Here is a 166,728-nt window from a genome sequence, read left to right as displayed (position 1 = left end):
TGTTACTCACCCGTCCGCCGCTAGCCTCCGAAGAGACTCGCTCGACTTGCATGTATTAGGCACGCCGCCAGCGTTCGTCCTGAGCCAGGATCAAACTCTCCAAAAAGGTACTGCTTATTGGATGAGCCGATTGCTCAATTCGTACTGACTTAATGGTCCGTTTCATTTGTTCAGTTTTCAAGGAACTTTGTTGTCGAACATGGCCCGTCACGCCTTGTTGCTCGGCTCGTGATTGGCGAATCATGTCGTGACAAGAACATATAATAGCAGGTTTAAAAACGAAATGCAACACCCTAGCCGAACTTGCTCGAAATCAATTTTTGTCAGCCGTTCCATGGGGAAATCCGGAAAGGAAAAAACGCCGTCGTAACCGATACGACGGCGCCTTTCCCGATCGTTAACCGGATCAGCTCTCCAGCAAACGAAGCAGCTCCTCTTCGTTCTCGATTACCGGAATGCCGAGCTCCTTCGCTTTCGCGAGCTTGCTCCCGGCACTCTCTCCGGCAATGACGAGGTCCGTTTTCTTCGAAACGCTGCCCGTCACCTTCGCCCCGAGCGCCTCCAGCTTTTTCGACGCCTCGTCCCTGCCCATCGACGTCAACGTTCCGGTCAAGACGACCGTCTTCCCGAACAGCGGATGCTCGGGATTGGCAGCCGCCGCCTTCTCTTCGACGAACGGCTTCACGCCGGCCGCCAGCATCCGTTCGATGCTGCGCACCATAAGCGGATCGGCGAAAAACGTAACGATGCTCTCCGCGACAATTCCGCCGATATCCGGGATCGCGACGAGCTCCTCGGCCGTCGCCGCCATCAGCTTCTCCAAGCTTCCGTAATGGTCGGCAAGCGATTTCGTCGTCGTCTTCCCCGTATTGGGAATGCCGAGCGCGAACAAGAACGACGCGAGATCGCGCGTTTTGCATTTCTCGATCGACTCGAGCAGCTTCTTCGCCTTTTTATCCCCGAACCGCTGCAGCTTGACCAAATCGTCAAATTGCAAATAAAACAAGTCGGACGGGTCGCGCACGCCGAGCTCTTCATATAACTGCTCCGCCGTCATGACGCTGAACGTCTCGATGTCCATCGCGTCCCGGGACGCGAAATGGGTAATGCGTCCGATCATTTGCGGCTTGCAGCCGAGCCGATTCGGGCAGAACAGATGGGCGCCCCGCTGCTCGAGCTCGGTGCCGCAGGCGGGACAATGCGTCGGGAAGACGACCTCCGCTCCGTCCTGCTCGTCCGTCGCCTTACCGAGTATTTCCGGAATGACGTCGTTCGAGCGGCGGATGAAGACGGATGTGCCGAGCGCAAACTTCAAGTTTTTGCGTTCGATGTCGCCGATATTGTTAAGCGTGCATTTCTGAACCGTTACGCCGGCGATGTCGACCGGCTCCACCGTGGCGACCGGCGTCAGTTTGCCGGTACGGCCGACTTCCCACGATACCGACAGGAGGGTCGTCGTCGCTTCCTCCGCTTCGAACTTGAACGCAACCGCCCAACGCGGGAACTTGTCGGTATAGCCGAACACCTCGCGCGTGCGCATGTCGTTGATCTTGACGACCGCACCGTCGATCAGGTAGTCGAATTCGTGCCGCACGCTCTCCAACCGCTGCAGCTCGGCCGCCACCTCCTCGATCGAATCGAAAAATTGGACGTACGGGTTGACCTTGAAACGATTGTCGCGCAAAAACTGCACCATCTCGCGATGATCTCGGAATGTGATGTTGTCGGAATACCCTACATTATAGATGAACGCGTTCAGTTTCCGTTCCGCCGTCGTCTTCGGGTTCAGGTTACGCAGCGCTCCCGCCGCGGCATTGCGCGGGTTTTTGAGCGGCTCGGCGGCGGTTTCGTTATATTTCTCGAACACGGACAAAAACATCATGCCTTCGCCCTGCACCTCGATAATGCCGTCCTTGTAAGGGATTTCGAGCGGGATGGATCGGATCGTCTTCACTTGAGCGAGAATGCCCTCGCCTACTACGCCGTTGCCTCGTGTCGAGGCTTGAACCAGCCGGCCCCCGTCGTAGGTCAAATTAAGCGACAGCCCGTCGAATTTCAGCTCGACGACGAACGTAGGAGGGGGCAGCGGCTCGTCCGGATTCATCGTGTTATGGTCGTTGATCAGCTTCAGCACGCGGGTATGCCAAGCGTTCAAATCATCCACATTTTGCGCCTTGTCGAGGCTCCACAGCCGGGCAAGGTGCCGATGAGGCTGAAACCCTTCCAGCAGCTCCCCTCCGACCCGGAGCGTCGGCGAATTCGGCAGCGTTACCCCGGTCTCCTTCTCCAGCGCCACAAGACGGTCGTAAAGCTCGTCGTAGTCTTTGTCGCTGATGGTCGGCTGATCCAGCGTGTAATACTGGTAATTGTGGTGCTCGATTTGTTCGATCAAGCTTTTCATCGTTTCCATCGCATCGGCCACGTTCGATTTCATCCTCTCTTGAAAAGAAATAAGATCGATAGTTGTAGTATGGTCGGGAAATTGAAAATAATGGCATGATTGCAGGAAAAGTGCGAGGGAAATAGTAAAGCCATTAGAAGAAAGGAGCCGGCGCGACCGGCTCCATGGGCACCGCGGCCGCTATGACGAGCGGTGTCTTCTCAAGGATATCGATAGACCGCCCCCTAAGCCGGCGGTCTATTCCGTTTCCATTTCTGTATTATAGCACGGCCCCTCGACTCGAAAAATATGGAAGTCGGCAGCCGATACAAGCGTGTTCGCTTACAGCTTCGTGATCGGGGCGAATTTCGCCAGCAATCGCTTGACGCCTACCGGTGCGGGGAACGCGATATTCAGCTCCGTTTCGTCGCCGGAGCCCTTCACCGCCACGACGACGCCGGTCCCCCACTTGCCGTGGCTGACCTTGTCGCCGTTGGCGTACGCGATCGCGGCACCACCGCCTCCGGCGGCAGCCGGTCGCGCCGTCGCCGAAGCGGCCGCCCGGCTCGCGGCCGAGGGCGCCGCGCCGATCGTGCTGCCGGCCGGCGAGCCGTAGGCGCTCCGTCCGGCGGAGCCGTACGGCGATGCGCCGCCGCTGCGCGCGCCATACCCGCCGGCGCCGTAAGCGGGGCCGCCCCCGTAACCGCCGACGGGCTCGACCAGCTCGCTCGGAATTTCCTTGAAAAACCGCGACGGCGCATTGGCCGTCGTCTTCCCGAACAGCGTGCGCATCCGGGCGCACGTCAAATACAGCTTCTCTTCCGCCCTGGTGATGCCGACATAGGCGAGCCGGCGCTCCTCTTCCAGCTCCTCGTTGTCGAGAAACGCGCGGCTGTGAGGGAACACCCCTTCCTCCATGCCGATAATGAACACGACGGGAAATTCCAGACCTTTGGCGCTATGCATCGTCATGAGTATGATGGCGTCTTTGTCGCTGCCGTCGTCTTCCTTGTCCATCGTGTCGATATCGGCGATGAGGGCGAGATCCGTCAAGAAGGCGACAAGCGACTTCTCTTCGCTCCGCTTCTCGAAATCGAGCGTAACGGACAGAAACTCGTCGATGTTCTCGAGCCGCGACTTCGACTCGATCGTGTTCTCGCGGCGCAGCTCCTCGCGGTAGCCGGTCATCTCGAGCATCTTCTCGGTCAGCTCGGTTACGGACAAATACTCGATCATCGCATTCAAATTGCGGATCATGCCGTAAAAATCGAGCAGCGTCCCTTTGAACCTCGCGCTCAAATCCAATCCGTCCGCCTGCTCCAGCACGGCGAATATCGAGACTCCTCGCGCTGCGGCCGCCTCCGCCAGCTTATCCAGCGTCGTATCCCCGATGCCCCGCTTCGGCACGTTGATAATCCGCCGCAAGCTGATGTCGTCGTCCGGGTTCGAGATGAGGCGCAAGTAAGCGAGAATGTCCTTAATCTCTTTACGGTCGTAGAACTTGATGCCGCCGACGATTTGATACGGGATGTCCGATTTGATCAGGATTTCCTCGATTACCCGGGACTGGGCGTTCGTCCGGTACAGGATGGCATGATGCGAGTACGGCTTTCCCTGCTTGTAATTCTTTAAAATTTCCCCTGCGACGAAGTAGCCTTCCTCGTGCTCGGAGCCGGCTTCGTACCGGACCAGCTTGCTGCCGCCGTCCTTGTCCGTCCACAGCTTCTTCGGCTTGCGCCCGGTGTTGTTGTTGATGACGGCGTTGGCCGCGTCGAGAATGTTCGACGTGGACCGGTAGTTCTGCTCAAGGTAAATCGTGCGCGATTCCGGATAATCCTTCTCGAAGTTCAAAATATTCGAGATGTCCGCTCCGCGCCAACGGTAGATCGACTGGTCGCTGTCGCCGACGACGCAGATGTTGTGGTGCTTGTCCGCCAGCATCCGGCACAGCATGTATTGGGCGCGGTTCGTATCCTGGTATTCGTCCACGTGGATGTACTGGAACTTGTTCTGGTAAAAATCGAGCACCTCGGGCACTTGCTGGAACAGCTCGATCGTCTTCATGATCAGATCGTCGAAATCGAGCGAGTTGTTCGCCTTCAGCTTCTTCTGATACAGGGCGTACACCTTGGCCACGATGCCTTGGAAATAGTCGCCGACTTTGCGTTCGTACCGATCGGGCGTCACCAGCTCGTTCTTGGCGTTGCCCAGCTCGGCTTGGACCGCCTTCGGCTCGAATTTTTTCGTATCGATGTTCAGTTCCTTCATGCAGTTGCGGATGACGGAAAGCTGGTCGGTCGAATCGAGAATCGAGAAGTTCGACGAGTAGCCGATCCGCTCGATATCCCGCCGCAAAATGCGCACGCACATCGAGTGAAAGGTCGACACCCAGATGTCCGATGCGGAAGGACCGGCGATCTTCTGAACCCGCTCCTGCATCTCGCGAGCCGCTTTATTGGTAAACGTGATGGCCAGAATGCTCCAAGGGGCCGCCTTGCGCGTGGCGATCAAGTAGGCGATCCGGTGCGTCAGGACGCGCGTCTTGCCGCTCCCCGCCCCCGCCATGATCAGGACCGGCCCGCTCAACGCCTCGACCGCCTCGCGCTGCTCCTTGTTCAGCTTCGCCACCGCCGCGTGAATATCGATGCTTCCGTTCATTTAAGCCAACCTCTCCGTTCCGTCTGGATTCGCCGGGACCGTCTCGAGGGCGCGGTCCAGATTCTCGTAGATGACGTTGCCGACGACGATCGTATGAGCCGCTTCGGCCGCTTGACGAGCCCTCTCCGCTCCGTCGATGCCGCCTCCGTAAAACAGCCGCGCGCCGCCGAGCGAAGCCGCCGCACGCTTGACCAGCTCCATGTCGCCGAACGTCCCGCTGTATTCGATGTAGACGACCGGAAAACGGAACAGCCGCTCCGCCATTCTCGCGTAAGCGACGGCGTCGTCCGGATCCAGCTCCGTGCGGGCGCCGGTCACTCGGGCCGCCGAGCAGTCGCCGTTGACGATGACGTATCCTTCCGGCACGATCTGCTCCCACTGCATCATCGGTCCGTATTCCTTCACGGCGCGGTGATGGTGACCGACGATCCAGTCCGGATCGCCCGCGTTCAGCACGACAGGGATGAAGTACAAATCAAAGCCCGGCACGATGGCGTCCGGGTTCGATATTTCCAATGCGCAGGGGACCTCGAAGCGGCGGATTCGCGACAGCAAGTCCACCGTATTGTCGAACGTCACGCCGGTCGTCCCGCCGACCATGACGGCGTCCGTGCCGGACAGGCAAAGCCGCTCCAGCGCCGAATCGTCGATGTCCCGGTCGGGATCCAGCTTGAAGACGTGCTTCCAGCCGTTGATGTCGATATGCAACCTCTTACCCTCCGAATATCGGTCGTTCTTCCTTGCGGTTCTAACTAATCTCAGTCTATGCGAGCGTTCCGGGGGTGTCAAATGGGATTCCTTTGCTCCATCATAACCCAAGCGAATGTATGTTCGCAACCGTGCCGTTTCCTTCCGGAACGAAAAAAACGGCATAGCGAAAACACCCTGACGGAGCGGATCCGCAGGGTGCTTCGCTTGCCGGGCCTAGAGCGATCAGACGCCGTATTTGCCGGCGGATTCGTTCTTCTTGCCTTTCTTATCGGACTCGAAATCCGACGAACCGCTCGTATGACCGCCGTACGCCGTGGAATCCATCGTATTGTAGTCGGCGCCGTGGGACGCGGATTGATACGAAGAACCGGCCGAAGCCGCCGCAGACGACGACGATCCGGACGAAGTCGCGCTCGAGTGCGACGGGCTCGAGGAGGCGCCGGTCCCGTAGGACGATGAAACGGAGCCGGAAACGCCGCCGGAGCTGCCGGAGCTGTTCAGCGGAAACGAAGAGTCGAACGCCAGACCGCCGTACCCGGTTTGCTGGTTCGGATTCGAATAGGCGCCGGCGGACGGGCTTCTCGTCTGATAGGCCGACGGGGCGTCCGATTGCTGGGAAAGCGTTTCGTACGGCGATTGCGCTCCGGTGGCGGAACGCGCCTGCGGCTCGGCGTACGAGGAACGCGGCATCGAGGCGTAGCCTTCCTGCCCGTAAGCGGAGCCGTATGCGCCGTTGCCGGACGCGTAGCCGTAAGCCGGCTGCGTCGGGTACGAGCCGGATTGCGGCTGCTGGCCGTAAGCGGCCGACGCGCCTCCGCCTATCGTTTGCTGGAGGAACGTCTGCAGCTCGCCGAGGGTGCGGCTTTGCTTCTGCAGCTCCTTCTGCACTTCCTGCTGCTGAGCCGGAGTCGGCTGGCCGTACATGTTGTTCTGGCTCATCGCCCGGTACAGCTCGTTCTGGTCGCGCAGCGTATGCGCCACGAGCTGCTCGAACGTGTGGCGGATCGACGGGTTGCTCGACTCGAGCGCCGCCGTCGTATACTCGCGGGCGAACCGCTTCAATTCGCCGAGGATCAGGTTGGCGATGTCTTCGTCGTGAAGACGGCCCGCCTGCATCTGCTGGCCGAATCCTTGCTGCGCCGACGACGCGGGATAATAGTTCATGGGACGTACACCTCCGATAATTTGCCGATCATCGCGATCGCGATAGGTTTTGCGGGCTTAATGGGAAACTGGAGCGTTTTGCTGCAGCGTCCGGAGCAGCTGCTCGTAATGGCCGTAACGGTCCGCCGCCATACGGGCGAACGTTTGTCGGATTTGCGGGTTTTGCGATTCGACGGCGCCTTGGGCGCAAAGCTTGGCGAGCATTTCTTCGTTTTTCAGGCAGTCGGCTATGTACGAAAACTCTTTGGCGCTCATGTTCGACATCGATTGCTGGTTGTACACGGAAAGCACCTCCTTTCGAGTTGTACCTGATTAAGGTGCCCAATTTTATCCAAACTATGTACGAATTGCAGAAAAACGCGACAAAAAAGCCGCGGAGCGGTTGCTTCCACGGCTTCGGAGACTCAGTTGTCGTCTTTTTTCTCGTATTGCGCCAGCTTGGCGCGCAGCTCTTCGATTTCTTTTTGCAGCGCCTTCTTCTCGAGCTCTCCCATCATCTCGTCGATGCTGGAAGCCGGCGGCTTCGGCATCGGCCCGGATGCGGACGGCGTCGCCGGCCCCGGTTGCGGGCCCGGACCGGATACGGGACCGTATGCGGGCGGCTTCGATCCGTAGCCGCTCGAGTAGGACGAAGTCCCGTACGGCTGATGCTGGCTCCCGTAAGAGCCGCCGCCGTAGTACGAGTTGTGCTGCGGCCCGTACTCCGGACGTCCGGTATAGCCGAACCCCGGCGGGTTGTAGAACGGATCGAAGGCGGGCTCCTTCGGAATGACGAGGCAGGCGATAAAATAAATCGGGATGAGCGTGCCTCCGGTAAAAAAGGTAGTGACCAACAATACAACGCGCAGCAGCGTGGAATCGACATTCAGCAGTTCGGCCAGCCCGCCGCATAAGCCGAACAGCTTGCTGTCTCTACGGGACCGGTACAGTTTTTTCATGAAGACATCACCTTTATGTGGATTAGCCGGCCTTCTTGCGGCCCGACCTTATGCTTTTAGTATAGGGAATCGCGCCCGAGCCCAAAACGGACCGGGGGTGGTATTCGGACTGGACCTAAGTCGGGGAAGCCGGAATCCGAGAGCGACGTATCGGCGAGCCCCTCCCTTATGGTAATATAAAATTCGAGAAATGGACAGCGGAAGTTCGGCCTTTCGGGTTTTCGCGACTTTCGTAACGAGGAGAGGAAAACGGTCATGAAATCCTACTTGCAGCTGTGCGAGACGATCTTGAACGAAGGCGTGGCCAAATCGGACCGAACCGGTACGGGCACGATCAGCATATTCGGCTATCAAATGCGATTCGATCTGGAGCAGGGCTTCCCCCTGCTCACGACCAAGAAACTGCACGTGCGTTCGATCATTCACGAGCTGCTTTGGTTTTTGCGAGGGGATACGAATGTCGGCTACCTGCACGAGCACAACGTGACGATCTGGGACGAGTGGGCCGACGAGAACGGCGACCTCGGTCCGGTCTACGGCCATCAATGGCGGTCGTGGCCGAAGCCGGACGGCGGCGCGGTCGACCAGATCGCGGTCGTCCTCGACCAAATTCGCAACAATCCGGATTCCCGCCGCATGATCGTCAGCGCGTGGAACGTCGCGGACCTCGACAAGATGGCGCTCGCCCCGTGCCACTGCCTGTTCCAGTTTTACGTGGCGGACGGGAAGCTCTCGTGTCAGCTCTACCAGCGCAGCGCGGACGTCTTCCTCGGCGTGCCGTTCAATATCGCCTCCTATGCGCTGCTCACGATGATGATGGCCCAAGTGACGGGGCTGAAGCCGGGGCACTTCGTGCATACGCTCGGCGACGCCCATATTTATTCGAACCATCTGGAGCAGGTGAAGCTGCAGCTGACCCGGGAGCCCCGCCCGCTTCCGATGATGCGGCTCAATCCCGACGTGAAGTCGATCTTCGACTTCCGGTACGAAGATTTCGAGCTGATCGGCTACGACCCGCATCCGCGCATCAAAGGAGAGGTCGCCGTATGAGCCGCATCGCGATGATCGTCGCGATGGACCGCAACCGGCTGATCGGGCGGGACAACAAGCTGCCTTGGCGGCTGCCGGCGGACATGGCGTTCTTCAAGCGGACGACGATGGGACATCCGGTCGTCATGGGGCGCAAGACGTACGAATCGATCGGCAAGCCGCTGCCGGGCCGGACGAACATCGTCCTGACGCGGGATCCCGCGTACAAGGCGGAAGGCTGCACGGTCGTCCGTACGGCGGAGGAGGCGGTTCGCGCCGCGGCCGGCGAAGGGCTGTTCGTCATCGGCGGCTCGGAGGTGTACGCGCTCTTCTTCCCGCTGGCGGATACGTTGTACGTGACGGAGATCGGCGAAACGTTCGAGGGCGACGCCCATTTCCCCGCCATCGATCCGTCCGAGTGGGAGGTGGCCGAACGCCGGCCCGGCACGGTCGACGAGAAAAATGCGTACCCGCATGCGTTTCTGACGTACAGGCGAAAATCGATTTGAAAGAATGAGAAACCGGGAGGCTGTATCCTTTGAACAACCCCTATTCCGCGGACTTGACCTCCGCCTATAACCGCCACGCCGAAGAACGAAACCATATGAACATCGCCGACTGGAAAATTCGCGAGCGGGGGCGTTTTCTGGACATGCTGCGCGAGCGGAACGCCGAAACGCTGCTCGAGATCGGCTCCGGCCCCGGGCGGGACGGACAGTTTTTCCAAGAACAAGGACTCGACGTGACGTGTACCGATCAATCGCCGGAGATGGTGCGGCTGTGCCGGGAGAAAGGACTGAAGGCGGAGGTGCGGACGTTCCACGAGCTCGGCTTCGGGGACGGCTCGTTCGACGCCGTCTATGGCTTGAACTGCCTGCTGCACGTGCCGAAGCGGGAGCTGAAGGGCGCGCTGGAGGAAATTCGCCGCGTGCTGAAGCCGGGAGGGCTGTTCTACATGGGCGTATACGGCGGCAAAGACTCCGAGGGCGTATGGGAAAACGATACGTACGAGCCGAAACGGTTTTTCGCCATGTATACGGACGAGCGGCTGCGGCAGGCGGTAAGTGACGTGTTCGAGGTGCTCTATTTCGAAACGGAGTATCTTGGCGAGGGCAATCCGCACTTCCAATCGCTCGTGCTGAAGGCATAAGGAAAGCGGTCGGGACGCATCCCGGCCGCTTCTGTCGTCTCATCCTTCGATCGGAATCCAAATCTCCACCGGCTCTTCCTCCGCCTCCCGGATATGAAACACTTCCACGGTACAGGCGTTGCGCAGCGGCCGGTGGCCCCGCTCCTCGATCCACCGGTGCAAATCGGTGTAGCCCTGCCCGATCGACCGGTTCGTGCACTGCACTCGCGCATACGTATGAGCCGGAAGCGTAATGCCGACCATGTCCTCGGGCACGGACTCGATTCGTTCCACCTGATAAGCCGCCCAGTACGTGGCGAAGCTTTCGTTGGCCGAATGAGGGGAGAACAAGACGCCCTCCCGGGCCGGGTGAGCCACTTCATGCCTTCTCTTCCAAAAACGCCTCTGCACGTCGATCGCTCCTTGCGGGAACGATTGCGGGAACGGCCCCGCATAGCTCAGTCCCACCAGATGCGTCGCCTCTCGATGAATGATGCCGCACTCCAGCATGCACGATTCCTCCTGTTATTCGTATCGTTCCAAGGAACGCAGGGGAGCGCACAAACCATACGGGAGACGCGCAAAAAAAGGACCGTCCGATTTCGGACAGTCCCCCCGCTTCGCATTATTTCGATTCCGAGGCCGGCTTCGCTTCCGGCACCTTCATCGCGTCGAACAGCTCTTGAATCGTCGCGGTCGGCACCGCGTACGCCCACGCGTCGCCCTGCTTGACGATCCAGACGTTGTCGCCGTCGACCTTGCCCGCGTACGCGTTCGTCGACTCGGTGCCGTCCTTCGTCGACTTGACGGTCAGCTTCAGCTCCGCCGCATCCAGCTTGAGCTCCGACGCCGGACGGACCGGCACCGCGGTCGTCATGAGCAGCAGCTTATCGAGCATCGTCTCGGCGTCGCTTCCTTTCAGCTCCTGGTCGCCGAGCTTCCATGCCGACTCGCTCGCCGTCTTCGCCGGCTCGGACTTGACGATCGACTTGCTCGCGCCCTTCCAATCGACCTGCAAGCCGGACACTTCGTTGTACGTCATTTTGACCGGCGTCTTGTTCATGAAGCCGAACGCGTCCTTCGCAAGCGACGTCGCCTCCTGCTCGGGCAGCTTGTAGACGGCCGGCGCGTCCTTCAGCTTCGCGTAGAAATGGCCGGCGATCGGCAGCGGAGAGCCGATCTGCACGGTTTTGACGGAGCCGTCCGCAAGCGTCACTTCGTACTCCTTGGCCGGGTCCTTTAGGCCGAATACGGACAGGTCGGCCGGGTTGGCCTCGACTTCCCCGTCATGCGTGAGCGACGTAAAGCCCGCAAGCCAGCCCTCCACGGCGTTCGATTCGAGCGGATACACGGACGGCTTCACCATCGCCCACTGTCCGTCCTTCTTCTGGAACTCCAGCCCGCCTTCCTTGATTTTCACGCCCGTAACGTCGTCGGATTTGACCGCGACGAGCGGCTTGGACGCCGTCTCCTCGTCCTTCTTCTTGAAAAACGACTGCGTGGAAGCATACCAGAACGCCCCGATGCATACGACGACGAGAACGATCGTCGGGATGAACCGTTTCATCCTTTTCTCCTCCTCCACCAGATCGCTCCCCCGACCAGCAATATCGCGAGCGGGAAAATGACGATCGTGCCGTAGAAAATCCACTTCGCCTGATTCGGCATAATGAATGCCTGCTGCATCGCCGCCTCCTCCCGCGGGCGGATCGTGACGAGGTCGGTTTGCTCCTGCAGCCAGTTGATGCTGTTCAAGGCGAAGTCGCGGTTGCCCTGCTCGACGATGATCTGATCCTGCAAAAACTGGGCGTTGCCCAGCACGATCGCCTTCGGCTTATTGTCCTTGTTCTGGATCGCGTAAGCGACGTCGTGCGGTCCCTTCGGGTCGGCCGGGTCCTGCTTCGCCTTGCCGGACGTGAGCTGGGCCATGTCGGTTTCGCCGAACGCCTTGTCGGTCGACCGCAGCAGCGCGGTCGCTTTCCAGTCGGCGTTGGCCGTGTCGGTCGTAAACGCGAGCGCGACCGGGAATATCGTCACGCGATTTTGTTCGGACAAGTCTTTCGTAATGTCGTGGTACTGGTAATTCGGGACGATCGTGAACGGATCGCCCAGCAGCGTGCGGCCGGTCTCGACGACGACCGCCTGCGAATCTTTCACGTTGATCGCGGCCAGCATATCGTCGACGTTTTTCATGTTTTTGATGTCCTTCGAATAGCCGAGCGCGACGAACAGCTTGCCTTTGCCGTTCACGAACTCTTTGAGCAGCGACGTCTCCTTCGCGTCGAGGTCGTTTTGCGGACCGAGGATGAAGACCGCTTCGGCGTCGTCGGGAATTTTGCCTTCCTTGTACAGGTTCAGCTCCTTGACGACGTAGTTTTCGCCTTCGAGCGACGAGCGGAGCGTCGACGTTTGCGAGGAGGTGAGCTCGCCGTGGCCGGTCAGGAAATAGACCGGGTGCTTGACGTCCGACGTCAGCCCGAGAATCGCCTGCGTAAACTTCTCCTCGCCGCTAAATTGGTAGGAGCCTTGCGCCGAGCCCGCGCCGAACAGCTCGTAGCTGTACACCTTCTTCTGCTTGTCGCCCAGCTCGAACACGATCGTGCCCGCTTGGTCGATCTGGTACTGCTGCGCCTTCGTCGGCTCGCGGTTCGGGTCAACTTCCTCGAATGCGATTTTGCCGGACCGCTTCTCGTATTCGTTCAGCATGTCCCGGATGTCCCGGTACATGACGCTGTCGTCCGCCGACGATCCGCCGGTGAACAGCGTCACTTTGACGTCTTTGTCGAGCTCCTTCAACATTTTCGTCGTCTGCTCGGACAGCGAATATTTTTTATTGGCGCTCAGGTCCCATTGGATTCCTTTCAAGGAATTCAGGAAGAGCGTAACGATGATGAATATCCCGATCACGGCGATGGACAGCACCGTCGCGTTCGTACCCTTGATCCACTTGTTCACGTCTCTTCCCCCTATCTCCAACGTTTGCGTTCCAGCGTCTGAATGCTCAGCACGAGAAAGACGGCGATCAGCATGACGTAGAACAGCACGTCGGCCAGATGGAACACGCCCTTCTGCAGGTTCGCTTGCCGCGCGGTCAGCGAGAACTGGACGATGTACTCGCGGAATTTGCCGCCGAAGCCGTCGGCCATCCAATCGACGATCCACAGCAGCAGCAAAATGACGAAGCCGGCGATCCCCGCCACCATCTGGTTGCTCGACAGCGTCGAGGAGAACAGCCCGATCGCCATCATCGCCGCGCCGAGCAAAAACATGCTCAAGTACGACAGCCACAGCACCGGCTGCTCGAGATCGCCGAAGCCGGACATGATCCACGGGTAGATCAGGCTGCTGCCGACAAGGAGCAGCATGAGCGTCAGCGCGGCCATATATTTGCCCGCGACGATTTCGCCGATGCCTGCGGGCGACGTCAGCAGCAGCTCGTCCGTCCCTTGCCGGAACTCCTCGGAGACGAGCCGCATCGTCAGCAGCGGAATGATGAACAAGTAGATGAACGACGTATTGCCGACGACCAGTCGGACGTCGACGATGCTGTAATTGGTCAACACGAAGTTGAGATAGAACATGATGCTCGACATCAGCACGTATACCGCAAACGCCACGTACACGGTCGGCGAATAGAAGTACGATTGCAGCTCCTTGCTGCAGATGGCCATCGCTCTACGCACGGTCCTCCACCTCCGGCTGTTGGTGCTCCAGCTTCTGCTCCTGCTCTTGTTCGTCCTGTAAGCCGGATTCGGCGACTTCCTTCTCGTCGGTCGTCAGCTTCAGGAAAATATCTTCCAGGCTCAAGCTTTCCTTCTTCATCTCGAGAATCGGATACCCGCGTTCGGCCATCCGATAAAATACCGCCTCGCGGATGTCGGCCCGGTCCTTGGACACGACGCGAAGCAGCGCCGTCTCCGGCTCCATCCCGGCCGACTCGCGCTCCAGCTCCTTGACGGAGCCGACGCCGGGCAGCTCGAGCAGCTCCCGCTTGACGTCCTCCTTCGGTCCCTTCACCTCGAGACGGACTTCGAACGATTCCCCCATCGAGCCCGCAATATGCTCCGGATGCTCGTCGAGCACGATGCGCCCTTGATTGATGATGAGCACCCGGTTGCAGATCGCGTTCACTTCCGGCAAAATGTGCGTGCTGAGCAGAACCGTATGGTTCTCCCCGAGATCGCGGATCAGCTGCCGGATTTCGATAATTTGCTTCGGGTCGAGACCCGACGTCGGCTCGTCCATGATGAGCAGATCGGGCTTGTGCACGATCGCCTGGGCGAGGCCGAGACGCTGCTTGTAGCCTTTCGACAAGCCCCGGATGACCTGCTTCTCCCGGCCCTGCAGCCCCAGCTTCTCGATCACCTCGCCGATGCGCTGCTTCTGCTCGCGGACGGGGACGTCGCGCAGGTTGGCGACGAATTTCAAGTAAGACGAGACGGTCATCTCCGGGTAGAGCGGCGGCGTCTCCGGCAAGTAGCCGATTTTGCGGCGGGCTTTGCGCGGATGGTCGGCCATCGACAGGCCGTCGACCCGGATCGTGCCTTTCGTCGGGTTCAAATATCCCGTGATCATGCGCATGGTCGTCGTTTTGCCGGCGCCGTTCGGCCCCAAAAAGCCGACGATTTCGCCCCGGCTCATCGAAAAGTCGATGTTGCGGACCCCTCGTTCGTTCTCGTACAGCTTGCTGACTTGATTGACTTCGAGCACATTGCTCCCTCCTTGTTCCATAACGGCAACGAAACGGTAAAGCGCGTTCGCACGGTGAAGTTTCAATAGCCAGTTTAACCACAAACACTATACCCGCAAAACAATAATCGAACCTTAAACGAATCTGAAAACAAGCTTAAAAATTTGTGTCCAAATTGTGAACAAAATAAACGCAAATAAGACATCTTCAACCCGGAAAAATCCGCAGGTCAAAGATGTCCCGTATTCGCACATGTGCCATTGGCGCCTGCGCCCGAACCGATTCTACAGCTTGGTGACTCGGGCGCGAATCGTCCGCCGCTCCGCCTCGTCCCATTCTTCGAAAATTTCAAACGTCCCGTCCTCGAAAAAGAGCGGGAACCGCCGCTTGAACCACGGCTGCATCGGCAGCTCGAGCGCCTCGCGGATCGGCACCCAGCGCAGCTCGCCCTCGGGCGGATGGTCCAGGAGCTCGCCCTCGAACGAGGTGGCGATATAATTGAACACCATGTAGCGAAAATGCTTCTTCGGGTCGACGTATTCGTCCAACCCTTTGTAGACCAAATTGCCGACGCGCAGCCCCGTCTCCTCGCGCACTTCCCGGATGGCCCCTTCGGTCAGGCTCTCCGTCGGCTCCACCTTGCCTCCGGGTCCGATGTAGCCGGGGAATCCCCTCTTGTCGGGACGATTGACGAGCAGTACGCGGTCCCCGTCCACGACGAGACACATCGTATATAACGCGTGACGGAACGGATATTGCTGTTGTGTCATAGTCGACGGTTACTCCTTCCGGTTTTCAGCGCTAGGCCGATACTTGAACATTTTACCATAAAAAAACGGAACCGCCCCGTCCGCTTTTTTCGCGGTCCTAGACGATTCCGTTCCGTTCTCGATTCCTTTCTTTACTTCACCAACTGCCCCCGCGTGACGCCGAGCTGGTTCGTCGCCTTCAGCGTGCGCCATACGCTCGTGCCGCTGATCGCGCCCTTCAAGGCGCGTCCGTACAGATCGAGCACTTCCCGGACTTTGTCCGGCGTCTCCTCGAGAAACTCGACACGGTAGGTCGAAACCCCGAGCTCGCGGAATTGCGGCAAATATTCCGCCCCGGACTGCTCGATCGCATTGTACACGGTGTTGCGGCAGCCTTCGTCCACCCGTACCGGATGGGACATGCCGATCCGGTCCCGCAGCGAGGCGCGATGGTCCTCGCACGGACGGCCGCAGTTCGTGTAGTCGGTTCCTTCGCTGAGGAACGTGCAGTACACGCAATGCTCCGTATGGAACATCGGCAAATGCTGATGGATGACGAGCTCCACCTTCGACGGATCGGTGCGGCGCAGCAGGTCGATCATTTGCTGGATGTTCAAGTCGTACGACGGCGTGACCCGGCTGCAGCCCGCGTCGACGAACAGGTCGACGGTTTTGTGGTTCGCGGCATTCAGCGAGAAATCGCCGATCAGCTCCGGCCGGTAGCCGTCCGTCGTCTCCGCCCGGTGCTTCATGAAGTAGTACATCGCTCCGGTATTGCGCACCAGGATGGCGTCGGGCCGGAGATTGAGCATGTTTTTGAAATAGCCGGTCTCGCCCGGCATATGGATGCGTGGCGTCGCCAAGGCGATTCGCCGGCCCGCCTCCCGGACCGCTTCGATGGCCGCCGGAAACTGCTTGATGAATTCGAAGTCGGCGTAAATCCACTGCACGTCCGTCTCGAGGACCGCCTTCACCTGCTCCAAATTGCGGCAAAGCGCGATCAGCCTCGTCTCTCCCGCGTCCCCGGCGTCCGAGGAGAACGCCCCCTCGGGCAGCTGCCGGTGCGCGTCCGCGTACACGTCCACGCTGCGCTTCACGTATCGCCGCGGCTTCTGGCGGGCCGTCTCCAGCCGCTCGACGGCGCTGCGCCGGATCTGGTTCAGCTCGCGCATCGGCACGATCAGCGGGCCGTCGAGTTCGAGCTCCAGTCCGTCCAAGGCGAAAATCGTCCCGCCCAGCCGGCCGAACTGCTCCTCGAACAGCGTCCGGTCCATCGGCCGCTTCTCCGCCTGCACGAGCGGCAGCTCGGAATTCACTTCGACCCGGTTGCCCGTCAACACGTCGGTCCACTCGGAGCGAAGCGGCTCGCCCAGCCGGCCGGTTACCCGGACGGTGACCGGGAATACCCGGTACGGCTTGTCGGTCTCGAACGTCTGCCGCAGCCGCTTGTCCAGATGCGGGTCGCTCGTCTTCCATATCCGGTCGCCGACGCGAACCCGCTTCAGGTCGACGTCGTTGCGCCCCGGCACGATTTCGATGATGCCGCCGTCCGCCTCGCCCTCGATCTTCTGTCCTTTGCGGCGGATGTCGTACACGCGTCCGCCTTCCTCCGGCTTCGTCGGGTCGCCCGCGTCGAAGACGATGCCGTCCCCGCGCTTGAGCGGCGCCTCCAGCTCGCAGACGACGCCGTCGCGCAGCAGCTGCTTGACGCGCCCGAGGTAGACGCCCCGGCTTTTCGGGAACGTGCCTTCGACGAGCTGCTTGTTGTTCGTTCCTTTCAGGAAGCCGTAGGTGAACCCGCGCGAGAAGCTCTGCTGCAGCTCGCGAAGCTCTTCCTTCGACGGCTTCGGATCGCGTCCGGCGAAATAGCTGTCGATCGCCTTGCGGTATTTGCCGACGACGTTGGCGACGTACTCGGGGGACTTCAGCCGCCCCTCGATCTTGAACGACGTCACGCCCGCTTCGATCAGCTCGGGCACGAGCTCGAGCGCCGCCAAATCTTTCGGCGACAGCAGGTACGCCACGTCGCCCATCGGCTTCTGCTCGCCGTCGACCATCAGGTCATACGGGAGCCGGCACGCCTGCGCGCATTCCCCGCGGTTCGCCGAGCGGCCGCCCCACATTTCCGAGGTGAGGCATTGGCCCGAATACGAAACGCACAGTGCGCCGTGCACGAACACTTCCATGGGCAGCTTCGCCTGGTCGCCGATCTGCTTGATTTGCTTCAGGTTGTTCTCGCGTCCGAGCACGACCCGTTCGATGTCGAACGGCTTCGTGAACTCGACCGCCTCCGGCGACGTGATCGTCATTTGCGTGGAGCCGTGGATCGGGAAGTCCGGCGAGATGTCCCGGATCAGCTTCACGAGTCCGAGGTCCTGCACGATGACGGCGTCGACTCCGGCGTCGATGCACGCCTCGATCAGCCGTTTGGCGTCGTTCATCTCCTCCTCGAAGACGAGGATGTTAAACGTGACGAAGCCTTTGACTCCATACAGATGCAGAAACGACATGATGTCCGGCAGCTCGTCCATCGTGAAATTTTTCGCCCGCACGCGGGCGTTGAACTTGTCTACGCCGAAAAAGACGGCGTCGGCTCCGTTGGCCACCGCCGCCCGCAGGCAGTCCCAATCGCCGGCCGGGGCCAGCAGCTCGATATCTTCGATGCGAATGTCTTCGCGCATAGGTTTCGTATCCTCCAGAAAAGTTGCACGGGGCCGCCGGCCATGCCGAAAAGCCGCCCCTTGATCTTTCTAGTGTACCAGAAAAGGGGCGGCTCGCGCTATCCGGGGCCGGATGGAAACCGGTGCCGCCGACGAAGCAGGACGGCAAACGCCGGGAATCCGCAAACTCGCGCTCTTACTGCTCCTCGCTCGGCACGACCCGGCGTTTGATGTCCTCGAACGAAACCGGCGCGTAGTTCCAATGCTCCACGCTAACGTTGACGTATTGACGGCCCTCGTACTTCTGGCTGTGAATGTGGCCGTGGACGTTAACGTACGGCATATGCTTGTTCATGTACATCGGCTCGTGCGACAGGAAGAAGAAGCCGCCGTATACGATCGGCACTTCGCTCACCTCGTCGAAGCCGGCGTCGAGCCACCACGTCCGGGAACGGCCGCGGTCGTGGTGGCCCATGATCAGCACCTTGTAGCCGTTCAGCCGCTCGACGATCGCCTTCGTCTTCTCCTTGTTCAGAAACGAAAAGTCGCCCAGATGATAAACCCGGTCGTCGCGGCCGACGACGTCGTTCCATCTGGCGATCATCGTCTCGTTCATCTCCTCGACGTCGGCGAACGGCCGCGACTCGAAGTCGATAATGTGCTGATGGCCGAAATGGTGGTCGGAGGTCAGAAACACGTTCCCCATCGCTCAAGCCTCCCGCCCGAGCAGCGCCTCGACGTCGGCGCGCGTCGGCAGCGCCGCGATGGCGCCCCGCTTCGTCGTCGTGAGCGCGCCGACCGCGCATGCGAAGCCGCACGCGTCCCGCGCGAACGCCTCGTCCGCGAGCGCCTCCGCGAGCCGCGACGCCGTAACGCCGCTCTCGGCGAGCCGCCAGAGCAGCCCGCCGACGAAGCCGTCGCCCGCGCCGGTCGTGTCGACCGCTTCTACCGGCATGCCGGGGACGGTCACGTCGCCCGACGGCGTAAACACGCGGCAGCCGGCGGCGCCGAGCGTGACGACGACGCAGCGCGGGCCGAGCTCGAGCATGAGCCGGGCGCCCTTCTCGACGCCGGTGCCGTACAGGAAGTCGACCTCCTCCTCGCTGACCTTCACGAGATCGGCGAGCGGCAGCTGGTCGGCGATCGTCCGGCGCGCGAAGTCGGCGTTCCTCCATAGCGGGAGCCGCACGTTCGGATCGTACGAAACAAGCGCCCCGTGAGCCCGGGCACGCCGCGCCGCGTCGAGCGTCGTCCCCCGGCACGGCTCCGCGATCAGCGAGACGGAGCCGAAATGATAGACGGCCGCGTCCCGCAGCCACGCTTCCTCCACTTCCTCTTTGCGCAGCAGCATGTCCGCCGCCGGATCGCGGAAGAACAGGAAGTCCCGCTCGCCGTCGTCGCGCAGCGACACGAACGCGAGCCCCGTCCGCGCCTCGTCCGTGAAGAGCAGCGCCGGTTCTACGCCCGTCTCGGCCAACGTTCGCTGCAAAAACTCGCCGAACGGATCGGCGCCGACCTTCCCGATAAACCGCGAACGCCCTCCGAGCTTCGCTACCGCGGCAGCCACGTTGGCCGGCGCCCCTCCCGCCGCCTTGCGGAACGTATCCACACGCGACAGCGGTTGGCCGTTCGTCTCCGGCACGAAATCGATCAGCAGCTCTCCCAAACATACGACCGCACGCTTTTCCATCCGACCGCCTCCTTAAATATGTAGTATATCCTGATCCTTCGTTACGTTGAATTATATCGGACGAATCGACAAAAGTGGAGCGGAACGGTCAACTTTCCCCTCTCCCCTTTCGTCAAATGTTAACAAGAAACGCTCAAAATGCTATAATGGCTACAGTCATCGACCATCTTACAAGTTTTGAGGGATCGCCTTGTCATTGCGCAAAAAAGCGGCCTGGTTCGTCGGGCTCTTGCTGGTCGCCGCGGCATTCGCGCTCGTGTTCGGCCACAAAGAGGAGAAGGTCCGGCTGCTGTTCGCAAGCAGCGGAGACCGCTACGACCGGGCGGCTTATCTCAATTTCGAACAATCGATCGTCGCCAACGCCGAAGTCCGCCGGCTCCCTCTGGAAGGACTCGACGCCAAAAAACTGCGATCTTACGACGCCGTTTATTTGGACGTGTCCTTGAAGCAATCGCCTGCACTCCGAGACGCCGTCGCATCGCTTGCGGCGTACGTCGAGCAAGGCGGGCACCTGTTCGTGGAAAACGAATTGCTGGGCGATCTGCCGATGGAGCTGCTCGGCGCTTCCGCCGTCGTGCCGGTCGCGCCGACCGTCAAGCCGAAGTTCGATTACCCGCATGTAAGGGGCAATCTGCAAGGCTTGCAAAACGTGTTCAAGCAATTCGCCGACAATTTCACGACTCACGTCGACATGAACGACACGATGCCCGGCTTCGATTGGGGGCAAGCGATCGTCCCGTCGACCGCCGAAACGCTCGTCACGATGAACGGCCAACCGCTGTATACGGTAAACCGGTTCGGACAGGGGACGGTGTTCGCCGCCAGCGCGTTTATGCCCAACCGGTATTTCATTACCGGCTTCGACCTGCAGAGCGGGATGGACCCGGCCAGAGGGTTTCCGACGAAAGCGGCCAGGCATGACGAATCGCTAGGCGCACCCGGCAAGTCGCTCTACTTCAATTTCAAAACCGGCCTGCCGCAGGAGCCGTACTTCCAATTCTCGTTCGCCGCCGCGAACCATTTGCTGCGCAACGAGTACGTTGCTTACGTATCCAAGGAAACGCTCGGCTATAGCCTGAAAAAAGTGTTCGGCCCGTACGGCCGCCCCGCGATGGCGTACCAGAACCATTTCGAGGCGCTTCCCGCGATCCAGCATAAGGAAGCGATCGGCTGGGCCGAGCTGCTCAAGCAATACGATCAGATTCCGTCCTATTCGCTCGTTCGTTCTTCGTTCGATTGGTACTACTGGAACGAATCGATCACGGTCCATCTGAACGAGGGGACGACGGACAAGCCGCAATTCGTCGGCGAATTGCCGAATTCATTTTATTCGAGCGGAACGCTGCTGACGAGCGGCGACACTACCCTGGCGCTGGCTCGTTACCCGAGCGAGCACGAGCTCGCGGTGAAGCTGGAGCTGCCGTACCGTGCTTACCCGGCGCTCGCCGATTGGAACGGCGACGGCAAAACCGATCTCATCGCGGGCAGCTCCGACGGCTATCTGTACCGGTTCCCGAACGTCGGCCGTACGCCGTCGACGCAGATGGTGCCGGAAGGATTGCAGCCCCCCGACGGCTTCGGGGCGAAGGAGCCGCTGAAGCTGCCGAACGGCCAGCCGTTCCAGACGGCCGGCTACGCCACGGTAACGGCGACGGACTTGAACGGCGACGGCAAAGCCGATCTCGTCGTCGGCAGCGAGGACGGGACGGTCGTCGCGCTGACCGGCCTCGGCAACGGCGCGTTCGCCGCACCCGTGCCGCTGACGTCGAACGGCACGCCGATCCGCGTCGCCGCCCACTCCGCCCCGGCCGTCGGGGACGTGAACGGCGACGGCGTCGCCGATCTCGTCGTCGGCGACGCCACCGGACAGCTGACGCTGTTCGCCGGATCGGCGGGCAAGCCGCTGCAATTCGCCGCCGCGCGGCCGCTGTTCCGGATTTCCGCGACGCACGCCGCGCCCGCGATCCGCGATATGAACGGCGACAAGCGGGCGGACCTCGTCGTCGGCAACAGCGAGGGCGACGTGCTCGTCTACACGCAGCAAGCCGACGGTACGTGGTCGCTTCAAGGGCCGATTGAAGGGCGGATGCGCAATCAGTCCGGCACCAAGGCGCTGGTCGGCGGCCAATATTCGGTGCCGCTGTGGGCCGACTTGAACCACGACGGCAAGGAAGACCTGCTCGTCGGTCAAGTCCAGTACAGCCAGCCCGTCCCGATCGACGATCCGGCGTTCCCATACAAAGAGGAGCTTCGGGAATTTCTCGATTACGCCAAGGCGAATAAGCTCGAGATCGTCCCGCACGTATACGTGCACGGCTTCGTCAGTTCCGAGCAGGAAAAGCTCGAGCTCGCTCTGCAGAAGAAGTCGTTCGCCTCGCTGGGCATTCCGTGGACGAAAACCGGTACGAACCAGCATACGTGGCGCATCAATCAGGCGGACCGTCTGCAGACGCTGCGCAACGAGAACGAAGCGGACATCTGGTACAATTTCGGCTTCAAGCCGTCGCACAGCCCGACCGAGCCGCAGTGGGGCCAAGATTTTCTATGGAGCTTCCCGTTCCTGCTCGACGACAAGCAGCTGAAATCGCCGATGATGCTGTACGCGCCCGGCTTCCGTTTCAGTCTCGACGCGAACGGCGGGACGTCGAACATTTACCAGTCGTACGCCGCGCTCGATTTGCCGATCGATTATTTCGAACATATCGAGTACCAGTATAAATATCCTGCCAAAACCGGACAGCTGCTCGAATTCGTCCGCTACTTCGACGGACTCCGGACGACGTACGACTACAATTTCATGACCGAGCCGCAGATGGCGCGATCGTTCCTCGCGACGATGAAGACCGCCTACAAGGTCGAGCGGCCATGGCTCGTCTACGCGATCGACAAGCTGAAGACGCGGTTCGGCCGCGGCCTGCACCTGACGCTGTCGCTGTCGACGGACACCGGCGGCGTACCGGACCTGGCCGCGGAATACCGCGATACGGCGGGCGTCGTCTTCGAGGCGGGAGAGAAGTACGCGGGCTATCCGTTCGCGACCGACTCTCCGGCGTTCATGAAAAACGAAGGCAAGCTGTACGTCGGACTCGGCCTGCGCCGGCTGACGACCGTCTCCGTCAATTGGGGGGCGGAGCCGTTCCACGTCGTCCGCTCCAACGTGCCGTTCGACATTCGCGACGACGGAACGAAACGGACGATCGAGCTCCAGTCCGACGGCATGCAGCAAATCAAGCTGTATAGCCCGCGCCCGCTCGACATTCAGGGCGACGATTTGAAGATCGAGAAAGACCCGCAGGCGAACGTATACACCGTTACTCATTACGGCGCCAAGACGAGCATCGTCGTCACGATGCCTTGATCGCAAACAGGCGCTTTATCCAAAGGAGAACGACCATGGAAGAAATCGTGCAGCAATTGGAGCGCCATATCCGCGAACGGTACGAAATCGACGACAACGACGACGACTTCGGCACCGACGTCCACCTGTTCGACTATGGCTTTATCGATTCGATCGGGGCAACCGCCCTGATCGCCCATATCGAGAAAACGTACGGCATCCAAGTGACGAACCAGGACTTGATGCTGTATCCGCTCAACACGATACGGGAGATCGCCTCCTTTATCGCGACCAAGACGGGGAGGTAACGCCATGAACACCCATAACGTCACGGAACGCGTCATCGCGCTGGACAAGCTCGACCCGAACCAGCACGGCCAGCTGAAATACGCGTCCGCCTTCGTCGACGAGCATATCGACGACATTCGGCTCGCCGACGGCAAGCTGATCGTCTCGCACCATGCGCCGGACGGGGGCGAGCGGATCGCGGCGCACGTGGAGCGGCTGATCGAACGATTTTCCCGCGGCGACTTCGGGTTCAAGGAGCATATCCTGTTCGAGCACCGCGGTCCGACTCCGTATCGGGGCGACATTATCGCCGATCTGATCGAAGCGAAGACGATCAAGGTGCTGGAGCCGGGTCTGTTCATTTTCCGTGAGCCGTTTTCGAGCTTGCTGCGCTTCTTCGACGATTCGTTCGTGAAGCGCGTCGCCGAACCGTTCGGCGCCAAGGAGGAGTCGTACCCGGCCGTCATCCATTTGTCGACGTTGGACAAGACGAACCATTTCACCTCGTTCCCGGAGCATATTCATTTCTTGAACCATCTGCGCGACGACCTCGACGTCATCGAATCGTTCTCGGAATCGGTTCGTCAGGCCGGCGGCTGGAAAGAGGACGCCCCGCTCGATCTGAACAAGACGATGCCGAAGCCGCGCCTCGCGATGAACCCGTCGACGTGCTATCATTGCTACGAAGGCTTGCAGGGCGAGACGCTGGAGGGGGACGGCATCGTCGCCACCGCGGTCGCGAAGTGCCATCGGTACGAGTCGAAAAACCATGCCGATTTCGGCCGTCTGCTCGACTTCAGCATGCGCGAGATCATTTTCGTCGGCAAGCCGGAGTTCGTCCGCGAAAACCGGCTGAAGGCGGTCGAGCTGTTGAAGCAGTTGGCCGTCGAGTGGGAAATCGACTGCTTGATCGAGAACGCCAACGATCCGTTCTTCACGAACGACTTCCAAGTGAAAGCGTCGTTCCAGCGCAATCAAGAGATGAAATACGAGATGCGGCTGACGGTTCCGTACATCGGCAAATCGATCGCCTGCAGCTCGGTCAACTTCCACAGCACGGCCTTCGGGACGGCGTTCGATATCAAGACGGGCAAACGGCCGGCGACGACCGGCTGCGTCGGCTTCGGTCTGGAGCGCTGGGTGTTCGCGTTCCTCGCTCAATTCGGCTTGAACGAGGAAGGCTGGCCGGCCGCCTTCCGCGACCAGTATCGCGCTTGGCAAACAAAATCGAGATAACGAGTGATTCCTGTGAGCCTTTGGACCGTACTCAAAAAAAACGGCTTCGTCCTTCTGCTCGCCGCCGTCTTCCTGCTGATCGACTTCCTCGTCGCCTGGCGGGACCCGATGACGTACTCGCGGCGATTCGAGAAGGACGATTTTACGAAAACGTTGTTTCACCATCAGTGGGATCGTTCCGGTCCCGTTTTTTTTGGCAACTCGGCCGTAACGGGCGCCTACATGGAGGATAAGTCGCGGAAGCCGCTAGTCGAAATGGGGATGTCGTACGGCAAAATTACCGACCTGCGGCACATTTTGTCGCGCGGCCTGTACGAGCCGGAAGAGCAGCTCGTCGTCGGCATCGACGTCCATACGATGCTCGACAAGATGCAGACCGACCCGCGGTTCCCGTGGTCGAGACCGTGGTACAGCCCTTATTTGTACCATTACCGCGACTACTTTCAGGACGCGGGCAAGGAATGGCTGCGCAATGCGTGGAAGGCCGCCAAGGAAGGCAGACTCGACTTCCGGACGTTCGAGCCCCGCTGGATCGATAAAGAGCTGTATTTCGGACGCGAGCCGGCCGAGCAGCTGAGGAAGGACCGCGACCGGTATGCGGCCAACTACGACTGGATGACGCTGGACGATATGGCGGACAATTTGGAGGCGCTCGATTGGGTGATCGGGTATGCGGCCGAACGCCGGCTGCCGCTCAAGGTCGTCTGGATGCCGCTGAATCCCGACCCGGCCTATGATCCGCCTCCCTACTGGAAGCCGCTGCGGGAGCGGGTGGGCGCCACGCTGAAGGCGGCCGGCATCCCGACGCTCGACTTGGCGGATGCCTTTCCGCCGGCCGATTTCCACGACCTCGTGCACTTGAACCGCGAAACCGGGGCGCCGAAATTTACCGCGGAGGTGGACCGATGGCTGCTTTCCTTCGCAAGCTCGTCGAAGTGATCGTCTATGCGATCATGCTTGCTTTGGTCGCCGTCTGCTTTACGGGCCAAGGCTTGTTCATTTACGAAGGGTTTTGATTTCGAATCCGCTTCACCAGTCTAAAGGAGCAAGCTCATGTCTTACTTGTTGAATTTGCACGCGCTGGCCGCCCTGCTCGGCATGGCTCTCGTGCTGATGGCGACGCGGCGATGGCCGGGAAACAAACGAATCTTGGTGCTGCTCTTCAATCTGTGCTTCCTGTATTTGTTCAGCCGGAAGCTCTTTCTATTCTCGATCGCTTATACGCTCGTCAACTATGCCGGGTACGTCTGGCTGTGCCACGCGGCGAAGGGACGCCGCCTGTTGTTCGGCACGGCGATCGCGCTGAACGTCGCCGCCGTCGTGTCGTTAAGGCTGTTCGATATGGACGTGTTCGAAGGAACGTGGTTCGACGCCATTTATTTGTTCGGGCTCATCTACACCGTGCTGAAGGTCATCGACGCCTATTACTTCGCGTATTACGTCGGCAAGCAGGGGAAAGCGCCCCTGCTCGACTTCGTCAACTACTTGCTGTTCATCCCGACGTTCACGTCCGGGCCGATTCTGAAGTTCCGCGATTTCATGGCCGATGCGAAAAAGCCGTACACGGTATCGGCCGCCGATTTCGAAGCCGGCATCAAGCGCATCATTCTCGGCTTGTTCAAGAAAGTCGTGCTCGTCGCCGGCATGACCGTCGTGTTCAAGCATGTGGCCGGGCTGGAGCTGCACGTCTACCACAGCGTCTTTCTCATGATCTGGTTTTACGCGCTCATCTATTTCGATTTCTCCGGCTATTCGGACATCGCCATCGGCTTCGGGCGGCTGATGGGCTACACGATTCCGGAAAACTTCAAACGCCCGTTCTTATCCCCGACGCTGACGCAATATTGGCGCAACTGGCATGCGACGCTCGGCGATTGGTTCCGCGATCATATCTTCATGATCTTCTCCCGGTCGTTCACGTCGCGCGGCGCCGCCGCCGTCCTGTCGATCGTCGTCATGGTGCTGATCGGATTGTGGCACGGCTTCTCGTGGCTGTACTTGCTATGGGGAGTTTACCACGGCACGCTGATGGCGCTGGAAAGCCTGCTGCAGCTGTCGATCGTCAACCGGAAGAAAGTGTCCGCCTTTTACTTTTACGGGCGCTGCGTCGTTACCCAGGTGCTCGTGACAATCGGTATCGTCGTCTACAGCGGGAATACGGACGTCGCGCTGCGCATTTATAAAGGTTTGCTGAATTTTTAGCGGAATGCGCCCAAGCTGCCGCTCGACCGCAACAATACCCCTGTCCGCAGACGCAGACAGGGGTTCTTCATCTTCGAGGCAATAAAAAAACGCCCGCATCCGCAGGCGTCGTACCGGTTTCGATTATCCCATCCAAGCTTGGACCATCAGCACGTCGAGAATGAGGAAGACGAGCAAGCTGACGGATGTGAAGCCGATCGCGAATTTATTTTTGACCGGAGCGGCGAGCAGTCTCAGCAAGCCGACGACGACCAGGATCGTAAACAGAACCATGAAAATATCGAACGTATGGAAGTTGGACGCGCTTCCCGCAGCGGCTTCTTCTGCCAAAAACATAGCAAGGGACCTCCTTATGGTTAAACATCACAGTATACTCATCTTCATCTATGTTATCCTGCCCGGTCAACGGTTGCAAGCAAATTCTTGTTTGTTAACAAGTTTGTCACCAAATTGACGCGGTCCCGCGGTTCGAGACCGCAAGCCGATCGCCGAGTCCCGCCCGCACTTGCTACCCGCAAGAATAAGATACCCAGCCTTGCCAGCCTTTATTACCGGGCTTCCCGAAACCGATTAATCCCCGCTCCATTGGGACATAATACTCGTTGCCGCAGGCAAAATGATCCTTTGGAGGGAAATCGGCCATGTTCCATTTGCTTTCGCGACTGTTCCAACGAAAAAAGGCGTCTGCAAGCGGCGGGTCTCTCCCGGAATTCTCCTTAAAGCTATCCAAGCGCGTCGTCGAGAACTTATCCACGATTCAAGACATGCTCCAAAGCCCGTCCGATCTGATCGTGCGGCAATTCCACGTAGGCAAATCGAAGCATTTGTGCGGGATCGCTTGCATCGACGGCTTGGTCGACAAATCGGTCATCAACGATACAATCATGCAGAACGTCATGCTGGGCGTGGCTCAGGCGGATAAGGACGCGCCTCCGTTCGTCACGGCCGACAAGCTGCTCGACCGGCTCCATACGGACATTATACCGGTCGACGATATCGCCGTCGCCACGAGCTGGGACGATATTATGCTGGCCGTCTTTAACGGCGATACCGCCTTATTCGTGGACGGGACCTCCCGCGTCCTGCTGATCGGAACGCGGGGGTGGGCGAGCCGCGGCGTCGAGGAGCCGCAAACCGAGGCGCTTGTACGGGGCCCTCGCGACGGCTTCACGGAAAACATCCGGACGAATACGGTCCATTTGCGCCGGCGTATCCGCGACCCGAATCTGCGTCTCGACTCGATGCACGTCGGCCGGAGAGGGAAACGCCAGGTTATCATCGCCTACATGGCCGGCATTACGGCGCCCGATCTCGTCGACGAGGTGAAACGGCGGATCGACAGCATCGACATCGACGATGTGGAAGGGTCCGGCTATGTCGAGCAGTGGATTATGGACAGCTTCCTGACGCCGTTCCCGCTAATTCAGACGACCGAGCGGCCGGATAAATGTTCCGCGGCGATTCTTGGAGGTCGCGTGGCGATTTTGGTGGACGGCGATCCGTTCGCCCTGATCGCCCCGATCACGCTGGCGTCCATGTTTCAGTCTCCGGAAGATTACTACAGCCATTGGCTGATCGCTACGTTTCTGCGCGTCCTTCGTCTTGCATCGGCGTTCGCCGCCACGTTTCTTCCGGCGCTTTATATCGCGCTGGTCGAATACCATCAAGGGATGATTCCGTCCAAGCTCGCCTTCTCCATCGCGGGTACGCGTGAAGGCGTGCCGTTCCCGGCCGTCATCGAGGCGTTCATTATGGAAGGCACCCTCGAAATATTGCGCGAAGCCGGTATACGTCTGCCGAAGCCGATCGGCCAGACGATCGGGATCGTAGGAGGGCTCGTCATCGGCGAAGCGGCCGTTTCGGCGGGCATCGTCAGCCCGATCATGGTTATCGTCGTCGCGATCACGGCGATTTCGTCGTTCGCCCTGCCCTCTTACGCGTTCGCCATAACGCTCCGAATCATCCGCTTCGGCATCATGTTGGCCGCTTCGTTGTTCGGTTTGTACGGCATCATCCTGTCGTACATCATGATCAATATTCACATCGTCAATTTGAAAAGCTTCGGCATTCCTTATTCGACGCCGTTCTCGCCCACGTTCATCAAGGATTGGGTCGATTTGATATGGCGGGCGCCCGTGACGCTGCTCGGCCGCCGCCCGCAAATGATGCAAACGACCGACGAAACCCGCATCCGGAAAAAGTAATGGCGCGTTCCGACGGACCGGCGCGCGGGAGGTGTATATCCGATGAAAGGCTACGAGGCGCGCGGGATGTACCCGTTTGAGCTATGGATTACGATCGCATCATGGGCATTGGGGGTCGGCATTTTGACGCTGCCTCGGCTGCTGGCGCATTCATGCGAAACATCGGACGGCTGGATCAGCTTGGTCATCGGCGGTACGCTCGCCGCCTTTTTCAGCTGGATTTCCTTAACGCTGACCCTCCGTTTTCCCGGCGCTACGTTTTACGAATATACGTCCCGTATCGTAACGAAGCCTGTCGCTTGCGTCCTTACGCTGTTGATGGCCGTTCATTTTTTAACGTTCCCCGCCTACGTCACACGCGTGCTGTCGGACATCTCGCGTTTGTACTTGCTGTACCGCACCCCCATGGAGGTGCTTACGCTCGCCTTCATTCTCATCCTCGCTTATGCGGCTTCCGGCTCCAGGGCGGGTCTTATTCGGTTGAACGTCTTGTTTCTGCCGATCGTCCTGTTCATTCTGGTCGCCGCTCTCGGATTGAACGGCAAAGACGTCGAAACGGACAACCTGCTTCCGGCTTTCGTAACGCCGAGCGGCCGCATATGGGAAGGGGTGCAAACGGGCGCCTTTTCGTTTATCTCTTCCGATATTCTATTATTTTACGGCACGCTGCTAGAGCGTAAAAAAGGAGCGGCGCGTGCGGTTTGGATCGGCATGGCGATTATTACGATTCTCTATATCCTGATCTACATCGTGTCGGTCGGCGTGTTTTCCCGGGAAGCGACGGAACAAATTATGTACCCGACGATAGAAATGGCGAAAAAAGTCGAGTTTCCCGGTGTCCTTTTCGAGCGGTTCGAGCTGATTTTCTTGACGACCTGGATCATGACTATCTTCAACACGTGCGTCATGGCGCTCGATATTTCCGTATGGTCGGTGCGAATGATATTCCCGAAATGGAACAAGACCTTGACGACCGTCTCCTTATCGACCCTCGTGTATATCGCGACGGCAATTCCGGCCAACACGCCGGAACGCGATGCGTTCGGACAATGGATCGGCTATGACGGTCTTGTGCTCGCCATCCTGCTGCCCACGCTGCTGCTCGTGATTGCGATGCTGAGACGCATTCCGCATCAAACTTGAAGGAGGAGGAATCGGCATGAACGTTTTAAAATCGCTGTGGGGACATATGCCGTCAGGAATGGTTCTGTTTTGCGCCATTTTGTCCTGGCTGATCCCGTTCACGATTTACCGCTTTAACCGGAGGCTCCATGAATGGGGAGATCCCGCTTGGAAGCGGGACGCTTCCGGGAAGCCTCGCTCGATGCCGGGACAGCCCGACTACGGGCGACATGGCGACGGCCATAACCATAAGCCTCCGTTACGGGAGCATTCCGGCCGTTCCGGCAATTTGGCCACCTCGTCAAAGCGACGCGAGCATAAACGCTAGCGGCGACACATCAAACAAAACCGCGAGCCGGGAAGCATTCCCCGATTCGCGGTTTGTTGTCGTCCAAGCGGTCGTTATACCGCCGCGTTTTCTTTCACTTCTTCGAGCTTTTGCTGCCGCTCGGTTCGTTCCCGATCGCGCTCCAAAATCGGCTTCAAATATTTCCCCGTGTACGATTCGGGAACTTTCACGACGTCCTCCGGCGAGCCGCAGGCCACGATCGTACCGCCGCGGCTGCCGCCCTCCGGACCCAAGTCGATCAAGTAATCGGCCGTCTTGATCACATCGAGATTGTGCTCGATGACGAGCACCGTCTCGCCGCTGTCGACCAGCCGATGCAGGACGGTCAGCAGCCGGTCGATGTCGTCGATATGCAGGCCTGTCGTCGGCTCGTCCAGGATGTAGATCGTCTTGCCCGTACTGCGCCGGTACAGCTCCGCCGCCAGCTTGACGCGCTGCGCTTCGCCGCCGGACAGCGTCGTCGCCGGCTGGCCGAGCTTCATGTAGCCGAGGCCGACGTCCAGCAGCGTCTGCAGCTTCCGGTGAATGCGCGGAATGTTTTTGAAAAACTCGCAGCCATCCTCGATCGTCAGCTCCAGCACTTCCGCGATGCTCTTGCCTTTATACTTCACCTCGAGCGTCTCGCGGTTGTACCGTTTCCCTTTGCACAGCTCGCACGGCACATACACGTCAGGCAAGAAGTGCATCTCGATCTTGATGATGCCGTCTCCCCGGCACGCTTCGCAGCGGCCGCCTTTGACGTTGAAGCTGAACCGGCCCTTCTTGTATCCCCGAACCTTCGCTTCCGACGTATTGGAGTAGACGTCGCGAATATCGTCGAATACGCCCGTATACGTAGCCGGATTGGAGCGAGGCGTCCGGCCGATCGGAGACTGATCGATGTCGATGACCTTCTCGACGTGCTCGAGGCCGAGTATTTCCTTATGCTCGCCGGGACGAAGCTTCGCCTTGTTCAGGTCGCGGGCGAGCGCCTTGTACAATATTTCGTTGATCAACGTACTCTTGCCCGAACCCGATACGCCCGTGACGCAGGTGAACACGCCGAGCGGAATTTTCACGTTCACGCCCCGCAGGTTGTTCTCCTTCGCGCCTTTCACTTCCAGCCATTTGCCGTTCGGCTTCCGTCTCGGGCTCGGGACCGGGATGAATTTCTTGCCGCTCAAATATTGGCCGGTCAGCGAATTCGGATCTTCCATAATTTCGGCGGGGGTCCCTTGGGCGACGACTTGGCCGCCGTGAATGCCGGCTCCCGGCCCGATATCGATAATATAGTCGGCCGCCAGCATCGTATCCTCGTCGTGCTCGACGACGATCAGCGTGTTGCCGAGGTTGCGCATATGCTCGAGCGTCTGGATCAGACGGTCGTTGTCGCGCTGGTGCAGGCCGATGCTCGGCTCGTCCAAAATATAGAGGACGCCCATGAGGCTCGAGCCGATTTGGGTCGCCAGCCGGATGCGCTGCGCTTCGCCGCCGGACAGCGTGCCCGCCGAACGGCTGAGCGACAAGTAGTCGAGCCCGACGTTGACGAGGAAGCCGAGCCGCGCTTCGATTTCCTTCAGCACGAGATGCGCGATCGTGCGGTCCTTCTCGGAAAGCTCCAAGTTGCGGAAAAATTCCGACGCCTCTCCGATCGACAAGTTCGTGACGAACGCCATGTTTTTGCCGCCGACGGTGACGGCCAAGCTTTCCTTCTTCAGACGATGGCCTTTGCAGCTGCCGCACGGCTTCGCGCTCATATACTGCTCGATATGCTCGCGGATGCCGTCCGACGCGGTTTCCCGGTAACGGCGCTCGAGGTTGCGCACGACGCCCTCGAACGGCACGAGCGCCTCCTTCGTCAAGCCGAAGTCGTTCTCGTAACGGAACTTGACCTTCTCTCCGCCGGTGCCGTACAAAATCTTCTTCATCTGGTCGGCGGTCAGCTCGGATACGGGCACATCCATCGGGATGCCGTAATGCTCGCATACGGCGGCGAGAAATTGCGGATAGTAGTTCGACGTACTGCCCGCCCACGCCTCGAACGCACCCGCTTCGATCGTCAAATTCGGATTCGGCACGAGCAGGTCGGGATCGACGATCATCTTCGCGCCCAGACCGTCGCACTCCGGGCAGGCGCCGAACGGACTGTTGAACGAGAACATGCGCGGCGCCAAGTCCTCGATGCTGAACCCGCACTCCGGACAAGCGAGCTTCTGGCTGAACAGCAGCTCTTCTTTGTCCATGACGTCGACGATAACTCGCCCTTCGGCCAGCTTGAGCGCCGTTTCCAGCGAATCCGCAAGCCGCGCCTGAATGTCGTCCTTGACGACGATCCGGTCGACGACGACCTCGATCGAATGCTTCTTGTTTTTCTCCAGCTCGATTTTGTCCGACAAGTCGCGAATTTCTCCGTTCACGCGAACACGAACAAAGCCCTGCTTCTGCACGTCGGCGAGCAGCTTCGTATGCTCGCCCTTGCGGCCGGACACGATCGGCGCCAAAATTTGCAGCTTCGTCTTCTCCGGGTATTCCATAATGCGGTCGACCATCTGCTCGACCGTCTGCGCGGAAATTTCGATGCCGTGCTCCGGACAATGCGGCTTGCCGATCCGGGCGAACATGAGCCGCAAGTAATCGTAAATTTCCGTTACCGTACCGACGGTGGAACGCGGGTTGCGGCTCGTCGTCTTCTGGTCGATCGAGATCGCCGGCGACAGCCCCTCGATCGAATCGACGTCGGGCTTGTCCATCTGGCCGAGAAACTGTCTCGCGTAAGCGGACAGCGACTCGACGTACCGGCGCTGACCCTCCGCGTATATCGTATCGAAAGCGAGCGACGATTTGCCCGATCCGCTTAATCCCGTCAGCACGACAAACTTGTCGCGCGGAATCGTCACGTCGATATTTTTCAAATTGTGAGCTCTCGCTCCTTTGACCACGATCCGGTCTTGAGCCACGTCAACCATCCTTTCCGGTTCAACCGAACGTTCATTCCTTCATCATAGCACGACAGACGCCCGGAACGAAACGGACAGCTTTTGTCAAACCGTCCGTTCCCGTTCCCGGCGCCGTCAGTCCGCCGACTTCAGCTCGAGTATCGCGTCGCGCAGCTCGGCCGCGCGTTCGAACTGCAAGCTTTTCGCCGCTTCCTTCATCTCCGCCTCGAGACGCTCGATGACGGAAGCGCGGTCCTTCTTCGACATCTTCTCCGCCTTAAAGCCGGCCAAGTAGTCGGCCTTCTGCTCGGCGACCTTCGTCGCCTCGATGACGTCGCGCACCCGCTTCTGGATCGTCTGCGGCGTAATGCCGTGCTTCTCGTTGTACGCGATCTGAATCGCCCGGCGCCTCTCGGTTTCGCGGATCGCGCGCTCCATCGACTCGGTGATTTTGTCGCCGTACATGATGACGCGTCCGTTCGCGTTCCGCGCCGCCCGGCCGATCGTCTGGATGAGCGACCGCTCCGCACGCAAAAATCCTTCCTTGTCGGCGTCGAGAATGGCCACGAGCGACACTTCCGGCAAATCCAATCCTTCCCGCAGCAGGTTGATGCCGACGAGAACGTGGTACACGCCGAGACGCAGGTCGCGCAGCAGCTGCATTCGCTCGAGCGTCTTGATATCGGCGTGCAAGTAACGCACCTTGATGCCGATATCTTTCAAGTAATCCGTCAAATCTTCCGCCATCTTCTTCGTCAGCGTCGTGACGAGGACGCGCTCGTCCTTGGCCAGTCGATCGTTGATCTCGCCGATCAAATCGTCGATCTGTCCCTTCGTCGGACGCACCTCGACGATCGGATCGAGCAAGCCGGTCGGCCGGATGATCTGCTCCACCATCGTCGGGCAATGCTCAAGCTCGAACGGCCCCGGCGTCGCGGAGACGAATATCGCCTGCTTCACCTTGCTCTCGAACTCCTCGAACCGGAGCGGCCGGTTGTCGAGCGCCGAAGGGAGACGGAAGCCGTGCTCCACGAGCACTTCCTTGCGCGCCCGGTCGCCGTTGTACATGCCGCGGATTTGCGGCAGCGTCACGTGCGATTCGTCGACGATGACGAGCATGTCGTCGGGGAAGTAATCGAACAGCGTGTACGGCGTCGCCCCCCGCTCGCGGAACGTAAGCGGACCCGAGTAGTTCTCGATGCCGGAGCAGAAGCCCATCTCCTGCATCATCTCGAGGTCGTAGCGCGTCCGCTGCTCGAGCCGCTGCGCTTCCAGCAGCTTGCCTTGGGCGCGCAGCTCGGCGAGCCGCTCCTCGAGCTCGCGCTCGATGTTGACGATCGCGACCTTCATCCGATCCTCGTGCGTGACGAAGTGGGACGCCGGGAATATCGCGACGTGGTCGCGTTCGCCGAGAATTTCGCCGGTCAGCACGTCGATCTCCGTAATCCGCTCGATCTCGTCGCCGAACAGCTCGACGCGAATCGCCTGCTCGCCCTTGGAGGCCGGGAAAATCTCGACGACATCGCCGCGGACGCGGAACGTGCCGCGCACGAAGTTCAAGTCGTTGCGCTGATACTGGATGTCGACGAGCTTATGAAGAATCTCGTTGCGGGGACGCTCCATGCCGACGCGCAAAGACAGCACGAGATCCCGGTACTCGAACGGAGAACCGAGGCCGTAAATGCACGATACGCTGGCGACGATGATGACGTCCCGGCGCTCGAAGAGCGAGCTGGTGGCGGAGTGGCGCAGCTTGTCGATCTCTTCGTTGATGCTCGAATCTTTCTCGATGTATGTGTCGCTCGACGGAATGTACGCTTCCGGCTGGTAATAATCGTAGTAACTGACAAAATACGACACGGCATGATTCGGAAAAAACTCCTGAAACTCGCTGCACAGCTGGGCGGCCAGCGTCTTGTTGTGCGCGATGACCAGCGTCGGCCGATTCAGTTGCGCGATCACTTGCGCGGCCGTGAACGTCTTCCCCGTACCCGTCGCCCCGAGCAGCGTCTGATACCGCTTGCCCGAGCGCACGCCTTCGACCAGCTCCGCGATCGCGCGCGGCTGGTCGCCCTGCGGCTGAAAGTCGGATACGAGCTGAAACGGTTTGTGTTGAACCACGATATCGCTCATCGTCTTGTACCTCTCACTTGGGTCTTTCGCCTCTATTGAACGATTCGGCCGTTACCGATATATGGATAGGACATGGGGGTTTACCGAATGTTTGTTCTCATTCATTATACCTCTTTTCCGGAATTGTTGCAAATTTTCGAACAAAGGGTGTGGGTTTGGTCCATGGATTTGACAACGCTACTGGGCATCCTGCTCGGCCTCCTGGCGCTCGTGGGCGGCTTCCTGCTCGAGGACGGCCACATCAGCGGGCTGCTCGTATATACGGCGGCGATCATCGTGTTCGGCGGAACGTTCGGCGCGGTCGTCGTCAGCTTCCCGAAGTCGCAGCTCAAGCTCATTCCCGAGGCGCTCCGCATGGCGTTCCGCGAGCCCAAATCGAACCCGGCCGCCCTGATCGAGGAGCTCGTCGACATGGCGGTCGTCGCCCGCCGCGAAGGCGTCCTCGCGCTCGAGGACCGCGCGCAGCAGCATCCGAACGCGTTTTTGCGGGAAGGGCTGCAGATGGTCGTCGACGGAACCGATCCCGACGTGCTGCGGCAAATTCTCGAGGTGGAGATCGAGGCCAAGGAGAAGCGGCACCAGAACTGCGCGAAGCTGTTCGAGGCGGCCGGCGGCTACGCCCCGACGATGGGCATCATCGGCACCGTCATGGGGCTGATCCACGTGCTGAGCAACATGTCCGACCCGGCCTCGCTCGCCGGAGCGATCGCCGTGGCCTTTACCGCTACATTGTACGGCGTCGGCAGCGCCAACGTGCTGTATTTGCCGATCGCGAACAAAATCAAAGTGCGCAGCGAGGAGCTCGTCGCGGAGATGGACATGATGCTGGAGGGAATGCTGGCGCTGCAGGCCGGCGAAAACCCGCAGCTCATTCAAAAAAAGCTGGCTTCGTTCCTCCAGCTGGATGCGGCCTCGTTCGGCGGAAAGGATGCGGTAGCCGATGGCGAGGAGACGTAAGCGCAGCGAGACTTCCCATTCGAGCAGCGAGCGGTGGCTCATTACGTACGCCGATCTGATCACGCTGCTCATGATCTTCTTCGTCATCATGTATGCGATGAGCCAGGTCGATACCGCGAAGTACGAGTCGCTCGCCAAGGCGCTCCAGCTCCAATTCCACGACGCGACGTCGATGATCCCGAAGGGCAGCGGCGTACTGGACGGCGCGAATCCGGGAGCCGGACAAGCGGGAGACGAGACGAAGCGGGAGACGGAGACGAAGCCGACGGACGGCGCGGAGAAGGACGCGAAGGAAGAGGACTTGCAAAATTTGCTCAAGCTCGTCCGGCAATACATCGCCGAGCAAAGCCTGGAAGCCCAAGTCTCGGCCAGCGATACGCCCCGCGGCATCGCCATTACGCTGAACGACTTGTTTTTGTTCGATCTCGGCAAGGCCGATCTGAAGCAGGGCGCTTTTCCCGTTCTCGAGAAGCTGGCCAGTCTGTTCCCCCAGCTGAAGGCGAAGGTGAGCGTCGAGGGGCACACCGACGATTTGCCGGTGACGCCGGGCTCGCAGTTTCAGGACAACTGGGGGCTTTCCCAAGCGCGGTCCGTCTCGGTCATCCGCTACTTCGTCAATTCCGCGAAGCTGAAGAGCGATACGTTCATCTCGTCCGCCTATGCGGATACGAAGCCCGTCGCGCCGAACGATTCGGAGACGAACCGGCAAAAAAACCGGCGCGTCGAAATCGTCGTGCTCCGCAACGGGTCATAACGGCCCTGCCGCGCAAAAAAAGAGTCCTTGCTCGCGCTCCTCACGCGAAGGACTCTTTTCTTGTCTCTACAGCCCGCTTCCGGTCTCGCTGCCGGAAGCGTAGCCGGCCGGCCGCCGCCGCGCCGCCTTCGTGAACCAGTTTACGCTGCGCTCCTCGACGACGTACATCGCCTTGTCGTCCGGAGCGAGCACCACCCCGAGCAAATGATGCTCGCCGGCGAACAGCGCCCGCTGCACGAATTTCGTGTGGCCTTCCGTATTGATCACTTCAAGCTTGCAGAATGCGGCGTTCGAGCGCAGCGCCTCGTGCAGCTCCTCTTTCGTACGTACCTTAATGCCGTTCGCTTTATGGATCGTTTCCCCGGGCAGCAGGCCCATTTCCTTGGCCGGACCGGCCGGAAGCACGCCCAAAATTTTCAACCCGTCCGCCCCGTGCACATACATCGGCGAACGGGACGATTCCTCCCGCTTGCTCCACCAGACCAACGCCTCGTGCAGCGCCGCGACGGCGAGCGAACCGACGAGCGCGAAGCCGGGCAGCCATTCCGCGCCGGCGGCAAGCGCCAGCACCGCTACCGCGTACACGACGAGCCGCTTGGCGCTGACCCGCGCCTTGTCCTGCGGCAGCCGCGTCGTCGTCCGTTCGGCGAAGCCGAGCATGACGGGCATCGCGGCGAACGTCCAGCCGGCGGACCAGATGTCGCCGCCGAACAGAGGCGACCAGGGCAGCACCGCCGAACCGGCACCGGCCGGGACGAGGAGCAGCAGCGGCACCGGCCAAAACTGCTGCAGCTGATAGCCGCCGATCACTTTGCCCCGCTTGCCTTCCACGAATACGGGCATCGCCATGCTCGCGCCCTGCTTGCCGACGAAAAACGCCTCCAGCAGATGCAGCAGGCCGACCAACGCAAGCATCGACGATATCGGCAGCTGCTGCAGCGGTCGGAGTGCCGCTCCGACATAGTCGATCTCGGTCAAGGACGGGAACGTCGAGACGACGACGTGCAGCACGCCCAGCAAGGCGACCGAATACGCCAAGCAGACGAACCGGATTTGGACGACGGCCAGCAGCGCCGAGAGCACCCATAACCAAACGACGACGCCGAGCGGCACCGTAGCGCCGACGAACGACATGACGAACGAGGCGGCCATTCCCGCGACGATGCCCCACAGCACCGTCCTCCACGTCGTATCGATCAGCGAATGAAGTCTCGTCGAGAACAGCTGGCGCTCCAGTACGATTTGCCTGCGATATTGCACGATCACGAACACGATCCCGATATAATAAAAAGGCTGCACAGCCAGCTGCACAAGCGCATGCAGCGCGTTTCGCGCCAAATCCGCGGCGATGTCCATCGAATCCGCTCCTTTTCCCGAAGCTTCCTAAACCAACCGATTCGACGTTCCGCCGGCGATTTCCTGCCGCGATACGCACATTTCCAGCCGTTCCCGCCGCGGCAAGGGCGAACAGGACCGTAAAGTCCAACCGGTCGCCGTTCAATTCCACTACGGCTTAAAGTCCGGAGGGGCCTTCAACCAGCCTTTTTTCCTCAGCATCTCCCTGAGTGAAACCGCGTAAGCCATCTTTTTCATTTGGAATCTGGCGAACATGGCCGCCACGTCCGGCCGTACGGCCTCCGTCATCCCGCGGCAGGCATAATTGATGCCCAGTACGATATTGAAGCTGAGCAGATTGGCGATTTCTTCGTCGGACAATCGGGAGCCCTCCGGCATATGGCGGAACTCGCCGACCGGCTTGGGCTGCGACAAATCCGGCAGCGGGACGCCTTCCGACTCCAAAAACTTGACCACTTCCTCGAAGATGGGGGCATGCACCGTATCGATCACCACTCTGAGCTTTTCCTTCAAATCGGGATCCTCCACGATGTTGTAGGACACCTGCTCGCCGCGCATCGTTTGATCGGTTGCGGTTAAGTAAAACCATACGTTCATCACTTCCCCGACGTTCAATGGAGGCTTTTCTCCGTCCAGAAAAGGCTTGATCGAGTCGGTAAGCAGTTCCAAAACATTCATGTTCGCACCGCCTTTTTGCTACTAGGGTGTGTCTTTTGACGCGTTTTAGTCGAAACGGGCGCAAAAAAAATCGGGCACCTTTCCGGTACCCGATTCCTTGCGTTGTTATTTCACCGCTTTCCGCATCGCTTCGACCGCCGTCTTGAGCTGCAGATCGTGCTTCGGATCGCGAATTTCTTTGGCGATCGCTTCCTCGAGCTTTTGCGCCGTCTTGACGTCGACCTCGCCGGTCGCGGGCAAGCCGTTGGCGCTTTGGAACGATTTGACCGCTTGGGCGGTCTTGTCGTTAAAGTAACCGTCGGTCCGGCCGGGCGCGAGCCCGAGCCCTTCCAGCATCAGCTGCATATTTTTGACGTCGTCTCCGAGCATGTCGGCCTTCAGCGTCGTTTTCTTCGACAGCGGCGATACTTTGAAGAACGCCGGCTGCTCCACCGCCACGTCCGGGGCGATGCCTTTCTGATGCACCCAGTTGCCGTTCGGCGTCAGCCACTTCATGACGGTCATCTTGATGTTGCTGCCGTCGCCCAGCTCCTGCTGGTACGTCACTTGAACCGTTCCTTTGCCGTACGTCTTCTCGCCGAACAGCTTCGCGCCCGCCGCTTCCTGCAGCGCGCCCGCCATAATTTCCGACGCGCTGGCGCTGCCGTTGTTGATCAGCACGGCAATCGGATACGGCTTGCCGGAGCCGCCCTTGGACAGCGTCTGCTCCCGCCGGCCGTTCCGGTCCTCGACCTGAACGATAGGCTTGCCGTTCGGGACGAATTCCTCCAGCATTTCGACGACCGCCTGCAGCATGCCGCCCGGATCGTTGCGCACGTCGATGACGAGCGCCTTCATCCCTTGATTCTCCAGTGCCTTCAGCTGATCCTTGAACGTCTTCGCCGTGTTTTGCACGAATTCGCGAATGTCGATTTTGCCGATTTGCCCTTCCAGCATCTCGGAGTGAACCGTTTCGATCGGGATATCGTCCCGAACGACGACGACCTCGATCGGCTCGGCGCCGGCCCGCGAAATTTGCAGCTTCGCCTGCGAGCCTTTGTCTCCGCGAATTTTCATGACCGCCTCGGACAGCGTCAGCCCGTCCAGCTTTTCCCCGTTGACCGACAAAATAATATCGTTCGTCCGGATGCCCGCTTTCTCGGCCGGCGAGCCTTTGATCGGGGAAACGACCTTCACGCGGCCGTCCTCCAGCGACACTTCGGCGCCGATGCCTTGGAACTTCGAGCTGAGCATATCGTTGAACTGCTTCGCTTCCTCTTGATCCATATACGTCGTGTACGGATCGTCCAACGCCCCGAGCATGCCGTGGATCGCGCCGTCGATGACCTTCGTCCGGTCCACCTCGTGCAAAAATTGGCCTTGTATCAATTCGTACGTCGTCGACAGCTTCTTCAGCTCTTGCGCCGTAAAGCCGGATTCGCCCGTCTTGCCGCCGAATACGCTGCGTCCTTCACTCGCATAAGACAGCGGCTTGACGATCGTAAGCGTCAGCACGCTGCTGGCGAACATCGCGAGCAACAGAAACGCGACGAAGATGTACAGATTGCGTCCTTTCCAGAACATGGTCTTCTCACCGCCTCTGCTGGCTTGTCTCTAGGTTGGTTCATTGTATGAGACCGACGTGCGAATTAGTAGCGTTATTTTACGTAGGGGATCGGATCGGTCGGCTCCCCGTTTTTGCGAACCTCGAAATGAAGATGGTTGCCGGTCGACTGTCCGGTCGATCCGACGTACGAGATGACGTCCCCCGCTTTCACTTGATCGCCCTCTTCGACGGCCAAGCTTCGGGCATGTCCGTACCACGTCTCCAAGCCGCCTCCGTGATCGATGACGACCGTATTGCCGTATCCGTTTACCCACTGCGCGATGATGACCGTCCCCGGAGCGGCCGCATGAATTTCCGTTCCCGCCGGCGCCGGGATATCGATCCCTTTATGGTTCTCGCTCTTCTTCGTAACCGGATTGATCCGATGGATAAACCCGGAGGAGATCGTCGTCCGTCCCGGCAGCGGCCATTTCAGCTGACCGCCGGTATAGACGGCCGTTTTCTTGTTTTTGTTTTTCTCCGCCCACAGCTTCGATTTCTCCGCCGCGAGCTTCTTCAGAAATTCCTCCTGCTCCTCGCTTACTTCCTCGATCGCCTGCTCCTGCTTCGCCAGGCTCGCGATGAGCACTTCCTTGTCCTTCTCCTTGGCCATCAGTTCCTTCTTCGCCAGCTCGTTCTGGGCGTACAGCGCTTGAACCTGGGCCAACTGGGCTTCGACCTGCACCTTCTTCTGCGCAACCGCCTCGCGGTCCCGCTTGTTCGCCTCCAATATTTCCTTGTCTTGGCCGACGATCGACTTGAGCGCATGGTACCGGTCCAAAAAGTCGCTGAAGCTGGTCGATTCGAGCAGCACGTCCAAATAGGAGACGAAGCCGTTCGTATACATGAGCCGCACTCTCGATTTCAGCAGCTGATCGCGGGTTTCGACGCGCTGCTCGGCTTCCTGCAGTTCTTGTCCCGTCTGTTTCAACGTAGCCGTCGTCGCGTCGATTTGCTTCTGGATCGCGTTCAGCTTGTTGCCCTGCTCCTCGATCTGCTTCCACAGCTCCTGCATATTGTTCGTTTCCTGAACTTTTTTCGACGCGAGATCCTTCTTGAGCTTGTCGGCTTCCTGCTGCTTCTTGGCAGCCTCGGCCTCCTGCTTCTTGATCATGTCAAGCCTCTTGTCGATTTCCGCATCCGTAATAGCATACCCTTCTTGGGGCGCGGACATAAGCAGCAGCGCCAAACCCGATACGACGACCAACGATCGTTTCCACTTGTTCAACTCCGGGATTCCTCCTCGACATTACACTTTCAAAAACTTGCGGACGGACAAAATGCTTCCCCATATGCCGATCATGACGCCGATGCCGAACAACAGCCCCGGTATAATCAGCACGAGCTCCCTCACGGGTATCAGCTTGATCAGCATCAAGCCGAGCTGGACCTTCGTATAGTTGAGCAGCTCCGCATACCCCCACAGCAGAACGCCGACGGGTATGGCCGAACCGATTAAGCCGAGCAGCGCCCCTTCGATGAAGAAGGGCCAGCGGATAAAGCCGTTCGTCGCACCGACGAGCTTCATGATGCCGATTTCGCGCCGGCGGCCGACGATCGTAATCTTGATCGTATTCGATATGAGGAACATCGCGGTAAATGCGAGCAGCAGGACGAATACGAGTCCGACGTTGCGCACGATGCCGGTTATTTTCAACAGTGTATCGACGGTGCCTTTGCCGTAGTTGATCTTATACAGAAGCGGCGGATTGTTCTTCGCATCGTTCGCCTTGATCCGCTCCGCCACTTGGCCGACGAGATGCGGATCGGTAACCTCCACGGTAAACGAGTCGTTCAACGGATTGTTGTCCCCGTCGAATCCTTCCAGCAGCTCTTTCCCTTCGTCGCCCATCTTCTCGCGCAGCAAATTCAGCCCTTCCTCCTTGGAGACGAAAGTGACCTTTTTCACCTCGGGGATGGCGGCGATATCCCGCTGGACGGCGTCCCTCTGCTGCTCGGTCGTATTGACTTCGAGATAGACGCGAATTTCGACCTGACTCTCGATCTGATCCGCCAAGCTGTTGACATTGAGCGCCAAGACGAGGAAAATGCCGAGGACGAACAGCGAGATGGAAATGGCGCTAATCGAGGCGAACGTCATCCAGCCGTTGCGTACGACGTTTTTGGCACCCTCCCGTACGTGCCGAGCGAAGGTGCTAATCCTCATAGCCGTACTCCCCTCTAACGACGTCGCGAGCGATGTTGCCGCTCTCGATAGCGATGACCCGCTTGCGCATCGTGTTGACGATTTCCTTGTTGTGCGTAGCCATTACGATCGTAGCCCCGCGGAAGTTGATTTCCTCGAGGAGCTTCATGATGCCCCATGACGTCTCGGGGTCGAGGTTGCCGGTCGGTTCGTCGGCGATGATGACGGCCGGGTTGTTCACTATTGCCCGGGCAATGGCGACGCGCTGCTGCTCGCCGCCGGACAGTTGCCCCGGAAGCGATCCGGCCTTGTCCTTCAATCGGACGAGCTCGAGCACCTCCATCGTCCGTTTCTTCATCAGCTTCTTGGGAGCCTCGATCACTTCCATCGCGAATGCGACATTTTCATACACCGTCAGCTTCGGCAGCAGCTTGAAGTCTTGGAAGATGACCCCGATGTTGCGCCTGACATACGGAATTTTGCGCTGCTTCAGCTTTTCCAGATTGAAACCGTTAACGAAGATGTGGCCTTTCGTCGGCCGTTCCTCGCGATATATCAATTTCATGAATGTGGATTTGCCGGCCCCGGAAGGCCCGACCACATACACGAACTCGTGAGCGTCGATTTTCACATTGATGCCTTTCAATGCATGGGTTCCGTCGGAATACGTCTTCCATACATCTTGCATTTCGATCACGCTATCACATCCCGGTCATAGTTAACATATAAGAGTTCGACACCTGCCGCTGAAATCCTCTAGGAAACTTTTCGATTCAACATATTCTTTCATCATAGCACGGCAATCGCCTTTTTCGGACTTAATAGTTATTGGAAAATTCAGGCGGCCCCTCGCATATACATAGGTTGTACCACCATGATAGAGGAGCGGTTCCGATGAAACGCCGTACGGTAAACCGGCTGCTGGCAGCGGCCGTCGCGGGCTTGTCCGCGTTATGGATATGGTTTTGGTGGTACTCCGGTTTGCAGACGCTGCCTGCCGGGGTTCGGCTTGGCGATTGGCAGGTCGGAGGGATGCGCGCGGAGGAAGCGAAGCTCGCGCTGGAGGACGGATTGAAGCGGCTGTCGAATCAAAAGGTTTCGCTAGGAGCGGCCGACGCGGCGGCGAACCGGACCGAATTCACGATGGAGCGGCTCGGATTGTCGTCCAACGGAGAACAGCTATCGACATTTTTGGACAGCTTCGCGAAAGAAGGAAGCCGGCTGGACCGCGCGCGCCGACGTTGGCAGCTGCGCCATGCCGCCCTCCCTCTCGAGCTGACCGTTTCCGAGGAAAAGCTGCGGCAGACCCTTGAGGCGGCGTGGCCGGGGCTGATGAAGCCCGTGACGAAAAATGCGGAGCGGGTCGTTACCGCCGACGACCGGATCGAGTACAAGCCGGAGGTTCGGGCCCGAACGGCGGATACCGCGGTGCTGGCCGGCCTGCTCGTCGAGTCGGCGCGAGACGTCTGGGACGGACGGCTGCGCCCGGACCGGTGGACCGGCGACGCCTCTCCCGCGAAGCTGGACGTCCCTCTCCGCGACGTCTTGCCCGAGATGACGCTGGACCGGCTGAAGGCGCAAGGCGTGGACCGCAAAATCGCCGAATTCACGACGACGTCCCACGGAAGCGCGCCGGGCCGCGTCCACAACATTCAAGCGACCGCGAGCACCATTCACGATATGCTGCTCGCCCCCGGCGCCAAGTTCGACTACGGCACGGTCATCCGCGAAACGGAGCGCAAGCACGGCTACCGCGAAGCGCCGGTCATTTACAACGGCAAGCTCGTCCAAGGGATCGGCGGCGGCATCTGCCAAGTGTCCACGACGTTGTACAACGCGGTCCTTCGCGCCGGACTAACGGTGAACGAACGCCGCAACCATTCGCTGCCGGTCAGCTACGTCGCGCTCGGGCAGGACGCGACGTTTGCGAACGGCTATATCAACTTCGTCTTTACGAACAACAGCGGCCATCATTTGCTCATCCGCACCGAAACGAACGAGTCGAGCGTCACGGTGAAGCTGTTCGGCCGCATGCCCGAATCGGTCACCTATGAGGTGGAATCGAACGTGATCAAGACGATCGAGCCGCCGGTCAAGTACGTGCACAACCCGTCGCTGCCGAAGGGCGCGCAGTCGCTTCTGCAGCCGGGCAAGCCCGGGTACGTTGTCGAAACTTACCGCATCCGCAAGGAGAACGGCGCCGTCGTCGGACGGGAGCGCGTCTCGACGGATACGTACCAGCCCCAGCCTTCTCTCGTCGCGGCGAACAACGGGACGCCGCCCGAAGACAAAGACGGTCCGCCGGGCGGCGGGCGGACGATTATCGAAGACGGGGTGAGCGGTCCCGTCCTGCCTAAAGGCAGGTGAATGCCGCGCGACACGATCTGTCCGCATGGATTGGACGAGGGGAACGTTGTTCCTCCCGTCTTTTTCTTTTTCTTATGACGGGTCATATGACGAACGGGACTACAGGGGTATGACGAATTTACGGTATGATGCGATCATGATGGATTACGGCCGGAAGGGTGAATGCGAATGACGAAAGCGGAATTTTTCGAGCTGTTGGAGCAAAAGCTGCGCGGCGTCCCGGAGCCGGACCGCACGCACATTTTGCAGCGATACGAGGATTTGTTTTATCGGGCGATGGCGAACGGCGAGCCGGAAGAGCAGATCGCTTACCGAATCCTGTACCAAGGCGGCGGCGGCGCTCCCCCGAATAAGGGCGATTCGTCGATCGGCAAGCTGATCGCGGGCGCCGCGCTCGTGCTGTTCAATCTGATTTTCATCCTTGGTCCGTTCATTGCGGTATGTGCCGTGCTGTTCGCCTTGGGCGTCGTCGGCGTCGTTCTCTTGGGCGCTCCGTTTCTTTACTTCGTCGCCAACGGGTTGCCGGGCGGCTTGACGGAGCTGCTGTTCGTCATTTTCGTATGTGTCGGCATGTTCGGCCTCGGGCTCGTCCTTGCGGTCGGCATGTCCTATGTCGGACCGAGGTTTTTGAAGCTGGCCGGCAAATATGTTCGCTGGAACGTTAACGCGGTCAGGGGGTTGTAACGATGGGCTGGATTCGAAAAACGCTGCTCGCTTTGGGATTCATCTGTTTCGGGGTCGGCATCGCCGGCGCCTGGGTCGTCTATTCGTCGGCCGAGGGCTTCCGCCAAGATGCCGCGACGATCGATTTGGAGAAGACGGCGCCGTCCCGGGACGTCAACCGCCTTTCGATTCATTCGGACTTCTCCGACGTCGTGTTCGTCCGGAGCGAGGACGACGATATCCATTTCCGCCTGGCGGGAACGACGAACGATCGGGTGCAGCACGCCGCCGATATCGACCTCACCAGCCGCAACGGTACGGTGACCGCCGACTTGAGGTATGAGAAGCAGCAGGACAATTGGTTCAATTTCAACATTTTCGAGCTCGTATCCCTGATGGACGGCTCATGGTCGAAGCTGCGGTTCGAGGTGGCGCTGCCGGATCGTTCCTTCCAAGAGATCGAGCTGACGACCGATGCGGGCGATATCGAAGCATCCCGGGCGGTCCGAGCCGACAAGCTGTCCCTTCGCACGAGCTTCGGCCGCATCTCCGTCGACGAATACGGCGGCGACCGACTGGAGCTCCAAACCGATGCGGGCCGGATCGAAGCGCGGCGTATCGCGGCGACCGAAAAAGTGAAGGCGAAGACGTCGTTCGGCAATATCGACATGTCGCTCGACAAGGTGGCGGAGAAGGTCGAGCTGTCGACCGACACCGGGAACATCGAGGCGGAAGTCCCCCAAGGCGATGCGCTTCGCGTCGATCTGAAAAACGATTCCGGCGGTATCGACGTCGACGTGGCCGGCTTGAAATCCCGCGACGATACCGATCACTCGTTCCAAGGCAGCGTAGGCTCCGGCGGGCCGCTGCTGGAAGCGCGCTCGAGCTTCGGCAGCATCGAGATCCGAGAAAAGTAATACGAAAAACTCCCGCTCATGATCATGATGGGCGGGAGTTTTGTTTTGGCTTTATTGCCGAGCTTACGCTTACTTGCTTTTCTCGAGATATTCCTCGACCCAAGCCGCATTGCTCCGGACGGTTTCCTCCGCGCGGCCGATGGCGGCCGACACTTGGGGCGTCGCCGTCCCGCCGTATACGTTGCGGGCGTTGACGACGTTTTCCGGCTGGAGCACGTCGTAGATGTTGTCGTCGAACAGCTCCGAGAATTGCAGAAACTCTTGGAGCGTCAGATCGAGCAGGTACTTCTTGTTCTGAATGCAGTAGAGCACCGTCTTGCCGATCACTTCGTGCGCCTGTCGGAACGGCAAGCCTTTGCCGACCAAGTAATCGGCGATGTCCGTCGCGTTGGAGAAATCCTGATTGACCGCCTGCCGCATCCGGTCGCGATTCACCTTCATCGTGGCGATCATCGGCGCGAACAGCTGGAGCGCTCCCTGCAGCGTCCGCACGGTGTCGAACATGCCTTCCTTGTCTTCCTGCATATCCTTGTTGTATGCAAGCGGCAAAGCTTTCAGCACGGTCAGCATGCCGACGAGGTTGCCGTAGACGCGGCCGGTCTTGCCGCGCACGAGCTCCGCGACGTCCGGATTTTTTTTCTGCGGCATGATGCTGCTTCCGGTGCAGAAGGCGTCGTCCAGCTCGACGAACTGGAACTCGGTGCTCGACCAGAGGACGAGCTCCTCGCACAGCCGCGACAAATGCGCCATGATGAGCGAGGCATTGGACAAAAACTCGACGATGAAGTCGCGGTCGCTCACCGCGTCCAAGCTGTTCTCGTAGACGCGCTCGAAGCCGAGCTGCTCCGCCACGAAGTGGCGGTCGATCGGGAACGTCGTTCCCGCCAGGGCGCCCGCACCGAGCGGCAGCGCGTTAATGCGCTTGTAGCTGTCACGAAGCCGTTCGATGTCGCGCTCGAACATCGAGACGTACGCCATCATATGGTGCGCGAACAAAATCGGCTGCGCCCGCTGCAGGTGCGTGTAGCCCGGCACGATCGTGTCCAGGTTCGCCTTCGCTTGTCCGATGAGCGTTTCCTGCACTTTGACGAGCATGCCGACGAATTCCACGACCCGCTTCCGCAAGTACAAATGCATATCCGTCGCCACTTGGTCGTTGCGGCTCCGCCCCGTATGCAGCTTGCCGCCGACCGGACCGATCTCCTCGATCAGCGTCTTCTCGATATTCATATGGATGTCTTCGTCGGATACGGAAAATTCGACTTCGCCCCGGCGAATCATCTGCATGACCTTGTGCAGGCCGTCCTGAATTTTCTCCACGTCCGCCGCCGGCAAAATGCCGCACTTGCCGAGCATCTTCACGTGCGCCAGACTGCCTTGAATGTCTTCCTCGGCCAGCTCTTTGTCGAACAGAATCGAGGCCGTATATTCCTCGACGAGCTGGTCCGTCTTCTTCGTAAATCGTCCACCCCAAAGCTTCGACACGCTCACTATTCCCTCCTCGGGTCATCGGCGGCGCAGGCGCTCGAAAGGCAAGGACGGCTGTCGCCTCCTTGCCTTCGCACGGTCCGCCTAGCATTCTAACGGAAATCGGATTCGATTCGTTTACTTCTTCGCGTTCTGGGCGACGCCGGACGCGACGCGCAGACGGAGCGCGTTCAGCCGGATGAAGCCGGTGGCATCCCCTTGATTGTACGCTTTGGACGGGTCCGCTTCCATCGTCGCGATGTCCGGGTTGTACAGGCTGACCGGGCTTTGCACGCCGGCGCCCATAATGTTGCCCTTGTACAGTCTCAGCCGCACCGTACCGGTGACGTTTTTCTGGCTCTCGTCCACGAGCGCTTGAATCGCGAGACGCTCCGGAGCGAACCAGAAGCCGTTATAGACGAGCGACGCATACTTCGGAATGAGCGAGTCGCGCAGGTGCATCACTTCGCGGTCCATCGTCAGCGACTCCATCTTGCGATGGGCGACGAACAGGATCGTGCCGCCCGGCGTCTCGTATACGCCGCGGCTCTTCATGCCCACGAACCGGTTCTCGACCATGTCGACGCGGCCGATGCCGTGCTTGCCGCCCAGCTCGTTCAGCGTCTCCATCACTTCGAGCGGGCTCATCCGCTTGCCGTTCACGGAGACGCAGTCTCCCCGCTCGAAGCCGAGCTCGACGTATTCCGCTTGGTCCGGCGCCTCTTCCGGCGCACGGCTCAACACGTACATGTCACGGTTCGAATCCGCGCTCGGATCGAACCACGGGTCCTCGAGCATGCCGCTCTCGAAGCTGATGTGCAGCAGGTTGCGGTCGGTCGAATACGGCTTGGAGGCCGTCGCGGTGACCGGAATGCCGTGCTTCTCGGCGTAAGCGATCATTTCCGCGCGGCCCGGGAACTGCTCGCGGAACTCCTCGATGCGCCAAGGCGCAATCACTTCCAGCTCCGGCGCCAGCGCGGCCGCCGTCAGCTCGAAGCGTACTTGGTCGTTGCCCTTGCCGGTCGCGCCGTGAGCGATCGCCGTCGCGCCCTCGGCGCGGGCGATTTCGACCATCCGCTTCGCGATGAGCGGACGCGCGATGCTCGTGCCGAGCAAATATTGCCCCTCGTACAAGGCGCCCGCCTGGAACATCGGGAAGATGAAATCTTTCGCGAACTCGTCGCGCAGGTCGTCGATGTACGCTTTCGTCGCGCCGGTGCGCAGCGCCTTCTCCTCGAGACCGTCCAGCTCGTCCTTCTGTCCGATGTCGGCGGTAAATGTAATGATCTCCGCGTCGAACGATTCTTTCAGCCACGTCAAAATGACGGAAGTATCCAGCCCGCCGGAGTAGGCCAGTACGATTTTTTGTTTCGCCATCGGTATTCGGTCTCCTTTAATGATGATGCGTCGTTAATCGCTTCGGGTGCGGGCCGCGGTACGGCGGCCGCGGGGTTCGCCCGCGCCGGCCTTTCGGAACCATCGGCCGGCGCAGCGGCGCCCCTGTTCTGCGCATCCCGCGTATTATCCCATCAAAGCGGCCATGACCGCTTTTTGCGCGTGCAGCCGGTTTTCCGCCTGATCGAAAATGATCGAGTTCGGTCCGTCGATGACGCCTTCGCTCACTTCCTCGCCGCGGTGCGCGGGCAGGCAGTGCATGAACAGAAAATCTTTCTTCGCGTAGCGGGTCAGCTCTTCGTTCACCTGATAATTTTGGAATGCGATTTCGCGCGCCGCCTGTTCCGCTTCGAAGCCCATGCTCGCCCATACGTCGGTGTAGACGACGTCGGCGTCGGCAATCGCTTCTTTCGGGTCGCGGGTAAGCAGCAGCGAGCCGCCCGTCTTCGACGCGTTCTCGCGGGAATTCGCGGTCACTTCCGGATCCGGGTCGTAGCCTTCCGGCGACGCCACGGCCATATGGAGGCCGAGCTTGGCAGCCCCCATCATTAAGGAGTGTACCATATTATTCCCATCGCCGATATACGCGATTTTGAGCCCCTGCAGCTTGCCTTTCTTCTCCAGGACAGTCTGGTAATCGGCCAGCGCCTGGCACGGGTGGGACCGGTCCGTCAGCCCGTTGATGACCGGTACGGTCGCTCCGCGCGCCAGATCGATGACGGTGCGATGCGCGTACGTGCGGATCATGATGCCGTCGAGATAGCGGGACATCGTCTGGGCGGTGTCCCAAATCGTTTCGCCGCGGCCGATCTGCAAATCGTTTTTGCTCAAAAACAGCGCATGCCCGCCCAGCTGGTACATCCCGACCTCGAACGACACGCGGGTACGGGTGGACGATTTCTCGAAAATCATGCCGAGCGTTTTGCCTTTCAGCGGCTGGTACGGTTCGCCCGCCTTTTGCTTCTTCTTCAGCTCGATCGCGAGATCGATCAAGTAACGGATTTCTTCCGGCGCATAATCGACGAGCCCGAGAAAATCCCGGCCCTTCAAGCTGGCCGCCATGTCCTGCGTCAACGTATCGGACATCGGTGCTCCTCCTTTATGCAGGACGGCCTCCGTGAAGAGGTCCGCCCGGTTATCGTAGTATGGAAAACGGCTTATTGAACCGCGGCGGCCGCTTTTTGCGCCAGCACGCCCGCGACGATATCGATGCCCCGGTCGGCCTCCTCATGGGTGACGAGCAGGTTCGGCAGCAGCCGGATGACGTTCGGGCCCGCCGCCGACACGAGCAAGCCCGCCTCGTGGATCGCCGGAATGAACTCGGACGCCGGCCGCGTGCATTCGATGCCGAGGAGCAGTCCTTTGCCGCGAATTTGCTTCACGAGCGGGTTGCCCGCCAGCTTCGCGTTCAATTGCTCCATGAAATACGCGCCCAGCTCCGCCGCGCGCTGCGGCACCTTCTCCTCGACCATCGTCTCCACCGTGGCGATGCCGGCCGCCGTCGCGATCGGCGTTCCGCCGAACGTGGAGCCGTGGCTGCCCGCGGTGAACGCGTCGCGCAGCTTCGCCTTGCCGAGCATGGCGCCGATCGGGAAGCCGCTGGCCAGCCCTTTGGCCAATGTGAAAATGTCCGGCTCGATGCCGTAGTGCTCGTAGGCGAACAGCTTGCCGGTCCGGCCCATGCCGGTCTGAATTTCGTCGATGATGAGCAGCAGGTCGTGCTCCTTGCACAGCCGTACCGCTTCCTGTACGAACGCCTCGCTAGCCGGATTGACCCCGCCTTCGCCCTGCACGAGCTCGAGCATGATGGCGCACGTTTTGTCCGTCACGTAGCTCTTGAGCGCGTCGGCGTCGTTATACGGCGCGTAGACGAACCCTTCGGGCAGCGGATGGAAGCCTTCCTTCACCTTGTCCTGCCCCGTCGCCGTCAGCGTGGCCAGCGTCCGGCCATGGAACGACGTGTGGAACGTAATGATCTCGTGACGCGGCTTGCCGAGCACCTTCGCGTTGTACCGGCGCGCCAGCTTGATCGCGGCCTCGTTGGCCTCCGCTCCGCTGTTGCAGAAGAAGACGGCGTCCGCGCAGCTGTTGTCGACGAGCAGCCGGGCCAGCTTCTCCTGGTTCGGAATGTGGAACAGGTTGCTCACGTGCCACAGCTCGCCGAGCTGCTCGACGAGCTTCTCCTTGACCCGCTTCGGCACGTGCCCCAGGTTGGTGACCGCCAGCCCGCTGGCGAAATCGAGATACTCTTTCCCCTTGTCGTCCCAAAGACGGCTGCCTTCCCCTTTGACCAGCGTAATCGGGAATCTGGCGTACGTCGGGAACAGCGCGCTTTGCTGCTCGCTCATCGCAATCACTCCGTTTCGTATCGTAATAGGGGGTTACTTCTGGATCCGCGTGCCGATCTCGTCTCCGCGCAGCACCTTGCTGAGCACCTCCGGCTCGCTGCCGTTCACGATGACGACTTCCTTCACGTCGCCCTGAATGCACTGAATCGCCGCGCGCACCTTCGGGATCATGCCGCCGTAGATGTCGCCGCTCTCGATCATCCGTTCGATCTCCGCCACCGTCACGACCGGCAGAACCCGCTTCTCGCCGTTGACCGTCTTCAGGATGCCGGGGACGTCCGTTACGACGATCATCCGTGCGACGCCGATCCGGGACGCGACCGCACCGGCCGCCGTATCGGCGTTAATGTTGTACCGCTGAGCGCCCTCGCCGATGCCGACCGGCGCGATGACCGGCATGTAGCCCATGTCGACGATGCCTTGGACGATCGTCGCGTTCACGTCGGTCACGTCGCCGACGAGGCCGACCTCGTGCGCGTTCGCCACCGGCTTCGCCTGGATCAAATGGCCGTCCACGCCGGAGAGGCCGATCGCCTTCCCGCCGGACTGCTGGATTTTGCGGACGATTTCTTTGTTGATCTGGCCGGACAGCACCATCTCGACGACGTCGAGCACCGCTTCGTTCGTCTTGCGCAGCCCGTTCACGAACTCCGTCTCGATGCCGAGCTTGCCGAGCGTATCGGAAATCGCCGGCCCGCCGCCGTGCACGATGACGGGGACCGTTCCTTGTTCCTGCAGCTTCTTCAAATCGAGGAAAAACGCTTCGGGAAGCGCCGCAAGCGTGCTTCCCCCGCATTTCATCACAAAACAGCCGTTGCTCATCGAACCGGTATCTCCTTTTATTCGCTGCCGTTTCTATATCGATAACATGATGATGACGATGATCAAGTCCGGTAAGCCGCATTAATGCGCACGTAGTCGTAGGTCAGGTCGCAGCCCCATGCCGTGGCGCTGCTCGAGCCCATATGCAGATCGACATGGATGAGGACGAAATCGCCCTTCAAATATTCGGCCGCCTTCTCCTCGTCGAACCGAACCGGGCGGGACTGCTCCAACGTGACGATGTCGCCGAGCCGGATGTCGACCGTCTCCGTATTGACCGGGTACCCGGCGCGCCCCACGGCCGCGATGATTCGCCCCCAGTTCGCATCCGCTCCGAAGCAGGCCGACTTGACGAGGCTCGACCCGATGACCGTCTTCGCGAACGCGCGGGCCGCTTCCTTCGACTCCGCTCCGACGACGCTCACCTCGATCAGCTTGGTCGCCCCTTCGCCGTCGCGGGCGATCGCTTTCGCCAGCACCTCGCCGACATAACGGAACCCCGCCGCGAACGCTTCCCAGTCGGGGTGGCTCTCGTGCAGCTCGCCGTTGCCGGCCAAACCGCTCGCCATGACGACGACCATGTCGTTCGTACTCGTATCGCCGTCGACCGTAATCATGTTGAACGTCGAATCCGTCACTTCGTTCAGCAGCTTCTGCAGCGCCGCGGACGATACCGCCGCGTCCGTCGTCATGAAGCCGAGCATCGTCGCCATGTTCGGATGAATCATGCCCGATCCTTTGGCCGCTCCGGCGATATGTACCGTACGGCCGTCCACCGTCAGCTTGACGCAGATTGTCTTCTTGACCAGGTCGGTCGTCAAAATCGCTTGGCTGAACTCCTCGCCGCCTTCGTCCGTTGCGGATACCTTCGGCGGAAGCGCGGCGATGCCCGCCGTCACTTTATCCATCTTGAGCAGCTCGCCGATGACGCCGGTCGACGTGACGCCGACGTAATGATCCGGTACGCCGAACGCCTTCGCCGCCTCCGACCGCATCGTGCGCGCGTCGTCCTCGCCTTGCTGGCCCGTACATGCATTCGCGTTACCGCTGTTGACAAGCATGACCTGCAGCTTGCCTTCGACCGCGATGCTCTCCTTCGTCACCTTGAGCGGTGCCGCCTGAAACGCGTTCAGCGTATAGACGCCCGCCGCCGCCGCCGGCACGTCGCATACGATGACGCCCAAATCGTTGCGCTGCGTTTTTTTGAGCCCGCAATGCAGCCCGCCGGCCCGAAACCCTCTCGGCGTCGTCACCGAGCCGTTCTCCACCACTACAAATTCGCCATGCTGCGCCATACCGCAACCATCACCATCTTTCTTCATACACGGAAAATAGTCGGAATAAGTCCGAAGACGCGAGATAGTTTTTTGGGGGTTTAAGGATAGACAGGCGTGAACGCCAAGCCCATTCCTTCGTCCCAGCCCATCATCAGGTTCAAGTTTTGCACCGCTTGACCGGCCGCGCCCTTCACCAAATTGTCGATGACGGAAATGACCGTCACCCGGTTCGTCCGCTCGTCGACGGATACCCCGATGTCGCAATAGTTCGAGCCGTACACTTCCTTCGTCGCCGGCAGCTTGCCCGCCGGACGGATGCGCACGAAGCGGCGCCCTTCGTAATACTTCCGGAACAGGTCAAGCACTTCCTCGTCCGTCCTCGCCGCGTTCAGCTTCGCATAGCTCGTCACCAAAATGCCGCGCGTCATGGGGAGCAGATGCGTCGTGAACGTCATCGTCACTTCCTCGTCCGCTATGCGGCTGAGCGTCTGCTCGATTTCCGGCGTATGCTGATGCCGGTTTACTTTATACGCGAGCGTGTTTTCGTTGATCTCCGAATAGTGGTGCGTCAATCCGAGCCCGCGTCCCGCTCCCGATACGCCCGTCTTCGCGTCGGAAATGATGGTGGACGGATCGATCCAGCGCTCCGCCAGAAGCGGCACGAGCCCCAGCGCCGTCGCCGTCGGGAAGCAGCCCGGGTTGGCGATCAGATCGGCGCCGCGCACGTCGTCCCCGAACACCTCGCACAGTCCGTACACGGCCCGCTCCAAATACTCCGGCGCCGCCGGCTTATGCTTATACCATTTCTCGTACACGTCTCCGCGCTTCAGCCGCAGGTCGCCGGACACGTCGATGACCTTGAGCCCCGCTTCGATCAGCTTCGGAGTCAGCTCCGTGCTGACGCCGTGCGGGGTCGCCAGGAAGACGACGTCCGCCTTGCTCTTCATCGCCTCCGGATCGATCGCTTCCAGCCGGTCCGTTACGATCTCCGTCAAATGCGGATACCCCTCCGCGTAAAGCGCGCCCGCGTTCGACGACGATACGACCGAGGCGATCTCCACATTCGGATGCTGCAGCAGAAGCCGGATCAGCTCCACTCCGCCGTACCCGGTCGATCCGACGATCGCCGCTCTTAATTTGCCGCCCATGGCCACACCCTCCCCATGATCCAAAAAATGCAGGTTCCCGCCGTAATTCAAGATGCCGTCCCCCGAAACATATGCATCATTATACAATCACACGAATAATAATTCAATGCTTTTTTGCCTGTTTTCCGTGGACAAACGATGAACGATCCGCTAGGCGGATCGACGGGACTTTCTTAATCGATCATACGGAATATCGCCCGGATCTGCAATACTTTTCCCGGTCCTTTCGCGCTCAGCCTTGAAGCTTGAACCCTTCCCCGAGCACCTCGTTCGCGTCGGCCAAAATGACGAAGGCGCTCGGGTCGACCGACCGGACGATCGTCTTCAACCGGGTCACCTCCGTTTGGCTGACGACGACCATGAGCGTCGGCCGGGTTTCGCCCGTAAACCCGCCTCTCGCTTCGAGCAGCGTCAGCCCCCGGTCCAGCTCGTACAGAATCGCTTGGCGAAGCGCCTCCGTTTCCATCGAGATGATGAAGGCGAGCTTCGAGTAGCGGAAGCCGGTCTGCACGATATCGATCGTCTTCGTCGTCACGTACAAGCCGATCAGCGCAAGCAGCGCCTTCTCCGGGGAGAAGACGATGCCGGCCGTCAAGATGACGGCCCCGTCCAGCATGGCGACCGCGATGCCGTATCCGATGCCGGTCCATTTATGAATGAGCTGCGCCGCCGAATCCAGCCCGCCGGTCGAGCCTCTTCCCCGAAACACGATGCCGAGTCCGGCCCCGAGTCCGATCCCCCCGTAGATCGTCGCCAGCAGCGTGTTTTTCGTGAGCGGTTCCATATCGCGCGTGAGCAGGACGAACAGCGGCAGCACGACCGACGCTACCGCCGTTTTCAGTCCGAATTGCCCCCCGAGAAACAAAAGCCCGAGAATAAACAACGGAATATTGAGCACCCATTGCACGATGGCGGGCTCGATGTCGAACAGATGCTGGATGATCGTGGATATCCCGGATACGCCTCCGGACGCGATCTGGTTCGGGTTCAAAAACAAGTTGAAGCTGCTCGCGATAATCAGACAGCCCGCGAGCAGCAGGCCATATTCGATCGCCTGGTGCAGCGGGCTGCCGATCCGGATGGCGGGTTCTTTGCGGCGCATCGGCGCTCCTCCTCCCAAAATAGAGAAAAAAATCCTACACTATGTGTAGGATAAACGGTTCGCCGCCTATTTATGAAGCGTCGGCCGGATTAATCTGCTGCCGCAGGTAAGCGTCGATGAACATGTCGATTTCCCCGTCCATGACGGCCTGCACGTTGCCCGTCTCCGCTTGGGTCCGGTGATCCTTCACCATGCTGTACGGATGGAAGACGTAGGAGCGGATTTGGCTGCCCCACGCGATATCCGACTGCTCCCCGCGAATTTCGGCCAAATGCTTAGCCTGCTCCTCGAGCTTCTTCTCGTACAGCTTCGAACGGAGCATCTTCATCGCGCGTTCGCGGTTTTGGATCTGCGACCGTTCCAGCTGGCACGCGACCACGATCCCGGTCGGGATATGCGTGATGCGCACCGCCGACTCGGTCCGGTTGACGTGCTGTCCGCCGGCGCCGCTCGCCCGGTACGTATCGATGCGCAAATCCTCGGTGCGGATTTCGACCTCGACGTCCTCTTCGATCTCCGGTACGACGTCGCACGAGACGAACGACGTATGGCGCCGGCCCGAAGCGTCGAACGGCGAAATGCGCACGAGCCGGTGAACGCCTTTCTCGGCCTTCAAATAGCCGTAGGCGTTATGCCCCTTGATCGACAGCGTAACGCTTTTGACGCCCGCCTCGTCGCCCGGCAAGTAGTCGAGCAGCTCGACCTTGTAGCCCCGCTTCTCGGCGTACCGCCGGTACATGCGCAGCAGCAGGTCGGCCCAGTCCTGCGACTCGGTGCCGCCCGCCCCCGGATGCAGCTCGAGGATGCAGTCGTACTTGTCGTAAGGCTGATTGAGCAGCAGCTGCAGCTCGAACGCCTGAAGCTTGCCGTGCAGCTCGCGGATGCTCGCCGTCAGATCGGCGGCGATGCTCGCGTCGCCCTCTTCCTCGGCCAGCTCCAGCATCACTTCGATATCTTCGTACGCGGACGCCATCGATTGAAAATCGTCGACGACCGACTTGATCGCATTCATTTCGCCGATCAGTTTTTGCGCCTTCTCATTATCGTCCCAAAAATCGGGCGCGGCCATCTTCTCCTCGAAGTTGGCGATCTGCTCGAGCTTCAGATCTAAGTCAAAGAGACCCCCTAAGGTCTTGAATTCGCTTTGCAACTTCCCTTAAATCTTGCTTGACGTCCGCTTCCAACATGAACGATTCACCTCTGCATGTAATGTGTGCCGACGGTATGGCGCATAGGGAAGCCCCCTGGGAAGGGGGCCGCCTCTTGCATCATCAGCCGGGGCGTGCGCCGCCGGTCGGTTATTTCCCGTGGCATTGCTTGTATTTCTTCCCGCTGCCGCATGGACACGGGTCGTTGCGTCCGACTTTGTCCTCGGCGCGAACCGGACTTTTGCCTTCCGACTCGGCTTTTGGATCGACGGCTTGCCCTTCGGCGACGACTTGGCGCTCCAAGTTCGCCTCGACGTGCGCCTTCATAATATATTTGGCTACTTCCTCTTGGATGTTCTCGATCATTTCCTGGAACATCTCGAAGCCTTCGAACTGGTATTCGCGAAGCGGATCCGTACCGCCGTATGCACGAAGGTGGATCCCTTGGCGGAGCTGCTCCATCGCGTCGATATGGTCCATCCATTTGCTGTCGACCGCACGCAGCACGACGACCTTTTCGAACTCGCGCATCATCTCCGAGCCGATTTCCTGCTCGCGCTGATCGTACCGTTCGTTCACGAGGTTCTTGATGTGCTCGATCATTTCGTCGCGCTCTTTGCCCCACAGCTCTTCCGCCGTCAGCTGGCCTTCCTGCAGGAACGTCGAATTCGCGTATTCGGCGACGGCCGCCAAATCCCACTCTTCCGGCACTTGATCCTCCGGCGTATGGGCGGCTACGATCCGTTCGACGACCGGCATGATCATGCCGAGCGTAATTTCTTTGATATTCTCGTGCTCGAGCACTTCGCGGCGCTGCTTGTAAATGATCTCGCGCTGCTGGTTCATGACGTCGTCGTATTGGAGGACGACTTTCCGCGTATCGAAGTTGTTGCCTTCGACCCGCTTCTGCGCCGATTCGATCGCCCGCGTAATGAGCTTGCTCTCGATCGGCTGATCTTCCTCGAACCCGATCCGCTCCATCATGCCCATAATGTTCTCGGCACCGAAGCGGCGCATCAGCTCGTCTTCCATCGACAAGTAAAATTGCGACGAGCCCGGGTCGCCCTGACGTCCGGCGCGTCCGCGCAGCTGGTTGTCGATCCGGCGGCTTTCGTGACGCTCCGTACCTATAATATGCAAGCCGCCAAGTTCGGGAACGCCTTCGCCGAGCACGATGTCCGTACCGCGGCCGGCCATGTTCGTGGCGATCGTGACGGCGCCGTGCTGTCCGGCTTTGGAGACGATCTCGGCTTCCTCGGCGTGGTATTTCGCGTTCAACACTTTATGCGGGACGCCCTTCTTCTTGAGCATCTCGGACAGTCTCTCGGAGTTCTCGATCGATACGGTACCGACGAGGACCGGCTGGCCTTTTTTGTGACGCTCGACGATTTCATCGACGACCGCCCGGAATTTGCCGTTCACGTTTTTGTAGACGACGTCCGGCATATCGACGCGGATCATCGGCCGGTTCGTCGGCACGACGACGACCTCGAGTCCGTAAATTTTCTTCAGCTCTTCCTCTTCCGTCTTGGCCGTACCGGTCATCCCGGCCAGCTTGCGGTACATCCGGAAGTAGTTTTGCAGCGTGATGGTGGCGAGCGTCATGCTCTCGTTCTGTACCTTCAGCTGCTCCTTCGCTTCGATCGCTTGATGCAAGCCGTCGCTGTATCGGCGTCCGACCATGAGACGACCGGTGAACTCGTCGACGATGATGACTTCGCCGTCCTGCACGACGTAATCGACGTCGCGCTTCATGATGACGTGCGCCTTCAACGCTTGCGTGATGTGGTGGTTCAGCGTCACGTTCGCATGGTCGTACAAGTTCTCGATGCCGAACGTCTTCTCCGCCTTTGCCGCGCCCGCTTCGGTCAAGTTGACGGAACGGACCTTAATGTCGACGGTGTAGTCTTCCTCCGCCGTCAGACGGCTGACGAAGCGGTCCGCCGCATAGTACAGATCGGTCGACTTGGCGGCTTGTCCGGAAATGATGAGCGGCGTCCGCGCTTCGTCGACGAGGATCGAGTCCACTTCGTCGATGACCGCGTAGTACAACGGCCGCTGCACCATTTGTTCCTTATAAAGCACCATGTTGTCGCGCAAATAATCGAAGCCGAACTCGTTGTTCGTCCCGTACGTAATATCGCAGGCGTACGCTTCCTGTTTGCCTTGGTGCGACAGACTGTTCAGGTTGACCCCGACGGTCATGCCGAGAAACTGGTAAATTTGCCCCATCTCGGCGCTGTCCCGCTGCGCCAAGTAATCGTTGACCGTGACGACGTGCACGCCCTTGCCGAGCAGCGCGTTCAAATAAACCGGCAGCGTGCCGACGAGCGTCTTCCCTTCCCCGGTACGCATCTCCGCGATTTTGCCCTCATGGAGTACGATACCGCCGACCAGCTGTACGTCGTAATGGCGCTTGCCGAGCGTCCTCCAGGACGCCTCCCGAACGGTGGCGAACGCCTCCGGCAGAAGGTCGTCCAAGTCCTCTCCCTGCTCGAGTCTCGAGCGGAACTCGTCCGTCTTGCCGCGAAGCTCTTCGTCGGACAAAGCCTTGAACTGCGGCTCCATCTCGTTGATCGCTTCGACCGTCTTCATGATGCGCTTCACTTCGCGATCGTTCGAATCGCCGAATATTTTTTTTACGAGTCCTAACATGCGAGAACCCCTTTCGCTCTACGTAGTCCGTCCGTTGCGAACCATGATGGTGGTTATGAATAATGCCCCTGGCACGAATGTGGTTTGCATAAATTGTAACAGTTTGCGGGACCCGCCGCAACAATCGGCTTGTTCCAGCCGTCTCCGGAAGCCGGAGGGTAGCCCTCCGATTAACCGACCGGAGGCACCTTCATCGTCCCGATCCAGCCGAGCATACCGATCAGGAAAGCGGCTAGGCCGAAATAAGCGAGCCCGAATCCGAGCCTGGTCTTCGCCGGTACGTCGTAATACACATCGCTTTCATGAGTATGACCCTGCACCATGAGAAATATGATAAGCTTCGGCTCCTCCCCGTCCGTCTGTCTCTCGATGCGGCCGACTTGGACTTTCTCGATCAGCTGCTGGTCCGCCAACTCGAACGTATGGTCCAGACCGAGTCCGTCCCATCGGACCGTTATCGATTGCACCCCGTCCAGCGTGCTGCTCGTCGTAAACGGCAGCTCCCGCTTATGCTCTTCGCCCGGGATGAAGTATCCCGCCTCGAGCAGCGGCGCAAGCGGCGTCTCCCATCTTATCATCCGCCAGTGCGGATCCTTCTTGGCGCGGCGAATATACTTCTTATATAAATCGTAGGCGAACAACGCCCAGAACAAGATCAAAATCCATGCGTGAAACCAAATAATCGCCACCGCCCCGCCGATCAGACCGACCGCCCATAGCCAGCGGCTGACCGCCGACGCGATCCGTCCTCCGTCCAACGGCTTCATCGGCAGCAAATTGAACAGGTTGAGGATGAACCCGATTTTCGCGATGACGATCCAGACGTACCAGCCGGCTCCGCCGTCCGCCTGTAAGCCGAGCCAGCCGATGACGAACGCAACGCCCGCTCCGATCGTCCCGAGCAGCGGCCCGCCGATGCCGATATACGCCTCCGTCTCCGCATCCCGGGGGTTGCGCTTCAACAGGATCGCCGCACCTAGAAACGGGATAAAATACGGCGCGCTCGCGGGCACCCCTTTGCGCTTGGCCGCCAACACGTGTCCCATCTCGTGAACGAGCAGCATGACGACCAATCCGATCGCCACCTGAAACGGGTAAACGATCGTGTACGCCCCTATCGTCAACAGCATGCTGAGAAAAGCCGAGCCGAATTTGCTGAACTTGAGCAGGGCGAGTATCGATTTCGCCTTCGTCAGCAAAAACACCCCTACGGCCCCGAGCAGCCATCGTCCGTTTTTTTGAATCGGTTTGTTGTTGTTCGCGTTGTCCAACCGCAACCCCCTCCTTGCTCTTACTACTACGCAAAAAAGCTTGATCCGTTTCGGGATCAAGCTTGTCGGGGCGGATGGCGCCGTCGATTAATTCGGTTCGATCAAGCCGTACTTGCCGTCGTTCCGGCGGTAAACGACGTTCACCTGCTTGGAATCGGCGTTGGCGAAGACGAAGAAGCTGTGGCCGACCATATTCATTTGCAAAATCGCTTCTTCCACGTCCATCGGCTTCAAGTTGAAGCGCTTCGTGCGTACCAGTTCGAGATCGTCGTCCTCTTCGTCGAGATACCGTACTGCCGTAGAGCTGTCATAACTATCGCTGAACAATGAGCGGATGCCGTCGTGCCGGAATTTCCGGTTCGCTTTCGTCTTGTGCTTGCGGATTTGCCGTTCCAGCTTCTCCGCCACCAGGTCGATGGAAGCGTACATGTCCTCGCTTCGTTCCTCGGCTCGGAGCAGGACGCCCGGCAGAGGAATCGTCACCTCGACCGTCTGCATATTTTTCGCTACGCTGAGCGTGATATGCACGTCGGCGGTAGGAGGAGCTTCGAAGTACCTTTCCAGTCTTCCGATCTTCTTGGATGCGTAATCTTTGAGCGCATCGGTGAGCAGCAAGTTCTGACCGCGAATGGCAAAGTTCATTGTTCCACAGCTCCTTTCAAATTCAGGCAAAGAGCTTCTCCCTCCCGCGCCGGCCGGCGACAAGCCGGGAAAACCTTTGCCAGAGGAAACCGCCGAAGCGGTTTTTCTACCTTCACTATATCATATTGGGCGGGTCAGTTCAAAAAAACTTTACAATAATTCAAAATGTTTATACAATTCTGAAATTTAAATAAAACGCAATCGCCACAGCCGGAAATCCACACAAAAAAGACACCCCGGTTGTACCGGGGCGCCTTCGCTGCTAGCGTATATATTCAATCGCGGCTGTGCAGCCGTGTTGATTATAATTTAACGACGTTAGCTGCTTGCGGACCGCGTGCGCCTTCCACGATGTCGAATTCTACGGCTTGACCTTCTTCGAGGGTTTTGAAGCCTTCCGATTGGATAGCCGAGAAGTGTACGAATACGTCTCCGCCGTCTTCGCGCTCGATGAAGCCATAGCCTTTTTCTGCGTTAAACCATTTCACTTTACCTTGCATGCAAAACATTCCCTTCGTCTTCAAATGACTGTGAGTCTAGCCCACATCCTGACTATACCATCCGGCCCGCTTAATGTCAACGTGAATGCGCTCTCGCGAATTTCCAGCCCCAACCAAGTTTCGCAAGCAAGAATTGCGCGAAAATTTGGCTATTTACAAAACGTCAACATCATGAAAGCTTGTTTTCATTAGTTATTCACAGAGTTATGCACATTGTCCACAAGGGAGTTGTGCACTTATGCACAGGAGGGGCTGGAAAATCTGGGGATCGAAAAGAACAAATTTATTTGAAAAGGGCGGATGGAAAAAGAAAAAACACCGCATGTATGTATGCGATGTCCCACACCCTCATTTGCGTTTATCGAACAGGAACCCATCGATTGCGTAGTCGGCATCATACAACGACTTTTGCTTCTTGGCCTGGTTCATTTTAGCGATTCCTTGCTGGTTTTCCCGTTGAATGTCTTCTACCCGCTTCTGGACTAGCGGGTCGGCTTTCAATACGGCGGCTATCCGTTCACGGTATGGCTCTACGGTTCCGCCGGACAATATCGACTGACGAATTTGTTCGACAATGGCGTCCCGCTGGTCGATGAACAGCTCGAGCTCTTCTTGCGAAGCGGTTGCGATCCCGGCCAGCATCCGCTCGGTCATCGACTCCAGCTCCCGAATCCAATTATCCATTCGGAACGCCGCTTCGCTGGGCACTGATCAGCTTGGCCGCTTGAACCCACGTTTCCTTCAATTCCTTCAAGAACCCCATCACTTCTTCAAGCGCTTCGATATCTTTTTTCGTATTCGCATGGATCAGCCTATAGATCATATAGTCGTAAATCCGAAGCAAATCGTTGGCGATCGGGGCGGTTTGGTCCAAAGTAATGACAAATTCGCTGACGATATCCTGCGCTTTAAAAATATGCTCATGCGCCGCACCCAGATCGTTCTTGCGAATATCGTCGATGGCGAGCTTGCAAAACCGAATTCCGCCGTCGCACAGCATGACGAGCAATTGAGCCGGGGAAGCCGTCTGAATGGAATTTTCCAAATACTTATTCGGCTGCGATTGAATCATGGTTGTTCCTCCTTATCCCTTACTCACTGAGCGCTACCGCCGCCGCCAAACGCATTAGCCAAATAAGCCGATTGGGAATTATAACGGTTAAGAGCCGCCTCCATCGCCGCGAACTTCTTATAATAGTTATCTTCTAACGTCCTCAGCTTCCGTTCCATCTGATCCAGCTGTTTATTGACTTGGGTAATTTGCGTGCTGACTGTGCTTTGGTCGAAGACGGATGTATTCGGGATGCCGGCCTTTGTCACCAATTCATCCAAGCCTTCCTTCAGCTTCGCATACATGCGCTCGGCGATGCCAACCTCGGAGCCGTCTCTGCCTTCTTCCGCATTTTGCGTAAACAGAGCCTGAACGGCCAACGGATCGCTCTCGATTGCGGACCGAAGCTTCTCTTCATCTTTGATGACGAGTTTGCCGTTCTCGAAATATTCGCCGGTATCGATGCCGATCATGGCCAACGAACGGATATCCTTGTTACCGGTATCCACTTCGGCGGTTACGGCCATCCGCATATTGGAGATAATTTTCGACAAGATAGGATCGTTGCGAAGCAAACCTTTCTTCGCTCTTTCCTCCCACTTTTCGATCTGCTTCTCGCTCATCGCTTCCCGCTGTTCGCTTGTAAGCGGCTCGAAGTCCCGATCCCGCTGCTCCGTCACTTTATCCTGTACCGACTTTAAAAAATCGTTATAGTCGGAAACGAACGTTTTGATCGATTCCAGGATCTCGTCCGTCTTCGTTTTCGGTTCGATCGTCGCAGCCGTGCCGCCTGCCTTCTTCAACGATATTTCGATCCCGTTTACCGTAAAATTGTTGCTCGTACGGGTCGTTTCCAGACCGTTGATTTTGACCTTCGCGTCTTGGGCCGTTTTCTTGTTCGCGCTGTCCGTCGCTACTTGCATAATCGTGTTAAGAAAATTCCCTTGCTTGTCCTCGAAGACGATCTTATCGCCCTTGCCGTCGGCACCGTTCGTCAATCCCGTCTGCTTAGCCATGAAGGATACGACTTTCTTGCCTTCATCGTAAAACGCCGTTACGTTGCTGCTCTGGTTGATGCGGGCGATGATGTCGTTCATGGAATCTTTAGTCGGATCGACGACGATATCTTCGCTGCCGTTGATTCTAAATTTGTAGGTTGCCGCGAGAGGAGTACCGTGCGCCAATTTATCCATCTGCTCGGTCAGCGGTTTCGTAAGATCGAACCCGTCCTTCGTCACTTCGCTCGTGCTGTAGTTGGACGCCGCCTCCGCAAGCTGCTGCACGGATATGGTAATATTGCCGTTCAGGGCACCCGCCGTCGCTTTGGCGCTGACGGCCTCGGTATCGCCGGATATCGTAACGTCCTTTTTGTTAAAAGTGCCTTCGAGCTTGAAGTTGAACAGTTTGTTGTTCCGGTAATCCGTAATTTTCAAATTCACGTCCCGGTATGCATCTCGGGACCACTCGTAAGTCTGTTTCCTTTGGTCGAGTTTGTCGTACGAAGCACGATGAGCCTTCATCAGCTCTTTGACCGTGTTGTCCACATCGAAGCCGCTCAAACCGGCTATCCGTAATGGCATTGCGTTTCACCCGCTCCCGTTATACTGCGTAAATCCGAGGTGCTACAGCTTCTTGTCGACAAGAATACCGGCCATTTCGCACAGCTTCGCTACGAAATCGAGCATTTTCTCCGGCGGTATTTCGCGAATGACTCGTCCCGTATCGCGTTCGAGCACCTTGACCATGATTTGATTCGTGCTTTTATGAACCGAAAAATCAAGTACGGTAGCCGTACCTTGAACCGCTTTGACCGCCTTGTCGATCGCGCGGATTAATTGCTCCTCGCTGATCGTAATATGTTCGCCTTGAACTTCCGCCCTCTTGAGCTCCTGTGTGGTGTGGATCGTGCTGACGACTTCGCTTCCATTGGGCGGGATTCGGGGGTAGCTTACCCCTACTGGTTGATTTTCCATCGAAAATCCCTCCGTATAGACATTCCTATATCGTATATATCGGAGAGATGTCGAATAATTGTTAGAATTATTTTACTGCATAGCGATCAGTTTTTGATCAGTATGGCCATGTAGGCCATGGTTGTGTATCCGTTTTGTACGAGCAGCTTATGCGCGTGGTTTAGGTACACGTTATTGTGCTCGACCGTCTTCGAGAACGACTGAATCAAAGTGATGATATGATCGATTGAGAATTCTTCTTTATAAAAACGAGAAATCCCGATCAGGTTCATTTTGATCAATGCATAGTGGAGTACGAGCATCACGAATTCATCGTATACGGTTTTATAGGTACCGAACGGAAGCAAGTTTTTGTAAACATAATTGACCAAATAGTTTTCTAAAATATATTCTTTGTCCTGCATAAAGGGCTTGTAGTAATTTTCATACGCATCCTGGTAGCGGATTGCGATCTCTTCTACCGGATCGGTCAATGTGTACTCGATGCCGCTCAGAAATGTTGCGAACGAGTCAAAATATCGTTGGCTGTTAATTCCTGCAAAAAAGCGCTCATCAGCCAACTCCTTCAGCAGTTCCATCTGAATAGCGGTATTGGATGGAATATCTCGCAAAGTTTCTGCTAATGCATTGTCTTCGATCCATACCGCAAACGTAGCGATAGTCTCTTCAATCATATGTAGCTGTTTGGTTTCAATACATTCATTTAACTTCTGATAGAACATACCTAACAGGACAAGCCGGTCAGCCACCGAATATTTGCGATTTTGCAAGATCTGAATCGTAAAGATGCGTATTTCCCAAAAAAATTGCTCCGGCTTCGTTTTGGTTGCGGGGGAGCTGAAGGTCAATCTCTTATGAAGGAGCGACTTTCCCAGCACTTCTTCTTCAATTTCATCAAATTCGATCCCATCCTTATTAAGAAGCGCCAAACGTGCCGCTTCCGGACAAGACATGGTGGCTGAACGTTCCATAACGTCATTGACAAAGTTCGTCACCCTCGGAAAGGAAGCGCACGTATTTGAAAGGTAGGATTCTCCATAATGAAGCTGAAGGGAACATAGTCTTTCCGCACTCAAGAAAGGACAAGAATTATTGTTCTGATCGATTTTGATTTTAGCAAATCGCTCGTTGGTCGGATTGGACCGAACCCGAGTAACACTTTTATCTACCACTTTTTTTAGTTCGGGCTCGCGAATCACATTGTACTTTTTATATGTTTCTCTATCCAAATCCACTTTCCAACCCGCACAGCACGTATCTTCACAGTCCGATCCGATGCATCGAAACTGTCGCATGTAACTTGGCACAAGCATCATTTGCTTTTTGGCCATGAGTCGTGTCTCCTCCGTCATTTGTACTAAGTGCCTACTCTTTATATCGGCACGATTCGAGCTAATATGTAGATAGCGGATACAGAAACATATAACAAAAAAAGCCTCCCGGTACGCGTGAACGCATACCAGGAAGCTTGGTGAAGCGAATTAGAATTAACGCAGCAATTGGAGGACGCCTTGAGGTTGCTGATTGGCTTGAGCCAACATCGCTTGAGCCGCTTGGGAAAGAATGTTGTTCTTCGTGAACTCCATCATTTCTTTCGCCATGTCGACATCGCGGATCCGGGACTCGGAAGCCGTCAAGTTTTCTGCAGAGGTTCCCAAGTTGTTGATGGTGTGCTCCAAGCGGTTTTGGTAAGCACCGAGCTTGGAACGCTCAGCGGATACAATCTCAAGCGCGTTATTGATTACGCTGATAGCTGTTTGCGCTCCCTTGGACGAAGAAACGTCAACGTCTTGAATACGGAGAGCTTGTGCGCCCATATCGTTGATGTCTACGTTCAAAGTTTGACCTTCGTTGGCGCCAATTTGCATGCTCAACGAGCTATCCGATGCTGCATTTTGGGCTTTTTGAGTTTCGTTCATCGAACCGAAGATCTTGTTGAAGTCAGCTACTTTTGTAGTATCGGTAGCGGATTTTTGAGCCGAGAACGAAAGGTTCGAGATGTCGTTTGTCAAACCTTTTGCACCACTGATCTGGAATTGACCCGTAGTCTCATCCAAAGAAACGGTAGCGCCTTTGAAAGCATCCAAGCTACGGAGAGCGTTCATGATGTCGCTCACAGTCGAAGTTTCCGTAACATTAACGGACGTTTCAAATCCTTTTCCGTTTTGCGTTCCGGTAATCTTGATCACATTGCCGGCAGAGACGCCAAGTTTATTACCGTCAACGTCAGTCAAACCGGTCAACAAAGTAGTAGTATCGAGCTTGTTGTCAACTGCATCCGTACCGGCTTTCTCTACGTTAGCTACAGTTGCACTAACAGCAGCCGTAACACCATTCAGAGGACCAGCTGCTGCGCCAAACAATGCAGTTGCACCGGTACCGCTTGCCCCATTCACAACTTTCAGAGCAGAACCACGCGCATTGGAGGTCAGAACCAGATTCTCTTCACCCGCGTCTACAGCTTTCGTACTTACCGTAATCGCATTGTCTCCAAAGTGTTTGTTCAGTTGGTTTTGGATTGCTTTCACAATGGCATCGCGGGAAGAGTTGTCGGACAACCCTACGTTTGTAGAGTTAATTCCCAGTTCGTCAGTCAGATCAATTGTAACTGTCTTGTTACCCAAAGTTACGTCGAACTTTCTGTCCGTTGCCGTAGTTACAAGGTCCACACCATTTTTGATATCCGGTGCACTTCCCGCTATAGCCGTAAGCTGGCTAGCAAAACCGGAGTATCCGAGCGCACCCAGAGCACTTTGAGCTTTAATCGTCGGGTCTTCAACTTTTACGGTAGAAGAAGTACCAGTAGAAGTGGAAACAAACTCCACTTTATCGCCATTCAACTGAGCTTTTACTTTGCCTACCAAATCTTTATCGGCATTGATTTGGTTGTTCACTTCCGTAACCAAATCTTGCTGGGTGGCGTACCGTCCAGCTGCCAAAGTGATTTCTTTAGCCGCTCCGCCGTCAACACTGATGCTAAGGGTGTCGTTGGCGCCTTTAGAAATAACCGTTCCGGCTTTAACTTCCATTGTCGAGTTTGTACCAGCACCAGCGACGTTAGAAGCTTGAACTACCGTAGCTGCCGTAAGAGCCGATCCGAAAATGTTAACTTCACCAGTAGCACCAGCTGCTGTGCTTGTTTCTACAGTAAACACTTTCGAACCTGTGTTGTTGGTCAACGTAATCTTGCCGTTTGTATCACTTACGGAAACAGCGCCCGTTCCCAATTTATTGTCCAGTGCACTTTGAAGAGCATCTTTCAATTGGTTAAGCGTATACGTTTGTCCGACAGCCAGACGAGTTGCAACGCTTGCATCCGTGGTAAGGTCGATATTAACAGCTGTGCCAGCGCCGGCAGCAGAGTTTGCACCAATCCCGATCGCAAACTGAACTTCAGTTACGGCACCTACCGTAAACCCACCCGAATGATCGACTGTGCCACCAATTGTTACTGCTTTGTTATCAAAGCCCATTGCCGACAAAGCGGATTGCTGAGCTGCCGCGCCAGCCGGAGCCGAAAGGGAAATCGAAGTATTGGCACCAGTAGCAGAAGTCGTGACTTTCAACTTGCCATTCTCGAGCGAGAACGAAGCGCTGTTGAATTCCGTAGCGCTAGTACCAAGTGTCGACTTCACTGCAGCATTCAAAGCGTCTACAAACTGTTGTTTTGTGTAACCGGTCGTAGAACTTGGTGCAATGGTTACGGTTTGTGCTGCATTGCCGTTAATTGTAATTTGGAACTGATCGTTTACACCAGTTTGAATAATCGTTCTGTCAGCCAGCTCAGCACCGGCCAACGAATTTGCGCCGGTCCCGCTGACGCCTGCAGTTGCCGTGCTTGTAGGTACGGTTGTACCGCCAGTGATGGTACCACCCGTGCCAAGCGTGTCAGCTACATCGAACTTATTGCTGTTCGCAACCGTTCCTTGAGCCGTTTTCGCGGCCGACAGGCTACCGTTCAACAGCTTCTTCGTGTTGAACTCGGTCGTGCTGGCTATCCGGTCTACTTCGGATTTCAGCTGGGAAACTTCTTTTTGAAGCTCCGCGCGGTCGGCGTCGGTCGACGTGCTGTTCGCCGCTTGGACAGCCAGTTCGCGCATACGTTGCAGGATGTTGTGCGTCGTGCTCAGCGCGCCTTCAGCCGTTTGGATGAGCGAGATGGAGTCTTGCGCGTTGCGGCTTGCTTGCTCGAGACCGCGGATTTGTCCGCGCATTTTCTCGGAGATCGCGAGACCTGCCGCGTCGTCGCCCGCGCGGTTGATCCGCAGACCGGAAGACAGTTTCTCCAACGCTTTGCCCGTTGCGGACGTGTTGTTCGTCATCTGACGGTGCGTGTTCAGAGACGCAATGTTGTGATTAATTCTCATTGCCCATTCCTCCTTGAATATGTACCCACATCCTTGTGGGAGTCGACGTTCTGCTTGCCAGGTCGGCCGCCCAGACAATAACAGCGCCTGAATACTATATCGGACAAAAGTCGGATATTGTTTGATCGAAAATTGACGCAAAAAAAGCCGATATGTCGATAATATCGGCCTCATACCTTGCAAATTGGCGCACTACCTATTGTTATCTCCGTTTATCTCCTGTTTCTTCATCCAATGGCTAAGTTTATTGACATGGAGCACGGATTTTGTCGCTTCCCGGTTGGACTCCTGAATCATTTCGTATATTTCGCTCCGATACACTTGCACTTGCTTCGGCGCTTTGATCCCGATACGGACCGAATCGCCTTCCGTTCCGAGTACGACAACTTCTACATCGTCCCCGATCATAATCGATTCGCCCTTCTTACGAGTCAATACGAGCATGCGCTTCACCTACTTCCGCCGTCGTATCGGTATCCGCTCGTGCCGATAAAGGGTGCTTGGTCGTATACCCGCTGCCGTGCAAAATACATTGCCTTCCGAGTCGTTCCTTTACGTTAATAAGAAGGGGGGCGAGCAAGTTCAAAGAGGATGTCGCCAAATCGTCTCGAATCGATACGATCGACCAGACGGCTACGTCGTTCTCTTGACCAATTCGAAGCTGCTGCCGCACCTCCTCCGGAATATCGAACTCATAATCCGGATAGAACAGGAACGGATTCGTCAACACGAATGCGACGTCTCCGTCATCCACCGACTGCAGGAACGAAAACGGAACCTCCGGGTCCGGCGTTACGACCGTAAATCGATGAAGACTCTCGAACCCGGGAAGCCCATGCTCGAACGAAATGACGCTTTCCGGCTGCACCTCTAGCTCGCCAAACTGCAACGTTTGAATGATCATCAGTACCCTATCCTCTCTTACTTATGTTCGACGACAACAAAAAAACTATAGACGAATCACCTATAGTCAGTTTAATCGTTCTTATGCTCTTATATCAATTGCAGGCGGCGTAATCTCCACCTTGTTGTACTGCTGCATGTAAATATCCAACTTCCCCCGGAAGTATTCCACTTCGGGAGGATTGGGATGCGTATTCAATTTGATTTGTCCCGGCGTAATCCGGACCTCCGGCTTTCGCGCCGTATACTGAATATCGACATTGTCGAAAGCGGCCTCGCCCGCATATTGAAAGTCGGGGAAGCTTACGGTTACGTCGCTCGCGAGTTCCGGGATGGCGTCCGCACTTGTTTTGTTGATCGCGGCCATTCGGTTCCCGTCTTCGACGATTTTGGCAATGCCCTGCAACGCGATGTCGCGCGCTTGGCTATAGATCCGATTCATGACGACCAATATATTGGCCCGTCCTAAAGCATCCCAAGCCTTGCTCTGATCGATTTCGAGCTCCCCTAGCGGCTGCCTCATCTCCATCGTCGCTTGCGGCTGTTCCAGTTCGAACGTAGGCCTAGGCTGCTTCATCTCATAGCGCCCCAAATCCGCGTCGATGCCGATCCGGGCATATTGCTGGGAAATTTGAATTTGCGGGATGGACGGCATCGACGATTCACTCCTAGCGTTTCAAACCTATCCTTACTTCAGAAAGTCGACCAAACTCGGTTGGATCAGCTTGGAGCCCGCCGATAACGACGCCTGGTAGACGTTCTCGTTCATTTTCAAGTTCGTAATGACGATGGACATATCGGCGTCCTCCGTCTTGGACTGCAGCTCCGATACGTTCAACGAAATATCCTTAAGCCGCTCTGATGCAAGCTCTACACGGTTTGTTTTGGCGCCGATATCGGAACGGACGTCGAGCATTTTCGTCATGCGCGAATCGATTTTGCCGATCGCGGAATTAATGCCGTCGAAATTGCCGGTTTTCAACGCTTCGGTAAATTCGTTCATGATGCGGTACATATTGTCCTCATCCGTCGGCAAGCCGAACACTTTATTGCCCGTTACGTTGATCGGAATTCGAACGCCTGCACCGATTTCGAATTGGATGATCCCGTCGTCCGACGGCTCGTCTTGAGCTTTTTCCAATGTGTAAGGCTTCAGATCCGTTTTTTGCCCGTTGAATACGTATTTGCCGTTAAACTGACTATTCCCAATGTCCACCATTTGCTCGTACAGCTGTTGAACCTCCTGCGCGGCTATATCCAAGCTTTGCTGAGGGTGCGTCCCGTTCGACATGTTGACCGCCAGTTCGCGAAGCCGCTGGACGACACTGCCCGCCTGATCCATCATCGTATCCGTATACGTCAAAAACGAAATGGCTCCATCGGCATTATCCTGATACTGATCGTTCGCGGACAGCTCGCTCCGGTATCGCATTGCGAAACTGATTCCGACGGGATCGTCCGAAGGCTTGTTGATTCGCCGCCCCGTAGCCAGCTGGTTCTGGTACATCTCCGAACGCACCATGTTATTGTTTAAGTTTCGCAGCAGCTGCGTATTCATCATGTTCTGTGTCACGCGAAAAGGCATGGGTAGCGCCTCCGTTCCAAACGAAAGTTATAAAAAGCGGGAGCCGCCGATTATCGGCCGACGACTCCCATGCCGTTGATCACCTTATCCAAAATTTCATCCTGCACCGTCAACGCACGTGCGGCGGCATTGTAGGCATGTTGAAACTTGATCATATTCGCCATCTCTTCGTCCATGGATACGCCACTTACCGATTGGCGGCGGGATTCTACCTGCTCGACCAGCACTTTCTGATTCGTCGCTTGCCGGGTGGCTTCCTGGGTTTGTACACCGAGCTTGCCGACCACGGCGCGAAAAAATTCGTCCAATGTGCCGCTATTCAGCGCAACCGTCCCTTCCAGACTGTTGGAGCTGAAATCGAATTTGTTCGATCGCAGTCCGGCCGCCAGCAAAGCCAAATCGTTATTGCCTTTAACCACCTTGACTTTATTGTCCGCCGGATCCAAATACGTCCGCATGGCTGAAGCGATGTTCTCGACATTATTCACGATATCCGGATTCACCCGGATGTTCGCCGCGGTGATGTCGCCTCCGTCGAGCGCTTCGAAAAACACGCCGCCCTGCTTCGCTTCACCGTTCGACAAAGCATAGCCCAAGCTGTGCAGTCCGTTGAAACCCTTGATCGTCGTCTTGAGCGGTTCCTCCAACGTCCTGTCCAAAATCGAGCCATTATAGGTTTTATCCCCGATCGTCGTTCCGGCCGGAATAACCGCTCCCTTCGGGAGTGTCACCTCCGTATCGCCGGACACGAACGAACGGATCATCGTATCCAGCTCGTTTCGGTAACTCGCCACGAAGCTGTCGCGGGATAAGATCATCCCGTATACTTCTCCGCTGGATAAATCTCCGTTCGCGCCAGCGTCCTCTAAAGCTTGTGCATCGAATTGGGTCAAGACTTCCCTGCCGTTCACCAGCTCAATGCCGCCCATGCGAACATTGTAGCCGCTGTCCGTTTCGGTCACGTTCACATTGATGACCTTCGACAAATCGTCGAGAAGGACGTCTCGCTGGTCCCGCAGATCGTTCGCATCGTTCCCCAAACCCTCGACCCTAAAAATTTCTTCGTTCAATCTGGCGATTTGCTGAACGGTCGTGTTAATCTCCGTCACTTTGACGTTGATATTGTCCGTTAAGTCCGCCGACAAGTCGTTCAGCTGCTTCGCCGTATGATTGAATGCGTCGGTCAAAGCGATGGCGCTTTCCTTCACGACGGATCGGGCCGTCAGATTGTCCGGATTTTTGCTCAGCTCCTGCCAAGCGTTCCAGAAATTTTCGATGACTTGCCGGACGCCGGTATCGGTGGGCTCGTTAATGATCGCTTCCAGCTTCTCGAGCGTATCGTTGCGGACGCTCCATTCTCCGAGCGACTTGTTCTCGTTATAGTACTGGCCGTCGAGAAACTTCTCCCGGATGCGCGTAATCGAGGTGAACTCGACCCCTTGGCCGGATTGGCCGGGGATGGCGCTGCGCATGAAGCCGACCGCTTCCATCGGCTTGGCCGCGACGAGGTTGACCACCTGCCGGGAATACCCTCTCGTATTGGCGTTCGCCACGTTGTGGCCGGTCGTCGTCAGCGCCGCCTGGTGGGAGAACAAGCTCCGCTTCGATATCTCGATACCGCCGAATGTAGATCTCATTTTGCCGCTTCCCCTCTTCGTCCTGAAGTCCCGTACAGTCCGTTACGCCTTGCGGTCGAACATGCGGTTCGGCTGGTACGTCTGCTGCTGCTGCGGGTGATGATACACCGCGTCGTCATCCGGTCCGACCAGCAAGTCCAGCGAATAATTGATAAACGCCAGCGATTGCTGAATCAACTGACGATTCGTATCGTTCGCCCGCTTCAGCTCTTCGATCAGCCGGACCAGCTCTTGCTGGCGCTCGGTCAGCGCCTGCTTGTCTTCCATCCGCACGACGAACCGGATCAGCGTGCTGATCGAGATGGCGGCCGTCACGTACATGTTCTTCGAACGCATATACGCGTTCACCGCTTCCACGCGCTCCGCTTCGAGCTCCTCCAGCCGCTTCGCCAGCCTCGACTCTTTATTCGTAATTTGCGTCAATTCCTCGACCCGATTATGGACGATGGCGTCCTTCTTCCGTTCGCTCCATTCGAGCAGCGCGCGGTGAACTTCGATCAGTTGATCCAGCGCATGCAATATCGCTTCCATAGATGTCGTTCACCCGCTCCCTCGAACATCATTATTTCACGTACGGCCACAGCTTCTCCGCGATTTGCCACGCTTCCACGTGATACGTTCCCGCCTGGACCGACTGCTTCAGCTCCTGGACCTTCTTATTGCGCATATCCGCATCGGCCGTTCCTTGCGCGACGAGCAGTTCGTGCGCTTGTGTGGATATTTGCACTTCGTCCTTCTGCTGCCCGCGCTTGCCTTTCAGCTCCGACGGTTTCGCGTCATTTCTCGAATACGGGTTCGTTCCTCCGACTCGGGGAATACCGTTGATCTTCATGGGTACCACCTGCTCTTTCGCTTGACGATCGGTTCCGATAACCTGTTATACCTTTTATCGGACAGGACCGATCGTTTTTTTATAGCGCCACGCCAATTTTACGATTTCTCGAACTTATCCCTGTTTTTCATGTACGTACTGCCGCCCGAGGAAGATTTATATTCCGCTCTCCGTTTCTCGTCCTCACGCATATTATGCACATCTTTGGACAGCTTGCTGCGGCAATTCGCGCACAGCGGCCCTTCCTTAACCGGCTCCCCACAGCTTTCGCAGGGCACGAGTACGTTCGGGGCGTCTTTCGCCGCGATGCGGCCTTCCCGGATGAACCGGATGATCAAATTGACGGAAACCCCGGTCCCTTCGCTCAGCTCTTTCAACGTGCAGCCGCGATTTTTGCGCAAATAATCGGCGCACTTCCGGTATTGCTCCTCCAGCTCTTTCAGGCAACTCGGGCAAATGTTGTAGCTGTTCTTCACGTACACTTTCCCGCATTGCGGACAATTGGCCAAATTCATCGCATCCACCTCTTCCCCATAATTCCCCAAACCGTCCGGTCCGTTGTCGTTGCCCTTATATTATCCGGTTATCTCGCCCACGTAAGCCCGAAAACGTTCGCGTCCATGTGATCGCGGATCGTTTGCGCACAATGATTCAGCGTACTGCCGGTCGTATAGACGTCGTCCACGATTACTATGTTTATCGGAAGGTGGCCGGACTTTTTTAATATCCGATTCAATCCATCTTCGTCGACGGAGAACGCACCTTCCAAATCACGCAGCCGCTCCATTCGGTTTTTGCTGCTCTGCTTGACCGTATCGCGGTTCCGCCGAAGCAGCGGAACGACCGGAATACCGGTCAACCGGCCCCAGCTTCCCGCAAGCTGCGCCGCCTGGTTAAATCCCCGCTCCTCCAACTTGCGTTCGCTGACCGGCACGAAGGTAATCCAATGGATCGGCCCTTCTCGCGTGTAGTCGGCTTCATGACGCTTATAAGCGCGGTGAAGCATATCCGCGAACAAATCGTGCAATCTTTCATTGCCGCGATATTTGTATGCCGCCAGCCACTCCTTCATCCGCTCGTCGTAACGGACGGCGCTGCGGCTTGCATAGAGCGCGGAATGACTATGCCGCTCGCAATCCGGGCACGAATCGGGACGTCCGCAGCGTAGACACCGGATCGCGTCAATCCACGGAACACGATCGTGGCAACGGCGGCACAGCCCGAGTCCCGACCCCGTATTGCGATTGGCGTCCAAGCCGCAATACCGGCAAGCTCGAGCCGACGCGCCCAAGTAAGATTCGGTCGTACGGACCAGTTTGGTCCACATCGTTTTGATCATCAATATCCCTCTTTTCCAATCGTTGTTCTACGAACCGAGTAGCGTACTATTCAGTAGATTGCCCCTCCCCTTTCCTTTCGGATAATAAATACCCCTTACGCCTAGCCAACCGGTTCATGGCGCGTATTTGCCGGATTGCCCGGGCCTGCGAATTCGTCAGCTCCGTGGCGGCGAAGTACACCCTGCCGTTCGGATCGTCTTTGGAACGTCCTGCTCTTCCGGCCATCTGTACCAACGCCGCCGAATCGAACGTAGACGAGTCCGCTTGGACGATAAAGACGTCGCTCTTCGGCACCGTGACGCCCCGCTCCAAAATCGTCGTCGTTACCAGCAGGCGGATTTCCCTTTCCCGAAACCGCGCCACCTTATCCGCGCGCAGCGGATCTTGTGAAGACGTCCCTTCAATCGCAACACCGGGAAAATGACGCCGCAATCCATCCGCTACCGGCCCGACGTCGCGAATGCGAGGGACGAACACGAATAATTGAGCGCCTCGCTCGACGGATTGCCGAATGGCGGCGCGAAGCTTGGCCGGGATGTCCCCCTTCCACTTCGACAAGGGAGGGACCGCCAGCTTGCAGGGCACCGGCAGCGGATGCCGGTGATACCGGACCGGTACCTTTACATGGGCGAGCCGCCCCCGCTCCGCCGCTCGGACAAGCTCGGTCGGCGGCGTAGCCGACAGCAGAATAAACGTGCCCCCGGGGCGGCATACCCGCTCCGCCGCATACTGCAGCATCGGGTTATTGTGATACGGGAACGCGTCGATTTCGTCGACGATGACGAGGTCGAAGCTCTCATGGAAACGCAGCAGCTGATGCGTCGTGGCGAGCGTCATATCGCCGATCTCCCACCGCTCCTCGCTGCCCCCGTACAGCGTGACGACCGTCCGCCCGGGGAACGCTTTGCGCAGCCGCGGCTGCAGCTCGAGCACGACATCGCGACGCGGTGTCGCGATCGCCACCCTTCGTCCACGGTGAAGCTCGAAGTCAATGAACGGAAAAATCATCTCCGTCTTGCCCGCCCCGGTTACGGCCCAAATCATGAACCGTCCCGGCTTCCCCTCCCGATACGCATTCAGGTATTCAAGCCCGGCGGCAGCCGCTTCGGTCTGGGCGGGGCTTAACCCCCATTTGGCAATAAACGGCGCAACGTCCTCTTGTCTCGCACCATCCCGTCGCTCTCCGCCCACCTCCGTGCCGTCCGTCGCCGTGCCGCCGTACACGAGCAGCGAGCAAGACTGCATCCGTCCCATCGTTAAGCACTCCTCGCAGTACACGCACGCTCCCGTACAGTAAAGACACGCCTTCCGGTACATCCTCTCCGGCCCGGTACCGCATCGCCGGCAGCGAAATCGCCGTTCCGGCTTGGACCAAAAATGACGCCGTTTGCGCGAGCTCTCCACGCCGTTCCGCAGCAGCACCCTTCCTCGCAAATACGCGGCCTGCAAATAGCTCGTCCAGTTCGCCTGAGCGGCCTCCAGCCCATGATGGCTCAAGCAGGAAAGCAGTTCCTCCTTACCCAAGCAGCGCCCGGCCAACAGCCGCTCCATCTCCAGCAGTACCGGCAGTACGAGTGCCGACGGCGTGCCACCCCCTCCGGTCTTATAATCGCGATATGTAACCGGGATCAAGCCCTGCACCACAGCTCCCATCTCGTATTCCGAGAGAACCGCCCGGATCCGCCGGAGCCCTTGTTCCAGGCTCGTTACGCCCCCGAGCTCCGATAGCAGCGTCGAAACTTCCCCTAAAGACAAAACTGGTTCCAACAGATGGAGGGATGCTTTCCCGCCGTACTGTTCGAACCAGTATGCGCAATCGGTTTCGATATGGATGCTCAATCGCCATTCCAGCCGGCCGCCGATGTCGGCGGCGTATAAACGGACCCTCACCCCAGTCCCCCCAACCCGTGTAAGCGGTTTACTATTGAAAAAGCGGAATGTTCTGCATATCCGTCTTGTTGCTCAGCCTCACAAGCACGACCTCTTCGGACTCGTATCTGGCGATGAGATGGTCGAGCTGCGACGCTTCGTTCCATTCGATGATGTCGAAATGATCCGCGCGCGACTCGGCCAGCCGCTCCGCTATGGCCAGCGTGTCGTCCTCGGAGTTTTCGTCCAAGAGCGCGATCCGAATCTCCCTGCCCTTCAACCGGGAAAAGAATAACAGCGTACGCAAGTACCATTCGATATGCATCGCATTGTTTCGCGTAATGAGCACGTAGTGGATCGGCTTCCGGCTGCTTTCCGTCCGCAGCAACCGGAATCGTCCCCAGTGGACGATGGCGATCGCGAGTCCGTACGCGCCGATAATCGACAGCAACCCGACAATCATAGCGGCTCCCTCCCTTACCGCCATTATATGCCGCCATGATGTCCATGGTTCCTCCGCTATCGACGCCATATGGCGAGATCCTACGTAAAACCGACGAAACAAACCCGCGAAAAGAATGGAATTCGCGATGCTGCTTTGCGGTGACTATCCATCTTGTCCCCCGCAAGGAAAAGCCGCTCCCCTTTTACAGCGTCACCCAACCGTTTTTGATCGCGATGATAACCGCCTGCGTCCGGTCCTCGACCTCCATCTTTTGCAAAATGCTGCTGACGTGGTTTTTGACCGTCTTTTCGCTGATAAAGAGCATTTCGCCGATCGACTTGTTGCTTTTCCCCTCGGCCAGCAGCCGCAGTACTTCCGCTTCGCGCCGAGTCAACGGGCTGTTCGGCTGATGGATATATTTGACGCCGGCTTCCTTCGCGCTTTGGTCGCCGCCGCCTATGCCGGACGAATCGAGATACGTCATACGGCGCAGCTGGTTGATCAGCTTGCCGGTCACCTTCGGATGAATGTAGGCGTGTCCCGCCACGACCGACCGAATCGCATTGATGAGCGACTCCGCCTCCATATCTTTGAGCAGGTAGCCGGAAGCTCCCTTGCGCAGCGTTTCGAAGACGTAGCTTTCGTCATCATGGATCGACAGGATGATAACCTTGATCTCCGGGAAAAAATCTTTCAGCCGCTCCGTCGCGACGACCCCGTTCTCGATCGGCATGTTGATGTCCATGAGCACGACATCCGGACGCAGCGCGTTGCATAGCTCGACGACCTGGATCCCGTCGCCGCATTCGCCGACCACTTCGAAGTCTTTTTCCATATTCAAAATACGTTTGACGCCTTCGCGCAACAGCTGGTGATCGTCCGCGATCACGATGTTTACATTGCGTTTCAATTCCATACGGTTACTCCTCTCTTGGTTCCATACTGATCGGGATAATCATCGTGATCTTCGCTCCGGCGTTCGGTTCGGACTCGATATCCATCCGGCCTTCCAGCAGCTCCACGCGCTCGCGCATCCCCATGATGCCGAAATGCTTGTTGCCGCGGGCGATCGTCACTTCCAGCTTGTCGACGGAGAAGCCGACGCCGTTATCTTTGACTACGATTTTGACCATTTGACGTTGATACGTAATTTCCACGTTCACCCGGGTCGCCCGGGAATGCTTCAAAACGTTCGCAAGCGACTCTTGGACGAGCCGGAAAATGGCCACTTCCATGGCCGACGGAAGCCGCGTCTCGACTCCGGCGACCTCGAACCGCGCATGGATTTTCGTCCGTTCCTCGAAGTCCTGCACGTATTTGCGCAGCGTCGGAATGAGCCCGAGGTCGTCGAGCGCCATCGGCCGGAGATTGAAAATAATTTTGCGAACCTCCTCCAAGCCGAGACGGACCGAGCTTTTCAAGTCGGTCAGCTCCTCCTTGACCGCTGCGTACTCTTGGCGATCGATCATCCTTTCGGCGATTTCGGAGCGCAGCACCATGTTGGCCATCGCCTGGGCCGGACCGTCGTGAATTTCCCGCGCGATCCGCTTGCGCTCCTCCTCTTGCGCCAATATGATCTTCAAACCGAGCAGCTGCCGGTTTTTGGCCGATTCGAGAATGCGAGTGACCTGATTCAAGTCCCCCGACAAATATTCGAGCACGACGTTCATTTGACCGACCAGCGCTTCCGCTCGTTCGATCGTCTTGTCGACGTTCCGGATCCGCTTCTGCAGCTCGTCCCTTCGGGCGCGCAGATGATGCTCCTTCTCCCGCGCCATGATGAGCTGCAGCTGCATCTGGGTAGCCGCCTCGTAAGCGATCCGGATGTCTTCTTCCTTGAAACGGTGAAAATCCCGGCTTACTTCCGTAAGCCGGATTCGCGAACGTTTGTATTCGACTTCGAGCTTGTCCACTTGATCGATGGTGCGGGAGACTTCTTCCATGACCTGGTGCAGTTCCTTGTTGAGCGCCTCCCACTCGCTACGGGCGCTTTCGCAAATCTCAAAAATTTGATATTTGCTGGATTCCATGACTCCTATCGCATTTTTGATGACTGTGTCGATGGCGTCGAATTGCAAGCTAACCCGTGCCCCTTTACCCATATTTTGGCCCTATTTGTTATAGTATCACATTTCGACTTGTTTGGAGTGGATATTTGGCCCTAATTTATTCCAATGTGACGGTTCTTGTCTGTTCGTCCCACGTCACTTTCCAGCCCATTTTCTCCGAAATGATCCGCAGCGGCACCATCGTCCGCTCGGTCATGAGCAGCGGCGGCACTTCCGCGACGACCGATTCGCCGTCCGCGATCAGCTCCGTCCGATCGACCCACAGCTCAAGGAAATGGCTATCTTTCACGATCGAAACTTTGCGCTCCGCATCGGACCATTTCAGATCGCCACCCATCGCTTCGATGACGAATCGGACAGGGACAAGCGTGTTGCCGTTATAAATGACCGGCGCTTGATCGAGCGCAAGGGGGCTGCCGTTGACGGTCAACGTCTTTTGGTCGATCGTCAATTTCACGGTGTTTTTCGGCTTATTCGTCGATTTATTGTATTGGAAGCCGACATCGTCCAGCAAGATTCGACCTTTCAGCTCCCGCTCGTCGTGCGCGTTTTCCGGATTCGCCACATACAGCTGCTCGAGCGTGATCGGATACGTGAAGTTGTAAGGTTTTAAATCGGCGCTGAGCGTCTTCCAGTCGGACCAGTTCGCAAATTCGGTCAAGCTGACGAGCTGGGTTTTGCCGGCGCTGTCTTTGATCTTGGCCCGGATCCAGTTGCGGCTGCTGTCGCCCTTTACTTTGACGCTGATCGATTCCGGTTCGCCTTCGACCTTCAGCCCGTTCATGAAGTTCGCGTAAGCGGCCGTCGTCTTCGTGCCTTGCGTAAAGTCGTACTCGATCGCCAACGCGTTGCCACCGGTCGGAGTCCCGGACGGCGTTACGCCCACGCTCCCTTTAACCCCGTCCGTCGCGGAGAACGAGACGGCCGACGGCTTTTCGAACGTTTCCACGTTGCGCTGCTCGTAGATCGGCATCGTCAGCATCGTGGAAAATCCGTCATACCGGGCGATGACGCGTCCCTCGGTTGCGTTCGGCTCGATGCTTTCGACGTACAGCTTATCTCCTTCCATCCGTCCCTTGAATCCGATAAACTCCCATTGCAGCGCTCCCGCCGGCACGACCCCGGTTTTGCCGGATTTCGTCGTTGCGTTCGCCGTCAGCTTGTAGACGGAGTCGGCCAGCAGAGCCGTGGAGGATGACTGCAGCTTCAGACTCGCGATGTCTTTCCCGGATGCGACTTCGACGTCCACGCTTTGGGTCGCCGTGCCGGAAGTGACCGTCAGCTTCGCCTTGCCTGTCCCCGTCGCCGTGAACGTGTTACCTTCGAATGTGCCGATCGGTCGGTCCGTCGTCCAGACAGTCGGCATTTTGCTCGTATCGACCGGATTATAAAATTGATCGTACGCTTTCATCGCGAACGTCGCTTTTTGACCCATGAACAGCGTCGTAATGCCTTGGATCGTAATGTCCTTCACTTCTCCCGGCGGTGACAAGGAGTAGACGCCCACGCCGTTTACGACCGGACGCTCGTAACCCATATCGGCGCTTGTCAGCACCGTCGTAAACTCGCCTAGCGGCCGCGTCGCCAATTGAGTGGAACCGCCGCCGTCCAGGTTTAACCCTTTCCATACGCCTACTTTGATCATAAACTGCTGCAGCTCGGCCAACGTAACGCCCGGATTGACCGTAATCAAGTAAGCATACCTCTCGTCTTTCGTATAGCCGATCGCCGTCCGGGCGACCGCGGCATTCTCCTGTACCCCTCCGCGAGAAAAAGCGGCAGGCGCGCCGTTGTCGACGAGAATCGTATGCCCGCTGATCATCGTCTTGAAGCTGCTGACATCGTAGTTTTTCGAAGGGTCCTGCGCCATCATTTTATAGTCCGCCACGATGGGGTCCCCGACTTTCAAATGCTGTCGGACGAACTCGTCCGCTTTGCCGGACGCCCTCAAAATGTACCCGTCCTCCGGCGCGATCATGTCGAGTACGCCGGTCGGCTTGATTTCGGCGATAATTCCGTTGCGCACCAGCACTTCGGTCGGTACCGTGACGCCGTCGTTGGACCGGTTCGTTTGCCCCCATGCGCTCGTATACATATAAAGGCCGTCGATCATGCTGTGGACGCCCTCTTGGTGGACGCCGTCGTCTTCGTACCAATAATAGGTTTTATTGATCCCGCCCAAAGGATAGCTCGCGCCGTCCTTCGCGACTATTTTGCCTTGAAACGCAAACAGGTCGACGACCGGCTTGTTTTCTTTCGTCAGCGCAAACGAATACCAGCCCGGCACGTCGATCGTCGTCGCCATCAGCTTGCCGTCCTTGATTTGCGGCCCCATCGGGACGCCTTCCGCGTACATGTTGAAAAAGTCGCCGTTGATCGCGGCTACCGCTTTTGTCTCGTTCGCCATATTGCGGACGCTTTGTTTTTTCGTAAACTGTCCGTTTGTTCCTGCGATCGTATCCAGCTTCACGTACGGATTTTGCAAATCGACTTCGACCAAGTTCGCCGTTACCGTAACCGGTTTTTTGTTTCGATCGAACTTCCATTCGTATTTTCGAAGAATCGCACCATACGTCAATGGGTCTTGAGACACCATCGTCACCGGCGAATCCGCCGCCGATGCCGCCTCCGCGCGCAAGGAAGCGATCCACGGCTGCACCGCCAAACATGCGGCCAAGGCGACGGCCGTCACGCCTTTTACCCATTTGCCCTTCTTGTGTCCCGGTTTCGTAAGCTCTTGCAATTGTAAATCTCCTCTCCGATTGTCTCTATCTCTCCCGTGATAGAATGCACACCATAATAGACTCCGATTTCCCCGGAAAAGTTACGATGGTCGGCATCGGTCGGATCGGTTTAGCGCGAAAGACCCAACGTCTTGTCGGTTTTTGTTGATCCTATTAGACTATTTCGTTCTCTTCTTAGAGTATCAGGGGGCAAAAAAAGAAACCACCCCTTGCGGGGTGGTAGTTATTGGAATCGTAGGTGTCGCCGCTTAGCTCAATGCCTCTTGCTTCAGCTTCTCGGCTTTATCCGTGCGCTCCCAAGGCAGGTCGACGTCCGTACGGCCGAAGTGACCGTAAGCGGCCGTTTGCCGGTAGATCGGGCGGCGGAGCTCCAGCTCCTTGATGATGCCCGCCGGGCGCAGGTCGAAGTTATTGCGGATCACTTCGACGAGCTTTTCTTCGCTGACTTTGCCGGTGCCGAACGTATCGACGCTGATGGATACCGGACGCGCTACACCGATCGCGTAAGCGAGCTGGATTTCCACTTTTTCCGCCAAGCCTGCCGCTACGATGTTCTTCGCGACATAACGGGCTGCGTACGCCGCGGAACGGTCGACCTTCGTCGGGTCTTTGCCGGAGAAGGCGCCGCCGCCGTGGCGAGCGTAGCCGCCGTACGTATCAACGATAATTTTCCGCCCGGTCAAGCCGGCATCGCCTTGCGGTCCGCCGATGACGAAACGGCCTGTCGGGTTGATGAAGTAATTCGTCTTGTCGTCGAGCCACTCGGCCGGAACAACCGGTTTGATGACATGCTCTTTAATATCGCGTTGGATTTGCTCCAGCGTAATTTCTTCGGCATGTTGGGTGGATACGACAATCGCATCGACCCGAACCGGCTTCTCGCCTTCGTATTCGACCGTCACTTGCGTTTTACCGTCCGGACGCAGGTAAGGCAGCGTGCCGTTTTTCCGGACTTCGGCCAGACGGCGTGCCAAACGGTGGGACAGGGCGATCGGGAGCGGCATCAATTCGGGCGTTTCGTTGACGGCGAAGCCGAACATCAGCCCTTGGTCGCCGGCGCCGAGCGCTTCGATCTGCTCGTCCGTCATCGTTCCTTCTTTCGCTTCCAGCGCCTTGTCGACACCCATGGCGATGTCTGCGGACTGTTCGTTCAGCGAAGTCAGGACGGCGCAAGTGGAGGCGTCGAAGCCGTATTTGGCGCGGGTATAGCCGATTTCTTTGATCGTGTTCCGGACGATGGCCGGAATATCGACATATTCGGAAGAGCTGCTGATTTCGCCGATGACGAGTACGAGACCCGTCGCGACCGAAACTTCGCAAGCTACGCGTGCGTTCGGATCGTTAGCCAGGAATGCGTCCAATACCGAGTCGGATATTTGATCGCAAATTTTGTCCGGATGTCCCTCCGTAACCGATTCCGATGTAAACAAACGTCGTCCGCTTTTCAGCGTCATGTTCAAATCAACCTCCTGCACCTATTATTTATCATGAGTACGAACTCTACACTGGAAAAGCCGAGGCTTCCGGCACATAAAAAATGAACCTTTTCCGGTTGGAAAAGGTTGCTTGGGCAATACCTTCAGTTATTGATGTTACTGGATTTGTCGACCTCTGTCAATAAACGAATGACTGAATATTATTGCAATCCGTACAGCACTTGCTCCGCTTGTCGGACAAGACGGCTCGTGATCGCTCCGCCAACGGCTCCGGCGTCTCGAGTCGCGATATGCCCCCAATAATCTTCTTTGATGGAACCGCCCTGGATGCTGCCCAATTCCGTTGCGAATTCGACATCGCTGAATTGCGCGACGTTTTGTCCTACCGGCAAACCCATTTCCGCGGCGATTTCATACTTCATCATATCCAGCGCTTTTCCGCATTCCGGCACTACTTTTTGATTACGATTGCGGCTGCTAGCCATTTGGATGACCTCCTTGGAAGTGGTGTAATCCTAGTATGGCCGTCCTGCAATCGTTCACCCGTATCGATTGCTGCTAATCCGGGTAAAATTATGGAGCGCTTTTCGTTCCATCCTCTTTTAACAAGATATAACTGCCCCTCACCATCACGTAAATCTCGTCCTTATTTTTCGGGTCCGGCTTGATGCCGCGCCCTTCCCGTGGGAAGACGAGAAGATGATTATTGGTTATGGCGCTTCCAGCCGGCAAATCGACACCGGACGTAAGATCGGGAATCCCGTCGTCGTTGCTCACGGCGATCGTTTTGCCGGTTCGTACAATTACCTCAGCACCGGCCCCTGCATATAAAATCTGCCCCGGCCCAAGCTTTAATACCTCCAGCGTAGGCGCAGTACCTGTGGTTGGGGTGGTCGGTTGTTGGGGTTGCCTTTGAAGCTCTTGCTTGAGCTTTGCAATTTCCGCAGCGATCATTTCTTGGATGCGCGCCTCGCTTACGGTTGATCCGCCGCTTCCCGTTTGGCCCGTACCGGTGCCAGAGCCTGTCCACTGGCCTCCTGTCAGCTTTTTGAGCTGTTCGTCCAGGTAACTCTTTGTTACCAACGGATCGTCCGCTGAGCCCGGCTGTGTGGCTCCGTCGGCGTTCGAGATGATAGCCGCTTGTCCCACATATATGCCTGTCGCTATCGCTACACCCACGATTCCCGTTACAAGCCACTTTCGTTTTTGTCCCACGTTGTTATCGCCTCCTGATCTTTCACAAGTTCGACGTGGAAAAAGAGAATCCTTTCGATCGATGGAATGGATCGAAAGGATTGGAATTACAGTATCTTAGTCTGCGTATACGAACCAGTCTAATTCTTTGCTTGCAATCAGCTTTTTCTCACCCTGGAATTGATGGTAAATATTAAGTTTGTACTTCTTTAAGCTCTGCGCCTTATAAATAAAGTCGGTGTCGGTTACAGTAAATTCCATTTTATTTTTACCAACTTTAAGTATTGTTTCTGATTCGTTATTGTTTGTATTTCCGTTTTGGCCTTGATTTTGTTTTTCAAAGTCTAAAGTTTTTGTGAGTTTTGCCAAACCTTGAAGGTCTTCCATTTCAATAACCATTTTATATTCATCAGGGTTGACCTCATAACGTGAATCTTTCTCTAACTCATAGTCAAAACTGATTTTCACATTGCTTGTAGTCTGCCCAATTAAAGCAGATGTTCCCACTTTGCTTAAACTAAGCGTATACGGAAACATATCAATGTTTTTTATCGAATTGGAAACACTCGTTTTTTCGCTTGGCAAGAAGAAAGATACGGCATTAACATAAGCATCTGGTTTTGCTTCACCTTGAGTAAACTTACCTTCCGTTACGCCTTCTCCCACAATAAGTTGCGTAATATCCTGGACTTTGTTTTTAGCCACATTAGCCCATATATTCAAAAGTGCTTTTCCAGAAGGACTAATTTTTGTTTTAATTTCTGTAATTGTTGCGGGGTAAATCGTACCATCTGAGCCCTTAAAATGCGCTACAAGCTTAGAAATCTCATTGGCGCGCTTCTCTAGGTTTTCAACTTCCACTTGGGCTGTTACAATGTTTGAGCTTTTACCAGGAAAATTGTGAACTGTACGGACTACATAGTCTCCGCTTCTACCAACTCCACCAATTTTATAATGCTCTTTAGCGTTCACTAAAGGAACACTATCCAATGCCGAATCTACTTTAAATTGTACAAGATCGGTTACTGTTCCAGTGCTCCCCGAGTTGGTACCTGTATTTCCAGTTCCCCCTGTTGTTCCTTCTTTCTCTTGGAGATATACTTTCAAGTTTGAGAATTCATAAGTATAAGGAATGCGTCCTAGCAACTGCAACCGCACTTCTTTGTTAGGTTGTACTCCGATAACATTGTCCGTTTGTACAACTTTAACTTCGACTTTTACCGATTCGTCCAACTCAATGAATCCTGTCATGTTTGGTAGAGGAAGGGGTTTATTTTCTTTAGGTTTCAACAAAATAGAGGCGGACAAAATATCGTCGTCTTCCCAAGGAACTCTTTGGATCGATTCCAGCTTTGCCAGGTAAGTTCCATCCTTATTAGAAAATGTCTGTTCTTTTTCAGTTGCAGTTTGGTCTTCCGTTGGTATAGGGATCGTAAATTCTGCAACAGCTATGTTCATATTAGTGCTGCTGTTACTGCCCGTATCTCCTCCCGATGCTGCTTCCGTGATAACAAGCTGCCAGCCGCTATTAAGGATAGATCGCGGCAATTTTCCGCTCAAAGCGATTTCTTTTTTCATCAATGGATCAATTGTTGTATTTTCATTAATCCCGGTTGCAATTAACGGATACAACAACCCATCAGCTGTACGGATCATAAATTTTAATGCAGGCAACTTTAAACTTCTTGAATCCGTATTCTGTAATTCCAAAAGTAGTGAAGGCAAGTAATTTTCTTCATTACTGCTTATAGTTGACTTTTTGATATAGCTTTGCATCGAGGTTTTGGAAATTTTCAAGTTTACTCTAGATTCAGCGGGAGCCACAGTCGTATAACCAGTCGGAACGGTAAGTCCCCCCAGAATCTTTTGATAATCGGTTGCAGAAAAGTCCCATTTTATAAATTTAAATTCCAAATCGCTAAGACCAAGCGAAGGAGTTATACTTGCATAAAACTGTATCTCCTGTGCACTTCCTGACGGAATAATATTTTTGTCTTTGTCTTGTGGCATTACATTTACCGTAAATTTCGCACCTGAAGCCGCTTGAACGCGAATCCAGTAATCAATGAACTGAATATCGGTTGCTCCACCATTTACGACTTTAACCGTAAAAGTAACCAAATTATTGTCTGTACCTGGGGTTAATCTGACGTCTTTTAGCTCAAAATAACTACTGTCATTCATTGAAACTGAACCAACGGATGGAATGTCGAAAACAGAGTTAGACGTTACCTGCGCACCGTCCGCATATGTATATACAGGGGCTGCACTCGCCAACAAAGTCAGTGATAATATCGATTGCATCGTCAGCCGCTTAAATTTGGATTTGCTTGACATAAAAGGCCTCCTTTAACTTCATCTAAAGTTATAGACGAATTAGTAACGGAATTGTTTCGTCCTTTTATAAAATAGTTTATCGGAGGTATGTGACATTGAAATGAACTTAAAAAGAGAAAAAGATCCCAAAGGACCTTTTTCTCTTTTTAAGTTAGTTATGGAGCTACTACAACTGCAGTCGATGCTGTTTTGCCATTTGCAGAATAAGCAGTGATTACGAAAGATTTTACAGTACCACTGATAGCAATTACACCATCGTCAGTAATTGTAACAGTTCCGCCACCATCAATTTGACTTACACCATAACGAATTCCAAGGTGTTTGTCGTACAGGTAGATGTAGTTAGTGGTGTTATCATCTTTGTATTCAATGCCGTATTGGTCTTTAACGCTCAGGTTCATCAAATTGCCCGCGCGAGTGGACTCAATTTGAGCTTCCGTTTTGTTGGTTACACTGGTGTTTCCGGCCGTCAAGGTCTCAACAGCAACCGCGTCGTTCTTAACGGTCAAATCACTAGTTACCGTATTCGTTTCACCTTTTGCGTTTTTGAATACAAGACCTATCGTGGTTGTACCAGGTTTGTTACCCAAAACGTAAGCCGTAGAACCTTTACCACCTGCCGTAGTTGCAACAGTATATACGGAAGAAGTAACGGATTGAATCATATTCAACGCATCGATAGCAACTGTGTTACCGCCGTTATCTTTAGCAACAAGCTTAACTTCTTTCTTTTGCTTGCTCGCTGTGACAGAGTCGTAATCTCCGCCTTCGTAGGTTTTATCATCGATTGCTGCAAATGCGTTACCAAGTGCACCTACGGAATAGTTCAGGGTTTCTTTAGTTCCATCGATCACAGTCAATTTCTTCGTATATACAGAGACTGCATCATCTTTCAACTCGCCAGCGACAGTCTTACGAACGGAAAGTTTGATTTCAAACGTGTCGCCAATCGAAGCCGAAGATGGAACATAGATTTTCAACTCTCTGCCATTAACATCATTGAAGTTTTTAATGATTTGGCCATTAGCGAGAGGTTGAGCAACACCTGCACTATCTTTCAAGGTAGCGTTAATTGTAGATGGAGAACCATCTGCTTTAACAGCTTTAATCGAAACATAAACATCGTTTGTTACGGTCTTACCGTTTTCTGTGGTCGAATAAGTGTTATAATCTTTCTTAAACTCAACATTGTTCTGATCATAAACTTTAATCGTACCAGCAGTCGTTACGGTAGCAGAATCACTGCGGACAGCTTTTGCTGCCAGATCTGTACCACTTACTTTAATCGAAACAGGGTAACGAGCCGATGTAACATTGAATGTTTGTTGAGCTGTGCTGTTCTGCCCTGTCATCGTGTAAATGGCAGCAAATACGTAACCAGTGCCTTTTCCAACGGATTTAATATGAATTTTGCCTTTGTTATCACCAGCAGTTACGATGTTGCCGTTCGTTGTGAGGACGCCAGCAGTAGCCCCGGTAGTAAATGCGCCAGAAACATTAATGTTGAACTTGTTTGCCTTAGCATTTTCTACGATGTCATCTGCGGATAATTTATTTCCATCAGCATCATACGCAACCAAAGTTACATATTTATCTTCATCGCCTTCAGAGAAGCTGCCTTCGTTAGGAATCTCTACTTTCGTAGCAACTTTAGCTGCCGAAAGTTTGATTTTGGTCGTAGCAGCATTGGAACCGCCGTAGACCGAAAGCGTGCTTTCACCGTTACCTTCTGGCTTCTTCTTCAGAACGATTTTAGCAACGCGCATATTGTCGTCGTTCCACTCCCATTGCACACTCTCAAATGTATCGATATTCGGAGTGATCAAGGCAGTTGGTTCGTTAACAGCACCAGAATCTTTAACCATTACATTACCGTACTGATCGAACTCTTTCAGAACAACCTTCGCAGTGTCACCTACATCGTTCAAAGCTGTTTTTCCGTTTTGGTATTCCGGATCAAGAAGTTCGATTTTGGAGATATACGGCGCAGTACCAACTTTAAACACTTTTTGAACATTCATGTTATTGTTGGTATCATAGATGTTAATGGAAATTTGGCTAACATTTTGTGCAATAGTCCCTGTGTTTGTCGCAAGTTCAACATACAGGTCACCGTTTGCAGTTCTCTTAATAATTGGATCCCCAGCTGTAGCAAATACGCTGAAGCCCCCAGATGTCAAAGTCGATTTTTCACCGTACTGGTTGGTAGCTTGGAACGGTACACGAACTTTAGAAGCGTAAGCGAGTGTATCGCTAGGGTTGGTGAACTCGATTTTCTTAACAACTTCATCTTCAGCAGTAAACGTTGCAGTCGTCTTATCAACGTCAGCTGCATCCAATCCGCTCAGGGTAACGCTGTATTCGCCCGCAACCAGTTTAACTTCAGTCAACGTCAATACAACGGATTTCTTGTCGTCAGCCCATTTAGCAGTTGTTTTAACTTCGGAAGTGCCACGTTTCAAGGTTACTACAGCTTTAGTCGTGTCAACCTCGCGATCGAGATTTACCGTAACTTGTTTTGCACCGGTAGCTTTAGCTTCCTTAACGGAAACCTTACCATTCGGGTTAGGCAGAACTTCTTTAGCCGCATAAGTTGCTTCTACCAACTCTGCGCGGATAGCAGGCTTCGTGAAGTCCGCTTTTTCGCCCAGCAAGCCGTTAGCAACTGCAGTTGCAACGTAGCCTTTAGCCCAGTCGGAAACGGTACCTTTAACTTCTGCGTCGGATTTAACTTCCAGACCCAGAGCGACAACGGCTACTTTAGCGAGTTGCTCAAGCGTTACGTCGCCAGTCGGGTTGAACACGCCATCCCATACGCCTTCCATCAAAGGAGGAGTTGCTTTGGATACAGCTTGAATGAAGCCAGCGGACCAACGGTTGGACTCGACGTCGCCGTAGCTCGTGCCGGAAACTTCTTTCAGGCCTTTCAATTTAACGAGGATTTTCGCGAGTTGCTCGCGAGTCATATGTTTGTCGAGCTCATAACCGTTGCCCGTGCCTTCTTTGTCGAAGATACCGGCTGCGATCAGGGCATCCAATTTTTGTTCGGTCGTCAGTTCGTCAGCTGCGAAAGCAACGGAAGCGAACATGGACGATACCATAGCTGTTGCTACAAGTACAGACAAGCTTTTCTTCATAACCTTTTTGTCTCCTCCTCGATTATCATTCGATGTTTGAGAGTTTAATTTAATTTGTAAGCTCGTATTACTCATCGGCCGATTCACCCCCTTCCCAGAGTTGAGCGCTACTTACTATTTGGACTCTGCAACGTTTGTCGCAGAAACTAGTAAACTGTCGAATCGGAAAACTAGAGATGCAGACACCACTATAACATTATACAATGGTGCTTTCGTACCGTAAAGTAGAAATTGTGAAAAAGTACCACTGCAGCTCTTGGTTTTCTTATGTTTCGTTTGCCGCTACACCTAATTAAACGCAGTGTTTCGCAAAAAGTTGCGGCTTTTGAAAAAAACTTTTTCTATGTGTTCCGCACTCAACTCCTCGAACCGGGGGGAATGTTCTGGCCGTGTACTACAGCGTGCATGTCCCGGCTACGAAACTTAGTATAACGTGCGTCTATCAGTTTCGTCATTACTAAGTATTTTCCATGTGCGATAGATTGTCCATCGTCCTTGAAAGAAGACCTGCCCCTATTCTCGGAGCAGGTCTGTGCCGGATCAGTTGAAGTTTTTCGGGAAAATATCGCTTACTTTCTGAAGCAGCCGCACCGTAATTTGAGCAGCCTGAGCGCGCGTCAGAGGCGATTCGCCGTCAAAGCGGATCGACTTGTCGTTGCCCAGCTCATTCGGTATGCCCTGCATGATTCCCGCGTTGTAGACGGCTTCTACGCTCGGTCTTGCATAGAACGTAATCTCGTCGGTGAATAGTTTTTTCAGTTTCGCTTCCAGCTTGGCGTCGTTCAACGACGTTTTCAGCTCGAGCGCGCGCGCGATCATGACGGCGGCCTGCTCGCGGTTCAAGCGCTGGCCTGCGCCGAATATCCGGTTCTCCAGACCCGTAATAATGCCCGCTCTGGCGGCCGTCTCGATATGAGCGTAATCCCAGATGAAACCGCCAGCCCCCATTCCCTGTGCTACGGGAACGACATCGATAAACGATTGAGTGTTGTCATAGTTCAACGGAATGTTCAACGATTTCACGAGCATCGTCGTAAACTCGCCGCGGGAAATATAATCGTCCGCTCCGAATTCGTCCGTACGCAGGTTGGGCATAATACCTTTGGCGAACAGTGCTTCCAGGACGTTACGAGCCCATCCGTGCCGCGTAATATCGCTGAACCCGTACCGCAGCTTGGCGACCATATAGTATCCGAAATCATAAAAAGGCACCGTAATGGTATTGTCTTTCGCGTTGACCGTTCCGCCGATGTTTTTCCATTGGCCCTTGTCGTTGAAATGATACACCGTTACCGTCGTCAACGCGTTCGTCACGACGTTCTCGTCGAATTTCAGCGTCAGCTCTCCTCGTTGAGTCGGCGTCAGCTTGCGATCGGCCGGGAAAGCCGTAAACGGCATCTCCACGTTATATGGATACGGGTTAACACCGTTCAGAGCCGGCTTGTAGGAAGACGTATTCTTCGCCCCCTGCTCGCCGAGACCGCCCGAAATCCAGAAAATCGAGGACACGCGGGTAAAGTTTTGACGGCCCAGTTCGCTGATGAACGGAATGCGCAAACGATCCATCGTAAATACCGGATTCGCGTTCGGACGTCTCTCGTCGCCGCTACCTGTCCGGTTTACGATGTTACCGTAATCGTCGACTCTCTCCACGACTCCATCCGTCGGATCGGCAATGCCGAACAACAGCTTCTGCTTATCGTAATATTGCGGATAACCGGTTTGCGGATTGTTTTGCTCCAGCAGCGTTCCTTTCGGGAACGTGAGCGACAAGCTCTTGTTGAAGACGGAATGCTTCGCCCCCATCTGCTCCATATACTGGGCGCCTGGCTCTACCGCAGCGGTATAGTACACCTTGACTGTATCGTTCAACGTCTTGCCGCCTTGCTTGACCGATACTTTAATCGACGTTTCCTTATCCGGCTTCAAACCGACATATTCGTAATAATAGCGATCGGTACGATCCGCCCGCTTCTCGGCCGGCTTGCCGTCCACCAGCACCTCGGTCGCGCCTTCCGCTTCGATATCGATGGAGACGAAGTTTTTGTTCACGATGATCCGGTCGCCTACGTTAGGCTTCGGCGCAACAATTCGGTAAGCTGAAACTTCGCGAACCAACTCCATCGATTGCGTAATTTTCACGCCGTTCGCATTGCGAAGCTCAATTGTGTAGACATGCGTACCCGTAGAAGGGAACTCCTGATTGTTCAATCGGAAAACGAAAGCCCCGCCTACGTTATCCTGTTCAACGGATGCGGACTTGGGACCGGAAATGTTAAAGCTCGAAGTCCCCCACGTAGCTTCGAAAATTATCTCTCCGCCTTGTCTTACCACAATATTCGTAGCGCCGCTGCCGATAAATCCGACGTCATACGTCTTGCGGCTCGTCACGTACCGATTGTTCGTAAACTGAATATCGTTGGACGGAATGAAGATTTTGCCTAGCTTCGTATCATAGACCGTGCCCGTGGAACCGAGCAAGCCGGCCAACGGCTCTCGAATGCCGTTCGGCACGACAATCGGCTGGAAGCGCGAAAGCGTCGGCACGTTCGTATCGTTTACGTACAGACGAATGGACTTTTCAATGATTCGGCTGACGTTAGTCGACGGATCCAAATAGGTGGCCCGATAGACCAGTCGGTTTTCGCCGAAATAAAGATCGCCGGACGTTCCGATCGACAGCACGTTTTTAAATTTGTTTTCGCCGTCCAGGTCGAATTTCGAATCGGCCGGTCCTGCCAGCGGATCGCCATCGGTGTACCGCGTACCGTTCACGAAAAATTCCGCGTTAACGCCCAGCGGGTTTTTGAATCCGACAAATTGACCGTCAATCGTAAGGCTGCCGGTGCCGGTAATCGTGATAAACTGCCCGTCATAAACGTTGTTCAAGAACACGTACTGGGTGGAAACGAAATTGATGTCCGCCGCATACGACGAGTTCGTTCCCGAATATTTAAACGACACCTTCTGGCTGCCGCTCGGCAGTCCGGAAACACGATAGAGATACTCTTTGCCTGCTACAAGCCCCGTTATGCTCTCGTCTACTCCCGACGTGGCCGGGTCGTCAACCGGAGTGACAGGGGTAACCGTCAGAGCTGTCGTACCTAACGGCAGCAACACGGCCGTTAACGATTCCGTTGTTACCGCCTTGTTGGTCGTCGCGACTACATAGAAAGAATCCGTCGAGACTTCGCTCTTGTCCAACGCCACTTTATTGCCGACTAATCCCGAGCCCGAATAGTTCGGCAAGAGGTACATATTCTCGATATACAGCTCGTCCGGCAAAACGATAAAGTTGAAATCTTCGATAATGGCAAAATCGTCGTATGTGATCGATACCGTCATTCGTTGCTCTTTCAAAATGGCGCTGCTGCCGTCGACCGCAAGAGCGGCCGCATCCGTCTTGAATTTGACTTTACGGTACGTCGGAGTGACGCCCAAGTTATCCATGATCACCTGGTCATCCGCTGCCGCAACGGTGAAGCCCGTAACCGTGCCGCCGCCGTAAACGGACGTTTGAACGGTCGCACCCGTACCAAATGCTGCCGATTTATAGGGAACGAGCATTTCAATTTCAAGCTGCGCTGTCGAGTCCGTTCCCGTAGAGGTCGGTTTTTTATTCAAAATCGGGTAAGACTTGGACGAATGGAGCAAATTGGCCGCAACGAACGGATCCAACGGATCGTAATAATAAATCGTCCGTTTCACCGTCACTTTGTTGGACGGATTCTCGATGTCGATCGTAATTTCGTTTTTTCCCGGATTCAGACTCAATGCGGGAGCGAAAAACGTTCCGTCCTCCAAAGGCGTTACACTGGAACCGTTAACGGAAAGCCGTGTCGCGTTCTCGACCGTTCCTTCCATATAAACGTCTTTGTTTTTGACGACGATGCTTGCGCCTTCGTTCAGGTTGACGACAGGATCCGCACCGGAACCGACGCGCAGCGACTTCAGAACCGGCGCATCCTGATACAGGACATAAAAAACGTCCTTTTTGTCGGCCGCTCCTTGACGTCCCTTGAGCGTAATGCGGTTGTAGCCGGAGAACAGATCGAGATTGCGCGCCTCGAATTTTTGATTGGCCAGCGGAGTGATACCTGCACTGAACACTTTGTCTGCAGCCGGCTTCCAGGTGCCGCCTACATATTCCATCAATTCCACCGTAACCGTCATCGTATCGGCCGATACGTGGTTGTAGTTACCGGTAATCGTAAACAATTTCGATTTCGCTATGTATATATCCCCGCTCGATCGCGAAAGATCCACGGGATCCGTCGGATTCGCCTTCGCTCTCAAGGTCAAATCGTCGGGGAAAAAGAAGCCGGGAGCCGTCGGCGCCGCGTTTACGGTCAGCGGCGGCAATAAGCTGACGACCAAGGTTAGCATCAGGACTAAGGCTGTCCATATTCGGATTGTCTTACTCAAAGTCTTTCCCTCCTATATGTGATCAAAATCTACACCAATCCGTCATAAATTGCGTTGATTCGCCTAAAACGGTTTACGGCTCCTTCCTCACATTATGCGATTTCTTAAAAATTCCCGTATCTTTGTTATCGGTCGTGAAGGACCGTTTTTTTAGCCTTTGACCAAAAACAAGCAAACAAAAAACCCGGCCCTTGGGGGACCGGGTGAAAATTCGACATAACGGTTATTTCGAAACGTTCTTCGATCGAACGCGCAAAAACAAATTCAAGACGGGACGCTTGCTTTTGCTGACGATCCCGATCGCCTCCGCTCCAACCTGCAGCACCAGCATAATGATGCCGACGAGCACGAGAGCGACCCATTGCGACGTTTGCGACAGTAAGATGGCACAAAGGCCGAAGAAGAGCGAAATGCCGTAAATGACGAGCACGGTATTGCGATGACCGAAGCCCAATTGGAGCAAGCAATGGTGCAAATGGTTTTTGTCCGCGACGGAAATCGGCAGCTTGTTCACTTTGCGGCGTACGATCGCGAAAAACGTATCCGACAACGGGACGCCGAGAATGAGAAGCGGTACGACGAACGAAACGAGCGTCGCCTGCTTGAAGCCGAGTACCGATAGCGTAGCCAGACAGAAGCCGAGAAACAGCGCACCCGAATCGCCCATGAATATTTTCGCCGGATGGAAGTTGTACACCAAAAATCCGACGATGCTGCCGAGCAGCAGCGCACTAAACAGAATAACCGTCACGTTGCCCATCATGATCGCCATGACGAGCATCGTCCCGTTGGCGATTCCGGACACGCCGGCAGCCAATCCGTCCAAGCCGTCGATCAGGTTGACGGCGTTCGTCACGCCGACGATCCAAAATATGGTGAGCGGCACGCTCAGCCATTTCGTCTCGAACTCGTCGCCGAACGGCATGTTGACCAAATCGATCTGAATGTCACCGTAGAAGACGATAACGAAGGCGGCCAGCAGCTCGACCAACAGCTTCGTCTTCGGAGACAAATCGAATCTATCGTCCAACGCTCCGACCAGTACGATCATCGACCCACCGATCAACAGAGCGGATGCGACTCTCCAGTTAATGTCCTCCACCATCGGCGCGATGATGAAGAACGCCCCTACAAAAGCTAAAAATACGGCCAACCCGCCGAGACGCGGCATAATGCGCGTATGTACCTTACGCTGGTTCGGCTTGTCGACCGCCCCTACGAAAAAGGCGAACCGTTTTACTGCAGGCGTCAGGATGACGGCTAAAAGAATGGACGCGATGAAACCGATGCCGTATAAAAACACCATCCGACTGTACCCACCCCCATCAATCTGTATGCCAATCCCCCGTAAAATCGCTTTCCTGAAGACCAACGGACCCATTATACTCCCATTCGTTCGGAAACTCCAATGCGAAATTCAGCAAAAACGGCCGTTTTTGGGCAATTTTCATTCCGATTTTCAAACTATCCGAACGTTATCATGCTGCCGACATCCGTATCTCCGCGTATCTCGGCGGGGCAAGCATTTTTGATGCTTCACGGTTTCTTAACGTACAATCGAAACGATTTGTTGCGCCGGCTGACGGGCTTCCTGCTGCAAACGGGCGATCATCTCCCGCTTCGAATCGATCCATCCGGTCGGATCGTTCAAAAGCCTGCGCGCCTCTTCAGCTACTCGGTTCGAATCGAACGCTTCGGTCGAAGCCGCCGCCGTCATGCCAAGCCGGTTAAGAAACTGATCGATCTTCGGGTCGTACGATATTCCGATCAGCGGAACGTGTTGGGACGCGGCATAAATGAGCGAGTGCAGCCGCATGCCGATCAGCAGGTCGCACGCCCCGACTTCCGCCAACATATCCTGCGGATGGACCGCATCGGCTACCGTCTCGACGGCCGAGCCCTCCGGCAGCGAGCCGATTCGCTCGACGACGTACTTCGAAGCCTCCGTATCGTCCGGCAAATGAAACGGGAGGAATCGAATCGTCGCCGCACCGCCTTCGACAATTGCACGAAGCGCAGCGGCCAGCCGATCAAGCTCGGACCGGTCCCGATTCCAAAATCGGACCGATACGCCGATCACGGGTACCGGCGAACGTTCCCGTTTCGCGGCCGACTCCTTCAAGGTCAATCCCATGACCGGATCCGGCACCACTTCCACACGGTCCCGAGCGACCCCCATTTTGGCTAGCAGCGCGGCCGACTCTTCGTCCCGGACGGAAATGTACGGGCACCCCTTAAATATCGTTCGAATAAAAGGGTAAAAAATAGGTCGGTGGACGGGACCGATTCCTTGCGCATATATAAATGTAGGTTTGCGATAAAACTGGGCGAGCTTCAATACCGCCAAGTAGTACGGAATCGTCTTGACTCCCGTTGCGTCTTGAAGGAGGCTGCCCCCGCCGCTGATCAAGCCGTCGCATTCGCGCAGCGCGTTCGAAACGTCGGAGAAACGCATCCGGTGAACGGCCCGTACGCCGTACATCCGCGACGTATTCTCCGGGCTTACGGAGAGGACGATCGGTTCGATCGCCACTCCCTGCCGCACTCCTTCCGACCGAAGCGCCAGCAAGATCGATTGCAGCACCGCTTCGTCCCCGCTATTGTTGAAGCCGTAATACCCCGATATGGCGATTCGTCTCACTTGGGTGCCCATCTGCGCCATCCTCTCGCCAGCAGTTCCCATACCGCCACATAAACCAAGCTAATGACGATGCCGAACACGATTCCGTAACCTACACGGATGAACGAAATGTGCAGCGGCGTATGCAAATGCGCGAACGTATCGACCATCGACAGCTGTCCCATAACCGCACCGGCGAACAAATAAATCGCATTTCGGTACTTCATGAACATATACGCCGCCAAAATAAAGAGCGGGTGCGCAAACAAAAATTCTTTGTTCCGCGGTCGTACGCCCAATCCGTTTTCTAGAAAAGCGCGCCACACCTTCTCCAGCTCGGACGCTTGGCCTTCGTTCCCCGTACGCGTCAAATAGTAGTACACCGCAGCGCCGAACACGGCGGCCAACACGATCCACAATACCGTAATTTTGGCCAATAAGATCGTCCGCAATCTTGCCACCACATCGCTAAGCCGATTCGATTCCGCGAACAGAAGCGCATAAACGCCCACGAACGCCATCGGCAGCAAATGCAGCAGCGCGACGCCGCGAAACTGCTCCAGCACGAGATAATAATTGATATGGCTTAACAAGGCTACGACATAAACGACTCCCACAAGCGTCAGCACCGAAGTGGCCGCGAACACGAGCAGCGCCCTTCCCCAATGCGGGTTAGAGCCCGCAGCAACGCCGGATCGGGAGCGAATGTATCGGATCGCCAATATCGTCGACAGCGTCGGCGCGCATACGCCGGCTCCGAACGCCATCGCCTGCAGCCCGACGGAGCTGGAAAGCACGTACAAGCCCAGCACGCCGATCGTCCCGATGACAAAGGCCGCCGTCACCAACGCCGGGAAGAACAGGCCGATCGTCAGCGCGATCAAGGCCGCCCCGGCCACGAGCACCGCGAGCTTCAGCGGCTGCAAAGATTCGCCGTATACGACGAACGCGTGCGCCTCGCCCAACTGGTAGCCGGCTTTCTCGATACGGGGGATCGCTCCGTCCGGCCCGGTCAAGCTGTTCATAATATTGTCGAGGTAGTCGTTCATGTAGCCTTTGTCCAAATCTTTGGCCGCCTTCGTGTTCAGGAACAGCATGCGCATGTTGCGGTCCTTGACGGCGAGCACGAGCTTGTCCGCGATTTGATCGGGCTTCAAATTCACCTCGGTATCGAACAGCGGAAACAGCCGGACGACGTTATAATCGAGCTTGTCCGCAAACGAAGCGGTGAACCCTTTTTGCTGCGCTTTCAGCCGCTCGATCGTAGCGGTGCCCATGTTGTATTTCTTCAACAACGCCGCCATCTTCGGAGCGTTATTCGGTTTCGGCGATTCATCGAAGCCGGTCACCGCATTGCCGTCGAAGACGATTCGCTTGACTCCGCGGTCGCTCAGCTTGTTCAGCCAATCGTCCAGCTCGGCTTCGGTATACGGCTGCACCCGGTTCGACAGCCGCGCCACGATTCGGAACCCTTCCTTCTGAAGCATATCCATCGTCATCGGATCCGGTTCCATCGGCTTCGTGTTGGCTTCTTCGTAAGGCAATCCGATCACGAGTCCCGTACGGTTGTTGTGCGTCCACGTGCTTACGGTCACCTTCAGCCGATCCCGGTACGTCCTCTCGATAACCGGCTGCAGCTTGTCCCGCGCTTCCGTGCTGGTGAAGAGCAGGTACGTGTAATTTTCCCCGGGAACCGGCGGTTTACCCGTCAGCAACGAATATTCTTGCGGCGTAAACACTTGGATGCGACGGCTGTTCTTCAGCTCCTCGAGCGAGCTTTCGTAGACGGCCATGCTCCCGATGCCGTTCTCCTTCATCGTCTTCAGCCATTCTTGAACGTAGCTCTCCGGATTCGGGCGATAAGCCGAAGCCTCCAACAAATCCCGGTAGTCGAACACGATTTCCACATTTTTCGTCGAACGTTCGGTCTGTACCCGTTTGTAGACGAGCGGAGTCGAAGCGATCAAGCCGAGAACGACAAGAATCCATAACCATTTCCGTACGCGATCGTTAACTTTGCCATACTGTTGAAGCAAGCCATTCACTCCTTGTAACGTGTCGTAGGGCGAAAATCCGCAAAACCTCTCCGAAGCGGCGCCGCCGCACGAAAGCGGTGCGGGACGTACCGTCGAAGAGGCTCAAGCGGCCTAGAAGTCGAACAAGACGTTCAACCTACGGATTTATTGAAATCGATCGATCCGGGTCATCACCTCGGCGCGCACGCGTTCCAGCCGCCCGCTTGCATCGTCGCCGGACGTGCCGGTTACGCCGAAGTACATTTTGATTTTCGGCTCGGTGCCGGACGGTCGCAGGCAAAACCACGAATCGTCCGCAAGCGTAAATTTCAGAACGTTTTCCGCGGGCAAGCCGTCGATCCCTTTGGAATAGTCTTTCACGCTGACGACCGGAACGCCGACGACGCTCTCCGGTGGAGATTGGCGCCAGTCTTCCATGATCGCCTTGATGTTCTCCAGGCCGTCCTTCCCTTTCATTGTACGGGATTCGAGCTGCTCTTGGAAGTAGCCGTACCGGCGGTACAGCTCCTGAAGCACGTCATAGAGCGTCTTGCCCTGGCTCTTGTAAAAGGCGGCGGCTTCGCAGATGAGCATGGAGGCGAGCACCGCGTCCTTGTCCCGGCAGTACGTGCCGGCCAAGTAGCCGTAGCTCTCCTCGTAGCCGAACAAGAAACGGTATTGTCCGCTGCGCTCGAATTCCGTCATTTTCTCGCCGATATATTTGAAGCCGGTCAGCGTGTCGATCGTATGCACGCCGAAGTCGCGGGCGATCACCGCCCCCATCTCGCTCGTTACGATCGTCTTGATCAAAACGCCGTTATCCGGCAGTTCCCCTCGTTCCTTCAAGCTGCTCAGCACGTAATAAGCCATGACGGCTCCCGCCTGATTGCCGTTCAGCACGACGAATTCGCCCTTGTCGTTCTGCACGACGGCGCCCATCCGGTCGCAATCCGGGTCGGTACCGATCAAGATGTCGGCCGACGTCTCCTTCGCCATCGCCAGGGCGAGCGTGAACGCCTCCCGCTCCTCCGGATTCGGCGACTTGACCGTCGAGAAGTTAGGGTCCGGCAGCTCCTGCTCGGGGACGACATGCACGTGCTCGAAGCCGATTCGCTTCAACACGCTACGCACCGACACATTGCCGGCTCCGTGAAGCGGCGTATACAAGATGTGGAACCGGTCGCTTACCGATTTGACGACGTCCGGATGAAGACTCGTGGCCGCAACCGCCTGCACGAACGCTTCGTCCACTTCGGCGCCGATCCAGATCAGCAGCCCCTCCGCTTCCGCGGCGGCGCGATCCATCCGCTTCACTTTGGACAAGGCGTCGACCTTCTGAATTTCCGCCAGGACGCGCTCCGCATCGCGGGGGACAAGCTGGCCGCCGTCGCTTCCGTATACTTTGTAGCCGTTATATTCGGGCGGATTGTGACTGGCGGTAATGACGACGCCGCCGGTCGCTCCCAAGTGACGCACCGCGAAAGACAGCTCCGGCGTAGGCCGCAGCGATTCGAAAACGTATGCCTTGACGCCGTTGCCGGCCAGGACGAGAGCCGCTTCCAGCGCGAATTCGGGCGATTGGTGGCGGGAATCGTAAGCGATCGCGACGGACGGAGCGCCCGAAGCCGTGGCCTTAACGAATTGAGCCAACCCCTGTGTCGCTTGCGCAACCGTATACCGGTTCATCCGGTTCGTTCCGGCGCCGATTACGCCGCGCAGCCCGCCCGTTCCGAATTCGAGATCCCGGTAAAACCGGTCCTCGATTTCTTTGTCGTTGCCTCGAAGGGACTCAAGCTCGCTCCTCGTGTCTTCGTCGATTAACGAATCGTTCAACCATTGCCGATATTTGGCCAACGCATGCTCCACACTCATGTCTCCACTCTCCTACTCCTGTAATATGAATTGAGGGTTACGGGTTTGCGAGAGCGAACATCAGCTCGCCTTCGGCTACGATCTTCTCGCCGACCTTGGCGACGCCGCGGCCTTTGCCGATCGTGCCTTTCATCCGTGTAATTTCCATCTCCAGAATAAGCGTATCGCCCGGCTTCACCTGGTCGCGGAACCGAAACTGGTCGATGCCGGCCAGCAAGCCGATTTTCCCTCGATTCGCCTCCGAGCGAAGCATCGCGACGGCCGCCACCTGGGCGAGCGCTTCTGCGATCAGCACGCCGGGCATTACCGGATAGCCGGGAAAGTGGCCGGCGAAAAACGGCTCGTTGATCGTGACGTTTTTCAACCCGACGGCCCGAACGCCCTCCTCCACTTCCAAAATGCGATCCACGAGCAAAAACGGATACCGATGCGGTATCGTCTCTTGAATGTCTTTGATGTCCATCAAAACAAGATCGTCCCCTTCCGGCAATGGTATAAAAAAATCTCGGTTAACTTAAACTAGTGAATGTCCCTTCGCGACCTGCAGTAGCGGAGGTTGATATAAGGGAGCGTATGGATGCGGACTCCGACATAGTCCCTTGCATATGCTCCTTTTTATCGGGAATCGAACGTTCCGGCTTCGCGGTTCAGCGACAGAAACAGCACGATGTAGATGATCGACGTGACGAACGATACCCCGATCACAAACCATAGGTACGGAACCGCGAACGAAAAGTCGAAAAAAATAAACAGAAACGCGAAATAGTACAATACCGTCGTCAGCTTCCCCATGCTGTTCGCCGGGACGGTCCGTTTGCCCCGAAAATGAAAAAACGCGGACCCCGCGATCATCCCGGCGTCCCGAATGAACATCGCCACCGCCGCCTGCCACGGTATCATGGCGGACGCGAGCAGCGATATGATAACCGCGAGCATCATGCATTTGTCGGCAAGCGGATCGAGCATGACGCCGACTTGCGTAATTTGTCCCCTTTTACGAGCCAAGTAACCGTCCAAAATATCGGTCGCCCCTGCCAAAACGACAATCAGAAAAGCCGTCTTCAGTTGATTCGTACTGAACAAGACGACGTAGATCGGGATCAGCGCGAAACGACATAACGTCAACAGATTTGGCAAGTTCACCCGTTTCTCTCCCCCGGAATGTTCTTCCATACCCATCCATTATACCGTTGTTACCCCAAAAATAAAACTCCCCGGGCGGGGAGTCTCAGGTGGCAAAGACGAGGTCGAACAAATGCTTCCACGTGCTCCATTGCCAAACGTCCGCAGCGCTTCTTCCCCCGATGTACGAATACCCGATCCACAAACCGACGATCAGGGCGACTAGGCAGAGAAACGGGATCAGCAGCGCTCTGAGCACTCTCAGAACGATTTTCGCCCATCTCGGTCGAAGCTTGCCTTTCGGGCTTTCGCGAACGTTCGTATCTTGATCGTTCATTCCAAGCCTCCCTTGAAGCCGAATTAACCCCGGAGCGTATTCGCCAAATACATCATGTTGTCGGCGGACGTAAGCGCTTTGGCGTTCAACTGGAACGCCCGCTGCGTCAACATCAGCTCCGTCATCTCTTCGGTCAAGTTGACGTTCGATTGCTCCAAAAATCCTTGCTGCACTTTCACTTTGGCCGCTTCGGGATTGACGGCGTCCGTCGCCACAACCCGAACGACCTCGCCGAGCGCCGGGTCGATCTCCTCCGGCAGCACGTACAGGTTATCGCCCAAGTTGCGCAGCAGCTGCGGGCGAACGACTTGGACGAGCTTCAGCTGTCCTGCCTGCGCCGGAGGGCCGGGTATCCGGTCGTTGTACGAGAGCACGCGCCCGTCGGTCTCGATTCGAATCCGCGTGTCGTTAGGGATGCGGATCGGCTGATTATCCGTGCCCAGTACGAGATGCCCTTCCTGGGTCGTCAAGTAGACGTTCTCCGTATCGCCCGGCTGCGCTTTGAGCGCGAACGCTCCGTCGCGGGTCCATGCCGTCCTCGTGACCGGCTGGCCGTTCTCGTCGACGGAAGGAATCGTCACTTCGAACAGCGCGTCCCCCTCGATCGCGAGATCGGTTGGCATGTCGGTCTGCTTCAGCGACCCTTGCGCCATCAGCGTCTGAACCTGGCTGAGCTTGGCGCCCCAGCCTTGGGTCAAGCCGAGCGGCGACATCCGTCCCACTTGCTGAAACGTTTCGGGCTGCCGCATCGTCGTCGTCAGCACGTCGTGAAACGTCGCTTCCTTGCGCTTGAACCCGGTCGTATTGATGTTCGCCATATTATTGGCGATGATGTCAAGCTTCTGCTGCAGCCCTTGCATGGAGACGGTCGAGTTGATCATCGAATGGTTCATACGCTACCTCGCTTACACTCTGCCGATTTCGTTCACGGCTTTTTCCATGCTTTTGTCATAGGCTTGTACCACTTTTTGATTCGCCTCGTACATGCGGGCCGCGCTCATGATATCGACCATCGCTTGCGCCGGATCGACATTGGAGCTTTCCACGAAGCCTTGCTTCACCTCGACGTTGTCGGCCGCGGCGACGGGAACGACCGTTCCTGCGTCTTCCTGCTCGAGCCGGTACAAGCCGCTCCCTTCCGGAATCATCCGCACCGGGTTGTCCACCCGGGAGATCAGCATCCGGATCGGATTGCCGGCCGCGTCCGCGATAGCTTGTCCGTTCACGGAATCGAGTATTTGCCCGAACCGGTTGACGGTTATGTTCGTGATCGGGATTTGCGTCGCCGGATCGATCAGGACGATCGGCTGGCGGTTTTCCCCCAGGACGCGGAACCCTTCCGCCGTCATCAGCTCTCCCTGCTCGTTCACGCTAAACTTGCCGTTGCGCGTATACCGTTCTTCCCCGGCCTCGTTCGCCACCGTAAAAAACGCTTGAGGCTGGAACACGCGCTGCCCGTCGGCCGTTATCGTCTTACCGCCCTCGAAGCGGAGCCCGTCCACTTGAATGTCGGAAACGATGGCGAAATCGAACGGGTTGTTCGTCTCGCGAATTTCGCCCTGCACGTTGACCGTGAGCGCTTCTTCCGCCAGCACGCCGGTGTTCAACCGCCCCCGGTTCACGACCTCCATGCCCGGCTTCCCTTCCATGAGCGCGATCAGCATCTCCGGAAACGAACGGGAAACGGCGCGGCTTTGCTTGAAGCCGGGCGTGTTCAGGTTGGCGATATTGTTCGTGATCGTATCGTGCTTCCGCTGCTGGGACACCATGCCCGCAGCGGCGGTGTACAGACCTCTTAGCATGGAGAAACCTCCTGGAAACGTTTAATCCTACACCTTATATCGGTACGATTAGCCCAGTTTTTTCTTCGTAACTTTATCCAAATTATCCAGCATGATCCCGGTCCCTTGCACGACGCAGCTCATCGGATTGTCCGCAATCAGCACCGGCACCTTGAGCTCGTCCGCCAACAGCTGGTCGATGCCGTGCAGCAGCGCGCCGCCGCCGGTCAGGATGACGCCGCGGTCGATAATATCCGCCGAAAGCTCCGGAGGCGTCCGCTCCAGCACGACCTTGGCGGCCGAGACGATGGACGATACCGGCTCCCACAGCGCTTCCTTGATTTCGTCCGATCGGATGGTCACCGTCAGCGGCAAGCCCGAAACCATGTCCCGCCCCCGGATGTCCATCTCCTCTTTGCGCGAATCCGAATAGACCGTTCCGATTTTGACCTTGATATCCTCGGACGTCCGTTCTCCGATCAACAGCTTGTACTTGGACTTGATATATTTCATGATGGCCGCGTCGAACTTGTCCCCCGCCACTTTGATCGAGGAGGAGGTGACGATATCGCCCATGGACAGAACGGCGACATCGGTCGTCCCTCCGCCGATGTCGACGACCATATTGCCGCTAGGCTGGAATATGTCCATTCCAGCCCCGATCGCTGCGGCCTTCGGTTCTTCTTCCAGATATACTTCCCTTGCACCGCTTCGCTCCGCCGCCTCGCGAATCGCCTTCTGCTCGACGGAAGTGATGTTGGCTGGCGCGCAGATCAGAATTCTCGGATGGCTGTACCAACGCTTGCCGCCGACCTTCAAGATGAAATGCTTCAACATGAGCTCGGTAATTTCAAAATCGGCAATTACTCCGTCTTTCAAAGGGCGGATCGCCACGATATTGCCGGGCGTACGCCCTACCATCCGCCGGGCTTCCTCGCCGACCGCGAGCACCCGCTTCGAATCGCTTTCAATCGCCACCACGGATGGTTCATCCAGCACGACGCCCCGCCCTTTGACGTGAATGAGTACATTGGCCGTGCCCAAATCGATTCCGATATCTTTGCTAAACATCCTACATCCTCCCGAGAGCATAACGGAGCCATGCCGATTTCGCATGGCGTTTTCCTTCGTCCGCCGGCGAACCGTCCTTACGATACTTACGCCATACCATAAGTATACTTATTTCGACAACTTTTTCAAAACTCCTCTTTTCGTTTCGCACGGCAGCCAGAAAGTTTTGGGGCGATTAGGCTTATCGGGCCGTGACCAAATGATCGGCCGGCTTGGATTGGCGGGTGCGCTTGTATTTGACCTTCGTCGCTTCGCCTCCCCGGAGATGCCGGATCGACTTGTGGTATTCCAGTATCATTTTCACCTGGTTGGCCAATTCCGGGTTAATCTCGGGCAGCCGTTCCGTCAAATCTTTATGAACCGTGCTTTTCGAAACTCCGAATTCCTTGGCAATCGTGCGGACCGTCTGCCTCGTTTCCACAAGACTGCGACCGATCTTGATCGTACGCTCTTTGATGTAATCGTGCACGCCCCTCGCCTCCCTACTCGAGTTGGTTTGGTACAGTATATGAGGGGCAGGGCCATATATTCTTTGTTTCCAAGCCTGACAAGCTTGCGGGTGCAATTATTTTTGCAAACGACAAAAAAAGCAGAAGGCGCACCTTCTGCTTCATCGCGGCTATATGTAGCGGGTGATTCGGATTACTTCGCGCCGATCAGCGATTCGGGATTGACGGGCGTTCCGTTCTGCCGGACTTCGAAGTGGACGTGGTTGCCCATGTCTTTCTCCAGCTCGTTGCGTCCGGCCGAGGCGATGACGTCGCCTTTCTTCACCTGCACGTCCTTCGCGACCTTCACGTCGGACAAGCTTTGGTAAATCGTGACCGTTCCGTCTTGATGCGTAATCTCGACCAGCGAGCCGACGATCGCGTCTTTTTCCACTCTCGTCACTTTGCCGCTCATGGCGGCGACGACCTCGAACGGCTTGTCGTCCTGGCGGGCGAAGTCGACTCCGACGTGCGGCGTCAGCGTGTCGCCGTATTCGATCATTGCGGCTTGGCGAACTTCGCTGGACGCTTTGCTGTCGAAAAACTGCATCACCAATTCCACTTCGTTGCGGTCTTTGACCGGCCATTGCATCGTTTCGGTGTTGGCGGCTACAGCGAGCGCATCCGGCTTGTTCGTGGCGTCCGTCACGGTCTGCGTCTTGGCGACGTCGAGTCCGAGGTCGTCTTCGGACAAATTCTTAACGCCCGAATCCGTATAGACCCACATTAACGTTAAGATAATTGCCGCTGCTGCCATGTAAGTCGCCGGGAATACCCATTTCTTCGCCATCATCCGCTTCCAGCGGGAAGGCTTTACGGCTCCATCGATCGATTTTGGAGCGCTCTCTTGAGTCTGCAACTCTTTTTCTTTTTGATCACTCATGTCATATCACCTCAGTCACCATTGTTGCCAGATCGATAGGTTTTATACGCGAGGGATATGCACGGTGCTAGATTTTTTTCAAACGGCCGGATTCGTCAACCGCTTGGCGCCCTAAGCTCAAGTCGAAGGGGCGATGAAGGCGGAGGCGCTTTCCAGCTCTACGCCTTTGTAATAGTATTTGAGGATCGACTCTGCGGAGCCGCCTTCCTTCGCCATGCCGTTCGCGCCCCATTGGCTCATGCCGACGCCGTGCCCGTAGCCGGTCGTCGTAATCTCGATCGTCGAGCCGGTAATTTTCCAGGTGAACTGCGACGAGTTCAGCTCCAGCTTCTCCCGGACTTCCCGCCCGGTAAACGTCTTGCCCCCCGCCGACATCGTCTTCACCCGGTGACCGGCCGTCGTCGCCAACACTTTCATGCCCCCGCCGGCTCCGGCCGATGCGGGAATCGCCCCGATGCCGAGCCGCTTCGCGAACTCTTGCACGCTCATCGTCGTCGTAGCCGTAAATTTGGGGGACAGCTCCTTGTCCCACGGACTCGGCACGCTGCGCAAGTAAGGGATATAATCCCGCCAGTAGTCTTCCGAATTTTCGGTATAACCGTTGCTGGTCGAGAAGAAGGCCGCCTGGATCGGCTTATGCTGATAAGTGACGATCAACCCCGCCGTCTCATTGACCGCGCGGTTCAGCTTGTCCAGCCGCTTCGCGAATTCGTCTCCCGGCCAGTTCCGTTTCATCTGCTCTTCGGTAACGTAGGCCTGATGCGCGACGGTGTCGGTGACGAGCGCACCTTGAACGGGCACCTGGGACGTATCCCCGTCCATCCACCGCTTCACGATATAGGTGCGGGCGGCGATCGCCTGCGCTTTCAGCGCCTCCAGCTCGAACTCGGCCGGCATTTCCGCGGCCAGCACGTTGCGGACGTACGTCTCGAGCGGCACCCGATCGACCCGCTCCTCGCGCGTCCGATAGACCGGAATCAAGACCGGCTTCGTCTCCTCCCGCAAGGCGACGCTGGGCGCGGCGACATCGGAGCTTCCCCCGGATATCCGCTTTACTAGAATACCGGGCAGCAGCAGCGTAATCGAGAGCAGGGCGGCGATCGCGGTGACGATAGGCATCCAAGGCCGGACGGATATGCGGTTTCTCATACGATTCCTCCGTTAAGTAGTCGGCAAGCCCGGCGTTCTAGCGGATCTTGCTTGTTCTTATATCTATGAGAAATCGAGAGAGGCTAGAACCGCTCGACCGGCGTTTCGACATAGACAAAAAAAGACCGGCTTCCGCAAGGGAAGCCGATCCGCTTCAACCCGCCGTCACGCCCATGTCGGCTGTACGGCGCTGAATATGTTCATTTCGTGGCTCGTTACCGGCTCCGGTTCTTCCACCGGTACGACGCGGCGTATATCGGCTCCCAAATCGCGCAGCTTCCGCTCGATGTCGACGTAGCCGCGGTCGATGTGATGGATGCCCGTAATTTCGGTCTCGCCTTCGGCGGCCAGCGCGGCCAAGATCAACGCCGCTCCCGCGCGCAGATCGGTCGCGCACACCTTCGCTCCGCGAAGCTTCGCGTTGCCGGTGACGACGGCGGTCCGTCCCTCCACCTTGATCTGCGCCTGCATGTTGCAAAACTGCTCGACGTGCATGAACCGGTTCTCGAATACGGTTTCGGTCACGATGCCGGTGCCGTCCGATACGGCAAGCAGCGCCATCATCTGCGACTGCATGTCGGTCGGGAATCCCGGATAAGGCAGCGTCTTCACGTCGACCGCCCGAAGCGGCTTGTCAGTCGAGACGTGAATGCCGTTCTCGTCCTCCGCGAACGAAACGCCCATCTCCTGCATCTTCGAGATGACGGGCCGCAAATGGTCCGCGATCGCGCCCTCGATAAACAGCGAGCTTCCCGATATCGCGGCGGCGATCATAAACGTTCCCGCTTCGATGCGATCCGGTATGACCGTATGCACCGTGCCCTTCAGCCGTTCGACGCCGTCGATCCGGATGACCCCCGTGCCGGCGCCGCGTATGCGGGCCCCCATCGCGTTCAAGTAGTTGGCGAGATCGACGATTTCCGGCTCGCGCGCGGCGTTCTCGATCACGGTCGTCCCTTCGGCCAGCGAGGCCGCCATCATGATGTTTTCGGTCGCGCCGACGCTGGCGACGTCCAAATAAATTTTCGCTCCGCGCAGGCGCCCCTTCGCGCGGGCTTCGATATAGCCTTGGCCGAGGCCGATTTCCGCTCCCATCGCCTCGAAGCCTTTCAGGTGCTGGTCGATCGGCCGGGTTCCGATTGCGCAGCCGCCGGGAAGCGCGATGCGCGAATAGCCCTGGCGGGCAAGCAGCGGCCCCATGACGAGGAACGAGGCCCGCATTTTGCGTACCCATTCGTATGGCGCTTCGCAGGACGAAATGTGTTCGGCATTCACTCGAATCGTCTCGTTATGATAATGGACGCGGACGCCCAACGACTTCAATACTTGGCTGATCGTCATGACATCGTCTAGTGGAGGCGCGTCGTGGATGACGCTTTCGCCTTCCTCCGCCAGCAAAGAAGCCGCAATGATCGGCAGTACGGCGTTTTTGGCCCCGCTGATTTTGACTCTTCCCGACAATCGTTTGCCGCCGCGGACGATTATTTTGCTCATCTTGTTCCCCCTCCGCGCTTCTAAGAGTGGTACGATCGAAACGTGTCGGGTTCGGCATTTTCGCAAAAAGCCGCTCTGCCCGTTCGTTTCCGGTATGTATAACGTTCGGCCGGAGACCGAAGTCTCCGAACGCCCAACGTTCAGTGTAGCACCCCCGCTTTCGGCCTGACAACTGTCAAAAGGTGGCTGCCGCACGCGTTTAGCTAAAGGTTTCGTAACCGCTCTTCATTTTGGATCGGTAGTCGTGCGCCGTATTTTCATGAAAACAGCTGTATTACCATTGTTGACAACATGCAACAATGTTATTCCCCCGCTAAAACATCCCCTTGAGCATCCGGGACCAGCTGAAATAATCGAGCACGAACCGGGCGATTTCGTAGCCGAGCGCGACCGAGAGCAGCACCTGCAGCATTTTGGCCGGGGCGCTCCTCGGCTGCTTCAGGAACAGGTCGAACCGAAATTGCTGCAGCGCCCACCACGACAGACCGATGCAAAGAAGCACGACCGTGATCGAGACGAGGCTTGTCATCCCCATCGAATAGTCCAATACGTCCGTGTCCATCCGATTTCATCCTTCCTACCGGTGAATGATGCGCTGGAGCATGACCGCGAACTCGGCCCGCGACGTCGGCCGGTCCGGCGCGAACGTCCCGTCGTCGTAGCCCGTAATCCAGCCTTCCGCTTTCATCTGCTTCAAAATCGGCAGCGCCCAATAATCGGCGTCGATGTCCGTGAAAGGCACATCGCCCCTAAGCTTGCCGCCGAGGCCGAGCGCCTTGGCGAACAGCACCGCCATCTCGACGCGGCTCAATTGCCCGTCCGGATCGAACCGGCCGTCCGGGTAGCCTTGGACGATGCCCGCCTGCAGCGCTTTCGAAACGGGATCGTATGCCCAATGGTCGGTCGGCAAGTCGGGGAACGCGGCGTCCTTACGTTTCGAGTAGCCGAACGACTTGACGACGAGCGTCACCGCCTCGGCCCGCGAAATGCTCGCATCGGGCTCGAAGGAATACGTTCCGTAGCCTTCCGCGATATGCAGGTCGGTCAGCTCAAGGATCGCATCCTTCGCCCAATGGTCGCCGATGTCGATATAGTTGCCGGTCAGCTTGTCGGCGTGCACGAGCAGCCGGTACATCCGATCTTGAAACGCCTCGTCCGTCCCCATCCGGACGTAATACGTGCCCGAATTGAGCGGAACGGTCATGTCAAGGCCGCCCGTGCCCGGTGCGTTCGTCCCGCGCACGACCAACCCGAGGGCGCTGTTCTGCAGCGCAGCGCTGACTTCCCGGCCGGCCGGAACGCCGGAAACCGACAACCGGACGAGACTGCGTTCGTATATCGTAAATTTATAGTAGTCCACATCGGTAGAGCGATCGAACACGCCCTCGTACGGCGAATCCAAGCTTACGACCGTCGCTTGGAACGAGCGGTCGTTGGGCTCGTTCGGATCGATATATTTCGGATTGTAATCGAACTGCAGCTCATATTCGCCGATAGCCGGATCGGGGTGCGTTTTCCCCACCCGTACGTAATACGTGCCCGGAAATACGTCAACCGCATACAGCTCGGGCTCCCCGTCTTCGTTATCGTCGATCGTCACCGCACGCTCGCCCTTCTTCTGGAACGTCAGCAGCGGATCGATCCGCTTCGTGTCGGGCGTCACTTTGACATTCAGGCTGCCCGACTGCTCGAACGTCATCGCGTACCAATCCTCGTCGTCCTCGACATCGAACGTGCCGGTGACCGTCTGACTGCGGGGATACAGCTTGTACGCTTTATATTGCCGGTCGTTGTTCTCGAACGGATCGCGGTAAATGGCGAACGAGCCGGTCATCCGGTACGTCCAGGCGGCCGTCTCCCGGCCGTTGTCGAACTGCAGCGCGATCCGGTTGATCCCCTTGGACAGCGACAGCTCCGTCGATTGTCCGGGAACGATCGGTTGAACCGTCGTCCCGTGCGGGCCGGCAAGCGTCAGCTTCAGCGCCGAGGGAGCCGCCGAATCGGCCAGCACCTGCAGCGTAAACGTGCCGTCATACGGCGAGTCGAGCGAAAACCAATCCTGATCCGCGCCCCCCTGCAGCTCGGCCGAAATCATCCGGCCGATCGAATACGGCTTCGCGTCCGCCATCCGGTCGTTCGGCTCGTACATATCGTTGCGGTACGGCTCGCTCAGGGCGCGATCCACCCGGAGCAGGCCGTAACCGGTCCGTTCGTCCCAGCCCGGCTCCCCGATATCTTGAGCGGTTTGGCGCAGCAAATTGCGAACCTCGTGCGCCTTCATCGCCGGGTACTTGGCCCACACCATCGCCGCGGCCGCCGCCACTTGGGGCGCGGCCATCGACGTGCCGTCCCGGTATTCGTATTTGCCTCCGGCCGCCGTCGTAAACACCGACCACGGCGCGACGATATCGAGCTCCGGACCGTAATTGGACCGCTCCTCGACGCTGTTGTCGTCGCGTATGCCGCCTACCGCCATGACGCTCGGATACGCGGCGGGGTACCGGACGTTCCGACCCTCGTCGTTGCCCGTCGCGGCGATGAGCAGCACGTCGCGCTCCTCCGCATAGCGGACGATCTCCTCCAAATACGAGTCGTTGCGGAGCAGGCCGACCGACATGACGACGATTTTTGCCCCGTGGTCGACGGCGTAGCGAATCCCTTCCCCGAGCTTGTCCTCGTCGCCCCGGCCGCTTGGCTCAAGCGCTTTGATCGGCATAATGCCCGTTTTCCACAGCATACCCGATACGCCCTTGCCGTTGTTGCCGATTGCCGCGATGACACCCGCCACGTTCGTGCCGTGACCGTTGTCGTCCCTCGGAGGCAGCCCCGGCTGAATGAGGTTGACGCCGGTCACGAGATTGCCTTTCAGATCGGCGTGATCCAGATCGACGCCCGTATCGATGACCGCCACGACGAGCGATTCGTTGCGGGTCACTTGCGTCCACGCGTCGATCGTGTGCGTTTGCTGCAAATACGTTTGTTTGTCGAGAAGCGGGTCGTTGGAAGCGGCCGCCGCCACGCCGACCTCCCGGTTCGGCACGATGTAGCGCACGTGCGGCGACCGCTCCCAGCGGTTGAGCCATTCCGAGGGCTCTTCCCCCGCGGCCGGCCGAACGACCGCCGTACCGGAGGACGCATACTCCCGGACGATCACCGCGGACGCCGCAAGCTCCGGATCGGGATTTCCCTTCCATCCCACGATCCACGTTCCGCTTCCCGCCTTCGGCTCGAAGGCCGGGGAGGGCGCCGGCGGCTCGGCGGACATCGATCCCGCTCCGGCCGTGATTCCGATTCCTATCATCATCCAAATGGCGAACAGGCTCACCCATGGTGCAAGTACGCGTTGGCTTCGCTTCATTGGCGGTATCCTCTTGCTTTCCCCACATTTTGTTCCGAACGTAAATCATTCGCCGTTCAAGCGGACAACCCTTTCTATTGTAACAAAATAAGGACGAAAGGCCTACGGTTTTCGCCCCAAGAAGACGAAAAAGCCTTCCCGGCGCATGAAGCCGGAGAAGGCTGATCGTACGACCGCCGCGGCGGTCGGATTATTGGATGAACATGTCGTACGGAACGCTGAAGATCGACTCGATGTACCGGAGCACCACATGAGGGAAAAATCCGGTCAGCAGCGTACCTGCAACGCAGATCCACATCGTAATCCGCCCCGTGACGGACGCCGGCAGAGCGGCTTCCTCCGAGCCGGAACGCATGAACATTTGACGGATGACGCCGAAGTAGTAGTAGAACGATACGATGCTCGTACCGATCATGACGGCCGCCAGCCAATAATGGTGCATTTGCAGCGTGCCGAGCATGATGTACAGCTTGCCGAAAAATCCTCCCGTCACCGGCAGCCCCGCCAGCGACAACAGCAGCACGACCATGCCGACGGCCGTTGCCGGAGACCGGTAATACAGCCCGGCGAAGGCGGAGACGTTCTCGTTGCCCGACGAATCGCTTACGATCGCGTAGACGGCGATCGCGCCGATGTTCATGAACAAGTAAGCGATCAAGTAAAAGAACATTTCCGAGAAGTTCGAGAAATGCACCAAGCCGAACTCCGTTCCGATCGGCACGAGCAAGTAGCCGGCGTTGGCGACGCCCGAATACGCGAGCAGCCGCTTCATGTTGCGTTGGCGCAGCGCCACGAAGTTGCCGACGACCATCGCCGCGGCGGCCAGCACGAGCAGCGCCGTCAGGAAATCGCCATGGAACGTCGTCTCGCGCAGCCCGCGCAAGCCGAATACGTTATACAGCACCCGAAACGCGATGGCGAAGCCGGCCGCTTTGGAGACGACCGCCAAGTACGCCGTAACCGGCGTCGGAGCGCCCTGGTAGACGTCCGGCGCCCACATGTGGAACGGCGCAGCCGCCACTTTGAACCCGAACCCGGCGAGCAGCAGGAAGAACGATACGTAAATGAGCGGCTCGAACGACGAATACCCGTTCGAGAGCGCCTCGTTGATTTTCGCCAAATTCGTCGAGCCCGACATGCCGTACAGAAACGACATCCCGTACAAAATGATGGCCGACGAAATCGCGCCCGTCACGACGTATTTGAACGCTCCCTCGTTCGAGGCGTATCGCTTCTTGCGCATGCCGACGAGCACATACGACGTGATGCTGAGCAGCTCGAGTCCCACGAACAGCGTGATCAGGTCCGCAGACGAGGCCAGCACCATCGCACCGATCGTCGCCGGCAGGAACAGATAGTAGAACTCGCCCCGGTGCGGAATGTCGTCCTCCTTGATGTTGCCGATGCTCATGAACAGGACGAGCGCGGTTCCTCCGAGGAACAACAGCTTGAACAAATTTCCGTAATCGTCGATGCGCCAGCTTCCGCCGAGCAGCGTAATCGGCTCCACCGGCTGGCCGCCGGCCCCCGGCTTCAGCGACTGGATGTCGCCGACGACGAACGCGGCCGCGACGGCCACACCGGCGATGGCCAGCCAGCCGAGCACCGTCCGGTTCGCGGAGCGGGGCATGAGCAGATCGATGAGCGACAGCAAGACGGCGGAGACGACCAAGGTCAACTCCGGCGCCAGATGCCAAATATCGCCCGCCGTCAAACGTTGCAGTTGATCCATGGTCTATCTACCCTCCCATCTTCGCGATGTTTTGAATCCATTGGTCGATCCCGATCACGGTCTGCTGCATCGGTTCGCTCAAGACGGCCGGATAAACGCCGATCAGCACGATGAACGCGGTCAGCGTAATCATCGGCACCGCCTCGACGAGACGGGCGTCGCGCAAGCCCCGGTACGCTTCCGGCAACGGGCCGTAGCTGACCTTCATAATCCCGCGAAGCACATAAACCGCGGTGAGAATGATGCCGAGCGCCCCGATCGCGGTGACGACCGGCATACTGTCGAACAGCCCGAGGAAGGCGAGAAACTCGCTGACGAATCCGGACAGCAGCGGCAATCCGAGGGAGGCCATGCCGGCCACCAGCAGGAAGCCGCACAGAAACGGCAGCGTCGCGGACAATCCGCCCAGCTTGCGAACTTCCGTCGTCTCCGTCCGCTCGTACAGGCTCCCGACCAGCAGAAACATAAGCGCGGAGATGAGGCCGTGCGAGACGAGCTGGAAGATGGCGCCCTTCAGGCCGATCTCGTTGAACGCCGCGATGCCGAGCAGCACGACGCCCATATGGCTGATGCTGGAGTAAGCCAGTATCAGCTTGAAATCCGATTGGCGGAACGCGAGAACCGCCCCGTACAGGATGTTCACGACGCCGAGGATCGCGATCGCCAGCGCCGCTTGCTTCGCCTGCTCCGGGAACAGCATGACCCCGAACGTGAGCAGCCCGTACGCCCCCATTTTCAGCAAAATGCCCGAGTGAATCATGACGACGGCCGGATGCGCCTCCGTATGCACCTTCAGCATCCACGTATGGAACGGGAAGATCGGCAGCTTGATGCCGAATGCGACGAGCAGCATGAGGAACAGCGTCCACTTCAGCGTATCGCTCCAATAAAACGGATTTTCCGGGAACGCTTCCGGTCCCGCATGGACGAACGCCGCCGGATCCTGGAACAGGTTCTTCGTGATGACGTCCAGACTGCCGCTATAGAATACGGATGTCGCTTCCCCGACCGTCTGCATCGTAAAGCCGGCCGTATTCACGATTATGAGGAACGCCAGTAGCATGATCGCGGACCCGATGCCGTTGTAGATCAAAAACTTGTTCGCCGCCTTCTCCCGATCCATATACCCCCAGATACCGATGAGGAAAAACATCGGGATAAGCGTAAGCTCGAAGAAGAGGAAGAACAGGAACAGATCGCGCGCCATGAAGACGCCGAACATGCCGATCTCGAGCAGCAAAAACCAGATGTAAAACGCCTTCCACCGTTTCTTCAGGTGAACCGACGCCAGCGCGGCCATGGCGGTCACGAGCGACGTCAGGAAGACGAGCGGCAGCGACAAGCCGTCGATGCCGAGCGTGTAGTCGAATTGGTAGTAAAACTCCTTCGCTTCGCTGATTTGGCTGATTTCTTTGCTGAGCGGCACCTGGATCCAAGTCACGTCCTCCTTGTATTGCAGCTCGGAGGCGTCGTGCCGGAAGTCGGCGTATAGCAAAGCCGACAGCACCAGCGGGACGAGCGTGGCCGCGATGGCCACCGTCTTCAGCGCGCGGCCCTTGTGCTTCGGGACGAACAGGAGCGCCAGAATGCCGAGAAGCGGCGAGAAGACGATCGTCGAAAGTATGGGCCAGCTACCAAACATTCCAAAACCTCCTTCCGACGAACACCAGCGTCAGGACGACCAGACCGAGCAGCGTGACGAGACCGTACGTCTGCACTTGCCCGTCCTGCACGCGCGAGCCGGCTTTGCCGAGCCCCGTCACGACGGACGCGCACAAACGGACGACGCCGTCCACGACGTACCGGTCGAACAGCGTCAGGACGAAGCCGATCCCTTTCAGCGGCTTGACGATGACCGCCCCGTACAGCTCGTCGATATAATATTTGCGCTCCACGAGACGATGCAGCCACGGCGCGCCGTTCGGAATCGCGTCGGGCGAGAAGCTCCGCTTCACGTACATCAAGTAGCCGAGGCCGATGCCGAGCAGCCCGACGACCGTCGACAGCAGCATGACGAGCGCCGCACCGTGCTCCTCGCCCGCATGTCCGGTGAGCCATTCGCCGAACCAGCCGTTGAACGGCGTCATCAGGAAGCCGGTTATGACGGCCAAGACCGCCAAGACGACGAGCGGCACGGTCATGACGGCCGGCGATTCGTGCGCGTGCGCATGATGCTCCCCGCGGGGCTTGCCCGTGAAGACGAGGAAGAACAGGCGCGACATGTAGAACGCGGTGAAAAACGCGGCGATCAGACCGACGGCGAACAGGCCGTAGCGCCCGCCGTGATAAGCTTCGGACAAAATCGCGTCCTTGGACCAGAAGCCCGAGAACGGAGGGATGCCCGACAGCGCAAGCGTACCGATCGCGAACGTCCATGTCGTCACTTTCATTTTCGACGAAAGGCCGCCCATCTCTTGAATGTTCTGGGTATGTACGGCGTGAATGACGCTGCCCGCCCCGAGGAACAGCAGCGCTTTGAAAAACGCGTGCGTAAACAGGTGGAACATGCCCGCCGAGACGGTTGCGCTCACGCCGAGCGCCATCATCATATAGCCGAGCTGGCTGACCGTCGAGTAGGCTAGCACGCGCTTGATATCGTTTTGCGCCACGCCGATCGTCGCGGCGAATATCGCCGTGAAGCCGCCGACGTAAGCGACCGTATCGAGCGCCGCCGGCGACGCTTGGAATATGTCGAACGTCCGCGCCACCAAGTAAACCCCTGCCGCGACCATCGTGGCCGCATGGATCAGCGCACTGATCGGCGTCGGGCCTTCCATCGCGTCCGGCAACCAGGTGTGCAGCGGAAATTGGCCCGACTTGCCGACCGCTCCGACGAAGATGAGCAGCGCGATCAGCGTCGCCGTTCCGCCCGATATTTTCCCTTCGGCGAACGCGTTATGAATGCTCGAGAAGTCGAGCGCGTGGCCCGGCATGTGCCAGAATAAGAGCAGGATGGCGAGGAACAGTCCGACGTCGCCGATCCGCGTCATGATGAACGCCTTCTTGGCCGCCGCCTTCGCTTCCGGCTTGAAGTACCAGAATCCGATCAGCAGGAACGAGCCCAAGCCGACCAGTTCCCAGAAGATGTACAGCTCGAGCAGGTTTTCCGACATGACCACGCCGAGCATCGCGAACGTGAACAGCGCGACATAGCTGTAAAACACCGAAATTCGCTCGTCCCCGTGCATGTACCCTTTCGAATACACATTCACGAGCAGGCTGACGAGCGAAACGACGAGCAGCATGAGCGCGTTCAGATTGTTGATCTCGTACCCCATGGAGAGCGAATAATCCCCGAGCTTGAGCCATTCCAGACTGTTCCACGTGTAATCCTCGGCGCCTTCCCCGAGACGTTCCGCGAACACGAGCGCCGATACGACGAACGAGGCGAGCGTCGCGATGATGCCGACGTAGGCGCCTCCTTCCTTCCATTGGCGGCCGGCGGCCAAGAGAACGAGGAACGCGAGCAGCGGAAACAGTGGAACGAGCCAGGCGATTTGTGCGAACGATTCCATTGTTTTTCCTCCTGAGAGCGCTGCGTACGGACGCAACGCTTGCTACGATAAGGTGACGTCGTGCGGCTTTCCGGCTGAAGCGGGATCGAACGGGATTACCGTTTCAATTCGTTCATTTCGTCCACGTTCGACGTCCCTTTGTTGCGGTACAGCGCGATCAGGATGGCAATGCCGATTGCCACTTCCGCCGCCGCCACCGTCATGTTGAACAAGGAGAAAATTTGACCTTGCAAAGACGGATTCACTCCGAATTTCGAAAACGCGACCAAGTTCAAATTGACCGCATTGAGCATCAATTCGATCGACAGCAGGACTACGACCGCGTTTTTCTTCGTCAGCGCGCCGTACAAGCCGACGCAAAACAAAATCGCGCCCAGCGTCAGGTAGGGCAGTACCGTATCGGTCATCATCCTACTCTTCCTCCCTCTTCGCCAGGACGATGGCGCCGATAAACGCCACGGTCAGCAAAATCGACATGAGCTCGAACGGGATGACGTGCTCGCTGAACAGCAGCTTGCCGATTTCGAGCGTATTGTCTTCCGCGGCTTGGCGCGTTCCTTGCGGGAACGTCACCTGCTGGAACGCGTAGAACAGAACGCCGAACAGCCCCGCGATGCCGATCCAGAGCAGCGCATAATGCCACGGGCGCTTCGACTCCTGCTCTTCGCCCTGGTGACGGGTCATGACGATGCCGAAAATCATCAGAATCGAGATCGCCCCGGCGTAGATAAGCACTTGTACCGTAGCCAAGAACTCCGCCTCGAGCAGCACGTACAGGCCGGCCAAGCTCAGAAACGTAACGGCTCCCGAGACGACCATCGACACGACCTTCGTGAAACTGATCATGAAGATGGCGCCGCCGATGGCGAACAACGCGAACAGGAAAAAGACGATGTTCGCGCCGCTCGAGAAAAAATCCGCAATGTTACCCAGCATCCTTCTTGGCTCCTCCCTTGGGCGTCGCCGCGTTGTTTTCCTTTCGCACGTTCGTATTGTTCTGATGCAGCCACTCCATGTTCTTGAACAGATCGTCGCGGCTGTACGTGCTGAGCTCGAAGTTGTTCGTCATGACGATCGCTTCCGTCGGACATACTTCCGTGCACAAGTCGCACAAAATGCAAATTTCGAAGTTGATGTCGTACGTGTCGATGACGAGCTTCATCTTGCTCTCCGGGTCGGGATTTTTCTTCCCGGTCAACGTGATGCATTCGGTCGGGCAGATCCGTGCGCACTGATTGCAGACGATGCATTTCTCCGGATCGAAGTGCTGGATGCCGCGGAACCGGTCCGGCAGCTCGAGCGGCACGTCGGGGTAGGCGTAAGTCACTTTTTTCTGGAGCATCGTTTTGAACGTAAGCCCGAGTCCTTTGACAATCCCTTTCATAGGGCGTTCCCCCCATTCATCTCGTATGCGTTAGCGCAGCAGCTCTTTGACGATCGCCGTCAAGAAAATGTTGGCGAGAGCGAGCGGGAGCAGCACCTTCCAGCCGATGCCCATCAGTTGGTCGACGCGGACGCGCGGCAGCGTCGCCCGCAGCCAGAACATGAAGAAGACACAAACCGCCATTTTGATCAAGAACCAGAGAATCCCCGGTATGAACCCTAGGAACGGAATCGGCGGATGCCAGCCGCCCAAAAACAAGACCGTCGTCAGCGCCGCGATAGCGAACGTGTAGACGTACTCCGCGAGCATGAAGAAGGCGAACCGGAAGCCGCTGTACTCGACGTGGTAGCCGGCGACGAGCTCCGATTCCGCCTCCGGCAAGTCGAACGGCGTCCGGTTCAGCTCCGATACGGCGGCCACGATGAATACGCCGAAGCCGATAATTTGCGGCAGGAAATTCCATTCCCAGAACCAGTCGCCCTGTCCCTCGACGATTTTGCGCAAATTCAAGCTGCCCGTCATCAAAATGACGCCGACCATCGACATGACGAGCGGAATTTCGTAGCTGATCATTTGGGCCGCCGACCGCATGCCACCGAGCAGCGAATATTTATTGTTCGACGCCCAACCGCCGAGCACGATGCCGATCGTGGATATGCTCGACAGCGCGGCGTAATACAGCAGCCCGACGTTCAGATCGGCGAACTGCCAATGCTTCGTGAACGGGAACGTGGCCAATACAGCGAACGAAGGAACGAACGCGATCGCCGGTGCGAGGATGAACAGCTCGCGGTCGGCCTTCTTCGGAATCGTATCCTCCTTGATGAGCAGCTTGAGCACGTCCGCCACCGTTTGCAGCAAGCCGAGCGGTCCGGTACGGTTCGGACCGTAGCGGAACTGCATCCAGCCGATTACCTTGCGCTCGAAATAGATGGCGTACGTAACGTACCCGAGAATAAGCAGCAGGAACAAGACGGCTACCGCGAACAGAATGCCGAAGTTCGCCCAGGTCAGCTGTTTCGACAGCAAGTCGAGCATCAGCAGTCCACCTCCCCGAGTACGATATCGATGCCGCCCAGGATCGTGATCATGTTCGCCATCGGCTGCCCGACGAGCAGCTTCGGCAAAATTTGCAGATTGACGAACGAGGGCCGGCGGAACTTCAACCGATACGGCTTATCCTTGCCCTTCGATACGATGTGGCAGCCGATCTCCCCGCGCGGCGACTCGATGGCGACGTACACCTCGCCTTCCGGCGGCCGGATGACCCGGGGCGCTTTGCCCATAATTTCGCCGTCGGCGGGAAACTGCTCGACCGCTTGCTCGAGAATGCGCAGCGATTGGCGAATCTCCTCCAGCCGGACGAGATACCGGTCGTAGCAATCTCCGTTTTGGCCGACCGGCACGTCGAAATCGAAGCGGTCGTAGATGCCGTAAGGCTTATCTTTACGCAAGTCCCATTTGACTCCGGTGCAGCGCAAGTTCGCGCCGCTCAGTCCGTGGTCGATCGCCTCTTGGGCGGTATATTTGCCGATGCCTTTGATCCGCGCGAGGAAGATTTCGTTGCCGCTGACGAGCGTCTCGTACTCCTTCATCTGTTCCCTCATGTACGGCACGAACTCCCGCACTTTTTGGATCCAGCCTTCGGGCGCGTCCCATTTCACGCCGCCGACGCGCATGTAGTTGTAGGTAAGCCGGGCGCCGCACAGCTCGTTGAACATATCGATTATTTTTTCCCGATCCTTGAAGGCGAACAGGAACGGACTGAGCGCCCCGATGTCGAGCAGATACGTGCCCCACCAGACGAGGTGGCTTGCGACGCGCTGCAGCTCCATGACGATCAGGCGCAAATATTGGGCCCGCTCCGGGATTTCGAGCTGCATCATCGTCTCTACGGCATGGCAGAGCACGTAGTTGTTCGTCATCGCGGAGACGTAATCCATCCGGTCCGTGTACGGGATAATTTGCGTATAGGTCAAATCTTCGGCGAGCTTCTCCGTCCCCCGGTGCAAATAGCCGATGACGGGAGTCGCTTCGGTGATCACTTCGCCGTCGAGCTTGACGATGACGCGGAAGACGCCGTGCGTGCTCGGATGCTGGGGCCCGACGTTAAGCAGAAGTTCTTCGGTCCGAATCAAAGGTTACACCTCCGGATCAATCGGTTCGTAGTCTTTGCGCAGCGGATGACCGACCCAGTCGTCCGGCAGCATAATCCGTCGCAAATCCGGATGGCCCGGGAAATCGATGCCGAGCAAATCGTACACTTCCCGTTCGTTCCAGTTGGCCGTCGCCCATACGGGCGTCACCGAAGGAATCGACGGCTCGTCGCGGTTCGTCTTCACCTTGAAGCCGTACTCGTGCTTCGTATCGAGCGACAAGACGTAATATACCGTCTCCAGGTGCGATTCGTAATCGACGCCGCTCAAATTGCGCAAGTAGTTCAGCCGCAGCTCTTCGTTCGAACGAACGAACGACGCGACGTCGAACCAGCGTTCGGCTTGGATCGTCAGCATCGGCAGATGGCGGTCCCGTTCGTTAATGACCGCTTCGATAACCGCGTCCTCCGAGACGTTCTCCTTGATCAGCTGCACGATCCGGTCCAGCCGGGGCTGATTCGGCGACGGCTCCTTCGGAGCGGCCTCCGCACCGGCATCGCCTTCGGCCGTTTTCTGCGCGCGGGCAGCCGCCCGAGCGGCTCTCGCTTCGGCGGCGGCTTTCGCTTTCGCTTCTTTTTCGGCGTCGGTCGGGCCGGCCGCTGCCTCCGCGGCAGGCGGATCCGACGGTTCGGAGCCTGCGGAGGGCGAGGCGGCAGCGGCGGCCTTCGAAGGTTTCGCCTCCGGTGCCGCGGCTGCTTCCGGTGCGGTTGCCGACGGGCTCGTCTCCGGTGTCGTCTCCGCTGCGGGTGCAGCGCTTTCCCCGGCTGCCGCGGCAGCCGGCTTGCGCTCTTGCGCTTCGTCCGCCTTTATCGTTTCGGATTGTCCCGATGTGGAATTGGTTGCGCTTTCTTCTTTGCGTCCGTTTTCATTCTCTTCGCTCACGAGTTCGTCACCCGCTTTCCGGTTTTCGCCTCATACCGAATTTTCTCCTGCAGCTTGTTGATGCCGTAAATGAGGGCGGCCGGGTTCGGCGGACAGCCCGGAATATAAATGTCGACGGGCACGATCTGATCGACGCCCTTGACGACGGCGTACGATTTGATGTACGGCCCTCCCGCGGTGGCGCAGGAACCCATGGCGATTACCCATTTCGGCTCCGGCATTTGCTCGTACAGGCGGCGAAGCAGCGGGGCCATCTTCTTCGTCACCGTACCGGCGACGATCATGACGTCGGATTGGCGCGGAGACGTCCGGAAAATGACGCCGAACCGGTCCAAGTCGTAATGCGCTCCGCCCGAACCCATCATTTCGATGGCGCAGCAGGCAAGCCCGAACGTGAGCGGCCAGAGCGAGCTGCTGCGGGCCCATGCTTTGATTTGATCGAGCGACGTCGTCAAGACGTTGCGCTCGAGCTCTTGTCTTTCTTCCGGCGTGATCGTCTCTAGATTGAGCTCCATTGCAGCACCTTCTTTTTCCAGGCGTAGATTAACCCTACGACGAGCAGGGCGACGAAAATGAGCATTTCGATCAAAGCGAACAAGCCCAGGAAGTCGTATGCGACGGCCCACGGATACAAGAACACGGTTTCCACGTCAAAGATGACGAACATCAAAGCAAACAAATAGTACCGGATATTGAACCGGACGTGGCTCTCGCCGACAGGTTCGTTACCGCTTTCATAAGTTGTCTGCTTCTCTTCCGTCGGCTTGCTCGGACGCAGCAGCCGCCCCAGCGTGAGCGCAGCTACCGGCAGCATGATGCCGAGCGCAATAAAGATGGCCACGAGCACGTAATTGTTGCTGTACAACGCCATTCGATCGCCTCCCGCCTCTTCGCATAACATACATTTTTCTTTGAAAACGAAACCATTGGCAGTAAACACCCACACAATTATAACAAAAAGGTGTATCGTCGTCTATTCAGTGAAGTACGACCGCGTTTCATCGGAACTTTTTGTTGGTACGGAAACTTCTCTTTTCGCTCCATTTCCTCTCGCGATAAAAACGATTTTCCGTAACATGAACAAAAAGGTGTATCGTCGTCTATTCAGGGAAGTACGACCGCGCGGGTTATCCATTTCCCGCGAATCGCTTATGCCTCTCACCCAACCACAATTGCAGGTTTTGAATAGCTTGTTTAAGGTAGGGAGGTGAAGCCAATGGCCAAATTGTCCAAATCGGGAGCGTTCCATTTTACGACTTCCGGTACCAAAGCGCTGTTCGTCGTCCCCAAAGGCGTGGATGGAACGATCGCCATTTCCAACAACAGCAACAAAGCGTTCGTCCTTCTCTTGAACGGAGCGATCACCATTAGCGTAAAGCCTTATACGATCGCTCGAATCGGCACGTTAAGCGGCGGGTTTTCCACTCGGGTCGCCATCCGGACTCGAGGGGCGGTGAACGGGGCCTTTATTTTCCAACAAACCTGATTGATCCATCCCCGTTATACGGAAGACAAACAGCCGGTTTCCATGGTGCCCCCGACGGGGGCTTTTTTCTTCTTGAACCACTTCCCGGCGCACCAAAAGCCCTCTAAAACAAAAAAAGCAAAGGAGTTCTCCTCTGCTTGAAGGCATTATTGTTTCGTAATGATGTCCAGACGGTTCATGGCACGCTGAAGCGCCAATTCGGCGCGGCGGAAGTCGATCTCGTCCTTCTTCGCGTCGCGGAGCCGTTGTTCCGCCCGTTCTTTGGCGGCGCGGGCACGGTTCACGTCGATATCGCCCGGAAGCTCGGCCGATTCGGCCAAGATGACGACTTTGTCTTTGCGCACTTCCATAAAACCGCCGTTCACCGCGATGTATTCCGTCGTCTTGCCTTTCTTGACGGTTACCGGCGCGATTTTAAGCGGAGTGACGAGCGGGATGTGATTGGGCAAAATCCCGAGCTCGCCGTTCACGCCTTTCACGACGATCATATCTACGTCTTGAGCGTATACTTTCCGCTCGGGCGTTACGACTTCCAATAAAAAAGTACTCACGCAAATTCCTCCTGAGAGCTTTCGGTCCCGAAAGCTTCATCGTATGCCAATGCTGATGCCCCGACAAGACGGAAGCATCAGCATGGCACGGTCATTCGGCTTACTGCATCGATTTCGCTTTTTCGACCGCTTCTTCGATGGTGCCGACGAACAGGAACGCGGCTTCCGGAAGGTCGTCGTGCTTGCCCTCCAAAATTTCTTTGAAGCTGCGCACGGTTTCTTTAACCGGCACGTATTGGCCCGGGAAGCCGTTAAACTGCTCGGCCACGTGGAACGCCTGGGACAGGAAGCGCTCGATTTTGCGCGCGCGCATAACGATCACTTTGTCGTCGTCGGACAGTTCGTCCATCCCGAGAATCGCGATAATATCTTGAAGCTCTTTGTAGCGCTGCAAAATACGCTTTACGCCTTGAGCGACATTGTAATGCTCTTCGCCGACAATATCCGGCTGCAAAATACGCGAGCTGGATGCCAACGGGTCGACGGCCGGGTAAATCCCCTTCTCGGAAATTTTACGCTCCAAGTTGGTCGTGGCGTCCAAGTGGGCAAACGTCGTAGCCGGAGCCGGGTCCGTATAGTCGTCCGCCGGAACGTAGATGGCTTGAATCGACGTAACGGAACCTTTCTTCGTCGATGTGATCCGCTCTTGCAGCTGACCCATCTCGGTAGCGAGCGTCGGCTGGTAACCGACCGCGGAAGGCATCCGGCCGAGAAGCGCGGAAACCTCGGAGCCCGCTTGGGTAAACCGGAAGATGTTGTCGACGAACAGAAGAACGTCCTTGCCTTCGTTGTCGCGGAAATATTCGGCCATCGTCAAGCCGGTCAAGGCGACGCGAAGACGGGCGCCCGGAGGCTCGTTCATTTGTCCGAATACCATCGCCGTTTTGGAGATAACGCCGGAGTCTTTCATCTCGTGGTACAAGTCGTTACCTTCGCGCGTTCTTTCGCCGACGCCCGCGAATACGGAAATACCGCCGTGCTCCTGCGCGATGTTGTTGATCAATTCCTGAATCAAGACGGTTTTGCCTACGCCGGCGCCGCCGAACAAGCCGATCTTACCGCCTTTGGCATACGGAGCGAGCAAGTCGACGACTTTGATGCCGGTTTCGAGAACTTCCGCTTGTACGGACAGCTCTTCGAACGCAGGCGCTTGACGGTGAATCGGGTCTCTCTGACCGGCTTCCACTTCGCCGGCGTTGTCGATCGGGTCGCCGAGTACGTTGAATACGCGGCCGAGCGTTACGCTGCCGACAGGTACGCTGATCGGTTTGCCCGTATCGACCGCTTCGGTGCCGCGGACCAGTCCGTCCGTGGAGGACATTGCGACGCAGCGCGCCACGTTGTCGCCCAAGTGAACCGCGACTTCAACCGTCAGGTTGATTTCAGGCTCGTTCGGGTTTTGCGGTTTTGTCTGAATCTTGACCGCATTCAAAATCTCAGGAAGGTGACCTTTTTCGAACTCGATGTCGACGACAGGTCCCATTACCTGCAAAACGCGTCCTTTGTTCATTTTTTTCCCTCCTAAGAAGCTTTTCGTAGAAAAGCTTCACTTCGTAAGCATGGCTGAAGCTTTTCGTAGAAAAGCTTCACTTCGTAAGCATCTGCTGAGCTTTCCGTAAGGAAAACTCACTTCGTAAGCATCGCGGAAGCTTGTCGTCCGACAAGCTTCTCCTCGATATCGTCGGTTCAATAGCCGTTCCGTTTCGTCAGCTTTGCGCGTTCGCGCCGGCGACGATCTCGGATATTTCCTGGGTAATGGAAGCTTGACGCGCCCGGTTGTACATGAGCGTATAACGGGCGATCATCTCGGTCGCATTGCGCGTCGCGTTGCCCATGGCCGTCATCTTCGCGCCGAACTCGCTCGCCTTCGCTTCGAGCAGCGCGCTGAAGATCAGCGTCTCCGCATATTTCGGAAGCAGTACGTCGAGCACTTCTTCCGGAGACGGCTCGTATTCGTAGTTGACCGTTTGAACGCTGCCTTCGCCCATATCCAACGGCAAAAGACGATTCAGTACCGGTTCTTGGGAAATGGCGTTGTGGAACTTGTTGTATACGATGTACAGCTCGTCGTATTTGCCATCCACGTAGTTATTGACGGCGAGGGAGGCAAGCTCTTTAATATCGGCGAAAATCGGCGAATCCGACAACCCGGTCACTTCCCCGATCACCGGAATGTCGCGCTTCTTCATGAAGTCGCGGCCTTTCCGTCCGACGACGAATACGGTGTATTCGTCTTTGGAGCTATGTCTTTCGCGGACCGTTTGCATCCATTTGCGGAGCAGGTTGGCGTTGTAGCCGCCGGCCAATCCCCGGTCGGACGTAATGACCAGATAGCCGGTTTTCTTGATCTCCCGGGAGACGAGAATCGGGTTTTTGGTCCCTTTCGATCCCGCGGCGATGCTGGACACCACTTCCTGAATCTTCTCCGCGTACGGGCGAGCCGCTTGGGCCGCTTCCTGCGATCTTCTGAGCTTCGAAGCGGCCACCATTTCCATCGCCTTGGTGATCTGCTTCATGTTTTGCGTGCTTTTGACTTGCCGCTTGATCTCGCGCATTCCTTTTGCCATGCTTTCACCACCTCAGGCTTTTGCGGAGCAAAAGCAAACTTCGTAAGCATCACCGGGGCCGGAGCGATCCCGGAGCCCCCGTCTTGCACGTTCTATTGAAGTCCGCACGGGCGGCCGTTCAGCCGCTCATGCGGTTCGATTAACGATTAAGCCGATACGGAGAAGCTTTTCTTGAACTTCTCGATCGCTTCCACGAGAACTTTCTCGTTGTCGGCCGTCAAATCTTTCGTATCGCGAATGCTTGCATAGACTTGGCCGTAGTTGGCATCCACGTAAGCGAGGAATTCGCGGTCGAAACGAAGCACGTCCTGAACCGGAATATCGTCGAGGAACCCTTTAACCGCCGTATAGATGGAGACGACCTGCTTCTCGACCGGCAGCGGCTGGTTGTTGCCTTGCTTCAAAATCTCAAGCGTACGTTGACCGCGGTTCAACCGTGCCAGCGTGCTCTTGTCCAAGTCGGAACCGAACTGCGAGAACGCCGCGAGCTCGCGGTATTGCGCCAAGTCGAGCTTCAGGGACGAAGCGACTTTTTTCATCGCTTTGATTTGCGCGGAACCGCCGACGCGGGATACGGAAATACCGACGTTGATCGCCGGACGCTGGCCCGCGTTGAACAGGTCGGACTCCAGGAAGATCTGACCGTCCGTGATGGAGATAACGTTCGTCGGGATATACGCGGAAACGTCGCTCGCTTGGGTTTCGATAAACGGCAGTGCCGTCAAGGAGCCGCCGCCCAAGGCGTCGCTCAATTTCGCCGCGCGCTCCAGCAAACGGGAGTGCAAGTAGAAGACGTCGCCCGGATAAGCTTCGCGTCCCGGCGGACGGCGGAGCAGAAGCGACAGCTCGCGGTAAGCGGCAGCTTGCTTGGACAAGTCGTCGTATACGATAAGCGCATGCTTGCCTTTGTACATGAAGTACTCGCCCATCGCCACGCCTGCGTACGGAGCCAAGAACAACAGCGGGGAAGGCTCGGAAGCGCCGGCCGTTACGACGATCGTATAATCGAGGGCGCCGTTGCGGCGGAGCGTCTCGACGACGTTCGCCACCGTGGATTGCTTTTGGCCGATGGCGACGTAGATACAAAGAACGCCATTGCCTTTTTGGTTGATGATCGTGTCGATCGCGATCGACGTTTTACCCGTTTGACGGTCGCCGATGATCAGCTCGCGCTGGCCGCGGCCGATCGGAACCATCGCGTCGATCGCTTTGATACCCGTCTGCATCGGCTCGTGAACCGATTTCCGGTCGATAACGCCCGGAGCCGGAGCTTCGACCGGACGGAATTCCGTCGTTTCGATCGGGCCTTTGCCGTCGACCGGTTGGCCGAGCGGGTTGACGACGCGGCCGAGAAGCGCTTCGCCGACCGGTACTTCCATGATCCGTCCGGTCCGCTTCACTTGGTCGCCTTCGCGGATGTCCGTATACGGACCCATGATAACGATACCGACATTGTCTTCCTCGAGGTTCAACGCCATGCCGATGACGCCGTTGGAAAATTCCAGAAGCTCGCCGGCCATGACGTTTTGCAGGCCGTGCGCGCGCGCGATGCCGTCCCCGATCTGGATAACCGTACCGACATCGTACACTTGAATATCCGATTTATATTGCTCGATTTGCTGCTTCAGCAGCGTGCTGATTTCTTCAGGTCTGATACTCAACGAACCTCACCCCTAACTTTGGCTTTATGCTTGATTGAGCGCTCTTTCCATTCTTTGCAGCTTGCCGGATACGCTTCCGTCGTACAGACGGTCGCCGATTCGCACTTGAAGACCGCCGATCAGGCTCGGGTCGACGATGTTCTCGATGCGAATCGTCTTGCCGGTCACCTGACCGAACGCTGCGGCGATCTGATCCGATTCCTCCGCCGAAATCGGCCGAGGCGTATATACTTTCGCTTGGGCTTGACCCAACGCGTCATTCGCAATCCGGGAATAATGGGAGACGAGATCCGCGAGAATCGCTTCTCTTCCCCGCTGTACGAGCAATTGAAGCGTGTTCTGCACTTCCTCGGACACTTTGCCTTCGAACGCTTGCTTGAGCATGGACGCCTTAACCGAAGCGCCGATGTTCGGATGTTCGAGCAGGCCGGCATAGTCGGGGTTCGCTTCCAACGCGGTCGCAATCGCTTGAAGCTCTTGCTCCACGTCGGCGACTTTGCCGCGTGCCTGGGCGACTTCGAACAACGCTTTCGCATACCGCTTCGCTACGATCGTTTCCTTGCTCATACGTTGCCCCCTACCTCTTTCAGGTATTGGTCGATCAGCTCGTGCTGGGATTTCTCATCCAGCTGCTTCTCGATAATTTTGGAGGCGATCAGGACGGACAAAGCGCTTACTTGGCTGCGCAGCGCAACGATCGCTTTGTTCTTCTCGCTTTCGATATCTTTCATCGCATCGTTCTTGATGCGCACCGCTTCGTCTTTCGCCTGCTGGATAATTTCATCCGCCTGACGGACGCTGGTCGTTCTCGCCTGCTCGATAAGCTCGTAAGCTTCCTTGCGCGCGTCTTGAATCGCTTTCTTCTGCTCTTCGAGCAGCTTGGCCGCTTCCGCACGATTTTGCTCGGCGGATTGGATTTGATTCTGAACTTGCTCCCTGCGCTTCTCCATAATGCCGAAAAGCGGGCCGAACGCATATTTGTTCAGCAGGAAGTACAACGCCAAAAAGGCGATAATCGCAAATACGAACGACTCCCAATGAAAAGCCAACTCAGGTCACTCCCTTCTAAGAGCTGCAATCGGTTCGATACATACTCGGGCGATCAAAACGAAGGCGCGGACGGCATAGGCCTTCCCCGCCTAACCAACGTATTCATTAAGCGCCGAAGTAGAGCAGGAAGCCCAAGACGACCCCGATGATCGGCACGACCTCGACGATACCTACGCCGATAAACATGGTCGTTTGGAGCGTACCGCGAAGCTCCGGTTGACGAGCGATACCTTCTACCGTTTTGCTGACGATCAAACCGTTACCGATACCTGCGCCCAACGCGCCCAAACCGATTGCCAAAGCTGCTGCCAAAAGTCCCATTTTGAAATCCTCCTAAATTGTTCAACGTTTCGTTGATTTATTTTGGTTTCAATCCGAAGATAGCGGATCGAATTCGTTCCTGAAAGCCGATAAATTAATGATGCTCTTCGTGTACCGTCGCTTGCGAGATGTACACCATCGTAAGAACGGTGAAGAGGAATGCCTGGATCGCTCCGACGAAAATACTGAAGCCTTGCCATGCCAGCAAAAGCGGCGTACCCCAGATCCCGGCCATCAAGATGGTCGCGATCAGCACCTCGCCCGCGAAAATGTTCGCGAAGAGACGGAGCGCAAGCGTGAGCGGCTTGGACAATTCCTTGATAATGTTGAGCGGGAAGAAGAACCAGAACGGCTCGAAATAGTGTTTCAAATAATGCTTCGTGTTGCGGGTCAAGCCCAAGTAGTGGACCAGAACGATTACGATAACCGCCAGCGCGGCCGTAACGGACAAGTCGGCCGTAGGCGACTTCCACCACGCCAGATGGTGTCCTTCGATCGGATACCCGAACAAGCTGAGATCGTGTTCGTGTTCCGTGACGATCCCGAAAGGCAGCCCGAGCAGGTTGGCCACGAAGATGAACATGATGAGCGTAATCCCGAGCGAGATAAACGACTTCGCCATCTTCAGCGGCATCGTGCTCGCCACCAAATTATGAACGAATTCGATGACCCACTCCATGAAGTTCTGCATCTTCGACGGGTTGTCGACGGATAAATTGCGCACGGACAATCTCGCCAGCACAAACACGATAATAAACGTGACCGTGATGGCCAAAAACGTGGAAAGGTCGATATTCAGGCCGCCGACCTTCCATATGGGAAACTCATGCATCGGTTAGTTTCACCCCTTTCCGGTGACGATTTCCTTTCAGTCTTTCTTTTTCACAAAAAACAAGCCCAAAACGAACGCTGTCGTTTGTGCGTAGAACAAACCGATAATCGTCGCGGCCAAATCGAACCGTTCCGACTTGTAAGCGACCATGACCGCCAAGACGGCCAAGGAAGCCCGGGTGAAAAAACCGAGATTGAAGCGCTTTTTCACTCCCTGCGCGACCAACTCTCCCAACTGACGCGTCTTCAATCCGAGATAGACGAAGTTGGTCAAGCTGATTGCCATGCCAAGCAATAGCCCGGCGACAAACGGACGATACTCGGTCAACACCGCCCAGAGAAGCAGGCCCGCAGCGAACAGATACAGCGAAAACTTAGAGATCGTTTTCAGAAAGCCCGACAGATCGTTCATTTGGAGTCCTTTAAGAAGTATCGAATCAATACGATCACGCTGGCAATTCCCGCAAACAGACCGATCAACGCTCCGATCGCGACGACGATCTTCTCGCCGCCCATTCTGTCGCTCAACCATTTCCCGCCCAAATAGCCGAGGAGAATGCATACGGCCAAGTCGACGCCGGCGGCGCCGGCCATCCCCGCCGCTCTCCATGGATTATTCTCGGATTTGCGATTTTGCATACATGATCTCCTGCTAATCCTCACTAATTGTATCGAAGCGGTACTTCGTTTGTCAATTTCTTTAATATCAAACATTGTGTGAACACGAAATCGGAGATTCCTTATGCCACAACGGCTCCCGGTTTTGGCAAACCGGACAGCGTACAGTAGCACTGTCTGGTTTGCTTTACCGGTTTCGACATTAAGCGCGGAACGGCTCGGGACGTTCGTCCCGGAGTCCGAAATGATGCAGGATGGCGTCGACGATCCGCTCCGACGCGCGTCCGTCCCCGTAAGGGTTCGCCGCCTTGCTCATCCGCTCGTAGACGGCTTCGTCGGTCAGCAGCGCGCGGGCTTTCTCGTAGATCAGCTGCTCGTCGGTCCCGACCAGCTCCAGCACGCCGGACTCGACCCCCTCGGGGCGCTCGGTCGTATCGCGAAGCACGAGTGCCGGCACGCCGAACGACGGAGCTTCCTCCTGGATGCCGCCGGAATCGGTCAAGATGATATGCGTATGCGGATAAAAATTGTACAAGTCCGTTACGTCCAGCGGATCGATCAGCCGGATCCGGTCGTGGCCGCCCAGCATTTCCTGGGCCGGCTCCTTGACGGCCGGGTTCGGATGGACCGGATAGACGACCGCGATGTCGTCGAATTCGTCGGCAAGCCGTTTGATCGCCCGGAAAATACGGCGGTGCGGCTCCCCGATCGACTCCCGGCGATGCGCCGTGACGAGCACGAGCCGGCGGCCTTTGGCCCAATCGAGAATCGGATGCGTATACTCGTCCTTGACGAGGTACGACATGACGTCGGTGATCGTATTGCCCGTGACGTAGATGGACGATTCCGGCTTGTTTTCCTTGAGCAGGTTGCCCGCCGACCAGTCGGTCGGAGCGAAGTGCATATCCGCCAGCACCCCGGTCAGCTGCCGGTTCATCTCCTCCGGATAAGGGGAAAGCTTGTTCCACGTGCGCAGACCCGCCTCGACGTGGCCGATCTTGATCTGCTGCAGGAAAGCGGCGTAGCTGGCGAGGAACGTCGTCAGCGTATCGCCGTGAACGAGAATGAGATCCGGCTTCCGCTCGCGGAAAACCGGCTCCAGTCCTTGAAGCACCCGGATCGTCACTTCGTTCAGCGTCTGGCGGTCCTTCATGACGTCCAGATCGAAGTCCGGCCGGATGCCGAAAATATCGAGCACCGTATCGAGAATTTGCCGATGCTGCGCCGTTACGCAGACGAGCGATTCGATCTGCTCGGACCGCTTGTTCAGCTCCAGTACGAGCGGCGCCATCTTGATCGCTTCCGGCCTTGTGCCGAAAATGGTCATTACCCGAATGCGGCTCATGGGTCACTCTCCTTCTTGTCGTACGATCGGATTACTTCGTGCCGAACAGACGGTCGCCCGCGTCCCCGAGACCCGGCACGATATAGCCGTGGTCGTTCAAGTATTCGTCGACGGCCGCCACATAGATGTCGACGTCCGGATGCGCTTCCTGGACGGCGCGTACGCCTTCCGGAGCGGCGATGAGGCACATCAGCTTGATCTGATTGCAGTTCCGTTTCTTCAATACGTCGATGGCCGCGTTGGCGGATCCGCCGGTGGCGAGCATCGGATCGATGACGATCAGCTCCCGCTCCTGCACGTCCGTAGGCAGCTTGACGTAGTATTCGACCGGCTGGAGCGTCTCCGGGTCGCGGTACAAGCCCACGTGGCCGACCTTCGCCGCGGGCAGCAGCTTCAAGATGCCGTCCACCATGCCGAGCCCGGCGCGCAATATCGGTATGAGACCGAGCATGCGTCCGGAAATGATTTTGCATTCCGCCTTCTGCACGGGCGTCTCCACCTCGATGCGTTCCAACGGGATGTCCCGCGTAATTTCGTATGCCATAAGCGTGGCCACTTCGTCGACCAATTCCCGGAAGTCCTTCGTGGTCGTGTTCTTATCCCTTATGTACGTAAGCTTGTGTTGAATCAGCGGATGATCGCACACGAAAACCTTGCTCATAAACGTCCTCCCGACAGCATTCGCGGGCCGTATGGCGAATGCTGGATGCATGCGGTTCGTCCCTTTCTCGAGCGAACCTCGTCTATTATATCATTGTCCTTATCGCGTTGCACGCAACTTTTGGCAACGTTTGCCGTCGCTTCCTGTCGAATAGCATTCCCCAAATCGCGCCGGCCCAACCGGGCGCGCGAGGCACGCGAAAAAGAGGACCGCTCAAAACGGTCCTCCATCAGCCGAATTCGTCCCGCGGCTACGGATTAATACTGCAATCCGGCGTACAGCGGGTACTGCGCGGTCAGCTCGTTGACCAGAGCGCGCGCCTGATCGTGCGCCGTTTCGCTGGTCGGATTTTTGAGCGTGAGCGCGATCGCCTTCGCGATTTTTTTCATCGCTTCCTCGTTCATGCCGCGCGACGTGGCCGCAGGCGTCCCTACGCGCACGCCGCTCGTCAGCATCGGCTTGTTCGGGTCGAACGGGATCGCGTTTTTGTTGCACGTAATGCCCACTTCATCGAGCAGATGCTCGGCGTCTTTGCCGGTCAGGTTGATGCTGCGCAGGTCGATCAGCATCAGGTGGTTGTCCGTACCGCCGGAGACGAGGTCGAGCCCTTCGGCGAGCAGCGCCTCGGACAGCGCCTTCGCGTTGTTCACCACTTGCTGCGCGTACGTCTTGAACGACGGCTGCAGCGCCTCGCCGAACGAGACGGCTTTCGCCGCGATAATATGCATGAGCGGTCCGCCCTGAATGCCCGGGAAGACGGCCTTGTCGATCGCCGCCGCCCAAGGCTTGCGGCACAGGATCATGCCGCCGCGCGGTCCGCGCAGCGTCTTGTGCGTCGTCGTCGTAACGAAGTGCGCGTGCGGCACCGGATTCGGGTGCAGCCCGGCGGCGACGAGGCCCGCGATATGCGCCATGTCGACCATGAACAGCGCGCCCACATCGTTCGCGATCGAGGCGAGCGCTTCGAAATCGATGATGCGCGGGTAGGCGCTGGCGCCCGACACGATCATGCGCGGACGGTGCTTGAACGCCGCTTTGCGCACTTCGTCGTAGTCGATGCGGGAATCGGACTCGCGCACGCCGTACGGCACGAAGTTATACATGATGCCGGAAGCGTTGACCGGGCTGCCGTGGGTCAAGTGGCCGCCGTGCGCCAAGTTCATCCCGAGCACTGTATCGCCGTGCTTCAACGTAGCCAAGTAAACGGCCATGTTCGCCTGCGCGCCGGAGTGCGGCTGGACGTTCACGTGCTCGGCGCCGAACAGCTCCTTCGCCCGATCGCGCGCGATATCTTCGACGATGTCGACGTATTCGCAGCCGCCGTAGTACCGTTTGCCCGGATAGCCTTCGGCGTATTTGTTCGTCAGGACGGTGCCCATCGCTTCCAGAACGGCTTGGCTGACGAAGTTCTCCGACGCGATCAGCTCGATTTTGTCGCGTTGGCGGCCCAGCTCGAGATTGAGAGCTTCCACGATTTTCGGATCGGATTGGCGCAAATGTTCCATGATAAAGTTCCTCCGCTCGATAAAAGAATTTGGATAAAAGAGTCCCTGCTGTCCATTGCAATCGGCCAAGCCGCTCAGTCGCAGCCAGCCGTTCCTTCCGGGGTTGCCGCCTGCTCGACGGAGTAGACCGCCCGGGCGCCGCCGATCAGCTTCGGCCGCGTATAGGCCATCGTGACGTGGGCGCGGCCGATCGTACGGACCGACGGACGGACCGGTACGGCGACCCGCCGCAAATGCATGCCGATCAGCGTATCGCCGATATCGATACCGGCATGCGCGGCGATCGACTCCACGACGCAGGCGTCCGGCAAATGCCGGTACGCATAGGCGGCCATCGAGCCGCCCGCTTTGCGGACGGGAACGACGCCAACCTCCTCGAGGCGCGGATCGAGCCGCAGCAGCTCCCGCTCGACGACGAGCGCCCGGTTCAAATGCTCGCAGCATTGAAACGCCGGATAAAACCCGACATCCCGGCGCACCGCGGACACGGCTTCGAAAATCCGCTCCGCGACTTGCTCCGTACCGGACGTGCCGATCCGTTGCCCGATCACTTCGCTTGTGCTTGTCCCGACGACGACGATGTGCCCTCGCCCGATGCGGCCCGCCTCGACGAGCTCGCGCAGCGCCGTCTCCACGCCGGTCCGGATTTGTTCCAAGTCCAAGACGTCCTCGTTGTCCCGCTCCACGACAAGCCACTCCCTTCCGCCGATTTACGGATGCAGCGCGTACTTCTCTTCGAGACTTTTGATTTTGTCGATCCGGTTGCGGTGGCGCGGTCCTTCCGAAAACTCGGTGCCGATCCACACCTTCACGATTTCGAGCGCGACGCCCGGTCCGACGACGCGTTCGCCCATGGCGAGCACGTTCGAATCGTTATGCTCGCGCGTCGCTTTGGCCGAGAACAGGTCGTGCACAAGCGCGCAGCGGACGCCCGGAATTTTGTTGGCGGCGATCGTCATGCCGATTCCCGTGCCGCAGATGAGAATCCCCCGGTCGGCTTCGCCGGAAGCGACTTTCTCGCCGACGGGCAGCGCGTAGTCCGGATAGTCGATGGAATCGGCGCAATGACAGCCGAAATCCTCCACCTCATGCCCGTCCTCCCGCAGCGCCTTCACAATTTCGTCCTTCAATCGGAATCCCGCGTGATCCGCGCCGATCGCGATTTTCATTCGTATCCGCCTCCGTTCGTATTTGGGATGCACCGTCATAGTATAACCGCCGGAATACGAAAAAAGAGCATGCCGCTCGTTTTGCGAAGAAAACGGCGTTGCTCTTTGCCCAGGCGACCGGCCGTATAGCTCGATGCTCCATTGTGGTAATCTCCACTCGTCGCCAGTTACATCGAGTCCTGCTTCATATCCTCATCATAGCGCATTCGATATGCGCTGTAAAGTCGATTTCGGCCAAACGGGCGCACCGTTCGTCACGATTCGGCCCGCCTCAGCTTGCGGATCAGCTTGGCCAAATACGCTTCGATTTCGTCGGCCGTTTTCTCGTACTGCGCCCGGTCGCCGCCGAACGGGTCGGAGATGTCGAAGCTCGGCATGCCGTACTCGGCTTGCTCGGCCTGAAGGAGCTCGTCCGGGGTGATCGGCTGCCCGAGCGCCCGCTTGATTTGCAGCTCGGAGTGGATCCGATGCCGTTCCTCGATTTTCGCGGCGGCCTGCGGATCGTCCTCGGCGAACTCCTTCAGCGTGAACACTTTGTCCACCGCTTCCGGATAGCGCCGGATGACCGCTTCCTTATGCCCCGCCGTCATCGTCAAGATCAGGTCGGCCCACGAGACGGCTTCCCCCGTAACGGCGCTGGACGACAGGCGGTCGGTCACGCCGCGTTCTTTCAAAATGTCGGCGGAATGCTTCGAGATCGGTGCGCCGTCCCACGCGGAGACGCCCGCCGACCGAACGTCGAGCCGCAATCCTTCCCGCCGCGCCATGCTGCGGAACAAGCCTTCCGCCAACGGACTGCGGCACGTGTTGCCCGTACATACAAATAAAATGCGTTCGTACATCCGAACCCCTCCGTTTCGTCCCGTTGGTGTTTCGTCCCGGCCTTCGCCGCTCGGCCTCCATGGACGTCTTCCCTTTTATTGTACCTCACGCCCGGCGTTATATCAAAAACCGGATGCCGAAGGCGAGCAAAATAATGCCGCCGAGCGCTTCCCCGTATTCGCCCACCCAATGGCCCGCTCGCCGGCCGAGGAGCAATCCGGCTACGGACATCGCTCCGCCGAACGCGCCGAACATCAGCACGGTAAACGCCAGATCGGTCGCGAACAGGCCGAGCGACACGCCGACCGACATCGAGTCGATGCTGACGCTGAGCGCGAAGAACAAGAGGCCCCATAGCGTGCGATGGTCGAACGAGCGCATTTCCGGCCCTTTGAACGAGCTGAAGATCATGTGCCCTCCGAGCAGCACGAGCAGCGCTCCTCCCGTCAACGTCGCGACGTTGCCGAGCAGCGCGCCGACGTATTGGCCCATGAACATGCCCATCAACGGCATCAGGACGTGAAACAAGCCGATCACGAAACTGACCTTCAGCACGTCCAGCAGCCGGATTCCCCTGAGACCGATCCCGATGCCGAGGGAAAAGGCGTCCATTCCCAGCGCAATGGCCATGACGACGATCGTAATCCACTGTCCCGTCTCGACTGAAGCTGCTGCCATGACATCTCCCCCATGTCCACATGTTCCTAATCAACATATGCGGACAATCCGGGAAACATGCGAACAAGCATCGGCCCCGGACGGACGCTAGACGCGCTCGATCCGGTGGGCGGCCGCTTTCGTCAGCCGGTTCAGAAAGGCGAGCCCGATGCCGTCTCCCGTCTCGGCGAAGCCTTCCGCCCGGATAAACGTAATGCCGGCGTCGTCGAACCGGCGCAGCGCCGCGTACAGCTCGCGGGCGGACGACGACGCGTCCGCCGCGCTTCCGCACGGGACGACCAGATCGGCCTCGTCCCCGTACCGCTCCGCGTGCTCGGCGACCGTCAGCACGCCCGTCCGCTCGCCGGACCGCTTCGCTTCGGCGAGCGCCTCGCGCACGCGGGCGACCGCCCGGTCCGCGTCGCCGAACACGACGGCGAGACGGCCGCGCGGCGCGTAATGCGCGTACTTCATCCCGGGCGAGCGCGGCGCCAGCGCCTCCTCCGGCGCGGCCTCGACGGTCACCTCCGCGTGCGGCGCCGCGCGGCGCAGCTCGTCGACGGTGACGCCGCCCGGGCGCAGCACGTGCACCCGGCCGCCGGCCGCCTCGACGACGGCGACCGTCGACTCGAGGCCGACGCCGGTCGGGCCGCCGTCGACGATGCCGCCGATGCGGCCGTCGAGGTCGTCGCGCACGTGCGCCGCGAGCGTCGGGCTCGGCCGCCCGGAGCGGTTCGCGCTCGGCGCCGCGACGGGTCGGCCGGCGGCGCGGATGAGCGCGAGCGCGACCGGATGCGCGGGCATGCGCACCGCGACGGTGGCGAGCCCGGCCGTGACGCGCGGCGAGACGGCGCCCGGGCGGGCCGGCAGCACGAGCGTGAGCGGGCCGGGCCAGAACGCGTCGATGAGCCGGCGGGACGTGTCGTCGACCGCTTCGACCAGCTCGTCCAGCTGATCGAGATCCGCGATATGCACGATCAGCGGGTTGTCCGACGGACGGCCCTTGGCGGCGAAAATCGCTTCGACCGCCCGCGTGTCGCACGCATCGGCCCCGAGGCCGTACACCGTTTCCGTCGGAAACGCCACCGTGCCGCCCTCGGCGAGGAGACGTCCCGCTTCCAGCAAGAAAGGATGCGTCGGGGACGCATCCGGATTTACTTTCCACATTGTCGTCATGAGTCGAATCATCCTTGCTTCCGCCTGTTTGCGGGAATCGATCCCGCGCGCCTTCTAATCGTTGCCATTATAACGCGGATCGATTCCGCTGTCACGCCGGCCTTCGCCGGCCGCCGCTTGCTCCCGCACCGACGATCGGGTACATTTCAGGTAGAAGCGATATCGGAAAAAGGAGGCGGCGCCGATGCCGATCCGCAAGCAAGTGAAGCTCGAGACGATCGCGGCCTCGCTCGGCTTGTCCGTCCAGACCGTATCCAAGGCGCTGCGCGGCAAGCCCGGCATGTCGCACGAGACGAGGCGGCTCGTCGTCGAGAAGGCGCGCGAGCTCGGCTACTTGACCCGCGAGCAGCTCCAGCAGCTTTCCGTCGACCGGATTGCCGTGCGGCCGCCGCTTAAGCGCCGGTTCGTGCTGATCCATACGACACAGTCGGTCAATTACAACCGGCTTCTGCTGGAAGGACTGAACGAGCGCATCGCCGAAATCGGCCATACGATCGACCCGCTGCTCATCCCCGAACGGCTGAAGGAAGCCGAGCTCGACGACTGGATCGGGGATCGGGAGCTGCATTACTGCGAAGGGATATTCATCGCCCCGAGCCTGCACCCGCCCGCTACGGAGCAGAGGCTGCTGCGGCTGCCGCTGCCCCGCATCCTGTTCAATTTCCCGGCTCCCGGCGCCGAAACGGACAGCGTCATCTGGGACGTCTATACGGCCGTCGCGTTGTCGGTCCGTCATCTGGCGGAAACCGGCCACCGCCGCATCCTGTACGTCGGAGACATCAAGCGGCAGCGGGGGTTCTTCCTCCGGTGGCAGGCGTTTATCGAGGCGATGGGCTATTACGGTCTGCCTTTCCGCGAAGAAGACCATTTGACGGCTTCGCGCTCCGGTACGTCACAGTGGGCGGAGCGGCTGGCCGACAAGCTGGAGCGGCTGCGTCCCGATGCGGTCGTCGTCGGCGTCGACGACGACGTCGTGCCCGCTTACCGGGTGATCGCGGCGGCCGGGTTCGACGTGCCGAAGGACGTCTCGATCATCGGCATGCTGAACGAGCAGCGCGACGGAACGCCCTTATTCACGAGGCCGCAGCTGTTGATCCGAGAGACCGGCTACCGCGCGGCGGAGCGGATGCTGTGGCGCATCGCCAACCCGACGATGCCCTACGAGCATATCCGCATCCAGGGACCGCTGTTCGTCGGCCATACGACGCGCGCGAGGGACTAGCGATCGAGCAAGGACCGAAGACGCTTCAAACAAGAAAAGGATGCGTCCCGGACGCACCCTCGCGATTTCGAACAACCGATTAAGAATAAGGAATGAATATCGATTAGGCCAGTAATCCTTTGACGAACCCGATGATCGCTTTGACGATTTCCCATACGAAAAACTTCACTTCCGGCCGGCCGTCGGCATTCGCCGGGCTGTCCCCGGCTCCGTTCGCACCCGCGTCGGCGGATGCCGTCTTGACGTCGTCCGACGTTTTTTTCGCCACCGCGACGCCGGCGTTGCCGTCCACGAAGCAGAGCGGCGGGAACAGGACGCACCACCAGTTTTGCCCTTCTCCCTTGCCGAGCGTGATGCGCAGCGCTTCGTAGTCGCCGGCGGGATACACTTTGTTGCCGTATACCTTGGTCGGGAACGGCACTTGGCCGAGCTCGACTTTAAAGTCGTAATCGTAGCCGTTCGCCGCCAGCACATCCGCGACGAGCGTCTCCAGATCGGTCATGTGCGAGCGAACCGCGTTTCGGGCCGCCTCGATGCCGTCGGGCTCCGTCACCCATTCGCTCATTTGGCGAATGACTTCGTCGCGCAGCAGCCGTTTCACCAGCTGGTCGTCCGGCGCGTCCGAATTGGCAAGAATGCGCAGCCGGATCGATTGCTCCGGGATGCCGGGGTCGAGGACGGCCGCTTGCGTCTTGTTCGATTCCCAGCAAGTCATCATCACGATAAGGGCAAATGCGACGATCCAGTAGGATCGGTAGGGCAGCCGTTTCACCATAACGCGAAAACCTCTCTTTCGTCTTCCTGGTACCCAGTATCGACGGAGAAGAGAGGTCTTAAACCTAGCAATCTATGAAAATTTGATAGAGCCGATCACATGCCGCTCGATGCCCGCCAGATCCTCGACGATCCGGATGTCGTCCCAATGGCCGGCGATCCGCAGCAGCTCCGCGACGGCACGGGCTTGCCCCTGACCGAGCTCGAAGCCGATCAGCGCGGGCGGTGCCGGCAGCTCCCGGATCTGCTCCAGGATGCGGCGGTAAAACCGCAAGCCGTCGGGCCCCCCGTCCAGCGCCAGCATCGGCTCGTACAGCCGCACTTCCCGCTGCAGGCCGGCAATGTCCGCGCTCTCGATATACGGCGGGTTCGATACGAGAATATCGACCCGGATCCGCTCCCGGACGTACGCCTCCAACAAATCCCCCGTATAAAACCGGATCCGATCGCCTACGCCGTTCGCCTCGGCATTCGCGCGCGCCACTTCGACGGCGTCGGCGGAAATGTCCGTAGCCGTCACGTTCCACCCGGGGCACTGCACCGCAATCGTAACCGGAATCGCTCCGCTTCCGCAGCCGATGTCGGCGACGAGCGGCCCGCCGTTCGGCCACATCCGCCGCCCGATCTTCACGATCTGCTCGACAAGCAGCTCCGTCTCCTGACGCGGAATGAGCACCGCCGGCGTCACGCGGAACGGCAAGCCGTAAAACTCCTGTTCGCCGGTAATGTACTGGACCGGCTCCCCTTGCGCCCGACGCTCCAGCATCCGCCGCCACGCCTCGTGCCGTTCCATCGGAAACGGCTCGCCCCATCGCATCAAAAAGTCGCTGCGATCCAAGCCGAGCGCATGCTGCAGCAGCCATTCGGCGGACGACGCATGATCGTCCACCCCGCAGTCTCGCAAAAAAGAAGAAGCCCGCAAGCAGGCTTCCCGAATCGTGACGGCGTCCGCCGGGCCTTGAGGCGACCCGGTACCGGCGCCTTTCGTGCTTGCCGACCGCTTCCCGTCCCGTACGTCCGGCGACCGTCCGTCTTTCCCGTCGGCTTCGTACATGCCGCTTACTCTCCTTTTTCCAGCAGCTCGGACTGCGCTTCCAGCGTAAGCGCGGTGATGATTTCCTCCAAATCGCCGTTCAGCACTTGGTCGAGCTTGTGCAGCGTCAAGCCGATCCGATGGTCCGTCACCCGGCTTTGCGGGAAATTGTACGTCCGGATCCGCTCGCTCCGGTCCCCGGTGCCGACCTTGCTCTTCCGCTCGCCGGCGTATTTGGCGTCCTCTTCCTGCTTCAGCTTGTCGTACAGCCGCGCGCGAAGCACCTGCATCGCCTTGTCCTTGTTCGAGTTTTGCGATTTGCCGTCCTGGCACGAGACGACGAGCCCCGTGGGCAGATGGGTGATCCGGACCGCCGACTTCGTCGTATTGACCGACTGTCCGCCCGGACCGCTCGAACAAAACGTATCGATGCGGATATCGTTCTCGTGAATTTCGACCTCGATCTCCTCGGCTTCCGGCATGACCGCGACGGTTGACGTCGACGTGTGGATACGCCCGCCCGATTCCGTCGTCGGGATGCGCTGCACCCGGTGTGCGCCGCTCTCGAACTTCAGCTTGGAGTAAGCGCCCTTGCCGCTGATCATGAAGACGATCTCCTTGAAGCCGCCGAGGTCGCTGACGCTCGAGTCGAGCACCTCCGTCCGCCAGCCTTGACTGTCGGCATACCGGCTGTACATCCGGTATAAGTCGCCGGCGAACAGCGCCGCCTCGTCGCCGCCCGCCGCTCCGCGAATTTCGACGATGACGTTTTTGTCGTCGTTCGGATCTTTCGGAAGCAGCAGCAGCTGAATGTCCGCCTCGAGCTTCGCCTTGCGCTCCGTCAGCTCGTCGAGCTCGAGCTTCACCAGCTCGCGCATCTCCTCGTCCAGCTTCTCGCTCAGCATCGCTTTCGCCGCATCGTACTGCTCCGCGACGCTCTTATATTCCGTATACGCCTGATAGGCGTCCTGCAAATCGGACTGCTCCTTCGAATAGTCTCGGAGCCGCTTCGAATCGTTCACGACGTCCGGATCGCAAAGCAGCTCGCTCAGCTTTTCGTATCGGTCCGCCAACGCTTGCAGCCGATCCAGCATGTCCCTTCACCTCCGTCTCTCTCGGGTGTCTTCTTTCCTCTAGACGTTAAATCGGAAATGCATGACGTCTCCGTCCTGCACCACATATTCTTTACCCTCCAGCCGAAGCTGGCCTTTCTCCTTCGCCGCGTTCATCGAGCCGCTGTTTACGAGATCGTCGTAGGAGACAACCTCGGCGCGGATGAATCCGCGTTCGAAGTCGGTATGGATGACCGCCGCCGCCTGCGGCGCCTTCGTCCCTTTGCGGATCGTCCACGCCCGTACCTCCTGCACGCCGGCCGTAAAATACGTATACAGCCCGAGCAGCTTGTAAGCGGCGCGGATGAGCCGGTTCAAGCCGGATTCCTGCAAGCCGAGCTCCTGGAGGAACAGCTCCTTGTCCTCACCCTCGAGCTCCGCGATTTCCGATTCCACCTTCGCGCTGATCGGCACGACCTCGGCGCCGCCGATCGCCGCATATTCGCGTACCTTTTGCACATACGGGTTGCCGTCGGCGCCGGCCGCCTCCGATTCGCTGACGTTCGCGGCGTACAGCACCGGCTTCATCGTCAGCAGGTGCAGATCGCGCACGATCGCCTTCTCCTCGTCGGACAGCTCCACGGACCGAGCGGGCTTGTCCTCGTAGAGCGCATCCTTGATCCGCTCCAGCGTCTCGACTTCCTGGGCGTACTTTTTGTCGCCGCCCTTCATGTTTTTGCGGGAACGGTCGATCCGCTTCTCCACGGTCTCGATATCGGCGAGAATGAGCTCGAGATTGATCGTCTCGATGTCGCTGATCGGGTCGACCTTGCCCGAGACGTGCGTAATGTTCTCGTCCTGGAAGCAGCGGACGACGTGGACGATCGCGTCGACCTCGCGAATGTGCGCGAGAAACTTGTTGCCGAGCCCCTCGCCCTTGCTCGCGCCCTTCACGAGGCCCGCGATGTCGACGAATTCGAAGGCGGTCGGGACGATCCGGTTCGGGACGACGATTTCGGCCAGCTTCTGCAGCCGCTCGTCCGGCACCTCCACGACGCCGACGTTAGGATCTATCGTACAAAACGGATAGTTAGCCGATTCGGCCCCCGCTTGCGTAATCGCGTTAAACAACGTGGACTTGCCGACGTTCGGCAGCCCGACAATCCCGGCTTTCAATGCCATGAAACGAAACAACTCCTCATCTTCCATTCTGAATACTCCCATCATTATATAGCACGCCCGGCCCATATACAATCGGGAGAAGATTGGTCCGATGCGGAGGTGGCTCGTTATCCACAGCGTTATACACAGACTTGTGGATGTTATCCTCACTCGGTCCCGCGATTATCCACATGTTAATAACATGACAAGGCTTTCATTGCGGTTATTCACAGCCCTTCCCGCAGTCGGCGAAGCACCGTCCCGAATTCCGCCCACGTGACGGGAGCGTCCGGGTCGTGCTCGGAATTGATCAGCTGCATGCGGACGAGCCAGTCGAGCGCTTCCCGCTTCCAGGCGTCGGGGTTTTCGGGCTCCGGCGTCGTTCCGCCGCCTCCGGAAGATGCCGGCATCGCCTGGATGTTTTTCCAAAGCGTGACGATGTCTTGCCCGTAATTCGTGCCCGGCACCGCCCATTTCCCGTTCAAATCTTCCCAGTACGGCGCCGTGCCGCGAAGTCCCGCCGCCTGCAAAAGCGAAAATCGCGGATCGACGATCGGCCGGCCGCCCGGCAGCGGCGCCGTCGTGGCATAGCCGTACAAGTGCTGGATTTGCGCCTCGATGCCGAGCTCCGGGGTCGCGAACGAAGCTCCTCCCTCCGTCCGGCTAGTCGCGCCGAGACCGGCGAAGTTGTTCTGTTCCGCCCGTACCGAGCCTCCGAACCGCCAGAAGCCCGTCTCCTTCAGCGACTGCGCGAACGCCAAATCGCCGCGTACGCCGTAGCTCGCCCCGATTTCCAAGTAGAGCGACGCGTAATTCGGAGCCGCCGGGTTGATTCTGCGCAAGTATTCGCCCATCTGGAACGCGTTCGCGACGCTCGCGCCGAGAATCGGCGTTTTGCCGCTTCCGTCCACCGTCCCCATAACCATCCCCCTCAATCGCGTTTTCCACCAGTATATTCACCGTCCGCGCCATCCGTGACCCGCTTCTTGATTCGCGGCGTCCGTTCGCCTACAATGGTGGGGATAAGCCGGCGGCGGACGATATCCCCAGCTCGCCCCCGGTTATGAACAGATCGGACCGATTTGTCCACAACGTTATCCACACCATGTTAACAAGAATGGACGTTCGCCCATTATGCACATGGGAATAACTTCGGGGAAAGGAGCGAACCGATGGACCAGCACGAGCTGTGGATGGAAGAAGCGATACGCGAGGCGAAAAAGGCGGAGGCGCTCCGCGAGGTGCCGATCGGCGCGGTTATCGTCAAAGACGGGCGCATTATCGCGCGCGGCCACAATTTGCGGGAGACGTCGCTCGATCCGACGGCGCACGCCGAGATGATCGCCATTCGCGAAGCGAGCGAAGCGCTAGGCGCCTGGAGGCTGCTCGACTGCACGCTGTACGTGACGCTCGAGCCGTGCCCGATGTGCGCCGGCGCGATCGTGCAGTCGCGGGTGAAGACGGTCGTATACGGAACGCCCGACCCGAAGGCGGGCTGCGCCGGTACGTTGATGAACCTGGTGCAGGAAGACCGGTTCAACCATCGCGCGGAGCTCGTCGAGGGCGTTTTGCGGGAGCGGTGCGCCGCGCTGTTGACCGATTTCTTCCGCGGCCTTCGGGGCAAAGCCCCGGCGCCGGCGGTTCCGGCCGCCGCCGAAGGCGAATGCGGAAGTACCGAGGACTGACGACGACCGGCGCCTTGCGGGAACGCGAAGAAGCCGCCGCCGGTTCGTTCCGGCAGCGGCCTTTTTCAGGTCCGATCGCTCTTTATTTCTCGAAAATGACTACGGATTGCGTATCTTGATCCCATTCCACGGTCGCTTTCAGCGCTTCGCTAATAAAGCGGGCCGGTACGACGGTGCTGCCGTCGACGATGGCCGCCGGCACTTCCAGCGTCACTTCGTTTCCGTTCACGAAAGCCTTCGTGCTGTCGACGAACAGCTTGACCGTGATGCCGTCACGGGTTACGGTCACGGAGCGCTCGTCCTCGTTCCACACGACGTCCGCCTTCAGCGCCTCCGAGATCGCCCGGAACGGAACGAGCGTGCTGCCGTCCCGAATGAAAGGAGCGACCTCGAACGCCGGGACATCGCCGTTCACGTACAGCTTCACGCCCGTTTTGCCAAGCTTGTTCAACAGCTTCCCGAGCTTCTTGTACGATTCCAGATTCGTAACGTCCGCTTTAACCGCTTCATGCTGCACTTCGGCGGCCGCTTCCACTTCGCCTTGCTCTTCCAGCAGCTCGGCCGTCGCCGTCAGCGCTTCGTCCTTCTCGACGATCGCTTCGAGAGCGGCTTTTTGCTCCGCCGTCAGCACATGATCGTAGCGGCTCAGCAGCAGCTCCGCGATCACCGCGCCGGCCGGCTTGTCCTGCACGTTCTCGATGGCGTTCAGCAGCCCTTTGTAGCCTTGCCCGCCTTTAGACCCGTATGTATCCTCGGTTACCGACTGCCCTTGCCCGTTTTCGTGAGCTTTGCCGTTGTTTTCCTTGACGGTCGAATCGGCCTTCGCTTCGACCGCCGTTTCCGACTTGGCTGCCGCGCCGCTATGGTCTTGATCCGGCTTCGCCATAGCCGCCGCTCCCACCAGCTGGCTGGCCATGGCTCCTACCACAACTGCGATTCCCCATTTCTTCTTCATCATCATCGTCTCCTCCTCGGGATGTTCTCTTGCTGTCCATAAGTTTCGCTCCGTCTGCCCGATATGGGAGGGTCGACCAAAATGATTCCGATGAAATGGTCGATTCCTCATGGCGGCTCGTGCCATTCCGGATTATTGCAGCGCCGCCTCGATCGCCTCCAGCGCGTCGGCGGGAATCGCGACGCCGGAAGCCTTCGCGTTCTCCTCTACCTGCTCGGGCCGGCTCGCGCCGATAATGGCGCTCGAGACGTTCGGCTCGCGCAGCACCCAGGCAAGCGCCAGCTGCGAGAGCGTAAGCCCGAGGCCGTCGGCGATCCGGCGAAGCCGCTCCACCCGCTCGAGGTTGTCCGCGGTCAAGTAGCGCTGGATCGCCTGTCCTCCCCGTTCGCTGCCGGCTCGGCTATCCTTCGGCACTTCGGCGCCCGGCTTGTATTTGCCGGAAAGCACGCCTTGCGCGAGCGGCGAATAGACGACTTGCCCGATGCCGTATTTCGCCCCGACCGGAATGACGTCCCGCTCGATGTCCCGCTTCAGCATGCTGTAAGGGGGCTGGCTCGCCACGATCCGGTCGAGCAGCCGGCGGTCCGCGATATGCGCCGCCTCCGCCATCATCGCCGCCGTCCAATTGCTGACGCCGACGTACAGCACTTTCCCCTGGCGCACCAAATCGTCCATCGCCCGAAGCGTCTCCTCGATCGGCGTATCGGGATCGATGCTGTGGCAATAGTACAAGTCGATGTAGTCCAAGCCGAGCCGCCTCAAGCTCGCGTCGCACTGCTCGACGATATGTTTGCGGGACAGCCCCCGGTCGTTCGGTCCGTCGCCCATCGGCCCCCATACCTTCGTGGCCAGCACGTACGACTCGCGCGCATAGCCTCGCAGCGCCTCGCCGACCACCTTCTCCGCCTCGCCCCGCATATAGACGTTGGCCGTGTCGTAGAAATTGACGCCCAGCTCGTAAGCCTTGCGAATCGTGTCGATCGCGCCCTGCTTCTCTACGTATCCGCCGTACGTCAACCAGCTGCCCAGGCTGATTTCGCTCACTTTCAGTCCCGAACCGCCCAATCTCCGGTATAGCATTAGCGCTTCCCTCCCTGCGTGTTACTGTACCATTTCCTTGATTTTCCCGTCCGTTTCCTGAATGAGCTGCCGCAGCTGCATGTTTTGGCGAAGCAGCGTCTCGACCGTCGCGGACAGCTCCTCCAGCGTCGCCGACGACTGCTCGCTCACCGCCGCGAAATGCTCCGTCGATTCCTGAATCGACGAGGCGGCGGTCCGGATCGACTGCATCATGTCGTGGTAGCCGTTCGTCATCTCGTCCAGCTCCGCGATCGACGCGTTGATTTCCTGGAACGCTTGGCGCGTCTCCAGCGTCACCGTCGCATTCTGCTTCATCTGCTCGGCGATCCGGTTCATGCTGCCGCTTGTCGCCTCCGCTTGCGCGGATACGTTCCCCAGCTTCTCCGAAATCTCCTCGGCGGACCGCCCCGTCATCTCCGCCAGCTTGCGGATTTCCTGCGCCACGACGGCGAAGCCTCTGCCGCTTTCTCCCGCCCGGGCCGCTTCGATGCCCGCATTAAGCGACAAGATGTTCGTCTGCTGGGCGATTTGCTGGATCGACTCGTTGAACCGCGTCACTTCGCCCAACGTCTCCGTCAGCTCGGCGATCGCCTTCGACATCGATTCGATGCTGTGCTGGAACTCCGTCGTCGAGCGGAACATATGATCCATCTTGTCGCCGCCTTCCATGCTGCGCCCGCTCGTCCCGCTCGTCTTTTCCTTCAAGAGCTCGAGCGAACGAAGCATCTCGCCGATCTTTTGTCCCGTTTCCTGCACGGAACGGTTGATCGACAGCGTCGAGTCGACCTGGCTGTTCGCGCCGCTGGCGATTTCGTGGAACGCCGTATTCATCTCGACGAAGGAAGCGTTGTTCTCCTCGCTCGCCTTGGCGATCAAGGTCATATTGGAGGAAACCGCGGCCGCGTGTTCGAGCAGCTTCTCCTTGTCTTCCTTTTGCCGGGCCAGCAGCCGTCCCGTCTCGGCGCCGAACGCCTCCATCTGCTTGGCGAGATGGCCGGCCGTGCTCCAAATCGCGATCAGCAGCGCGCATACGAGCGCGTAGTAAATAAAAATCGTCGTCCCGTTCCCCGCGATACCCGGCACGTCGCCCTGCGAGCTCACGAAGTAGGCGAGCAGCGCCGCATTGACCGCTATACTGACGACGGTCGGCCACAGGCTCATATAGATCCCGGCGAGCACGAGGCCGTAAAATACGCCCAATATGTTCGACATCGATTCCGACTGCATCCCCGTACCGAAAGAAATCGCCGCATTCCCGATAATGGCGACGTAAGGAAGCGCATACGGAAACCTCTTCGTGAAATGGAGCAGTCCGAATACGGCAAGAAGCCCGATCAACAAGCCGATGACGAGCCCGGAATCGCCACCTCCCGCCTGTTGCGCCGAGCCGCTGAAGGCGACGACGCTGGCGAGCGCCAGCAGACAGGTTACCGCCAGCGCGACGAAGACGACCCCGTTTTTGCGACGCATCACTTGCAGCTTGATCGTTTGTTGTACGTCCATACAGTCACATCCTACGGATAGTTGGATTTTACTACCTATTCTACTCGCTTTCGACAAATTCCGCAATCGCTTTCACGGTCCGGCGGACGGCCACCCCGCTTACGAAAAAAGATGCCCTTCGGCATCTTCCCGCCTCAATATGCGATTTTGCTCCGCAAGGCGTCCATGTTGTCGATCCGAATCTGCTTGTTCTGGATCGCGATGATCCGATCGTCCTGGAGCTCCTGCAGCACTTTGGTCACGGATTCGCGGACGGTGCCGACCATGTTGGCGATTTCCTGATGCGTCAGCTTCATCGTGATTTGCACGGAATCCTGCTTCGGCTCGCCGTACTCCTGCGCCAGCTGATAAACCGCCTTCAGAATGCGGCTGCGCACGTCGAGAAACGACAGGTCGTGAATTTGCTCGTTCGCCCGGCGCAGCCGGTTCATCGTCACTTCCAGCAATCGCATGCAGAGCGCCGGCGACCGGCCGATATATTCGTAAAACGTCGAGCGCTTGAGCGTGTACATGACGCTAGGCTCCAACGTCTCCGCGTTGGCGGAGCGGGTACCGTCCTTCTGCATGATGGACATTTCGCCGAAGAAATCGCCGCTGCGAAACAGCGCGAGCGTAATCTGCTTCGTATTGTCGATCCGGTATATTTTGACGGTGCCCGATTTGATGACGAACAGCTCCTCGCCCACGTCCCCTTCGAAGAACAAGATTGCGTTCTTCTTGTACTTTCTCTCGAAGAACAGGGACGATATGCTGAGAAGCTCTTCGTCGCTCAAATCCTGAAACAAAGGGATGTTGCGGATCAGAGCGGCGACCTGCTCCATGCGAATTCTACTCCTTCTTGTTCAGGACGAACCTAATTCGCTCTCGCGGCCTCCCCGACGCGGCGGATCATGATGTTCAGATGGCGGGCCAAGTCGATTTCGTAAGGCTGCTTCAAGTCCGCTCCGTAAGGATCCTTCAACACCCGCACGACGGGCCGGTGCTTGAAGTCGGGCAGTACCTTGGACACGATGCCCGATTCTCCCGAGCTTAATTGAACGCTTAATCCGAGGGGGAAGATCGCGACCTTGTTGCGAAACAGCTTCACTTTGTCGATATCGTACAAGGTGCCCGCTCCGCCGTACAGAATCTCGATCGCTTCGTGCGGCAGCAGCGCTTCGCGGTGGGCGCGAGGATGCGTAAGGGAGTCGTACGTCTCGAGCAAGCCGATCCATTGGGCGTAAGGGTGAATTTCTTCCTTCTTCAAGCCGTACGGGTACCCGCTGCCGTTGATCCGTTCGTGGTGCTGCAGCGCGCAATGGGCGGCGATGAGCGGTATGCCGGGTTCGTCCTTCAATAATTTGAAGCCGTATTCGGGGTGCTTCTTCACTTCTTCGTACTCGAGCGGGCTGAGCAAGCCCCGCTTGTTCAAGATTTCCCGCGATATTTTCAGGCTGCCGACGTCGTGCAGCAGCGCGCCCAGGCTGAATGCGATCAGATCGTCGCCATAATACCCCTCGGCCATGCCGAGCTTGGTGGCGTACACGCATACGTTCATCGACTTTTGGATGAAATGGTGGTCGTAGTCGTTCGTAGGGAATGCGTGCATGTTCATCAGCATGAACGCGTCGTTTTTGTCGTACTGGAGATCTTCCATGACCATGTAGACGGTTTTGGAGCAGATGCGGGACAATTGGGCGTTGCCGAACCGGGAATCGTAAGAGGGGCTTGCGACCGTCTCCAAAATGCTTTGCAGCGTCGTTCGGAGCTGCAATCGCGTTTCTTCCTTGATGCCTTCTTCGATCACGATGTCGTCGGTGTTGGGGTCTTCGATGTACACGTAATCGATGCCCATCTTTTGCAGCTTGGTAATAATCGGTTGCGTCAGCTGAAAATGATACCCGACGAGAATTTGGCCTTCGCTATTGAAAATCGGTTTACCGAGTCTCATTCCGGACTGACACATGTGGGTTGGAATTAGGCGCATAGACGCGGTCCTTTCTAACTACGTATTTCATAAGTTCATCCTACCAAAGACTTATGCTACCGATCATTATGCCATACCGGTGCTTTCATCTCTGTGTGGTTTCCAACAATATAACGGTGAAATTCAACACATTTTCCCGCAAGGCAACGCTTTCCTGCACCCACATGGGTTATCATACCACGATTCCTTCGATCCTGAAATACCGGATGTTATCATGTTTGTCAGCATTTTTGTCAGTGTCGGGACGTGACGGCGAAACGTGAGATGTTGTGGAATTTGATTGGTGATTGTGTCGAAATTAGTCCGAATATGGAGGGAGCAGCGTCCGGTATTCGAGGTTGCGGCCGCAAATGTCCAGCAGCTGCCGTTTCGCGCCTTTTCGCGGCGACGTCACCCGGACGGAGAGACCGCGGGCTTCGGCGGCCGTCCGGAGCGGATCGATCTTCGCGGCGTCGTTCGTGACGAGCTCCACGCGTCCGACCGCAGGAAGCAGCGGAAGCAACCGATCGGCCCAGTCCGTTCGTCCCGGATCGCCGGGGCATTCCGCCTCCATCCATGCGAACCGGCTTCGCAGCATGCCGTATTCGACTCGCGCCGCGAGCAGCCGTCCGCCGCCGAAATAGACGACAACCTGCTGGTCGTCCCGCGCGACGTTCACCGCCTGCTCGTCGAGCATGGCTCGCATCGCCTTTTGCCGGGTATGCAGCTCCTTCGCCTTTTCGAACTGGAGCTTTTCCGCGCATTCGGTCACGGCCTTCTCCATCTCCGCCGGTATCGATTTCGGATTCGACAGCAGACGGACCGCCTCGGCCGCATGCCGGGCGTACTGTTCTTCCGTTTCCATTCGCTCGCAGATGCCTCCGCACTTTTGCAGGTAATAGCGCATGCACAGCCGCTTCTCGAACGGATCGCACGTACGGAGCTTGTACCGTTCGATGGCGAAGTCGAGCGCATATTGGCGGAAGATCGCATTCGGATAAGGTCCCAGCCGTCCCGTCCCGTCCTCGGCGGCAAGCTTGGGCCGCGGGGCCAGCCGGTCCCGATCCTCCGCGATGAGCCTAGGAAACGGCTCGTCCGTCAGGACGATATACGGGTAGACGGTCGGCTCCCGCTTCCTTGCCCGGTTATAAGGGGGCTGGTAATGCCGGATCAGGTTCGCTTCCAAAGTCAAACTTTCGTTCTCGTTGCGAACGATCATGACTTCGATGTCGGCGATTTCCCGGACGAGCTTCGCCACCTTGTCCCGGTCCGGCTTCGAATGAAAGTAGGAGCCGAGCCGCCGCCGCAAATTCGTCGATTTGCCCACATAGAGCAGCCGTCCGTCTTCGCCGAACATCAAGTAACAGCCCGGTTCCTCGGGAAACCGGGCCGGATTGAACGTATAAGTCGCCACTTCTCGTTCCTCCGCCGTTTTTCGTTCCTTTTATCGTACCAGAACCGGTCGGAACGTTACAGCCCTTGTCTCCCCGGCAAATCGGCATTGTAGTTCGGCAGCGGCGGCTTCGTCAGAAACGCCGTGCCGACATAGTCGGCCAAGTAGCGTTTGCCGAATAACAAGTCGTATTGCAGCAGTCGATAACGGTCCACGACGGCAGCGAGGGAGACGGGAACCGAATCGTACAGCTTCTGTCCCGCGTCGACGACCAGATTGCGCAGCAACCCCGGCGTTTGCCGGAATACGCTCCAATTCCATTCGAACGGCGCCGGCTTCTCCATGCCGAGCGCGTCCAGCACGTACGCCCCCATGAACGATGCGCTGATCGCCGGGACCGTCTCCGTGGACAAACCGCCGAAGTTGGACCACATGACGAACGGAACGCTGTGCATCCTTTGCCGCTCCTCGAGCGACCATTCGTCCGAACGGTCGGATCGGATCATTCCGCCCTGCTTGTAGACGTCATAACCCATTCCGAGCATGGGCAAATGATCGCCGTAGAACACGATCACCGTCGGCTCGCCGGATTGCTCGAAATGGTCGATCAGCATTTGCAGGCTGGCATCCGCGTCGGATGCACCGATCGCGTACGTCTGGAGAACGCTTAGCGCCTCGTCGGTCAAATCGCCCTCGATATCGATCGGCGTATCGTCCGGATACCGGCTGTCGTCGTAAGGACCGTGATTTTGCATCGTCACGGCATAGATGAACATCGGCTGCTCCGTTTCGTCGACCACCTGCATAATTTTGCGCGCCACCTCGCTGTCCGCGATAAAATTCCCGCGATAGACCGGATTGTCGAATTGCTCCTGGCTGTAGAAGCTTTCGAAGCCCATCCGTCCGTACACGTTCGTCCGGTCCCAAAACCACCCTTCGTACGAATGGATCCCGACGCTCTTATAGCCTTGTTCCTCGAAATAGCTGGCAAGACTCGGAATCGGCTTCTTCACGTATTGTTGATACGGAACCGACCCGGCGGGCAAAAAGCTCATCGAATACCCCGTCAGCACTTCAAACTCCACGTTGCTCGTCCCGCCCCCGAATTGCGGGGACAGCATGTATCCGGACTGCGATTCCGCTTGCAGGCGGCGCACGGTCGGAATCGGATCCTCGCGGAAATAGACGTCCGGCAGCAGCGTCGGGTCCCAGAACGCTTCGTTCATCAAGAAGATGACGTTCGGCTTCGTGCCTTGCAGCGGGTCGGGAGACGCGGCGGCGGCCGTGACCGCCTCCTTCCCCGCTTTCAGCTCTTGGGCGATTCCGGCGATGGCCGGCTCCCCGTAGCCCGGGGGCTTGGGGACGATCGTATGCTTCGCATTCATCGTAAAGGCGAGCGCGAGTCCGTTATGCCCGTAATTTTGCTGTTGATCCCATACGATTTCGCTTGCCCCCGCCCGCGACATCAGCCGCCCGCTCCACCCGGCGTCCGTCGCGAACCCGTAGAGCGCCGCAATCGCCGTGAAGCCGAGCACGAGACGGGGCGCGAGGCGCAGCGGTAGCCGGGGAACGATCAAGCGCAGCGCGAACAGCCCGGTCACGACGGCGAGCGCCAAACCGACGCGCACCCACATCGCTTTGCCACTGACGAGCGAAACGACGTTCAGCCCTTCTTTGTTCAGCAGCAAATCCCACGGGAAGAACGGCTCCCCGATCAGCTTCGTCTTGAAATAACTGATCATGGACGCGACGAAGACGAGCAGCGCCGTTATCGCTGCGGACGGAATCAGCGAGCCCACCAATGCGTAGACGGCCGATAACGCCAAGAAGACGATAAACGCATTCAAGAAAAATAAACTCGGGTTGACGAACAGCCACGTCAGCGCTTCCTCGAGCGTTCCTCGCTGTATCCATTCCATTCCGAGGACAAGGAGCATGGAGGCAAACGACAGAACGGTTCCGATGCACATCCATCTCCACACGTCGTTTTGCGTCATTTTCGACAACTGAAGGCGAATTTTCGCTATCTGGCTCAAATTCCACCTAACCCCCTTCTTCAATCGTTTTCTTTTTACGTTTTTCTCGCTATATGGAAATATCGTAAAGGATCAACCTTAACGTCACCTTAAAATAGAGCAAAAAAGGAGCGGCGGCCACGATTTGGTCCGATGTAAAATCACTTGTCCCTCTTTACATCGCCTAATCGTTGTGATATAGTATTACTTGCTTGATTTGATTCAGCATTTGCGCCCGTAGCTCAGCAGGATAGAGCGACAGTTTCCTAAACTGTGCGTCGCGGGTTCGAATCCCGCCGTGGCGCGCTTATCGCGCACATAACCTATGACGGAACGTGGCTCAGCTTGGTAGAGCGCTTGGTTCGGGACCAAGAGGTCGCAGGTTCAAATCCTGTCGTTCCGATACGCAGATTCATGGAAGAACCCTTCGGGGTTCTTTTTGCTTTTCCGTTTCTTTTTGGGTAGCATGGAGATCATAAGAAATCATAACCATTCGCAGGAGGGGATCGTCATGAACAAACTGAAGCTGCCGGAGCGTGCTATGGAAGTGGCCTACCGGGATGAAGGGGAAGGGATGCCCGTGCTGCTGCTGCACGGGTTTTGCGGCAGCTCGTCCTATTGGGACGCCATAATTCCGCTGCTGGCCGGCCACTGCCGGCTCATCGTGCCCGACCTGCCCGGTCACGGAAGTACGGGCGTGCCCGCACAGCCGTATCCGATCGAATCGTTCGCCGACGATATGGCCGCCTTGCTGCGTCGGTTAAACGTCGAGAAGGCGATTTGGATCGGCCATTCGCTCGGCGGGTACGTCACCTTGGCGGCGGCCGAGCGTCATCCGGACGTCGTAGCCGCTTTCGGATTGGTGCACTCGACGGCCTTTCCGGACGACGAGCAGGGGAGAGAAAACCGTCTCAAGGCGATCCAGACCGTACTCGATTCCGGTATCGTGCCGTTCGTCGACGGATTGATTCCGAAGCTGTTCGCACCGAAGCATGTCGAGTCGATGGAAGACCGCGTGGAGGAGGCGAAGAAAATCGGCTACGGGACGCCCGCGGAGGGCGCCGTACTCACACTCGAAGCGATGCGCGGCCGGCCGGACCGGAACGGCGTCCTGGCGGGTTTTGAACGTCCCGTTCTGCTCGTAGCGGGCGAATCCGATCAAGTGATTAAGACGGAGAAGACGTTTTCCGCACAAGGCACGAACATTCGGCAGACGCTTCTCGCAGATTGCGGCCATATGAGCATGATGGAAGCTCCCGCCCGTTTGGCGGAAACGCTGCAAAGCTTCGTCGAATCGGTCCGGCCTTCGGTCGGCGGCTGAGCGTAACAGGCCCGTCGGATGGAGACATCCGGCGGGCTTTCGTGTGCAACCATTAAAAAAGGACCCTTTCGGGTCCTTTTTGACGGTGATAAAGTTTGTACGAATGCTTTTACCTTACCCTCTGCTTCGGTTACCGGATTGCTGTCAGCCAACAACCCTTTGCTTCAGACCACCCTAAAGTGTCTTTGGCACTACACCTCCGCTTCAACGTTCGGTAGAAAGATCCTTACCCGGTGTTGCAGTTGAAGAGTTCAACGGAACCACACCTCTCTTGTCACCGTCGATTATAGTATGTCCGCCAAAGGAATCGTTATTCGCCGGATTTCGATTTTTTTCAGCGGCCGGGACATGCGGCTAGCAGCATTATCCCTCGCCGTTATTGTGACGGCTATGGTTTTCCTGCTTGACCCGCTTCGAGCCGGACAACGGCTCCTGCGGCCCCTTATGCTGCGATTTTTGCTCTTGCGCTCCTGTCGGAGGATTGACGGGTTGCGGAATATCTTTGGGCATGCCGCTCGCTCCTTTCGACGTTATTGGACTGTCGTCGTATCGTGGTTGATGGCGTCCCGGTGGCGCCGGTCGTTCGTATCCTGCTGAAGCTGCTGGGCGTGATGGGCGTTGACGGGATCTTGGGCCAAATCTTTGACTACGTTTTGCAAATTTTTATCGGCAGCTTTTTGTTTCGTCATCGCGGTTGCCTCCCTTCAGCTCGTGATCCGTTTCAACGCTTGCGCGCATTCGTGAATGTGCCGCACGTAATCTTCAACCAGCTGCTGGATCGTTTCGTTCCGTTCGTCTACCGTCTGATCGGCTCTCTCGACGTCGACCAGATCTACCTTCACTTCGCGGGAGTCCATATAGGTCACTTGGAAGTCAAACGTGTACATCGAATGTCCCGCCGTCCGAATATGGATGCGGACCGATTTCGGATCATGCTCGTCCGCCGTTACCTCCGCTTGATCGGACTTGTTCAGTACGGTCGGAAGCGTCTGCTGCCACGCCTCCGCCAGCCGTTTTTGATCGATCGTGAGCACGTCTGTTTTGCTCATGAAAAAACACCTCCGCAACGTTAACTTGCGGAGGTGCGCTTTCTTTTATGCGAATGGGCGCGGCAACAAAAAAAGCCATGAATCGAAGATTCATGACCGGTTTATGCTCGACGAACCTGAAGGTTCTCATCCATTTACATGACAGCTTATACGGAGAGGGTGGGATACTCCCCCTTCGGGTGAGACTGCGAAGCGGCGCTATCGAAGAAACGCTCCGACGAACCTGAAGGTTCTCATCCATTTACATGACAGCTTATACGGAGAGGGTGGGATTCGAACCCACGGAAGAGTTGCCCCTTCGCTGGTTTTCAAGACCAGAGCCTTCAACCACTCGACCACCTCTCCACGAAAAACGGCGCCCTGCCGTCAATACCAACAAGCATTTTAACATACGGCCGGGCGCCGGGCAAGCTTATTTTCTGGAAATGACTTTGACGCCGTTCATGTAAGGCTGCAGCACCTCGGGCACGAGCACCGTTCCGTCCGGCTGCTGATAATTTTCCAGAATGGCGGCTACCGTTCGGCCCACCGCCAAGCCGGAGCCGTTCAGCGTATGGACGAATTCCGGCTTCGACTTCGCGTCGCGGCGGAAGCGCAGGTTCGCCCGTCGCGCCTGGAAGTCCTCGAAGTTGCTGCAGGACGAAATTTCGCGGTACGTGCCGCCGCTCGGCAGCCATACCTCGAGATCGTACGTCTTCGCCGACGAGAAGCCCAGATCGGCCGTACAGAGCGTCAGAACGCGGTACGGAAGGTTGAGCAGCTGCAGCACCTTCTCGGCATGCTGCGTCAACTTCTCAAGCTCCTCGTACGAGTCCTCGGGCTTTACCAGCTTCACGAGCTCCACCTTGTTGAATTGATGCTGACGAATCAGCCCGCGCGTATCGCGGCCGGCCGACCCCGCCTCGGAACGGAAGCAAGCGCTGAACGCCACGTAATACTTCGGCAGTTCCTCCGCCGGCAAGATGTCCTCGCGGTGATAGTTCGTCACCGGCACTTCCGCCGTCGGAATCAGGAAGTAGTCCGAATTTTGCAGCTTGAAGACGTCTTCCTCGAATTTGGGCAGCTGGCCGGTACCGGTCAAGCTGTCGCGGTTGACGATATAAGGCGGCAGCATTTCCTCGTAGCCGTGCTCGTCGCTGTGCAGATCCATCATGAAGTTCATGACCGCCCGCTCCAGACGGGCGCCGAGCCCTTTATAGAAAACGAACCGCGACCCCGTCACCTTCGCAGCCGCCTCGAAATCGAGAATGCCAAGCTGATCCGCCAGCTCCCAATGCGCCTTCGGCTCGAACGGAAACGACGGCACTTCGCCGACTCTTCGAATTTCTACATTATCTTCTTCGGACCGGCCGACCGGCACCGAAGCGTGCGGCATATTCGGGATGGAAAGGAGCAGCTTCTGCAAATCTTCTTCCAGCACCCGCAGCTCTTCGTCCAATACTTTGATCCGATCGTTCACGTCTCGCATCTCCAGAATAAGCGGCTCCGCGTCTTCCCCGTTTCGTTTCTTCGCGGCCACTTCCTGGGATACGGTATTTCTGCGGTTTTTTAGCTGATCGCTCTCTTGAAGCAGCTCCCGGCGCTTGGCGTCCAGACCGGTAAACCGCGTCACTTCCTCGGCCGGCTTGCCCCGTGCGGTCATCGCTTCCTTCACACGCTCGATCTCATTACGCAACAGCTTGGCGTCGAACAACAAAAACCCCTCCCAAAAGGGAACTAGTGTACAAGTTATGCAATATAATGTACTATACTCCGGTCAAATATTCAACTTTGCCGCCCGGCCCCTACCCTGCGAACGCCCTTGTCCCCCGGGCGCCGAACGCCAAAAAAGAAGCACCTCCGGCTTCCGCCCGTCAAGGTGCTTCGCTCGTTTATCGTTGAACCGAGGAAGAATGCGCTTGTTTCACCATATCCAGAAAATATTCGTGCATCCGGTAATCGTCGGTCAGCTCCGGGTGAAACGACGCTGCAAGCAGGTTCCCCTGCCGCGCCGCCACGATTTCGCCGTTGTGGGTCGAAAGGACGTCGACGTCCGGTCCTACTTCCTTTATCAGAGGGGCCCGGATAAACACCGCACGCACGCGCTCGTCGATGCCCTTGATCGCGAGCTCCGTCTCGAAGCTTTCCCGTTGGCGTCCGAACGCATTGCGCTGCACTTTCATGTTCATGAGCTTCAGGTGAGCCTGTTCTTCGCCGACGATGTCGTCCGCCAAAATAATCAAGCCGGCGCACGTCCCGAAAACCGGTTTCCCCTGCTTCGCAAACAACCGGATTTCGTCGATAAAGCCGTACTCGCGCATCAGCTTGCCGATCGTCGTGCTTTCGCCGCCCGGGATAATGATGCCGTCCAGCTCGGCGAGCTGCTCCGTCTTTTTGACGGCGACGCCTTCGCCTCCCGCCTTGCCGATCATGTTGATATGCTCCGCCACCGCTCCTTGCAGAGCGAGAACGCCTATTTTCATCGCTGACCCTTCTTTCTTCGCTTACCAGCCGCGGTCTTGCATCCGCTGCGACGACTCCAGCTTGGAAATCTCGATGCCCTTCATCGGCGTACCCAAGTTTTTGGACACTTCCGCGATCAAGGCATAATCCGTATAATGCGTTGTCGCTTGTACGATCGCTTTGGCAAATTTCTCCGGGTTATCCGATTTGAAAATGCCGGATCCGACGAAGACGCCGTCCGCGCCCAAATGCATCATGAGAGCCGCGTCGGAAGGAGTCGCTACGCCGCCCGCCGCGAAGTTGACGACAGGCAAACGGCCGTTCTCATGTACGTAAAGCACCAGATCGTACGGTGCGCCCAAGTTTTTCGCTTCGGTCATCAGCTCGTCCTTGGACATGCTTTGAATTTTGCGGATTTGCGAATTGATGAGGCGCATATGGCGTACCGCCTCGACGATATTGCCCGTTCCCGGCTCACCCTTCGTCCGCATCATGGCCGCGCCTTCGCCGATCCGGCGCAGCGCTTCGCCGATATCTTTCGCGCCGCATACGAACGGCACGGTGAACTCTTTCTTATTGATATGGAACACTTCGTCCGCCGGCGTCAGCACCTCGCTCTCGTCGATGTAGTCGGCGCCGAGCGATTCCAGGACGCGCGCTTCCACGTAATGACCGATACGGCATTTCGCCATGACCGGGATGCTGACGACTTTCATTACCTCTTCCAAAACGGTCGGATCCGCCATACGAGCGACGCCGCCGGCCGCGCGAATATCGGACGGTACGCGCTCCAGAGCCATTACGGCGCAGGCGCCTGCCGCTTCAGCCACTTTCGCTTGCTCGGCGTTCATAACGTCCATGATGACGCCGCCTTTTTGCATTTCGGCCATCCCTTTTTTGACTGTCCAAGTTCCTGTTTCCATCTCGTATTCCTCCTGTATATGAAAGCTGTAGTTCCGCACCCCGCAAGAGGTAGTCCCATTGTCTTCTAACAAGTCATTGTACATGAAGGCTACCTAATGCACAACCCACCAAGTTCCTTTTTTAGAACAGGTTTTTCAGTCCGTTGGCGATTCCGGAGAAAATGCCGCCGAAAAAGTTTTTGATTCCCCTCATCAGCAGCCGGAACCAGCTTCCCTTTTCCATATCTTGCGACGCGACGAGATTGACCTGCTTCTCGATATTATTGTACTTCACCTTGACGGTCCCCAATACGTCGCCGGTCTTGATCGGAGCGCTCTTGATCGTATCGAGCGGCGCCGCTTGAATTTCCACTTGGGGATTCTCGCCCTTTTTCACGACGAAATCGACGGCATCGGCCGTTACGACCGGGACTGTCGTCTTGACGCCCTTTTTGACCGGAATTTCTTTCATCGAATCGATTTCGCTTTTGGCGCCGATGACCGATTTCATTTCGAAGTTATTGAAGCCGTAATCGAGCAGCTTCTGCGTCTCGACGAAGCGCTTCGCCATCGAGGGCGCCGCCATCACGACGCTGATCAGCCTCATGCCGTTGCGGACGGCCGTACCGGTAAAGCAGTAGCCCGCTTCATCCGTATGTCCGGTTTTCAACCCGTCCATCCCCGGATAAACGTATTGCTTGAAGTTCGGGTTATCCTTGTTCCCTTCGAGCATCCAGTTCCAGTTGATCATCGGATCCTTGTCTTTTTCCCGGAACTTTTTCGACGGAATTTTAGCAAACTCCAAAACTTCCGGATGCTCCTTCAAAATGTGATAAGCAAGGATGGAGGCGTCTCGCGCCGTAATCATCGTATCGTTTTGCGTTATGCTAGCCGGAGCGTACTTCCCCAAGTCCGATCGTGAGAGACCCGTGGCGTTTATAAAAAACGACTTCGGATTGAATCCCAGCTTTTTCGCCGTATCGTTCATCATCCCGACGAACTTTTCTTCCGTATCTCCCACGAACTCGGCCAGCGCTACCGTTGCATCGTTCGCCGAGTAGATCGACATCGCGCCGAACAAGTCTTTGACGGAATACTTCTCGCCGGGTCCGATCAATTGTCCGGAACCGATGACGTCCACCGCATATTGACTGGGAGAGACGATGTCTTCCCATTTGTGTTTCCCCGATTTGATCGATTCCATGACCAAATATTCGGTCATCATCTTGGACATGCTCGCCGGTGGCAACGGCTCGTCCGCGTTCATCTCGTAGAGCACTTGTCCGGTGCTCGCCTCGATCAGAATGGCGGCCTTCACCTCCAGCTTCAGGTCGGTCGCCTCTGCGGCCTCCGTCTTTGGCGGCGGTTGTATGAACATGAATGCGTTTGCCAATACGGCAACGCAACTTACCTTTGCGATCCATCGTTTCCAACCCGTTTTCCTTGCTCCCAGCACGCTTCTCCCATCTCCCTCGTCAGCAGTTGCTCTTATTGTAACATACCGCCCCCCGCCGCAAAAGGCTTAAGGACGCGGCCCGGCTTTTGGCAAAGAAAAAGAACAGGGATGTCGATCGTCCCTGCCCTTTCTATCACTCTTGGCCGCTTCCGATGTCGTCACATCGAATAGTTCGGCGCTTCCTTCGTAATTTGCACGTCATGAGGATGGCTTTCGCGGAGGCCGGCGCCCGTAATGCGGATGAACGACGTATCCTCCTTCAGCTCCCGAATCGTGCGGGTGCCGCAATAGCCCATTCCTTGAATCAGCCCGCCGACGAGCTGATGAACCGTGTCTTTAAGCGGTCCTTTATAAGCGACGCGACCCTCGATCCCTTCCGGTACGAGCTTCGATTCGCCTTCCTGGAAGTAGCGGTCTTTGCTGCCTTCCTTCATCGCGCCAATCGAACCCATGCCGCGATATACTTTGAACCGGCGGCCTTGGAAAATTTCCGATTCGCCCGGACTTTCCTCGCAGCCTGCAAACAAGCTTCCGATCATGATCGCGTCCGCGCCGGCGGCGATCGCTTTCGTAATGTCGCCGGAATATTTCACGCCGCCGTCCGCGATGATCGGGACCCCGTATTCGCGTGCGACCGTCGCGCAATCGTAAATCGCCGTAATTTGCGGTACCCCGATGCCGGCGATGACGCGCGTCGTACAGATCGATCCCGGCCCCATGCCGACCTTGATGATGGACGCCCCGGCTTCGATCAAGTCGCGCGTTCCGTGGCCCGTCGCCACGTTGCCCGCGATAATGACGATATCGGTGAACTGCTTGCGCAGCTTCCGTACCGTCTCCACGATGTTGACGTGATGGCCGTGAGCGGAATCGACCGCGATGACGTCCGCTCCGACCTTGACGAGCTCGGCGGCGCGCTCCAGCGCGTCTCGGGATGCCCCGATCGCCGCACCGACCAGAAGTCGGCCTTGTGCGTCTTTGGCCGCGTTCGGGAACTGGATCGCCTTCTCGATATCCTTGATCGTAATAAGTCCCTTGAGCGTGTTCGTCTCGTCAACCAGCGGAAGCTTCTCGATCTTGTGCTTCTGCAGCAGCACTTCCGCTTCCTGCAAGGTCGTCCCGACGGGCGCCGTTACCAGGTTTTCGCGAGTCATCACTTCTTTGATCTTGATCGAGTAATCGTGCACGAACCGCAGGTCCCGATTCGTCAAAATACCGACCAGCTTGTTGTCTTCGTTCACGATCGGTACTCCGGAAATCCGGTACTTGCCCATCAGCTCTTCCGCATCGTAGACGTGATGCTCCGGTGTCAAGGAGAACGGATTCGTGATGACGCCGCTCTCCGAGCGCTTCACCCGGTCCACTTCCTCCGCTTGCTGTGCGATGGACATGTTCTTGTGAATAATGCCGATGCCGCCTTCACGGGCTATCGCAATCGCCAATGCGGCTTCCGTCACGGTATCCATCGCCGCGCTGATCAGCGGAATGTTCAGCTTGAGCTTGTCCGTCAGGCGGGTGGAAACATCCACTTCCCGAGGCCCGAACACTTCCGATTTCCTGGGGATGAGCAGAACGTCGTCGAACGTTAAGCCTTCCTTGGCAAACTTATTGTCCCACACGAAAAAGTACCTCCTTAGAATTGGCTTGCGATGATTCCCCAAACGATTATTGCCTATCGTAACAAAAGCCCTTTTTTCGTGTCAAGGCAAAAAGGCCGTCCCGTCGCACACGAAGCGCCACTGTTCTTCGTTCCGCCATACTTTTACCGAAATGTGTATGTGCAGCCCGCATTCCACAGTAAATATTCGTCGACGCCCAGTTCCTTGGCCGCTTGAATTTGCGCGCGGACATCGGCATTCCCATATGTTTTATGAGGCTTGACCCACGTAGCCGTAAAATCCTGCAGCCAGGGCCTTATGGCCGCCGGCTTCACGTTCGCTAGAGTCAACGCTTCGTTTCGTTTCAGCGCGTCCGATACGGCCTTCTGGACGATCACATACGGCTGCAGGTCGGGGTTCTTGATTCCCAATGCGCCGTTGCCGTAATGCGAAGGATAGATCATCGGACTGATGACATCGATTTCCGGGGCGAGTTCCTCCCATTTCTGTCCGATGCCCATATCATGCGGTACCGTTGTCGTCATACCGAATACGTCCGCCGATACGTATACGCCTTTCGGACCCAGCTCGCTTTTCGCCTGCTTGAGAAAGCTGCGAATAGCCGTCGCTTTCGTCCAGCCGTTCGGATTTTGAAACGCCACCTCCCGATCGACCTTTTGCCCGTTGTCCGGAAACCGGACGTAGTCGAACTGAATTTCGTCGAATCCAAGGTCGGCCGCTTCCTTGGCAATATCGAGCGTATACCTCCATACCTTAGTATTGTATGGATTGACCCAGGAAACGCCCCGCTTGTCGGTCCAAACTTGCCCGGTTTTGGCATGCATCGCCCAGTCTTGACGCTTCCCGGCCATATACGGATCTTTGAAGACGACGATGCGGGCAATCGTGTAAATCCGTTTTTCCTTTAAACGACTCAATAAGCTTCGGATATCCGGAATCATGTGCTTCGCGTCCGTTCCGAACTCGTCCGCTTGCGGAAGATGCGAATCGTAAGTGAGTTGCCCGGAATCGTTTTTGACATCAATCACCATCGCATTCAATTCCGTTTGCTCGACGAGACGGATCAATTCGTTCATTTTGGAAGTACCCGCGGCCCAGCCGCTTACATAGATTCCTTTCGCCTTCGGTCTCGGTTGACGACTCGGTTCGGTATCCGGCGATGGAGCGGCGTGATCGACTCGGGTTTCGTTGGGCGGCGTAGGGTTGGCTGGAGAAGCCGGCGCTTCTTTTGAAGGTTGGGTCTTGTCGCCGGTACTCGGCTTAATGTCGGCCGATTGTGCCGTTTGGGGCGTATCCGGCGTCGGGGATGGGTCCGGCTGACCGTGGCGTGCCGATTGGCAGCCGGCCGCAAGCAGCAGGCACGCGCAGAGGATGAGCTTGACAACAGCATTCATCGAGAACCACCTCCTATTGGAGGTAGTATGACTCCAATAGGCCGCAGCTATCGTTGCCAACCGTTACGTGCTTATGGAGCGTTTTCCATTTAGGGGGGAGGATGAAAGGACAAGGATAGAAGCACAGGAAGCAATGGGGTGTTCATGTTCACTGTGCAAAAAAAAGACGCTATTCCATAACGGAATAGCGTCCTTCTTCGCTTGGCAACGTCCTACTCTCCCAGGACCCTGCGGTCCAAGTACCATCGGCGCTGGAGGGCTTAACGGTCGTGTTCGGGATGGGAACGCGTGGATCCCCTCCGCCATCATCACCAAACGAATT

General features: G+C 57.5%; 148 protein-coding genes, 3 tRNA genes, 2 rRNA genes, 2 pseudogenes and 1 riboswitch. Of the genes and pseudogenes, 22 read left to right on the top strand and 133 right to left on the bottom strand.

The annotated features are described in order from the left end of the window. The 7 genes from DLM86_RS26485 to DLM86_RS26455 all read right to left on the bottom strand — a co-directional run. Nucleotides 1-106: ribosomal RNA gene (locus tag DLM86_RS26485) — 16S ribosomal RNA — on the bottom strand; the annotation flags it as partial. A 300-nt stretch (nucleotides 107-406) separates the two neighbouring features. Beyond that, nucleotides 407-2,410, bottom strand: coding sequence for an NAD-dependent DNA ligase LigA (gene ligA, locus DLM86_RS26480; RefSeq protein WP_110843089.1), 2,004 nt, complete (start codon nucleotides 2,408-2,410; stop codon nucleotides 407-409). A gap of 312 nt (nucleotides 2,411-2,722) precedes the next feature. Continuing rightward, on the bottom strand, nucleotides 2,723-5,038 hold the full coding sequence (gene pcrA, locus DLM86_RS26475; RefSeq protein ID WP_110843075.1) for a DNA helicase PcrA: 2,316 nt from the start codon (nucleotides 5,036-5,038) through the stop codon (nucleotides 2,723-2,725). Beyond that, complete coding sequence (gene pcrB / locus DLM86_RS26470; protein ID WP_110843074.1) at nucleotides 5,039-5,746, bottom strand: heptaprenylglyceryl phosphate synthase; 708 nt, start codon at nucleotides 5,744-5,746, stop codon at nucleotides 5,039-5,041. It lies immediately after the preceding gene. 225 nt (nucleotides 5,747-5,971) lie between these two features. Continuing rightward, complete coding sequence (locus tag DLM86_RS26465; protein ID WP_110843073.1) at nucleotides 5,972-6,913, bottom strand: spore coat protein; 942 nt, start codon at nucleotides 6,911-6,913, stop codon at nucleotides 5,972-5,974. 57 nt (nucleotides 6,914-6,970) lie between these two features. After that, nucleotides 6,971-7,195: a spore coat protein gene (locus tag DLM86_RS26460; RefSeq protein WP_245954931.1), complete on the bottom strand. Its 225-nt coding sequence runs from the start codon at nucleotides 7,193-7,195 to the stop codon at nucleotides 6,971-6,973. Between the two features lie 122 nt (nucleotides 7,196-7,317). Continuing rightward, entirely contained in the window at nucleotides 7,318-7,851 is a 534-nt protein-coding gene (locus tag DLM86_RS26455) for a PspC domain-containing protein (protein ID WP_110843072.1), read from the bottom strand. A gap of 255 nt (nucleotides 7,852-8,106) precedes the next feature. Here DLM86_RS26455 and DLM86_RS26450 point away from each other — a divergent pair, with 255 nt between their 5' ends. From DLM86_RS26450 to DLM86_RS26440, 3 genes are read left to right on the top strand one after another with little or no spacing between them, the layout of a single operon-like run. Then, on the top strand, nucleotides 8,107-8,901 hold the full coding sequence (locus DLM86_RS26450) for a thymidylate synthase (protein WP_110843071.1): 795 nt from the start codon (nucleotides 8,107-8,109) through the stop codon (nucleotides 8,899-8,901). Continuing rightward, nucleotides 8,898-9,389 carry a dihydrofolate reductase gene (locus DLM86_RS26445; protein ID WP_110843070.1) on the top strand — a complete coding sequence of 164 codons (492 nt, stop codon included), beginning with the start codon at nucleotides 8,898-8,900 and terminating at the stop codon, nucleotides 9,387-9,389. The genes DLM86_RS26450 and DLM86_RS26445 overlap by 4 nt, the downstream gene beginning before the upstream one ends. Nucleotides 9,390-9,418: 29 nt before the next feature. Beyond that, nucleotides 9,419-10,030, top strand: coding sequence for a class I SAM-dependent methyltransferase (locus tag DLM86_RS26440; RefSeq protein WP_245954929.1), 612 nt, complete (start codon nucleotides 9,419-9,421; stop codon nucleotides 10,028-10,030). A gap of 39 nt (nucleotides 10,031-10,069) precedes the next feature. Here DLM86_RS26440 and DLM86_RS26435 read toward each other — a convergent pair whose 3' ends face one another. The 9 genes from DLM86_RS26435 to DLM86_RS26395 all read right to left on the bottom strand — a co-directional run bounded on the left by DLM86_RS26435 (nucleotide 10,070) and on the right by DLM86_RS26395 (nucleotide 19,798). Further along, nucleotides 10,070-10,519: an effector binding domain-containing protein gene (locus DLM86_RS26435; protein WP_110843069.1), complete on the bottom strand. Its 450-nt coding sequence runs from the start codon at nucleotides 10,517-10,519 to the stop codon at nucleotides 10,070-10,072. A 115-nt stretch (nucleotides 10,520-10,634) separates the two neighbouring features. Then, a complete protein-coding gene (locus DLM86_RS26430; RefSeq protein WP_110843068.1) occupies nucleotides 10,635-11,576 on the bottom strand; it encodes a DUF4340 domain-containing protein in 942 nt (313 codons plus the stop codon). Beyond that, the gene (locus DLM86_RS26425) at nucleotides 11,573-12,964 is read right to left on the bottom strand and encodes a GldG family protein (RefSeq protein ID WP_110843067.1); all 1,392 of its coding nucleotides are present in this window, start codon (nucleotides 12,962-12,964) and stop codon (nucleotides 11,573-11,575) included. Before DLM86_RS26425 ends, DLM86_RS26430 begins: the two co-directional genes overlap by 4 nt. Nucleotides 12,965-12,975: 11 nt before the next feature. Next, a complete protein-coding gene (locus tag DLM86_RS26420) occupies nucleotides 12,976-13,692 on the bottom strand; it encodes an ABC transporter permease subunit (RefSeq protein WP_110843066.1) in 717 nt (238 codons plus the stop codon). Next, the gene (locus DLM86_RS26415) at nucleotides 13,685-14,719 is read right to left on the bottom strand and encodes an ABC transporter ATP-binding protein (protein WP_110843065.1); all 1,035 of its coding nucleotides are present in this window, start codon (nucleotides 14,717-14,719) and stop codon (nucleotides 13,685-13,687) included. The genes DLM86_RS26420 and DLM86_RS26415 overlap by 8 nt, the downstream gene beginning before the upstream one ends. Nucleotides 14,720-14,983: 264 nt before the next feature. Next, a complete protein-coding gene (locus tag DLM86_RS26410) occupies nucleotides 14,984-15,469 on the bottom strand; it encodes an 8-oxo-dGTP diphosphatase (RefSeq protein ID WP_110843064.1) in 486 nt (161 codons plus the stop codon). Between the two features lie 131 nt (nucleotides 15,470-15,600). After that, nucleotides 15,601-18,129: a U32 family peptidase gene (locus DLM86_RS26405; protein ID WP_110843063.1), complete on the bottom strand. Its 2,529-nt coding sequence runs from the start codon at nucleotides 18,127-18,129 to the stop codon at nucleotides 15,601-15,603. Nucleotides 18,130-18,304: 175 nt separating this feature from the next. Continuing rightward, on the bottom strand, nucleotides 18,305-18,814 hold the full coding sequence (locus DLM86_RS26400) for a phosphoesterase (protein ID WP_110843062.1): 510 nt from the start codon (nucleotides 18,812-18,814) through the stop codon (nucleotides 18,305-18,307). 3 nt (nucleotides 18,815-18,817) lie between these two features. Next, nucleotides 18,818-19,798, bottom strand: coding sequence for a PfkB family carbohydrate kinase (locus DLM86_RS26395; protein WP_110843061.1), 981 nt, complete (start codon nucleotides 19,796-19,798; stop codon nucleotides 18,818-18,820). 190 nt (nucleotides 19,799-19,988) lie between these two features. On the opposite strand from DLM86_RS26395, the gene DLM86_RS26390 reads away from it, so the two are divergent. From DLM86_RS26390 to DLM86_RS26370, 5 genes are all read left to right on the top strand, one after another. Beyond that, entirely contained in the window at nucleotides 19,989-23,156 is a 3,168-nt protein-coding gene (locus DLM86_RS26390) for an FG-GAP repeat domain-containing protein (RefSeq protein ID WP_245954922.1), read from the top strand. Nucleotides 23,157-23,191: 35 nt separating this feature from the next. After that, entirely contained in the window at nucleotides 23,192-23,443 is a 252-nt protein-coding gene (locus DLM86_RS26385) for an acyl carrier protein (RefSeq protein ID WP_110843059.1), read from the top strand. 4 nt (nucleotides 23,444-23,447) lie between these two features. Next, the gene (locus tag DLM86_RS26380; RefSeq protein WP_110843058.1) at nucleotides 23,448-24,659 is read left to right on the top strand and encodes a hypothetical protein; all 1,212 of its coding nucleotides are present in this window, start codon (nucleotides 23,448-23,450) and stop codon (nucleotides 24,657-24,659) included. 12 nt (nucleotides 24,660-24,671) lie between these two features. Next, nucleotides 24,672-25,598, top strand: coding sequence for a hypothetical protein (locus DLM86_RS26375; RefSeq protein WP_110843057.1), 927 nt, complete (start codon nucleotides 24,672-24,674; stop codon nucleotides 25,596-25,598). 114 nt (nucleotides 25,599-25,712) lie between these two features. Beyond that, nucleotides 25,713-26,861 carry an MBOAT family O-acyltransferase gene (locus DLM86_RS26370; RefSeq protein WP_110843056.1) on the top strand — a complete coding sequence of 383 codons (1,149 nt, stop codon included), beginning with the start codon at nucleotides 25,713-25,715 and terminating at the stop codon, nucleotides 26,859-26,861. Between the two features lie 123 nt (nucleotides 26,862-26,984). Here DLM86_RS26370 and DLM86_RS26365 read toward each other — a convergent pair whose 3' ends face one another. Continuing rightward, entirely contained in the window at nucleotides 26,985-27,197 is a 213-nt protein-coding gene (locus DLM86_RS26365; RefSeq protein ID WP_110843055.1) for a hypothetical protein, read from the bottom strand. A gap of 305 nt (nucleotides 27,198-27,502) precedes the next feature. Here DLM86_RS26365 and DLM86_RS26360 point away from each other — a divergent pair, with 305 nt between their 5' ends. Genes DLM86_RS26360 through DLM86_RS26350 form a run of 3 tightly spaced genes read left to right on the top strand, consistent with a single transcriptional unit; the run spans nucleotide 27,503 to nucleotide 30,515 of the window. Continuing rightward, nucleotides 27,503-29,065 carry a spore germination protein gene (locus DLM86_RS26360; RefSeq protein ID WP_110843054.1) on the top strand — a complete coding sequence of 521 codons (1,563 nt, stop codon included), beginning with the start codon at nucleotides 27,503-27,505 and terminating at the stop codon, nucleotides 29,063-29,065. Nucleotides 29,066-29,107: 42 nt separating this feature from the next. Continuing rightward, nucleotides 29,108-30,208: a GerAB/ArcD/ProY family transporter gene (locus DLM86_RS26355; protein ID WP_110843053.1), complete on the top strand. Its 1,101-nt coding sequence runs from the start codon at nucleotides 29,108-29,110 to the stop codon at nucleotides 30,206-30,208. Nucleotides 30,209-30,224: 16 nt separating this feature from the next. Further along, the gene (locus tag DLM86_RS26350; RefSeq protein ID WP_110843052.1) at nucleotides 30,225-30,515 is read left to right on the top strand and encodes a hypothetical protein; all 291 of its coding nucleotides are present in this window, start codon (nucleotides 30,225-30,227) and stop codon (nucleotides 30,513-30,515) included. Nucleotides 30,516-30,589: 74 nt separating this feature from the next. Here DLM86_RS26350 and uvrA read toward each other — a convergent pair whose 3' ends face one another. Together uvrA and uvrB are read right to left on the bottom strand one after the other, a co-directional pair. Further along, nucleotides 30,590-33,472: an excinuclease ABC subunit UvrA gene (gene uvrA, locus DLM86_RS26345; protein WP_110843086.1), complete on the bottom strand. Its 2,883-nt coding sequence runs from the start codon at nucleotides 33,470-33,472 to the stop codon at nucleotides 30,590-30,592. Between the two features lie 114 nt (nucleotides 33,473-33,586). Further along, the gene (gene uvrB, locus DLM86_RS26340; RefSeq protein ID WP_110843051.1) at nucleotides 33,587-35,584 is read right to left on the bottom strand and encodes an excinuclease ABC subunit UvrB; all 1,998 of its coding nucleotides are present in this window, start codon (nucleotides 35,582-35,584) and stop codon (nucleotides 33,587-33,589) included. 162 nt (nucleotides 35,585-35,746) lie between these two features. Between uvrB and DLM86_RS26335 the strand changes: the two genes are divergently transcribed. Beyond that, nucleotides 35,747-36,541, top strand: coding sequence for a flagellar motor protein (locus tag DLM86_RS26335; protein ID WP_110843085.1), 795 nt, complete (start codon nucleotides 35,747-35,749; stop codon nucleotides 36,539-36,541). Further along, nucleotides 36,525-37,295 carry an OmpA/MotB family protein gene (locus tag DLM86_RS26330; RefSeq protein ID WP_110843050.1) on the top strand — a complete coding sequence of 257 codons (771 nt, stop codon included), beginning with the start codon at nucleotides 36,525-36,527 and terminating at the stop codon, nucleotides 37,293-37,295. The genes DLM86_RS26335 and DLM86_RS26330 overlap by 17 nt, the downstream gene beginning before the upstream one ends. A gap of 66 nt (nucleotides 37,296-37,361) precedes the next feature. On the opposite strand, the gene DLM86_RS26325 is transcribed toward DLM86_RS26330, so the two are convergent. From DLM86_RS26325 to ftsE, 6 genes are all read right to left on the bottom strand, one after another. Next, nucleotides 37,362-38,651, bottom strand: coding sequence for a PDZ domain-containing protein (locus tag DLM86_RS26325; RefSeq protein WP_110843049.1), 1,290 nt, complete (start codon nucleotides 38,649-38,651; stop codon nucleotides 37,362-37,364). A gap of 150 nt (nucleotides 38,652-38,801) precedes the next feature. Then, nucleotides 38,802-39,329, bottom strand: a complete 528-nt coding sequence (locus DLM86_RS26320; RefSeq protein WP_110843048.1) for a DUF3231 family protein — start codon at nucleotides 39,327-39,329, stop codon at nucleotides 38,802-38,804. A 105-nt stretch (nucleotides 39,330-39,434) separates the two neighbouring features. After that, the gene (locus DLM86_RS26315) at nucleotides 39,435-40,892 is read right to left on the bottom strand and encodes a S41 family peptidase (protein WP_110843047.1); all 1,458 of its coding nucleotides are present in this window, start codon (nucleotides 40,890-40,892) and stop codon (nucleotides 39,435-39,437) included. Between the two features lie 74 nt (nucleotides 40,893-40,966). After that, complete coding sequence (locus DLM86_RS26310; protein ID WP_245954919.1) at nucleotides 40,967-42,142, bottom strand: murein hydrolase activator EnvC family protein; 1,176 nt, start codon at nucleotides 42,140-42,142, stop codon at nucleotides 40,967-40,969. A 21-nt stretch (nucleotides 42,143-42,163) separates the two neighbouring features. Then, a complete protein-coding gene (gene ftsX, locus DLM86_RS26305) occupies nucleotides 42,164-43,081 on the bottom strand; it encodes a permease-like cell division protein FtsX (RefSeq protein WP_110843046.1) in 918 nt (305 codons plus the stop codon). Further along, nucleotides 43,071-43,757: a cell division ATP-binding protein FtsE gene (gene ftsE, locus DLM86_RS26300; protein WP_110843045.1), complete on the bottom strand. Its 687-nt coding sequence runs from the start codon at nucleotides 43,755-43,757 to the stop codon at nucleotides 43,071-43,073. Before ftsE ends, ftsX begins: the two co-directional genes overlap by 11 nt. 197 nt (nucleotides 43,758-43,954) lie before the next feature. Here ftsE and DLM86_RS26295 point away from each other — a divergent pair, with 197 nt between their 5' ends. The 3 genes from DLM86_RS26295 (at nucleotide 43,955) to DLM86_RS26285 (ending at nucleotide 47,007) form a co-directional block, all read left to right on the top strand. Next, the gene (locus tag DLM86_RS26295; protein WP_110843044.1) at nucleotides 43,955-45,427 is read left to right on the top strand and encodes a VanW family protein; all 1,473 of its coding nucleotides are present in this window, start codon (nucleotides 43,955-43,957) and stop codon (nucleotides 45,425-45,427) included. A gap of 168 nt (nucleotides 45,428-45,595) precedes the next feature. Further along, nucleotides 45,596-46,111, top strand: a complete 516-nt coding sequence (locus tag DLM86_RS26290) for a DUF1700 domain-containing protein (protein ID WP_158289671.1) — start codon at nucleotides 45,596-45,598, stop codon at nucleotides 46,109-46,111. A 2-nt stretch (nucleotides 46,112-46,113) separates the two neighbouring features. Continuing rightward, a complete protein-coding gene (locus DLM86_RS26285; RefSeq protein WP_110843042.1) occupies nucleotides 46,114-47,007 on the top strand; it encodes a DUF4097 family beta strand repeat-containing protein in 894 nt (297 codons plus the stop codon). Nucleotides 47,008-47,076: 69 nt separating this feature from the next. Here DLM86_RS26285 and argH read toward each other — a convergent pair whose 3' ends face one another. From argH to DLM86_RS25950, 67 genes and pseudogenes are all read right to left on the bottom strand, one after another. After that, entirely contained in the window at nucleotides 47,077-48,492 is a 1,416-nt protein-coding gene (gene argH, locus DLM86_RS26280) for an argininosuccinate lyase (protein ID WP_110843083.1), read from the bottom strand. Between the two features lie 120 nt (nucleotides 48,493-48,612). Continuing rightward, complete coding sequence (locus tag DLM86_RS26275) at nucleotides 48,613-49,851, bottom strand: argininosuccinate synthase (RefSeq protein ID WP_110843041.1); 1,239 nt, start codon at nucleotides 49,849-49,851, stop codon at nucleotides 48,613-48,615. Nucleotides 49,852-49,995: 144 nt separating this feature from the next. Continuing rightward, the gene (argF, locus tag DLM86_RS26270; protein ID WP_110843040.1) at nucleotides 49,996-50,955 is read right to left on the bottom strand and encodes an ornithine carbamoyltransferase; all 960 of its coding nucleotides are present in this window, start codon (nucleotides 50,953-50,955) and stop codon (nucleotides 49,996-49,998) included. 71 nt (nucleotides 50,956-51,026) lie between these two features. Next, entirely contained in the window at nucleotides 51,027-52,217 is a 1,191-nt protein-coding gene (locus tag DLM86_RS26265; RefSeq protein WP_110843039.1) for an acetylornithine transaminase, read from the bottom strand. Nucleotides 52,218-52,250: 33 nt separating this feature from the next. Continuing rightward, nucleotides 52,251-53,039, bottom strand: a complete 789-nt coding sequence (gene argB / locus DLM86_RS26260; protein ID WP_110843038.1) for an acetylglutamate kinase — start codon at nucleotides 53,037-53,039, stop codon at nucleotides 52,251-52,253. 62 nt (nucleotides 53,040-53,101) lie between these two features. After that, on the bottom strand, nucleotides 53,102-54,334 hold the full coding sequence (argJ, locus tag DLM86_RS26255; RefSeq protein WP_110843037.1) for a bifunctional glutamate N-acetyltransferase/amino-acid acetyltransferase ArgJ: 1,233 nt from the start codon (nucleotides 54,332-54,334) through the stop codon (nucleotides 53,102-53,104). A gap of 80 nt (nucleotides 54,335-54,414) precedes the next feature. After that, complete coding sequence (argC, locus tag DLM86_RS26250; RefSeq protein WP_110843036.1) at nucleotides 54,415-55,464, bottom strand: N-acetyl-gamma-glutamyl-phosphate reductase; 1,050 nt, start codon at nucleotides 55,462-55,464, stop codon at nucleotides 54,415-54,417. A gap of 232 nt (nucleotides 55,465-55,696) precedes the next feature. Then, complete coding sequence (locus DLM86_RS26245; RefSeq protein ID WP_110843035.1) at nucleotides 55,697-56,566, bottom strand: YitT family protein; 870 nt, start codon at nucleotides 56,564-56,566, stop codon at nucleotides 55,697-55,699. Nucleotides 56,567-56,636: 70 nt separating this feature from the next. Continuing rightward, nucleotides 56,637-57,753, bottom strand: a protein-coding gene (prfB, locus tag DLM86_RS26240; protein WP_110843034.1) for a peptide chain release factor 2 whose coding sequence is annotated in 2 segments (ribosomal slippage) — nucleotides 56,637-57,680 and nucleotides 57,682-57,753 — 1,116 coding nt in all. Because the reading frame shifts where the segments join, the coding sequence is not laid out codon by codon here. Between the two features lie 111 nt (nucleotides 57,754-57,864). Beyond that, nucleotides 57,865-60,369, bottom strand: coding sequence for a preprotein translocase subunit SecA (gene secA, locus DLM86_RS26235; RefSeq protein ID WP_110843033.1), 2,505 nt, complete (start codon nucleotides 60,367-60,369; stop codon nucleotides 57,865-57,867). Between the two features lie 170 nt (nucleotides 60,370-60,539). Further along, nucleotides 60,540-61,640, bottom strand: a complete 1,101-nt coding sequence (locus tag DLM86_RS26230) for a site-2 protease family protein (protein ID WP_110843032.1) — start codon at nucleotides 61,638-61,640, stop codon at nucleotides 60,540-60,542. An 87-nt stretch (nucleotides 61,641-61,727) separates the two neighbouring features. Next, nucleotides 61,728-62,282 carry a ribosome hibernation-promoting factor, HPF/YfiA family gene (hpf, locus tag DLM86_RS26225; RefSeq protein WP_110843031.1) on the bottom strand — a complete coding sequence of 185 codons (555 nt, stop codon included), beginning with the start codon at nucleotides 62,280-62,282 and terminating at the stop codon, nucleotides 61,728-61,730. A 302-nt stretch (nucleotides 62,283-62,584) separates the two neighbouring features. Beyond that, complete coding sequence (locus DLM86_RS26220) at nucleotides 62,585-62,782, bottom strand: cold shock domain-containing protein (protein WP_110843030.1); 198 nt, start codon at nucleotides 62,780-62,782, stop codon at nucleotides 62,585-62,587. A 348-nt stretch (nucleotides 62,783-63,130) separates the two neighbouring features. After that, nucleotides 63,131-63,436, bottom strand: a complete 306-nt coding sequence (locus tag DLM86_RS26215; protein WP_146250298.1) for a hypothetical protein — start codon at nucleotides 63,434-63,436, stop codon at nucleotides 63,131-63,133. Between the two features lie 22 nt (nucleotides 63,437-63,458). Continuing rightward, nucleotides 63,459-63,854, bottom strand: coding sequence for a flagellar export chaperone FliS (fliS, locus tag DLM86_RS26210; RefSeq protein WP_110843028.1), 396 nt, complete (start codon nucleotides 63,852-63,854; stop codon nucleotides 63,459-63,461). A gap of 23 nt (nucleotides 63,855-63,877) precedes the next feature. Continuing rightward, nucleotides 63,878-65,413: a flagellar filament capping protein FliD gene (gene fliD / locus DLM86_RS26205; protein WP_110843027.1), complete on the bottom strand. Its 1,536-nt coding sequence runs from the start codon at nucleotides 65,411-65,413 to the stop codon at nucleotides 63,878-63,880. A gap of 42 nt (nucleotides 65,414-65,455) precedes the next feature. Further along, complete coding sequence (locus DLM86_RS26200; protein ID WP_110843026.1) at nucleotides 65,456-65,806, bottom strand: flagellar protein FlaG; 351 nt, start codon at nucleotides 65,804-65,806, stop codon at nucleotides 65,456-65,458. An 86-nt stretch (nucleotides 65,807-65,892) separates the two neighbouring features. Further along, nucleotides 65,893-67,137: a flagellin lysine-N-methylase gene (gene fliB, locus DLM86_RS26195; protein WP_110843025.1), complete on the bottom strand. Its 1,245-nt coding sequence runs from the start codon at nucleotides 67,135-67,137 to the stop codon at nucleotides 65,893-65,895. A gap of 156 nt (nucleotides 67,138-67,293) precedes the next feature. After that, nucleotides 67,294-67,548, bottom strand: a pseudogene (locus DLM86_RS33250) (flagellin); the annotation flags it as partial. A 2,201-nt stretch (nucleotides 67,549-69,749) separates the two neighbouring features. Beyond that, nucleotides 69,750-70,173 (bottom strand): annotated as a pseudogene (locus tag DLM86_RS33245) (flagellin N-terminal helical domain-containing protein); the annotation flags it as partial. Between the two features lie 192 nt (nucleotides 70,174-70,365). Next, a complete protein-coding gene (gene csrA, locus DLM86_RS26180) occupies nucleotides 70,366-70,617 on the bottom strand; it encodes a carbon storage regulator CsrA (protein ID WP_110843024.1) in 252 nt (83 codons plus the stop codon). Next, on the bottom strand, nucleotides 70,598-71,077 hold the full coding sequence (gene fliW, locus DLM86_RS26175) for a flagellar assembly protein FliW (protein WP_110843023.1): 480 nt from the start codon (nucleotides 71,075-71,077) through the stop codon (nucleotides 70,598-70,600). Before fliW ends, csrA begins: the two co-directional genes overlap by 20 nt. Nucleotides 71,078-71,158: 81 nt before the next feature. Beyond that, on the bottom strand, nucleotides 71,159-71,731 hold the full coding sequence (locus DLM86_RS26170; RefSeq protein ID WP_110843022.1) for a DUF6470 family protein: 573 nt from the start codon (nucleotides 71,729-71,731) through the stop codon (nucleotides 71,159-71,161). A gap of 33 nt (nucleotides 71,732-71,764) precedes the next feature. Further along, nucleotides 71,765-72,661, bottom strand: coding sequence for a flagellar hook-associated protein FlgL (gene flgL, locus DLM86_RS26165; protein WP_110843021.1), 897 nt, complete (start codon nucleotides 72,659-72,661; stop codon nucleotides 71,765-71,767). A 50-nt stretch (nucleotides 72,662-72,711) separates the two neighbouring features. Then, complete coding sequence (flgK, locus tag DLM86_RS26160; protein WP_110843020.1) at nucleotides 72,712-74,298, bottom strand: flagellar hook-associated protein FlgK; 1,587 nt, start codon at nucleotides 74,296-74,298, stop codon at nucleotides 72,712-72,714. A gap of 42 nt (nucleotides 74,299-74,340) precedes the next feature. Further along, complete coding sequence (locus DLM86_RS26155) at nucleotides 74,341-74,829, bottom strand: flagellar protein FlgN (protein WP_110843019.1); 489 nt, start codon at nucleotides 74,827-74,829, stop codon at nucleotides 74,341-74,343. A gap of 31 nt (nucleotides 74,830-74,860) precedes the next feature. Beyond that, the gene (gene flgM / locus DLM86_RS26150) at nucleotides 74,861-75,130 is read right to left on the bottom strand and encodes a flagellar biosynthesis anti-sigma factor FlgM (RefSeq protein WP_110843018.1); all 270 of its coding nucleotides are present in this window, start codon (nucleotides 75,128-75,130) and stop codon (nucleotides 74,861-74,863) included. Nucleotides 75,131-75,228: 98 nt separating this feature from the next. Beyond that, a complete protein-coding gene (locus DLM86_RS26145) occupies nucleotides 75,229-75,645 on the bottom strand; it encodes a TIGR03826 family flagellar region protein (RefSeq protein WP_110843017.1) in 417 nt (138 codons plus the stop codon). A gap of 68 nt (nucleotides 75,646-75,713) precedes the next feature. Beyond that, complete coding sequence (locus DLM86_RS31820; protein ID WP_146250297.1) at nucleotides 75,714-76,469, bottom strand: ComFC family protein; 756 nt, start codon at nucleotides 76,467-76,469, stop codon at nucleotides 75,714-75,716. 46 nt (nucleotides 76,470-76,515) lie between these two features. Further along, the gene (locus DLM86_RS26135; RefSeq protein ID WP_245954918.1) at nucleotides 76,516-78,360 is read right to left on the bottom strand and encodes an ATP-dependent helicase ComFA; all 1,845 of its coding nucleotides are present in this window, start codon (nucleotides 78,358-78,360) and stop codon (nucleotides 76,516-76,518) included. A 31-nt stretch (nucleotides 78,361-78,391) separates the two neighbouring features. After that, nucleotides 78,392-78,802: a hypothetical protein gene (locus DLM86_RS26130; protein ID WP_110843015.1), complete on the bottom strand. Its 411-nt coding sequence runs from the start codon at nucleotides 78,800-78,802 to the stop codon at nucleotides 78,392-78,394. 184 nt (nucleotides 78,803-78,986) lie between these two features. Further along, nucleotides 78,987-79,700 carry a response regulator gene (locus DLM86_RS26125; RefSeq protein ID WP_110843014.1) on the bottom strand — a complete coding sequence of 238 codons (714 nt, stop codon included), beginning with the start codon at nucleotides 79,698-79,700 and terminating at the stop codon, nucleotides 78,987-78,989. A gap of 4 nt (nucleotides 79,701-79,704) precedes the next feature. Next, nucleotides 79,705-80,886 carry a sensor histidine kinase gene (locus DLM86_RS26120; RefSeq protein ID WP_110843013.1) on the bottom strand — a complete coding sequence of 394 codons (1,182 nt, stop codon included), beginning with the start codon at nucleotides 80,884-80,886 and terminating at the stop codon, nucleotides 79,705-79,707. Nucleotides 80,887-80,950: 64 nt separating this feature from the next. Beyond that, complete coding sequence (locus tag DLM86_RS26115) at nucleotides 80,951-83,596, bottom strand: stalk domain-containing protein (RefSeq protein ID WP_110843012.1); 2,646 nt, start codon at nucleotides 83,594-83,596, stop codon at nucleotides 80,951-80,953. Between the two features lie 249 nt (nucleotides 83,597-83,845). Next, nucleotides 83,846-85,051: a methionine adenosyltransferase gene (metK, locus tag DLM86_RS26110; protein ID WP_110843011.1), complete on the bottom strand. Its 1,206-nt coding sequence runs from the start codon at nucleotides 85,049-85,051 to the stop codon at nucleotides 83,846-83,848. 182 nt (nucleotides 85,052-85,233) lie between these two features. Further along, entirely contained in the window at nucleotides 85,234-85,518 is a 285-nt protein-coding gene (locus DLM86_RS26105) for an alpha/beta-type small acid-soluble spore protein (RefSeq protein ID WP_110843010.1), read from the bottom strand. Between the two features lie 88 nt (nucleotides 85,519-85,606). Continuing rightward, nucleotides 85,607-86,248, bottom strand: coding sequence for a hypothetical protein (locus DLM86_RS26100; RefSeq protein WP_110843009.1), 642 nt, complete (start codon nucleotides 86,246-86,248; stop codon nucleotides 85,607-85,609). Between the two features lie 96 nt (nucleotides 86,249-86,344). After that, nucleotides 86,345-88,564: a hypothetical protein gene (locus tag DLM86_RS31815; RefSeq protein ID WP_146250296.1), complete on the bottom strand. Its 2,220-nt coding sequence runs from the start codon at nucleotides 88,562-88,564 to the stop codon at nucleotides 86,345-86,347. 155 nt (nucleotides 88,565-88,719) lie between these two features. Next, the gene (locus tag DLM86_RS26090; protein ID WP_110843007.1) at nucleotides 88,720-91,701 is read right to left on the bottom strand and encodes an autotransporter outer membrane beta-barrel domain-containing protein; all 2,982 of its coding nucleotides are present in this window, start codon (nucleotides 91,699-91,701) and stop codon (nucleotides 88,720-88,722) included. Nucleotides 91,702-92,241: 540 nt separating this feature from the next. Continuing rightward, nucleotides 92,242-96,126: an S-layer homology domain-containing protein gene (locus DLM86_RS26085; RefSeq protein WP_146250295.1), complete on the bottom strand. Its 3,885-nt coding sequence runs from the start codon at nucleotides 96,124-96,126 to the stop codon at nucleotides 92,242-92,244. A gap of 223 nt (nucleotides 96,127-96,349) precedes the next feature. Further along, nucleotides 96,350-97,432, bottom strand: coding sequence for an MraY family glycosyltransferase (locus DLM86_RS26080; RefSeq protein WP_110843005.1), 1,083 nt, complete (start codon nucleotides 97,430-97,432; stop codon nucleotides 96,350-96,352). A 240-nt stretch (nucleotides 97,433-97,672) separates the two neighbouring features. Beyond that, nucleotides 97,673-98,779: a polysaccharide pyruvyl transferase CsaB gene (gene csaB / locus DLM86_RS26075; RefSeq protein WP_110843004.1), complete on the bottom strand. Its 1,107-nt coding sequence runs from the start codon at nucleotides 98,777-98,779 to the stop codon at nucleotides 97,673-97,675. Further along, nucleotides 98,764-100,782 (bottom strand): DUF5693 family protein, encoded by a 2,019-nt coding sequence (locus tag DLM86_RS26070; RefSeq protein ID WP_110843003.1) that lies wholly within the window; start codon nucleotides 100,780-100,782, stop codon nucleotides 98,764-98,766. The genes csaB and DLM86_RS26070 overlap by 16 nt, the downstream gene beginning before the upstream one ends. A 144-nt stretch (nucleotides 100,783-100,926) precedes the next feature. Next, nucleotides 100,927-102,633 (bottom strand): phospho-sugar mutase, encoded by a 1,707-nt coding sequence (locus tag DLM86_RS26065; RefSeq protein WP_110843002.1) that lies wholly within the window; start codon nucleotides 102,631-102,633, stop codon nucleotides 100,927-100,929. A gap of 37 nt (nucleotides 102,634-102,670) precedes the next feature. Beyond that, nucleotides 102,671-103,099: a 3-hydroxyacyl-ACP dehydratase FabZ gene (fabZ, locus tag DLM86_RS26060; RefSeq protein ID WP_110843001.1), complete on the bottom strand. Its 429-nt coding sequence runs from the start codon at nucleotides 103,097-103,099 to the stop codon at nucleotides 102,671-102,673. Between the two features lie 149 nt (nucleotides 103,100-103,248). Then, nucleotides 103,249-103,776 carry a CDP-alcohol phosphatidyltransferase family protein gene (locus tag DLM86_RS26055; RefSeq protein WP_110843000.1) on the bottom strand — a complete coding sequence of 176 codons (528 nt, stop codon included), beginning with the start codon at nucleotides 103,774-103,776 and terminating at the stop codon, nucleotides 103,249-103,251. 85 nt (nucleotides 103,777-103,861) lie between these two features. Further along, on the bottom strand, nucleotides 103,862-104,092 hold the full coding sequence (locus DLM86_RS26050) for a DNA-directed RNA polymerase subunit beta (RefSeq protein WP_110842999.1): 231 nt from the start codon (nucleotides 104,090-104,092) through the stop codon (nucleotides 103,862-103,864). Between the two features lie 23 nt (nucleotides 104,093-104,115). Continuing rightward, nucleotides 104,116-104,985, bottom strand: a complete 870-nt coding sequence (locus DLM86_RS26045) for a flagellar hook-basal body protein (RefSeq protein WP_110842998.1) — start codon at nucleotides 104,983-104,985, stop codon at nucleotides 104,116-104,118. 12 nt (nucleotides 104,986-104,997) lie between these two features. Next, nucleotides 104,998-105,894, bottom strand: a complete 897-nt coding sequence (locus tag DLM86_RS26040; RefSeq protein WP_110842997.1) for a flagellar hook-basal body protein — start codon at nucleotides 105,892-105,894, stop codon at nucleotides 104,998-105,000. A gap of 48 nt (nucleotides 105,895-105,942) precedes the next feature. Further along, a complete protein-coding gene (gene mreB, locus DLM86_RS26035) occupies nucleotides 105,943-106,944 on the bottom strand; it encodes a rod shape-determining protein (RefSeq protein WP_110842996.1) in 1,002 nt (333 codons plus the stop codon). Between the two features lie 181 nt (nucleotides 106,945-107,125). After that, nucleotides 107,126-107,413, bottom strand: coding sequence for a sporulation transcriptional regulator SpoIIID (spoIIID, locus tag DLM86_RS26030; RefSeq protein ID WP_110842995.1), 288 nt, complete (start codon nucleotides 107,411-107,413; stop codon nucleotides 107,126-107,128). 173 nt (nucleotides 107,414-107,586) lie between these two features. After that, nucleotides 107,587-108,126 (bottom strand): peptidoglycan DD-metalloendopeptidase family protein, encoded by a 540-nt coding sequence (locus DLM86_RS26025; protein ID WP_342773120.1) that lies wholly within the window; start codon nucleotides 108,124-108,126, stop codon nucleotides 107,587-107,589. A gap of 306 nt (nucleotides 108,127-108,432) precedes the next feature. Beyond that, nucleotides 108,433-109,464, bottom strand: coding sequence for a stage II sporulation protein D (gene spoIID / locus DLM86_RS26020; RefSeq protein WP_110842993.1), 1,032 nt, complete (start codon nucleotides 109,462-109,464; stop codon nucleotides 108,433-108,435). Nucleotides 109,465-109,629: 165 nt separating this feature from the next. After that, nucleotides 109,630-110,958 (bottom strand): UDP-N-acetylglucosamine 1-carboxyvinyltransferase, encoded by a 1,329-nt coding sequence (gene murA, locus DLM86_RS26015; RefSeq protein ID WP_110842992.1) that lies wholly within the window; start codon nucleotides 110,956-110,958, stop codon nucleotides 109,630-109,632. A gap of 313 nt (nucleotides 110,959-111,271) precedes the next feature. Then, nucleotides 111,272-111,520, bottom strand: coding sequence for a DUF1146 family protein (locus DLM86_RS26010; RefSeq protein WP_110842991.1), 249 nt, complete (start codon nucleotides 111,518-111,520; stop codon nucleotides 111,272-111,274). 15 nt (nucleotides 111,521-111,535) lie between these two features. Beyond that, the gene (locus DLM86_RS26005; protein WP_245954916.1) at nucleotides 111,536-114,316 is read right to left on the bottom strand and encodes a S8 family serine peptidase; all 2,781 of its coding nucleotides are present in this window, start codon (nucleotides 114,314-114,316) and stop codon (nucleotides 111,536-111,538) included. 190 nt (nucleotides 114,317-114,506) lie between these two features. Then, nucleotides 114,507-116,048, bottom strand: coding sequence for an NADH-quinone oxidoreductase subunit N (locus tag DLM86_RS26000; RefSeq protein ID WP_110842990.1), 1,542 nt, complete (start codon nucleotides 116,046-116,048; stop codon nucleotides 114,507-114,509). 7 nt (nucleotides 116,049-116,055) lie between these two features. Beyond that, the gene (locus DLM86_RS25995) at nucleotides 116,056-117,690 is read right to left on the bottom strand and encodes a complex I subunit 4 family protein (protein ID WP_110842989.1); all 1,635 of its coding nucleotides are present in this window, start codon (nucleotides 117,688-117,690) and stop codon (nucleotides 116,056-116,058) included. Beyond that, on the bottom strand, nucleotides 117,680-119,563 hold the full coding sequence (gene nuoL, locus DLM86_RS25990; RefSeq protein ID WP_110842988.1) for an NADH-quinone oxidoreductase subunit L: 1,884 nt from the start codon (nucleotides 119,561-119,563) through the stop codon (nucleotides 117,680-117,682). Before nuoL ends, DLM86_RS25995 begins: the two co-directional genes overlap by 11 nt. Before the next feature lie 95 nt (nucleotides 119,564-119,658). Beyond that, nucleotides 119,659-119,970 carry an NADH-quinone oxidoreductase subunit NuoK gene (gene nuoK / locus DLM86_RS25985; protein ID WP_110843079.1) on the bottom strand — a complete coding sequence of 104 codons (312 nt, stop codon included), beginning with the start codon at nucleotides 119,968-119,970 and terminating at the stop codon, nucleotides 119,659-119,661. 4 nt (nucleotides 119,971-119,974) lie between these two features. Further along, entirely contained in the window at nucleotides 119,975-120,499 is a 525-nt protein-coding gene (locus DLM86_RS25980; protein ID WP_110842987.1) for an NADH-quinone oxidoreductase subunit J, read from the bottom strand. Beyond that, nucleotides 120,489-120,947 (bottom strand): NADH-quinone oxidoreductase subunit NuoI, encoded by a 459-nt coding sequence (gene nuoI / locus DLM86_RS25975; RefSeq protein ID WP_110842986.1) that lies wholly within the window; start codon nucleotides 120,945-120,947, stop codon nucleotides 120,489-120,491. The genes DLM86_RS25980 and nuoI overlap by 11 nt, the downstream gene beginning before the upstream one ends. 30 nt (nucleotides 120,948-120,977) lie before the next feature. Further along, a complete protein-coding gene (gene nuoH, locus DLM86_RS25970) occupies nucleotides 120,978-121,985 on the bottom strand; it encodes an NADH-quinone oxidoreductase subunit NuoH (RefSeq protein WP_110842985.1) in 1,008 nt (335 codons plus the stop codon). Next, the gene (locus DLM86_RS25965; RefSeq protein WP_110842984.1) at nucleotides 121,985-123,085 is read right to left on the bottom strand and encodes an NADH-quinone oxidoreductase subunit D; all 1,101 of its coding nucleotides are present in this window, start codon (nucleotides 123,083-123,085) and stop codon (nucleotides 121,985-121,987) included. Before DLM86_RS25965 ends, nuoH begins: the two co-directional genes overlap by 1 nt. Nucleotides 123,086-123,088: 3 nt before the next feature. Then, nucleotides 123,089-123,985: an NADH-quinone oxidoreductase subunit C gene (locus DLM86_RS33050; protein WP_110842983.1), complete on the bottom strand. Its 897-nt coding sequence runs from the start codon at nucleotides 123,983-123,985 to the stop codon at nucleotides 123,089-123,091. Beyond that, nucleotides 123,982-124,500 carry a NuoB/complex I 20 kDa subunit family protein gene (locus DLM86_RS25955; protein ID WP_110842982.1) on the bottom strand — a complete coding sequence of 173 codons (519 nt, stop codon included), beginning with the start codon at nucleotides 124,498-124,500 and terminating at the stop codon, nucleotides 123,982-123,984. Before DLM86_RS25955 ends, DLM86_RS33050 begins: the two co-directional genes overlap by 4 nt. Beyond that, nucleotides 124,485-124,856, bottom strand: a complete 372-nt coding sequence (locus DLM86_RS25950; protein WP_211326591.1) for an NADH-quinone oxidoreductase subunit A — start codon at nucleotides 124,854-124,856, stop codon at nucleotides 124,485-124,487. The genes DLM86_RS25955 and DLM86_RS25950 overlap by 16 nt, the downstream gene beginning before the upstream one ends. Nucleotides 124,857-125,201: 345 nt before the next feature. On the opposite strand from DLM86_RS25950, the gene DLM86_RS25945 reads away from it, so the two are divergent. Next, nucleotides 125,202-125,471 (top strand): hypothetical protein, encoded by a 270-nt coding sequence (locus DLM86_RS25945; protein WP_110842981.1) that lies wholly within the window; start codon nucleotides 125,202-125,204, stop codon nucleotides 125,469-125,471. 146 nt (nucleotides 125,472-125,617) lie between these two features. On the opposite strand, the gene DLM86_RS25940 is transcribed toward DLM86_RS25945, so the two are convergent. The 18 genes from DLM86_RS25940 to DLM86_RS25855 form a co-directional block, all read right to left on the bottom strand. Continuing rightward, nucleotides 125,618-126,022 (bottom strand): F0F1 ATP synthase subunit epsilon, encoded by a 405-nt coding sequence (locus DLM86_RS25940; RefSeq protein WP_110842980.1) that lies wholly within the window; start codon nucleotides 126,020-126,022, stop codon nucleotides 125,618-125,620. 100 nt (nucleotides 126,023-126,122) lie between these two features. Next, a complete protein-coding gene (gene atpD, locus DLM86_RS25935; protein ID WP_110842979.1) occupies nucleotides 126,123-127,532 on the bottom strand; it encodes a F0F1 ATP synthase subunit beta in 1,410 nt (469 codons plus the stop codon). Between the two features lie 196 nt (nucleotides 127,533-127,728). Next, nucleotides 127,729-128,589, bottom strand: a complete 861-nt coding sequence (atpG, locus tag DLM86_RS25930) for an ATP synthase F1 subunit gamma (protein ID WP_110842978.1) — start codon at nucleotides 128,587-128,589, stop codon at nucleotides 127,729-127,731. 146 nt (nucleotides 128,590-128,735) lie between these two features. Then, entirely contained in the window at nucleotides 128,736-130,250 is a 1,515-nt protein-coding gene (gene atpA, locus DLM86_RS25925; protein ID WP_110842977.1) for a F0F1 ATP synthase subunit alpha, read from the bottom strand. A gap of 24 nt (nucleotides 130,251-130,274) precedes the next feature. Beyond that, on the bottom strand, nucleotides 130,275-130,817 hold the full coding sequence (locus DLM86_RS25920) for a F0F1 ATP synthase subunit delta (protein ID WP_110842976.1): 543 nt from the start codon (nucleotides 130,815-130,817) through the stop codon (nucleotides 130,275-130,277). Beyond that, nucleotides 130,814-131,299: a F0F1 ATP synthase subunit B gene (gene atpF, locus DLM86_RS25915; RefSeq protein ID WP_110842975.1), complete on the bottom strand. Its 486-nt coding sequence runs from the start codon at nucleotides 131,297-131,299 to the stop codon at nucleotides 130,814-130,816. Before atpF ends, DLM86_RS25920 begins: the two co-directional genes overlap by 4 nt. A gap of 106 nt (nucleotides 131,300-131,405) precedes the next feature. Then, nucleotides 131,406-131,621 (bottom strand): F0F1 ATP synthase subunit C, encoded by a 216-nt coding sequence (atpE, locus tag DLM86_RS25910; protein WP_110842974.1) that lies wholly within the window; start codon nucleotides 131,619-131,621, stop codon nucleotides 131,406-131,408. Nucleotides 131,622-131,715: 94 nt separating this feature from the next. Then, nucleotides 131,716-132,453: a F0F1 ATP synthase subunit A gene (gene atpB / locus DLM86_RS25905; RefSeq protein WP_110842973.1), complete on the bottom strand. Its 738-nt coding sequence runs from the start codon at nucleotides 132,451-132,453 to the stop codon at nucleotides 131,716-131,718. 36 nt (nucleotides 132,454-132,489) lie between these two features. After that, nucleotides 132,490-132,864, bottom strand: coding sequence for an ATP synthase subunit I (locus tag DLM86_RS25900; RefSeq protein ID WP_158289670.1), 375 nt, complete (start codon nucleotides 132,862-132,864; stop codon nucleotides 132,490-132,492). Then, on the bottom strand, nucleotides 132,861-133,091 hold the full coding sequence (locus tag DLM86_RS25895) for an AtpZ/AtpI family protein (RefSeq protein ID WP_158289669.1): 231 nt from the start codon (nucleotides 133,089-133,091) through the stop codon (nucleotides 132,861-132,863). Before DLM86_RS25895 ends, DLM86_RS25900 begins: the two co-directional genes overlap by 4 nt. Before the next feature lie 181 nt (nucleotides 133,092-133,272). Further along, nucleotides 133,273-134,415, bottom strand: a complete 1,143-nt coding sequence (gene wecB, locus DLM86_RS25890) for a non-hydrolyzing UDP-N-acetylglucosamine 2-epimerase (protein ID WP_110842970.1) — start codon at nucleotides 134,413-134,415, stop codon at nucleotides 133,273-133,275. A 31-nt stretch (nucleotides 134,416-134,446) separates the two neighbouring features. Beyond that, nucleotides 134,447-135,076 carry a uracil phosphoribosyltransferase gene (upp, locus tag DLM86_RS25885; RefSeq protein ID WP_110842969.1) on the bottom strand — a complete coding sequence of 210 codons (630 nt, stop codon included), beginning with the start codon at nucleotides 135,074-135,076 and terminating at the stop codon, nucleotides 134,447-134,449. 257 nt (nucleotides 135,077-135,333) lie between these two features. Beyond that, on the bottom strand, nucleotides 135,334-136,581 hold the full coding sequence (locus DLM86_RS25880; protein ID WP_110842968.1) for a serine hydroxymethyltransferase: 1,248 nt from the start codon (nucleotides 136,579-136,581) through the stop codon (nucleotides 135,334-135,336). A 74-nt stretch (nucleotides 136,582-136,655) separates the two neighbouring features. Continuing rightward, entirely contained in the window at nucleotides 136,656-137,267 is a 612-nt protein-coding gene (locus DLM86_RS25875) for a TIGR01440 family protein (RefSeq protein WP_425454000.1), read from the bottom strand. Nucleotides 137,268-137,291: 24 nt separating this feature from the next. Continuing rightward, complete coding sequence (gene rpiB, locus DLM86_RS25870) at nucleotides 137,292-137,750, bottom strand: ribose 5-phosphate isomerase B (protein WP_110842967.1); 459 nt, start codon at nucleotides 137,748-137,750, stop codon at nucleotides 137,292-137,294. A gap of 100 nt (nucleotides 137,751-137,850) precedes the next feature. Next, nucleotides 137,851-137,931, bottom strand: a riboswitch (ZMP/ZTP riboswitch). Nucleotides 137,932-138,004: 73 nt separating this feature from the next. Further along, complete coding sequence (locus tag DLM86_RS25865) at nucleotides 138,005-138,592, bottom strand: low molecular weight protein arginine phosphatase (protein WP_110842966.1); 588 nt, start codon at nucleotides 138,590-138,592, stop codon at nucleotides 138,005-138,007. A 97-nt stretch (nucleotides 138,593-138,689) separates the two neighbouring features. Then, nucleotides 138,690-139,250: a manganese efflux pump MntP gene (locus DLM86_RS25860; protein ID WP_110842965.1), complete on the bottom strand. Its 561-nt coding sequence runs from the start codon at nucleotides 139,248-139,250 to the stop codon at nucleotides 138,690-138,692. Between the two features lie 87 nt (nucleotides 139,251-139,337). Then, complete coding sequence (locus DLM86_RS25855; protein WP_425453999.1) at nucleotides 139,338-140,405, bottom strand: L-threonylcarbamoyladenylate synthase; 1,068 nt, start codon at nucleotides 140,403-140,405, stop codon at nucleotides 139,338-139,340. A gap of 184 nt (nucleotides 140,406-140,589) precedes the next feature. Here DLM86_RS25855 and DLM86_RS25850 point away from each other — a divergent pair, with 184 nt between their 5' ends. Then, nucleotides 140,590-141,627: a LacI family DNA-binding transcriptional regulator gene (locus tag DLM86_RS25850; protein ID WP_110842963.1), complete on the top strand. Its 1,038-nt coding sequence runs from the start codon at nucleotides 140,590-140,592 to the stop codon at nucleotides 141,625-141,627. A 103-nt stretch (nucleotides 141,628-141,730) separates the two neighbouring features. Here DLM86_RS25850 and spoIIR read toward each other — a convergent pair whose 3' ends face one another. From spoIIR to DLM86_RS25825, 5 genes are all read right to left on the bottom strand, one after another. Then, nucleotides 141,731-142,402 (bottom strand): stage II sporulation protein R, encoded by a 672-nt coding sequence (spoIIR, locus tag DLM86_RS25845; RefSeq protein WP_110842962.1) that lies wholly within the window; start codon nucleotides 142,400-142,402, stop codon nucleotides 141,731-141,733. A gap of 72 nt (nucleotides 142,403-142,474) precedes the next feature. Next, the gene (gene prmC, locus DLM86_RS25840; protein WP_110842961.1) at nucleotides 142,475-143,455 is read right to left on the bottom strand and encodes a peptide chain release factor N(5)-glutamine methyltransferase; all 981 of its coding nucleotides are present in this window, start codon (nucleotides 143,453-143,455) and stop codon (nucleotides 142,475-142,477) included. Between the two features lie 5 nt (nucleotides 143,456-143,460). Next, on the bottom strand, nucleotides 143,461-144,528 hold the full coding sequence (gene prfA / locus DLM86_RS25835; protein ID WP_110842960.1) for a peptide chain release factor 1: 1,068 nt from the start codon (nucleotides 144,526-144,528) through the stop codon (nucleotides 143,461-143,463). A 39-nt stretch (nucleotides 144,529-144,567) separates the two neighbouring features. Continuing rightward, nucleotides 144,568-145,668 (bottom strand): redox-regulated ATPase YchF, encoded by a 1,101-nt coding sequence (gene ychF, locus DLM86_RS25830; protein WP_110842959.1) that lies wholly within the window; start codon nucleotides 145,666-145,668, stop codon nucleotides 144,568-144,570. A gap of 206 nt (nucleotides 145,669-145,874) precedes the next feature. Further along, nucleotides 145,875-146,567 carry a glucosaminidase domain-containing protein gene (locus tag DLM86_RS25825; protein ID WP_158289668.1) on the bottom strand — a complete coding sequence of 231 codons (693 nt, stop codon included), beginning with the start codon at nucleotides 146,565-146,567 and terminating at the stop codon, nucleotides 145,875-145,877. A 252-nt stretch (nucleotides 146,568-146,819) separates the two neighbouring features. Here DLM86_RS25825 and tadA point away from each other — a divergent pair, with 252 nt between their 5' ends. Further along, a complete protein-coding gene (gene tadA, locus DLM86_RS25820) occupies nucleotides 146,820-147,332 on the top strand; it encodes a tRNA adenosine(34) deaminase TadA (protein WP_110842957.1) in 513 nt (170 codons plus the stop codon). Between the two features lie 82 nt (nucleotides 147,333-147,414). On the opposite strand, the gene DLM86_RS25815 is transcribed toward tadA, so the two are convergent. The 7 genes from DLM86_RS25815 to DLM86_RS25785 all read right to left on the bottom strand — a co-directional run bounded on the left by DLM86_RS25815 (nucleotide 147,415) and on the right by DLM86_RS25785 (nucleotide 156,244). Further along, nucleotides 147,415-148,290, bottom strand: a complete 876-nt coding sequence (locus DLM86_RS25815) for a copper amine oxidase N-terminal domain-containing protein (protein ID WP_110842956.1) — start codon at nucleotides 148,288-148,290, stop codon at nucleotides 147,415-147,417. Between the two features lie 129 nt (nucleotides 148,291-148,419). After that, nucleotides 148,420-149,367 (bottom strand): aldo/keto reductase family protein, encoded by a 948-nt coding sequence (locus DLM86_RS25810; RefSeq protein ID WP_110842955.1) that lies wholly within the window; start codon nucleotides 149,365-149,367, stop codon nucleotides 148,420-148,422. 21 nt (nucleotides 149,368-149,388) lie between these two features. Then, on the bottom strand, nucleotides 149,389-150,870 hold the full coding sequence (locus DLM86_RS25805) for a methyl-accepting chemotaxis protein (RefSeq protein ID WP_110842954.1): 1,482 nt from the start codon (nucleotides 150,868-150,870) through the stop codon (nucleotides 149,389-149,391). A 134-nt stretch (nucleotides 150,871-151,004) separates the two neighbouring features. Continuing rightward, nucleotides 151,005-151,691 (bottom strand): Crp/Fnr family transcriptional regulator, encoded by a 687-nt coding sequence (locus tag DLM86_RS25800; protein WP_110842953.1) that lies wholly within the window; start codon nucleotides 151,689-151,691, stop codon nucleotides 151,005-151,007. 32 nt (nucleotides 151,692-151,723) lie between these two features. After that, nucleotides 151,724-152,800 (bottom strand): HD-GYP domain-containing protein, encoded by a 1,077-nt coding sequence (locus DLM86_RS25795; RefSeq protein ID WP_245954915.1) that lies wholly within the window; start codon nucleotides 152,798-152,800, stop codon nucleotides 151,724-151,726. Nucleotides 152,801-153,134: 334 nt separating this feature from the next. Then, nucleotides 153,135-154,229 carry a GIY-YIG nuclease family protein gene (locus tag DLM86_RS25790; RefSeq protein ID WP_110842951.1) on the bottom strand — a complete coding sequence of 365 codons (1,095 nt, stop codon included), beginning with the start codon at nucleotides 154,227-154,229 and terminating at the stop codon, nucleotides 153,135-153,137. Nucleotides 154,230-154,285: 56 nt separating this feature from the next. Continuing rightward, on the bottom strand, nucleotides 154,286-156,244 hold the full coding sequence (locus DLM86_RS25785; protein WP_245954914.1) for an LTA synthase family protein: 1,959 nt from the start codon (nucleotides 156,242-156,244) through the stop codon (nucleotides 154,286-154,288). Between the two features lie 210 nt (nucleotides 156,245-156,454). Between DLM86_RS25785 and DLM86_RS25780 the strand changes: the two genes are divergently transcribed. From DLM86_RS25780 to DLM86_RS25770, 3 genes are all read left to right on the top strand, one after another. Next, nucleotides 156,455-156,529: transfer RNA gene (locus tag DLM86_RS25780), tRNA-Arg, on the top strand. A gap of 23 nt (nucleotides 156,530-156,552) precedes the next feature. After that, a tRNA-Pro gene (locus DLM86_RS25775) sits at nucleotides 156,553-156,626 on the top strand. Nucleotides 156,627-156,734: 108 nt separating this feature from the next. After that, the gene (locus tag DLM86_RS25770) at nucleotides 156,735-157,544 is read left to right on the top strand and encodes an alpha/beta fold hydrolase (protein ID WP_110842950.1); all 810 of its coding nucleotides are present in this window, start codon (nucleotides 156,735-156,737) and stop codon (nucleotides 157,542-157,544) included. 363 nt (nucleotides 157,545-157,907) lie between these two features. On the opposite strand, the gene DLM86_RS25765 is transcribed toward DLM86_RS25770, so the two are convergent. From DLM86_RS25765 to rrf, 11 genes are all read right to left on the bottom strand, one after another. Next, complete coding sequence (locus DLM86_RS25765; protein ID WP_110842949.1) at nucleotides 157,908-158,054, bottom strand: small acid-soluble spore protein P; 147 nt, start codon at nucleotides 158,052-158,054, stop codon at nucleotides 157,908-157,910. A 20-nt stretch (nucleotides 158,055-158,074) separates the two neighbouring features. Further along, entirely contained in the window at nucleotides 158,075-158,233 is a 159-nt protein-coding gene (locus tag DLM86_RS32410; RefSeq protein WP_170143732.1) for a hypothetical protein, read from the bottom strand. A gap of 15 nt (nucleotides 158,234-158,248) precedes the next feature. After that, entirely contained in the window at nucleotides 158,249-158,593 is a 345-nt protein-coding gene (locus DLM86_RS25760) for a hypothetical protein (protein WP_110842948.1), read from the bottom strand. A 258-nt stretch (nucleotides 158,594-158,851) separates the two neighbouring features. Then, nucleotides 158,852-158,938 (bottom strand) — tRNA-Ser (locus DLM86_RS25755). A gap of 67 nt (nucleotides 158,939-159,005) precedes the next feature. Continuing rightward, nucleotides 159,006-160,286, bottom strand: a complete 1,281-nt coding sequence (serS, locus tag DLM86_RS25750; protein WP_110842947.1) for a serine--tRNA ligase — start codon at nucleotides 160,284-160,286, stop codon at nucleotides 159,006-159,008. A gap of 178 nt (nucleotides 160,287-160,464) precedes the next feature. Next, complete coding sequence (pdxT, locus tag DLM86_RS25745; protein WP_110842946.1) at nucleotides 160,465-161,055, bottom strand: pyridoxal 5'-phosphate synthase glutaminase subunit PdxT; 591 nt, start codon at nucleotides 161,053-161,055, stop codon at nucleotides 160,465-160,467. 21 nt (nucleotides 161,056-161,076) lie between these two features. After that, the gene (pdxS, locus tag DLM86_RS25740; RefSeq protein WP_110842945.1) at nucleotides 161,077-161,958 is read right to left on the bottom strand and encodes a pyridoxal 5'-phosphate synthase lyase subunit PdxS; all 882 of its coding nucleotides are present in this window, start codon (nucleotides 161,956-161,958) and stop codon (nucleotides 161,077-161,079) included. Between the two features lie 121 nt (nucleotides 161,959-162,079). Next, the gene (locus DLM86_RS25735; RefSeq protein ID WP_110842944.1) at nucleotides 162,080-163,315 is read right to left on the bottom strand and encodes a D-alanyl-D-alanine carboxypeptidase family protein; all 1,236 of its coding nucleotides are present in this window, start codon (nucleotides 163,313-163,315) and stop codon (nucleotides 162,080-162,082) included. A 236-nt stretch (nucleotides 163,316-163,551) separates the two neighbouring features. Further along, complete coding sequence (gene guaB, locus DLM86_RS25730; RefSeq protein ID WP_110842943.1) at nucleotides 163,552-165,012, bottom strand: IMP dehydrogenase; 1,461 nt, start codon at nucleotides 165,010-165,012, stop codon at nucleotides 163,552-163,554. 143 nt (nucleotides 165,013-165,155) lie between these two features. Continuing rightward, the gene (locus DLM86_RS25725) at nucleotides 165,156-166,406 is read right to left on the bottom strand and encodes a putative glycoside hydrolase (RefSeq protein ID WP_110842942.1); all 1,251 of its coding nucleotides are present in this window, start codon (nucleotides 166,404-166,406) and stop codon (nucleotides 165,156-165,158) included. Nucleotides 166,407-166,605: 199 nt separating this feature from the next. After that, nucleotides 166,606-166,722, bottom strand: a 5S ribosomal RNA gene (gene rrf / locus DLM86_RS25720). Between the last annotated feature and the right edge of the window lie 6 nt (nucleotides 166,723-166,728).

This window comes from Paenibacillus flagellatus (assembly GCF_003217775.1).
Lineage (GTDB): Bacteria > Bacillota > Bacilli > Paenibacillales > NBRC-103111 > Paenibacillus_AB > Paenibacillus_AB flagellatus.
This window is presented reverse-complemented; position numbering and strand designations above follow the sequence as displayed.

Coding starts and splice junctions, on each gene's coding strand:
- ligA (WP_110843089.1), bottom strand. CDS start 2,410: ATGGAAACGATGAAAAGCTTGATCGAACAAATCGAGCACCACAATTAC.
- pcrA (WP_110843075.1), bottom strand. CDS start 5,038: ATGAACGGAAGCATCGATATTCACGCGGCGGTGGCGAAGCTGAACAAG.
- DLM86_RS26465 (WP_110843073.1), bottom strand. CDS start 6,913: ATGAACTATTATCCCGCGTCGTCGGCGCAGCAAGGATTCGGCCAGCAG.
- DLM86_RS26455 (WP_110843072.1), bottom strand. CDS start 7,851: ATGAAAAAACTGTACCGGTCCCGTAGAGACAGCAAGCTGTTCGGCTTA.
- DLM86_RS26450 (WP_110843071.1), top strand. CDS start 8,107: ATGAAATCCTACTTGCAGCTGTGCGAGACGATCTTGAACGAAGGCGTG.
- DLM86_RS26445 (WP_110843070.1), top strand. CDS start 8,898: ATGAGCCGCATCGCGATGATCGTCGCGATGGACCGCAACCGGCTGATC.
- DLM86_RS26435 (WP_110843069.1), bottom strand. CDS start 10,519: ATGCTGGAGTGCGGCATCATTCATCGAGAGGCGACGCATCTGGTGGGA.
- DLM86_RS26430 (WP_110843068.1), bottom strand. CDS start 11,576: ATGAAACGGTTCATCCCGACGATCGTTCTCGTCGTCGTATGCATCGGG.
- DLM86_RS26410 (WP_110843064.1), bottom strand. CDS start 15,469: ATGACACAACAGCAATATCCGTTCCGTCACGCGTTATATACGATGTGT.
- DLM86_RS26405 (WP_110843063.1), bottom strand. CDS start 18,129: ATGCGCGAAGACATTCGCATCGAAGATATCGAGCTGCTGGCCCCGGCC.
- DLM86_RS26400 (WP_110843062.1), bottom strand. CDS start 18,814: ATGGGGAACGTGTTTCTGACCTCCGACCACCATTTCGGCCATCAGCAC.
- DLM86_RS26395 (WP_110843061.1), bottom strand. CDS start 19,798: ATGGAAAAGCGTGCGGTCGTATGTTTGGGAGAGCTGCTGATCGATTTC.
- DLM86_RS26385 (WP_110843059.1), top strand. CDS start 23,192: ATGGAAGAAATCGTGCAGCAATTGGAGCGCCATATCCGCGAACGGTAC.
- DLM86_RS26380 (WP_110843058.1), top strand. CDS start 23,448: ATGAACACCCATAACGTCACGGAACGCGTCATCGCGCTGGACAAGCTC.
- DLM86_RS26370 (WP_110843056.1), top strand. CDS start 25,713: ATGTCTTACTTGTTGAATTTGCACGCGCTGGCCGCCCTGCTCGGCATG.
- DLM86_RS26365 (WP_110843055.1), bottom strand. CDS start 27,197: ATGTTTTTGGCAGAAGAAGCCGCTGCGGGAAGCGCGTCCAACTTCCAT.
- DLM86_RS26360 (WP_110843054.1), top strand. CDS start 27,503: ATGTTCCATTTGCTTTCGCGACTGTTCCAACGAAAAAAGGCGTCTGCA.
- DLM86_RS26355 (WP_110843053.1), top strand. CDS start 29,108: ATGAAAGGCTACGAGGCGCGCGGGATGTACCCGTTTGAGCTATGGATT.
- DLM86_RS26350 (WP_110843052.1), top strand. CDS start 30,225: ATGAACGTTTTAAAATCGCTGTGGGGACATATGCCGTCAGGAATGGTT.
- uvrB (WP_110843051.1), bottom strand. CDS start 35,584: ATGAGCGATATCGTGGTTCAACACAAACCGTTTCAGCTCGTATCCGAC.
- DLM86_RS26335 (WP_110843085.1), top strand. CDS start 35,747: ATGGATTTGACAACGCTACTGGGCATCCTGCTCGGCCTCCTGGCGCTC.
- DLM86_RS26330 (WP_110843050.1), top strand. CDS start 36,525: ATGGCGAGGAGACGTAAGCGCAGCGAGACTTCCCATTCGAGCAGCGAG.
- DLM86_RS26325 (WP_110843049.1), bottom strand. CDS start 38,651: ATGGACATCGCCGCGGATTTGGCGCGAAACGCGCTGCATGCGCTTGTG.
- DLM86_RS26320 (WP_110843048.1), bottom strand. CDS start 39,329: ATGAATGTTTTGGAACTGCTTACCGACTCGATCAAGCCTTTTCTGGAC.
- DLM86_RS26315 (WP_110843047.1), bottom strand. CDS start 40,892: ATGTTCTGGAAAGGACGCAATCTGTACATCTTCGTCGCGTTTCTGTTG.
- ftsX (WP_110843046.1), bottom strand. CDS start 43,081: ATGAGGATTAGCACCTTCGCTCGGCACGTACGGGAGGGTGCCAAAAAC.
- DLM86_RS26295 (WP_110843044.1), top strand. CDS start 43,955: ATGAAACGCCGTACGGTAAACCGGCTGCTGGCAGCGGCCGTCGCGGGC.
- DLM86_RS26290 (WP_158289671.1), top strand. CDS start 45,596: ATGACGAAAGCGGAATTTTTCGAGCTGTTGGAGCAAAAGCTGCGCGGC.
- DLM86_RS26285 (WP_110843042.1), top strand. CDS start 46,114: ATGGGCTGGATTCGAAAAACGCTGCTCGCTTTGGGATTCATCTGTTTC.
- DLM86_RS26275 (WP_110843041.1), bottom strand. CDS start 49,851: ATGGCGAAACAAAAAATCGTACTGGCCTACTCCGGCGGGCTGGATACT.
- argF (WP_110843040.1), bottom strand. CDS start 50,955: ATGTCCGATACGTTGACGCAGGACATGGCGGCCAGCTTGAAGGGCCGG.
- DLM86_RS26265 (WP_110843039.1), bottom strand. CDS start 52,217: ATGAGCGAGCAGCAAAGCGCGCTGTTCCCGACGTACGCCAGATTCCCG.
- argB (WP_110843038.1), bottom strand. CDS start 53,039: ATGAGCAACGGCTGTTTTGTGATGAAATGCGGGGGAAGCACGCTTGCG.
- argJ (WP_110843037.1), bottom strand. CDS start 54,334: ATGGCGCAGCATGGCGAATTTGTAGTGGTGGAGAACGGCTCGGTGACG.
- argC (WP_110843036.1), bottom strand. CDS start 55,464: ATGGGCGGCAAATTAAGAGCGGCGATCGTCGGATCGACCGGGTACGGC.
- DLM86_RS26245 (WP_110843035.1), bottom strand. CDS start 56,566: ATGCGCCGCAAAGAACCCGCCATCCGGATCGGCAGCCCGCTGCACCAG.
- secA (WP_110843033.1), bottom strand. CDS start 60,369: ATGTTAGGACTCGTAAAAAAAATATTCGGCGATTCGAACGATCGCGAA.
- hpf (WP_110843031.1), bottom strand. CDS start 62,282: ATGAACTTTGCCATTCGCGGTCAGAACTTGCTGCTCACCGATGCGCTC.
- DLM86_RS26220 (WP_110843030.1), bottom strand. CDS start 62,782: ATGCAAGGTAAAGTGAAATGGTTTAACGCAGAAAAAGGCTATGGCTTC.
- DLM86_RS26215 (WP_146250298.1), bottom strand. CDS start 63,436: ATGACCGAGCGGATGCTGGCCGGGATCGCAACCGCTTCGCAAGAAGAG.
- fliS (WP_110843028.1), bottom strand. CDS start 63,854: ATGATTCAATCGCAGCCGAATAAGTATTTGGAAAATTCCATTCAGACG.
- fliD (WP_110843027.1), bottom strand. CDS start 65,413: ATGCCATTACGGATAGCCGGTTTGAGCGGCTTCGATGTGGACAACACG.
- DLM86_RS26200 (WP_110843026.1), bottom strand. CDS start 65,806: ATGGAAAATCAACCAGTAGGGGTAAGCTACCCCCGAATCCCGCCCAAT.
- fliB (WP_110843025.1), bottom strand. CDS start 67,137: ATGGCCAAAAAGCAAATGATGCTTGTGCCAAGTTACATGCGACAGTTT.
- csrA (WP_110843024.1), bottom strand. CDS start 70,617: ATGCTCGTATTGACTCGTAAGAAGGGCGAATCGATTATGATCGGGGAC.
- fliW (WP_110843023.1), bottom strand. CDS start 71,077: ATGATCATTCAAACGTTGCAGTTTGGCGAGCTAGAGGTGCAGCCGGAA.
- DLM86_RS26170 (WP_110843022.1), bottom strand. CDS start 71,731: ATGCCGTCCATCCCGCAAATTCAAATTTCCCAGCAATATGCCCGGATC.
- flgL (WP_110843021.1), bottom strand. CDS start 72,661: ATGCCTTTTCGCGTGACACAGAACATGATGAATACGCAGCTGCTGCGA.
- flgK (WP_110843020.1), bottom strand. CDS start 74,298: ATGAGATCTACATTCGGCGGTATCGAGATATCGAAGCGGAGCTTGTTC.
- DLM86_RS26155 (WP_110843019.1), bottom strand. CDS start 74,829: ATGGAAGCGATATTGCATGCGCTGGATCAACTGATCGAAGTTCACCGC.
- flgM (WP_110843018.1), bottom strand. CDS start 75,130: ATGAAGATCAACGGTATTCCCCGAGTCGGAGGAACGAACCCGTATTCG.
- DLM86_RS26145 (WP_110843017.1), bottom strand. CDS start 75,645: ATGAATTTGGCCAATTGTCCGCAATGCGGGAAAGTGTACGTGAAGAAC.
- DLM86_RS31820 (WP_146250297.1), bottom strand. CDS start 76,469: ATGATCAAAACGATGTGGACCAAACTGGTCCGTACGACCGAATCTTAC.
- DLM86_RS26130 (WP_110843015.1), bottom strand. CDS start 78,802: ATGATTGTCGGGTTGCTGTCGATTATCGGCGCGTACGGACTCGCGATC.
- DLM86_RS26125 (WP_110843014.1), bottom strand. CDS start 79,700: ATGGAATTGAAACGCAATGTAAACATCGTGATCGCGGACGATCACCAG.
- DLM86_RS26120 (WP_110843013.1), bottom strand. CDS start 80,886: ATGGGTAAAGGGGCACGGGTTAGCTTGCAATTCGACGCCATCGACACA.
- metK (WP_110843011.1), bottom strand. CDS start 85,051: ATGACGCTGAAAAGCGGACGACGTTTGTTTACATCGGAATCGGTTACG.
- DLM86_RS26105 (WP_110843010.1), bottom strand. CDS start 85,518: ATGGCTAGCAGCCGCAATCGTAATCAAAAAGTAGTGCCGGAATGCGGA.
- DLM86_RS31815 (WP_146250296.1), bottom strand. CDS start 88,564: ATGTCAAGCAAATCCAAATTTAAGCGGCTGACGATGCAATCGATATTA.
- DLM86_RS26090 (WP_110843007.1), bottom strand. CDS start 91,701: ATGAAGAAAAGCTTGTCTGTACTTGTAGCAACAGCTATGGTATCGTCC.
- DLM86_RS26080 (WP_110843005.1), bottom strand. CDS start 97,432: ATGGTGTTTTTATACGGCATCGGTTTCATCGCGTCCATTCTTTTAGCC.
- csaB (WP_110843004.1), bottom strand. CDS start 98,779: ATGGGCACCCAAGTGAGACGAATCGCCATATCGGGGTATTACGGCTTC.
- DLM86_RS26065 (WP_110843002.1), bottom strand. CDS start 102,633: ATGAGTGTGGAGCATGCGTTGGCCAAATATCGGCAATGGTTGAACGAT.
- DLM86_RS26050 (WP_110842999.1), bottom strand. CDS start 104,092: ATGAACGATCAAGATACGAACGTTCGCGAAAGCCCGAAAGGCAAGCTT.
- DLM86_RS26045 (WP_110842998.1), bottom strand. CDS start 104,985: ATGAACCATTCGATGATCAACTCGACCGTCTCCATGCAAGGGCTGCAG.
- DLM86_RS26040 (WP_110842997.1), bottom strand. CDS start 105,894: ATGCTAAGAGGTCTGTACACCGCCGCTGCGGGCATGGTGTCCCAGCAG.
- mreB (WP_110842996.1), bottom strand. CDS start 106,944: ATGTTTAGCAAAGATATCGGAATCGATTTGGGCACGGCCAATGTACTC.
- spoIID (WP_110842993.1), bottom strand. CDS start 109,464: ATGAGAAACCGCATATCCGTCCGGCCTTGGATGCCTATCGTCACCGCG.
- murA (WP_110842992.1), bottom strand. CDS start 110,958: ATGAGCAAAATAATCGTCCGCGGCGGCAAACGATTGTCGGGAAGAGTC.
- DLM86_RS26010 (WP_110842991.1), bottom strand. CDS start 111,520: ATGGACACGGACGTATTGGACTATTCGATGGGGATGACAAGCCTCGTC.
- DLM86_RS26005 (WP_245954916.1), bottom strand. CDS start 114,316: ATGAAGCGAAGCCAACGCGTACTTGCACCATGGGTGAGCCTGTTCGCC.
- DLM86_RS26000 (WP_110842990.1), bottom strand. CDS start 116,048: ATGGATCAACTGCAACGTTTGACGGCGGGCGATATTTGGCATCTGGCG.
- DLM86_RS25995 (WP_110842989.1), bottom strand. CDS start 117,690: ATGTTTGGTAGCTGGCCCATACTTTCGACGATCGTCTTCTCGCCGCTT.
- nuoL (WP_110842988.1), bottom strand. CDS start 119,563: ATGGAATCGTTCGCACAAATCGCCTGGCTCGTTCCACTGTTTCCGCTG.
- nuoK (WP_110843079.1), bottom strand. CDS start 119,970: ATGACCGATACGGTACTGCCCTACCTGACGCTGGGCGCGATTTTGTTT.
- DLM86_RS25980 (WP_110842987.1), bottom strand. CDS start 120,499: ATGCTGGGTAACATTGCGGATTTTTTCTCGAGCGGCGCGAACATCGTC.
- nuoI (WP_110842986.1), bottom strand. CDS start 120,947: ATGAAAGGGATTGTCAAAGGACTCGGGCTTACGTTCAAAACGATGCTC.
- nuoH (WP_110842985.1), bottom strand. CDS start 121,985: ATGCTCGACTTGCTGTCGAAACAGCTGACCTGGGCGAACTTCGGCATT.
- DLM86_RS25955 (WP_110842982.1), bottom strand. CDS start 124,500: ATGGAGCTCAATCTAGAGACGATCACGCCGGAAGAAAGACAAGAGCTC.
- DLM86_RS25950 (WP_211326591.1), bottom strand. CDS start 124,856: ATGGCGTTGTACAGCAACAATTACGTGCTCGTGGCCATCTTTATTGCG.
- DLM86_RS25945 (WP_110842981.1), top strand. CDS start 125,202: ATGGCCAAATTGTCCAAATCGGGAGCGTTCCATTTTACGACTTCCGGT.
- atpD (WP_110842979.1), bottom strand. CDS start 127,532: ATGAACAAAGGACGCGTTTTGCAGGTAATGGGACCTGTCGTCGACATC.
- atpG (WP_110842978.1), bottom strand. CDS start 128,589: ATGGCAAAAGGAATGCGCGAGATCAAGCGGCAAGTCAAAAGCACGCAA.
- DLM86_RS25920 (WP_110842976.1), bottom strand. CDS start 130,817: ATGAGCAAGGAAACGATCGTAGCGAAGCGGTATGCGAAAGCGTTGTTC.
- atpE (WP_110842974.1), bottom strand. CDS start 131,621: ATGGGACTTTTGGCAGCAGCTTTGGCAATCGGTTTGGGCGCGTTGGGC.
- atpB (WP_110842973.1), bottom strand. CDS start 132,453: ATGCATGAGTTTCCCATATGGAAGGTCGGCGGCCTGAATATCGACCTT.
- DLM86_RS25900 (WP_158289670.1), bottom strand. CDS start 132,864: ATGAACGATCTGTCGGGCTTTCTGAAAACGATCTCTAAGTTTTCGCTG.
- DLM86_RS25895 (WP_158289669.1), bottom strand. CDS start 133,091: ATGCAAAATCGCAAATCCGAGAATAATCCATGGAGAGCGGCGGGGATG.
- wecB (WP_110842970.1), bottom strand. CDS start 134,415: ATGAGCCGCATTCGGGTAATGACCATTTTCGGCACAAGGCCGGAAGCG.
- upp (WP_110842969.1), bottom strand. CDS start 135,076: ATGAGCAAGGTTTTCGTGTGCGATCATCCGCTGATTCAACACAAGCTT.
- DLM86_RS25880 (WP_110842968.1), bottom strand. CDS start 136,581: ATGGAACATTTGCGCCAATCCGATCCGAAAATCGTGGAAGCTCTCAAT.
- rpiB (WP_110842967.1), bottom strand. CDS start 137,750: ATGAAAATCGCGATCGGCGCGGATCACGCGGGATTCCGATTGAAGGAC.
- DLM86_RS25865 (WP_110842966.1), bottom strand. CDS start 138,592: ATGTACGAACGCATTTTATTTGTATGTACGGGCAACACGTGCCGCAGT.
- DLM86_RS25860 (WP_110842965.1), bottom strand. CDS start 139,250: ATGGCAGCAGCTTCAGTCGAGACGGGACAGTGGATTACGATCGTCGTC.
- DLM86_RS25855 (WP_425453999.1), bottom strand. CDS start 140,405: ATGACGACAATGTGGAAAGTAAATCCGGATGCGTCCCCGACGCATCCT.
- DLM86_RS25850 (WP_110842963.1), top strand. CDS start 140,590: ATGCCGATCCGCAAGCAAGTGAAGCTCGAGACGATCGCGGCCTCGCTC.
- spoIIR (WP_110842962.1), bottom strand. CDS start 142,402: ATGGTGAAACGGCTGCCCTACCGATCCTACTGGATCGTCGCATTTGCC.
- prmC (WP_110842961.1), bottom strand. CDS start 143,455: ATGTACGAAGCCGACGGGAAAGACGGACGGTCGCCGGACGTACGGGAC.
- prfA (WP_110842960.1), bottom strand. CDS start 144,528: ATGCTGGATCGGCTGCAAGCGTTGGCGGACCGATACGAAAAGCTGAGC.
- ychF (WP_110842959.1), bottom strand. CDS start 145,668: ATGGCATTGAAAGCCGGGATTGTCGGGCTGCCGAACGTCGGCAAGTCC.
- DLM86_RS25825 (WP_158289668.1), bottom strand. CDS start 146,567: ATGGGGACGGTGGACGGAAGCGGCAAAACGCCGATTCTCGGCGCGAGC.
- tadA (WP_110842957.1), top strand. CDS start 146,820: ATGGACCAGCACGAGCTGTGGATGGAAGAAGCGATACGCGAGGCGAAA.
- DLM86_RS25815 (WP_110842956.1), bottom strand. CDS start 148,290: ATGATGAAGAAGAAATGGGGAATCGCAGTTGTGGTAGGAGCCATGGCC.
- DLM86_RS25810 (WP_110842955.1), bottom strand. CDS start 149,367: ATGCTATACCGGAGATTGGGCGGTTCGGGACTGAAAGTGAGCGAAATC.
- DLM86_RS25805 (WP_110842954.1), bottom strand. CDS start 150,870: ATGGACGTACAACAAACGATCAAGCTGCAAGTGATGCGTCGCAAAAAC.
- DLM86_RS25800 (WP_110842953.1), bottom strand. CDS start 151,691: ATGGAGCAGGTCGCCGCTCTGATCCGCAACATCCCTTTGTTTCAGGAT.
- DLM86_RS25795 (WP_245954915.1), bottom strand. CDS start 152,800: ATGAGACTCGGTAAACCGATTTTCAATAGCGAAGGCCAAATTCTCGTC.
- DLM86_RS25770 (WP_110842950.1), top strand. CDS start 156,735: ATGAACAAACTGAAGCTGCCGGAGCGTGCTATGGAAGTGGCCTACCGG.
- DLM86_RS25765 (WP_110842949.1), bottom strand. CDS start 158,054: ATGCCCAAAGATATTCCGCAACCCGTCAATCCTCCGACAGGAGCGCAA.
- DLM86_RS32410 (WP_170143732.1), bottom strand. CDS start 158,233: ATGACGAAACAAAAAGCTGCCGATAAAAATTTGCAAAACGTAGTCAAA.
- DLM86_RS25760 (WP_110842948.1), bottom strand. CDS start 158,593: ATGAGCAAAACAGACGTGCTCACGATCGATCAAAAACGGCTGGCGGAG.
- pdxT (WP_110842946.1), bottom strand. CDS start 161,055: ATGAAAATAGGCGTTCTCGCTCTGCAAGGAGCGGTGGCGGAGCATATC.
- pdxS (WP_110842945.1), bottom strand. CDS start 161,958: ATGGAAACAGGAACTTGGACAGTCAAAAAAGGGATGGCCGAAATGCAA.
- DLM86_RS25735 (WP_110842944.1), bottom strand. CDS start 163,315: ATGTTCATACAACCGCCGCCAAAGACGGAGGCCGCAGAGGCGACCGAC.
- DLM86_RS25725 (WP_110842942.1), bottom strand. CDS start 166,406: ATGAATGCTGTTGTCAAGCTCATCCTCTGCGCGTGCCTGCTGCTTGCG.